At 64.3% G+C, this 227013-nt stretch carries 210 protein-coding genes, 1 other RNA gene and 4 pseudogenes (2 of these 215 only partly in view); 73 read left to right on the top strand and 142 right to left on the bottom strand.

Annotation, left to right across the window (positions count from 1 at the left end; all coding sequences use genetic code 11):
* From DFS21_RS01610 to DFS21_RS01595, 4 genes are all read left to right on the top strand, one after another.
* Positions 1-154, top strand: the final stretch of a protein-coding gene (locus tag DFS21_RS01610; RefSeq protein ID WP_110697558.1) for an imelysin family protein. 911 nt of this gene lie to the left of the window's left edge; 154 of the gene's 1065 nt are visible here — the last part of the coding sequence; the start codon falls outside the window, past its left edge; its stop codon occupies positions 152-154.
* Between the two features lie 2 nt (positions 155-156).
* The gene (locus DFS21_RS01605; protein ID WP_110697556.1) at positions 157-1254 is read left to right on the top strand and encodes a DUF1513 domain-containing protein; all 1098 of its coding nucleotides are present in this window, start codon (positions 157-159) and stop codon (positions 1252-1254) included.
* 209 nt (positions 1255-1463) lie between these two features.
* Positions 1464-2606 carry an efflux RND transporter periplasmic adaptor subunit gene (locus tag DFS21_RS01600; RefSeq protein WP_111531721.1) on the top strand — a complete coding sequence of 381 codons (1143 nt, stop codon included), beginning with the start codon at positions 1464-1466 and terminating at the stop codon, positions 2604-2606.
* A 13-nt stretch (positions 2607-2619) separates the two neighbouring features.
* Positions 2620-5658 (top strand): multidrug efflux RND transporter permease subunit, encoded by a 3039-nt coding sequence (locus DFS21_RS01595; RefSeq protein WP_111531720.1) that lies wholly within the window; start codon positions 2620-2622, stop codon positions 5656-5658.
* An 887-nt stretch (positions 5659-6545) separates the two neighbouring features.
* On the opposite strand, the gene hisC is transcribed toward DFS21_RS01595, so the two are convergent.
* The 10 genes from hisC to DFS21_RS01545 all read right to left on the bottom strand — a co-directional run bounded on the left by hisC (position 6546) and on the right by DFS21_RS01545 (position 14476).
* Positions 6546-7595 carry a histidinol-phosphate transaminase gene (gene hisC, locus DFS21_RS01590; protein WP_110700385.1) on the bottom strand — a complete coding sequence of 350 codons (1050 nt, stop codon included), beginning with the start codon at positions 7593-7595 and terminating at the stop codon, positions 6546-6548.
* A 2-nt stretch (positions 7596-7597) separates the two neighbouring features.
* On the bottom strand, positions 7598-8920 hold the full coding sequence (gene hisD, locus DFS21_RS01585) for a histidinol dehydrogenase (RefSeq protein WP_102682722.1): 1323 nt from the start codon (positions 8918-8920) through the stop codon (positions 7598-7600).
* Between the two features lie 126 nt (positions 8921-9046).
* Positions 9047-9682 (bottom strand): ATP phosphoribosyltransferase, encoded by a 636-nt coding sequence (gene hisG / locus DFS21_RS01580; RefSeq protein WP_023630427.1) that lies wholly within the window; start codon positions 9680-9682, stop codon positions 9047-9049.
* Positions 9683-9775: 93 nt separating this feature from the next.
* On the bottom strand, positions 9776-11041 hold the full coding sequence (murA, locus tag DFS21_RS01575; RefSeq protein WP_046856963.1) for a UDP-N-acetylglucosamine 1-carboxyvinyltransferase: 1266 nt from the start codon (positions 11039-11041) through the stop codon (positions 9776-9778).
* A gap of 23 nt (positions 11042-11064) precedes the next feature.
* On the bottom strand, positions 11065-11304 hold the full coding sequence (locus DFS21_RS01570) for a BolA family protein (RefSeq protein ID WP_023630425.1): 240 nt from the start codon (positions 11302-11304) through the stop codon (positions 11065-11067).
* A 118-nt stretch (positions 11305-11422) separates the two neighbouring features.
* On the bottom strand, positions 11423-11725 hold the full coding sequence (locus DFS21_RS01565; protein ID WP_110700387.1) for a lipid asymmetry maintenance protein MlaB: 303 nt from the start codon (positions 11723-11725) through the stop codon (positions 11423-11425).
* On the bottom strand, positions 11722-12375 hold the full coding sequence (locus DFS21_RS01560) for a phospholipid-binding protein MlaC (protein WP_046856965.1): 654 nt from the start codon (positions 12373-12375) through the stop codon (positions 11722-11724). Before DFS21_RS01560 ends, DFS21_RS01565 begins: the two co-directional genes overlap by 4 nt.
* A gap of 9 nt (positions 12376-12384) precedes the next feature.
* On the bottom strand, positions 12385-12870 hold the full coding sequence (mlaD, locus tag DFS21_RS01555; protein ID WP_046856966.1) for an outer membrane lipid asymmetry maintenance protein MlaD: 486 nt from the start codon (positions 12868-12870) through the stop codon (positions 12385-12387).
* Positions 12870-13667, bottom strand: a complete 798-nt coding sequence (gene mlaE, locus DFS21_RS01550) for a lipid asymmetry maintenance ABC transporter permease subunit MlaE (RefSeq protein ID WP_031315029.1) — start codon at positions 13665-13667, stop codon at positions 12870-12872. Before mlaE ends, mlaD begins: the two co-directional genes overlap by 1 nt.
* A complete protein-coding gene (locus DFS21_RS01545) occupies positions 13667-14476 on the bottom strand; it encodes an ATP-binding cassette domain-containing protein (RefSeq protein WP_023630420.1) in 810 nt (269 codons plus the stop codon). The genes mlaE and DFS21_RS01545 overlap by 1 nt, the downstream gene beginning before the upstream one ends.
* 245 nt (positions 14477-14721) lie before the next feature.
* On the opposite strand from DFS21_RS01545, the gene DFS21_RS01540 reads away from it, so the two are divergent.
* From DFS21_RS01540 to DFS21_RS01495, 10 genes are all read left to right on the top strand, one after another.
* On the top strand, positions 14722-15696 hold the full coding sequence (locus DFS21_RS01540; protein WP_110700391.1) for a KpsF/GutQ family sugar-phosphate isomerase: 975 nt from the start codon (positions 14722-14724) through the stop codon (positions 15694-15696).
* Positions 15697-16221, top strand: coding sequence for an HAD family hydrolase (locus tag DFS21_RS01535; RefSeq protein WP_110700393.1), 525 nt, complete (start codon positions 15697-15699; stop codon positions 16219-16221). It abuts the gene before it with no gap.
* An 8-nt stretch (positions 16222-16229) separates the two neighbouring features.
* Positions 16230-16802 carry an LPS export ABC transporter periplasmic protein LptC gene (gene lptC, locus DFS21_RS01530; RefSeq protein ID WP_046856968.1) on the top strand — a complete coding sequence of 191 codons (573 nt, stop codon included), beginning with the start codon at positions 16230-16232 and terminating at the stop codon, positions 16800-16802.
* Positions 16789-17313: a lipopolysaccharide transport periplasmic protein LptA gene (gene lptA / locus DFS21_RS01525; RefSeq protein ID WP_111531719.1), complete on the top strand. Its 525-nt coding sequence runs from the start codon at positions 16789-16791 to the stop codon at positions 17311-17313. Before lptC ends, lptA begins: the two co-directional genes overlap by 14 nt.
* Positions 17314-18039, top strand: coding sequence for an LPS export ABC transporter ATP-binding protein (lptB, locus tag DFS21_RS01520; protein WP_023629084.1), 726 nt, complete (start codon positions 17314-17316; stop codon positions 18037-18039).
* A 174-nt stretch (positions 18040-18213) separates the two neighbouring features.
* Complete coding sequence (locus DFS21_RS01515; protein ID WP_102682718.1) at positions 18214-19710, top strand: RNA polymerase factor sigma-54; 1497 nt, start codon at positions 18214-18216, stop codon at positions 19708-19710.
* A 78-nt stretch (positions 19711-19788) separates the two neighbouring features.
* Positions 19789-20097 carry a ribosome hibernation-promoting factor, HPF/YfiA family gene (gene hpf, locus DFS21_RS01510; protein ID WP_023629086.1) on the top strand — a complete coding sequence of 103 codons (309 nt, stop codon included), beginning with the start codon at positions 19789-19791 and terminating at the stop codon, positions 20095-20097.
* A gap of 12 nt (positions 20098-20109) precedes the next feature.
* The gene (gene ptsN, locus DFS21_RS01505; RefSeq protein ID WP_110700394.1) at positions 20110-20574 is read left to right on the top strand and encodes a PTS IIA-like nitrogen regulatory protein PtsN; all 465 of its coding nucleotides are present in this window, start codon (positions 20110-20112) and stop codon (positions 20572-20574) included.
* Between the two features lie 2 nt (positions 20575-20576).
* A complete protein-coding gene (rapZ, locus tag DFS21_RS01500; RefSeq protein WP_023629088.1) occupies positions 20577-21431 on the top strand; it encodes an RNase adapter RapZ in 855 nt (284 codons plus the stop codon).
* Between the two features lie 19 nt (positions 21432-21450).
* Positions 21451-21723: an HPr family phosphocarrier protein gene (locus DFS21_RS01495; RefSeq protein WP_046856970.1), complete on the top strand. Its 273-nt coding sequence runs from the start codon at positions 21451-21453 to the stop codon at positions 21721-21723.
* A gap of 165 nt (positions 21724-21888) precedes the next feature.
* Here the strand turns inward: DFS21_RS01495 and DFS21_RS01490 are convergent, their stop codons facing one another.
* The 6 genes from DFS21_RS01490 to pmbA form a co-directional block, all read right to left on the bottom strand.
* Positions 21889-22782 (bottom strand): ZIP family metal transporter, encoded by an 894-nt coding sequence (locus DFS21_RS01490; protein WP_110700674.1) that lies wholly within the window; start codon positions 22780-22782, stop codon positions 21889-21891.
* Between the two features lie 11 nt (positions 22783-22793).
* Positions 22794-23405 (bottom strand): superoxide dismutase, encoded by a 612-nt coding sequence (locus DFS21_RS01485; RefSeq protein WP_110700396.1) that lies wholly within the window; start codon positions 23403-23405, stop codon positions 22794-22796.
* Between the two features lies 1 nt (position 23406).
* Positions 23407-23868, bottom strand: a complete 462-nt coding sequence (locus tag DFS21_RS01480; protein WP_111531718.1) for a hypothetical protein — start codon at positions 23866-23868, stop codon at positions 23407-23409.
* A gap of 25 nt (positions 23869-23893) precedes the next feature.
* A complete protein-coding gene (locus DFS21_RS01475; protein WP_110700400.1) occupies positions 23894-25270 on the bottom strand; it encodes a lyase family protein in 1377 nt (458 codons plus the stop codon).
* Positions 25263-25664, bottom strand: a complete 402-nt coding sequence (locus DFS21_RS01470; RefSeq protein ID WP_110700402.1) for a FagA protein — start codon at positions 25662-25664, stop codon at positions 25263-25265. The genes DFS21_RS01475 and DFS21_RS01470 overlap by 8 nt, the downstream gene beginning before the upstream one ends.
* Before the next feature lie 127 nt (positions 25665-25791).
* The gene (gene pmbA, locus DFS21_RS01465) at positions 25792-27138 is read right to left on the bottom strand and encodes a metalloprotease PmbA (RefSeq protein WP_111531717.1); all 1347 of its coding nucleotides are present in this window, start codon (positions 27136-27138) and stop codon (positions 25792-25794) included.
* 109 nt (positions 27139-27247) lie between these two features.
* Between pmbA and yjgA the strand changes: the two genes are divergently transcribed.
* Complete coding sequence (gene yjgA, locus DFS21_RS01460) at positions 27248-27769, top strand: ribosome biogenesis factor YjgA (RefSeq protein ID WP_023632090.1); 522 nt, start codon at positions 27248-27250, stop codon at positions 27767-27769.
* Between the two features lie 56 nt (positions 27770-27825).
* Here the strand turns inward: yjgA and tldD are convergent, their stop codons facing one another.
* From tldD to mreB, 8 genes are all read right to left on the bottom strand, one after another.
* On the bottom strand, positions 27826-29265 hold the full coding sequence (tldD, locus tag DFS21_RS01455; protein ID WP_102682709.1) for a metalloprotease TldD: 1440 nt from the start codon (positions 29263-29265) through the stop codon (positions 27826-27828).
* Positions 29266-29267: 2 nt separating this feature from the next.
* Positions 29268-30119: a carbon-nitrogen hydrolase family protein gene (locus DFS21_RS01450; protein WP_110700406.1), complete on the bottom strand. Its 852-nt coding sequence runs from the start codon at positions 30117-30119 to the stop codon at positions 29268-29270.
* A 14-nt stretch (positions 30120-30133) separates the two neighbouring features.
* Positions 30134-33943: a YhdP family protein gene (locus DFS21_RS01445; RefSeq protein WP_110700407.1), complete on the bottom strand. Its 3810-nt coding sequence runs from the start codon at positions 33941-33943 to the stop codon at positions 30134-30136.
* 88 nt (positions 33944-34031) lie between these two features.
* The gene (gene rng, locus DFS21_RS01440; protein WP_046856978.1) at positions 34032-35489 is read right to left on the bottom strand and encodes a ribonuclease G; all 1458 of its coding nucleotides are present in this window, start codon (positions 35487-35489) and stop codon (positions 34032-34034) included.
* 54 nt (positions 35490-35543) lie between these two features.
* Positions 35544-36143, bottom strand: coding sequence for a nucleoside triphosphate pyrophosphatase (locus DFS21_RS01435; protein ID WP_111531716.1), 600 nt, complete (start codon positions 36141-36143; stop codon positions 35544-35546).
* Positions 36144-36172: 29 nt separating this feature from the next.
* Complete coding sequence (gene mreD, locus DFS21_RS01430; protein WP_102682705.1) at positions 36173-36661, bottom strand: rod shape-determining protein MreD; 489 nt, start codon at positions 36659-36661, stop codon at positions 36173-36175.
* Complete coding sequence (gene mreC / locus DFS21_RS01425) at positions 36661-37650, bottom strand: rod shape-determining protein MreC (RefSeq protein WP_371926739.1); 990 nt, start codon at positions 37648-37650, stop codon at positions 36661-36663. Before mreC ends, mreD begins: the two co-directional genes overlap by 1 nt.
* Positions 37651-37863: 213 nt before the next feature.
* Complete coding sequence (gene mreB, locus DFS21_RS01420) at positions 37864-38901, bottom strand: rod shape-determining protein MreB (protein WP_003255163.1); 1038 nt, start codon at positions 38899-38901, stop codon at positions 37864-37866.
* Positions 38902-39104: 203 nt separating this feature from the next.
* Between mreB and gatC the strand changes: the two genes are divergently transcribed.
* The 6 genes from gatC (at position 39105) to DFS21_RS01390 (ending at position 44277) form a co-directional block, all read left to right on the top strand.
* Positions 39105-39392, top strand: a complete 288-nt coding sequence (gatC, locus tag DFS21_RS01415) for an Asp-tRNA(Asn)/Glu-tRNA(Gln) amidotransferase subunit GatC (RefSeq protein ID WP_094010209.1) — start codon at positions 39105-39107, stop codon at positions 39390-39392.
* A gap of 15 nt (positions 39393-39407) precedes the next feature.
* Entirely contained in the window at positions 39408-40859 is a 1452-nt protein-coding gene (gene gatA / locus DFS21_RS01410) for an Asp-tRNA(Asn)/Glu-tRNA(Gln) amidotransferase subunit GatA (RefSeq protein WP_110700413.1), read from the top strand.
* A gap of 11 nt (positions 40860-40870) precedes the next feature.
* The gene (gene gatB / locus DFS21_RS01405; RefSeq protein WP_110700415.1) at positions 40871-42316 is read left to right on the top strand and encodes an Asp-tRNA(Asn)/Glu-tRNA(Gln) amidotransferase subunit GatB; all 1446 of its coding nucleotides are present in this window, start codon (positions 40871-40873) and stop codon (positions 42314-42316) included.
* Positions 42317-42400: 84 nt separating this feature from the next.
* A complete protein-coding gene (locus DFS21_RS01400; protein WP_046856981.1) occupies positions 42401-42775 on the top strand; it encodes a septal ring lytic transglycosylase RlpA family protein in 375 nt (124 codons plus the stop codon).
* Between the two features lie 61 nt (positions 42776-42836).
* Positions 42837-43880, top strand: a complete 1044-nt coding sequence (locus DFS21_RS01395) for a calcium/sodium antiporter (protein ID WP_110700417.1) — start codon at positions 42837-42839, stop codon at positions 43878-43880.
* A gap of 10 nt (positions 43881-43890) precedes the next feature.
* Complete coding sequence (locus DFS21_RS01390) at positions 43891-44277, top strand: carboxymuconolactone decarboxylase family protein (protein WP_102682698.1); 387 nt, start codon at positions 43891-43893, stop codon at positions 44275-44277.
* A gap of 57 nt (positions 44278-44334) precedes the next feature.
* Here the strand turns inward: DFS21_RS01390 and DFS21_RS01385 are convergent, their stop codons facing one another.
* From DFS21_RS01385 to DFS21_RS26595, 6 genes are all read right to left on the bottom strand, one after another.
* Positions 44335-44565 (bottom strand): hypothetical protein, encoded by a 231-nt coding sequence (locus DFS21_RS01385; RefSeq protein ID WP_102682697.1) that lies wholly within the window; start codon positions 44563-44565, stop codon positions 44335-44337.
* Positions 44562-45263 (bottom strand): lipopolysaccharide kinase InaA family protein, encoded by a 702-nt coding sequence (locus DFS21_RS01380; RefSeq protein WP_046856984.1) that lies wholly within the window; start codon positions 45261-45263, stop codon positions 44562-44564. Before DFS21_RS01380 ends, DFS21_RS01385 begins: the two co-directional genes overlap by 4 nt.
* Before the next feature lie 6 nt (positions 45264-45269).
* Positions 45270-45950, bottom strand: a complete 681-nt coding sequence (locus DFS21_RS01375; protein WP_111531714.1) for a class I SAM-dependent methyltransferase — start codon at positions 45948-45950, stop codon at positions 45270-45272.
* A gap of 107 nt (positions 45951-46057) precedes the next feature.
* On the bottom strand, positions 46058-47383 hold the full coding sequence (locus DFS21_RS01370; RefSeq protein WP_110700421.1) for a HAMP domain-containing sensor histidine kinase: 1326 nt from the start codon (positions 47381-47383) through the stop codon (positions 46058-46060).
* The gene (gene colR / locus DFS21_RS01365; RefSeq protein ID WP_102682693.1) at positions 47373-48056 is read right to left on the bottom strand and encodes a two-component system response regulator ColR; all 684 of its coding nucleotides are present in this window, start codon (positions 48054-48056) and stop codon (positions 47373-47375) included. Before colR ends, DFS21_RS01370 begins: the two co-directional genes overlap by 11 nt.
* Positions 48037-48174, bottom strand: a complete 138-nt coding sequence (locus tag DFS21_RS26595) for a hypothetical protein (RefSeq protein ID WP_158539539.1) — start codon at positions 48172-48174, stop codon at positions 48037-48039. Before DFS21_RS26595 ends, colR begins: the two co-directional genes overlap by 20 nt.
* A 62-nt stretch (positions 48175-48236) precedes the next feature.
* Here DFS21_RS26595 and DFS21_RS01360 point away from each other — a divergent pair, with 62 nt between their 5' ends.
* Entirely contained in the window at positions 48237-48965 is a 729-nt protein-coding gene (locus DFS21_RS01360; RefSeq protein WP_111531713.1) for a phosphatase PAP2 family protein, read from the top strand.
* 107 nt (positions 48966-49072) lie between these two features.
* On the opposite strand, the gene groL is transcribed toward DFS21_RS01360, so the two are convergent.
* The 5 genes from groL to DFS21_RS01335 all read right to left on the bottom strand — a co-directional run bounded on the left by groL (position 49073) and on the right by DFS21_RS01335 (position 53752).
* On the bottom strand, positions 49073-50713 hold the full coding sequence (gene groL / locus DFS21_RS01355) for a chaperonin GroEL (protein WP_046856989.1): 1641 nt from the start codon (positions 50711-50713) through the stop codon (positions 49073-49075).
* 47 nt (positions 50714-50760) lie between these two features.
* The gene (locus DFS21_RS01350; RefSeq protein WP_003260750.1) at positions 50761-51054 is read right to left on the bottom strand and encodes a co-chaperone GroES; all 294 of its coding nucleotides are present in this window, start codon (positions 51052-51054) and stop codon (positions 50761-50763) included.
* A 274-nt stretch (positions 51055-51328) separates the two neighbouring features.
* Complete coding sequence (locus DFS21_RS01345) at positions 51329-51790, bottom strand: FxsA family protein (protein WP_110700425.1); 462 nt, start codon at positions 51788-51790, stop codon at positions 51329-51331.
* Between the two features lie 66 nt (positions 51791-51856).
* Positions 51857-52582 carry a HugZ family protein gene (locus DFS21_RS01340; protein ID WP_110700427.1) on the bottom strand — a complete coding sequence of 242 codons (726 nt, stop codon included), beginning with the start codon at positions 52580-52582 and terminating at the stop codon, positions 51857-51859.
* 162 nt (positions 52583-52744) lie between these two features.
* Entirely contained in the window at positions 52745-53752 is a 1008-nt protein-coding gene (locus tag DFS21_RS01335) for a DUF481 domain-containing protein (protein WP_102682688.1), read from the bottom strand.
* Between the two features lie 152 nt (positions 53753-53904).
* Here DFS21_RS01335 and DFS21_RS01330 point away from each other — a divergent pair, with 152 nt between their 5' ends.
* Together DFS21_RS01330 and DFS21_RS01325 are read left to right on the top strand one after the other, a co-directional pair.
* Positions 53905-54258: an MGMT family protein gene (locus DFS21_RS01330; RefSeq protein WP_110700431.1), complete on the top strand. Its 354-nt coding sequence runs from the start codon at positions 53905-53907 to the stop codon at positions 54256-54258.
* 44 nt (positions 54259-54302) lie between these two features.
* Positions 54303-55850 carry an AmpG family muropeptide MFS transporter gene (locus DFS21_RS01325; RefSeq protein ID WP_110700433.1) on the top strand — a complete coding sequence of 516 codons (1548 nt, stop codon included), beginning with the start codon at positions 54303-54305 and terminating at the stop codon, positions 55848-55850.
* 89 nt (positions 55851-55939) lie between these two features.
* On the opposite strand, the gene DFS21_RS01320 is transcribed toward DFS21_RS01325, so the two are convergent.
* The 3 genes from DFS21_RS01320 to DFS21_RS01310 form a co-directional block, all read right to left on the bottom strand.
* Positions 55940-57178 (bottom strand): MFS transporter, encoded by a 1239-nt coding sequence (locus DFS21_RS01320; RefSeq protein WP_110700435.1) that lies wholly within the window; start codon positions 57176-57178, stop codon positions 55940-55942.
* Positions 57179-57376: 198 nt separating this feature from the next.
* A complete protein-coding gene (locus tag DFS21_RS01315; protein ID WP_023631294.1) occupies positions 57377-58213 on the bottom strand; it encodes a mechanosensitive ion channel family protein in 837 nt (278 codons plus the stop codon).
* Positions 58214-58326: 113 nt separating this feature from the next.
* The gene (locus DFS21_RS01310; protein ID WP_011535522.1) at positions 58327-58812 is read right to left on the bottom strand and encodes a YajQ family cyclic di-GMP-binding protein; all 486 of its coding nucleotides are present in this window, start codon (positions 58810-58812) and stop codon (positions 58327-58329) included.
* A 100-nt stretch (positions 58813-58912) separates the two neighbouring features.
* Here DFS21_RS01310 and DFS21_RS01305 point away from each other — a divergent pair, with 100 nt between their 5' ends.
* From DFS21_RS01305 to DFS21_RS01295, 3 genes are read left to right on the top strand one after another with little or no spacing between them, the layout of a single operon-like run.
* Positions 58913-59830, top strand: coding sequence for a putative 2-dehydropantoate 2-reductase (locus DFS21_RS01305; RefSeq protein WP_102682685.1), 918 nt, complete (start codon positions 58913-58915; stop codon positions 59828-59830).
* 37 nt (positions 59831-59867) lie between these two features.
* Entirely contained in the window at positions 59868-61895 is a 2028-nt protein-coding gene (locus tag DFS21_RS01300; protein WP_102682684.1) for an ATP-binding protein, read from the top strand.
* 1 nt (position 61896) lies between these two features.
* On the top strand, positions 61897-62463 hold the full coding sequence (locus DFS21_RS01295; protein WP_111531712.1) for a cob(I)yrinic acid a,c-diamide adenosyltransferase: 567 nt from the start codon (positions 61897-61899) through the stop codon (positions 62461-62463).
* Positions 62464-62503: 40 nt separating this feature from the next.
* Here the strand turns inward: DFS21_RS01295 and DFS21_RS01290 are convergent, their stop codons facing one another.
* The 4 genes from DFS21_RS01290 to secA form a co-directional block, all read right to left on the bottom strand.
* Positions 62504-63448, bottom strand: coding sequence for a Nudix family hydrolase (locus DFS21_RS01290; RefSeq protein ID WP_110700443.1), 945 nt, complete (start codon positions 63446-63448; stop codon positions 62504-62506).
* Positions 63445-64077, bottom strand: a complete 633-nt coding sequence (locus tag DFS21_RS01285; RefSeq protein WP_110700445.1) for a glutathione S-transferase family protein — start codon at positions 64075-64077, stop codon at positions 63445-63447. The genes DFS21_RS01290 and DFS21_RS01285 overlap by 4 nt, the downstream gene beginning before the upstream one ends.
* 93 nt (positions 64078-64170) lie before the next feature.
* A complete protein-coding gene (gene argJ / locus DFS21_RS01280) occupies positions 64171-65388 on the bottom strand; it encodes a bifunctional glutamate N-acetyltransferase/amino-acid acetyltransferase ArgJ (RefSeq protein WP_102682680.1) in 1218 nt (405 codons plus the stop codon).
* Between the two features lie 88 nt (positions 65389-65476).
* Positions 65477-68212: a preprotein translocase subunit SecA gene (gene secA, locus DFS21_RS01275; protein WP_111531711.1), complete on the bottom strand. Its 2736-nt coding sequence runs from the start codon at positions 68210-68212 to the stop codon at positions 65477-65479.
* A gap of 333 nt (positions 68213-68545) precedes the next feature.
* Here secA and DFS21_RS01270 point away from each other — a divergent pair, with 333 nt between their 5' ends.
* Positions 68546-69007, top strand: a complete 462-nt coding sequence (locus DFS21_RS01270) for a DUF721 domain-containing protein (protein WP_110700451.1) — start codon at positions 68546-68548, stop codon at positions 69005-69007.
* 145 nt (positions 69008-69152) lie between these two features.
* Here the strand turns inward: DFS21_RS01270 and lpxC are convergent, their stop codons facing one another.
* From lpxC to rsmI, 18 genes are all read right to left on the bottom strand, one after another.
* Positions 69153-70064 (bottom strand): UDP-3-O-acyl-N-acetylglucosamine deacetylase, encoded by a 912-nt coding sequence (lpxC, locus tag DFS21_RS01265; protein ID WP_046857004.1) that lies wholly within the window; start codon positions 70062-70064, stop codon positions 69153-69155.
* A 112-nt stretch (positions 70065-70176) separates the two neighbouring features.
* Positions 70177-71373, bottom strand: a complete 1197-nt coding sequence (gene ftsZ / locus DFS21_RS01260) for a cell division protein FtsZ (RefSeq protein ID WP_016395521.1) — start codon at positions 71371-71373, stop codon at positions 70177-70179.
* 55 nt (positions 71374-71428) lie between these two features.
* Positions 71429-72697: a cell division protein FtsA gene (ftsA, locus tag DFS21_RS01255; protein ID WP_094010215.1), complete on the bottom strand. Its 1269-nt coding sequence runs from the start codon at positions 72695-72697 to the stop codon at positions 71429-71431.
* A 14-nt stretch (positions 72698-72711) separates the two neighbouring features.
* Positions 72712-73581 (bottom strand): cell division protein FtsQ/DivIB, encoded by an 870-nt coding sequence (locus DFS21_RS01250; protein WP_023629819.1) that lies wholly within the window; start codon positions 73579-73581, stop codon positions 72712-72714.
* Between the two features lie 5 nt (positions 73582-73586).
* Positions 73587-74543, bottom strand: coding sequence for a D-alanine--D-alanine ligase (locus DFS21_RS01245; RefSeq protein ID WP_102682677.1), 957 nt, complete (start codon positions 74541-74543; stop codon positions 73587-73589).
* The gene (gene murC, locus DFS21_RS01240) at positions 74540-75988 is read right to left on the bottom strand and encodes a UDP-N-acetylmuramate--L-alanine ligase (protein ID WP_102682676.1); all 1449 of its coding nucleotides are present in this window, start codon (positions 75986-75988) and stop codon (positions 74540-74542) included. Before murC ends, DFS21_RS01245 begins: the two co-directional genes overlap by 4 nt.
* Positions 75981-77060, bottom strand: coding sequence for an undecaprenyldiphospho-muramoylpentapeptide beta-N-acetylglucosaminyltransferase (gene murG, locus DFS21_RS01235; RefSeq protein ID WP_110700453.1), 1080 nt, complete (start codon positions 77058-77060; stop codon positions 75981-75983). Before murG ends, murC begins: the two co-directional genes overlap by 8 nt.
* A complete protein-coding gene (gene ftsW / locus DFS21_RS01230) occupies positions 77050-78264 on the bottom strand; it encodes a putative lipid II flippase FtsW (protein ID WP_102682675.1) in 1215 nt (404 codons plus the stop codon). The genes murG and ftsW overlap by 11 nt, the downstream gene beginning before the upstream one ends.
* The gene (gene murD / locus DFS21_RS01225) at positions 78261-79607 is read right to left on the bottom strand and encodes a UDP-N-acetylmuramoyl-L-alanine--D-glutamate ligase (protein ID WP_110700455.1); all 1347 of its coding nucleotides are present in this window, start codon (positions 79605-79607) and stop codon (positions 78261-78263) included. The genes ftsW and murD overlap by 4 nt, the downstream gene beginning before the upstream one ends.
* Before the next feature lie 6 nt (positions 79608-79613).
* The gene (gene mraY, locus DFS21_RS01220) at positions 79614-80696 is read right to left on the bottom strand and encodes a phospho-N-acetylmuramoyl-pentapeptide-transferase (protein ID WP_011535540.1); all 1083 of its coding nucleotides are present in this window, start codon (positions 80694-80696) and stop codon (positions 79614-79616) included.
* Positions 80696-82063: a UDP-N-acetylmuramoyl-tripeptide--D-alanyl-D-alanine ligase gene (murF, locus tag DFS21_RS01215; RefSeq protein WP_110700457.1), complete on the bottom strand. Its 1368-nt coding sequence runs from the start codon at positions 82061-82063 to the stop codon at positions 80696-80698. The genes mraY and murF overlap by 1 nt, the downstream gene beginning before the upstream one ends.
* Positions 82056-83543: a UDP-N-acetylmuramoyl-L-alanyl-D-glutamate--2,6-diaminopimelate ligase gene (locus DFS21_RS01210; protein ID WP_110700459.1), complete on the bottom strand. Its 1488-nt coding sequence runs from the start codon at positions 83541-83543 to the stop codon at positions 82056-82058. The genes murF and DFS21_RS01210 overlap by 8 nt, the downstream gene beginning before the upstream one ends.
* Positions 83543-85273, bottom strand: a complete 1731-nt coding sequence (locus DFS21_RS01205; protein ID WP_177485990.1) for a penicillin-binding protein 2 — start codon at positions 85271-85273, stop codon at positions 83543-83545. Before DFS21_RS01205 ends, DFS21_RS01210 begins: the two co-directional genes overlap by 1 nt.
* Positions 85273-85566: a cell division protein FtsL gene (gene ftsL / locus DFS21_RS01200; RefSeq protein ID WP_023630124.1), complete on the bottom strand. Its 294-nt coding sequence runs from the start codon at positions 85564-85566 to the stop codon at positions 85273-85275. The genes DFS21_RS01205 and ftsL overlap by 1 nt, the downstream gene beginning before the upstream one ends.
* A complete protein-coding gene (gene rsmH, locus DFS21_RS01195; RefSeq protein ID WP_046857014.1) occupies positions 85563-86510 on the bottom strand; it encodes a 16S rRNA (cytosine(1402)-N(4))-methyltransferase RsmH in 948 nt (315 codons plus the stop codon). The genes ftsL and rsmH overlap by 4 nt, the downstream gene beginning before the upstream one ends.
* Positions 86507-86962, bottom strand: a complete 456-nt coding sequence (mraZ, locus tag DFS21_RS01190; protein ID WP_011535546.1) for a division/cell wall cluster transcriptional repressor MraZ — start codon at positions 86960-86962, stop codon at positions 86507-86509. The genes rsmH and mraZ overlap by 4 nt, the downstream gene beginning before the upstream one ends.
* Positions 86963-87271: 309 nt before the next feature.
* Positions 87272-87631: RNase P RNA component class A (gene rnpB / locus DFS21_RS01185), an RNA gene on the bottom strand.
* Between the two features lie 67 nt (positions 87632-87698).
* Positions 87699-88574, bottom strand: a complete 876-nt coding sequence (gene rsmI / locus DFS21_RS01180; protein ID WP_102682669.1) for a 16S rRNA (cytidine(1402)-2'-O)-methyltransferase — start codon at positions 88572-88574, stop codon at positions 87699-87701.
* Between the two features lie 188 nt (positions 88575-88762).
* On the opposite strand from rsmI, the gene DFS21_RS01175 reads away from it, so the two are divergent.
* The 5 genes from DFS21_RS01175 to DFS21_RS01155 all read left to right on the top strand — a co-directional run bounded on the left by DFS21_RS01175 (position 88763) and on the right by DFS21_RS01155 (position 92485).
* The gene (locus DFS21_RS01175; RefSeq protein ID WP_110700465.1) at positions 88763-90580 is read left to right on the top strand and encodes a penicillin-binding protein activator; all 1818 of its coding nucleotides are present in this window, start codon (positions 88763-88765) and stop codon (positions 90578-90580) included.
* Positions 90580-90951, top strand: coding sequence for a YraN family protein (locus tag DFS21_RS01170; RefSeq protein ID WP_110700467.1), 372 nt, complete (start codon positions 90580-90582; stop codon positions 90949-90951). Before DFS21_RS01175 ends, DFS21_RS01170 begins: the two co-directional genes overlap by 1 nt.
* A gap of 87 nt (positions 90952-91038) precedes the next feature.
* On the top strand, positions 91039-91632 hold the full coding sequence (locus DFS21_RS01165; protein ID WP_102682667.1) for a phosphoheptose isomerase: 594 nt from the start codon (positions 91039-91041) through the stop codon (positions 91630-91632).
* A complete protein-coding gene (locus DFS21_RS01160; RefSeq protein ID WP_102682666.1) occupies positions 91629-92207 on the top strand; it encodes a BON domain-containing protein in 579 nt (192 codons plus the stop codon). Before DFS21_RS01165 ends, DFS21_RS01160 begins: the two co-directional genes overlap by 4 nt.
* 59 nt (positions 92208-92266) lie before the next feature.
* Positions 92267-92485 (top strand): YgdI/YgdR family lipoprotein, encoded by a 219-nt coding sequence (locus tag DFS21_RS01155; protein WP_102682665.1) that lies wholly within the window; start codon positions 92267-92269, stop codon positions 92483-92485.
* A 56-nt stretch (positions 92486-92541) separates the two neighbouring features.
* Here the strand turns inward: DFS21_RS01155 and DFS21_RS01150 are convergent, their stop codons facing one another.
* The 7 genes from DFS21_RS01150 to rplM form a co-directional block, all read right to left on the bottom strand.
* On the bottom strand, positions 92542-92961 hold the full coding sequence (locus DFS21_RS01150) for a ClpXP protease specificity-enhancing factor (RefSeq protein WP_102682664.1): 420 nt from the start codon (positions 92959-92961) through the stop codon (positions 92542-92544).
* A gap of 13 nt (positions 92962-92974) precedes the next feature.
* Complete coding sequence (locus tag DFS21_RS01145) at positions 92975-93598, bottom strand: glutathione S-transferase N-terminal domain-containing protein (protein WP_102682663.1); 624 nt, start codon at positions 93596-93598, stop codon at positions 92975-92977.
* Between the two features lie 118 nt (positions 93599-93716).
* Positions 93717-94496, bottom strand: a complete 780-nt coding sequence (locus DFS21_RS01140; RefSeq protein WP_111531710.1) for a cytochrome c1 — start codon at positions 94494-94496, stop codon at positions 93717-93719.
* Positions 94496-95707 (bottom strand): cytochrome bc complex cytochrome b subunit, encoded by a 1212-nt coding sequence (locus tag DFS21_RS01135; RefSeq protein ID WP_023628712.1) that lies wholly within the window; start codon positions 95705-95707, stop codon positions 94496-94498. The genes DFS21_RS01140 and DFS21_RS01135 overlap by 1 nt, the downstream gene beginning before the upstream one ends.
* Positions 95707-96300 carry a ubiquinol-cytochrome c reductase iron-sulfur subunit gene (gene petA / locus DFS21_RS01130; protein WP_023628711.1) on the bottom strand — a complete coding sequence of 198 codons (594 nt, stop codon included), beginning with the start codon at positions 96298-96300 and terminating at the stop codon, positions 95707-95709. Before petA ends, DFS21_RS01135 begins: the two co-directional genes overlap by 1 nt.
* A gap of 265 nt (positions 96301-96565) precedes the next feature.
* Complete coding sequence (rpsI, locus tag DFS21_RS01125) at positions 96566-96958, bottom strand: 30S ribosomal protein S9 (protein ID WP_003260797.1); 393 nt, start codon at positions 96956-96958, stop codon at positions 96566-96568.
* A gap of 14 nt (positions 96959-96972) precedes the next feature.
* Positions 96973-97401: a 50S ribosomal protein L13 gene (gene rplM / locus DFS21_RS01120; protein WP_008097538.1), complete on the bottom strand. Its 429-nt coding sequence runs from the start codon at positions 97399-97401 to the stop codon at positions 96973-96975.
* 256 nt (positions 97402-97657) lie between these two features.
* Between rplM and DFS21_RS01115 the strand changes: the two genes are divergently transcribed.
* Entirely contained in the window at positions 97658-98698 is a 1041-nt protein-coding gene (locus DFS21_RS01115) for an NADP(H)-dependent aldo-keto reductase (RefSeq protein WP_094010224.1), read from the top strand.
* Positions 98699-98905: 207 nt separating this feature from the next.
* On the top strand, positions 98906-99802 hold the full coding sequence (locus DFS21_RS01110) for a GlxA family transcriptional regulator (RefSeq protein ID WP_173862478.1): 897 nt from the start codon (positions 98906-98908) through the stop codon (positions 99800-99802).
* A 111-nt stretch (positions 99803-99913) separates the two neighbouring features.
* On the opposite strand, the gene zapE is transcribed toward DFS21_RS01110, so the two are convergent.
* From zapE to DFS21_RS01095, 3 genes are all read right to left on the bottom strand, one after another.
* The gene (zapE, locus tag DFS21_RS01105) at positions 99914-101008 is read right to left on the bottom strand and encodes a cell division protein ZapE (protein ID WP_110700473.1); all 1095 of its coding nucleotides are present in this window, start codon (positions 101006-101008) and stop codon (positions 99914-99916) included.
* Positions 101009-101093: 85 nt separating this feature from the next.
* On the bottom strand, positions 101094-102443 hold the full coding sequence (locus DFS21_RS01100) for a tryptophan--tRNA ligase (protein ID WP_110700475.1): 1350 nt from the start codon (positions 102441-102443) through the stop codon (positions 101094-101096).
* Between the two features lie 26 nt (positions 102444-102469).
* On the bottom strand, positions 102470-103105 hold the full coding sequence (locus DFS21_RS01095) for an alpha/beta hydrolase (RefSeq protein ID WP_110700477.1): 636 nt from the start codon (positions 103103-103105) through the stop codon (positions 102470-102472).
* A gap of 135 nt (positions 103106-103240) precedes the next feature.
* On the opposite strand from DFS21_RS01095, the gene DFS21_RS01090 reads away from it, so the two are divergent.
* Positions 103241-103678 carry a YhcB family protein gene (locus DFS21_RS01090; RefSeq protein WP_102685203.1) on the top strand — a complete coding sequence of 146 codons (438 nt, stop codon included), beginning with the start codon at positions 103241-103243 and terminating at the stop codon, positions 103676-103678.
* Between the two features lie 199 nt (positions 103679-103877).
* Here the strand turns inward: DFS21_RS01090 and mdeB are convergent, their stop codons facing one another.
* A complete protein-coding gene (gene mdeB, locus DFS21_RS01085) occupies positions 103878-106568 on the bottom strand; it encodes an alpha-ketoglutarate dehydrogenase (RefSeq protein WP_111531709.1) in 2691 nt (896 codons plus the stop codon).
* A gap of 24 nt (positions 106569-106592) precedes the next feature.
* Positions 106593-107789 carry a methionine gamma-lyase gene (locus DFS21_RS01080; protein ID WP_110700481.1) on the bottom strand — a complete coding sequence of 399 codons (1197 nt, stop codon included), beginning with the start codon at positions 107787-107789 and terminating at the stop codon, positions 106593-106595.
* A 127-nt stretch (positions 107790-107916) separates the two neighbouring features.
* On the opposite strand from DFS21_RS01080, the gene DFS21_RS01075 reads away from it, so the two are divergent.
* On the top strand, positions 107917-108396 hold the full coding sequence (locus DFS21_RS01075) for an Lrp/AsnC family transcriptional regulator (RefSeq protein WP_102685201.1): 480 nt from the start codon (positions 107917-107919) through the stop codon (positions 108394-108396).
* A 176-nt stretch (positions 108397-108572) separates the two neighbouring features.
* Here the strand turns inward: DFS21_RS01075 and cysN are convergent, their stop codons facing one another.
* From cysN to DFS21_RS01060, 3 genes are all read right to left on the bottom strand, one after another.
* Positions 108573-110474 (bottom strand): sulfate adenylyltransferase subunit CysN, encoded by a 1902-nt coding sequence (gene cysN / locus DFS21_RS01070; protein WP_111531708.1) that lies wholly within the window; start codon positions 110472-110474, stop codon positions 108573-108575.
* Positions 110475-110489: 15 nt separating this feature from the next.
* Positions 110490-111407 carry a sulfate adenylyltransferase subunit CysD gene (cysD, locus tag DFS21_RS01065; RefSeq protein WP_038707406.1) on the bottom strand — a complete coding sequence of 306 codons (918 nt, stop codon included), beginning with the start codon at positions 111405-111407 and terminating at the stop codon, positions 110490-110492.
* A gap of 170 nt (positions 111408-111577) precedes the next feature.
* Entirely contained in the window at positions 111578-112336 is a 759-nt protein-coding gene (locus DFS21_RS01060) for a Nif3-like dinuclear metal center hexameric protein (protein ID WP_110700504.1), read from the bottom strand.
* A gap of 205 nt (positions 112337-112541) precedes the next feature.
* Between DFS21_RS01060 and algW the strand changes: the two genes are divergently transcribed.
* Positions 112542-113702 (top strand): Do family serine endopeptidase AlgW, encoded by a 1161-nt coding sequence (gene algW / locus DFS21_RS01055; protein WP_046857030.1) that lies wholly within the window; start codon positions 112542-112544, stop codon positions 113700-113702.
* A gap of 38 nt (positions 113703-113740) precedes the next feature.
* Here algW and DFS21_RS01050 read toward each other — a convergent pair whose 3' ends face one another.
* The 4 genes from DFS21_RS01050 to DFS21_RS01035 form a co-directional block, all read right to left on the bottom strand.
* Positions 113741-114505, bottom strand: a complete 765-nt coding sequence (locus tag DFS21_RS01050; RefSeq protein WP_023629378.1) for an amino acid ABC transporter ATP-binding protein — start codon at positions 114503-114505, stop codon at positions 113741-113743.
* Between the two features lie 10 nt (positions 114506-114515).
* Positions 114516-115613 (bottom strand): amino acid ABC transporter permease, encoded by a 1098-nt coding sequence (locus tag DFS21_RS01045; protein ID WP_110700506.1) that lies wholly within the window; start codon positions 115611-115613, stop codon positions 114516-114518.
* Between the two features lie 10 nt (positions 115614-115623).
* Complete coding sequence (locus DFS21_RS01040) at positions 115624-116802, bottom strand: amino acid ABC transporter permease (RefSeq protein WP_110700508.1); 1179 nt, start codon at positions 116800-116802, stop codon at positions 115624-115626.
* Positions 116803-116869: 67 nt separating this feature from the next.
* On the bottom strand, positions 116870-117898 hold the full coding sequence (locus DFS21_RS01035) for an amino acid ABC transporter substrate-binding protein (RefSeq protein WP_023629381.1): 1029 nt from the start codon (positions 117896-117898) through the stop codon (positions 116870-116872).
* A gap of 335 nt (positions 117899-118233) precedes the next feature.
* Between DFS21_RS01035 and DFS21_RS01030 the strand changes: the two genes are divergently transcribed.
* The gene (locus tag DFS21_RS01030; protein ID WP_110700510.1) at positions 118234-118890 is read left to right on the top strand and encodes an alpha/beta hydrolase; all 657 of its coding nucleotides are present in this window, start codon (positions 118234-118236) and stop codon (positions 118888-118890) included.
* A 92-nt stretch (positions 118891-118982) separates the two neighbouring features.
* On the top strand, positions 118983-120455 hold the full coding sequence (gene rhlB / locus DFS21_RS01025; RefSeq protein ID WP_110700512.1) for an ATP-dependent RNA helicase RhlB: 1473 nt from the start codon (positions 118983-118985) through the stop codon (positions 120453-120455).
* A gap of 124 nt (positions 120456-120579) precedes the next feature.
* Here the strand turns inward: rhlB and moaE are convergent, their stop codons facing one another.
* The 8 genes from moaE to DFS21_RS00985 form a co-directional block, all read right to left on the bottom strand.
* Entirely contained in the window at positions 120580-121026 is a 447-nt protein-coding gene (moaE, locus tag DFS21_RS01020) for a molybdopterin synthase catalytic subunit MoaE (RefSeq protein WP_102685459.1), read from the bottom strand.
* A 2-nt stretch (positions 121027-121028) separates the two neighbouring features.
* A complete protein-coding gene (gene moaD / locus DFS21_RS01015; RefSeq protein ID WP_023629385.1) occupies positions 121029-121274 on the bottom strand; it encodes a molybdopterin converting factor subunit 1 in 246 nt (81 codons plus the stop codon).
* On the bottom strand, positions 121274-121744 hold the full coding sequence (gene moaC / locus DFS21_RS01010) for a cyclic pyranopterin monophosphate synthase MoaC (protein ID WP_046857035.1): 471 nt from the start codon (positions 121742-121744) through the stop codon (positions 121274-121276). Before moaC ends, moaD begins: the two co-directional genes overlap by 1 nt.
* 123 nt (positions 121745-121867) lie before the next feature.
* Positions 121868-123262, bottom strand: a complete 1395-nt coding sequence (locus DFS21_RS01005; protein WP_111531707.1) for a PhoH family protein — start codon at positions 123260-123262, stop codon at positions 121868-121870.
* Between the two features lie 292 nt (positions 123263-123554).
* The gene (gene phnE, locus DFS21_RS01000) at positions 123555-124322 is read right to left on the bottom strand and encodes a phosphonate ABC transporter, permease protein PhnE (RefSeq protein ID WP_110700515.1); all 768 of its coding nucleotides are present in this window, start codon (positions 124320-124322) and stop codon (positions 123555-123557) included.
* Positions 124319-125146 (bottom strand): ABC transporter permease, encoded by an 828-nt coding sequence (locus tag DFS21_RS00995; RefSeq protein ID WP_110700517.1) that lies wholly within the window; start codon positions 125144-125146, stop codon positions 124319-124321. Before DFS21_RS00995 ends, phnE begins: the two co-directional genes overlap by 4 nt.
* A complete protein-coding gene (locus DFS21_RS00990) occupies positions 125140-125934 on the bottom strand; it encodes a phosphonate ABC transporter ATP-binding protein (protein WP_110700519.1) in 795 nt (264 codons plus the stop codon). The genes DFS21_RS00995 and DFS21_RS00990 overlap by 7 nt, the downstream gene beginning before the upstream one ends.
* Complete coding sequence (locus tag DFS21_RS00985) at positions 125931-126785, bottom strand: putative selenate ABC transporter substrate-binding protein (RefSeq protein WP_110700521.1); 855 nt, start codon at positions 126783-126785, stop codon at positions 125931-125933. Before DFS21_RS00985 ends, DFS21_RS00990 begins: the two co-directional genes overlap by 4 nt.
* Before the next feature lie 119 nt (positions 126786-126904).
* Here DFS21_RS00985 and selD point away from each other — a divergent pair, with 119 nt between their 5' ends.
* Together selD and mnmH are read left to right on the top strand one after the other, a co-directional pair.
* Complete coding sequence (gene selD / locus DFS21_RS00980) at positions 126905-127939, top strand: selenide, water dikinase SelD (RefSeq protein WP_110700523.1); 1035 nt, start codon at positions 126905-126907, stop codon at positions 127937-127939.
* Positions 127939-129051 carry a tRNA 2-selenouridine(34) synthase MnmH gene (mnmH, locus tag DFS21_RS00975; protein ID WP_111531706.1) on the top strand — a complete coding sequence of 371 codons (1113 nt, stop codon included), beginning with the start codon at positions 127939-127941 and terminating at the stop codon, positions 129049-129051. Before selD ends, mnmH begins: the two co-directional genes overlap by 1 nt.
* A gap of 73 nt (positions 129052-129124) precedes the next feature.
* On the opposite strand, the gene DFS21_RS00970 is transcribed toward mnmH, so the two are convergent.
* The 4 genes from DFS21_RS00970 to DFS21_RS00955 form a co-directional block, all read right to left on the bottom strand.
* The gene (locus tag DFS21_RS00970; protein WP_146603125.1) at positions 129125-129481 is read right to left on the bottom strand and encodes a hypothetical protein; all 357 of its coding nucleotides are present in this window, start codon (positions 129479-129481) and stop codon (positions 129125-129127) included.
* A gap of 63 nt (positions 129482-129544) precedes the next feature.
* On the bottom strand, positions 129545-129985 hold the full coding sequence (locus tag DFS21_RS00965) for a Panacea domain-containing protein (protein WP_110700527.1): 441 nt from the start codon (positions 129983-129985) through the stop codon (positions 129545-129547).
* Positions 129986-130102: 117 nt separating this feature from the next.
* Positions 130103-130489 (bottom strand): lysozyme inhibitor LprI family protein, encoded by a 387-nt coding sequence (locus tag DFS21_RS00960; RefSeq protein ID WP_111531705.1) that lies wholly within the window; start codon positions 130487-130489, stop codon positions 130103-130105.
* A 34-nt stretch (positions 130490-130523) separates the two neighbouring features.
* A complete protein-coding gene (locus tag DFS21_RS00955) occupies positions 130524-131444 on the bottom strand; it encodes a LysR family transcriptional regulator (protein ID WP_111531704.1) in 921 nt (306 codons plus the stop codon).
* A 91-nt stretch (positions 131445-131535) separates the two neighbouring features.
* Here DFS21_RS00955 and DFS21_RS00950 point away from each other — a divergent pair, with 91 nt between their 5' ends.
* Entirely contained in the window at positions 131536-132003 is a 468-nt protein-coding gene (locus DFS21_RS00950; protein WP_110700533.1) for a DMT family transporter, read from the top strand.
* Positions 132004-132008: 5 nt separating this feature from the next.
* Here DFS21_RS00950 and DFS21_RS00945 read toward each other — a convergent pair whose 3' ends face one another.
* The 3 genes from DFS21_RS00945 to DFS21_RS00935 all read right to left on the bottom strand — a co-directional run bounded on the left by DFS21_RS00945 (position 132009) and on the right by DFS21_RS00935 (position 133819).
* Positions 132009-132548, bottom strand: coding sequence for a hypothetical protein (locus tag DFS21_RS00945; RefSeq protein WP_110700535.1), 540 nt, complete (start codon positions 132546-132548; stop codon positions 132009-132011).
* A gap of 117 nt (positions 132549-132665) precedes the next feature.
* Positions 132666-133205, bottom strand: coding sequence for a hypothetical protein (locus DFS21_RS00940; protein ID WP_110700537.1), 540 nt, complete (start codon positions 133203-133205; stop codon positions 132666-132668).
* 50 nt (positions 133206-133255) lie between these two features.
* The gene (locus DFS21_RS00935; protein WP_110700539.1) at positions 133256-133819 is read right to left on the bottom strand and encodes a GNAT family N-acetyltransferase; all 564 of its coding nucleotides are present in this window, start codon (positions 133817-133819) and stop codon (positions 133256-133258) included.
* A 352-nt stretch (positions 133820-134171) separates the two neighbouring features.
* Between DFS21_RS00935 and DFS21_RS26405 the strand changes: the two genes are divergently transcribed.
* On the top strand, positions 134172-135485 hold the full coding sequence (locus DFS21_RS26405; RefSeq protein ID WP_146603124.1) for a hypothetical protein: 1314 nt from the start codon (positions 134172-134174) through the stop codon (positions 135483-135485).
* Positions 135486-135587: 102 nt separating this feature from the next.
* Here the strand turns inward: DFS21_RS26405 and DFS21_RS00930 are convergent, their stop codons facing one another.
* From DFS21_RS00930 to hmpA, 15 genes are all read right to left on the bottom strand, one after another.
* The gene (locus DFS21_RS00930) at positions 135588-135839 is read right to left on the bottom strand and encodes a DUF3077 domain-containing protein (RefSeq protein ID WP_110700541.1); all 252 of its coding nucleotides are present in this window, start codon (positions 135837-135839) and stop codon (positions 135588-135590) included.
* Positions 135836-136081, bottom strand: a complete 246-nt coding sequence (locus DFS21_RS00925) for a hypothetical protein (RefSeq protein WP_110700543.1) — start codon at positions 136079-136081, stop codon at positions 135836-135838. Before DFS21_RS00925 ends, DFS21_RS00930 begins: the two co-directional genes overlap by 4 nt.
* A gap of 425 nt (positions 136082-136506) precedes the next feature.
* The gene (locus DFS21_RS00920) at positions 136507-151791 is read right to left on the bottom strand and encodes an autotransporter-associated beta strand repeat-containing protein (RefSeq protein WP_256591209.1); all 15285 of its coding nucleotides are present in this window, start codon (positions 151789-151791) and stop codon (positions 136507-136509) included.
* A 291-nt stretch (positions 151792-152082) separates the two neighbouring features.
* Positions 152083-152466, bottom strand: a complete 384-nt coding sequence (locus tag DFS21_RS00915; protein ID WP_110700545.1) for a YkgJ family cysteine cluster protein — start codon at positions 152464-152466, stop codon at positions 152083-152085.
* Between the two features lie 200 nt (positions 152467-152666).
* Positions 152667-153875: an alanine transaminase gene (gene alaC / locus DFS21_RS00910; RefSeq protein WP_110700547.1), complete on the bottom strand. Its 1209-nt coding sequence runs from the start codon at positions 153873-153875 to the stop codon at positions 152667-152669.
* Between the two features lie 219 nt (positions 153876-154094).
* Positions 154095-155855 carry an L-tyrosine/L-tryptophan isonitrile synthase family protein gene (locus DFS21_RS00905; RefSeq protein WP_111531703.1) on the bottom strand — a complete coding sequence of 587 codons (1761 nt, stop codon included), beginning with the start codon at positions 155853-155855 and terminating at the stop codon, positions 154095-154097.
* A gap of 22 nt (positions 155856-155877) precedes the next feature.
* Positions 155878-156579 (bottom strand): HAD family hydrolase, encoded by a 702-nt coding sequence (locus DFS21_RS00900; protein ID WP_111531702.1) that lies wholly within the window; start codon positions 156577-156579, stop codon positions 155878-155880.
* Between the two features lie 11 nt (positions 156580-156590).
* A complete protein-coding gene (locus tag DFS21_RS00895; protein WP_111531701.1) occupies positions 156591-157583 on the bottom strand; it encodes an isocyanide synthase family protein in 993 nt (330 codons plus the stop codon).
* Positions 157584-157769: 186 nt separating this feature from the next.
* Entirely contained in the window at positions 157770-158657 is an 888-nt protein-coding gene (cyoE, locus tag DFS21_RS00890; protein ID WP_023629877.1) for a heme o synthase, read from the bottom strand.
* 11 nt (positions 158658-158668) lie between these two features.
* Positions 158669-159001, bottom strand: coding sequence for a cytochrome o ubiquinol oxidase subunit IV (gene cyoD / locus DFS21_RS00885; protein WP_023629876.1), 333 nt, complete (start codon positions 158999-159001; stop codon positions 158669-158671).
* Positions 159001-159624, bottom strand: a complete 624-nt coding sequence (locus tag DFS21_RS00880) for a cytochrome o ubiquinol oxidase subunit III (RefSeq protein WP_023629875.1) — start codon at positions 159622-159624, stop codon at positions 159001-159003. The genes cyoD and DFS21_RS00880 overlap by 1 nt, the downstream gene beginning before the upstream one ends.
* A gap of 3 nt (positions 159625-159627) precedes the next feature.
* Complete coding sequence (gene cyoB / locus DFS21_RS00875; protein ID WP_102682485.1) at positions 159628-161649, bottom strand: cytochrome o ubiquinol oxidase subunit I; 2022 nt, start codon at positions 161647-161649, stop codon at positions 159628-159630.
* 3 nt (positions 161650-161652) lie between these two features.
* A complete protein-coding gene (gene cyoA, locus DFS21_RS00870) occupies positions 161653-162597 on the bottom strand; it encodes a ubiquinol oxidase subunit II (RefSeq protein ID WP_102682486.1) in 945 nt (314 codons plus the stop codon).
* 560 nt (positions 162598-163157) lie between these two features.
* Positions 163158-163664, bottom strand: coding sequence for a disulfide bond formation protein B (locus DFS21_RS00860; RefSeq protein ID WP_023629873.1), 507 nt, complete (start codon positions 163662-163664; stop codon positions 163158-163160).
* 520 nt (positions 163665-164184) lie between these two features.
* On the bottom strand, positions 164185-165363 hold the full coding sequence (hmpA, locus tag DFS21_RS00855; RefSeq protein WP_111531700.1) for an NO-inducible flavohemoprotein: 1179 nt from the start codon (positions 165361-165363) through the stop codon (positions 164185-164187).
* Positions 165364-165517: 154 nt separating this feature from the next.
* Here hmpA and norR point away from each other — a divergent pair, with 154 nt between their 5' ends.
* Both norR and DFS21_RS00845 read left to right on the top strand, forming a co-directional pair.
* A complete protein-coding gene (norR, locus tag DFS21_RS00850; protein ID WP_102682489.1) occupies positions 165518-167068 on the top strand; it encodes a nitric oxide reductase transcriptional regulator NorR in 1551 nt (516 codons plus the stop codon).
* A 110-nt stretch (positions 167069-167178) separates the two neighbouring features.
* Positions 167179-168078, top strand: coding sequence for a chemotaxis protein (locus tag DFS21_RS00845; protein WP_102682490.1), 900 nt, complete (start codon positions 167179-167181; stop codon positions 168076-168078).
* A gap of 358 nt (positions 168079-168436) precedes the next feature.
* Here DFS21_RS00845 and DFS21_RS00840 read toward each other — a convergent pair whose 3' ends face one another.
* A complete protein-coding gene (locus DFS21_RS00840; protein WP_111531699.1) occupies positions 168437-170188 on the bottom strand; it encodes an anti-phage dCTP deaminase in 1752 nt (583 codons plus the stop codon).
* Positions 170189-170368: 180 nt separating this feature from the next.
* Here DFS21_RS00840 and DFS21_RS00835 point away from each other — a divergent pair, with 180 nt between their 5' ends.
* Both DFS21_RS00835 and DFS21_RS00830 read left to right on the top strand, forming a co-directional pair.
* On the top strand, positions 170369-170680 hold the full coding sequence (locus DFS21_RS00835) for a hypothetical protein (RefSeq protein ID WP_110700563.1): 312 nt from the start codon (positions 170369-170371) through the stop codon (positions 170678-170680).
* Positions 170677-171411, top strand: coding sequence for a YkgJ family cysteine cluster protein (locus DFS21_RS00830; protein ID WP_111531698.1), 735 nt, complete (start codon positions 170677-170679; stop codon positions 171409-171411). The genes DFS21_RS00835 and DFS21_RS00830 overlap by 4 nt, the downstream gene beginning before the upstream one ends.
* A gap of 78 nt (positions 171412-171489) precedes the next feature.
* Here the strand turns inward: DFS21_RS00830 and DFS21_RS00825 are convergent, their stop codons facing one another.
* Positions 171490-172596: a methyl-accepting chemotaxis protein gene (locus DFS21_RS00825; protein WP_371926759.1), complete on the bottom strand. Its 1107-nt coding sequence runs from the start codon at positions 172594-172596 to the stop codon at positions 171490-171492.
* Between the two features lie 195 nt (positions 172597-172791).
* A pseudogene (locus tag DFS21_RS27165) lies at positions 172792-173061 on the bottom strand (PAS domain-containing protein); the annotation flags it as partial.
* Between the two features lie 233 nt (positions 173062-173294).
* Here DFS21_RS27165 and DFS21_RS00820 point away from each other — a divergent pair.
* The 6 genes from DFS21_RS00820 (at position 173295) to DFS21_RS00795 (ending at position 181653) form a co-directional block, all read left to right on the top strand.
* A complete protein-coding gene (locus tag DFS21_RS00820; protein WP_102682495.1) occupies positions 173295-174458 on the top strand; it encodes an efflux RND transporter periplasmic adaptor subunit in 1164 nt (387 codons plus the stop codon).
* Entirely contained in the window at positions 174455-177544 is a 3090-nt protein-coding gene (locus tag DFS21_RS00815) for a multidrug efflux RND transporter permease subunit (protein ID WP_111531696.1), read from the top strand. The genes DFS21_RS00820 and DFS21_RS00815 overlap by 4 nt, the downstream gene beginning before the upstream one ends.
* 9 nt (positions 177545-177553) lie before the next feature.
* Positions 177554-178225 (top strand): heavy metal response regulator transcription factor, encoded by a 672-nt coding sequence (locus DFS21_RS00810; RefSeq protein WP_110700573.1) that lies wholly within the window; start codon positions 177554-177556, stop codon positions 178223-178225.
* A gap of 141 nt (positions 178226-178366) precedes the next feature.
* A complete protein-coding gene (locus DFS21_RS00805) occupies positions 178367-179782 on the top strand; it encodes a heavy metal sensor histidine kinase (RefSeq protein ID WP_111531695.1) in 1416 nt (471 codons plus the stop codon).
* 130 nt (positions 179783-179912) lie between these two features.
* On the top strand, positions 179913-180137 hold the full coding sequence (locus DFS21_RS00800; protein WP_023631633.1) for a hypothetical protein: 225 nt from the start codon (positions 179913-179915) through the stop codon (positions 180135-180137).
* 205 nt (positions 180138-180342) lie between these two features.
* Positions 180343-181653: an OprD family porin gene (locus DFS21_RS00795; protein ID WP_110700577.1), complete on the top strand. Its 1311-nt coding sequence runs from the start codon at positions 180343-180345 to the stop codon at positions 181651-181653.
* 82 nt (positions 181654-181735) lie between these two features.
* On the opposite strand, the gene DFS21_RS00790 is transcribed toward DFS21_RS00795, so the two are convergent.
* The 3 genes from DFS21_RS00790 to DFS21_RS00780 form a co-directional block, all read right to left on the bottom strand.
* Positions 181736-181987, bottom strand: a complete 252-nt coding sequence (locus DFS21_RS00790) for a DUF3077 domain-containing protein (RefSeq protein WP_110700579.1) — start codon at positions 181985-181987, stop codon at positions 181736-181738.
* Complete coding sequence (locus DFS21_RS00785) at positions 181984-182223, bottom strand: hypothetical protein (RefSeq protein WP_110700581.1); 240 nt, start codon at positions 182221-182223, stop codon at positions 181984-181986. Before DFS21_RS00785 ends, DFS21_RS00790 begins: the two co-directional genes overlap by 4 nt.
* 363 nt (positions 182224-182586) lie before the next feature.
* Positions 182587-183543, bottom strand: a complete 957-nt coding sequence (locus DFS21_RS00780) for an RHS repeat-associated core domain-containing protein (RefSeq protein WP_256591208.1) — start codon at positions 183541-183543, stop codon at positions 182587-182589.
* Positions 183544-183721: 178 nt separating this feature from the next.
* Here DFS21_RS00780 and DFS21_RS00775 point away from each other — a divergent pair, with 178 nt between their 5' ends.
* Complete coding sequence (locus DFS21_RS00775; RefSeq protein WP_110700680.1) at positions 183722-185218, top strand: diguanylate cyclase; 1497 nt, start codon at positions 183722-183724, stop codon at positions 185216-185218.
* A gap of 31 nt (positions 185219-185249) precedes the next feature.
* On the opposite strand, the gene DFS21_RS00770 is transcribed toward DFS21_RS00775, so the two are convergent.
* Positions 185250-185726 (bottom strand): PA2169 family four-helix-bundle protein, encoded by a 477-nt coding sequence (locus DFS21_RS00770; RefSeq protein ID WP_094010256.1) that lies wholly within the window; start codon positions 185724-185726, stop codon positions 185250-185252.
* Between the two features lie 203 nt (positions 185727-185929).
* Between DFS21_RS00770 and DFS21_RS00765 the strand changes: the two genes are divergently transcribed.
* Both DFS21_RS00765 and lepB read left to right on the top strand, forming a co-directional pair.
* The gene (locus DFS21_RS00765) at positions 185930-186154 is read left to right on the top strand and encodes a DUF3820 family protein (RefSeq protein WP_110700583.1); all 225 of its coding nucleotides are present in this window, start codon (positions 185930-185932) and stop codon (positions 186152-186154) included.
* Between the two features lie 66 nt (positions 186155-186220).
* Positions 186221-186997 carry a signal peptidase I gene (lepB, locus tag DFS21_RS00760; protein ID WP_110700585.1) on the top strand — a complete coding sequence of 259 codons (777 nt, stop codon included), beginning with the start codon at positions 186221-186223 and terminating at the stop codon, positions 186995-186997.
* 36 nt (positions 186998-187033) lie between these two features.
* Here the strand turns inward: lepB and DFS21_RS00755 are convergent, their stop codons facing one another.
* The 3 genes from DFS21_RS00755 to ptsP are packed head-to-tail and all read right to left on the bottom strand — an operon-like array spanning position 187034 to position 192545.
* The gene (locus DFS21_RS00755; protein WP_111531694.1) at positions 187034-188749 is read right to left on the bottom strand and encodes a PTS fructose-like transporter subunit IIB; all 1716 of its coding nucleotides are present in this window, start codon (positions 188747-188749) and stop codon (positions 187034-187036) included.
* A complete protein-coding gene (pfkB, locus tag DFS21_RS00750) occupies positions 188749-189696 on the bottom strand; it encodes a 1-phosphofructokinase (protein WP_111531693.1) in 948 nt (315 codons plus the stop codon). Before pfkB ends, DFS21_RS00755 begins: the two co-directional genes overlap by 1 nt.
* Positions 189696-192545, bottom strand: coding sequence for a phosphoenolpyruvate--protein phosphotransferase (gene ptsP / locus DFS21_RS00745; protein ID WP_111531692.1), 2850 nt, complete (start codon positions 192543-192545; stop codon positions 189696-189698). The genes pfkB and ptsP overlap by 1 nt, the downstream gene beginning before the upstream one ends.
* Before the next feature lie 296 nt (positions 192546-192841).
* Here ptsP and cra point away from each other — a divergent pair, with 296 nt between their 5' ends.
* Complete coding sequence (gene cra, locus DFS21_RS00740) at positions 192842-193837, top strand: catabolite repressor/activator (RefSeq protein ID WP_102682508.1); 996 nt, start codon at positions 192842-192844, stop codon at positions 193835-193837.
* 2 nt (positions 193838-193839) lie between these two features.
* Positions 193840-194655, top strand: a complete 816-nt coding sequence (locus tag DFS21_RS00735) for a TatD family hydrolase (RefSeq protein ID WP_110700594.1) — start codon at positions 193840-193842, stop codon at positions 194653-194655.
* On the opposite strand, the gene DFS21_RS27160 is transcribed toward DFS21_RS00735, so the two are convergent.
* From DFS21_RS27160 to DFS21_RS00715, 5 genes and pseudogenes are all read right to left on the bottom strand, one after another.
* On the bottom strand, positions 194645-195349 hold the full coding sequence (locus tag DFS21_RS27160) for a methyl-accepting chemotaxis protein (protein ID WP_371919248.1): 705 nt from the start codon (positions 195347-195349) through the stop codon (positions 194645-194647). The genes DFS21_RS00735 and DFS21_RS27160 overlap by 11 nt on opposite strands.
* Positions 195350-195502: 153 nt before the next feature.
* Positions 195503-195793 (bottom strand): annotated as a pseudogene (locus tag DFS21_RS27155) (HAMP domain-containing protein); the annotation flags it as partial.
* A 995-nt stretch (positions 195794-196788) separates the two neighbouring features.
* Positions 196789-197619, bottom strand: a complete 831-nt coding sequence (ampE, locus tag DFS21_RS00725; RefSeq protein ID WP_110700598.1) for a regulatory signaling modulator protein AmpE — start codon at positions 197617-197619, stop codon at positions 196789-196791.
* Entirely contained in the window at positions 197616-198182 is a 567-nt protein-coding gene (ampD, locus tag DFS21_RS00720; protein WP_102682512.1) for a 1,6-anhydro-N-acetylmuramyl-L-alanine amidase AmpD, read from the bottom strand. The genes ampE and ampD overlap by 4 nt, the downstream gene beginning before the upstream one ends.
* Before the next feature lie 88 nt (positions 198183-198270).
* On the bottom strand, positions 198271-200421 hold the full coding sequence (locus DFS21_RS00715) for a DUF1631 domain-containing protein (RefSeq protein ID WP_110700600.1): 2151 nt from the start codon (positions 200419-200421) through the stop codon (positions 198271-198273).
* Between the two features lie 245 nt (positions 200422-200666).
* Here DFS21_RS00715 and nadC point away from each other — a divergent pair, with 245 nt between their 5' ends.
* Entirely contained in the window at positions 200667-201515 is an 849-nt protein-coding gene (gene nadC, locus DFS21_RS00710) for a carboxylating nicotinate-nucleotide diphosphorylase (RefSeq protein ID WP_111531690.1), read from the top strand.
* A gap of 74 nt (positions 201516-201589) precedes the next feature.
* Here the strand turns inward: nadC and trxB are convergent, their stop codons facing one another.
* Positions 201590-202552: a thioredoxin-disulfide reductase gene (gene trxB, locus DFS21_RS00705; RefSeq protein WP_028689829.1), complete on the bottom strand. Its 963-nt coding sequence runs from the start codon at positions 202550-202552 to the stop codon at positions 201590-201592.
* Between the two features lie 327 nt (positions 202553-202879).
* On the opposite strand from trxB, the gene cysZ reads away from it, so the two are divergent.
* The gene (gene cysZ / locus DFS21_RS00700) at positions 202880-203608 is read left to right on the top strand and encodes a sulfate transporter CysZ (protein ID WP_111531689.1); all 729 of its coding nucleotides are present in this window, start codon (positions 202880-202882) and stop codon (positions 203606-203608) included.
* A 113-nt stretch (positions 203609-203721) separates the two neighbouring features.
* On the opposite strand, the pseudogene DFS21_RS27150 reads toward cysZ, so the two are convergent.
* Positions 203722-204141 (bottom strand): annotated as a pseudogene (locus DFS21_RS27150) (methyl-accepting chemotaxis protein); the annotation flags it as partial.
* Between the two features lie 174 nt (positions 204142-204315).
* Positions 204316-204948 (bottom strand): annotated as a pseudogene (locus DFS21_RS27145) (PAS domain-containing protein); the annotation flags it as partial.
* Positions 204949-205217: 269 nt separating this feature from the next.
* Between DFS21_RS27145 and DFS21_RS00690 the strand changes: the two are divergent.
* Entirely contained in the window at positions 205218-206429 is a 1212-nt protein-coding gene (locus DFS21_RS00690) for a glycosyltransferase family 1 protein (RefSeq protein WP_110700608.1), read from the top strand.
* On the opposite strand, the gene DFS21_RS00685 is transcribed toward DFS21_RS00690, so the two are convergent.
* The gene (locus tag DFS21_RS00685) at positions 206398-207501 is read right to left on the bottom strand and encodes an NADH:flavin oxidoreductase (protein WP_110700609.1); all 1104 of its coding nucleotides are present in this window, start codon (positions 207499-207501) and stop codon (positions 206398-206400) included. The two genes, DFS21_RS00690 and DFS21_RS00685, sit on opposite strands and share 32 nt — an antisense overlap.
* A 251-nt stretch (positions 207502-207752) precedes the next feature.
* Between DFS21_RS00685 and DFS21_RS00680 the strand changes: the two genes are divergently transcribed.
* Positions 207753-208100 carry an HPF/RaiA family ribosome-associated protein gene (locus DFS21_RS00680; RefSeq protein WP_110736870.1) on the top strand — a complete coding sequence of 116 codons (348 nt, stop codon included), beginning with the start codon at positions 207753-207755 and terminating at the stop codon, positions 208098-208100.
* Positions 208101-208229: 129 nt separating this feature from the next.
* Positions 208230-208529: a DUF3509 domain-containing protein gene (locus tag DFS21_RS00675; RefSeq protein ID WP_110700611.1), complete on the top strand. Its 300-nt coding sequence runs from the start codon at positions 208230-208232 to the stop codon at positions 208527-208529.
* 3 nt (positions 208530-208532) lie between these two features.
* Here the strand turns inward: DFS21_RS00675 and DFS21_RS00670 are convergent, their stop codons facing one another.
* Positions 208533-209003 (bottom strand): phosphate-starvation-inducible protein PsiE, encoded by a 471-nt coding sequence (locus DFS21_RS00670; RefSeq protein WP_031315617.1) that lies wholly within the window; start codon positions 209001-209003, stop codon positions 208533-208535.
* 218 nt (positions 209004-209221) lie between these two features.
* Here DFS21_RS00670 and DFS21_RS00665 point away from each other — a divergent pair, with 218 nt between their 5' ends.
* Positions 209222-209485, top strand: a complete 264-nt coding sequence (locus DFS21_RS00665; RefSeq protein ID WP_111531688.1) for a YebG family protein — start codon at positions 209222-209224, stop codon at positions 209483-209485.
* An 87-nt stretch (positions 209486-209572) separates the two neighbouring features.
* On the opposite strand, the gene DFS21_RS00660 is transcribed toward DFS21_RS00665, so the two are convergent.
* Positions 209573-210592 (bottom strand): Glu/Leu/Phe/Val dehydrogenase dimerization domain-containing protein, encoded by a 1020-nt coding sequence (locus DFS21_RS00660; protein WP_094010269.1) that lies wholly within the window; start codon positions 210590-210592, stop codon positions 209573-209575.
* Positions 210593-210715: 123 nt separating this feature from the next.
* Here DFS21_RS00660 and DFS21_RS00655 point away from each other — a divergent pair, with 123 nt between their 5' ends.
* Entirely contained in the window at positions 210716-211522 is an 807-nt protein-coding gene (locus DFS21_RS00655; RefSeq protein ID WP_110700615.1) for a SirB1 family protein, read from the top strand.
* On the opposite strand, the gene DFS21_RS00650 is transcribed toward DFS21_RS00655, so the two are convergent.
* Genes DFS21_RS00650 through hmgA form a run of 4 tightly spaced genes read right to left on the bottom strand, consistent with a single transcriptional unit; the run spans position 211511 to position 216152 of the window.
* Positions 211511-212860, bottom strand: coding sequence for an aromatic acid/H+ symport family MFS transporter (locus tag DFS21_RS00650; protein ID WP_110700617.1), 1350 nt, complete (start codon positions 212858-212860; stop codon positions 211511-211513). The genes DFS21_RS00655 and DFS21_RS00650 overlap by 12 nt on opposite strands.
* Positions 212861-212911: 51 nt before the next feature.
* A complete protein-coding gene (gene maiA, locus DFS21_RS00645; RefSeq protein ID WP_110700619.1) occupies positions 212912-213541 on the bottom strand; it encodes a maleylacetoacetate isomerase in 630 nt (209 codons plus the stop codon).
* Positions 213542-213554: 13 nt separating this feature from the next.
* The gene (gene fahA / locus DFS21_RS00640; RefSeq protein ID WP_111531687.1) at positions 213555-214847 is read right to left on the bottom strand and encodes a fumarylacetoacetase; all 1293 of its coding nucleotides are present in this window, start codon (positions 214845-214847) and stop codon (positions 213555-213557) included.
* 3 nt (positions 214848-214850) lie between these two features.
* Positions 214851-216152: a homogentisate 1,2-dioxygenase gene (hmgA, locus tag DFS21_RS00635; protein ID WP_111531686.1), complete on the bottom strand. Its 1302-nt coding sequence runs from the start codon at positions 216150-216152 to the stop codon at positions 214851-214853.
* 195 nt (positions 216153-216347) lie between these two features.
* Here hmgA and DFS21_RS00630 point away from each other — a divergent pair, with 195 nt between their 5' ends.
* Positions 216348-217130, top strand: coding sequence for an IclR family transcriptional regulator (locus DFS21_RS00630; protein ID WP_110700625.1), 783 nt, complete (start codon positions 216348-216350; stop codon positions 217128-217130).
* Positions 217131-217417: 287 nt separating this feature from the next.
* On the opposite strand, the gene DFS21_RS00625 is transcribed toward DFS21_RS00630, so the two are convergent.
* The 4 genes from DFS21_RS00625 to DFS21_RS00610 all read right to left on the bottom strand — a co-directional run bounded on the left by DFS21_RS00625 (position 217418) and on the right by DFS21_RS00610 (position 220590).
* Positions 217418-218332: an SDR family oxidoreductase gene (locus DFS21_RS00625; protein WP_110700627.1), complete on the bottom strand. Its 915-nt coding sequence runs from the start codon at positions 218330-218332 to the stop codon at positions 217418-217420.
* A gap of 116 nt (positions 218333-218448) precedes the next feature.
* Entirely contained in the window at positions 218449-219354 is a 906-nt protein-coding gene (locus DFS21_RS00620) for an alpha/beta fold hydrolase (RefSeq protein ID WP_110700629.1), read from the bottom strand.
* A gap of 173 nt (positions 219355-219527) precedes the next feature.
* On the bottom strand, positions 219528-220214 hold the full coding sequence (locus DFS21_RS00615) for an LrgB family protein (protein WP_110700630.1): 687 nt from the start codon (positions 220212-220214) through the stop codon (positions 219528-219530).
* Positions 220204-220590, bottom strand: coding sequence for a CidA/LrgA family protein (locus DFS21_RS00610; RefSeq protein WP_110700631.1), 387 nt, complete (start codon positions 220588-220590; stop codon positions 220204-220206). The genes DFS21_RS00615 and DFS21_RS00610 overlap by 11 nt, the downstream gene beginning before the upstream one ends.
* Before the next feature lie 102 nt (positions 220591-220692).
* Here DFS21_RS00610 and DFS21_RS00605 point away from each other — a divergent pair, with 102 nt between their 5' ends.
* Entirely contained in the window at positions 220693-221580 is an 888-nt protein-coding gene (locus DFS21_RS00605; protein WP_110700632.1) for a LysR family transcriptional regulator, read from the top strand.
* 37 nt (positions 221581-221617) lie between these two features.
* Here the strand turns inward: DFS21_RS00605 and DFS21_RS00600 are convergent, their stop codons facing one another.
* Positions 221618-222073 carry a flavodoxin gene (locus DFS21_RS00600; protein ID WP_110700634.1) on the bottom strand — a complete coding sequence of 152 codons (456 nt, stop codon included), beginning with the start codon at positions 222071-222073 and terminating at the stop codon, positions 221618-221620.
* A 184-nt stretch (positions 222074-222257) separates the two neighbouring features.
* Here DFS21_RS00600 and DFS21_RS00595 point away from each other — a divergent pair, with 184 nt between their 5' ends.
* The 5 genes from DFS21_RS00595 to DFS21_RS00575 all read left to right on the top strand — a co-directional run bounded on the left by DFS21_RS00595 (position 222258) and on the right by DFS21_RS00575 (position 225012).
* Entirely contained in the window at positions 222258-222881 is a 624-nt protein-coding gene (locus tag DFS21_RS00595; protein ID WP_111531685.1) for a hypothetical protein, read from the top strand.
* A gap of 147 nt (positions 222882-223028) precedes the next feature.
* A complete protein-coding gene (locus tag DFS21_RS00590) occupies positions 223029-223601 on the top strand; it encodes an antibiotic biosynthesis monooxygenase (protein WP_023630531.1) in 573 nt (190 codons plus the stop codon).
* A gap of 76 nt (positions 223602-223677) precedes the next feature.
* Positions 223678-224370 carry a dihydromonapterin reductase gene (gene folM / locus DFS21_RS00585; RefSeq protein ID WP_110700638.1) on the top strand — a complete coding sequence of 231 codons (693 nt, stop codon included), beginning with the start codon at positions 223678-223680 and terminating at the stop codon, positions 224368-224370.
* Positions 224371-224381: 11 nt separating this feature from the next.
* Positions 224382-224678: a DUF1244 domain-containing protein gene (locus tag DFS21_RS00580; RefSeq protein ID WP_110700640.1), complete on the top strand. Its 297-nt coding sequence runs from the start codon at positions 224382-224384 to the stop codon at positions 224676-224678.
* Positions 224671-225012 (top strand): HopJ type III effector protein, encoded by a 342-nt coding sequence (locus DFS21_RS00575; protein WP_111531684.1) that lies wholly within the window; start codon positions 224671-224673, stop codon positions 225010-225012. The genes DFS21_RS00580 and DFS21_RS00575 overlap by 8 nt, the downstream gene beginning before the upstream one ends.
* 36 nt (positions 225013-225048) lie before the next feature.
* Here DFS21_RS00575 and DFS21_RS00570 read toward each other — a convergent pair whose 3' ends face one another.
* The 3 genes from DFS21_RS00570 to fabV all read right to left on the bottom strand — a co-directional run.
* Entirely contained in the window at positions 225049-225957 is a 909-nt protein-coding gene (locus DFS21_RS00570; protein WP_111531683.1) for an alpha/beta fold hydrolase, read from the bottom strand.
* A gap of 190 nt (positions 225958-226147) precedes the next feature.
* Positions 226148-226834, bottom strand: coding sequence for a GNAT family N-acetyltransferase (locus tag DFS21_RS00565; RefSeq protein WP_102682540.1), 687 nt, complete (start codon positions 226832-226834; stop codon positions 226148-226150).
* A 167-nt stretch (positions 226835-227001) separates the two neighbouring features.
* On the bottom strand, positions 227002-227013 hold the final stretch of the coding sequence (gene fabV, locus DFS21_RS00560) for an enoyl-ACP reductase FabV (RefSeq protein WP_110700646.1). Its footprint extends 1188 nt past the window's final position; 12 of the gene's 1200 nt are visible here — the last part of the coding sequence; its start codon lies beyond the right edge, outside the window; its stop codon occupies positions 227002-227004.

Genomic DNA, 227013 nt, shown 5'->3' with positions numbered 1-227013 from the left:
GAAGACCCTCGGCGAACTGCTGGCCGACGACGCTGGCAAGCAGACCCTCAACCAGATCTACGATGCCCTCAACGTCGTCCACCGCCTGCACGAAGGCGAGCTGGCCAAGGCGCTGAATATCCAGCTGGGCTTCAACGCCAACGACGGTGACTGATCATGCTGCGACGCCAGGCCCTGAAACTCGGTAGCGTTCTGCTCAGCGCCCTGACCCTGGGTGGCTGGAGCCTGTTCCGCGGCAAAGGCAGCGAACCCTTGCTGCTGTCAGCCCGCGACGACGGCGACGGCAAGCACTACGCCGTCGGCTTTCGCCTGGACGGCACCCAGGTGTTCTGCACCCAGGTGGCTCAGCGTTGCCATGCAATCGTCGACCACCCGACACTGCCGATCGCGCTGTTCGTCGCGCGCCGGCCCGGTACCGAGAGCTATCTGATCGACCTGCGTGACGGGCGCCTGCTGCAGACCCTCGCCTCACAGCCCAACCGGCACTTCTACGGCCACGCAGTGATCCACAAGGGTGGCGAGTGGCTGTATGCGACCGAGAACGACACCAGCGACCCGGGCCGGGGCGTATTGGGCGTCTACCGCTTCGAGGGCGAGCGCCTGGTGCACAGTGGCGAACTCTCCACCCACGGCATCGGCCCCCATGAAGTGGCTTGGCTGCCCGATGGCGAGACCCTGGTGGTGGCCAACGGTGGCATCCGCACCGAGGCCGAAAGCCGGGTGGAGATGAATCTCGACGCCATGGAGCCGAGCCTGGTGCTGATGCAGCGTGACGGTACGCTGCTGAGCAAGGAGACCCTGGCCCAGCAGATGAACAGCGTGCGTCACCTGGCAGTTGGCGACGATGGCACCATCGCCGCCTGCCAGCAGTTCATGGGGGGCTCGGAAGAAACCGCCGAACTGCTGGCGATCAAGCGCCCGGGCGAGCCGTTCAAGGCCTTCCCGGTGCCGGAGCGCCAGCTGCAATCGATGGCCCAGTACACCGCCAGCGTCGCCATCCACAGCGACCTGCGCCTGGTGGCGCTGACCGCGCCGCGGGCCAACCGCCTGTTCATCTGGGACCTGGACAGCGGCGCAGTGAAGCTCGACGCGCCGATGCCCGATTGCGCCGGGGTGGGGGCGGTGAAGGACGGCTTCGTCGTCACCTCCGGGCAGGGCCGCTGCCGCTTCTATGACTGCCGCAAGGCGCAGTTGATCGGGCAACCGATGGACCTGCCGTCCGGGTTCTGGGACAACCACCTGCATCTGGTCTGATTTTTCTGCCAGGACCTACTGGCCTCATCGCAGGACAAGCCCGCTCCTACAGCTGATACACAGAGTCTGTGGGAGCGAGCTGGCCCCGGCACAAGCCAACTCCCTCCCCCCTTTTCCAGAAAACCGACAATACTTGCCCCATCGCCCGTGGAGCGGATCGCCCGTGGTCGTGCCCGATAAATAAAAACCTACCTCCAGGGAACCGGACCATGTTGCGCCGCCGCATGCTGATCATGTTGGCCGTCGTCCTGCTGATCGTGTTGATCCTGGGGGGCATCAAGGCCTTTTCCATCTACCAGCAAGTGCAGATGTTCTCGCAGCCCAGGCCCCCGGTCAGCGTGGCCGCGGCCCAGGCCGAGCTGCGCCAGTGGCAGGAGCGCCTGCCGGCGGTCGGCAGCCTCAAGGCCTACCAGGGCGTGGAATTGAGCCTGGAAGTGGCCGGCACGGTGAAGTCGCTGCATTTCGAGTCGGGGCAACAGGTCAAGGCGGGCCAGTTGCTGCTGCAACTGGACAGCGACCAGGAAACCGCCCTGCTCGGCACCGCCCAGGCCGACCTGGGGCTGGCCAAGGTCGACTTCGGCCGGGGCAGCCAACTGGTCGGCGATTCGGCGATCTCCCGCGGCGAGTACGACCGCCTGACCAGCCAGTACCGGCGCAACCGGGCCGTGGTCGACCAGCTGAAGGCATCGCTGGCGAAAAAGAGCATCAGCGCCCCGTTCAGCGGCACCATCGGCATCCGCCAGGTGGACGTCGGCGCCTACCTGCCCAGCGGCACGGTCATCGCCACCTTGCAGGACCTGTCCAGCCTCTATGTCGACTTCAATGTGCCTGAGCAAGCGCTGCCTCGTCTGAGCCTGGGCCAGCGGGTGCTGGCCCAGGTGGCGGCCTATCCGCAGCAGACCTTCCCCGCCAGCCTCAGCGCGATCAACCCCAAGGTCGAGGAAAGCACGCGCAACCTGCTGGTCCGCGCCACCCTGGCCAACCCCGAAGGCAAGCTGCTGCCGGGCATGTTCGCCAGCCTGCAACTGCTGCTGCCCGACCCGCAACCGCAGGTCGTGGTGCCGGAAAACGCCATCACCTATACCCTCTATGGCAACTCGGTGTATCGCGTCAGCCCGAAAAAAGGCGAGGACGGCCAACCGCTGCGCGATGCCAATGATCAGCCGCAACTGATCGCCGAACAACTCACCGTACAGACCGGCGAACGCCGCGATGGTTGGGTCGTGGTGCTCAAGGGCCTGCAGGCCGGCGACCAGGTCGTCACCGCCGGCCAGCTCAAGCTGAGCCCAGGCGCGGCGATCCGAATCAGCACCGATACGCCCCTGAAACCCACCGCGCCCGGCGCGCAGTGAACGGGAGGCGGCCATGGCGTTCACCGACCCGTTCATCCGCCGCCCGGTGCTGGCCTGCGTGGTCAGCCTGCTGATCCTGCTGCTGGGCCTGCAGGCCTGGAGCAAGCTGCAGATCCGCCAGTACCCACAGATGGAAAACGCCCTGATCACGGTGACCACCGCCTACCCAGGGGCCAACGCCGAGACCATCCAGGGCTACATCACCCAGCCGCTGCAGCAGAGCCTAGCCAGCGCCGACGGCATCGACTACATGACCTCGGTGAGCCGGCAGAACTTCTCGATCATTTCGGTCTACGCGCGGATCGGCGCCGACACCGACCGCCTGTTCACCCAGTTGCTGGCCAAGGCCAACGAGGTGCGCAACAAGCTGCCCCAGGACTCCGAGGATCCGGTACTGAGCAAGGAGGCCGCCGACGCCTCGGCACTGATGTACATCAGCTTCTACAGCAAGGAAATGAGCAACCCACAGATCACCGACTACCTGTCACGGGTCATCCAGCCCAAGCTGGCCACGTTGCCGGGCATGGCCGAGGCCGAGATCCTCGGCAACCAGGTGTTCGCCATGCGCATCTGGATCGACCCGGTGAAGCTGGCCGGCTTCGGCCTGTCGGCGGTAGACGTGACCAACGCCGTGCGCCGCTACAACTTCCTCTCTGCGGCCGGCGAAGTGAAGGGCGAGTACGTGGTCACCAGCATCAACGCCACCACCGAGCTCAAGTCGGCCGAAGCCTTCGCAGCCCTGCCGGTGAAGACCAGCGGCGACAGCCGGGTGCTGCTGGGCGACGTGGCCCGGGTGGAAATGGGTGCGGAGAACTACGACACGGTCAGCTCGTTCGACGGCACGCCATCGGTGTACATCGGCATCAAGGCCACGCCGGCAGCCAACCCGCTGGAGGTGATCAAGGAGGTGCGACGGATCATGCCGCAGCTCGAGGAAGCACTGCCCTCCGGCCTCAAAGTGTCTATCGCCTACGACGCCACCCTGTTCATACAGGCCTCTATCGACGAGGTGATCAAGACCCTCGGCGAAGCGGTACTGATCGTCATCGTCGTGGTGTTCCTGTTCCTCGGCGCCCTGCGTTCGGTGGTGATCCCGGTGGTGACCATCCCGCTGTCGATGATCGGCGTACTGTTTTTCATGCAGATGATGGGCTACTCGCTGAACCTGCTGACCCTGCTGGCGATGGTACTGGCCATCGGCCTGGTGGTGGATGACGCCATCGTCGTGGTGGAAAACATCCACCGTCATATCGAGGAAGGCAAGACGCCTTTCGAAGCGGCCCTGGAGGGTGCCCGCGAGATCGCCCTGCCGGTAGTGTCGATGACCATCACCCTCGCCGCGGTGTACGCCCCCATTGGTTTTCTTACCGGGCTGACCGGCGCCCTGTTCAAGGAGTTCGCCCTGACCCTGGCCGGTGCCGTGGTCATCTCCGGCATCGTCGCGCTCACCCTCTCCCCGATGATGTGCGCCTTGCTGCTGCGCCACGAACAGAACCCCAGCGGCCTGGCCCACCGCCTGGACCTGATCTTCGACGCGCTCAAGGTGCGCTACCAGCGCCTGCTGCACGGCACGCTGAACAGCCGCCCGGTGGTGCTGGTGTTCGCCGTGCTCATCCTGTGCCTGATCCCGGTGCTGCTGATGTTCACCCGCAACGAGTTGGCCCCGGAGGAGGACCAGGGGGTGATCTTCATGATGAGCAGTTCGCCGCAGACCGCGAACCTGGACTACCTCAACGCCTATACCGACCAGTTCACGCCGATCTTCAAAGGTTTCCCCGAGTACTACTCGTCATTCCAGATCAATGGTTTCAACGGCGTGCAGAGCGGTATCGGCGGCTTCCTGCTCAAGCCCTGGAACGAACGCGAGCGTACGCAGATGCAGCTGTTGCCGTTGGTACAGGCCGAACTCGAACAGATCGGCGGCCTGCAGATCTTCGGTTTCAACCTGCCGTCGCTGCCCGGCACCGGCGAGGGCCTGCCGTTCCAGCTGGTGATCAACACCGCCGGTGACTACCCGGCGCTGCTGGAGGTGGCGCAACGGGTCAAGGAACGCGCCCAGGCCTCGGGCAAGTTCGCCTTCCTCGACATCGACCTGGCCTTCGACAAACCCGAGGTAGTGATCGACATCGACCGCGCCAAGGCGGCGCAGATGGGCGTGTCGATGGACACCCTGGGCAGCACCCTGGCGACCTTGCTGGGCGAGGCCGAGATCAACCGCTTCACGCTGGAGGGCCGCAGCTACAAGGTCATCGCCCAGGTCGAACGGCCCTACCGCGCCAACCCCGGCTGGCTGAACAGCTACTACGTGAAGAACGAGCAAGGCCAGCTGTTGCCATTATCGACCTTGATCACCCTGAGCGACCGGGCCCGACCGCGACAGCTCAACCAGTTCCAGCAGCTGAACTCGGCGATCATCCAGGGCGTTCCGCTGGTGAGCATGGGTGAAGCACTGGATACCGTGCGCGCCATCGCCCGCGAGGAGGCGCCGGAAGGTTTTTCGCTGGACTATGCCGGAACAGCGCGGCAGTTCGTCCAGGAGGGCAGCGCGTTATGGGTGACCTTCGGCCTGGCGCTGGCGATCATCTTCCTGGTGCTGGCGGCGCAGTTCGAGAGTTTCCGCGATCCGCTGGTGATTCTGGTGACAGTGCCGTTGTCCATCTGCGGGGCGCTCTTGCCGCTGTTCCTCGGGGTCTCGAGCATGAACATCTATACCCAGGTAGGGTTGGTGACACTGATCGGGCTGATTACCAAGCATGGGATTCTCATTGTCGAGTTTGCCAATCAGCTACGGGACGAGCGGGGGCTTGGGGTACGCGAGGCGATCGAAGAAGCCGCGGCGATTCGCTTGCGGCCGGTGCTGATGACCACGGCGGCCATGGTGTTCGGCATGGTGCCTTTGATTCTGGCTACCGGTGCCGGGGCGGTCAGCCGGTTTGATATCGGGATGGTGATTGCTACCGGGATGTCGGTGGGGACTTTGTTTACGTTGTTTGTTTTGCCGTGCATTTATAGTGTTTTGGCGCATAAGGAAGGGATTGGTATTCGTAGGTGATTGTTTTTGGTTTTGTATGCGTATTCGTAGACGATATCGACATTTAGTCACCTTTCCGCCCTTACGGCGGCCGACTTTTGTCGTGGCAAAAGTCGGCAAAACCGTTCGGCTCCGTTCATACGGCCCCTACGCTTCGCTCCGGGGTTCCCTCGCTCCGTTCTTGCTCCCGTGGGTACCACGCTGTACGCCCCATCCTGGGGCGCAGCGCTCGACGGCCATCCATGGCCGTCGCCCCACTACGCAAGAACTCCGCTCGGCCTCCTGAAGTCGCAATTGCCGGCGCCTGAACTGTCGCGCGCTTAGAAGCAAGAGCCGGAACAGGAAATGCGAAGCTTACTGTTTCAAAGTTAGTTATGTATTGGCTGTTCCGGCCTATCGCGGGGCAAGCCCGCTCCCACGTTAATCCCGCAACAAGCTGAATCCATCTGCGTGGGAGCGGGCTGGCCCCGCGAAACAATCGAGAGATTAATTACGCTCCAACTAGCGACAGCTGCGCCAGTCCAGGCGCCGCCCGTAACTTCGCGACTTCAGGAGGCCGAACGCAGGTCTTGCGGAGGGAGGTGACGGGCATGGATGCCCGTCAAGCGCTGGGGCCCAGGATGGGCCCTGCAGCGCGGTCCTCCCGGGAGCAAGGCCGGAGTGAGGGAACCCGGAGCGAAGCGCAGGGCCGGATGAATGGAGCGAGGATTTTTTGGTTCCTTTTTGATCCTTCAAAAAGGGACCCGCCGTAAGGGCGGAAAGGTGAATAAGCGTCGGCATCACAAATGAATGCGCATACAACTTCCAAAACCACCAAACAACAACAACAACAACAACAACAACAACAAGGGGCGAATCAGAAGTCAGAACAACCAACCCCAATCCGCCCCCATGTCAAAAACCTGATATCAATTCAAAGCATCAAGCAAAGCCTGATTCATCTCCGGCGTCCCAATGGTAATCCGCAGGAACTGCGCAATCCGCTCCTGCTTGAAATGCCGAACAATCACCCCCTGCTCACGAAGCCGCGCCGCGATCCCGGCAGCATCCTGCCCGGGATGCCGGGCGAAGATAAAGTTCGCCGCCGAAGGCAGCACTTCGAACCCACGCGCCACCAACTCAGAAACCAGCAAGTCCCGGCTGTCGATAACCTTGCGGCAGGTCTCATCGAAATACTCACGGTCGTCGAACGCCGCCGCCGCCCCGACAATCGCCATGCGATCCAACGGATAGGAGTTGAAGCTGTTCTTGATCCGCTCCAACGCCTCGATCAGGTCAGGATGCCCCACCGCCAGGCCAACCCTGAGCCCCGCCAGCGAACGCGACTTGGACAAGGTCTGGGTCACCAGCAGGTTGTCATAGCGATCAACCAGGCTGATGGCCGTTTCGCCACCGAAATCGATGTAGGCCTCATCGACCACCACCACCGAATCCCGGTTGGCCTGCAGCAGTTGCTCGACCGCCTCAAGCGGTAACAGGCAGCCGGTCGGCGCATTGGGGTTGGGGAAGATGACCCCGGCATTAGGCTTGCTGTAGTCCGAGACCCGGATCTGGAACTGCTCATCCAACGCCACCTGCTCGAACGCGATACCGTACAGGCCGCAATACACCGGGTAGAAGCTGTAACTGACATCCGGGAACAGCAGCGGCCCACGGTCGTGCTGGAACAGGCCATGGAAAATGTGCGCCAGCACCTCGTCCGAACCGTTGCCGACGAACACCTGGGCCGGTGTCACACCATAGTACTCGGCCACCGCCTGCTTGAGCCGGTCACCGTTCGGGTCCGGATACAGCCGCAGGTTGTCGTTGAGCTCGCCGCGCATGGCCTCCAACGCCTTGGGCGACGGGCCATAGGGGTTCTCGTTGGTGTTCAGCTTGACCAGACGCGCCAGCTTGGGCTGCTCGCCCGGCACGTAAGGCACCAGGTCCTTGACGAAGGGACTCCAGAAACGACTCATGCTCAGTTCCCCTTCTCGTTGAGGATGCGGTATTCGGCGCTACGGGCATGGGCGGTCAGCGACTCGCCACGGGCCAGCACCGAAGCGGTATGACCCAGTTCGGATGCGCCCTGCTCGGAGCAGAAGATGATCGACGAACGCTTCTGGAAGTCGTACACACCCAGTGGCGAAGAGAAGCGCGCGGTGCCGGAGGTTGGCAACACATGGTTGGGGCCTGCGCAGTAGTCGCCCAGCGCCTCGCTGGTGTGGCGGCCCATGAAGATCGCGCCGGCATGGCGGATCTGCGGCAACCAGGCCTGCGGGTCGGCCACCGACAGCTCCAGGTGCTCAGGGGCGATGCGGTTGGCCACCTCGATGGCCTGCTGCATGTCACGCACCTGGATCAGCGCGCCACGGCCATTGATCGACTTCTCGATGATCTCGGCACGCTCCATGGTCGGCAGCAGCTTGTCGATGCTGGCAGCGACGCGATCGAGGAAAGCGGCGTCCGGGCTGACCAGGATCGCCTGGGCATCCTCGTCGTGTTCGGCCTGGGAGAACAGGTCCATGGCGATCCAGTCCGGATCGGTCTGGCCGTCGCAGACCACCAGAATCTCCGAAGGGCCGGCGATCATGTCGATACCAACCTGGCCGAACACATGGCGCTTGGCAGTGGCCACGTAGATGTTGCCCGGGCCGACGATCTTGTCCACCTGCGGCACGCTCTCGGTACCGTAGGCCAGGGCTGCCACGGCCTGGGCACCACCGACGGTGAACACACGGTCGACCCCGGCGATGCAGGCCGCGGCGAGTACCAGTTCGTTGACCTCGCCACGCGGGGTCGGCACTACCATCACCACCTCGCCGACGCCCGCGACCTTGGCCGGAATGGCATTCATCAACACCGACGACGGGTACGATGCCTTGCCACCAGGCACATACAGCCCGGCGCGGTCCAGCGGCGTGACCTTCTGGCCGAGGACGGTGCCGTCAGCCTCGGTATACTGCCACGAGTCCTGCTTCTGCCGCTCATGGTAGATACGCACGCGGTTGGCGGCCTTTTCCAGAGCCTCGCGCTGCACCGGGGTAATGCGCGTCAGCGCCAGCTCCAGGCGCTCGCGATCGAGGATCAGGTCATCGATTGTCTTGGCATCGACGCCATCGAAACGCTGGGTGAACTCCACCAGCGCCTGGTCACCGCGCTCACGCACGGCCTTGATGATGTCGAGCACGCGCTGGTTGACCGCGTCATCGGACACACTTTCCCAGCTCAGCAGATGATCCAGATGTCGGGCGAAATCCTGGTCAGCGGCGTTGAGACGGGCAATTGCAGTGGACACGGTCATGGCGAGGGCCTCGTTATTAGCGGATGTTCAGGCGCCCTAAAGCTACCACTCCATCCGCGCGGGCACCTGAGAAAAAAGGCTATGACGCGGATAGACGGGCGCGACAGCGGAGGTCGCGCGCAGAGGTCAGCCGCGGTGTCGCGATTCGACGGCGTTGCGCAGGGTGTCGATCAGGCTCTGGATACGGGCGTGCTGCATCTTCATGGAGGCCTTGTTGACCACCAGGCGCGAGCTGATCGTGGCGATCAGGTCCTGGGGCTCGAGGCCGTTGGCGCGCAGGGTATTGCCGGTGTCGACCACGTCGATGATCTTGTCGGCAAGGTTGATCAGCGGCGCCAGCTCCATGGAGCCGTACAGCTTGATGATGTCGACCTGGCGGCCCTGTTCGGCATAGTAGCGCTTGGCTACATTGACGAACTTGGTAGCCACGCGCAGGCGACCTTTGGGCTCGGGTGCGCCGGTTACGCCAGCGGTCATCAGCTTGCACTGGGCGATCTGCAGGTCCAGGGGTTCGTACAGGCCCTGGCCACCGTACTCCATCAGCACGTCCTTGCCGGCCACACCGAGGTCGGCGGCGCCATGCTCGACATAGGTCGGCACATCGGTGGCACGCACGATGAGCAGGCGCACATCATCCTGCGTGGTGGGGATGATCAGCTTGCGGCTCTTGTCCGGATTCTCGGTCGGCACGATACCGGCCTCGGCCAGCAGTGGCAGGGTATCGTCGAGAATACGGCCTTTGGATAGCGCGATGGTCAACATTGGAACGTCGGTCCTTAAGCGTCTACTGCCGGCCGGGCTCAGCAGCCCGACCACATACGATTCGGCTGGCGCGTCCCTGCGCCACGATGACTGCTAGCCCGGTACGCGACGGATCTTCGCGCCCAGCATCTGCAGTTTCTCCTCGATGCACTCGTAGCCACGGTCGATGTGGTAGATGCGATCGATCAGGGTGTCGCCTTCGGCGACCAGCGCCGACAGCACCAGGCTGGCGGAAGCACGCAGGTCGGTGGCCATTACCGGCGCACCTTTGAGCGCCTTGACGCCAGTGACGATGGCGGTGTTGCCCTCGACCTGGATCTGCGCGCCCATGCGGTGCATCTCATACACGTGCATGAAGCGGTTCTCGAAGATGGTCTCGATTACCGCGCCAGTGCCTTCGGCGATGGCGTTGAGCGAAATGAACTGCGCCTGCATGTCGGTCGGGAACGCCGGGTACGGAGCGGTACGCAGGTTGACGGCCTTCGGCCGCTTGCCGTGCATGTCCAGCTCGATCCAGTCTTCGCCAGTGGTGATGTCGGCGCCGGCTTCCTTGAGCTTCTCGAGGACGGCTTCGAGGATGGTCGGGTCGGTATCCTTGACCTTGACGCGGCCACCGGTAACGGCAGCGGCGACCAGGTAGGTGCCGGTCTCGATACGGTCGGGCATGACACGGTAGTTGGCCGAGTGCAGGCGCTCGACGCCATCGATGGTGATGGTGTCGGTACCGGCACCCTGGATCTTCGCACCCATGGCGATCAGGAAGTTGGCCAGGTCGACCACCTCCGGCTCACGGGCGGCGTTCTGCAGCACGCTGCGGCCCTTGGCCAGGGCAGCGGCCATCATGATGTTCTCGGTGCCGGTGACGCTGACGGTATCGAAGAAGAAGTGCGCGCCACGCAGGCCCCCTTCGGGGGCCTTGGCCTTGATGTAGCCGCCTTCGACGTCGATCTTCGCGCCCATGGCCTCGAGGCCGCGGATGTGCAGGTCGACCGGACGCGAACCGATGGCGCAGCCACCCGGCAGGGCCACTTCGGCCTCGCCGAAGCGGGCCACCATGGGGCCGAGCACCAGGATCGAGGCGCGCATGGTCTTGACCAGCTCGTAGGGAGCGACCAGGGTCTTGATGGTACGCGGGTCGATCTCCACCGAAAGCTTTTCGTCGATCACAGGCTCGATGCCCATGCGGCCGAACAGCTCGATCATGGTGGTGATGTCGTGCAGGTGCGGCAGGTTGCCGACCGTGACCGGGCCATCGCACAGCAGGGTGGCCGAAAGGATCGGCAGGGCGGAGTTCTTTGCGCCGGAAATGCGGATCTCGCCATCGAGACGCGCGCCACCAGTGATAATCAGTTTGTCCATACGTATCTCGCCGCCAAGTAGGCTCAGGTGCGCTCAGCCCAGGCTGCGCTGCTGAAGAATTTCATGGTTACCGCGTGAATGCTGCCGTTGGCGATCCACGGATTGAGGTGAGCATAGATCGCCTGCTGACGCTTGACCGGGCTCTGGCCGGCCAGCTCGTCGCTGATCACGTTCAACTGGAAGTTGCAGCCTTCGCCTTCAACTTCGACCTGGGTTCCCGGCAATTTCTCTTCCAGAAAGCTTTTAACTTCTACGGCCTGCATGCTCAACCTCGATCGGCGCCCAACGCGCGCGGGTCGGCCATCATACAAAAAAGCCCCTCGCCTGCGAAGCCCATGACGGGGCGCACTGACCGAGGGGCCTTTCCCGAACGGCAGGGCATCAGCCCGCCAATACCTCATCGAGGTCATAGACCCCGGCAATTTCCTGCATGTTCTCGGGGATACCGCGCAACTCCCAGGTTTTTCCAGCCGCCTGGGCATCGCGCATAAACCCCAGCAGCAACGACAGGCCAACGCTGCTCGATTTGACCACCGCAGTGCAATCGAACACCAGGCGCGCCTCGCCACTGGCGGCGATCAACGCCTTGCCCTGTTTGCGCAGGGCCGGGCCACTGCGGTAATCCAGCACACCGGCCAGGACAAGAACGCCCGGCGCGGCCATGCTCACGGCGGCGTCGCTCATTTGACTTCCTTATCCGGCGAGCTGTCGGCTGTTTCCTTGGCCTTGGCCACTTCACCGGCCCAACCGTCGATGGTCTTGTCCAGGTTGTTGCCGTTACGCTGCATGGCATCCTGGAACTGGTCGCGGAACAGCTTGCCGATGTTGATGCCGTTGACGATGACGTTACGCACCTTCCACTCGCCGTCCAGCTTGACCATGGTGTACTGCACCGGATAGACCGCGCCGTTGGTGCCGGTGATCTTCATGCCGACACTGGTGCGATCGTCACCCTCGGCCTTGGCCGGATCGACGGTGATCCCCTGGTTGTTGTACTCCAGCAAGGCGTTGCCATAGAACTGCATCAGGCTGCGCTTGAAGTTCTCCTGGAAGCGCTGCATCTGCTCGGGCGAGGCCTTGCGCGAATACTTGACCGTCATGATGCTCTTGGAGATTCCGTCGGCATCGACCACCGGGCCAAGGTTGGCGTTGAGCGCGTTGTAGAACGCGTTGGGGTCGGCCTTGTACTGCTCCTTGTTGCTCTTCAGGTCGCTGAGCAACTGGGTGGTGGTGCCCTGGATCACATCACGGGCAGACTGCCCCGGCGCTGCCAGGGCCAGCAGGGGAAAGGCCGCCAGCAGGACCAGCAGGCCACGTCGCAGGATCGAAATCATGGAAACTCCTTAATTAGCCGGTTGAGCTTCTTTCGGTTCCTTGCCCACCGAGTTGAGCAGGAACTTGCCGATCAGATCTTCCAGCACCAGCGCCGACTGCGTGTCGTGGATGGTGCCGCCATCCTTGAGAACCACGTCCTCGCCGCCCACGCTGATGCCGATGTACTTCTCGCCCAGCAGGCCGGCGGTCAGGATCGAGGCAGTGGAGTCGGTCGGCAGGTTGTCGACATGCTTGTCCAGCTGCAGCGTCACCCGACCGGTATACGAGTCGCGGTCCAGATCGATGGCCGTGACCTTGCCGATGGTCACACCGGCCATGGTCACTTTAGCTCTGACCGTCAAACCGGCGATATTGTCGAAGTACGCATAAACTTTATATGTGTCGCTGCTCGGGCTGGCCGACAGCCCGCTGACACGCAGGGCCAGCAGCAGCAGCGCCAGGATCCCGGCCAGGAGGAACAGGCCGACACCGATTTCCAGGGTGCGGTTTTGCATCAGAAATCTCCAAACATCAAGGCGGTCAGAATAAAGTCCAGACCCAGGACTGCCAACGAGGCATAGACCACGGTCTTGGTGGTGGCACGGCTGATCCCTTCTGAAGTGGGCTCACAGTCGTACCCCTGGAATACGGCGATCCAGGTGACGACGAAGGCGAACACCAGGCTCTTGATCAGCCCGTTGAGCACGTCGTCGCTGAAAGAGACGCTGTTCTGCATGTTGCCCCAGAACGAGCCTTCGTAGACGCCCAGCCAGTCCACGGCGACCCACGAGCCGCCCCAGATGCCCACCACACTGAAGATCAGCGCCAGCAGCGGCAGCGAAATGAAGCCGGCCCACAGGCGAGGCGCCACGATGTACTTGAGCGGGTCGACGCCGATCATTTCCAGGCTCGACAGCTGCTCGGTGGATTTCATGTTGCCGATTTCGGCGGTCAGCGCGGAGCCCGCGCGGCCGGCGAACAGCAACGCGGTGACCACCGGCCCCAGCTCGCGCAGCAGGGTCAGGGCGACCATCTGCCCCACCGCCTGTTCCGAGCCGTACTTGTTGAGAATGCTGTAGCCCTGCAGGGCCAGGACCATGCCGATGAACACGCCGGACACGACGATGATCGCCAGCGACAGCACACCCACCGAATACAGTTGCTTGACCAGCAGCTGGAAACCGCCGCCGATACCACTGCGCCCGCCCAGCGAATGGCCGAGGAACAGGCACGAGCGTCCCAGTACGGCCAGCACATCGATGGCCGAACGGCCGAACAGACGGATACGTTCGAGTAAGGATTTTCTGCGCATCAACGCGTCCCCAGCAAATCGGCGCGGTAGTCAGGCGCAGGGAAGTGGAAGGGTACCGGGCCATCAGGGTCGCCTTTCATGAACTGGCGGATGCGCGGGTTGTCCGAGCCCATCAGTTCGTCCGGCGTGCCCTGCCCCAGCACCTGGCCATCGCCGACCACATAGATGTAGTCGGCAATGCTCGCGGTTTCCGCAAGGTCATGGGACACCACGATACTGGTGATGCCCAGGGCATCGTTGAGCAGGCGGATCAGGCGCACCAGCACGCCCATGGCGATCGGGTCCTGGCCGACGAACGGCTCGTCGTACATGAGGATCTGCGGGTCCAGGGCGATCGCACGGGCCAGTGCCACACGGCGCTTCATGCCGCCAGACAGTTCGTCGGGCATCAGGTCGATGGCGCCGCGCAGCCCCACGGCCTGCAGCTTCATCAGCACGATGTCGCGGATCATCTCGTCCGACAGCTGCGTATGCACCCGCAGCGGGAAGGCCACGTTCTCGAACACATCCAGGTCGGTGAACAGCGCACCGCTCTGGAACAGCACGCCCATCTGCTTGCGCGCATCGAACAGGTCGCCCCGCGACAGCGCGGGCAGGTTCTGCCCATTGACCCAGACTTCGCCGCCGGCCGGGCGCAACTGCGCGCCCATCAGGCGCAGCAAGGTGGTCTTGCCACACCCCGAAGGCCCCATGATACCGGTGACCTTGCCGCGGGGAATGCGTATGTCCACGTTGCTGAAAATGCTGCGCGAACCGCGCTTGAAGGTGACGCCCTTCAACTCGACCGCGTAGGCGCTATCCACACTCATCTAGACTCCTTGCTAGTGCAGCCTCGTCATAGTGGACGCCTGCCTTCATCTTGAAGGCACACAGGTCCCCGGCGGGCCGAATAGCGGCGAACTATAGCACCGCTGATAGGCCCGCCCCAAGGCCGTCACCCCACTCGTTCAGGGCCGAGACAGGCAGGCGCGGCATCCATATGACATTCGAAGGATGAGCCTTTCACACATTGCGGCTATAATCGCCGCCTTTTCATCAGGCATTGCGTTTCGACATGACCCAATCCAGCGAGCTGATCCAATCCGCCCAGCGTACCCTGCGCCTCGAACTCGAGGCCGTGGAGGCCTTGCTGGCCCGCATCGACGGGGACTTCGTCAAGGCCTGCGAACTGATCCTGGCCAGCAAGGGACGGGTCGTGGTGGTAGGCATGGGCAAGTCGGGGCACATCGGCAACAAGATCGCCGCCACCCTGGCCAGCACCGGCACCCCGGCGTTCTTCGTGCACCCGGCCGAGGCCAGCCATGGCGACATGGGCATGATCACCCGTGACGATGTCATTCTTGCCCTGTCCAACTCCGGCAGCACCGCCGAGATCATCACCCTGCTGCCTTTGATCAAGCGCCTGGGCATCCAGATGATCAGCCTCACCGGCAAACCGGACTCGCCCCTGGCCCAGGCCGCCGAGGTCAACCTCGACGCCAGCGTCGCCCAGGAAGCCTGCCCGCTCAACCTTGCGCCGACCTCCTCCACCACCGCGGCGCTGGCGCTGGGCGACGCCCTGGCCATCGCCCTGCTGGAGGCGCGCGGTTTCACCGCCGAAGACTTCGCCTTCTCCCACCCGGGCGGCGCGCTGGGCCGTCGCCTGCTGCTGAAGGTCGAGCACGTCATGCATGCCGGCGAAGAGCTGCCTGTGGTAAAGAGCGGCACCCTGCTCAAGGACGCGCTGCTTGAAATGTCTCGCAAAGGTTTGGGCATGACCGTGGTGCTGGGTAACGACGGCAAGCTGGCCGGCGTCTTCACCGACGGTGACCTGCGCCGCAGCCTGGACCGCAACATCGACGTGCACAAGACGCTCATCGACGAAGTCATGACCGTGCACGGCAAGACCGCCCGCGCCGAGATGCTCGCCGCCGAGGCACTGAAGATCATGGAAGACCACAAGATCAGCGCGCTGGTGGTTGTCGACCAGGACGACCGCCCGACCGGCGCCCTGAACATGCACGACCTGCTGCGCGCCGGAGTGATGTAAATGAACCAGGATCTGATGCAACGCGCCAAGACTATCAAGCTGGCGGTGTTCGACGTTGACGGCGTGCTCACCGATGGCCGCCTGTACTTCCTCGAGGACGGCAGCGAGTTCAAGACCTTCAACACCCTCGACGGCCACGGCATCAAGATGCTCATGGCCTCGGGCGTGACCACCGCGATCATCAGCGGGCGCAAGACCCCTGTGGTCGAGCGCCGGGCGAAGAACCTTGGTATCCCGCACCTGTTCCAGGGCCGCGAGGACAAACTGGTGGTGCTGGACGGCCTGCTCGCCGAACTCAATCTAAGCTATGAACAGGTCGCCTACCTCGGCGACGACCTGCCCGACCTGCCGGTGATCCGCCGCGTCGGCCTGGGCATGGCGGTGCAGAATGCCGCGGCCTTCGTTCGCCAGCACGCCCACGGCGTTACCCAGGCCCGCGGCGGCGAAGGCGCCGCCCGCGAGTTCTGTGAACTGATCATGCAGGCCCAGGGCACCCTGGACGCTGCCAACGCCCATTACCTGTAAGGCTGCCCATGCTCAGCAAGAAGATCAGAAATGTCGCGCTGCTAGGCGGGATCGCTGCCGTGCTGGTTGCGGTAGGCTACTGGAACATCAGCCCGGAAAGCTTCCTCGAACAGCCCCAGGCCCAGGTCGACCAGAGCGCCATCGACTACTACGCGATCAACGCCCACAGCTTGCAGTTCCTGCCCGACGGCAAGCTGCAGTACGAAATGACCGCCGCCAAGGTCGAGCACCTCAAGGCCAGCGAGGTCACCCTGGTGACCACGCCCGACCTGCACATGTACCGTGGTACCGAATACCCCTGGCATGTGCAGAGCAAACGCGCCGAGGTCAACCCGGACGGCACCGAGGTGGAGTTGATCGACGAGGTGCGCGTGGCGCGCACCGACGAGAAGCAACGCGAAACCATCATCACCAGCACACGCATGACCGTGTTCCCGCAGAAGCAATATGCGCAGACCGAGCAAGCCGTTAGAATCGACGGCGCCGGTGGCACGACTACGGGCAAAGGAATGAAAGCGTATTTGAAAGAAGGCAGGATGGACCTGCTCTCTAACGTAAGAGGACAGTATGAGGCTCGTTAAAACCATCCCCCTTCTGCTCAGCCTGGGCGTAGCACTGGGAAGCGCGAGCGCCTTCGCCCTGCCGAACGACCGGGACCAGCCGATCCGCATCCAGGCGGACAACGCCCATCTGGACGACAAACAGGGCGTGGCCACCTACACGGGCGACGTGATCATCACCCAGGGTTCGATGATGATCAAAGGCAACACCGTGACCATGACCCGCGCCGCCAACGGCGATATCGATGTGGTCACCTCGGTGGGCAACCTGGCCTACTTCGAGCAGCAGCAGAGTGCCGCCAAGCCCGACAAGATGAAAGGCTGGGCCGTGACCATCCAGTACCAGGCGCAGAAAGACGTGGTGATCCTCACCGACCGCGCCAAGGTCGAGAACGAAGGCAACACCACCGAAGGCGAGAAGATCGTCTACAACACCAAGTCCCAGGTGGCTACCGCCGGACGCGGTGGCAACGTGACTGCACCGCGTCAGCGTATCGACATGGTCATTCAACCGAAGAAAAAGGCCGAGTAAATGGCAACCCTCAAAGCCCAGCACCTGGCCAAGAGCTACAAGGGCAGGCAAGTCGTGCGCGACGTCAGCCTGTCCATCGACAGCGGCCAGATCGTCGGCCTGCTCGGCCCCAACGGCGCCGGCAAGACCACCTGTTTCTACATGATCGTCGGCCTGGTCCAGGCCGACCAGGGCCGTGTGCTGATCGACAGCCTCGATGTCAGCCACCAGCCGATGCACGGGCGCGCCCAGGCCGGTATCGGCTACCTGCCGCAGGAAGCGTCGATCTTCCGCAAGCTGTCGGTGGCCGACAACATCATGGCCATCCTCGAGACCCGCAAGGACCTCGATCGCGAAGGGCGCCGCAAGGAGCTGGAAAGCCTGCTGCAGGAGTTCCACATCAGCCATATCCGCGACAACCTGGGCATGAGCCTGTCCGGTGGCGAACGTCGCCGGGTCGAGATCGCCCGCGCCCTGGCCACCGCACCCAAGTTCATCCTGCTGGACGAACCGTTCGCCGGTGTCGACCCGATTTCCGTCGGCGACATCAAGCAGATCATCCACCACCTCAAGAACAAGGGCATCGGCGTACTGATCACCGACCACAACGTTCGCGAGACCCTGGATATCTGCGAGACGGCCTACATCGTCAACGATGGCCAACTGATCGCCGAAGGCGATGCCGAGACCATCCTGGCCAACCAGTTGGTCAAGGAAGTTTACCTGGGGCACGAGTTCCGACTCTGACCACAGGCCTGCCCGGAGCACTGGCGAATGCGCCTGATCGGGGCTTAAGTTGTTACAGTGCTCTAGGCAAACGCTGCAATTTCAGGCATATAACTTGCTTAAAGTCGGCGCCCAAGCGCCCTACGTGTAGTGGATGGCGCATGCGCGCCGGCAACAAGGTATTAAGCCCCAGCCATGAAACCATCGCTCGTCCTAAAAATGGGCCAGCAACTGACGATGACACCTCAGTTGCAACAGGCCATCCGCCTGCTTCAGCTCTCCACCCTGGACCTCCAGCAGGAAATCCAGGAAGCGCTGGAGTCCAACCCGATGCTCGAACGTCAGGAAGACGGCGAGGACTTCGACAACAGCGACCCCATGGCGGACAACGCCGAGAACAAGCCGACCGCCGAAGCCCAGGACAACAGTTTCCAGGAAACCTCCAGCAGTACCACGGAAAACCTGGAGGACGGCGAATGGGCCGAGCGGATCCCCAACGAATTGCCGGTCGACACCGCCTGGGAAGACATCTACCAGACCAGTGCCAGCAGCCTGCCGAGCAACGATGACGACGAATGGGACTTCACCACCCGTACGTCGGTGGGCGAGAGCCTGCAAAGCCACCTGCTGTGGCAGCTCAACCTGGCGCCGATGTCCGACACCGACCGGCTGATCGCCGTCACCCTGATCGACAGCATCAACGCCCAGGGCTACCTGGAAGACACCCTCGAAGAAATCTGCGCCGGTTTCGACCCGGAGCTGGACATCGAGCTGGACGAGGTCGAGGCGGTGCTGCACCGCATCCAGCAGTTCGAGCCGGCCGGCATTGGCGCCCGCACCCTCGGCGAATGCCTGCTGCTGCAACTGCGCCAGCTGCCGGCGTCGACACCCTGGATGAGCGAGGCACAGCGCCTGGTCACCGACTTCATCGACCTGCTCGGCAGCCGCGACTACAGCCAGCTGATGCGCCGGATGAAGCTCAAGGAAGACGAACTGCGCCAGATCATCGAACTGGTACAGAGCCTCAACCCGCGCCCGGGCTCGCAGATCGAGTCCAGTGAACCCGAATACGTCGTGCCCGACGTCATCGTGCGCAAGGACAGCGAGCGCTGGCTGGTCGAGCTCAACCAGGAGGCAGTGCCGAAGCTGCGCGTCAATCCGCAGTACGCCGGCTTCGTCCGTCGCGCCGACACCAGCGCCGACAATACCTTCATGCGCAACCAGTTGCAGGAGGCGCGCTGGTTCATCAAGAGCCTGCAGAGCCGCAACGAGACGCTGATGAAAGTGGCGACGCAGATCGTCGAGCACCAGCGTGGCTTCCTCGACCATGGCGACGAGGCCATGAAGCCGCTGGTCCTGCATGACATCGCCGAGGCGGTGGGCATGCACGAATCGACCATTTCCCGGGTGACCACGCAGAAATACATGCACACCCCGCGCGGCATCTACGAACTGAAATACTTTTTCTCGAGCCACGTGAGCACCGCCGAAGGCGGCGAATGCTCGTCCACGGCAATCCGCGCGATCATCAAGAAACTGGTGGCTGCGGAAAATCAGAAAAAGCCATTGAGTGACAGCAAGATCGCTGGTTTACTGGAGGCACAAGGCATCCAGGTAGCCCGTCGCACCGTCGCCAAGTATCGCGAGTCGTTGGGGATCGCCCCTTCGAGCGAGCGCAAGCGGCTGATGTAGCCCCCGGATGTGCCACAGCGTTTCAGTGGCAGGTGCAACACCTGCCTCTTTATGCACGGGCAACAAAGGAGAAGCTGTATGCAAGTCAACATCAGTGGACAGCATGTAGAAGTCACCCAACCACTGCGCGATTACGTGCTCGAGAAGCTCGCCCGGGTGGAGGGTCATTTCGACAAGATCACCAACGTGACGGTGATCATGAAAGTCGAGAAGCTTCAGCAGAAGATCGAAGCCACGCTCCAGATTCCCGGCGGTGAGGTGGTTGCAAACGCCGAACACCAAGACATGTATGCAGCGATCGATGCCCTGGCCGACAAGCTCGACCGCCAACTGAAAAAACACAAGGAAAAACAGCAAAGCCTGCTGCAAGGCGCAGCCGCCCGCTGATCCCCCTCATCCATGATCCGACTTGAAACCATCCTGACCCCCGGCCGTTCCCTCGTGAACGTGCCGGGCGGCAGTAAGAAGCGCGCCCTGGAAAAGGTCGCCAACCTGATCGCCGAGCAAGTACCCGAGCTGGAGATGCAAGACGTCTTCGACAGCCTGTGGGCTCGCGAAAAACTGGGCTCCACCGGTTTTGGCAATGGCATCGCCATACCCCATTGCCGCCTGGCAGGTTGCAGCGCGCCTGTCAGCGCCCTGCTGCATCTGGAAGCCCCCATTGATTACGATGCCATCGATGGCGCCCCGGTCGACCTGCTGTTTGTCCTGCTGGTCCCGGAAGCCGCCACCGACGCGCACCTAGAACTGCTGCGCCAGATCGCCAGCATGCTTGATCGCAAGGAGGTCCGCGATAAACTGCGTGCCGCCGATAGCAGCGAGACCCTCTACCAGGTCGTCCTGGACGTACAAAACGAGCACTGAACATGCGCCTGATCATCGTCAGCGGTCGCTCCGGCTCCGGTAAGAGCACCGCCCTCGACGTGCTGGAAGACAACGGCTATTACTGCATCGACAACCTGCCCGCCGGGCTGTTGCCGCAGCTGGCTGAAAACGCCTTGATCAACACAGAGCTGTTGCAACCCAAGGTTGCGGTCTCGATCGATGCACGCAACCTGCCCAGCCATCTGTCACGCTTCCCTCAGTTGCTGGAAGAGGCACGCTCCCGGCATATTCAGTGCGACGTGCTGTATCTGGATGCCGACGAAGACACACTGCTCAAGCGTTTTTCGGAAACCCGCCGCCGCCATCCACTGACCAACGACAGCCGTTCGCTGGCTGAGGCAATCCGGGTGGAGAGCGAGCTGCTTGGGCCGATCGCCGACCTTGCCGACCTGAAGATCGATACCACCAACCTGAACCTGTACCAGTTGCGTGACTCGATCAAGCTGCGCCTGCTCAACCAGCCCGAGCCCGGCACTGCGTTTCTCGTCGAGTCATTCGGTTTCAAGCGTGGCATGCCGGTGGATGCCGACCTGGTGTTCGACGTGCGCTGCCTGCCCAACCCGTACTGGAAGCCGGAACTTCGCGAACATTCCGGCCTCGAACAGCCGGTGATCGACTACCTGGCCGCGCAGCCGGACGTCGAGGAGATGTTCCAGGACATTTCCAGCTACCTGCTCAAATGGCTGCCGCGCTTCGCCGCCAGCAACCGCGCCTATGTCACTATCGCCATCGGCTGTACCGGCGGCCACCACCGCTCGGTGTACATTACCGAACGGCTTGGCCAACTGCTCCAGCAATCCCTGAAAAACGTCCAGGTCCGCCACCGCGACCTCTAGCCACAGGATCCGCCCCACGATGCCCGCCCGCGAAATCACCATCATCAACAAGCTGGGCCTGCATGCGCGGGCGGCCGCCAAGTTCGTCGGCGTGGCCGGGCGCTTCCCCTGCCAGGTACGGGTCGGGCGCGCGCCGGACAAGCTGGTGGACGGCAAGAGCATCATGGCGGTAATGATGCTCGCCGCCGGCAAGGGCACTCAGGTGCACCTGCTCACCGAGGGCGAGCAGGACACCGACGCCATGGAAGCGTTGGTCGCGTTGATCGAGAACTTCTTCGACGAAGGCGAATGAGCCAGGCGAGGACGGCAAACGGATAATTGGAGCGTGGGAGCGGGCTTGCCCCGCGATGCCAGTGTCGCCGGTGCGATGCATCGCGGGGCAAGCCCGCTCTCACGCCAATACTGCGATAACTGCTTCGCCAGCAAGGCTGGCTCCGGCAGTTTCTGAGCTGCGGCGTCAGGACATCGCCGTGTCCATTACCATCATCAGACAGAACCCAACACACAACCCCAGGCTCGCCAGGCGGTGATGCCCGTTGCTGCGTGACTCCGGAATGATCTCCTGGGTCACCACCAGCAGCATCGCCCCCGCCGCGCAGGCCAGGCCCAACGGCAGCAACAGTTCGGCAATGTTGACCAGCCAGGCACAGATCACCGCTGCCAGCGGCTCGACCAGCCCCGATGCCGCACCGATCAGAAACGCCTTGAAGCGCGGCATGCCCGCCCCTGCCAGCACCAGCGCAATCACCAGGCCCTCAGGCACATCCTGCAACGCGATGCCCATGGCCAGGCTATCGGCATCAGGCATCCCGCCACCGGCGGAAACCCCGATCGCCATGCCTTCGGGGATGTTGTGGGCAATGATGGCGATGACGAACAGCCAGATCCGCGCGGCGATAACAGGTTGCCGCTCACTGCCGACCAGGGCCTCCGGTGAAGCGCCGGAGACCTTGAGGTCGACCAGAAACAGGCACAACGCGCCGAACAACAGGCCGCTGCTGATCACACCACCGGCGCCCCATGGGCTGAAGCCGATGGCCTGGGCCGCATCCAGCCCGGGAATGATCAGCGAGAATGCGGTGGCCGCCAACATCACCCCAGCACCAAAACCGAGCAAGGTGTCGGCCACGGCCACTGGCATGTTACGGATTACCAGCACCGGCACCGCGCCCAAGGCCGTCCCCAATGCGCACAGGGCTCCGCCCTCCAGGGCTCGCAACATGCGCGGTTCCAGGTCCAGCCAGGCGATGCCACGCGTCACCAGCAACGCGGTGCCGACCAGCAACAACACGGTCCCAAGCGCCAGACGGAACAGGCGCACACTGCTGACAGACATCACCTGCGAGCGCATACCGGCCACACTCACTTCAGGGCTTCAAGGTAGCGGCGTTCCACTTCGGCCCAGTCGACCACGTTGTAGAAGGCGCCGATGTACTCAGGACGGCGGTTCTGGTACTTCAGGTAATAGGCGTGCTCCCACACATCCAGGCCGAGGATCGGCGTATTGCCGTGCATCAGCGGGCTGTCCTGGTTACCGCTGCTCTCCACAACCAGCGTTTTCTGCGGGGTCACGCAGAGCCAGGCCCAGCCACTGCCGAACCGGCTCAGCGCGGCCTTGGTGAAGGCCTCCTTGAACGCCTCGAAACCACCAAGTTGCTCGTCAATGGCCTGGGCTACCTGACCCTCGGGTTGGCCACCGCCCTTGGGCGACATGACGGTCCAGAACAACGTGTGGTTGGCATGGCCACCGCCCTGGTTGACCACCGCCCCTTGCAGTTTCTCGGGCAGTTGCTTGACTGCGCCCACCAGTCGCTCCACCGGCCATTCGGCCCATTCGGTGCCCTCGATGGCGGCGTTGAGGTTGTTGATGTAGGTCTGATGGTGCTTGCTGTGGTGGATCTCCATGGTTTGGGTATCGATGTGCGGTTCCAGCGCATCGTAGGCGTAGGGCAACGCAGGCAAGGTATGTGGCATGTCAGTGGATTCCGTAGGCAGGTTTGCGTTCCGTGATGTCCGCGTGCGCGACCAGCTCGCTGGCTGCGGGGGCCTGGTGGTTCAGCAGGCGCTCGGTACGCGGGTATTGGCCGTACTCGGCGATGAAGCTCAGCAGTTCGGTGTAGGTGCGCCCGCTGTGGCGCAAGGCCGCGTCGCGCAGGGCCTGGGGCAGGCGTTGTTCCTGGCTGGCCTGGAGCAGCCGCTGGTGCGCCGCGCACAGGTAGTCGGCGCTTTCGTGCGGCTGGTTCAGGCGCAGGTGCAGGTCGGCCAGGTTATGGTGGGCGATAACCAGTGCGGCCACCGCCTCGTCGACGTCATGCCAGCGCTCGAACAGCACCTGGGCCAAGGCCAGTGCTTGCAGGTAGTGCTCCCGGGCGTCGACCAGCTCGCCCTGCTCGAACAGGCGGTTTGCATCTTGGGTGGTGCGTTTCCAATGCTGCATGACGTGCCTCCTGGGCGGCCCGGGTTCAGATGCCGCCAGCGGTAAGTTTTTCCGGGTCCAGCAGCGCTTCGAGCTGGTCACGCGACAGGTCGGTGTGCTCCAGCGCCACATCGATGATGGGACGCCCTTGCTTGTAGGCGGTCTTGGCAATCTCGGCAGCCTTCAGGTAGCCGATGATCGGATTCAGCGCGGTGACCAGGATCGGGTTGCGCGACAGCGCCTCCTTGAGCTTGGCCTCATTGACCTTGAAGCTGGCGATGGCCTTGTCGGCCAGCAAACGGCTGACATTGGCCATCAGCTCGATGCTTTCCAGCAGGTTGCGGGCAATCACCGGCAGCATCACGTTGAGCTCGAAGTTGCCCGACTGGCCGGCCACGGCGATGGTCGTGTCGTTACCGATTACCTGAGCGGCGACCATGGCGGTGGCCTCCGGGATCACCGGGTTGACCTTGCCCGGCATGATCGAAGAGCCTGGTTGCAGACCCTGCAGCTCGATTTCACCAAGGCCGGCGAGCGGGCCGGAGTTCATCCAGCGCAGGTCGTTGGCGATCTTCATCAGCGCCACGGCAGCCGTCTTGAGCTGGCCCGACAGCGCCACGGCGGTGTCCTGGGAGCCGATCAGGGCAAACAGGTTCTCGCCAGGGGTGAACTCGACCTGGGTCAGGCCGCTCAACTGGCGGGCAAAGCCTGCGGCGAACTGCGGGTGGGCATTGATCCCGGTGCCCACGGCCGTGCCGCCCTGGGCCAGTGCCTGCAGGCTCGGCAGCGTGGCTTCGATATGCGCCTGGGCCCCCTTGATCTGGGCGGCCCAACCACCGAGCACCTGGCTCATGCGTACCGGCATCGCGTCCATCAAATGGGTGCGGCCGGTCTTCACGTGCTTGTGCACCTCGACTGCCTTGGCCTCGATTACCTGGGTGAGGTGGCGCAAGGCCGGCAGCAACTGTTCGTGCAGGGCCAGGGCGGCGCTTACGTGAATGGTGGTGGGGATGATGTCGTTGCTGCTCTGGCCACAGTTGACGTGGTCGTTGGCATTGACCGGCTCGCCCAGCACATGGCTGGCCAGGGTCGCGATGACCTCGTTGGCGTTCATGTTCGAGCTGGTGCCGGAGCCGGTCTGGAACACGTCCACCGGGAAGTGCCGGATGAAATCCTCGGCCAGCAACTGTTCCACCGCCTTGACGATGGCCGCGCCCTGCCCTGCGCTCAGCTGTTCCAGCTCGACGTTGGCCTTGGCCGCAGCGGCCTTGGCCAGCAGCAAGGCGCGGATGAACTGGGCCGGCATCGGCTTGCCGCTGACCGGGAAGTTGTCGACCGCGCGCTGGGTCTGGGCACCATACAGGGCCTGGGCCGGCACCTGCAGCTCACCCATGCTGTCGCGCTCGATACGGGTATCACTCATCTTCAAGTCCTTGCATCAGTTCTTCGGGAGAAATCGACGGCAACAGCACGCAATTGGCGAGCTGTATCGCGTATGGCTGCCAACGCTGGTTCTGTTCGAGGCGGTCGAGATTGCGCAGGTCGAGCAGCGGGCGCCAGGCCTGGTCCAGGCACAGGCAGCGCCAGTGCCAGGGCAACATGCGATCGTTGGCGGTATCGAGCAGCAGACGCAAGGCGGTCAAGGCCACGGTCCACGGCGAGGTCTCGGTGCAGCACACCAGATAGCGGCCTTCGGCGAGGTAGTGCTCGATCAGGCGTGGCTCATCGGGTTCCAGCGCGCAGCGGATGCGCCGGCTGAGCCAGCGCCAGTTTTCCAGGTAGGGCAGTTCGTGGAGGACGGTTTTCATGAACATCATCGCCGGGTTACTGGATAATGATATTCATTATTAAGTGATAAATAGAATCAGTTCAAGTCGACTGGCAGACAAAAAGAAACCCGGCACGATGGCCGGGTCCTTTGCAAGACAGGAACGAAAGCGGCAATCAGCTGCCCGCCACCGTCATCCGCTCGATAAGCACCGAGCCACTATGGATATTGCTGCGGGTCTCGATGTCACTGCCAATCGCCACGATCTGCTGGAACATATCCTTCATATTGCCGGCGATCGTCACCTCCTGGACCGGGAACTGGATCTCGCCGTTCTCTACCCAGAAGCCCGCCGCACCCCGCGAATAGTCGCCGGTCACCATGTTCAGCCCATGGCCCATCAGCTCGGTTACCAGCAGGCCACGGCCCATGCGCCGGATCAGTGCGGCCTGGTCCTCGACGCCGTGGGTGACGAACAGATTGTGCACGCCACCTGAGTTGGCGGTGCTTGGCAAACCCAGCTTGCGCCCCGAATAGGTGCCCAGGATGTACGACACCAGCTCGCCTTTGTCGACGAACGGCTTGGCGTAGGTGGCCAGGCCATCGCCATCGAACGCCGCGCTGCCCAACGCACGCGGAATGTGTGGGCGCTCGTCGAGGGTCAGCCAGGTGGGGAACAGGCGCTGGCCCAGGGTCCCCTCGAGGAACGACGACTTGCGGTACAGGTTGCCGCCGGAAATGGCCGACAGGAAGCTGCCGAACAGGCCGCCGGCGAGCTCTGCCGAGAACAGCACCGGCACCTCGCAGGTGGGTACCGGGCGGGCACCCAGGCGGCTTGCCGCGCGCTGTGCGGCACGCAGACCAATGCTACGCGGGTCGGCTAGCAGTTGGCCCTGGCGATTGACGTCGTACCAGTAGTCACGCTGCATCTGCCCATCGGCTTCGGCGATCATCACGCAGCTCAGGCTGTGACGGGTTGAGGCGTAGCCACCGATAAAACCATGGCTGTTACCGTACACCCGCACACCCTGATGGGTATTGAGCGTGGTGCCGTCGGCGTTGCTGATGCGCTTGTCGGCATCGAACGCCGCTGCCTCGCAGGCCAGCGCCATCTCGATGGCTTTCTCCGGCTCGATGTCCCAGTCATGGTAGAGGTCCAGGTCGGGGATCTCACGGGCCATCAACGCGGCATCGGCCAGCCCCGAGCAGGCGTCCTCGGAGGTATGTTTCGCGATTGCCAGCGCGGCGGCGACCGTCTCGCGGATCGCCTCAAGGCCGCTGGCCGAAGTGCTGGCCGACCCCTTGCGCTGGCCCACGTAAAGGGTGATGCCGAACCCCTGGTCGCGATTGAACTCGACCGTCTCGACTTCGCGCTGGCGCACCGTGGTGGACAGGCCTTGCTCCAGCGACACCGCCACTTCGCAGGCGCTGGCGCCCTGGCGGCGCGCCTCGGCGACGATCGCCTCGACCTGCTCCTGCAACGCCGGCAGGTCCTTGGGGCCTACGCTCTGGACTGCACTCATGGTTTTCTCCACTGAAAATTCTGCGTACGGCTTGGGTCATTCTACGACCGGGCCGGACAAGCGGCCCCCGACTGGTTATCATGGCGGCGATTTCCTGCGGACGGCCCCCATGGTTGATTCTTACGACGACGCCTTCGATGGCGAAAAAAGCAAAACCCAGATCAAGCGCGAACTGCATGCGCTGGTCGAACTCGGCGAACGCCTCACCACCCTCAAGGCCGACACCCTGGCCCGCCTGCCGCTGACCGACGAGCTGCGCAAGGCCCTGGACGAAGCCAGCAAGCACACCGCCCACGGCGCCCGCAAACGCCACATGTCGTTCGTCGGCAAGCTGATGCGCGTGCAGGACCTGGACGCCATCCATGCCGTGCTCGAGCAGATCGACAGCTCCAGCCGCCAGTACAACGAGCGCTTCCACGGCCTCGAGCGTTGGCGCGATCGCCTGATCGACGGTAACGACGAAGACCTCGAGCGCTTCGTCAACGAGTTCCCCGACACCGATCGCCAGCACTTGCGCTCGCTGATCCGTCATGCCCAGCATGAAAAGGCGCGGAACAAGCCGCCTGCCGCTGCGCGTAAAGTGTTCAAGTACATCCGCGACCTCGACGAGACCCAACGCGGGTTGCGCTGAGGCCATCGCGGGCAAGTCGCATCGGCGCACCGATGCGACTTGCCCGCGATTGAACATCACCCGCCGGTACCACCGACGGTGATCGCATCCAGCTTCAGGGTCGGCTGGCCAACGCCCACCGGCACCGATTGACCATCCTTGCCGCACGTGCCCACGCCGCTGTCCAGCGCCAGGTCGTTGCCAACCATCGACACACCGCGCATCGCTTCCGGACCATTGCCGATCAAGGTCGCGCCTTTTACTGGCGCGGTGATCTTGCCGTCCTCGATCAGGTAGGCCTCGCTGGTGGAGAACACGAACTTGCCGCTGGTGATGTCCACCTGGCCACCGCCAAGGTTGGCGCAGTAGATGCCCTTCTTCACCGACCGGATGATTTCCTCGGGATCGCTGTCGCCGGCACGCATGTAGGTGTTGGTCATGCGCGGCATCGGCAGGTGAGCGTAGGATTCGCGCCGGCCGTTGCCAGTCACCGCCATGCCCATCAGGCGCGCATTGAGCTTGTCCTGCATGTAGCCCTTGAGGATGCCGTTCTCGATCAGCGTGGTGCACTCGGTCGGCGTGCCTTCGTCATCGACGCTGAGCGAGCCGCGACGGCCTTCGAGGGTGCCGTCGTCGACGATGGTGCACAGGCTCGAAGCCACCTTTTCACCGATGCGCCCGCTGAACGCCGAGCTGCCCTTGCGGTTGAAGTCGCCTTCCAGGCCGTGGCCGACTGCCTCGTGCAGCAGCACCCCGGACCAGCCTGGGCCGAGCACCACTGGCAGCGTGCCGGCCGGAGCGGGAATCGCCTCGAGGTTGACCAGCGCCTGGCGCAGTGCCTCACGGGCGTAACCCATCACCCGCTCTTCACTGAAATAGCGATAGTCGGTGCGCCCGCCGCCGCCCTGCCCACCACGCTCGCGACGTCCGTTGTGCTCGACGATCACACTGACGTTGAAGCGCACCAGCGGACGCACGTCGGCGGCCAGGCTGCCATCGGCAGCGGCCACCAGAATGCGTTCCCACACCCCTGCCATGCTCACGCTGACCTGCTGGATACGCGGGTCGAGTGCACGGGTAGCGGCATCCACGCGCTTGAGCAGCTCGACCTTCTCGGCGCGGGTGAGTACATCCAGGGGATTGTCAGGCGCGTACAAAGCAGTCACGTCCTGACTGCGGAAGGCTTGCACAGTGCCGTTCTGCCCGGCGCGGGAGATCGAACGGGCGGCACGCGCCGCCGAAGTCAGGGCTTCGAGGTTGATCGCATTACTGTAGGCAAAGCCGGTCTTCTCGCCGGATTGGGCACGCACGCCCACGCCCTGGTCGAGGTTGAAGCTGCCCTCTTTGACGATGCCGTCCTCCAGTGCCCAGGTTTCCGAGATCTGGCCCTGGAAATACAGGTCGGCGGCATCGATGCCGGGACCGGCCAACTCGCCCAGCACCGTCTGCAAGCTGTCGAGGGTCAACCCGCCCGGGGCCAGGAGCTGCTCACTGACGGTGGATAACATCTGGCTCATAGTCACTCCGAGGTATGCGCAGGCCGCAAGGCGTCCTGCGAGAAAAAGCGCCGGTGCGTAGTTACCGGCATGCGCGCCCGGATGGACGCCTGTTCTTCGATATCGCGTGTGGCGAGCAACACCGCCTCGCCCCGCGCCTGTTGCGCGACGATCCGCCCCCAGGGGTCGACGATCGCCGCCTGGCCGTGGGTTTCCCGCGGCCCCGGATGCAGGCCGCCCTGGGCGGCCGCCAGTACGTAGCACTGGGTCTCGATGGCCCGTGCGCGAATCAGCACTTCCCAGTGCGCCGCCCCGGTCACCGCGGTGAACGCCGCCGGTGCGCTTATCAGTTCGGCCCCAGCGGCGCGCAACGCGCTGTACAGCTCGGGGAAGCGCAGGTCATAGCACACCGACAGGCCCAGGCGGCCCACCGGTGTGTCGGCCACCACCACCCGGCTGCCGTGGGCATAATCGTCCGACTCGCGGTAGCGGCCACGGTTGTCGGCCACGTCCACATCGAACAGGTGCAGCTTGTCGTAGCGAGCGGCGATCTCGCCGTGCTCGTCGACCAGTAACGAGCAGGCATGGGCCTTGGCCTCCGGCTGGCCGACCGGCGGCAGCGGCAGGGTACCTGCGACGATCCATAACCTGAGGTCGCGAGCGGTGCGTTTCAACCATGGCAGGATCGGCCCCTCGCCCAGCGCCTCGGCCCTGCCGATGGCGGCGGCGTCGCGCCGGCCCATGGCCGCGAAGTTTTCCGGCAACACCGCCAGGCGCGCGCCTCCGGCTGCGGCCTGCTCGAGCAGCGCCGTGGCACGTTGCAGGTTGGCCAGCACATCGTCCTGGCTGACCATCTGGATCACTGCTGACGTCATGACCACCCCTGGGGTTACTTGTCGAAAGGTTTCACAAAGGTGATTTTAGGCTCTTTGACCGGACCCTCGACGCGATAATGCACGCTGGCGAAGCGCGCCACCCGGTCACCGATCAGGCGATCGACGAGGAACAGCGCGCCACCGACCGCCGGCGCGCCAACAATCAAGGCGGCCAATGGCAGGTTGTTGGTGACCGGCAACGTCACCAGCAGCTTGGCGTCGACCCGGTCACGGACGAAGTCCATGGTGCCGTCGAGTTCGAAATTGCTCGACGGGCCGGTGACGGTGATCGGCTCCCGCGTCACGTAGACCCCTTCGCTGGCCACCAGCAGGCCTTTGACCCGATCGTAGGCCAGGCCCTTGCTGAACAGATCGGAGAAGTCCAGGCGCAGGCGTCGGCCAATGGAGTTGAAGTTCAGCAGCCCGAATACCCGCAACGCCTGGGCGCTGCCCTCGACCTCGACGAACTGACCGCTGCGCAGCGCCGCGTCGAGGCTGCCGGAGTACCGGTTGAGGCTGACCCAAGCCGGCGAGCCCGGCCAGCGGCCATCCACGTCCATGCGGAAGTCGCGGCTGGTGACGGTGGGGGCAAAACCCCAGGCCTTGAGCACATTCCCCAGGTCCTTGCCGTCCACGCGGCCTTTGTACCAGCTGGACGTGCTGCCGGGCTCGCCTTCCCAGCCACCGCTGCCGTCGATGTGCAGCCCCTTGAGGTCCAGGTCGATGTCGCTCATGGCCATGCCCCGGGGGGTCTGGCGCAGCTTCAGGGTGGCGCTGCCAAACAGGTCGTCACCGCGGTACAGCTTGTCGATGGTCAGGTCCAGCGGCGGCGCCTTGCGCGGGTCGAACCCGGCCAATGGGTCGGGCGCATTCTCGGCCTGGGCCTCGTTCGGGTCGGCGGGTGGCAGGCGCAGGCTCTGCAGGCGGACAGTCATGGGCGCGGCCTTGGCATCGGGAATGCGCGCATTGCCGATGACTTCCTGGCTGTCCAGGCGCAGGTCCCAGGCCGGGCCACCACGCATCAGGCGGATCACCGCCTGGTTGAGGTCCATGCCGAACGCCTTGAGCTGGCCGATGCTGAGGTCAACGCTCTGCAGGTTCTGCCGGGCACTGCCGCCCGGATCCTTGCCGGCAAAGCGCTCCATCTGTTGCTGCCAAGGGGCCAGGTCCAGCGTCTCCAGCCGGCCACGCACCCGCAGGCCCTGGCCAGACGGCAAGCTGGCCTCGCCCGTGCCCAGCAACAGCTCGCCACGCCCTTGGGCCAGCTTGTCGGCAGGTGCGGCATAAGCGAAGCGGGCCAGGTCCGCGTAGCTGCCATCGATGCGCCGTTCCGGGCCCTGCAGGGTCAGGCTGAAACGGCTGTCGCGGGTTTCTGCGGCGGCCTTGCCAAAAGGCGCCGGCAGATCGATGGCCAGGCCCTTGAGCGACGAATTGACGGTCAAGCGGTTGTCACGACTGCCCAGTGTTACTTGCACCTGATAGGGCAGCTCACCCGACGCTGGCAGCGGCTGCGCGAACTGCAACCAGTCGGTCAGGGCCTTGAGGCCCACCTGGCCATTGGCATTGATCCGGGTCTGGAGCTGCCCACCCTGTCCTTCTGCGGTGATTTGCGCGCTGACCGCCTTGCCAAAGGCGTGCAGGCTGATGTCCTTGCCGCTCAGGCCCTTGTCGAGGTCAAAGGTGAAGTCGCCCTTCAGCTGGCTCAATTCCAGGGCCGGGGGCGCCACTTTCAAAGTAGCGTCGGCTGTCGCGAAGTTCACCAGCACCTTGGGCCGCTGCCCATGGGCCAGGGGTACGTCGAGCTTGATCTTGCCATTGAGCGGCCCCTCGCCTTCCCAACCGGCGAACATCTCCCCAGTGCCGATTGGCGCTTCCTTGAGGATCTTCAAGCCATCGCCGAGGCTGCCGTCGAAATTACCGTCGAGGATCAGGTGGCTGTGCTGGTCGCCTTCGGCATGGGGAATATCGACGCTGACATCACTGACCTTGGTGTCCAGCAGCAGCCCATGATGGGCCTGGATGCGCACACCGGTGTCTTCGATATACACATTGCCGTCGACCTGCTGCACCTGTGGCCAGCCTGGCTGGAAGTCCAGCGCGGCGTCATGCACCTTGAAGAACAGGCTGATATCGCGGGCATGGGGCGGCGCATTGTGATGCAGCGACCCCTGGTACTGGAAATAGCCCTCGTCGACATTGCCCTTGACGATGGCGCTGCGCAGCCATTCGTCCAGGGCGGGGCTGAGCACCTCGGGCAGGTACTTGGCAGTGTAGCGCCCGTCGCCTTCGGTAAGACCGACGCGCAGGTCCATGTAGTCTTCGTGGCCCGGCTGCAGGTGGATGCGAATAAGGAAGTCCGCCGCGATCTTGCCCTCGTCGCCCACTACCTTGATGTAGGGGGCAACCAGGGTGAAAGCCTCCTTGTCCAGGGTCCAGGTCAAGCGCGCATTGGCTTTCGGGTAATGCCAGGGTTTGCCGAAGATTGGGTACAGGTGCAGCATGAACGCCTGGGTATCCAGGCGCAGCTCGCCATGCCCAAGGTCACCGCTGATCGCCCCGGAGACATTGCCCGCCGCCGGCGCGCCGTGATAGGCATCGAAACCGACCTTCTCCAGATTGGCGGCAAACTGCAGCCGTTGGTCGCCCTCGGCCTTGGGTCGGATGTCCAGGCGCACGTTGCGCAGGGCGCCGCTGACCTTGAGCGCATCGACCACGGTCATCAGCTTGTCCGGCAATGGCGCCAGGGCGTCGATCAAGGGCGTCAGCGGGGTCAGGTCGAGGCGGTCCGCCTGCACCTGCCAGCTTTCCTCGGCCGGGTTCTGGCCCGGACGCTGTGCCAGTTGCAGGTGCGACTCCCAACGGTTCTTGCCAAGGCTCATGGCCAGCGAGTCGACGACGACGTCGAAGCCCTGGTCCCGACGCTGGAACCAGGCCGACAGGGCCAGATTGTCCACGGTGATGGCCTTGCGCCCGGTGTAGGCGCCCTTGAGCTGCGGGGCATTGAGGCGAACCATCGCCTGCTGCAACTGCCCTTGCCGCCAGTCGATCCACAGCTCACCACCGGCGCGCAGCGCGCCGGCCTGCCATTGGCCCAGCAACTGCGGCGGCAGCCAGCGTGCCCAGTCGCTTTGCGGCAGGCTCAGGTAAGCCTGCACGCGCCCGTCGCGCCAGGCCTTGGCCGTGGCGCGGCTGTTCAGGCTCAAGGCCAGCGGCTGGCCGTCGGGCAGCGTGGCGCGCAGGTCGACGCTCTGGCGCGAAGCGCCTGCCTGCACGCCGAGGCTGACGTAGGTGAGGGTCAGGGGGTCTCGTTGCCAGGGCTGCAAGGTGACCTGGCTGTCGAAGACATCGATTCGGCCAAGCTGGCGTAGACGCTTGAGCGCATCGGCCGGATCGAGCGGCGCATCATCCTTGTGCGGCAGACCTTCCAGGGTCCAGTCGCCCTGCTCGTTCTCGCGCAGGATCAGTTGCAGCCCACTGAGCTGGATACGCGCCAGGCGCACTTCACGCGCCTTGAGACTGGCCCACAGGTCAGGCACCAGCTTGACGTCGTCCAGGCGCAGCGCCGCAGCGCCTTCGCCCAGTTGCAGGTCACGTACACGCAGTACAGGCGCCAAGCCACTCCAGCGCCCTTCGAGCGCACCGACGTGCACGGGCATGCCCAAGGCCTGTTCGGCCTTGAGTTCGGCGTCTGCACGGTATTCGGCGACCAGGGGAACCAGTTGCCGACCGAGGCTGACATACAGCGCCACCAGCACCGCCAGCAGGGCGCAGATAACCAGCCCCCAGCGGGTCAAGGCGCTCAGAACGCGGGTCAGACGTTCCATGGCCGAGGCCCTCCAAGTCGTCCCTTAACTATGGCCGGTGTAAAGCGCTTTGCCAGCCCGTCCATGGGGCAACCGCTGTTAGAAGGGGTCAGAGCAGCACCACATCGTATTGTTCCTGGGAATACATGGACTCCACCTGGAAACGGATGGTTCGCCCGATGAACGCTTCAAGTTCGGCAACGTTACCCGATTCTTCATCGAGCAACCGATCCACCACCTTCTGGTTGGCCAGCACACGATAGCCCTCGGCCTGGTAGGCACGGGCTTCACGAAGGATCTCGCGGAAAATTTCGTAACAGATCGTCTCCGGGGTCTTCAGCTTGCCACGCCCCTGGCACGCCGCACAGGGCTCGCACAACACCTGCTCGAGGCTTTCGCGGGTGCGCTTGCGGGTCATCTGCACCAGGCCCAGCTCGGTGATGCCGATGATGTTGGTCTTGGCGTGATCACGCTCGAGCTGCTTCTCCAGGGTACGCAGGACCTGGCGCTGGTGCTCCTCGTCCTCCATGTCGATGAAGTCGATGATGATGATCCCGCCGATGTTGCGCAGGCGCAGTTGCCGGGCAATCGCGGTGGCCGCCTCGAGGTTGGTCTTGAAGATGGTCTCTTCAAGGTTGCGATGGCCGACGAACGCACCGGTGTTGACGTCGATGGTGGTCATCGCCTCGGCCGGGTCGACCACCAGGTAGCCGCCGGACTTGAGCGGCACCTTGCGTTCCAGGGCCCGCTGGATTTCGTCCTCCACCCCATACAGGTCGAAGATCGGCCGCTCGCCGGGATAGTGCTCCAGGCGATCGGCGATCTCCGGCATCAATTCGGCCACGAACTGGGTGGTCTTCTGGAAGGTCTCCCGCGAGTCGATGCGGATCTTTTCGATCTTGGGGTTGACCAGATCGCGCAGGGTCCGCAGCGCCAGGCCAAGGTCTTCGTAGATGACCACGGGCGCTCCGCAGGTCTTGATCTGCGAGCCGATCTGCTCCCACAGGCGGCGCAGGTAGCGGATGTCCTGGAGGATATCTTCCGCGCGGGCACCCTCTGCGGCGGTGCGCAGGATGAAGCCCCCGGCATCCTTCATGTCTTCCTGGGCCATGCAGTCGGTGACCACCTGTTTGAGGCGATCGCGCTCGGCTTCTTCCTCGATCTTGAGCGAGATGCCGACATGACTGCTGCGCGGCATGTACACCAGGTAGCGCGACGGAATCGACAGCTGGGTGGTCAAGCGTGCGCCTTTGCTACCGATGGGATCCTTGGTGACTTGCACCACCAGCGCCTGGCCTTCGTGGACCAGTGCGGTGATGGTCTCCACGGCCGAGCCTTCGCGCTGGGAAATTTCCGAGGCATGGATGAACGCCGCCCGCTCCAGGCCGATATCGACGAAAGCCGCCTGCATGCCCGGCAATACCCGCACTACCTTGCCTTTGTAGATGTTGCCGACGATGCCACGGCGCTGGGTGCGCTCTACATGCACCTCCTGCAGGACTCCGTTCTCCACCACCGCCACGCGTGATTCCATCGGGGTGATGTTGATCAGGATCTCTTCACTCATGGCGCGCTCTCGTCAGTGGTCTGGGGTAATGATGGATTGCTGCGGCGTGGCTGGCTAGCGCTGTGCGGAATCCTCTTGCAGTTGCCAACATGGCACGCCGAATTGCTCGAGCAGTTCGGCGGTTTCGCTCAGGGGCAGCCCGACCACGGCCGAGTAGCTGCCCTCGATGCCGCTGACAAACACAGCGCCCAGGCCCTGGATGGCATAGCCGCCGGCCTTGTCGACAGGTTCACCGCTGTCCCAGTAGCGCAGCGCCTCCTCGAAGGAGATGGTACGAAAACGCACGGTGGTGCTGACGCAGCGGCTGATACTGCGCTGGCCATCGGTCAGCGCCACGGCGGTGAGCACCTGGTGTTCGCGCTTGGACAGGTCGCCGAGCATGGCCAAGGCCTGCTCGCGATTCTCCGGCTTGCCAAGGATCTGGCCATCGAGCACCACGGTGGTGTCGGCGCCCAGCACCACCCCTACCCCATCCGTGTAGGCGAAGCCCGCAACGGCCTTGGCCTGGGCCAGGCGCTCGACGTAGGCCGTCGGTGCTTCGCCCGGCAACGGGGTTTCATCGATGGGTGCGCTGACGACTGTGAACGGCACACCTATCTGGTTCAGCAGTTCACGGCGGCGTGGCGAGCCGGAGGCCAAGTACAGCTGGGTCATGTGGACATCTCCCTGTCAGTGGCGGCGCGTCAGTGAATATGCAAGCGACGGCGCAGGCCGCGCAGGGCAAAGCTGACCCACGGCCAGAGCAAGGCGCTGATCACCGCGGACCAGACCAGGGCCAGGGTTGGCAGGCGATTGCCGGTCAACGCGCTGAGCCACAGCTGGATCAGTTGGGCGATACCGAAGATCACCAGGATCACCAGGCTCTGCTGCCACATGGGGAACATGCGCAGGCGCTGTTGCAACGAAAGCACCAGGAAAGTGATCAGGGTAAGGATCAGGGCGTTCTGGCCGAGCAGGGTGCCGTACAGCACGTCCTCGGCCAAACCAAGCAGGAACGCGGTGGTCATGCCGACCTTGCCCGGCACCGCAAGGGTCCAGAAGGCCAGCAGCAGGGCCAGCCACATGGGCCGGAACACTTCCATGAACTGCGGCATGGGCGAGACGCTGAGCAACAGGCCGATGGCGAAGCTCAGCCAGATGGCCCAGCCGTTTCTGCTACGGGTGCTGGCCATTATTGTCTCCGGGGTTGGGTGTTCGCAGGCGCCGGGGGCACCGCTGCCGGGCTTGCCGCAGGCGTCGCAGTCGCTGGGGCTGCGCCGGGCACAGGCTGAACCGCGCTACCCGCCGCAGATGCAGCCGGCGTGGCCGGTGCCTGGCCGTGGCCAGCGCCTTGACGGTCGGCCTCTTCCTGGGCGATCGCCGCCTCGGTGGCGCGTTCCTCGGGCGTGCGCCGGTCACTGAACACCAGCAGCATGTAGCGGCTGCGGTTGAGCGCGGCAGTTGGGATGGCACGGACGATGGCGAACGGCTGGCCGGAGTCATGGATCACTTCGTTGACCGTGGCTACCGGGTAGCCCGCCGGGAAACGCTGGCCCATGCCCGAACTGACCAGCAGGTCGCCTTCCTTGATGTCGGCGGTGTCGGCCACGTGGCGCAGCTCCAGGCGCTCCGGGTTGCCCGTGCCGCTGGCAATGGCGCGCAGACCGTTGCGGTTGACCTGCACCGGAATGCTGTGGGTGGTGTCGGTGAGCAGCAGTACCCGCGCGGTGTAAGGCATCAGCTCGACCACCTGGCCCATCAGGCCGCGGGCATCGAGCACGGGCTGGCCGAGAAACACGCCATCGCGCTCGCCCTTGTTGATCAGGATACGGTGCGTGAACGGATTGGGGTCGACCCCGATCAGCTCGGCGACCTCGACCTTCTCATTGACCAGCGCCGAGGAATTTAGCAACTCGCGCAGGCGCACGTTCTGCTCGGTCAGGGCGGCCAGCTTCTGCAGGCGCCCCTGCAGCAGCAGGGCCTCGGTCTTGAGTTTCTCGTTCTCGGCGATCAGCTCGGTGCGGCTGCCGAACTGGCCTGCCACGCCCTGCCACGTGCGCTGCGGCAGGTCGGTGATCCAGTAGGATTCCATCAGCACCAAGCCCATCTGGCTGCGCACCGGCTTGAGCAGGTCGAAACGCGAGTCGACCACCATCAGCGCGACCGACAGCACGACCAGCACGAGCAGGCGAACGCCCAGCGAGGGGCCCTTGGAGAAAAGCGGTTTAATGGGCCGTTCCTCGTGGACGACTCAGGAGGTCATTGGACATGGGGCAATGCACCGGCCTGCTTGCGGGTTGACGGAAAAGGCGCCCGGGCGGGCGCCAGCACAGCGCTTACAGGTAGCACTGTGCGTGTCACCTGTAAACCTGGGCATACACTACTGCACCAGCGATCACTCGCTGGAGAGCAGGTCCATGGCGTGCTTGTCCATCATCTCCAGGGCACGGCCACCGCCGCGGGCGACGCAGGTCAGCGGGTCTTCGGCGACGATCACCGGCAGGCCGGTTTCCTGGGCCAGCAGCTTGTCCAGGTCGCGCAGCAGCGCGCCACCACCGGTCAGCACCAGGCCGCGCTCGGCGATGTCCGAGGCCAGCTCCGGCGGCGACTGCTCCAGGGCGCTCTTGACCGCCTGGACGATGGTTGCCAGCGATTCCTGCAGCGCCTCGAGCACTTCGTTGGAATTCAGGGTGAAGGCACGCGGCACGCCCTCGGCCAGGTTGCGGCCACGGACGTCGACTTCGCGTACTTCGCCGCCCGGGTAGGCGGTACCGATTTCCTGCTTGATGCGCTCGGCGGTGGATTCGCCGATCAGGCTGCCGTAGTTGCGGCGCACGTAGGTGACGATGGCTTCGTCGAAGCGGTCGCCGCCGACGCGCACGGATTCGGCGTAGACCACGCCGTTGAGCGAGATCAGGGCGATCTCGGTGGTACCGCCACCGATATCGACGACCATCGAGCCGCGGGCCTCTTCGACCGGCAGGCCGGCACCGATGGCGGCGGCCATGGGCTCTTCGATCAGGAATACTTCACGGGCACCGGCACCGAGGGCCGATTCACGGATGGCGCGGCGCTCGACCTGGGTCGACTTGCACGGCACGCAGATCAGCACGCGTGGGCTGGGCTGCAGGAAGCTGTTCTCATGCACCTTGTTGATGAAGTACTGCAGCATTTTTTCGCAAACGCTGAAGTCGGCGATCACGCCGTCCTTCATCGGACGAATGGCAGCAATGTTGCCGGGGGTGCGGCCCAGCATGCGCTTGGCTTCGGTACCGACTGCGACGACGCTTTTCTGGTTGCCGTGGGTACGGATGGCAACAACCGAGGGCTCATTCAGGACGATACCGCGCTCACGCACGTAGATAAGGGTGTTGGCAGTACCCAGGTCGATGGACAGATCGCTGGAAAACATGCCACGCAGTTTCTTGAACATGGGAAAGTGACCCTGGGGAAAGCGTGGGTAAAAAAGTGCGGCAAACTCTAACAATGGCAGGGATTTTGGGCAAGGAGCCAATATGTTAAATTGGTTGTTTTTCCGAGCATGCCTGCCGATGTTCGCGGCCCTTTGACCGCCAGAATGCCGGCATGTTCCTCATCTGCGGACCCATTCCGTTTTTCGTTTCCCTGGAGATCCCCATGGCGCTTCAACGCTCCGACGTGGAAAAGATCGCCCATCTGGCCCGCCTGGGCCTGAATGAAGGCGAATTGCCACGCTTCACCGATGCCTTGAACAGTATTCTCGGGCTGGTCGACCAGATGCAAGCCGTCGACACCTCTGGCATCGAGCCCCTCGCCCACCCGCTGGAAGCCACCCAGCGCCTGCGCCCCGACCAGGTCACCGAAAGCAACCAGCGCGACCGCTACCAGGCCGTCGCCCCGTCGACCGAGAACGGTCTGTACCTGGTTCCGAAAGTCATCGATTAAGGGATAGCGCCTGCCATGCATCAACTCACTCTGGCCGAAATCGCCCGCGGCCTCGCCGACAAGTCGTTCTCCTCGGAAGAACTGACCGGCGCCCTGCTGTCGCGCATCAAGCAGCTCGACCCGCAGCTCAACAGCTTCATCACCGTCACCGAAGCACAGGCCCTGGAGCAGGCGCGCGCCGCCGACGCCCGCCGTGCCTCTGGTGAGACCGGCGCGCTGCTGGGTGCGCCGATCGCCCACAAGGACCTGTTCTGCACCAACGGCGTGCGCACCAGCTGCGGCTCGAAGATGCTCGACAACTTCACCGCGCCATACGACGCCACCGTGGTCGCCAAGCTGGCCGAAGCCGGCATGGTCACCCTGGGCAAGACCAACATGGACGAATTCGCCATGGGCTCGGCAAACGAGTCCAGCCACTACGGCGCGGTGAAGAACCCATGGAACCTCGAGCACGTGCCCGGTGGTTCGTCCGGCGGCTCGGCCGCCGCCGTGGCCGCGCGCCTGCTGCCGGCCACCACCGGCACCGACACCGGCGGCTCTATCCGCCAGCCGGCCGCGCTGACCAACCTCACCGGGCTCAAGCCGACCTATGGCCGCGTATCGCGCTGGGGCATGATCGCCTACGCCTCGAGTCTCGACCAGGGCGGCCCGCTGGCCCGCACCGCCGAAGACTGCGCCCTGCTGCTGCAAGGCATGGCCGGTTTCGACGCCAAGGACTCGACCTCGGTCGACGAGCCGGTGCCGGACTTCAGCGCCAACCTGAACGCCTCGCTGCAGGGCCTGCGCATCGGCCTGCCCAAGGAATACTTCGGCGCCGGCCTCGACCCGCGCATCGCCGACCTGGTCCAGGCCAGCGTCAAGGAGCTGGAGAAGCTCGGCGCGGTGGTCAAGGAAATCAGCCTGCCGAACATGCAGCACGCCATCCCGGCGTACTACGTGATCGCCCCGGCGGAGGCCTCATCCAACCTGTCGCGCTTCGATGGCGTGCGCTTCGGTTATCGCTGTGAAGATCCGAAAGACCTGACCGACCTGTACAAGCGCTCCCGTGGCGAAGGCTTCGGCGCGGAAGTGCAGCGGCGCATCATGGTCGGCACCTACGCCCTGTCGGCAGGCTACTACGATGCCTACTACGTCAAGGCGCAGCAGATCCGCCGCCTGATCAAGAACGACTTCATGGCCGCGTTCGCCGACGTCGACGTGATTCTTGGCCCGACCACGCCGAACCCGGCCTGGAAACTTGGCGCCAAGAGCAGCGATCCGGTCGCTGCCTACCTGGAAGACGTCTACACCATCACCGCCAACCTTGCCGGCCTGCCGGGCCTGTCGATGCCGGCCGGCTTCGTCGATGGCCTGCCGGTGGGCGTGCAACTGCTGGCCCCGTATTTCCAGGAAGGCCGCCTGCTCAACATCGCGCACCGTTACCAGCAAGTCACCGACTGGCACACCCGCGCCCCCAACGGCTTCTGAGGAGTTCACACATGCAATGGGAAGTTGTGATCGGGCTGGAGATTCATACCCAGCTCGCCACCCAGTCGAAGATCTTCTCCGGCAGCGCCACCACCTTCGGCTCCGAGCCGAACACCCAGGCCAGCCTGGTCGACCTGGGCATGCCCGGCGTGCTGCCGGTGCTCAACCAGGAGGCCGTGCGCATGGCGTGCATGTTCGGCCTGGCGATCGATGCCGAGATCGGGCCGCGCAACGTCTTCGCGCGCAAGAACTACTTCTACCCCGACCTGCCCAAGGGCTACCAGATCAGCCAGATGGACCTGCCGATCGTCGGCAAGGGCCACCTGGACATCGCCCTGGAAGACGGCACCATCAAGCGCATCGGCGTGACCCGCGCGCACCTTGAAGAAGATGCCGGCAAGAGCCTGCATGAAGACTTCAACGGCGCCACCGGCATCGACCTGAACCGCGCCGGCACCCCGCTGCTGGAGATCGTCTCCGAGCCGGACATGCGCAGCGCCAAGGAAGCCGTGGCCTACGTCAAGGCAATTCACGCCCTGGTACGCTACCTGGGTATCTGCGACGGCAACATGGCCGAAGGTTCGCTGCGCTGCGACTGCAACGTGTCGATCCGCCCGAAAGGCCAGACCGAGTTCGGCACCCGCTGCGAAATCAAGAACGTCAACTCGTTCCGCTTCATCGAACGTGCGATCAACAGCGAGATCCAGCGCCAGATCGACCTGATCGAGGACGGCGGCAAGGTGGTACAGGAAACCCGCCTGTACGACCCGAACAAGGACGAGACCCGCTCCATGCGCAGCAAGGAGGAAGCCAACGACTACCGTTACTTCCCCGACCCGGACCTGCTGCCGGTGGTCATCGAGCCCGGCTTCCTCGACACCGTGCGCGCCGCCCTGCCGGAGCTGCCACCACAGAAGGTCGAGCGCTTCCAGAGCCAGTACGGCCTGTCGGCCTATGACGCCAACGTGCTGGCCTCCAGCCGCGAGCAGGCCGACTACTTCGAACAGGTGGTGAAGATCGGCGGCGACGCCAAGCTGGCGGCCAACTGGGTGATGGTGGAACTGGGCAGCCTGCTGAACAAGCTCGGCGTCGAGATCGACCAGTCGCCGGTCAGTGCCGAACACCTCGGCGGCATGCTGCTGCGCATCCGTGACAACACCATCAGCGGCAAGATCGCCAAGACCGTGTTCGAGGCCATGGCCGCCGGCGAAGGTGATGCCGACAGCATCATCTCCAGCCGCGGCCTCAAGCAGGTCACCGATACCGGCGCGATCGACAAGATGCTCGACGAGATGCTCGCCGCCAATGCCGAACAGGTCGAACAATACCGCGCCGCCGATGAAGCCAAGCGCGGCAAGATGTTCGGCTTCTTCGTCGGCCAGGCGATGAAGGCGTCGAAAGGCAAGGCCAACCCGGGGCAAGTGAACCAATTGCTCAAGGCCAAGCTCGAAGGGTGATCCTGATCGCGGGGCAAGCCCGCTCCCAGATCGTGGGAGCGGGCTTGCCCCGCGATGATTCGAAGTGACAGCGGAGCTTCCGAATTGCTCAAGCGTTCCCTCACCACCCTCGCCCTCTTTACCCTCCTGGCCGGCTGCGCCAGCCATGACATCGACCCTCGCGGCTACGACCAGAGCGGCACCGCCTCCTATTACGGCTCACGCCACCATGGCAAACGCACTGCCAGCGGCGAGCCCTTCAACCAGCATGGCCTCACCGCCGCCCACCGCAGCCTGCCCTTTGGCAGCCGTGTGCTGGTCACCAACCTGGCCAACCAGCGCAGCGTGGTGGTACGCATCAACGACCGTGGCCCGCACACCCGCGGCCGGCTGATCGACCTGTCACGCGCCGCCGCAGAAAAAATCGGCATGCTCCGTAGCGGAACCGCGCGAGTCCGGGTACAAGGTCTGAGCGATTGACCTGACTGGAGCCCTCGCCATTTTCGACCTGGCCACCCTCCCCGCCTTCAGCCTGCTGCAACTGGGCCTGGGCTTGCTGCTGATGATCTTCGGTGCCGAGCTGCTGGTACGCGCCGCCCTGCGCCTGGCCGGCCGCCTGCACGTGCGCCCGCTGATCATCGGCCTGAGCCTGGTCGCCTTCGGCAGCACCGCGCCACAGCTGACCGTGAGCCTGCAAGCCGCCTACCAGGGCGCGCCGGATGTCGCGGTGGGCAGCGTCGTGGGCAGCAACATCTTCAACGTGCTGGTGATCCTGGGCCTTGCCGCACTGATCATTCCGCTGCGTGTGTCACGCCAGCTGGTGCGCCTGGATATCCCGCTGATGATCCTCGCCAGCGCCCTGGTCTACCTGCTCGCGCTCAACGGCGAACTGGGGCGGCTGGAAGGCGGCCTGCTGCTGCTCGGCCTGGCCGGTTACCTGGCCATGCTCTGGCATCAGTCGCGGCACTATGCCCGCACGTACCCGGCGCCACGCACCGAGCACGCCAGCCCGCTGCGCTTCTGGAGCGGGGCGCTGCTGCAGATCCTCATGGGCCTGGGGCTGCTGAGCCTGGCGGGCCACCTGGTACTGGAGGCAGCCGTCGAGGTAGCGACCGACCTGGGCCTGTCCGAACGCATCATCGGCCTGACCGTGGTCGCGGTGTGCACCTCGCTGCCGGAACTGGCTGCCGCGCTGATCGCGGCCCTGCGCGGCGAACGGGAAATCGCCGTGGGTACGGTGATCGGCAGCAACCTGTTCAACCTGCTGGCGGTGCTGGGGCTGACGGCAGTGACCACCCCCGCCCCCTTGTCGATTTCACCCAATGCACTGGACTTCGACCTGCCGGTGATGCTCGGCGTCGCCGCGCTGTGCCTGCCGGTGTTCTATTCCGGCTACCGGGTTACCCGCGCCGAAGGCTTGGTGTTCCTGTGTCTTTACCTGGCCTACGGCCTGCACGTGGTGACCTTCACCACCGGCCTGCCTTTGGCCGGACGCCTCGAACAGCTGATGCTGTTCTATGTAATGCCACTGCTCGGGGTCGTACTGCTGTACACCACGGTCCGCGCCTGGCGCCGACAACACTAAGGAAAACAACATGGCTGACAAGAAAAAGACCGGTGAAAGCATCCGTCGCCAGGTAATGGGCGATGCCTTCGTCGATCGCGCCCTGGGCAACGCAACGGCGTTCACCCAACCGCTGCAGGACTTCGTCAACGAACATGCATGGGGCAGCGTCTGGGCCCGCGACGGGTTGCCGCTGAAGACCCGCAGCCTGATCACATTGGCCACCCTGACCGCGCTCAAGTGCCCGCAGGAACTCAAGGGCCACGTGCGTGGGGCGTTGAACAATGGCTGCACGGTCGAGGAGATTCGCGAGGCACTGCTGCATTGCGCGGTGTATGCCGGGGTGCCGGCGGCGATCGATGCGTTTCGCGCGGCGCAGGAAGTGATCGACAGCTATCAGGCGAGCACCGCGAATTAAACGGCAAAACGCCAGAGGCTCATGGAGATCCCCTGGCGTACGTCAAGACCACCTGCCTCAACCCACCGGCCGCAGGCCCTGGCTCATCCCGAACAGAAACAGTAAAAGATCATGATCCGGCTGAGCCTGCGCCTGGTCAGCCTTCACCACACGAGGCAATGGGCACTGCCCACCCTCCCCGGCCTTGCTGAACACCGTGGGCCGCGGCTGCTCCCAGGCCGCCGCCGCAGCGGTGGTCACCGCCAACGCCGCAACCAGGAACAAAGCTCGAGCTATTTCTAGTTTCATTGCTCTAAACCTTTGACAGCGCTGCCAAACGCCATTTGGTAAAAGTAGAGCAAGGTCTGCCACTCCGCCTCATTGAACGACGAGTGGCGGCGCAATTGACGCAGGTCGTTGTACGCCGCTCGCTGGCAGCTGATCCGTCGCCGACATTTCTCCAGATCCAGCAACGCGACCTCCACCCGCGCCTGCTCCCCCTCGCCAAGTACCTTGACGAACACATGCTTGCCGTACAGGCAGCCATGCTGCCAATGCCCCAGGTGCATGCGCGCCAGGTTGTCGGCCAGATCCTTGAGCATGCGCTCGTGCACCGCCTGCGGATAATGCTCGCGAGCTCCCGAGGCATGCCAGGCATCGAGATCGACAAAGCCATCGAGTGCCTCGCTGACCAGCAACGCACGCCACTGGTGATCGGCGTCACGCTCGGCACCGGCATAGACGATACGCGGCACCCGCACGCCCAACTGCTCGAAACTGTGCAATGCGTCGAGTTCGCGCAACACTGTGGGGCGCCCGAAAGGATGCAGGAGGCTGCGGTAGATATGCCCGACCTGGCGTTTGGCATACAGCATATGGCCATGGTCATCGCTCAGCCGCTGCACACCGCTTTCGCCACCACGCCGCTGGTTGGGTTCCTCGACCCATTCCCCTTGCTGCTGCCAGTAATAATCGAACTGCCTGGAATGATGCTGGGCTACCGCCATGACTCTTTACCCCTTGCGCAATACGTACACTCGCCACATGGCATAGAACGGCAGAAAGTCGAGACGTTCCTGAATTCTGAAGCCTGCTGAGGAAAACTCTTCTTCCACTGTAGCCGCAGGTAACACAAATCGGTTCTGGTAGCTGTCCTGCGTGGCCTTGGCACTGCGCCGCGCTTCGAGCTTGCGCCGGCGCCAGGCCTTGAAATTGCCATCCACCCACAGCGACAGGATCACGCTGTCTCGGCTAACCCTTTGAAATTCCGAGAGAATTGTCTTTCGATGCGCCGAGTCGCCAATGTGATGGAACAAGCGCATGCAGAAAATGCTGTCCACCGAGTTGTCCGGCAGGTCAATGGCAAAGGCGGAAGTCTGCAAGGGCCGTACCCGTGCGACGACTTCTGGCGGTTGTGCCGCACAGGCTGTCTCTATCATCGCGGCGGAGTTGTCTGCACCGATGATCACCCGGTTGGCCTTTTCCGCCAGCAGCGGCCAGAAACGCCCGGCGCCACAAGGCAGGTCGAGCACCAGCCCGGGCTCGCCGGCCAACGCCAGGGCGCGCCGGGCCAGCTGCTCGTCGCGCTGGTGGGAAAGGCGTCGAGCCAGGCCATCCTGGTGCTTGAGGAAGTACTGGCGGGCATGATCCCGATCGTACTTGTCCGAGAATTCGAGTTTGATGGGGCTACGCATTGAGCATCTCCTGACTCCAGTGCGCCCACCTTAGGCAGTTGGGCGTTGGCGTCAGGTCATGCCGATGTGAAAAATCTGTAGGAAAGCTCCGCAGGTGTTACCGGACGTTAATCCGGATCCAATATCCCGCCACACCCTTCGCCATGCGCCATCGGGGTGCCCTGGCTCAGATCGACCTGGAAACGACAGCCGTGGGGCAGCGTCGCCGTCAGGGTCACGCGCCAGCCCTGGTCGTCGCAGATGCGCTGGACCAGCGACAGGCCCAACCCCAACCCCTCGCCCCGACGCTCGTCACCGCGCACGAACGGCCGGAACATCGCCTCGCGCTGTTCTTCCGGAATCCCCACGCCACTGTCTTCCACACTGAAGCCATTGGCTTCCAGGCTGAGGCGGATGTATCCACTGTCGGTGTAGTGGGCAGCATTGCGCAGCAGGTTGCCCATCACCGACTGCAGGAAGGTGGCGTTGTACAGCACCGGGCTGGCACTGACCTGGCCATCGTAGTAAAGCGCCAGGCCTTTCTGCTCGACGGTATCGCGCCATACCCCGATCAAGTCGTCACCCACCTCGCGCAGGGTCGCCCGCGAAGCGACTGCACCTTCATCGCGCTGGGCCCGGGCAAGCATCAGGAAGGTTTTCACCAACTCACGCATCTCCTCGGTCGCCCGGGCGATACGTTCGACCTGGCTGCGCGCGCGGCTCTCGAGGTTGGGGTTTTCCATCAGCAGCTCGCACGAGGTGGCCAGGACCATCAGCGGCGTACGCAGCTCGTGGCTGACATCGCTGGTGAACAAGCGCTCACGGGTCAAGGCATCACGCAGGCGCCCCAAGGTATCGTCGAAGGCGACGGCCAACTGGCCGACCTCATCCGCGGCATAATCCGGTGCCAATGGCGGTGCCAATCCCAGCAGCTGGTCACGGTGACGGACCTGGCGCGCCAGGCGGATCACCGGCGCCATCACCCGCCGGGCCAGCAACCAGCCGAGAATCACCGCCAGGGCCAGGCTGAGCACGAAGCCGACCACGACAACGGCGAACAGCACCCGCTCGCGCTCCTCGAAATCGCTCTGGTCCTGCAACAGCACATAACGTCGGCCATCGACGATCTCGACCATGGCGTGGTACGAGAGCTGGTCGCGAAACACTTCGTGGAAGCCGGCGTCCAGGTGGCGCAGGTCCTTGGGCAGCTCGAAATCATCTCGCCCGCCACTGAAGTAGAACAACTGGTCGGGGCGCGGCCGGTGGCTCCAGTCGCTGACGCTGTCCATGCGCAACAGGCGCTGCAGGTCGCCACCGAGCACCGAAGAGATCAACCGCTCTTCGACCAAATGCACCGTGGCGACAATGCCAAAGGCAAATGCCCCAGCCACCAGCGCGCTCATCAGCGCAAAGGCGATGATGATGCGCTGGGCAAGGCTCTGCTTAAACTCCATCGCGGCCCTCGGCGAGGCGATAGCCGACGCCATGGACGGTATGCAATAGCGGTCTTTCGAAGGGTTTGTCGATGACCTGGCGCAACTGGTGGACATGGCTGCGCAGGCTGTCGCTGTCAGGGCAGTCGTCGCCCCACAGCGCCTCTTCCAGCACCTCGCGACGCAGGACGTGGGGGCTCTTCTGCATCAGCACGGCGAGCAGCTTCAGGCCGACGGGGTTGAGCTTGAGCAGGCGGCCCTGGCGGGTCACCTCCAGGGTGTCGAGGTCGTAGCTCAGGTCGGCGACCTGCAAGGTGCGCCGGCCGCCCCCCTGGGCACGCCGCAGCACCGCCTCGATGCGCGCGGCCAGCTCCGACAACGCGAACGGCTTGAGCAGATAGTCGTCGGCCCCTGAGCGGAAGCCCTGCAGGCGGTCGTCCAGCTGGTCGCGGGCGGTAAGCATGATCACCGGGGTGTCGCGGCGGGCATCCTCGCGCAGGCGCTTGCACAGCGTATAGCCGTCGATGCCCGGCAACATGATGTCGAGCACGATCAGGTCGTAGTGTTCGGTCGCGGCCAGGTGCAGGCCGGACAGGCCATCCTGGGCACAATCGACGGTGTAGCCCTTCATGCCGAGGTAGTCGGCCAGGTTGGCCAGAATATCGCGGTTGTCTTCAACCAAAAGAATGCGCATCGAAATCTCCTGTGCGGCGCTTCGCCGGGCGCGGCAGGCGCAGCTTACGGCCATTTGCCCGCATGGTGCCATGCCCTGGATCGAAATCACCGGACTTGACGGTTTTTTCACCGATCATTCACGAACACAGGATAGCGGCCCAACGACAATGCCCCGTCTCTTACACCTTCTGGAGTCACCATGCAGGCTAGCGTCCCCCCTCGCCCGATCAATTTTTGGCTGTACCTGGGCATCCCATTCATCACTGTCATGACCCTGGTCCTGCTGGAGTGGACCTCGCTGGACATGGACCTGGCCAACCTGTTCTACGACCCGGCCGCCGGCGCGTTCATCGGCCGCCACAGCTATGTGCTGGAGAATATCCTGCATGACCGCGTCAAGCAGGGTGTGATCCTGTTCGGTCTACTGGCAGTGGCCGGGTTCGCCCTGAGCTTCTTCTGGAGCCGGCTGCTGGGCTGGCGCCGCGAGCTGGGTTGCCTGGTACTGGCGTTGGCGCTGTCGACGGCATTCGTCACACCACTGAAGAAGGTGACCCAGGTGCAATGCCCGTGGAGCCTGACGCAGTTCGGTGGCAAGGAAACCTACAGCAAGTTGCTCGAAGCCCGCCCGGCTACCGACAAGCCTGGCCTGTGCTGGCCCGGTGGGCATGCAGCGACCGGGTTCTGCCTGTTCGGCCTGTTCTTCATGCTGCGTGACCGCAAGCCACGTCTGGCCCGGGTCGCGCTGGCAGTGGCCTTCGTGGCCGGCTCGGTGCTGTCGATCGGGCGGATGATGCAGGGTGCGCACTTCCTGTCGCACAACGTATGGACGGCGGTGTTCTGCTGGCTGATCGGGCTAGGGTCGTACTACCTGGTGCTGTATCGCCGAAACCGCTGCGAAACACCAGCGGTCGAACACAGCGCTGCCTGATTAACCATCGCGGCGACCCGACTTGCCCCGCGATGGCGCCAAATCCGGCAAACGAAAAAGCCCCGCACGAGGCGGGGCTTCTTCTTGTTACCGGGGGTAAGGCTGGCTTACATCATGCCGCCCATGCCACCCATGCCGCCCATGTCAGGCATGCCAGCAGCTGGCTTGTCTTCCGGCAGGTCGGCAACCATGGCTTCGGTGGTGATCATCAGACCACCGATCGAAGCTGCGGCTTGCAGGGCCGAACGGGTGACCTTGGCTGGGTCCAGGATGCCCATCTCGATCATGTCGCCGTACTCGCCGGTAGCGGCGTTGTAACCGAAGTTACCCGAACCTTGCTTGACCTTGTCAGCGACAACGCTTGGCTCGTCGCCGGCGTTGGCAGTGATCTGGCGCAGCGGCGCTTCGACAGCGCGACGCAGCAGGGCGATACCGACGTTCTGGTCTTCGTTGTCGCCTTTGAGGTCAACGATGGCAGCCAGGGCGCGCACCAGGGCAACACCACCGCCAGGCACCACGCCTTCTTCAACGGCTGCGCGGGTGGCGTGCAGGGCGTCTTCGACGCGGGCTTTCTTCTCTTTCATCTCGACTTCGGTGCCTGCACCGACCTTGATCACGGCAACACCGCCAGCCAGTTTGGCCAGGCGCTCTTGCAGCTTCTCACGGTCGTAGTCCGAAGTGGTGTCGGCAACCTGGGCGCGGATCTGGGTGACGCGAGCCTGGATGTCGGACTCTTCGCCAGCACCGTCGATGATGGTGGTGTTTTCCTTGGACAGGATGACGCGCTTGGCGTTACCCAGGTGCTCCAGGGTGGCGGTTTCCAGGGACAGGCCGATCTCTTCGGAGATCACGGTACCGCCGGTCAGGACAGCGATGTCCTGCAGCATGGCCTTGCGGCGATCGCCGAAGCCTGGTGCCTTGACTGCGGCGACCTTGACGATGCCGCGCATGTTGTTGACCACCAGGGTAGCCAGGGCTTCGCCTTCGACGTCCTCGGCAACGATCAGCAGCGGACGGCCGGCCTTGGCAACGGCTTCCAGAACTGGCAGCAGCTCACGGATGTTGGAGATCTTCTTGTCGACCAACAGCAGCAGCGCGCCTTCCAGCTCGGCAACCATGGTGTCCGGCTTGTTGACGAAGTACGGCGACAGGTAGCCACGGTCGAACTGCATGCCTTCGACGACGGACAGTTCGTTTTCCAGGCCCGAGCCTTCTTCAACGGTGATCACGCCTTCCTTGCCGACTTTTTCCATGGCTTCGGCGATGATTTCACCGATGGAGTTGTCGGAGTTGGCGGAGATGGTGCCGACCTGGGCGATGGCCTTGGAATCGGCGCATGGCTTGGACAGGTTCTTCAGCTCGGCGACGACGGCGGCGGTGGCCTTGTCGATGCCGCGCTTGAGGTCCATCGGGTTCATGCCGGCAGCGACGGCTTTCAGGCCTTCGTTGACGATGGCCTGGGCCAGGACGGTAGCGGTGGTGGTGCCGTCACCGGCAGCGTCGTTGGCCTTGGAAGCAACTTCCTTGACCAACTGGGCGCCCATGTTCTCGAAAGCGTCTTTGAGCTCGATCTCTTTGGCGACGGAAACGCCGTCCTTGGTGATGGTCGGCGCGCCGAAGCTCTTGGCCAGGACCACGTTGCGGCCTTTCGGGCCCAGGGTCGCTTTTACCGCGTCAGCCAGAACGTTGACACCAACCAGCATTTTCTTACGGGCGGAATCGCCGAATTTTACGTCTTTAGCAGCCATGATCGTTTAATCCTTGGAATTCTTTGGAGTAACGGGAAGTCGGAAAATCAGCCTTCGATAACGGCGAGGATTTCGTTCTCGGCCATTACCAGCAGGTCTTCGCCATCGACTTTCACGGTGTTGCTGCCCGAGTAAGGGCCGAAAACCACTTTGTCACCCACTTTCACGGCCAGCGCGCGTACTTCGCCGTTGTCCAGGATGCGACCGGTGCCGACGGCAACGACTTCACCGCGGTTTGGTTTTTCAGCGGCCGAACCCGGCAGGACGATACCGCCAGCGGTTTTCGATTCTTCTTCGCTGCGACGGATGACGACGCGGTCATGCAGAGGACGAAGCTTCATTGTCGATCTCTCCCAAATTGTGGTTTTCATCGGCCGGTGTCAGCACCGGCAGGTTGATTCGATCCGGCGTTGCCGGGGGTGGCCCGCAAAGGGCGAACCACCTGTGTCATGTCTGGTGTCGCCACCAGAAACCTTGCGGTGACCACATACATGAGGCCGGCAAAATCGATTACAAGGCTTGAAAGGAAATTTTTTCACCACGCCATCGTGAGAGCAGGCTTGGCCCGCGACAGCGCCAGCCATCGCCGACCAAGCCCGCAGCCCTCCCTCGGCGTTACTTGTCGCGACGCTCGTACTCGCCCTCGATCACGTTCGGACGGTGGCCGTCATCGCGGGGCTGGGCCTGGAACGGATCATCCTGGAACGCCCGCTGACGCAGGGCCTGCTCTTCGGCGCGGCGGCGCATACGGCCGGCCACCAGGCGGCGGGTGAACGGCAGCAGGCACAGCAGGCCCAGCACGTCACTGATGAAACCCGGCAGCAGCAACAGGCCGCCACCGACGGTGAGCATCAAGCCCTGGAACATGTCCTCGGCCGGCAGTTCGCCGCGCTGCAGGCTCTCCCGGGCACGCAGGGCGGTAGCCAGGCCGGCCACGCGCATCACCAGCACACCCAGGGCGGAACCGGCGATGATCAGCAGCAACGCTGGGAAGAAGCCAATGGCGGCGCTGACCTTGACGAAGACGAACAGCTCCAGCACAGGAAAAATAAGAAACAGCAGTAGAAAAGCACGCATCAAGGGTTCCTCGACGGAAGAGAATCTTCCTGTAAGACCATCAGATGGATGCCTCGACGCCTGTTTTCAACCCTCGACTTGCGTCGCATCCGGCCATTTTTCAGCGCGCGCCAGCAAAACCAGAGCCTCACGGACTTGTGTCGGCGTATTGCAAGTAGTTGGGAAAGGCAGCCAGTAAATGCCCTGACCAATACGCAGGTGCATGCCCTCACTGTCGATACCGACCATGTGCGCCGAGCGCGGCAGCCCCGACAGTTTTACATAGTGGTCAATGGCATTGGCATGATCGTCATTCATATGCTCAATCATGCTTTTTTCGACCTGGCCCGCAAACGGATTGGCCAACGTCACCTGATCGAGCCAGTGGATCGCGCCGAAACCACCGATGTAACGGTGGCGTACCGGCTCAAGCACCCAGAAGTCGAAATCGTGGGCCTTGTGGTAGTTCGCAGATTCGGGGAAATACCGGTAGTACCGGCTTGCAGCAGCCTCGATGGCGGCATCGTCAGTGAGTTTACGCGCCTGGGCCATCACCGTCAGGCGCCCGACTGCCTGGACATCTTCGGCGTCGCGCTCACCTACCAGCAGTGAACACTTGGGGTCTTTCTGCAGGTTGTGGGTGTGCTGGGCGATGCGGCTGATGAGGATCAGCGGATGGCCGTCGGCGTCGAGGCAATACGGCACCACCGAGCCGAAGGGGAAACCGGGCATCGATTTGGAGTGCGTGGAGAGGACGCCGCGGTATTCCTTGAGCAGCAGTTCCCGGGCGGGACGAAGGGCGTTGGTACTCACTGTAGGGCTCCTGGCGGCGGACTGGATGGGTGACAAGATAAGCATTATCACCCACCACTGCCACTGGGTATGCTGCGCAGACCATCGCCGGCTCCCACAGGAGTCGAAGTGCCCCTGTGGGAGCCGGCTTGCCGGCGATGGGGCGCGCAGCGCCCCTGCGATCTACCAGGTAACGCCGAAACCGGCGGTATAGCGGGTCTTGTCCAGGTCGCTGTCGCGGGTGCCCTTGATCAGGTCCTTTTCCGCCTTGAGGTTGAGCGAAGCCCACTCGGTCACCTTGTAGCGCAGGCCCATCTCGGCATCCAGCGAGTAGTCGGCCACGCCGCCCAGCGGCTTGCCGAATTCGCCATTGGTGAAGAATTCGACCTTCTTGCCGATCAGGTAACGGTTGTAGTCCCATTTCACCGCGGCGGAATAGAAGTTGTCCTTGCCACCGTCGCGGTACTCGAAGTCGGTGCGGTTGATCAGCGAACCCAGCGAGAACGCGCCGAGCTCGTCATCCCAGAACTGGTAGCCCGGGCCGGTACCGACGGTACGCTGGCGGGCCAGATCCTCGATATGGTCGCGCTTGTATTCCAGGCGCCCCTGCCAGAACCACTTCTCGGTTATGAAGCGGTCCAGCGCGTACTCGGCGCTCCAGTTGTTGGTGGTGGTGACGTCGTCCTTGGTCTCGCGGTTGTATTCGCCCTCGGCGTTGTGCCGCCAGCGGCCATGGCGGGCGGTGGTCTTGAAGCTGACGTCATAGTCGTCGGTGTTGTTCTCGGCGCGCTTGTAGTCCATCGCCACATCGACGTTGCCCTTCCACAGGAAATCCTCGAGCACCGGACGCGGCTTCATGATCTGCTCGATGCTGGCCAGCTCGACGGTCTTAGGCGCCTCGCCGTTGGCCAGGGTCACCTTGCCGGGTTCGGCGGCCTTCAGCGCCTTGGCCTTTTCGCCGCTGTAGGCATCTTGCTTGACCAGCAGTTCCTGATCGCTTTCCAGCGTCTGCACCTGCTTCCAGTCCAGGGCGATCGAACCACCATAGGGGGTCTCCAGCAGCAGCTTGCCGCCGTCGAAGACCTTGATCTTGCCGCTCAGGCGGTCACCGTTCTTCATCCACACGGTGTCGGCGAGCACGGGCGTACAAAGGGACGCAGCGATGAGGCACAGCAGGGTTCTAGAAGACATAAGCGCAATATGGGTTCGATTCGACGAAAAAGCCGGGCATTATCCAGATACCGACAACCTGAGCAAGGACAGACCCAGACCATGCCGATGAGTTCCACTCGCATTTGCCGCAACCTTCTGTCCGGTTTCATCTGCAGCACAGGGATCTTCTGATGTCCGCCCTCGATCCGCCCGCTGCGCAGGAAGCACAAGCCCGACGAATGGCTGTGTATTCTGTCCTCGGCCAGGTACCGCCGGGGAAGGTCGTCAGCTACGGACAACTCGCCGAGCTTGCAGGCCTTGGCCGCGCGGCGCGGTGGGTCGGACGCACACTTTCGCAGCTCCCCCAGGACACCCGCCTGCCCTGGCACCGGGTACTGGGCGCGGGTGGCAGGCTGAGCCTGGCCCTGGGCACGCCGTCTGGCGACGAACAACGCGCCCGGCTGCGCGCAGAAGGCGTGAATGTGGCCAATAATCGTGTGGATATGGCGCGCCATGGCTGGCGTCCGATGGAGCACAGCGGTTAGAGTGCGCGCTTTGTTTTCGCAAACCTTGAGGCAGATGTTGGCCCATGCCCCGTAAAACCTGGCGCGCTGCGCTCGCTGCCTATGCCAGCCCGTCAACTCTGGTGCTTTTGCTGCTCGGATTCGCCGCCGGCCTGCCGTACATGCTGGTGTTCTCGACGCTGTCGGTGTGGCTGCGCGAAGCCGGCGTGGCCCGCGAGACCATCGGCTATGCCAGCCTGATCGGCCTCGCCTACGCGTTCAAATGGGTCTGGTCGCCGCTGCTCGACCAGTGGCGCCTGCCGCTGCTCGGCGGCATGGGCCGGCGCCGTTCCTGGCTGCTGCTGTCGCAGCTGCTGGTGGTGCTCGGGCTGGTCGGCATGGGCTTCTGCGACCCGCAGAAACACCTGTCGTGGCTGGTCGCCCTGGCGGTATTGGTGGCCTTCGCCTCGGCGACCCAGGACATCGCCGTCGACGCCTACCGCCTGGAAATCGCCGACGACCAGCGCCAGGCTGCCCTGGCTGCCAGCTACATGGCCGGCTACCGGGTCGCCGCCCTGCTTGCCACCGCCGGTGCGCTGTTCTTCGCCGAGTGGTTCGGCTCCACCGGTTTCAGCTACCTGCACGAAGCCTGGACCGGCACCTACGTATTGTTCGGCGTGCTGATGCTGCCGGCGGTGTTCACCACCCTGGTGATGCGTGAGCCACCGGTACCAATGCGCACCCAGCTGTCGGCCGCGCGCTATGGCTTGATGCACCAGCTGGCGTCGGTGTTCGTGCTGATCATCCTGCTGGTCTCGGTACCGGCCAGTTTCACCCAGATGTTCAACACCGACTGGGGCAGCGTGGCGTTCGGCGACGCCACCCTGTTCGACCTGCTGCTCGAAGACCGCGCCTTCCTGCGCCTGATCCTCTATGTGCTGCTGACCTGGGCGTGCCTGTCGTCTCTCGGTCGTCGCGGCCTGGCGCCGGTGCTCACGCCGGTCAACGACTTCATCGTGCGCTATCGCTGGCAGGCCCTGCTGCTGCTCGGGCTGATCGCCACCTATCGCATGTCGGATACGGTGATGGGCGTGATGGCCAACGTGTTCTACATCGACATGGGCTTCACCAAGGACCAGATCGCCAGCGTCAGCAAGATCTTCGGCCTGATCATGACCCTGGTCGGCGCTGGCGCCGGCGGCCTGCTGATCGTGCGCTTCGGCATCCTGCCGATCCTGTTCATCGGCGGCGCGGCCTCGGCGGCCACCAACATCCTGTTCCTGATGCTGGCCGACATGGGCCCGAACCTGGAAATGCTGGTGGTCACCATCTCGCTGGACAACTTCAGTTCGGGGCTCGCCACCTCGGCCTTCGTCGCCTACCTGTCGAGCCTGACCAACCTGAAGTTCTCGGCCACCCAGTACGCCCTGCTCAGCTCGATCATGCTGTTGCTGCCACGCCTGATCGGCGGCTATTCCGGGGTCATGGTGGAGAAGTTCGGCTATCACGACTTCTTCCTGGTCACCGCCCTGCTGGGCGTGCCGACGCTGGTGCTGATCGCGCTGCACTGGCGCCAGGAAGTCGGTCGGGGAAAGCCGGCGCCGGTGGAGAGCCCGGCAGCTGAACAACACTAAGCCATCATCGGCCTTATCGCGGGGCAAGCCCGCTCCCACGCATACTTTCTTTGGGCACTGCGTGGGAGCGGGCTTGCCCCGCGATGCGTCTAGCCTGCAACCACCGCACGGCGCCTGCCGATCACGAACCACAACGGCCACAGCGCCAACGCACCCGCCACGCCCGCGGCCAGGGCAAAATGCATCAGGCTCGCACCGGCACCCAGCATCGCCAACACCGCGCCGCCCAGGCCCAGCAGGGCGATAGTGATCATCCCCAGCATTGCCGACACCAGGCCCTTGCTCTGCTCGCTGGAAAACAGCGTCATGCGGTACAGCACCGCGTTGGCGACGCCCAGGCCCAGCGCGTACAGCGACATGCCGGCCACCACACTGGTCACCGTCGGCCAGAACCAGGTGGCCGCGACCATCAGCGCCAGGCCCGCCAGGTAAGGCCACAGGGCGCCACGCACCAACGCCGGCAGCGGGTAGCGATCGGCGATGCGGTTGATGATCAGGTTGCCCAGGATCAGCCCGCCGAACACCGGCAGTTGCCACAATGCGTATTCCATCGTGCTCAGACCTTCATCATGGATCAGCAGCACAGGTGACAGGCCGATCCAGCCGATAAGGGGCAACCCCACCAGCCCCAGCGCCGCGCTACCGGCCACGAAACGACGGTTGCCCAGCAACTGACCGTAACCCGCCAGCAATGGCAGCAGGTGGATGGGCGTGAACGGCAGGCGCGAACCGTCGCGGCGCTCCACGCCCAGGGTTTCCGGCATCAGCCGGTAGAGCAGCAGCCAGCACAGCACCGCGCCGGCGGCGAAGGCCACGAACAGCCAGCGCCAGTCCAGCCACTGCAGCATCAAGGTGCCCACCAGCGGGCCAAGCAACGGCGACAGCAGCGCGATGTTGGCCAGCAGCGCCATCATGCGCACCGCGTCGGCCTCGCTGAACGCCTCGTTAAGCGCCGGATAGCTGACCGTGACCACGAAGCCCAGGCCGATGCCCTGCAACAGCCGCAACAGGTTGAACACACCAATATCCTGGGCCCAGAAGGCCGCCAGGCACGCCAGCCCGAAGAACACACAGCCCCCCAGCAACAGCGGGCGCCGGCCATAGCGGTCGGCCAACGGGCCGATCAGCCACTGCAGCAGCACGCCACCCAGCAGGTAGAGGTTGAGGGCATGGGGAATGTATTCGGGGCTGGCCTGGAGATCGCCGACCACTACCGGCATGGCGGGCATGACCGCGTCGCTGGCCAGGTAGGTCAACAGTTCGAACAGCGCCAGGGTCAGGCCGAACAGCAAGGCGCGCAGGGGGGTGATATACAGCAGAGGTTTCATGGCGAACATCGGGTTGGCAGGCAAGATCAGGGTGTATGCCAGATATGGCAGCGCCTGGCTGTGAACAAGTGTAAAAAACAGGGCCGCTTCGCGCCCCATCGCCTGCAAGCCGGCTCCTACAGGTTGACCATTGACCCTGTGGGAGCCGGCTTGCCGGCGATGGGGCGCGAAGCGGCCCCGATTTCGCGGACGCTTATGTTACGCCACGGTCTCCTGCACCACGCGAATCACTCGCTGCGGAAACGGAATGTCGATCCCTTCTGCCTTGAGCCGGTCGCGGGCATGCTCGTTGAGCATGAACATCACGTCCCAGTAGTCGGCGGTCTTGGTCCAGATGCGCAGCGACACGGTGATCGAGCTGTCACCCAGGGTCGAAATAACCGCCTGCGGCGCCGGGTCCTGCAGCACACGCGGATCCTGGGCCAGCTCCAGCAGTACATTGCGCGCCTTCTGCAGGTCGGCGTCGTAATCCACGCCCACGTCGAACACCACCTTGCGGGTCGGCTGGCGGTTGGTGTTGGTGATGATGCCGTTGGAGAGGCTGCCGTTAGGCATGATCACGGTCTTGTTGTCGCCGGTGCGCAGCACGGTGTGGAAGATCTGGATGCTGTCCACGGTGCCACTGACACCTTGGGCCTCGATCCAGTCACCGATACGGAACGGACGGAACATCAGGATCAGCACACCGCCGGCGAAGTTGGCCAGGCTGCCTTGCAAGGCCAGGCCGATGGCCAGGCCGGCGGCACCGATGGCGGCGACGAACGAGGTGGTCTCGATACCGATCATCGATGCCACGCTGACCATCAGCAGCACCTTCAGCACGATGTTGGCCAGGGTGCTGATGAAGCCCTGCAGCGCAGCGTCGGCACGCAGGCCCACCAGCTTGCCAAGACGGGCACTGAGCTTGTTGATGATCCACCAGCCGATGGCCAGGGTCAGCAGCGCCAGCAACAGGCGGCTGCCGTACTCCATGATCAAGGGAACCCAGGTCTGCGATTGGCGAACGAGCTGATCGACTTCAGCGTTCAAATCCATGTTTATCTCCTGATGCCGAACGGCAAGTACACAGTGAAGCGGGCAGCGCAAAGCCAGCGGCCCGGACCCCGATGGACATCAATGCGCCATCAAGGTTCCGGGCCGCCGTGCGATCAGTCGCGGAAGTTGTTGAACTGCAGCGGCATGTCGAATTCCTTGGTGCGCAGCAAGGCAATGGCCTCCTGCAGGTCGTCGCGCTTCTTGCCAGTGACGCGAACCTGCTCGCCCTGGATGGCGGCCTGGACCTTGAGCTTGCCGTCCTTGATGGTGGCGACGATCTTCTTGGCCAGGTCCTTGTCGATGCCTTCGCGGAACTTGGCTTCCTGCTTCTTCTCCTTGCCCGAAGCGTAGGGATCCTTGGTTTCCAGGCATTTGACGTCGATCTTGCGCTTGACCAGCGCCAGGCGCAGGATTTCCAGCATGGCCTCGAGCTGGAACTCCTCCTCGGCGGTCAGCAGCACGGTCTGCTCCTTGTCCTTGAACTCGAAGGTGCCCTTGCCCTTCAAGTCGTAGCGACGGTCGAGGTCCTTGATGGCGTTGTCGACAGCGTTCTGCACTTCGTGCTTGTCCAGTTCCGATACCACGTCGAACGAAGGCATGGATGATCTCCAGAAAAAAAAGCGCGCTCGGCCTGAAGATGGAGCGCGTCGGGTTTGATGGTTAAAATGCGGACTCATTATAACGGGTTGCGAAACGCAGATGAGCAGCACCTGGCATATTCTCGGCGCCGGCAGCCTCGGCAGCCTCTGGGCCTGTCGCCTGGCCCGCGCCGGCAAGGCGGTTCGCCTGATCCTGCGCGACCAGCAGCGCCTGGCCGCCTATGAACGCAAGGGCGGGCTGACCCTGGTGGAGCAGGATGCCCAGCACCACTATGCGATCCCTGCGGAGAGCTTCGACGCGCCCGGCCCGATCCATCGCCTGCTGGTCGCCTGCAAGGCCTATGACGCCGCGCCTGCCGTGGCGCGCCTGGCCCCCAGGCTGGCCCATGGCGCCGAGCTGGTACTGTTGCAGAACGGCCTGGGCAGCCAGGACGAGGTTGCCGAGCAGGTGCCCCACGCCCGCTGCATCTTCGCCTCCAGCACCGAGGGCGCGTTCCGCGAAGCCGACTGGCAGGTTCGCTTTGCCGGCCACGGCTTCAACTGGCTGGGTGATCCGGCCAGCCCCGGCATGCCATCCTGGTTCGACGACCTGCACGACGCCGGCATACCGGCCCAGTGGGCGCTCGACATCCCTGCTCGCCTGTGGCGCAAACTGGCGCTCAACTGTGCGATCAACCCGCTGACGGTACTGCACGACTGCCAGAATGGCGGCCTGCTCGGGTACCTGACCGAAGTCGACCCACTGTGCGACGAACTGGTCAACCTGCTGCACCGTTGCGGCCAGCCCGAAGCGGCCAGCGACCTGCACGAGGAAGTACAGCGGGTGATCCTGGCCACCGCGGCCAACTACTCTTCCATGTACCAGGATGTCCGCCATGGCCGGCGCACCGAGGTCCACTACCTGCTCGGCCACGCCTGCCGCGCCGCTGGCCGGCACGGCCTGGCAGTGCCGCAACTGGAACACCTGCACCGGCGCCTGGTCGATAACCTGCAGGCGCGTGGCCTGCGCAGCGACTGATTCTGCCCATTCATCGGATACGGACACCCTCAGACCCATGACCCTGCGTCAACGCCTGGAAAACCTACCGGTCGGGCAGAAGCTGCTGGCGGCCTTGCTGGTGCTGCTGGTGACCATCCTGCTGGTGGCCAACCTCGCCTTCATCAGCGCCGCTTACTGGATCACCCAGGAGAGCATGGCGCCCCAGGCCCTGCAGACCATCGGCAAGCTGGTGTCCAACCCGCAGCTGTCCTCACGGGCCGGTGACTCGCCGGAAGCCGCCACGGCGCTACTGAAGGAGCTCGACAGCTACTCGCCATTGCGCGCGGCGGCCATCTACGGCGGCGACGGGCGCCTGCTGGCGCAACTGCAACATGGCGAGCCGCTGAGCCTGCCCAAGCGCTACCGCAACATCGATGGCTGGCGCCTGATGGAGTTTCGCAGTACCCAGCTGATCCGCCTGCCACGCAACGCCGCGCCCCCCGCACACCTGCTGCTGGTGGCCAGCAGTGAACTACCCACGGCGTTCTACACCGGCACCCTCTCCGCCAGCCTGGCCATCCTGGTGTTCAGTGTGCTGCTGTGGCTGCTCATCGCCCGGCAGATCAAGCGCCTGATCACCCTGCCGATCAATCGCCTCGAAGAACTGACCCGCCAGGTCACCCGCGAGGAAAGCTATGCCCTGCGCGCCCAGCGCGGCAATGACGACGAAATCGGCGGCCTGGCCGAGGCGTTCAATACCATGCTGTCGCGCATCGAAGCCCGCGAGCAGCAGCTCAAGCGCACCCGTGACGAGTTCCAGGATGCCTATGACCAGGCCCAGGGCCTGGCCGAGGAAACCCGCCATACCAACCGCAAGCTGGAACTGGAAGTCCAGGTGCGCAGCAAGATCGAGAAAAAACTCACCGGTTTCCAGAACTACCTGAACAGCATCATCGACTCGATGCCCTCGGCGCTGATCGCCCTCGACGAACAGCTCTACGTCACCCAGTGGAACCACGAGGCCACGGTGCTCTCCGGGACACCGCTGGACGAAGCGCTGAACCAGCCGATCTTCCTCGCATTCGAGCCGCTCAAGCCGTTCTTGCCGCAGCTCAAGGAGAGCGTGGAGAAGCACCGGGTCGCCAAGGTCGAGCGCGTCACCTGGCCCAAGGGCGAGGACCTGCGCCACTACGCGCTGACCTTCTACCCGTTGATGGGCGGTGGCGGACGCGGGGTGGTGATCCGTATCGACGACATCACCCAGCGTCTGTCACTGGAAGAAATGATGGTGCAGTCCGAGAAGATGCTCTCGGTCGGCGGCCTGGCCGCCGGCATGGCCCACGAAATCAACAACCCGCTGGGCGCGATCCTGCACAACGTGCAGAACATCCGCCGCCGCCTGTCGCCGGACCTGCCGCGCAACCAGGAGCAGGCCAGCGAGCTGGGCATCGACCTGCCGGCCGTCAATCGCTACCTGGACAGCCGCGAGGTGCCACAGTTGCTCGACGGCATCCAGCAAGCCGGCGCACGGGCCGCCAAGATCGTCACCCACATGCTCAGCTTCAGCCGCCGCAGCAACCGTCAGCTCGCCCCTTGCGACCTGCCGGCGTTGATCGACCAGGCGGTGGAGATCGCCGGCAACGACTTCGACCTGGCCATCGGCTTCGACTTCAAGGGCCAGGCCATCGTCCGCCAGTTCGATCCACAGCTGGGGCCGGTGCCCTGCACCGCCAACGAACTGGAGCAGGTGCTGCTGAACCTGCTGAAGAACGCCGCCCAGGCGATCCACCAACGTCCGCAGCCCAGCGAGCCGGGGCGTATCACCTTGCGTACCCGGCTCAACCCGCCCTGGGCGGAGATCCAGGTCGAGGACAACGGCGTCGGCATGCCCGAGACGGTGCGCAAGCGCACCTTCGAACCCTTTTTCACCACCAAGGAGATCGGCCAGGGCACCGGCCTGGGCCTGTCGGTGTCGTACTTCATCATCACCAACAACCACAAGGGGCAGATGGAAGTACAGTCCACCCCCGGCCAGGGCACCTGCTTCACCCTGCGCCTGCCCCTGAACCAGGCCCAACCGGCCCCCCTGAACACGGAGACATGACATGGGCTATCGCCTGTCGAAGATCTATACGCGCACCGGCGACAAAGGTGAAACCGGCCTGGGCGATGGGCGCCGAGTGCCCAAGGACCATCCGCGCGTCGAGGCAATCGGCGAGGTCGACAGCCTCAACAGCCAGCTTGGGCTGCTGCTGGCCGGCTTGGCCGAGCAGGGGCTGGATGAGGTCAGCGAGATCCTGACGCCCTGCCAGCACCGTTTGTTCGACCTGGGCGGCGAGCTGGCGATGCCCAGTTACCAAGCGTTGAACCAGGCCGAAGTGGAGCGCCTGGAGGCCGCCATCGATATGTGGAACGAAGAGCTGGGGCCGCTGAAAAACTTCATTCTGCCTAGCGGTTCGGCGCTGATCGCTCAGGCGCATGTGTGCCGGAGCCTGGCGCGCAGTGCGGAGCGCCGGTGTCAGCAGTTGAATGCTGTAGAACCGCTGGAAGGCGTGGGTTTGGCGTACATCAACCGCCTTTCGGATCTGCTGTTTGTCGCGGCGCGGATCATCGGGCGGCGGCAGGGTGTTGCCGAGGTGTTATGGCAGGCGGCGGATAAGCCAGCAGGCTGACACCGCAAGGGGCCGCGAAGCGGCCCCTCTACCAGGCCACTCAGGCCTCAGGCCAGAACGCCCGAATCCCGGCAACACCTTGCGCGCCGACTTCCCACGCCCGCTCACGCTCGCCCGGCCCTACCCCACCGAGCAAGAACACCGGATGGCTGAACCCTGCAGTCAACCGCTGCGCCTCATCCCAGCCCAGCGGCGCTGCCTCAGGGTGCGTCTGGGTCGCCTGCACCGGCGACAGGGTGACGAAATCCACCCCCATCTGCTCGGCCAATGCCAGCTCCTCGGCACTGTGGCAGGACGCCGCCAGCCAGCGCTCCTTCGGGAATGGCCGGCCCTTGGCCGCGTACTTGCGCAACTGCGCGGCGGTCAGGTGCCAGCCGGCCGACGGGAAGTCGCCCAGCCATTCCAGCGGCCCCTTGAGCATGAGTTGCGCCTTGCCTGCGCACAGGCCAACCGCGTCGACCGCCACATCGCGGTACTTCGGGTCGTACATGTCCGGTGCGCGTAGCTGGATCAGCCTGATACCGCTGGCCACGGCCTTCTGGATACCTTTGAGCAACTCGGGCACTTCCAGACCGTCCGGGGTGATCAGGTATTGATCGGGCAAACGCGCGGCGGCGACAATCGGCTTGTTGGCCTCGGGGAACGCATACTGCCCCAGGTCACGCGGAGCCACCCACGCCAAAGGCTGACCTTCGGCACCATGTGGCTCACCAGCAAAGCCATCCACCTCGTGCACATCCAGCAATACCTGCTTGTCCGGGTAATCGTGACTGACCTTGATCAGCGGGCGCGACCCCGTGACCTCGATACCCAGTTCCTCACGCAGCTCACGGGCCAGCGCCGCTTCGACGCCCTCCCCCGCTTCCACCTTGCCGCCGGGAAACTCCCACAAGCCGCCTTGATGCTGAGTATCCGCACGACGTGCGATCAGGATGCGACCATCGGCACCGCGGATGACCGCGGCTACTACATGAATCCGTTTCACCCTTCACGCTCCGCCAGGCCAGCCCGCTGCCAGGCCTGGAAGGCCGGCCACTGGTAGATGGTTTCGATATAGGCAGCGGCCTCGGCCGGCACCTCGACGCGGTAGGTGCGCAGGCGCACGGCCACCGGGGCGAAGAAGGCATCGGCCAGGGTCGGCCGGCCAAACAGGAACGGGCCACTATCCTTGGCCACCAGGCGGCACTCGGACCACAGGGCGACCATGCGGTCGATGTCGACCTGCACATCCAGCGGCACGCTTTCCAGCGCCTGGTCGCGGGACAGGTCGAACGGCATGGCGCCGCGCAGGGCGAAGAAGCCGCTGTGCATCTGGGCACAGGCCGAACGCGCCTGGGCACGGGCCGCGATGTCGTCCGGCCACAGGCATGCTTGCGGATGCTGCTCGTTGAGGTACTCGGCGATGGCCAGGGAATCAGCGATGACGCCATGCTCGGTCTTGAGCAGCGGCACCTTGCCTGTGGCCGAGAACGCCAGCAGGCGCTGGCGGGTATCGGGCTGGTTGAGTTTGATCAGGGTTTCTTCGTAGGGCACGCCGGCCAAGTCAAGGGCCAGGGCGCCGCGTAGCGACCAGGAGGAATACAGCTTGTCGCCGATGATCAGGTGATAGCTCATGGTTCGGCTCCATGTTGCGGGCAGTGTGCGGTAATCGCGGGCAAGCCCGCTCCCACCAAGCTGTGCGTGGGAGCGGGCTTGCCCCGCGATGGGTCAGGTGCGGTATTCGGCGTTGATCTTCACGTACTCGTGGGACAGGTCGGTGGTCCAGATGGTTTCGCTGCACTGGCCACGGCCGAGCTCAATGCGGATGGTGATCTCTTCCTGGGCCATCACCGCCGAGCCCTGTGCCTCGGTGTAGCTCGGGCTGCGCCCGCCTTTGCTGGCGATGCACACACTGTCCAGATACACGTCGATCAGGCTGACATCCAGCTCGGGCACGCCGGCGCGACCGACAGCTGCGAGAATGCGGCCCCAGTTGGGGTCGGAGGCGAACAGCGCGGTCTTGATCAGCGGCGAGTGGGCCACGGCATAGCCAACGTCCAGGCATTCCTGGTGGTTGCCCCCACCGTTGACCTGCACGGTGACGAACTTGGTGGCGCCTTCGCCGTCACGGACGATGGCCTGTGCCACCTCCATGCACACTTCGAACACCGCTTGCTTCAGTGCTTCGAACAGCGCGCCGCTGGCCTCGGTCACTTCCGGCACATCGGCCTTGCCGGTGGCGATCAGCATGCAGCAGTCGTTGGTCGAGGTGTCGCCGTCGATGGTGATGCGGTTGAACGACTTGTTGGCGCCGTCGAGCATCAGGTCCTTCAACACGGCCGGGGCGACCTTGGCGTCGGTGGCGATGTAGCCGAGCATGGTAGCCATGTTCGGGCGGATCATCCCCGCGCCCTTGCTGATACCGGTGACGGTGATGGTCTTGCCGTCGAACTGGAACTGACGGCTGGCGCCCTTGGGCAGGGTGTCGGTGGTCATGATGCCGGTGGCGGCTTCGGCCCAGTTGTTTTCCGACAGGTTGTCCAGGGCGGCCTGCAGCGCGCCTTCGATCTTCTCGACCGGCAGCGGCTCGCCGATCACGCCGGTGGAGAACGGCAGGACCGACTCGGCCGGCACGCCGGCCAGTTCGGCCAGCCTGGCGCAGGTGCGCTCGGCGGCGGCCAGGCCCGGTGCGCCGGTGCCTGCGTTGGCGTTGCCGGTGTTGGTCAGCAGGTAACGCACGGTGCCCTGCACGCGCTGCTTGGAGAGGATCACCGGTGCCGCGCAGAAGGCGTTGAGGGTGAACACGCCGGCGACGCTGGAGCCTTCGGCGCAGCGCATCACCACCACATCCTTGCGCCCCGGGCGCTTGATGCCCGCCGAGGCGATACCGAGTTCGAAACCGGGAACCGGGTGCAGGGTGGGCAGGGGACCAAGACCAACAGCCATTAGAGCGCTCCTAGATAAATCGGTTGAGAACAAAAAGCGGGGCCGCAAAGCGGCCCCGGATGTGTCACGTTACTGCAGGTGGTTCAGATCATTCAATCTGACCATGGCAATGCTTGAATTTCTTGCCCGAGCCACACCAGCAAGGCTCGTTGCGACCGAGCTTCATGTCGTTGCGCACAGGAGCCGATGCGACGGCGACTTCAGCGCCCTCCTCGGCCAGTTGCTCGCCTTCCAGGCCTGGTGCGGCGGCGTGCTGGAATTGCATGCGGCTGGCCAGTTCCTCGGCCTCGCGGCGCAGACGGGCTTCTTCCTCGACCGGGTCTTCGCGACGGACCTGAACGTGCGACAGCACGCGGATGGTGTCGCGCTTGATCGACTCGAGCAGTTCCTGGAACAGGGTGAACGATTCGCGCTTGTACTCCTGCTTGGGGTTCTTCTGCGCATAGCCGCGCAGGTGGATACCGTGGCGCAGGTGGTCCATGGTCGACAGGTGGTCTTTCCACAGGTCGTCCAGCACGCGCAGCAGGATCTGCTTCTCGAAGGTACGCAGGGCGTCGATGCCGGCCTGGTCTTCCTTCTCGTTGTAGGCGTCGGTGATTTCCTTGAGCAGCTTCTCGCGCAGGGTCTCCTCGTAGAGGTGATCGTCTTCGTCGAGCCACTGCTGGATCGGCAGCTTCATGGCGAAGTCGCTGGACAGCGAGGCCTCCAGGCCGGCCACGTCCCACTGCTCGGGCAGCGACTGCGGCGGGATGTGCTGGCTGATGGTGGCATCGAGCACTTCCAGACGGAACTCGGCGATGGTGTCACCGATGTTCTCGGCCGCCAGCAGGCTGTTGCGCATGTGGTAGATCACCTTGCGCTGTTCGTTGGCCACGTCGTCGTATTCGAGCAGCTGCTTGCGGATATCGAAGTTGCGACCCTCGACCTTGCGCTGCGCTTTCTCGATGGCGTTGGTCACCATGCGGTGCTCGATGGCCTCACCGGACTGCATGCCCAGCGCCTTCATGAAGTTCTTCACCCGGTCGGAGGCGAAGATGCGCATCAGGCTGTCTTCCAGCGACAGGTAGAAGCGGCTCGAGCCGGCATCGCCCTGACGGCCGGCACGGCCACGCAGCTGGTTGTCGATACGGCGCGATTCGTGGCGCTCGGAGGCAATCACGTGCAGGCCGCCGGCCTCCAGCACCTGCTGGTGGCGCTTCTGCCAGTCGGCCTTGATCTGGGCGATCTGCTCGGCGGTCGGGTTGTCCAGGGCGGCGACTTCGGCCTCCCAGTTACCGCCCAGCAGGATGTCGGTACCACGACCGGCCATGTTGGTGGCGATGGTCAGGGCACCCGGCGCACCGGCTTGCGCGATGATCTCGGCTTCTTTCTCGTGGTACTTGGCGTTCAGGACCTTGTGGTCGATACCTTCCTTCTTGAGCAGGTTGGACATGTGCTCGGAGGTTTCGATGGTCGCGGTGCCGACCAGGACAGGACGGCCCTGGGCCATGCTTTCCTTGATGTCGGCAATGATTGCCGCGTACTTCTCGTCGGCGGTCAGGTACACCAGGTCGTTGAAGTCCTTGCGCGCCAACGGCTTGTTCGGCGGGATGACCATCACGTTGAGCGCATAGATCTGCGCGAACTCGAACGCCTCGGTGTCGGCGGTACCGGTCATGCCGGACAGCTTGGTGTACAGGCGGAAGTAGTTCTGGAAGGTGGTCGAGGCCAGGGTCTGGCTTTCGGCCTGGATGTTCAGGTTTTCCTTGGCCTCGATGGCCTGGTGCAGGCCCTCGGACAGGCGGCGGCCCGGCATGGTGCGGCCGGTGTGCTCGTCGATCAGGAGGATCTGGCCGTCCTGGACGATGTACTCGACGTTGCGATGGAACAGCTTGTGCGCCCGCAGGCCGGCGTAGACGTGGGTCAGCAGGCCCAGGTTGTGCGCGGAGTACAGGCTCTCGCCCTCGGCCAGCAGGCCGGATTGGGTGAGCATGTCCTCGATGAACTGGTGGCCGGCCTCGTTCAGTTCGACCTGGCGGCTCTTCTCGTCGATGCTGTAGTGACCCTCTTGGGTCACCTGGCCTTCGACTTCCTCGATGTGCTGGGTCAGGCGCGGGATCAGGCGGTTGATCTCGATGTACAGTTTGGAGCTGTCCTCGGCCTGGCCGGAGATGATCAGCGGGGTACGCGCTTCGTCGATGAGGATCGAGTCGACTTCGTCGATCACCGCGAAGTTCAGTTCACGCTGGAACTTCTCGTCCTGGCTGAACGCCATGTTGTCGCGCAGGTAGTCGAAACCGAATTCGTTGTTGGTGCCGTAGGTGATGTCCGCGGCGTAGGCGGCGCGTTTCTCTTCCGGCGGCTGGAAGGCCGAGACGATGCCCACGGTCAGGCCGAGGAACTCGTACAGCGGGCGCATCCAGTTGGCGTCGCGGCGGGCCAGGTAATCGTTCACCGTGACCACGTGCACGCCCTTGCCGGACAGCGCGTTGAGGTAGACGGCCAGGGTACCGACCAAGGTCTTGCCTTCACCGGTACGCATTTCTGCGATCATGCCTTCGTGCAAGGTCATGCCGCCGATCAGCTGGACATCAAAGTGACGCATGCCCATCACGCGCTTGCCGGCCTCGCGGGCCACGGCGAAGGCTTCGGGCAGCAGTTGATCAAGCGTTTCGCCTTTGGCCAGGCGCTCCTTGAACTCTGCGGTCTTGCTCCGCAGTTGCTCGTCGGAGAGGGCCACCATCTTCTCTTCGAAGGCATTGACGGTGCTCACCGTCTTGAGCATGCGTTTGATTTCACGCTCGTTCTTGCTTCCAAAAAGTTTTTTTAACAAAGGCGCAAACATATCGGCAGGATCTTCCACACGTAGGGATGGAGGGCGGCCCCATGAGTCGCCCGTGCAGCCCAGAGGCCGCATGCGAACGAGCATTCTACCCGGAAACGATGGTGAGGAAAGTGGTGGATTTCCACGATGCTGGCACAGCGCTTTAAGGGGGCTTGACTAACATAGGGGCTTTTTGCGCAAGTTCAAGGTGCGCGCAGATGAAACGTATCGCGAATGACTTGCATCAAGATCCCAGCCAGCATGGCCGTTTCGCACGTCGCGTGGGAGCGGGCTTGCCCCGCGATCAGGCGGCGCCTGTTAAACTGCCGCTCTAGCAACCCGCCGCGAACTTCCATGGCCTACAAACCCTCTTCCGCCCACCCGCCCTCGGCCCTGCTGCGCAAGGCACGCCCGCTGCGCCTGCTGCTGAACCAGGCCGAGCGCCTGGAGCACCTGCAGCGCCTGCTGGAAAGCCAGCTGCAGCCAGCCGCCCGCGAGCATTGCCACGTGGCTTCCTGGAAGGAAGGGACGTTGTTGCTGGTGGTTACCGACGGCCATTGGGCGACCCGCCTGCGCTACCAGCAGAAACGCCTGCAACGTCAGCTCATGGCCATGGAAGCCTTCGCCAACCTGACGCGCATATTGTTCAAGGTGCAACCGCCGCTGGTGGCAGCCAAACGCGAGGGGCAAGGGCCGGAGCTTTCGGAAACTGCCGCTCAGAGTATCCGAGGGTCGGCGGAAGGAATCAGTGACCCGAAGCTCAAGGCGGCGCTGGAGCGATTGGCGGCACATGCTCAAGGGAAGGATAACGGCTGAGAGCGCTCGACTTGAACCTTGCTTAGGTACTCGATATCCGCCACAACGCAGCTCTCGAACTGTTTGCCATCAGCCCAAATCCAATTCCCAGCCATAAAAAAGGCCACCCGAAGGTGGCCTTAATCACTAGAGAGAGTGTTCGAACTTACACAGCCGCCACAGGGCGCATGTACGAGATCGGTGCCGTGCTGGCATCTTCGAAGGTGACCACTTCCCAGGCGTCGGTTTCCGCAATCAGCTTGCGCAACAGCTGGTTGTTCAGCGCGTGTCCGGACTTGTAGCCCTTGAACTCGCCGATCAGGCTGTTGCCCAGCAGGTACAGATCGCCGATGGCGTCGAGGATCTTGTGCTTGACGAATTCGTCATCGGAACGAAGGCCGTCTTCGTTGAGAACACCGGTTTCGTCGACGACGATGGCGTTCTCGACACTGCCACCCAGCGCAAGGTTGTGCTTGCGCAGGTACTCGATGTCACGCATGAAACCGAAGGTACGGGCACGGCTGACTTCCTTCACGAACGAGGTGCTCGAGAAGTCGACGACCGCGCTCTGGGTCTGGCCCTTGAGGACCGGGTGATCGAAGTCGATCTCGAAGCTCACCTTGAACCCGTCGAAGGGCAGGAAAGTGGCGCGCTTGTCGCCCTCTTCCACTGTCACTTCACGCAGGATGCGGATGAACTTCTTCGGTGCGTCCTGTTCTTCCAGGCCGGCCGATTGGATCAGGAATACGAAGGGTCCGGCGCTGCCATCCATGATCGGCACTTCCGAGGCGGAGAGCTCGACGTAGGCGTTATCGATGCCCAGGCCCGCCATGGCGGAGAGCAGGTGCTCGACCGTATCGACTTTGACGTCACCGTTGACCAGCGTGGTGGACATGGTGGTCTCGCCGACGTTGGCCGCGCGCGCCGGGATTTCGACCACAGGGTCGAGGTCGGCGCGACGGAAGACGATGCCGCTGTCGACAGGCGCAGGCTTGAGGGTCAGGTAGACCTTCTCCCCGGAGTGCAGGCCGACGCCTGTGGCACGGATGGTATTCTTCAGGGTGCGTTGTCTAATCATGGCATTGGCCGCTTCAGCGCAAATTGCGAACAGGTATCAACAAAGGCTGGGGATGATAACAGACCCGGCCTTTGCTGAACACCAATCACCCTTATACCCCTGATAAATTCCATTAATCGGCCTGACGACGCAGGAACGCCGGGATATCCAGGTAGTCCAGATCATCCTGAGGGTTGAGTTTAGCGGCTGCCGCAGCACCTGCATGGGCCTGGTTGCGCATCACGGTCGGACGCTCCAGGTCACGGTAGTTGACGGCCGACTGCTCCTGGCGAACCGGGGCCGGGTTGGAGGCCTCGTACGCCTGCTGGGCGGTCTGCAGGGTGTTGTCGACCACCTTGACCGGTTTCTCGATGCGCGCGCCCAGGCCGGTGGCCACGACGGTCACGTGCAGCTCGTCGCGCATGTCCGGGTCGATCACGGTGCCGACCTTGACCATCGCGTGGTCGGAGGCGAAGGCCTCGATGATGCTACCCACGTCGGAGTACTCGCCCAGCGACAGGTCAGGCCCTGCGGTGATGTTCACCAGGATGCCGCGGGCGCCCTGCAGGTTGACGTCTTCGAGCAACGGGTTGCGGATCGCCGCCTCGGTGGCTTCGCGAGCACGGTTCGGGCCGCTGGCGCAGCCGGTACCCATCATCGCCATGCCCATCTCACCCATCACGGTGCGTACGTCGGCGAAGTCGACGTTGATCATGCCCGGACGCTTGATGATGTCCGAGATGCCGCGCACGGCGCCGGCCAGCACGTCGTCGGCCTTGGCGAAGGCGGACAGGAGGCTTGCATCCTTGCCCAGGATGGTCAGCAGCTTCTCGTTGGGGATGGTGATCAACGAGTCGACGCTTTCAGCCAGCATGCGGATGCCTTCATCGGCGATCTGCATGCGCTTGCGGCCTTCGAACGGGAACGGACGAGTCACCACCGCGACGGTGAGGATGCCCATTTCCTTGGCCACTTCGGCGATGATCGGCGCCGCGCCGGTACCGGTACCGCCACCCATGCCGGTGGTGATGAACACCATGTTGGTGCCCTGCAGCACTTCGGCGATGCGCTCACGGTCTTCCAGCGCGGCCTGACGGCCGACTTCCGGATTGGCGCCAGCACCCAGGCCCTTGGTTACACCAGTGCCCAGTTGCAGGATGGTGCGCGCGCCGATGTTTTTCAGCGCCTGAGCATCGGTGTTGGCACAGATGAATTCCACGCCTTCGATGCTGCTCTTGACCATGTGGTTGACGGCGTTGCCGCCGCCACCGCCGACGCCGATCACCTTGATGACCGGACTTTGCGGGACGTTGTCTACGAGCTCGAACATTTTCCCTCTCCTTACAGTTCTCTAGTTGTCGCGCCTACCACTACTGCTTTGAAACTCAGAAGTTGCTCTGGACCCAACGCTTGAGTCGCTCAAGCACTGGCCCCTTGGGTTCATCGCCATAGCTGTTGTTGCTGCTGTTGCTGTTGCTGATACCGGTCAGGGACAGGTCCTCGGACTGCTTCTGCAGCCCGTAGGTGAGCAGGCCCACGCCGGTGGAATAGATCGGGTTGCGGACCACGTCGCTCAGCCCGCGGACGCTGTGCGGCACGCCCAGGCGTACCGGCATGTGGAAGATTTCCTCGGCCAGTTCCACGGCGCCTTCCATCTTCGCGGTGCCGCCGGTGAGGACGATGCCGGCCGGCACCAGGTCCTCGTAGCCGCTGCGGCGCAGCTCGGCCTGGATCAGGGTGAACAGCTCGTCGTAACGCGGCTCCACCACTTCGGCCAGGGCCTGGCGCGACAGCTCGCGCGGCGGGCGATCACCCACGCTCGGCACCTTGATGGTCTCGCCGGCGCCGGCCAGCTTGGCCAGGGCGCAGGCGTAGCGGATCTTGATTTCCTCGGCGTACTGCGTAGGCGTACGCAGGGCCATGGCGATGTCGTTGGTGACCTGGTCGCCAGCGATCGGGATTACCGCGGTGTGGCGGATCGCACCTTCGGTGAAGATGGCGATGTCGGTGGTGCCGCCACCGATGTCCACCAGGCACACGCCCAGTTCCTTCTCGTCGTCGGTCAGCACCGAGTAGGCCGAGGCCAGCTGTTCAAGGATGATGTCGTCGATTTCCAGACCACAGCGACGCACGCATTTTTCGATGTTCTGCGCCGCGTTCACCGCGCAGGTAACCACGTGGACCTTGGCTTCCAGGCGCACGCCCGACATGCCCAGGGGCTCGCGCACGCCTTCCTGGTTGTCGATCACGTAGTCCTGCGGCAGGGTGTGCAGCACCCGCTGGTCGGCCGGAATGGCCACGGCCTGGGCGGCATCGAGCACGCGCTCAAGGTCGGCGGTGCTGACTTCGCGATCGCGGATGGCGACGATGCCGTGGGAGTTCAGGCTGCGGATGTGGTTGCCGGCCACGCCGACGAACGCCGAGTGGATGCGGCAGCCGGCCATCAGCTGGGCCTCTTCCACGGCGCGCTGGATCGACTGCACCGTCGACTCGATGTTCACCACCACGCCCTTCTTCAGGCCGCGAGACGGATGGGTGCCGATCCCGACGATCTCCAGGGTACCGTCCTCGCCGACTTCACCCACCAGCGCCACCACCTTGGAGGTGCCGATGTCCAGCCCGACGATCATTTTGCCGCTATGCGCGTTTGCCATGGTCCTGCCTCTCTCTAATTCTTCGCAACGGCGGGTTGGGCCGTCGTCGGTGCATTCGGTTCCCGCCAACCAACGGCAAGTCCGTTGGAATAACGCAGATCGATGCGGGCGATATTGGTGATCTGGTCTTTAAGCGATTTGTCGTAAATGGCAATGAAACGGCGCATCTTCTCCACCAGGTGGTCGCGCCCCAGCAGCAGCTCGATACCTGGGCCGGCGCTACCCGCGCCAGTGGTCAGGAACCAGCTGCCTCGCTCGCGCAGCTCCAGGCGAGCGATGGAAAAGCCCATGGGGCGCAGCATCTGGCTCAATACCTGATACTGCTGCATGACTTGTTGCTGAGCGCGCTGCGGCCCGAACAGCTGCGGCAGGTGCTCGTAGTTGGCCAGTTCGCGCGGGGTGAAGGCCTGGCCCTGGTTGTTGAGCAAGGCCTCGTCGCCCCAACGCGCCACCGGCAACTGTTCTTCCAGGCGGATCACCACCTCGTCCGGCCACACCCGGCGCACCTCGGCGTGGGCGATCCAGGGCATCTGCTCGAGCTCGACGCGCATCGCCGCGAGGTCGACGGTGAAGAAGCTCGCCGCCACGTAGGGCGCGATACGCTGCTGCACCGCCTGCTGGCTGATGTAGCTGAGATCACCCTGCACGGCGATCTTGGTGATCGGCCGGTCGGCGTAGGGCATCAGGCGAATGGCCCCCTCATAGGCGCCAAAGCCGGCGGCCACCAGCAATACCGGCCACAGCAGGCGCTTGAGGCCGCCGAAGCTTGGCCGCGGCAGGCGCGCCGATACGGGCTCGTCGGCCACCAGTCGGCTGGCACCACGCGGCACCGGCTTGCTACGGCCGGTAACGGGTGGCTGCTGACGTATCATCGCGCCTTGCATGGCTATTAACCTCTCGTCGCTACGCTGTCGGCCAGGATCGCCAGCACCAGCTGCTGGAAGTCCAGGCCGGCGGCACGGGCCGCCATGGGCACCAGGCTATGGTCGGTCATGCCCGGTGCGGTGTTGACCTCGAGCAGCCAGAAACGGCCCTGCTCGTCCTGCATCACGTCCAGACGGCCCCAGCCCTCGATACCAACGGCATCGCAGGCGCGCGCGGTAAGGTCGATCAGTTCCTGCTCCTTGACGCTGTCCAGGCCGCACGGGATGCGGTACTGGGTGTCATTGGCGATGTACTTGGCGTCGTAGTCGTAGAACACGTGCGGCGTGCCCAGCGCGATCGGCGGCAGCACCTGGCCACGCAGCACGGCGATGGTGAATTCCGGGCCGTGGATCCATTGCTCGACCAGGACTTGCGAATCGTAGTTGGCGGCGTCTTTCCAGGCGGCGACCAGCTCTTGCTCGCTGTTCACCTTGGCCATGCCGATGCTCGAACCTTCATGGGCGGGTTTGACGATCAACGGGAAGCCCAGTTCCGCACTGGCGGCCACGCAATCCTGCTCGCTGGCCAGCACGGCGTGACGCGGCGTGGGGATACCCAGGCTCTGCCACACCTGCTTGGTGCGCAGCTTGTCCATGGCCAGCGCCGAGGCAAGAATGCCGCTGCCGGTGTAGGGAATCCCCAGGCACTCGAGCAGGCCCTGCATGCTGCCGTCCTCACCACCACGGCCGTGGAGGATGATGAAGGCGCGGTCGATCTTCTCGCTCTGCAGGCGGTTCAGAAGGTCGTCGCCGACGTCGATGGCGACTACGTCGACACCAGCGCTGGTCAGCGCCTCGATCACTGCCTTGCCCGACTTCAGGGAAACCTCACGCTCGGCACTCTTGCCACCGTACAGCACGGCGACGCGGCCAAAGGCCTTGACGTCCAGGGTCGAGTGCAACTTGTCGTAGGCGCTGGTCATTTCGACTTCTCCTGCTTGGCGCCTGCGAACAGCGGGCTATTCATCAATTGCGGGGCCAGGCCGCCGACATCGCCGGCACCCTGGCAGATGAGGATGTCACCGGCGCGCAGCAGCGGCTGGACCAACGGCGCGAGCTCGGCGCCGCGTTCGATGTAGATCGGATCGAGCTTGCCGCGCTGGCGGATGCTGTGGCACAGCTGGCGGCTGTCGGCGCCGGGGATCGGCTCTTCGCCGGCCGGGTAGACCTCCATCAGCAGCAGCACGTTGGCATCGCCCAGCACCTGCACGAAATCGTCGTACAGGTCGCGGGTGCGGCTATAGCGGTGCGGCTGGTAGACGATCACCAGGCGGCGGCTCGGCCAGCCGCCACGCACGGCCTTGATCACCGCGGCGACCTCGGTCGGATGGTGGCCATAGTCGTCGACCAGCATCACGCTGCCACCGTCGACCGGCAGCTCGCCGTAGACCTGGAAACGCCGGCCAACGCCCTGGAAGCCCGACAGCCCCTGGACGATGGCCTCGTCGCTGATGCCTTCGTCGGTGGCGATGGCGATGGTCGCCAAAGCGTTCAGCACGTTGTGGTTGCCTGGCATGTTCACCGACACTTCCAGCGGCTCGCAGTCACGGCGCAGCACGGTGAAGTGGGTCTGCATGCCCTGCTGACGCACGTTGATGGCGCGGATGTCGGCCTCTTCGCTGAAGCCGTAGGTGACCGTCGGACGCTTGACCTGCGGCAGGATCTCGCGCACCACCGGGTCGTCCAGGCACATCACCGCCAGCCCATAGAACGGCAGGTTGTGCAGGAACTCGACGAAGGTCTTCTTCAGCTTGTTGAAGTCGCCTTCGTAGGTGGCCATGTGGTCGGCGTCGATGTTGGTGACCACGGCGACCATGGGCTGCAGGTGCAGGAAGCTGGCATCGCTCTCGTCGGCTTCGGCGATCAGGTAGCGGCTGGTGCCCAACTGCGCGTTGGTCCCGGCCGCGGTCAGGCGACCACCGATGACGAAGGTCGGGTCCAGGCCACCGGCGGCGAACACCGAGGCCAGCAGGCTGGTGGTGGTGGTCTTGCCGTGGGTGCCGGCTACCGCCACGCCATGGCGATAGCGCATCAGCTCGGCGAGCATCTCGGCACGCGGCACCACAGGGATGCGGCGCTCCAGTGCGGTGGCGACTTCCGGGTTGGCCGGATTGATCGCGCTGGACACCACCAGCACATCGGCGTTGGCGGCGTTCTCGGCGCGGTGGCCGACGAAGATCTCGGCGCCGAACGACTCAAGGCGCTCAGTGACCGGCGACACCTTGAGGTCGGAGCCGGACACTTCATAGCCGAGGTTCAGCAGCACTTCAGCGATGCCGCACATACCCACGCCGCCGATACCGACGAAGTGGATACGACGGATGCGGCCCATCTTCGGATGCGGCATGGCTTTCTGGCTCTCAACCATGGGCCACCTCCAGGCAGATATCCACCACGGTGCTGGTTGCGGCAGGTTTGGCCAGGCGGCGGGCGGTGCCGGCCATGGCGTTGAGTTTCTCGGGTTGCATCAGCACCTCGTTCAGGCGTTCAGCGAGCTGCGCTGCGCCAGTAGTCGCTTGTGGCATCAGGAAGGCGGCGCCTTCACGTGCCAGGTATTGGGCGTTGTGGGTCTGGTGGTCGTCGATGGCATGGGGCAAGGGCACCAGCATCGAGGGCAGGCCCGCCGCCGCGAGTTCGCTGACGGTCAGGGCGCCGGCCCGGCACACCACCATATCGGCCCAGCCATAGGCATGGGCCATGTCCTTGATGAACGGTTCGACCTGGGCCTCGACCCCCGCCTCGTGATAACGCTCGGCGGTGACGGGCGCGTGGTTCCTGCCCGCCTGGTGGAACACTTCGGGGCGCAGGTTCGCCGGCACCTCGGACAGGGCCTTAGGCAACAATTTGTTCAATGGTTCCGCACCCAGGCTGCCGCCCATGACCAACAGGCGCGCACGGCGCTCGGCCAGGGGCGCGCGCAGGGCGTCCATGAACAGCTCCGGACGCACCGGATTGCCGGTGGTGCGCAGCTTGTCGCTGGCGGCAAAGGTGTCCGGGAATGCTTCGCAGACACGCGCGGCCAGCGGCAGCAGCAAACGATTGGTGGTACCGGCGCGGGCATTCTGCTCGTGGATCACCAGTGGCACACCACACAACCGCGCGGCTACGCCACCGGGGCCGGTCACATAACCACCGAAACCGACCACGCAGACCGGTTTGAGCTCACGGACGATGCGCCGCGCCTGCAGCACGGCCTTGACCAGGGTGAACGGCGCCTTGAGCAGCGACAGCTTGCCCTTGCCGCGCAGGCCGGTGACCTGGATCAGGTGCAGCGGCAGGCCGGCCTGGGGCACCAGTTCGTTTTCGATGCCACGCGGGGTACCCAGCCAGTGCACGTTGTAGCCGCGGGCCTGGAACTCGCGGGCACAGGCCAGGGCCGGGAACACGTGCCCCCCGGTGCCACCGGCCATGATCAGGATGTTTTTGCCGTCAGCGGCCATGGCTGGGCTCCTCGGCAAAATCGCTCTCCTTGAACTCGTGTTCTTCGCTGCCCAGATGGGTGCGGCTCTCCCACTCGATGCGTAAAAGCAGGCCGACACAGGCGCAACAGATCACCAGGGAACTGCCCCCGTAGCTGAGGAACGGCAGGGTCAGGCCCTTGGTCGGCAGCAAGCCGACGTTCACGCCGATGTTGATCAGGAACTGGCCGATCCACAGGAACGACAGGCCGAAGGCCATGTAGGCGGCGAAGAACTGCTTGGCCTTCTCGGCCCACAGGCCGATGTACAGGGCACGCACGGTGATGAACACGAACAGCGCGATGGTCAGCAGAGAGCCGACCACCCCCAGCTCTTCGGCCAGCACCGAGAACACGAAGTCGGTGTGCGCCTCGGGCAGGTAGAACTGCTTCTGCACACTGTTGCCCAGGCCCACGCCCAACCATTCGCCGCGCCCGAAGGCGATCAACGCCTGGGTCAGCTGGTAGCCGGAGCCGAACTGATCGCTCCAGGGATCGGTGAAGGTGATCAGGCGCGCCATCCGGTAAGGCTGGGCCTGGACCAGCACCACCACCGATATGACCGCCAGCACCACCATCAGCGAGAAGCGGAACAGCCCCACTCCCCCGAGGAACAGCATGGCCGCCGCAGCGCCCATCATCACCACCGTGGCGCCGAAGTCCGGCTCCATCAGCAGCAGGCCGGCCATTGGCAGCAGCACGATGAACGGTTTGAAGAAGCCCATCCAGCTCTCGCGCACCTCGGTCTGGCGACGCACCAGGTAGCCGGCGAGATAAATGACCACGAAGACCTTGGCGATCTCCGATGGCTGGACGTTGAAGAAGCTGAAGCCGATCCAGCGCATCGAACCGTTCACCTCACGGCCGATACCGGGCACCAGCACCAGCACCAGCAGACCGAAGGCACCGATCAGCATCATGAAGCCCATGCGCTGCCAGGTGGCGATCGGCACCAGCATGGTCATCAACCCGGCGCCCAGCCCAAGGGTGACGTACACCAGGTGGCGGAACATGTGGTACAGCGGGTTGCCGGACTGCACCGCGGCCACTTCGGAGGAGGCCGAGGTGATCATCACCAGGCCCAGGCCGAGCAGCGCCAGGCAACCGGCCAGCAGCGGGAAGTCGAGGTCGATGCCACGGCCGCTGATCAGCGGCGACGGGTACGGCTTGAGGATGCCGAAGATCATGCCAGCCCCTCCGCTGCCTGGGCGAACAGGCGCCCGCGTTCTTCAAAGTTCTTGAACATGTCGAGGCTGGCGCAGGCCGGCGACAGCAGCACCGCGTCACCGGCGCGGGCCAGCTCGGCGCAACGCTGCACGGCCTCATCGAGGGTCTGCACGGGCACCAGTTGCACGGCATCCTTCAGGGTTTCGGCCAGGCGTGCGGCATCGCGGCCGATCAGCACCACGGCGCGGCAATGCTGCGCCACCGGGGTACGCAAGGCCGCAAAATCGGCACCCTTGCCATCGCCGCCGGCGATCAGCACCAGTTTGCCCTCGATATCGGCACCCAGGCCTTCGATGGCCGCCAGCGCGGCACCGACGTTGGTGGCCTTGGAATCGTCGTACCAGTTCACGCCGTTGCGCTCGCGCACCCACTGGCAACGATGGGCCAGGCCCTTGAATTCGCGCAGCGCTTCGAGCATCGGTTCGAACGGCAGGCCGACGGCGTGGCCGAGGGCCAGGGCAGCCAGGGCGTTGCTGTGATTGTGGGCGCCGCGGATCTTCAGCTCACGCACTGGCATGAGGGTCTGGAACTCGAACGCCAGGTATTTCTCGCCATCCACTTCACGCAGGCCGAAGGCCTTGAAGTCCGGTGCGTTGAGGCCAAAGGTCCAGCACGGCCGGCCTTCGACCGGCAACGGACGGCTCAGGGCATCCTGGCGGTTGACCACCACCTGGCGGGCGCCGCGGAAGATCCGGTGCTTGGCCAGGTGATAGGCCGGCAGGCCGCTGTAGCGGTCCATGTGGTCTTCGCTGATGTTCAGCACGGTGGCCACTTCGGCGTTGAGCTGGTCGGTGGTCTCCAGCTGGAAGCTCGACAGCTCCAGCACGTACAGCTCGACGTCATCAGCCAGCAAGTCCAGGGCCGGGGTGCCGAGGTTGCCGCCTACTGCCACACGTTTGCCTGCCTTGACGGCCATCTCGCCGACCAGGGTGGTCACGGTGCTCTTGGCGTTGGAGCCGCTGATGGCCACGATCGGCGCCTTGGCGTGATGGGCGAACAGCTCGATGTCCCCGGACAGCTTGACGCCACGCGCGGCGGCCTGTTGCAGCGCAGGCGTGGCCAGGGCCAGGCCTGGGCTGACATACAGCTCGCTGGCCCGGCACAGGAAGTCCACGTCCAGCTCGCCACAGCGCACTTCCACCTGCGGGTATTCACGGCGCAGGGTGTCCAGTTCCGGCGGTTGCTCGCGGGTGTCGGCGACCGCAAAGGCAATGCCCCGGTTCGCCAGGAAGCGAACCAGGGACATGCCGCTCTTGCCGAGGCCGACAACGATGCGGAATTGGTCGGAAGCGATCAGTGACACGCTCGTTTACCTCAGTTTCAGGGTGGCAAGGCCAATCAGCACGAGAATCACGGTGATGATCCAGAAGCGGACGATCACCCGTGGCTCGGGCCAACCCTTGAGTTCAAAGTGGTGGTGGATCGGCGCCATGCGGAACACGCGCTTGCCGGTGAGCTTGAACGAGGCCACCTGGATGACCACCGACAGGGTTTCCATCACGAACACGCCGCCCATGATGAACAGGACGACTTCCTGGCGCACGATCACCGCGATGGTGCCCAGCGCAGCGCCCAGGGCCAGCGCGCCGACGTCGCCCATGAATACCTGCGCCGGGTAGGTGTTGAACCACAGGAAGCCCAGGCCCGCGCCGATCAGCGCGCCGCAGAACACGATCAGCTCGCCCGCGCCCGGCACGTACGGGATCAGCAGGTATTCGGCGAACTTCACGTTGCCCGACAGGTAGCAGAAGATGCCCAGCGCGCCGCCGACCATCACCGTCGGCATGATCGCCAGGCCATCGAGGCCGTCGGTCAGGTTGACCGCGTTGCTCGAGCCGACAATGACGAAATAGGTCAGCACGATGAAGCCGGCGCCCAGCGGGATGGCCAGGTCCTTGAGCATCGGGATGATCAGCGTGGTTTCAACGCTGGTCGGCGCGGTCTTGTACAGGAAGATCGCCGCAGCCAGGCCGAACACCGACTGCCAGAAATACTTCCAGCGGCTCGGCAGGCCGCGGGAGTTCTTCTCGATGACCTTGCGGTAGTCGTCGACCCAGCCGATGGCGCCGAACGCCAGGGTGACGATCAGCACCACCCACACATAGCGGTTGGTCAGGTCGGCCCACAGCAGGGTGCTGATGGCGATGGCGGAGAGGATCAGCGCACCGCCCATGGTTGGGGTGCCGGACTTGGACAGGTGCGATTGCGGGCCGTCGTTACGCACGGCCTGACCGATCTGGCGGATCTGCAGGGTACGGATCATCCACGGGCCCAGCCACAGGGCCAGGGACAGCGCGGTCAGTACACCCAGGATCCCGCGCAGGGTCAGGTACTGGAAGACCGCGAAGCCCTTGTGGAACTGTTGCAGATACTCAGCCAACAGCAGCAGCATTAATGTTTCTCCCCGCTGGCGCCGCACAGTGCGGCCACGACGTTTTCCATCGCAGCGCTGCGCGAGCCCTTGATCAAGATAGTGGTGTCGCTGACGGCCTCGGCCTTGACGGCTTCGATCAGCTCAGCTTGAGTGGCGAAATGGCGGCCATTGGTACCGAATGCCTTAACGGCGTAGGCCATGTTGGTGCCCACCGCGTATAGCGCATCGACCTTGCTACGTGCGTAGTCACCCACCTGGCGGTGACCTTCCTCGGCCCATTGCCCCAGTTCGCCGATATCCCCGAGCACCAGGACGGTGCGGCCGGAAAAGCCGGCGAGTATATCAATGGCGGCACACATCGAGGTGGGATTTGCGTTGTAGCTGTCGTCGATCACCCGCGCGCCACTGGGCGCAATCTGCGCAACGGTACGGCCCTTGACCGGTTGCACGGCGCCAAGGCCGGCGGCGATGCCGCTCAGGCTCAGACCAACGGCATGGGCGGCGGCGGCGGCGGCCAAGGCATTGCTGACGTTGTGGGTGCCAAGCAGGTTCAGTTGCACCGGGACGCTGCCGTCCGGGCCATGCAGGGTGAACGAGGGGCAGCCACGGGCGTCGCGGCCAATATCGCTGGCGTGGAAGTCGGCCTGCGGATTGTCCAGCGCAAAGCTGATAACGCGATGATTGCCCGCGCGCTGGCGCCAGATGTCGAACGCCTTGTCGGCCAGGTTGAGGATGGCCGTGCCACCCTCGCCCAGGCCTTCGAGGATCTCGCCCTTGGCCTCGACGATCTTCTCCGGGCCGCCGAACTCGCCGACGTGGGCGGTACCGGCGTTGTTGATGATGACCACCTGCGGTCGGGTCAGGCCGACGGTGTAGCGGATCTCGCCGATGCGCGAGGCACCCAGTTCGATCACTGCGGCGCTGTGCTCCGGGGCGATCTCCAGCAGGGTCAGCGGTGCGCCGAGGTCGTTGTTGAGGTTGCCACGGGTGGCATGCACCGGTCCGCGGGTGCGCAGGATCGCGGCGAGCATTTCCTTGACCGTGGTCTTGCCGCTGGAGCCGGTGATGGCCACCACCGGCTTGTAGAAGGCAGCACGATTCAGCGCGCCGAGCTGGCCAAGCGCTACGCGGCAGTCGGCGACCACCAGTTGCGGCAGATCGACACCGGCGATTTCGCGCTCGACCAGCGCGGCGACGGCCCCCTTGGCCTTTACATCGGCCAGGTAGTCATGGCCATCGAAGCGTGGCCCGCTGAGGGCGACGAACAGTTGACCGGCAGCGACGCTGCGGCTGTCGATGCTGACGCCGGTGAAGCTGGCGTCGGCGCCTGCCAGGCGTGCACTCAAGGCAGCAGTCAGCTGGCTGAGCATCATGGGCTTAAGCATGTGGAGCCTCCCAGGCGGCTAGGGCCTTCTTGGCTTCGACCAGATCGGAGAAGTCATGGCGCTCGCCATTGATCTCCTGGTAATCCTCGTGGCCCTTGCCGGCCAGGACGATCACATCCTCGGCAGCAGCAGTGGCGACCAGATGGGCAATGGCCAGGCCACGGCCAGCGACGAACTCCACGCTGTCGGGCTGGTCAAAGCCGGGGCGAATGTCATCGAAGATGCGCTGCGGATCCTCGGTACGCGGGTTGTCATCAGTCACCAGCACACGATCGGCCAGGCGCTCGGCGACTGCCGCCATCAACGGGCGCTTGCCGGCGTCACGATCACCACCACAGCCGAACAGGCACAGCAACTTGCCGTGGGCGTGCGGGCGCAATGCCTCGAGCACCTTTTCCAGGGCATCCGGGGTGTGGGCGTAGTCGACCACCACCAACGGCTTCTCACCGCCACCCAAGCGCTGCATGCGACCGACCGGGCCCTGCAACTGCGGGGTGACTTTCAGGATTTCGTCCAGCGAGTAATCCAGCGCCAGCAGGGTAGCCACCGCCGCCAGCATGTTGCTCAGGTTGAAGCGCCCCAGCAGCTGGCTGCGCAGGCTGCGTTCGCCCTGTGCGGTGACGAGGGTGGCTCGTACGCCATCATCGTCGAACGTGGCCTCGCGGCAAAACAGCGAAGCGTCCGGGTTTTCCAGGCTGTAGCTGAGCAACCGGGTCTCGATATGATCGGCACTCGGGCGGCGGGCGAAGTCGGCAGCCAGGCGGCGTCCGAACTCATCATCCAGGTTGACCACCTGGCAACGCAGGCTCGGCCAGGCGAACAGCTTGGCCTTGGCGGCCTCATAGGCCTCCATGCTGCCGTGATAGTCCAGGTGATCGCGCGACAGGTTGGTCATCACCGCGATATCGAACTCCAGCGCAGCGACCCGCCCTTGCTCGAGAGCGTGAGAGGACACTTCCATGGCCACGGCCCTGGCACCCGCTTTTTTCAGGTCGTTGAGGGTCGACTGCACGGCAATGGGGTCCGGCGTGGTCAGGCGGCCGCTCTGCAATTCACCGTAGAAGCCGGTGCCCAGGGTGCCGATCAGCCCGCAACGCTGGCCAAGGGCGTCGAGCGCCTGGGCCACCAGCTGGGTGACGCTGGTCTTGCCGTTGGTACCGGTGACCCCCACCAGGTTCAATTGGCGGCTGGGTTCGCCATAGAAGCGCCCGGCGATCTGCGACAGCTGGCCGATCAGCCCCTTGACCGGAATCAGCGGCGCGTCGGTAATCGGCAACACGCAGGTACCCTGCTCTTCATAGGCGACGGCAGCGGCGCCACGGGCCAGTGCGTCGGCAATATGCTCACGGCCGTCGACCTTGGCACCCGGCACGGCGAGGAACAGATCACCCTGGCGCACCTGGCGGCTGTCCAAGGTCAGCTCGCGGATCAGCGGATCGCGGCTGGCATGGGCGAACAGTTTGCTCAATGGCATCGTCATCAACCTCGCCCTCCCTTGGCGGGTACTGCGCTGGCTTGCTGCGTCGAAGGCGGCGGCAGGTTGTCCGGCGGTACATTCATCAGGCGCAGGGTGCCTGACATCACTTTGCTGAATACGGGCGCCGAGACCAGGCCGCCGAAGTAGCCACCCTTGCTCGGCTCATCGATGACCACGACGATGGCGTAGCGCGGGTCGCTCATTGGACCGAAGCCGGCGAACAGCGAACGGTAGGCGTTCTCGGTGTAGCCCTTGGAGCCGACGGTGGCTTTACGCGCGGTACCCGACTTGCCGCCCACGTGGTAGAACGGCACCTGGGCACGGAACACGCCACGCGGTGCTTCGATCACCTGCTGGAGCATGGCCTGCACGGTTTCGGCGGTTTCCTTCGGGATCGCCTGCACAGCCTCCGGGGCCTTGTCGACCTTGAGAATGGACAGCGGCACCATCTTGCCGTCGTTGGCCAATGCCGCATAGGCATGCACCAGCTGCAGCGCGGTCACCGATACGCCATAGCCATAGGAAAGCGTCGCGGTCTCGGCCTTGCGCCAGTCGCGGTGATTCGGCAGGTTGCCCACGCGCTCACCCGGGAAACCGAGCCCGGTGTATTGGCCCAGGCCCACCTGGGACATGACCCGGTAGATGGCCTCGCCACCAATATCGAAAGCGATCTTGCTCATGCCGACGTTGGAGGAGTTGATCAGGATGCCGGTCAGGTCGAGGATCGGCCCACCACCACGCGATACGTCCTTGATGGTGTAGCGGCCGATCTGCAGGGTGAAGGGATACACCTCGACCTTGTCGGTCGGCTTCCAGCGCCCGCTTTCAAGCGCGGCGCTCATCGAAATCGGCTTGACCGTGGAGCCTGGTTCGAACACATCGATGATCGCCCGGTTGCGCATCGCCGCCGGGAACATGCTGCGGCGGTTGTTCGGGTTGTAGGTCGGCTGGTTGACCATCGCCAGGACCTCGCCGGTCTTGACGTCCATGATCACTAGGCTGCCAGCCTTGGCTTCCTGTTCGGCGATGGCGTTGCGCAGCTCGCGGGTGGCCAGGTACTGCAGGCGCAGGTCTATCGACAACGCCAAGGTCTTGCCGGCCTTGGCGTTCTTGGTTACCTGGATGTCCTTGATCAGCCGGCCACGCCGGTCCTTGATCACCTGCCGCTTGCCGGGCACCCCGGCGAGCCATTCGTCGTAGGCGAGCTCGACGCCTTCACGGCCATGGTCATCCAGGTCGGTGAAGCCGACCATGTGCGCGGTGACGTCGCCAGCCGGATAGAAGCGGCGGAACTCTTCGAGGCCGTAGACGCCCGGAACCTTCAAGTCGAGCACGTGCTGGCCCTGCTCCGGGGTCAGGCCGCGGACCAGGTAGATGAATTCCTTGTTGGCCTGCTGGGTAAGACGCTCGCTCAACTGCTGTGGGTTCTGCCCAAGTGCGGCGGCCAGCTGCGGCCAGCGATCCTTGGCCGCCTGCATTTCCTTGGGGTTAGCCCACAAGGTGGTGACGGGCGTACTGACAGCCAGCGGCTCACCGTTGCGATCGGTGATCAGGCCACGGTGCGCGGGGATGGGAATATGGCGCAGGCTGCGGGCATCGCCCTGCCCCTTGAGGAAGTCGCGGTCGACGACCTGCAGGTCGATGATGCGCCAGCAGATAGCACCGACCATCAGCGCCAGCAAACCGATCACCACCCGGAAGCGCCAGGGGTAGAGTGCGCCTTCGAGCTTCATCATGGCGCCACCATCCGCACTTCGTCAGCAGCGGGCACGCGCATCCTGAGCTGCTCCGAGGCCAGGCTCTCGATGCGACTGGAGGCAGTCCAAGTGCTTTGCTCGAGGATCAACCGGCCCCACTCGGCCTGGGCCTTGTCGCGCTCGTTCAGTTCACCGTACAGGGTATTGAGCAACTGACGGTTCCAGTGAGCGCTGTAGGAAACGGCGATCGCCGAAATCAGGACGGCGACGAACAGCAGAAGCATCAAAAAGCTTCCGCCTGGCAGCGGCTTGGCAAACAGCCTGCTCACCGCAACTTCTCCGCTACCCGCATCACGGCGCTGCGCGACCGCGGGTTGGCCTTGAGTTCGGCTTCGGAGGCGAACTGCGCCTTGCCGATCAATTTGATCTTCGGCTCGAAGGCCTTGTGCTGAACCGGCAGGTTGCGCGGCAGGTTGTCTGCCTCGCCCTTGACCAGCTTGCGCATGAACAGTTTGACGATACGGTCTTCCAACGAGTGGAAGCTGATCACTGCCAGGCGGCCACCCACTTCAAGGGCGTCGAGCGCGGCTTCAAGGCCGGTCTCGAGGTCGCCAAGCTCGTTGTTGACATGGATACGCAGGCCCTGGAAGGCCCGGGTCGCAGGGTTCTTGCCCTTTTCCCAGGCCGGGTTGGCAACCTTGAGCACTTCCGCCAGGTCGGCGGTGCGGGTGAACGGCTGCTTCTCGCGGCGCTCGACCACAGCGCGCGCCATGCGACCGGCGAAGCGCTCCTCGCCGTACTCCTTGAACACGCGGGCAATTTCTTCGACGGGGGCGGTGGCGACAAACTCGGCTGCACTGATGCCCTGGCCCGGGTTCATGCGCATGTCCAACGGACCGTCGTTAAGGAAGCTGAAGCCGCGCTCGGGGTCGTCCAGTTGCGGCGAGGATACGCCCAGGTCGAGCAGGATGCCGCTGACCTTGCCATCCAGGCCGCGGGCGCGCACTTCGTCGCCGAGCTCGGCAAAGCTGCGCTGCACAATGACAAAGCGGCCGTCTTCGGCCGCCAGCGCTTGCCCGGTGGCAATCGCCTGTGGATCCTTGTCGAACCCCAGCAACCGCCCTTGCGGCCCAAGCTTGCTGAGGATCAGGCGGCTGTGGCCGCCACGCCCGAAGGTGCCGTCCAGATAGCAACCGTCGGCGCGCAGGGCCAATGCCTCGACGGCTTCGTCGAGGAGGACGGTGATGTGGTTGAAGCCGCTATCTATGGTCACAGGATCAGGTCACGCAAATCATCGGGCATGGCGCCCGGTTGTTGAATAGCTGCAAGGTCGGCTGCCGAAACCGCGTTCCAGGCATCCTCATCCCACAGCTGGAATTTGTTCAGCTGCCCCACCAGCATCGCCTTCTTGTCCAGCTTGGCGTACTCACGCAGGCGGGGCGGCACCAGGAAACGCCCACTGCCATCGAGCTCCAGGTCCACCGCATTGCCGATCAGCAAACGCTGCAGGCGACGGTTTTCCTCACGCAACGACGGCAAGGCGCGCAACTTGGCTTCTATCTGTTCCCACTCATCGAGGGGATAAACACACAAGCAGGGGTCAACGGCGTCGATGGTCACGATCAATTGACCATTGCAACGCGAATCGAGCTCGTCACGGTACCGGCTCGGCATGGCGAGACGGCCCTTTGCATCGAGGCTGACGGCGTTGGCTCCGCGGAACACGGCTGCGATTCCCCACAATGTTAGCTTTTTTGTGCCAGAAAACCCACTTCATCCCACTTTCTGCCACTTGCGCACACTATAGGAATCCGCCCGCCACACCGTCAAGGCACGTTCATAAGGAAATCCCTTACAGGACGGCGATTTAGCGCAACAAAGGAAGGTGGAAGGATTACAAGAGGGAAAAACTGACGGAAAAAATCAAACACACTCAAGCGGATAGAGTGAGAAGTTAAAGTAATTTATTAAGAGTAAGATTTTTTCGGTATTACCAGGACGCATCTGCTATCGATTCAAGCAGGAAAGGAAGAGGTGGAGAGTCGATCTGTAAGCCGGGTTTTGTCGAGGACAGTCATTCCTCTACGACGGCCATCACTGGACGCCTCTAGCAACCTACCCGGTTCCGACGCGGGCCACGCCGTATGGAACCCTATTTGGTCTTGCTCCGAGTGGGGTTTACCTAGCCACGGACTGTTGCCAGCCGTGCGGTGCGCTCTTACCGCACCTTTTCACCCTTACCGGCACCGAAGTGCTTAGGCGGTTGTTTTCTGTGGCACTTTCCGTAGGCTCGCGCCTCCCAGGCGTTACCTGGCACTCTGCCCTATGGAGCCCGGACTTTCCTCCCCCGCCTTTTGCGGAACAAAAGACGGCAGCGACTGTCCGATCGACTCTCCGCCGCCAAGGTTACCGGTAGCCGCGCTCAAGAACAAGCGGCGCGACCATTAATACCATTATGCCACTAATGGGCTTTCTGCTTTTCCAGGGCCAATTGGTAGAGCAGGTTCTTGCGCACCCCGGTGATCTCGGCCGCCAGCGCCGCTGCTTTCTTCAGCGGTAGCTCGGCCAGCAGCAGGTCCAGCACTCGCTGCGCCTCGGCGCTGATCGCCTGCTCGCCCTCCGGCGCGCTCCAACCGGCCACCAGCACCACGCACTCGCCACGCTGCTGATTGCTGTCACCCTGTACGAATGCGCGCAACTCGGCCAACGGCAAGCCTTTGAGGGTCTCGAAGGTCTTGGTGATCTCGCGCGCCAGCAGCGCCGGACGCTCGCCACCGAACACCGCTTCCATGTCCTCCAGGCACTCGAGGATCCGGTGTGGCGCCTCGTAGAAGATCAGCGTGCGCGGCTCTTCCTTGACCTGCTCCAGACGCGCGCGGCGCCCGGCGGCCTTGGCCGGCAGGAAACCTTCGAAGATGAAGCGGTCCGACGGCAACCCCGCCGCCGACAGCGCGGCGATCAACGCACAGGCGCCCGGCACCGGCACCACCTGCACGCCCGCAGCACGCGCCTGGCGCACCAGGTGATAGCCCGGATCGGAAATCAGCGGCGTACCGGCATCGGACACCAGCGCCACATCGTCGCCGGCCAGCAGGCGGGTGATGAAGCGCCCGCCCTCGTCACGCTCGTTGTGCTCATGACAGGCTGCCAGTTGCGTATCGATGCCGAAATGCTGCAGCAGACGCACCGAGTGGCGGGTGTCCTCGGCAGCGATCAGGCTGACATCCGCCAGCACCTTCAGTGCCCGGGCGCTCATGTCGTCGAGGTTGCCGATGGGCGTGGCAACGACGTAAAGCTTGCCCAACGTGGATTTCGAAACCCCTGCAACATCAGTCACTGCGCACACCTGCTTTCCGGATCAAAGGTCGCCATTGTAGCCCGAGCACCGGTAACAGGGCGCAAAGAACTTCGCCCCAGGCACACCTCGGGCCACCTATAGTGAAGGTTCAGTGTCGGCGAGATCGCGCCGTGCCCCCCGCTTGGGTACAATTGCCGGCCAACTTGATCGAGTAACAGGACCTTTACATGATCGCTTGTCTGCGGCTGCTCACAGCCCTCTGCCTCGCTGCCCTGCTGGCAGCCTGCGCCAGCTCGCCCTCATCCAGCCTGGGCGAACTGCCACGCACCCCGGACGCCAGCATCGAGCAACTGCTCGAGAAGGCGGCCTCCAGCAAGTCCGCCGAGGATGCGGCCCTGCTGCGCTTGAGCGCCGCGGACCTGGCATACAAGCAAAAGGACTTCCCGCGCGCCGCGCGGATTCTCGAGCAGGTCCCGCTGGAGCCGCTCAAGCCCGCCCAGCAGGTGTTCGCCTCCACCCTGGCCGCCGAGCTCGCCATGAGCCGCAACCAGCCCAAGGCCGCCCTGACCGCCCTCGCCCACCCGAGCCTGCAGCGCGTCGGCGAACTGCCGACCGAGCAGCAGGCCCGCACCTACAGCGTTCATGCCGCAGCCCTCGAAGCCGACGGCCAGGTCCTGGCCGCCGCCCAGCAGCGCGTACTGCTGGCCCCCCTGCTCAGCGGCCAGGCCGCCAGCGCCAACAATGACGCGATCTGGGCCCTGGTCGCCTCGCTGCCCGCCGAACAGCTGCAGCAGCCGGCCGCCGACGAGACCCTGGCCGGCTGGACCAGCCTGGCCCTGGCCGTGAAGCGCGCCGGCACCCTGGAACAGCAACAGGCCGCCATCGACACCTGGCGCCAGCAGCATCCAGAACACCCGGCAGCCAAGCAATTGCCGACAACCCTGGTCAAGCTCAAGGAACTGGCCAGCCAGCCACTGACCAAGATCGCCCTGCTGCTGCCCCAGGAAGGCCCGCTGGCCGGTGTCGCCCGCGCCCTGCGTGACGGCTTCATGGCCGCTCACTTCCAGGCCCAGCAAGGTGGCCAGCCCGCCCCTGCAGTACAAGTGTTCGACAGCTCACGCATCACCTCGCTCGACGACTTCTACCGCCAGGCCCAGGCTGCCGGCGTGCAACTGGTGGTCGGCCCGCTGGAAAAGCCGCTGGTCAAGAAGCTCGCCGCCTACCCGCAACTGCCCATCACCACCCTGGCCCTGAACTACGCCGACGCTGGCCAGAAAGCGCCGCCACAACTGTTCCAGTTCGGCCTGGCCGCCGAAGATGAAGCTCGCGAAGTCGCGCGTCGCGCACGCGCCGACGGCATGGTCCGCGCCGTGGCCCTGGTACCGAGCGGTGAATGGGGCGACCGCGTGCTCGCCGCCTTCCGCCAGGACTGGGAAGGCAATGGTGGCACCCTGATTACAGCGCAGCGCATCGCCCAGCCCGTCGCCCTCGCCCAGCAGATCGCTGATCTGTTCCAGCTGCGCCAGAGCGAAGGCCGCGCCAAGAGCCTGCAGAGCACCGTCGGCGGCACCATCGCCGCGCAACCTTCGCGCCGACAGGACATCGACTTCATCTTCCTCGCCTCGACGCCGCAGCAAGCCCAGCAGATCAAACCCACGCTGAACTTCCAGTACGCCGGTGACGTGCCTGTCTACGCCACCTCCAACCTGTATAGCGCCAGCGGTGACGTGAACCAGTACAACGACATGAACGGCATCCGCTTCTGCGAAACGCCGTGGCTGCTGGACACCACCAACAGCCTGCGCCAGCAAGTCGTGCAGCAGTGGCCCCAGGCTGCCGGCAGCCTCGGCCGCCTGTACGCCATGGGCGTCGACGCCTACAGCCTGGCTCCGCGCCTGGGCCAGCTCAAGGCGCTGCCGGACAACCGCGTCGAAGGCCTGTCCGGTAGCCTGAGCATGAACCCCAGCCAGCGCATCGAACGTCAGCTGCCATGGGCCGAATTCGCCGGCGGCCAGGTCAAGCGCCTGCCGGACACCCCTCGCTGATGCCCGGCGCATCGCCCAGCCTTGCCGGCCAGGCAGCCGAAGATCACGCCCTTGAATACCTTCGAGGACAAGGTCTGCGGCTGCTGGAGCGCAACTGGCGATGCAAGGGGGGCGAGCTCGATCTGGTCATGCTCGATGCCGATACAGTAGTATTCGTCGAAGTCCGCTACCGGTTGCATGCGGAGTTCGGCGGAGCGCTCGCCAGTATCGATGGGCGCAAGCAGCAACGACTGGCGCTTGCCGCCAACCTCTTCCTGCAGCACGAACCCCGCTGGGCCACCCGCCCCTGCCGCTTCGACGTTATCGCCCTGCAGGGCCGGGGGCATGCGGGGCAACCGCTTCAATGGCTGAAAAATGCCTTCGAATGCTGAACCCAATTCGATTTTCTAGCTCTATGTTTCGCGGGCTGGTCACTGTTGCGCGTAGCAAAGGCCACCGCCCCTCTTAAGGTCACCCAGATGGACATGCAATCCCGAATTCGCCGGCTGTTCCAGGCCAGCATCGACACCAAGCAACAGGCAATGGACATCCTGGCACCCCACATCGAGCAGGCCAGCCTGGTCATGGTCAATGCCCTGCTCAACGACGGCAAGATGCTCGCGTGCGGCAACGGCGGCTCGGCCGGCGATGCCCAGCACTTTTCCTCGGAACTGCTCAACCGCTTCGAGCGCGAGCGCCCGAGCCTGCCGGCCGTCGCCCTGACCACCGACAGCTCGACGCTCACCTCGATCGCCAACGACTACAGCTACAACGAAGTCTTCTCCAAGCAGATCCGCGCCCTGGGCCAGCCCGGCGATGTGCTGCTGGCGATCTCCACCAGCGGTAATTCGGCCAACGTGATCCAAGCGATCCAGGCCGCCCATGACCGCGAAATGATTGTCGTCGCCCTGACCGGGCGTGATGGCGGCGGCATGGCCTCGCTGCTGCTGCCCGAGGATGTGGAGATCCGCGTCCCCGCCACGGTCACCGCGCGCATCCAGGAAGTCCACCTGCTGGCGATCCACTGTCTGTGCGACCTGATCGACAGCCAACTGTTCGGGAGTGAAGAATGATCTCCAAGCGTATCGGCCTGATGGCCCTGACCCTGTGCCTCGGCGTATCGGGCTGCAGTTCCGTGCTCACCTCGGCGCGTAACTCGCCTATCGAGGATGACCGCGGCACCCGCACCATCGGCAGCAAGATCGATGACTCGCTGATCGAGACAAAAGTCTCGGTCAACATCGCCAAGGCCAATCCGGAGCTGGACAAGGGCTCGCACATCGTCGTCAGCAGCTACAACGGTGTTGTGCTGCTTGCCGGCCAGACACCCCGCGCCGACCTCAAATCCCTCGCAGAACAGACCGCCGGCCAGGTTCAGCGAGTCAAGAAGGTGCACAACGAGCTGCAGGTGATGCAGCCGTCATCGATCCTGGCGCGCAACAACGACGCCTGGCTGACCACCAAGATCAAGACCCAGATGCTGACCGACGAGAGCGTGCCCAGCTCGCGCATCAAGGTCATCACCGAAAATGGCATCGTCTACCTGCTCGGCCTGGTCAGGCAACAAGAGGCCAACGCCGCCACCAATGTGGTGCAGGGTGTGTCGGGCGTGCAGAAGATCGTCAAGCTGTTCGAATACATCGACTGACAACCCCTCGGCGAGCGTCGGGACGCTCGCCTTTTTCACTCTGATCCAGGAAGTACCCCATGAAGAAGTTTCTGCTGCCCGCCCTGCTGATCGGCACCTTCGCCACCCTGGCCGGCTGCTCCACCCCGAGCGTGATCACCCTCAACGATGGCCGGGAACTGCAGACCACCGACACGCCGCACTTCGACCGCAACTCCGGCTTCTACGAGTTCAAGCAACTGGACGGCAAGCCGACCCGCATCAACAAGGACCAGGTGCAGAGCATCAAGGACCTGTAATTGCGGCAGCCATGAAAAAGGCGATCCCTGCGGATCGCCTTTTTTGTCCCTGCCTGTTACTTCACGACTTTGAGGCTCGGACGACCACTGGGACGCGGCGGCTCGGGCGGACCATCGTCATCCGGCTCGACAACGTCGTCCTCAAGGTCATCCTCGTCCGCGAGCGGCGGCTCCAGCTCGAAGACCATGCCCTGGCCATTCTCCCGGGCGTAGATCCCCAGGATGGCGCCAATCGGCACATACAGCGTGTGCGCCACGCCACCGAAGCGTCCTTCGAAGCTCACCGCCTCGTTGTCCATGTGCAGGCTGCGCACGGCACTGGGGGAAATGTTCAGGACGATCTGACCATCGCTGGCGAAACCTTGGGGCACCTGAACGGCCGGGTACTCGGCGTTGACCAGCATATGGGGCGTGCAATCGTTGTCGACGATCCACTCGTACAGCGCGCGAACCAGATAGGGGCGACTGGAGTTCATCAACGGCTCCTCTTTAAACCTTGCGCATTTCACGTTCGGTAGCAGACAGGCTCGCCTGGAAAGGCTCGCGGGCGAACTGTCGCTCCATGTAATCCAGCAGCGGCTTGGCCTGCCGCGGCAATTCGATACCCATCACCGGCAAGCGCCAGAGTATGGGCAATAGACAGCAATCGACCAGACTCTGCTCCTCACTCATGAAGCAGGCCATTTCAGCGAACAGCGGGGCCACGCCCGTCAGGCTCTCGCGCAACTCCTTGCGCGCCTGGGTACGTGCCGGCTCGCTGCTGCGCGGATCCAGCACGGTGTCGGCCAGGCTGCACCAGTCGCGCTGGATGCGGTGCATCAGCAGGCGACTGTTGCCGCGGGCCACCGGATAGACCGGCATCAGCGGCGGGTGCGGGTAACGCTCCTCGAGGTACTCCATCACCACGCTCGACTCGTACAGCGCCAGATCGCGATCGACCAGGGTCGGCAAGCTGCCGTAAGGGTTCACTTCGACCAGCTTGGGCGGCAGGCGGTTGGTGTCGACATCGATGATCTGCACCGTGACGCCTTTCTCCGCGAGCACCAGGCGTACCCGATGAGAGTAATGGTCAGCGGGGTCGGAATAGCAGGCTAACCTGTTGGTTGCGCCCATGTAGCGCCTCCTCGCACGGGATGCTTGTAAAAACTGCAAATGAAAACGCGCCCGGGGTGCCCCAGCGACATGACTGGGGCACCCCGGGCGCGTTCAACTACCAGAAACTACTGCGTGATCAGTGCACGTCCTTCCAGTATTCGCGCTTGAGCAAGTAGGCGAACACGAAGAAGAAAGCCAGGTACAGCAACACGTAGGTACCGATGCGCTGGCTTTCCAGTTTGACCGGGTTGGCCGAATAGGCCAGGAAGGTCACCAGGTTCTTGACCTTCTCGTCGAACTGCTCAGCCGTCAGGGTACCGGATTTCTCCTCGACGGTCAGCTGGTCGCACGCTTCATGGGTCAATGGGCTGCCGGTCAGCGGGTCATATTGCTTCTTGCCGTCGACCACACTCTGCACCTGCTTGCAGCCAATCACCTGGTTGCCCTGCAGGCCAACCAGCACATTGGGCATGCCGACGTTGGGGAAGACCTTGTTGTTCACCCCATATGGCCGCGTCTTGTCTTCATAGAAGCTGCGCAGGTAGGTGTACAACCAATCGTTGCCACGCACCCGGGCAACCAGGGTGAGGTCGGGCGGCGCAGCGCCGAACCAGGTCTTGGCATCATTGGGCTGCATGCCGATCTTCATGTGGTCGCCGATCTTGGCGCCAGTGAACACCAGGTTTTCGAGCATCAGCTCGTGGGGGATCCCCAGGTCGTCGGCGACACGCTCGTATCGCTGGAACTTGGCGCTATGGCATCCCATGCAATAGTTGGCGAAGGTGCGCGCGCCATCCTGCATCGCGGCCTTGTCGGTCAGGTCGATATCGACCTTGTCCAGCTCCAGGCCGTGTTCGGCGGCGAACGAAAGGCCAGGCATCAATGCCAGCAAGCATACTGCAATAAACTTTTTCATCAGCCAGTCACCCTTTCCGGAACCGGTTTGGTCTTCTCGAGCCTTGTGTAGAACGGCATCAGCAGGAAGTAGGCGAAGTACAACACCGTGCACACCTGCGACAGCAAGGTACGCCCCGGGGTCGGCGCCAGCACGCCCAGCACGCCAAGGATGACGAAGGCCACGCAGAACACCAGCAACCAGATCTTGCTCAGCCAGCCCTTGTAGCGCATCGAGCGCACCGGACTGCGGTCAAGCCAGGGCAACACGAACAGCACCGCGATTGCCGCGCCCATGGCAATCACCCCGAACAGCTTGTCGGGCACCGCGCGCAGAATCGCGTAGAACGGCGTGAAGTACCAGACAGGGGCGATATGCTCAGGGGTCTTGAAGGCGTTGGCCTGCTCGAAGTTCGGTTTTTCCAGGAAGTAGCCACCCATTTCCGGGAAGAAGAACACCACGGCACAGAACACGAAGAGGAACACCACCACACCGGCGATATCCTTGACGGTGTAGTACGGGTGGAACGGGATGCCATCCAGCGGGATGCCGTTCTCGTCCTTTTTCTTCTTGATGTCCACGCCATCGGGGTTGTTCGAACCCACTTCGTGCAGCGCCAGGATGTGCAGCACCACCAGGCCCAGGATCACGATCGGCAGGGCCACCACGTGCAGGGCGAAGAAGCGGTTCAGGGTGATGCCAGAGATCAGGTAGTCACCACGGATCCACTGGGTCAGGTCATCACCGATCACCGGGATCGCACCGAAAAGCGAGATGATCACCTGGGCACCCCAGTAAGACATCTGCCCCCAGGGCAGCAGGTAGCCCATGAACGCCTCGGCCATCAACGCCAGGTAGATCAGCATGCCGAACAGCCAGACCAGCTCGCGCGGCTTCTGGTAGGAGCCGTAGAGCAACCCGCGGAACATGTGCAGGTAGACCACGATAAAGAACGCCGAGGCGCCGGTGGAGTGCAGGTAGCGCAGGATCCAGCCGTACTCGACGTCGCGCATGATGTACTCGACCGAGGCGAAGGCCTCTTCCGCCGAGGGGGTGAAACTCATGGTCAGCCACACGCCGGTGACGATCTGGTTGACCAGCACCAGTAATGCCAGCGAGCCGAAGAAGTACAGGAAGTTGAAGTTCTTGGGCGCGTAATACTTGCTTAGATGGTCTTCCCACATTTTCGTCGCGGGGAAGCGCGCATCGATCCACTCCATGAACTTGCTCATCATGCGTTCTCCTGATCGACGCCGATGACGATGATTTCGTCCGACTCGTACGAGTGCGGTGGCACTGGCAGGTTGAGAGGCGCCGGCTGGGATTTGTAGACGCGCCCGGCCAGGTCGTAGTGCGAACCGTGGCAGGGGCAGAAATAGCCACCGACCCACTTCGGCCCCAGGTCAGCCGGGGCAACTTCAGGGCGGAAGGTTGGCGAGCAACCCAGGTGCGTGCACAGACCTACCAGGATGAGAATCTCGGGCTTGATCGAGCGAACTTGCGGGTCGACGTAGGTCGGCTGCACCGACGCCTTGGATTCAGGATCGGACAGCTCGCCGGTGATCTTTTTCAGATTACCGAGGATCTCCTCCGTTCGCCGCACGATGAATACAGGCTGCCCCCGCCATTCAGCTACCATCTGCTGACCGGGCTCGACCTTGGCGATATTGACCTTCACCGGTGCCCCTGCGGCTTTCGCCTTGGCACTGGGAAACCATGACCCCACGAACGGTACCGCTGCCCCCACTGCCCCCGCTGCCCCGACCACGGATGTCGCGGCTACGAGGAAGCGGCGCCGGCCCGCGTTGACGCCGTCATTGCTCATTCAGTCCTCTCCCATCAGCTTGCTTGGCCTGTTTGAACAGGCATCTACTTAGGTACGTCTGTGGCACTAAAAATTGGCCGCAATGGTAAGGAACAAATCCACACGCTGACAAGGTGATTACCCGCTCGTCGGGCTACTACCCTCGCTTTGCTTGATCTGCGTCTATGCGACAAACGGCCACGGACTAGCAGACAGGTTAGTTGAAGACATAAAAAAAGCCCGGTTCCAAAAAGGAACCGGGCTTTTTTCGACTGCCGAAGCGGTATTAACGCTTGGAGTACTGAGGACGCTTACGCGCTTTACGCAGACCCACTTTCTTACGCTCAACTTCACGAGCGTCGCGGGTGACGTAGCCAGCACGACGCAGAGCGCCACGCAGGGTTTCGTCGTATTCCATCAGGGCGCGGGTGATGCCGTGGCGGATTGCACCGGCTTGACCGCTGACACCACCACCGGAAACGGTGACGTAGATGTCGAACTTCTCAACGGTTTCGGTCAGTTCCAGCGGCTGGCGAACAACCATGCGAGCGGTTTCGCGGCCGAAGAACACGTCCAGAGAACGGTTGTTGATGGAGATGTTACCGGTACCTGGACGCAGGAAAACGCGAGCGGTTGCGGTCTTGCGACGGCCAGTGCCGTAGTTTTGAGTCGCCGACATAATGAACTATCCCGTTAGATCTTCAGTTCTTGAGGCTGCTGAGCAGTGTGTGGGTGAGCAGCACCCGCGTACACTTTCAGCTTGCGGTACATGTCGCGACCCAGCGGGTTCTTCGGCAGCATGCCTTTGACCGCGGTTTCGATAACACGCTCAGGGGCCTTGGCGATCAACTTCTCGAAGTTGATTTCCTTGATACCGCCCGGGAAGCCGGAGTGGGAGTAGTACATCTTGTCGGAAGACTTGGCACCAGTCACACGGATCTGCTCGGCGTTGATGACGACGATGTAGTCGCCGGTGTCAACGTGAGGGGTGTATTCTGGCTTGTGCTTGCCACGCAGGCGGCTAGCGATTTCGGTAGCCAGACGACCCAGGGTCTGACCAGCGGCGTCGACTACGAACCACTCGCGCTTTACTGTTTCCGGTTTAGCAGTAAAAGTTTTCATTCTCTAAAGCCTCAGAGGCCGCCCAGCGAAAAATAGACGGCGAATCTTACTGGATAGTGCACAGCTTGCCAAGGGCAAGCGCGCAGCCGAACGCTGACGCTTTTGGGGGCTCGGGTCGGGCACGCCAATGTTCGACAAGGGTTCCCTGCATGGTGGTGCATCACTTCCGCCACACGGAGAGGGGCAGAATTATCCAGATTGCAGGAAAAATTTCAACCTGCTTTTATGGTCATCTTTGCCATGGAGCGTCTACCCGATGGAATACCGCAAGCTCGGCCGTACCGACCTCGACGTCAGCGCCCTGTGCCTGGGCACCATGACCTGGGGCGAACAGAACACCCAGGACCAGGCCTTCGCCCAGATCGCCCTGGCCAAGGCCAGCGGCATCAACTTCATCGACACCGCCGAGATGTACCCGGTGCCACCGCGCCCGGAGACCTACGCCGCCACCGAACGCATCATCGGCAACTGGTTCGCCGCCAACGGCGACCGTGACGACTGGATCCTCGCCAGCAAGGTCGCTGGCCCCGGCAACGGCATCAGCCACATCCGTGACGGCCAGCTCAAGCACAACCGCCAGCACATCGTCGCCGCGCTGGACGAGAGCCTCAAGCGCCTGCAGACCGACCGCATCGACCTCTACCAGTTGCACTGGCCCGAGCGCAGCACCAACTTCTTCGGCAAGCTCGGCTACCAGCACCTGCCCCAGGACATCTTCACCCCGCTGGAGGAAACCCTGGAGGTGCTCGATGAACAGGTGCGCGCCGGCAAGATCCGCCACATCGGCCTGTCCAACGAAACCCCGTGGGGCACCCTGAAATTCCTGCACCTGGCCGAAACCCGCGGCTGGCCCCGCGCGGTGTCGATCCAGAACCCCTACAACCTGCTCAACCGCAGCTTCGAGGTGGGCCTGGCAGAGGTGGCAATCCGCGAGCAGTGCGGTTTGCTGGCCTATTCGCCGCTGGCCTTCGGCATGCTGTCGGGCAAGTACGAAAACGGCGCCCGCCCGGAACACGCCCGCCTGACCCTGTTCAGCCGCTTTGCCCGCTATTCCAATCCGCAGACCGTGGCCGCCTGCGGCCGCTATGTGCAGCTGGCCCGCGAACACGGGCTGGACCCGGCGCAGATGGCGCTGGCGTTCGTGACCCGGCAGCCGTTCGTGACCAGCAACATCATCGGCGCGACGAACCTCGAGCAACTGCGCAGCAATATCGACAGCCAGGCGTTGAATCTGGGCGATGAACTGCTGGCGGCAATCGAGGCGGTCCATCAGGAGCAGCCAAACCCCGCGCCTTGATGCAACGCAGGCGCTGCACTGCTCTTTCGTGGGGTAGACACAATCGCCAAAAAATAAGACGATCCAGCCGGTGATTGACCACTCTACCCTATAAGAACAATGACAATGATGTTTACCCAACCCCCGGCGTCGCTGCGGCGCGTCAGCATCCTGGCCGTTGATAAAGTGTTCGCTTCGACACTGATGCAGGCCAAGGACTTCTTCCACCTGGCCAGCCTGCGCTACAGCAAGCAGCTGGGCCTAGGCCTGCAACCGATGTTCGAGATCGGCCTGGTGAGCCCGGACGGTTTGCCCGTGGACAGCTTCAGCAACGTGCAGTTGCCGGTCGACAGCGGCCTCAACGACGCCGACGTGATCATCCTGCCGGCCTTCTGGGACGACTTCGACAACCTGCTGCAACGCTATCCGCAGGTACTGCCCTGGCTGCGCGAGCAGCATGCCCGTGGCGCGGTGCTATGCGCCGAGGCCAGCGGCGTGTTCTGGCTGGCCGAGTCGGGGCTGCTCGACGGCAAGGAGGCGACCACCTACTGGCGCTTCTTCAGCAGCTTCGCCGAGCGCTTCCCGAAGATCCGCCTGAACCAGGACAAGCACCTGACCGACGCCGACAATCTCTACTGCGCCGGTGGCACCACCTCGGCCTGCGACCTGTACATCTACCTGATCGAGCGCTTCTGTGGCGCCAACGTGGCCCGCGCGGTGGCCCGCGACATCCTCTACGAGGTGCAGCGCAGCTATACCCCGGGGCGCATGGGCTTCGGCGGCCAGAAGCTGCACCAGGACCTGATCATCCTGCAGATCCAGCACTGGCTCGAAGAGCACTTCGCCGACAAGTTCCGCTTCGAGGATGTGGCGCGCAACCACGGCATGAGCATCCGCAATTTCATGCGCCGCTTCCAGAGTGCCACCGGCGACAAGCCCCTGCACTACCTGCAGCGCCTGCGCATCGAGACCGCCAAGGGCCTGCTGTCGAGCACGCGCAAGAGCATCAAGACGATCAGCTACGAGGTGGGCTACGACGACGCGAGTTTCTTCGCCCGGCTGTTCCGCCAGCACACGGAGTTGTCGCCGAACCAGTATCGGCAGCAGTTCATGCAGGAGGCCTGAAAGGCCTCCCAGCTACAAGCCCAAGCTGCAAGCCACAAGAAAAAGCCAGAGCAGTACGCGAACTGCTCTGGCTTTTTCTTGTGGCTTGCAGCTAGAAGCTTGCAGCTGCCGTCAGGGCTTGTGCGCCCGCGACAGGAACTCGTGGGACTGCATCTCCAGCAGACGGCTGAGCGTACGCTGGAACTCGAAACTCAGGCGCCCGCCGGTATACAGGTCCTTGAGCTCTACCTCGGCCGAGATGATCAGCTTCACGTTGCGGTCGTAGAACTCGTCGACCATGTTGATGAAGCGCCGGGCGATGTCATCGGTGGTCACGCCCATCTGCTCGACATTGCTCAGCAGCACGGCATGGAAGATCTTGCCCAGTTCGATGTAGTCGTTCTGGCTGCGCGGCCCGTCGCACAGGGCACGGAAATCGAACCAGGCGACGTCGTCGCAGGTGCGCAAGGCATGGATCTCGCGGTTCTCGATCATCAGCACGTCGTTCTCGACGGCCTGGGTGCACTCAGGGGTCAACGCCTTGAAGCTGGCGCGCAGGCTTTCATGCGCCGCGGCGTCGAGCGGGAAGTGGAACAGCTCGGCCTGTTCCAGGTGACGCAGGCGATAGTCCACGCCGCTGTCGACGTTCACCACATCGGTGTACTGCTTGATCATGGCGATCGCCGGCAGGAAGCGCGCGCGCTGCAGGCCGTCCTTGTACAGGCCGTCCGGGACGATATTGGAAGTGGCCACCAGCGACACGCCGTTCTTGAACAGCTCTTCCATCAGGGTGCCGAGGATCATGGCATCGGTGATATCGGAGACGAAGAACTCGTCGAAGCAGATCACCTTGGCTTCGTCACTGAAGCGCTTGGCGATGATGGTCAGCGGGTTCTTCTCGCCCTTGAGGGTCTTCATCTCCTCGTGGACGCGCTTCATGAAGCGGTGGAAGTGCGTGCGCATCTTCTGCTTGAACGGCAGCGCTTCATAGAAGGTGTCGACCAGGTAGGTCTTGCCCCGGCCCACGCCGCCCCAGAAATACAGGCCCTTGACCGGCGTCTGCTCCTTCTTGCCGAACAGCTTGCCGAACACGCCCGGCTTGTTGTTCTGCGCGTGTACCAGGTCGTCGTACAGGCGCTGCAGGTGACGCACCGCAGTTTCCTGCGCCGCGTCATGGAAGAAGTCGGGGCGTTTCAGATCGGCTTGGTATCGTTCTAGGGGCGTCATGATTTCGTTAGCGAGGCAACAAAAAACGGGCCGTCACTGTAGCGACCGGCCCGCTTAATGGCAATCAGACTTGCGTCAAAGTGACTCAGTCCGCCTGTGGCGCCAGGGCCTCGCGCAGGCTGGTGATGGCCGCGTCACGGGCCTCGGCGGCCTCGAACTGCGGCCCGTCGGCAACTTGCTCACCGTTCAGCCACAGCGAGAAGCCCAGGCCCTCGACACGCACGTCGGCATCGCCGCCCTGTTGCAGTTGCTTGCTCACCGCCCCCGCGCTCTTGCCATCGGCGAAGCTGCGCGACAGCAGCAATTGCTCGCCATCGGCGGCCAGCAGGCGGAAGCGGAAGCTGCCATCCTCGTCACGGAAGCTGACGAAGCGGGCGCTCTTGGCGGCCTTCTTCTTCACCTCGGTGCTGGCCTGCACGGTGGTGCGGAACGAACGCAGGCCAACTGCCTCGCGCAGTTGCTCGAGGAACGGCGTGGCGATCTTTCGGGCCTTGGCGGCACCGGCCAGGAGGATGTCCTCGAGGTCTGACGGGCGCGAGATCAGCTGGTGGTAGTGTTCGCGCTTTTCGGCCAGCTGGCCGTCGAGCAGCTGGAACAGGCGCTGCTTGGCATCGCCCCAGCCCAGGCCCTGCAGCAGCTCTTCGCGGAACTCGGCGCATTGCGCCGGCGTGGAGAACGCCTGGAACAGGGTGAACAGGTGCGAATTGTCCGGATCCTTGGCCTCGCCCGGGGCCTTGGAGTCGGTGACGATGCGCGAGATCGCATCCTTCATGTCCTTGGCGCTGGTGAACAGCGGGATGGTGTTGTCGTAGCTCTTGGACATCTTGCGACCGTCCAGGCCCGGGAGCGTGGCCACGCTCTCCTCGATCACCGCCTCGGGCAGGGCGAAGAAGTCCTTGCCCTGGCCGAACAGGTGGTTGAAGCGCTGGCCGATGTCGCGGGCCATTTCCACGTGCTGGATCTGGTCGCGACCGACCGGCACCTTGTTGGCATTGAACATCAGGATGTCGGCGGCCATCAGCACCGGGTAGCTGAACAGGCCCATGGTCACGCCGGCGTCCGGGTCTTCGCCGGCCTCGACGTTCTTGTCCACCGACGCCTTGTAGGCGTGGGCACGGTTGAGCAGGCCCTTGGCGGCGACACAGGTCAGCAACCAGGTCAGCTCCGGGATCTCGGGGATGTCCGACTGGCGATAGAAGGTCACCTTGGCCGGGTCCAGGCCACCGGCCAGCCAGGTGGCGGCGATCTCCAGGCGCGAACGCTGGATGCGCTGCGGGTCGTCGCACTTGATCAGGGCATGGTAGTCGGCCAGGAAGTAGAACGAGTCGGCACCGGGCTGCTGGCTGGCGAGGATGGCCGGGCGGATGGCGCCGGCGTAGTTGCCCAGGTGCGGGGTGCCGGTGGTGGTGATACCGGTGAGGATGCGCGTGGTCATGGGGGTTCGCTTATTTCAGGCTTGGCTCAGTTCGAAAGGCGCGGCAGCAGCAGATCCTTCAGATCGGTCAGCTTGCCATGGAAAAAGTGTCCGCATTCTGCCACTTTCAGCAGCTCGTGGGGGCGCGACAGGGCGGCGGACCAATCGTAGACCAGTTGCGGATCGACCACCTCGTCGGTGTCCGGCTGCACGACGGTCAGCGCAACGCGCTCGGGCAGCGGGAACTGCACGTTCAGGCGCATCACCGCCGGGGCGATCATGAACAGCTGTTGCAGCTCGACACCCGCCGCCTCCAGGCGACCGGCCAGGCTGGCGGCAACGAAGCCGCCGAAGGAGAAGCCCATCAGCACCAAGGGCAGCTCAGGATGCTGCTGGCGCAGCCAGGCTGCGGCAGCCTCGGCATCCGCCACCTCGCCAGCGCCCATGTCGTGGCTGCCGGCGCTCTGGCCAACGCCGCGGTAGTTGAAGCGCAGGGTGACGTAACCGGCATCACGGGCGGTACGCTGCAGGGTCGAGACCACCTTGTTGAGCATGGTGCCGCCCTGGACCGGGTTGGGGTGGCAGATCAGCACCGCGCCACGGGCATCGGCCACGTCCAGGTACAACGCCTCAAGCTGGCCGATCGGGCCATCGATGAACAAGGGGGTTTCGCGGATAAGCAAGGTACTACTCCGTGACCTCGTGAAGGGTCGACTCGTCTAGCAAAGGAATTCTGTTCTGATTTGCGATCGCTCGCGGTATACAGCGCAGGTCTGAGCCGTTAACGTAAAGCAAAGCCGTTTATAGAGGAAGGACTCGTGGAACACTCGCTCCTTGTTTGGTTGCTGCCGACCCTGGCCCTGGTTGTCGGTGTCGTCGTCGGTTTCGCGCTGGCCCGCCTGCTGCCCAACGCGGCACCGAGCAATACCCAACGCCAGCTGGATGACATCCAGCAGCGCTTCGACAATTACCAGAACGAAGTGGTGACCCACTTCAACAGCACCGCATCGCTGGTCAAGAAACTGACCCAGAGCTACCAGGACGTGCAGGATCACCTGGCCGAGGGCGCCAACCGCCTGGCCCTGGACGAGCTGACCCGCCAACGCCTGCTGGCCGCGCTGCACTCGGAAGCCGCGCAAGGCCCGCGTGATCGCCTGACGCCGCCGAAGGATACCGCCGAAGTACCACGCGACTACGCACCGAAGTCGCCGAACTCGCCGGGCATGCTCGATGAGAGCTACGGGCTCAAGCGCTGAATCGATGACATGAAGAAGGCCTCGCAAGAGGCCTTTTTTGTGGGAAGTGCAAACGGGATCTGCGTGGGAGCGGGCTTGCCCCGCGATCACCGGCGACACCGGTGCCATACACCGCATCGCGGGGCAAGCCCGCTCCCACGCAGTTCCATTTAACTCACAGCCTAATCTTTGCCCCGCGATTAAGCCGGCCCAGACCTCGTCAGCGATACCAGGCCGCCCCCTCCTCGCCGATGCCATAAAGCGCCCGCGCCTGCGCCAGCACATCCGCCGGCATTACGCCCTGACATACCAGCCCGTACAACGCTGCCAGCACTACGGCATACCGGTCCACCTCGAAAAACCGTCGCAACTGCTGGCGGGTATCGCTGCGCCCGAAACCATCGGTGCCCAGGGTGGTATAGGGCGCCTGCACATACTCGGCGATCAACTGCGGCCAGGCACGCACATAGTCGCTGGCCGCGATCACCGGGGCGTCGCCGGGCAGGCAACGACGCACATGGCAATCCACCTGCTCCCCGGCTATTGCCAGGCGTTGCGCATCCCTGGCCCCACGCGCCAGTTCGCTGAAGCTGGTGACGCTGAACACCTCGCTGTCGACCTGCCAGTCACTGGCCAGCAACTCACCGGCAGCGATCACCTCGCGCAGGATGGTGCCCGAACCCAACAAGCGCACCTGGCCACGGGGAGCGGCCGAGGAATGCCGGGCAAACCGGTACATGCCCCGCAGTACATCGTCGTGCATGTCTTCGGGCAACGACGGCTGCGGGTAGTTTTCATTCATCACCGCCACATAGTGGAACTCGTCCTGCTGCTCCACCAGCATGCGCCGCGCGGCATGGTCGAGGATCACCGCCAGCTCGCCGGCAAAGCATGGGTCCCAGGCCCGGCAGTTGGGCACCGTCGCGGCCATGACCAGGCTCGATCCGTCCTGGTGCTGAAGCCCCTCGCCACCCAGCGTGGTGCGCCCCGCGGTAGCACCCAGCAACAGGCCTCGGGCGCGCTGGTCGGCGGCGGCCCAGATCAGGTCGCCGACCCGCTGGAAGCCGAACATCGAGTAATAGATGTACACCGGCAGCATCGGCTCGCCATGCACCGCGTAGGCGGTGGCTGCCGCGCCCCATGAGGAGATCGCCCCGGCCTCGGTGATGCCCTCCTCCAGCAGTTGGCCATCCCGCGCCTCCTTGTAGACCAGCAGCGAGCCCGCGTCCTCCGGTTCGTAGCGTTGCCCGTGGGGCGAATAGATGCCGATCTGGCGGAACAGGCTGGCCATGCCGAAGGTGCGCGCCTCGTCGGCGACGATCGGTACCACCCGCGGCCCCAACCCAGGCGCCCTCAGCCAGTTGCCCAGCAAGCGCACGGCGGCCATGGTGGTGGACATCTCCTTGCCCTCGGCGTGCAGGGCGAAACCGCCGAACGCCTCCAGTTCCGGCAGGGGCAAGGTGGCGCAGTCGTTGCGGCGCAGCGGCAACGGCCCACCCAGTGCCTGGCGGCGCTGGCGCAGATAGACCATCTCTGGACTGTCCTCGGCCGGGCGATAGAAACGCAGTTGCTCCACCGCCTCATCCGACAACGGCAAATGGAAACGATCGCGGAAGGCCAGCAGCGCCTGCACATCGAGTTTCTTGGCCTGGTGCGCGGTCATCCGCGACTCGCCGGCACTGCTCATGCCATAGCCTTTCTTGGTCTTGGCCAGGATCACCGTCGGCCGGCCCTTGCACGCCCTGGCGGCGGCATAGGCGGCATGCAGCTTGCGAAAATCATGACCACCGCGCTTGAGGGCGTTGATCTCTTCGGCGCTCATATGCGCCACCAGGCGCTGCAAAGCCGGGTTCTGCTTGAAGAAGTGTTCGAGGTTGTAGCTGCCGTCCTTGGCACCGAGGGTCTGGAACTGCCCGTCGGGTGTCGCCGCCAACTGACGCAGCAGCGCATGTTCATGATCGCGGGCGAACAGTGCGTCCCACTCCGAGCCCCACAGCACCTTGATCACGTTCCAGCCGGCGCCGCTGAACAACGCCTCGAGTTCCTGGATGATCTGGCCATTGCCGCGTACCGGGCCGTCAAGGCGCTGCAGGTTGCAGTTGACGATGAAGGTCAGGTTGTCCAGGCCTTCACGGGCAGCCAGGGTCAGGCCGGCAGTCGACTCCGGCTCGTCCATCTCGCCATCGCCGAACACACCCCAGACATGCCGGCCAGAGGTGTCGAGCAACCCGCGATGTTGCAGGTAACGCATGAAGCGCGCCTGGTAGATCGCGTTGAGCGGGCCGATGCCCATCGAGCCGGTCGGGAACTGCCAGAAGTCGGGCATCAGCCATGGGTGTGGGTAGGAACACAGCCCGTTGCCGGCGACCTCCTGGCGATAGTTGGCCAACTGCTCCTCGCTCAGGCGCCCTTCGAGGAAGGCGCGGGCATAGATGCCCGGCGCCGAGTGCGGCTGGAAGAACACCAGGTCGCCACTGCGCCGCTCACCACCGCCCTCGCCGCGGAAAAAATGCTGGAAACCGACTTCGAAGATCTCCGCCGCCGAAGCGTAGCTGGCGATATGCCCGCCGAGCTCGCCGTAGGCATGGTTGGCGCGCACCACCATGGCCAGCGCATTCCAGCGCAGGATGCTGGTGATGCGCTCGTCCAGGTCCAGATCCCCGGGGTAGGCGCCCTGCTGCTCCACCGGCACGGTATTGCGGTAGGCCGAGAAGGCCTGGGCCTCGCGCTCCAGGCCCAGCTCGAGGGCATGGGCTTGCAGGCGCTGCAACAGGTAGCGCGCCCGCGCCGGGCCGCAGTGGGCCAGGGTCGAGGCCAGCGCCTCGCACCACTCGGCGGTTTCCGCTGGGTCGCTGTCCAGGGCGGCATCAAGGGCCGTCAACGGCTCGTTCGGGTTCATCATCGCTACCATCGCGCAGGCCTCGTCCGTGGCGGTTCAGGCACAGGCCTTCAGGGCCTGGGCAATGTCGGCAAGCAGGTCATCGATGTCTTCCAGCCCCACCGACAAGCGCACCAGCCCTTCCGAGATGCCATGCTCGGCACGCTGCTGTTGGGTATAGCTGGAATGGGTCATGCTCGCCGGGTGCTGGGCCAGCGACTCGGCATCGCCCAGGCTCACCGCGCGGCTGAACAGCTGCAGGGCGTTCATGAAACGGCGCCCGGCTTCGATCCCGCCCTTCAGCTCGAAGGCAATCATCCCGCCCGGCAGGCGCATCTGCCGCTGGGCCAGCGCGTACTGCGGGAAGGATGGCAAGCCTGGGTAATGCAGCAACTCGACCTGCGGCTGCTGCGCCAGGAACTCGGCCACCTGCTGGGCATTGGCGCAGTGACGGTCCATGCGCAGGGCCAGGGTCTTGATGCCGCGCATCAACAGCGAGGCATCGTGGGGCGAGAGCACGGCGCCGGTCATGTCCTTGAGCCCTTCCAGGCGGATGCGGTCGATCAGCGCCTTGCGCCCCACCACCAGGCCGGCGGTGATATCACCATGCCCGGACAGGTATTTGGTGGCCGAGTGCACCACCAGGTCGACGCCCAGTTCCAGCGGGCGCTGCAGGTAGGGCGTGCAGTAGGTGTTGTCGACCACGATGCTCAGGTCATGGCCCTGTGCAGCCTCGACCACCGCGGCGATATCCACCAGTTGCATATTGGGGTTGGCCGGCGTCTCGAAGTAGATCATTCGCGTCTTCGCGGTGATCGCGGCCTTCAGTGCCGGAATGTCGTTGAGGTCGACATGGCGGATCTTCACGCCGAACTCGCCGATGCCGTGGTGCAGGTAGGCGAAGGTGCAGCCATACAGGGTGCTACCGACGATCAGCTCGTCGCCCGGGCGTAGCAGGGTCCATAGCGTGGCGGTGATGGCGCCCATCCCAGAGGCCAGCGCCAGCCCGGCCTCGCCGCCTTCGAGCGACGCCATGCGTTGCTCCAGCAAGGCCAGTGTCGGATTGGAAATACGGCTGTAGAAGTGCCCCGGCTCTTCGCCGGCGAAGCAGGCGGCGCCGTACTCGACCGTCGGGAAAGCGTAGGTGGCGGTCTGGTAGACCGGCGGCACCAGGGCGCCGCCGTGGGACAGCGGGTCATAGCCATGGTGGATGGCCCGCGTGGAGAAACCGGTGTTGTTGTTGGAGTCGCGCATGGCAACAGTCTCTTGTGGTTTGTTATAAGCTTATGCCACCAAGCTGCCGCGCTTTTTCCAAACTTGCCCACGCAATCGGGCATGTTTTGAAAGAAAAACAACAAAAATTGAAGATGGAGGGCAAGATATGCCTTCAGCGCTCGACCGTACCGACCGCGCCCTGCTCGCTGCCCTGCAGGACAACGCCCGCCTGACCGTTTCCGAACTCGCCGACCAGGTCGCCCTGACCACCTCGCCATGCTGGCGGCGGGTCAAGTTGCTCGAGGACAACGGCTACATCACCGGCTACCAGGCCATTCTTTCGCCCAAGTCGCTGGGCTTCGGGGTGACCGCGTTCGTCAGCATCATGATGGACTCGCACACCAAGGAAATGGCCCTGGCGTTCGAGAAACGGCTGATGGAGATCCCCGAGATCGTCGCCTGCCACAATATCTCCGGACGCTATGATTTTTTGCTGGAGATCCTGGCGCGGGACCTGGAATCGTTTGGCGAATTCACCCGCGAGGTGCTGCAGCGGTTGCCGGGGGTGAAGGAGATCTATTCGAGCTTTTCGTACAAGGCGGTGAAAGAGCGACGGGTGATTCCCGTTTCCGAAACGCATATCTAGGGCCGCCCTGCGGCCCATCGCCGCGGTTCGTCGCCACGACAAGCCGGCCCCACACCGACCGCGCTGACCTGAAACCCTGCGCCATCCTGTGGGAGCTGGCTTGCCAGCGATGGGCTGCAAAGCAGCCCTAAATGAAAAACCCCGCCGAAGCGGGGTTTTTCACATCAGGCAATCAATCAGATCGCCCCACGCTGACGCAGCACATCCAGCACCAGCTTCACGCCTTCATCGACGCTGACCGACTGGGTGTCGATCACCAGATCCGCATCCAGCGGCACATCGAACGGGAAGCTCTCGCCCGGGATGTTGTCGCCACCGGCGGCATACAGGCCCTGCGGGTCACGCTCGCGGCACACCAGCGGCGACGCCTGTACATAGACGGTCACCAGGCGATCCTTGCCGATCAGCGCCCTGGCCTGCTCGCGGCCCTCGGCATCGGGGGCGACAAAGGCGGCCAGGGTCAGCAGCCCGGCCTCGTTGAACTGACGCGCCACATGCGCGGCGCGGCGCCAGTTCTCGGTGCGCCCGGCGCGGTCCTGCGGCAGGCCCTTGTTCAGGTCGTGACGCAGGTTCTGGCCGTCGAGCACGTAGACTGCACGGCCCATGTCGAACAGCTTGCGCTCCACGGCGTAGGCCAGGGTGCTCTTGCCGGCGCCCGACAGGCCGCTGAACAGTACGGTGGCCGGTTGCTGGCCGAAACGCAGGGCGCGCTCTTCGGTGGACACATGAGCCAACTTGCCGTGTTGGCCAGTGCCACCGTGCGGCAGAACCGGCGGGGCAATGATCATGCCGGCACCGACGGTGCCATTGGTCAGGCGGTCAATGACGATGAATGCGCCGGTGGTGCGGTTGCTCTCGTAACCGTCCAGGGCGATGGCGCTGTCCAGGGCGACCTTGACCCGGCCGATTTCGTTGAGTTGCAGCGCGCTGGCCGCGCCCTGCTCCAGGGTGTTCACATCGACCTTGTGGGTGATGCTGGCGATCGAACCCGGCACATAGCTGGTGGCGCGCTTGATATCGTACTTCTTGCCCGGGAGCATTGGCTCCTCGGCCATCCACACCAGCATGGCGTCGAACTGGTCGGCCACCGTTGGAACATTGTCGGCATGCACCAGCAGGTCGCCACGGGAGATGTCGATCTCGTCTTCCATGGTAAGGGTCACCGCCTGGCCAGGCCCGGCGTTCTCCAGTTCACCTTCATAGGTGACGATGGACTTGACCCGGCTGCTCTTGCCCGACGGCAGCACGACGATCTCGTCGCCCTTGTGCACCACGCCACCGGCGATGGTGCCGGCGAAGCCGCGGAAGTTGAGGTTCGGGCGGTTGACGTACTGCACCGGGAAACGCAGGTCGGTGACATTGCGGTCGGCGGCGATCTCGACAGTCTCGAGGATCTCCATCAACGCCGGGCCCGTGTACCACGGCGAACGCTCGCTGCGGTTGACCACGTTGTCGCCCTTGAGCGCCGACATTGGCACGAAGTGCAGGCTGCTCGGCTTGAGGTCGATGCCCTCGGCGAACTTCAGGTAGTCGGCCTTGATCGACTCGAAGACCTGCTCGTCGAAGCCCTTGAGGTCCATCTTGTTGACCGCGACGACGATGTGCTTGATGCCCAGCAGCGATGCGATGTAGCTGTGCCGGCGGGTCTGGGTCTGCACGCCGTAGCGGGCGTCGACCAGAATGATCGCCAGGTCGCAGGTCGAGGCACCGGTGGCCATGTTGCGGGTGTACTGCTCGTGGCCCGGGGTGTCGGCGATGATGAACTTGCGCTTGGCGGTGGAGAAGTAGCGGTAGGCGACATCGATGGTGATGCCCTGCTCGCGCTCGGCCTGCAGGCCGTCCACCAGCAGCGCCAGGTCGACTTCCTCGCCGGTGGTGCCGGACTTTTTCGAGTCGCGGGTGATGGCCTCGAGGTGGTCCTCGTAGATCATCTTCGAATCGTGCAGCAGGCGCCCGATCAGGGTGCTCTTGCCGTCGTCCACGTTGCCGCAGGTCAGGAAGCGCAGCAGCTCTTTACGCTCGTGCTGGGCCAGGTAGGCGAGGATGTCCTCGCTGATCAAATCGGATTGGTGCGACATGAGGAAACCCTGAAATTAGAAGTAGCCTTGGCGTTTTTTGTCTTCCATGGAACCGGCGCCATCGTGGTCGATGACGCGGCCCTGGCGCTCGGACGTTCGGGTCAGGAGCATTTCCTGGATGATGTCCGTCAGGGTCTCGGCTTCAGACTCGACCGCGCCCGTCAGCGGGTAGCAGCCCAGGGTACGGAAACGCACTTTCTTCTTGACGATGCGCGCCTTCTCTTCCTCGGAGAGGTGCTCGAGGATGCGCTCGTCGTCGATCATGATCAGGGTGCCGTTCTTCTCGATCACTTCACGCTCGGCGGCGAAGTACAGCGGCACGATCGGGATGCCTTCGAGGTAGATGTACTGCCAGATGTCCAGCTCGGTCCAGTTCGACAGCGGGAACACGCGGATCGACTCGCCCTTGTTGACCTTGCCGTTGTAGATGTTCCACAGCTCTGGGCGCTGGTTCTTCGGGTCCCAGCGGTGCTTGCTGTCACGGAACGAGTAGACGCGTTCCTTGGCCCGCGACTTCTCTTCGTCGCGGCGCGCGCCACCGAAGGCGGCGTCGAAGCCGTGCTTGTCCAGCGCCTGCTTCAGGCCCTGGGTCTTCATGATATCGGTGTGCTTGGAACTGCCATGGGTGAACGGGTTGATACCCTGGGCCACACCCTCGGGGTTGACGTGGGTGATCAGCTCCAGGCCCATCTCTTCGACCATCTTGTCGCGGAAGCGGTACATCTCCTGGAACTTCCACTGGGTGTCGACGTGCATCACCGGGAACGGCAGCTTGCCCGGGAAGAACGCCTTGCGCGCCAGGTGCAGCATGACCGCGGAATCCTTGCCGATCGAGTACAGCATCACCGGGTTGTCGAACTCGGCGGCCACCTCGCGGATGATGTGGATGCTCTCCGCCTCCAGCTGTTTCAAGTGCGTCAGATTGTCGACCATGGCTACTCACGAAAAACGATCTTATGGACGGCCTGCGGGCCGTGTTCGAGCGAGCCACTTTATCACAGCACCTGATTCTATTTAGGCGGGCGGCTAGATCGAAAAGGTCTAATGATATGACTGGGGGTTTGGGCAAAAAAGCATCGCGGGGCACGCCCGCGATGCGGCCGTCAGATCGGATTCGGGCAATCGATGAACAGGTGCTCCAGGGCAAAGCGACGCGCCAGGTAATCGCCCAGCGCCTGCACGCCATAACGCTCCGTGGCGTGGTGGCCGGCGGCGATGAAGCTGACGCCGTTCTCGCGGGCACTGTGGAAGGTCTGCTCCGACGCCTCGCCACTGATGAACAGATCGACCCCGGCGGCGATGGCGGTGTCGATGTAGCCCTGCCCGCCCCCGGTGCACCAGCCAACCCGGCGGATCGTCTGCTCACCCTCGATGAGCAGCGGCTCACGCCCCAGCGCCTCCTGCACACGGCGGGCGAAATCCCGCGCCGATACCGCTTCGGCCAGCGAGCCGACCAGGCCCACCACCTTGGGATTGTTGGGGTCCAACGGACCTTCGACGGTGATGTCCAGCTGGCGCGCCAGCTGCACGTTGTTGCCCACCTCCGGGTGCACGTCCAGCGGCAGGTGGAAGGCCAGCAGGCTGATGTCGTGCTTGAGCAGGGTCTTCAAGCGTCGCTGCTTGATACCAGTGATGCAGGGGTTTTCGCCCTTCCAGAAATAGCCATGGTGCACCAGCACCAGGTCGGCCTCGGCCTCGACCGCGGCGTCCAGCAGCGCCTGGCTGGCGGTCACGCCGCTGACGATGCGGCTGACCTGGGGACGGCCTTCGACCTGCAGGCCGTTGGGGCAGTAATCCTGGATCCTGGCGCTGGCCAGGTAGCGCTCGGCTTCCTCGACCAGGATATTGAGGGCGACGGCCATGAAAAATCTCCTCGAATTCGGCATTGCGACGGGCGTCAGGCCCTATAATGGCCGCCATTATGGGCCGTCGCCGGCGTGGGGGAAACCGCCGGCAGGCGCTCGGGGTGTCCGGCCATCGCCGTTCGGTATCTTCAGGTGTATGATCGCGCCCGCTCGCGCCCCGGGCCCATAGACACGGCCCCCGTCCCACTCCCAGGATCGATTCATGCTCAAGGCTCTGCGTTACTTCGGCTGGCCCCTGCTCACCGGTGTGCTGATCGCCATGCTGGTCATCCAGCGCTTCCCCGAATGGGTCGGCCTGCCCAGCCAGGACGTCAACCTGCAACAAGCCCCACAAACCACCAAGCTCATGCAGGGGCCGGTCTCCTATGCCGATGCCGTGACCCTGGCCGCGCCCGCAGTGGTCAATCTCTATACCACCAAGGTGGTGAACAAGAGCGCGCACCCGCTGTTCGAGGACCCGCAGTTCCGCCGCTTCTTCGGCGACAACCTGCCCAAGCAGCGGCGTTGGGAGTCGAGCCTGGGCTCGGCGGTAATCATGAGCCCGGAAGGCTACCTGCTGACCAACAACCACGTCACCAGCGGCGCCGACCAGATCGTCGTGGCCCTCAAGGATGGCCGCGAGACCCTCGCCCGGGTGATCGGCAGCGACCCGGAAACCGACCTGGCAGTACTGAAGATCGACCTCAAGAGCCTGCCGGCGATCACCATCGGCCGCTCCGACAGCATCCATATCGGTGACGTGACCCTGGCCATCGGCAACCCCTTTGGTGTCGGCCAGACCGTGACCATGGGCATCATCAGCGCCACCGGCCGCAACCAGCTGGGCCTGAACAACTACGAAGACTTCATCCAGACCGACGCTGCGATCAACCCGGGCAACTCCGGAGGCGCGCTGGTGGATGCCAACGGCAACCTGGTGGGCATCAACACCGCGATCTTCTCCAAGTCCGGCGGCTCCCAGGGCATCGGCTTCGCCATCCCGGTCAAGCTGGCGCTGGAGGTGATGAAGTCGATCGTCGAGCATGGCCAGGTGATCCGTGGCTGGCTGGGCATCGAAGTGCAGCCGTTGAGCCAGGAGCTGGCCGACTCGTTCGGCATGCAGGGCCGCCCCGGTATCGTCGTGGCGGGGATCTTCCGCGATGGCCCGGCGGCGCGTGCCGGCCTGCAACTGGGTGACGTGATCCTGAGCATCAATGGCGAGCCGGCCGGCGACGGGCGCAAGTCGATGAACCAGGTGGCGCGGATCAAGCCCAACGAGAAGATCACCATCGAGGTGATGCGCAATGGTCAGCAGCTCAAGCTGGTGGCCGAGGTAGGGTTGCGGCCACCACCAGCGCCGGTGGCCGCAAAAGAAGAGAAGTAAGGCTACAGGAGTGGGGCCGTTGGGCGGCCCCTGGTACATCAATGCAGGATCTGGCTGAGGAACAGCCTGGTCCGGTCACTGCGCGGCCGGTCGAAGAAGTCGTCCGGCGCCGCCTGCTCGACGATCTCCCCCTTGTCCATGAAGATCACCCGGTTCGCCACGGTGCGGGCAAAGCCCATCTCGTGGGTCACGCAGAGCATGGTCATGCCATCCTCGGCCAGGCTGACCATGGTGTCGAGCACCTCCTTGACCATCTCCGGGTCCAGCGCCGAAGTCGGTTCGTCGAACAGCATGATCTTCGGCTTCATGCACAGCGCCCGGGCAATCGCCACCCGCTGCTGCTGACCGCCGGACAACTGCCCGGGGTACTTGTGCGCCTGCTCCGGAATGCGCACGCGCTCGAGGAAGTGCATGGCGATTTCCTCTGCCTTGCGCCGCGGCAGCTTGCGCACCCACATGGGCGCCAGGGTGCAGTTCTCGAGGATGGTCAGGTGCGGGAACAGGTTGAAGTGCTGGAACACCATGCCCACCTCGCGGCGGATCGCCTCGATCTGCTTGAGGTCGTTGGTCAGCTCGACGCCGTCGACGACAATACGCCCCTGCTGGTGCTCTTCCAGCCGGTTGAGGCAGCGGATGGTGGTCGACTTGCCCGAGCCCGACGGCCCGCACAGCACGATACGCTCGCCCTGGCGCACGTTCAGGTTGATGTCCTTGAGCACATGGAACTGGCCGTACCACTTGTTCACGCCCTGCATCTGGATGATGCCTTCGGGGCCGGCAGGCTGCTTGATCGCTTCACTCATTTCGAAACTCCTAACGCTTGTGGCCAGTGTCCAGCTTGCGCTCCAGATGCATGGAGTAGCGGGACATACCGAAACAGAAAATCCAGAACACCAGGGCGGCGAACACATAGCCCTCGGTCGCCATGCCCAGCCAGGCCGGGTCAGCCGCAGCCTGCTTAACGCTGTTGAGCAAGTCGAACAGGCCGATGATGATCACCAGGCTGGTGTCCTTGAACAGGGCAATGAAGGTGTTGACGATGCCGGGGATCACCAGCTTGAGCGCCTGGGGCAGGATCACCAGGCCCATCGCCCGCCAGTAGCCCAGGCCCATGGCCGCGGCGGCTTCGTACTGGCCCTTGGGGATGGCCTGCAGGCCGCCGCGCACCACCTCGGCGATGTACGCCGATTGGAACAGGATCACGCCGATCATCGCCCGCAGCAGCTTGTCGAAGCTCATGCCTTCGGGCAGGAACAGCGGCAACATCACCGAGGACATGAACAGTACGGTGATCAGTGGCACGCCGCGCCAGAACTCAATGAAGGTCACGCAGACCACCTTCACCGCCGGCATGTTCGAGCGCCGCCCCAGCGCCAGCAGGATGCCCAGTGGCAACGCGCCGACAATACCGACCGTGGCGATCACCAGGGTCAACATCAGGCCGCCCCATTGGCTGGTGGGCACGGTGTCCAGCCCTAGCGTGCCACCGTGCAGCAGGATGTAGGCCAGGATCGGGTACACCACCAGGAAGCCCAGGCCATACACAGCCTTGCGCGGGAAGCGCTTGATGAACAGCGGGGCCGCGCCGAGCACGGCGAGCCACACGGTCAGGTCGACGCGCCAGCGCAGTTCCGTCGGGTAATAGCCGTACATGAACTGGCCGAAGCGCTGCTGGATGAACACCCAGCAGGCCCCCTCCTTGGTGCAGTCGGCGCGGGTGGTGCCGACCCAGTTGGCGTCGATGAACGCCCACTGCACCAGCGGCGGCACGATCAGCCATACCAGGTACAGGGCGAACAGCGTCAGCAAGGTGTTGAGCCAGCTGGAGAACAGGTTGGCCCGCATCCAGGCGAGCACGCCAACGGTCTTCACCGGTGGCGGCATGTCGGGTTTGAAAACATGGGCTGTCACGGAAGGACCCTCACCGTTCGATCAGCGCAATGCGCTTGTTGTACCAGTTCATCAACAGCGAAATGCTGATGCTGATGGCGAGATAGACGCTCATGGTGATGGCGATTACCTCGATGGCCTGGCCGGTCTGGTTGAGCACGGTACCGGCGAACAGCGAGACCATCTCCGGGTAGCCGATGCCGGCAGCCAGCGACGAGTTCTTCGCCAGGTTCAGGTACTGGCTGGTCAGCGGCGGGATGATCACCCGCAACGCCTGGGGGATGATCACCTTGCGCAGCGTCGGGCCTTCGCGCAGGCCCAGCGAACGGGCCGCCTCGGTCTGGCCGTGGCTGACCGAACGGATACCCGAGCGCACGATCTCGGCGATGAACGCCGCGGTGTAGATGGTCAGCGCCAGGGTCAGCGCCAGCAGCTCGGGGATCAGCACCCAACCGCCGACGAAGTTGAAGCCCTTGAGCTGCGGCACTTCCCAGTGCACCGGGCTGCCGAACAACAACGCGCACACACCGGGGATGCCGATCAGCAGCAGCAGGCCCACCCAGAACTTGTGGAACGGCTGGCCGGTTTCATCGAAACGCTTGTTGGCCAGGCGCACCATCAACACGATGGCGACGATCGCCAGCACCAATGCGATCACGAACGGCCAGAAGCCCTCGGCCATGGCGGCGCCGGGCATGTTCAGGCCACGGTTGCTGATGAAGAAGGTGTCGTCGATATTGATGCTGCCCCGCGGCCCCGGCAGGGTCAGGAACACGGCGAAGTACCAGAACAGGATCTGCAACAGCGGTGGGATGTTGCGGAAGGTCTCCACGTACACCGTCGCCAGCTTGCTGATCATCCAGTTCGGCGACAGCCGCGCCACGCCGATGATGAAGCCCAGCAAGGTAGCCAGGATTATGCCGATGAAGGTCACCAGCAGGGTGTTGAGCAGGCCGATGACGAACACCCGGGCGTAGCTGTCCGATTCCACGTAGGGGATCAGGTGCTGGGCGATGCCGAAGCCGGCACTGCGCTCGAGGAAGTCGAAGCCCGAGGTGATGCCCCGGTGCTGCAGGTTGGTCTGGGTGTTATGGAACAGGTACCAGCCCAGGCCCACCACGAAGACCACCGTGAGGATCTGGAACAGCCACGCGCGCACACGTGGATCACTAAGGGAAAACCCTTTCCGTGCGCCGATTTGATTTTGCATGAAGTGCCCCGAAAAGAAGGGATTCGAACGACCCGCGACGGCAGGATGCCGCCGCGGGGTGCAGCCATCAGCGCACAGGTGGCGCGTACTGGATGCCGCCGTTGTTCCACAGGGCATTCATGCCACGGTCGATCTTCAGGTCGGTGCTCTGGCCCAGGTTCTTCTCGAACACTTCGCCATAGTTGCCGACTTGCTTGACGATCTGCACTACCCAGTCCTTGGGCAGCTTGAGGTCCTTGCCGTACTCGCCATCGGCGCCCAGCAGGCGCGCGACGTCAGGGTTCTTGGTGGACTTGGCCTCGGCCTCGACGTTCTTCGAAGTGACCCCTGCTTCTTCCGCGTTGAGCATGGCGAACAGGGTCCACTTGACGATGCTGAACCATTCCTCGTCGCCCTTGCGCACGACGGGGCCCAGGGGCTCCTTGGAGATGGTTTCCGGCAGCACCACGTACTCGGTCGGCGCGGCCAGCTTGGAGCGCTGGGCGAACAGCTGCGACTTGTCCGAGGTCAGCACGTCGCAACGGCCGGACTCCAGCGACTTGGCGCTCTCGTCGGAGGTGTCGAAGGTGATCGGGGTGTACTTCAAGCCATTGGCACGGAAGTAGTCGGAGACGTTCAGTTCGGTAGTGGTGCCGGCCTGGATACAGATGGTGGCGCCGTCGAGCTCCTTGGCGCTGGAAACACCGAGCTTCTTGTTGGCGAGGAAACCGACGCCGTCGTAGTAGGTGACACCGGCGAACACCAGGCCCATGCCGGCATCGCGCGAGCTGGTCCAGGTGGTGTTGCGCGACAGCACGTCGACTTCGCCGGACTGCAGCGCGGTGAAGCGCTCCTTGGCGTTGAGCTGGCTGAACTTGACCTTGGTCGCATCGCCGAACACGGCGGCAGCCACGGCGCGGCACACATCGGCGTCGATGCCGACGATCTTGCCCTGTGCGTCAGGCACGGAGAAGCCGGGAAGACCATCGCTCACGCCACACTGGACGAAGCCCTTCTTCTTCACCGCGTCGAGGGTGGCGCCGGCCTGGGCGAAGCTGGTGGCGCCCAGCGCGGCGGCGGCGGTCAGGACTGCCAGGGTGGTTTTCAACATCTTCATCAACAACCTCCAAATCGCTCTTGTTGTATGAGCCGGAATTGCACCGCACCCTTATGAGGCGCATCCGACCCCTTGTTGGCTTGTTTTTGGGTCAATTGGCGCAATGGGCTGTTCTATGACAGCCTTCGATCCACACGAGGGGTGTTACCGGGACCGGCCCACCTCTTCGCATGACAAGGACATAGCAAAGGGCGTACCACAGTCCACGGCTTAAGCGATAAAGCGGTAGTCAAGTAGGAAAAGTTGTAGAGTTGCGACATCTTTTTCTGGCATTAACCGCCAATGCCTTCTTTTTACGCACTACATCAGTACGCCAGCACTCTTTCGGAGCAGTCATGACCCAACCGCTGATTCTCGAACCGCAGAAAACCGCCGACGCCTGTGTGATCTGGTTGCACGGCCTGGGGGCCGACCGTTACGACTTCCTACCGGTAGCGGAATTCATGCAGGAACGCCTGCTCAGCACCCGTTTCATCATGCCCCAGGCGCCGACGCGCCCGGTAACCATCAACGGCGGCTACCAGATGCCCAGCTGGTACGACATCAAGGCCATGACCCCGGCGCGAGCCATCGACGAAGCGCAACTGGAAGAGTCGGCCGACCAAGTGATCGCCCTTATCAAGGCCGAACAGGCCAAGGGCATCAACTTGTCGCGCATCTTCCTCGCCGGGTTTTCCCAGGGTGGTGCGGTGGTGCTGCACACTGCCTATATAAAGTGGCAGGAAGCGTTGGGCGGGGTCATCGCCCTCTCCACCTACGCGCCAACCTTCAGCGACGCCCAGCAGTTGAGCGCCTGCCAGCAGCGCACGCCGGCTTTGTGCCTGCACGGTGTGCACGACCCGGTGGTGATCCCCTCGATGGGCCGCACGGCGTTCGAGTACCTCAATACCTGGGGTGTGGCCGCCCAGTGGCATGAGTACCCGATGGAGCACGAAGTGGTGGTCGAGGAACTGACGGACATCCACGACTGGCTGAGCCGCCAGTTGCAGTGATTCTGTAGCCCAGCCCGCATTGCACTACGCCGCGCCCGATTCTTGCATTACACTGCCCGGCGTACATTCCTTAACCAGTTGACGAGACGACCGTGCTCAAGGCACTCAAGAAAATATTCGCCAAAGGTGACGCCGCACCGCCCATCGCCGCGTCCCAACCCGAGCCGGCTCCTCAGCCGGCCGCCGCCCAGGCGCCAGAGCGCCAGGTCGGCAAACCCAGGCCAAAGCCTGCGCCCAAGGCCAAGGCCGAGCCACAAGCCGCCGTCCAGGTCGCCCAACCGCCGCGCGCCGAGTCGCCCGCCAAGGACAAACCACGTCGCGAACGCAAGCCCAAACCCCAGGCCAGCCTGTGGAAGCCCGAGGACTTCGTGGTCGAGCCGCAGGAAGGCAAGACGCGTTTCCACGATTTCAAGCTCTCCAATGAGCTGATGCATGCCATCCACGACCTCGGCTTCCCCTATTGCACGCCGATCCAGGCCCAGGTCCTGGGTTACACCCTGCGCGGCCAGGACGCTATCGGCCGGGCCCAGACCGGCACCGGCAAGACCGCCGCGTTCCTGATCTCGATCATCTCGCAGCTGCAGCAGACCCCACCGCCCAAGGAACGCTACATGGGCGAGCCGCGGGCGCTGATCATCGCCCCGACCCGCGAGCTGGTGGTGCAGATCGCCAAGGATGCCCAGGCACTGACCAAGTACACCGGCCTGAACGTGATGAGCTTTGTCGGCGGCATGGACTTCGACAAGCAGCTCAAGTCGCTGGAAGCGCGCCATTGCGACATCCTGGTAGCCACCCCGGGCCGCCTGCTGGACTTCAACCAGCGCGGCGAGGTGCACCTGGACATGGTCGAGGTAATGGTGCTGGACGAGGCCGACCGCATGCTCGACATGGGCTTCATCCCCCAGGTCCGCCAGATCATCCGCCAGACCCCGCCCAAGAGCGAGCGCCAGACCCTGCTGTTCTCCGCCACCTTCACCGACGATGTGATGAACCTGGCCAAGCAGTGGACCACCAACCCGGCCATCGTCGAGATCGAGCCGGAGAACGTCGCCAGCGAAACCGTCGAACAGCACGTCTACGCCGTGGCCGGCAGCGACAAGTACAAGCTGCTGTACAACCTGGTCACGCAGAACAAGTGGGAACGGGTGATGGTGTTCGCCAACCGTAAGGACGAGGTGCGGCGCATCGAGGAAAAGCTGGTGCGTGACGGCATCAACGCCGCCCAGCTCTCGGGCGACGTGCCGCAGCACAAGCGTATCCGCACCCTGGAGAGCTTCCGTGAAGGGCGCATCACCGTGCTGGTCGCCACCGACGTGGCCGGCCGTGGCATCCACATCGACGGCATCAGCCATGTGATCAACTTCACCCTGCCGGAAGACCCGGACGACTACGTGCACCGCATCGGCCGCACCGGTCGCGCCGGCACCAGCGGCGTGTCGATCAGCTTTGCCGGCGAGGACGATTCGTACCAGTTGCCGGCGATCGAAGAGTTGCTGGGGCGCAAGATCAAGTGCGAGATGCCGCCGGACGAGCTGTTGAAGCCCGTGCCGCGCAAGCATCACTGAATGGCTGGATCGGGGCCGCTACGCTGCCCTATCGCCGGCAAGCCGGCTCCCACAGAGATACGCGCTCCTGTGGGAGCCGGCTTGCCGGCGATCCGGGGCGCAGCCCCGGCCAGCGAATAGAGCATCACCAGCGCCCTGCCGCATCCTGGTCGCTCTGCTTGCCTTCCACCCAGCGCGGTCCTTCCTGGGTATTCTCCTTCTTCCAGAACGGCGCCCGGGTCTTCAGGTAATCCATGATGAAGTTGCAGGCATCGAACGCCGCCTGCCGATGCGCGCTGGCCACGCCGACAAAGACAATCGGCTCGCCCGGTTCCAGGGCGCCGATTCGGTGCAGTACCTCGACCTTGAGCAGCGGCCAGCGCCCTTCGGCCTCGACCACGATCTTGGCCAGGGCCTTCTCGGTCATGCCCGGATAGTGCTCGAGGAACATCCCCGCCACCTCCCGGCCATCGTTGAAGTCGCGCACATAGCCGACAAACCCGACCACCGCGCCCACGCCGACATTGGCGGCGTGCATGGCGTTGACTTCAGCGCCCGGGTCGAAGGCTGCCTCCTGAACGCGCACGGTCATGGTCAACCTCCGGTCACAGGTGGGAAGAACGCGATCTCGTCACCCTCTTCCAATGGCTCATCGAGCCGGCACAGCTCTTCGTTGCGGGCACACATCAGGTTCTGCTCGGCCAGCACCGCGTAGTGTCCACCCTTGCCCGCCAAGGCCTGGCGCACGTCGTCCAGCACCTTGAAGTCGCCTTCCAGGCGCTCGGCGTCGATGCCCAGCAACTCACGGTAGCGGGCGAAATACATGACCTTGACCTTCATCACCCTTCCACCTTGTAGTGCCCGCTCTTGCCACCGGTCTTCTCCAGCAGGCGCACCTGCTCGATGACCATGCCTTTGTCCACTGCCTTGCACATGTCGTAGATCGTCAGCGCGGCAACGCTCGCGGCGGTGAGCGCCTCCATTTCGACGCCGGTCTGCCCGGCCAGCTTGCAGCGGGCGACAATGTGCACCACGTCCTCGCCCTCAGCGGCCAGCTCGACCTTGACGCCGGTGAGCATCAGCGGATGGCACAGCGGGATCAGGTCGCTGGTCTTCTTCGCCGCCTGGATGCCGGCGATGCGCGCCACGGCGAACACGTCGCCCTTGGGGTGTTGGCCATCGACGATCATGCGCAGGGTGTCCGGCAACATGCGCACCCGTGCCTCGGCAATCGCCTCGCGGGCGGTCACGGCCTTTTCAGTGACGTCGACCATGTTGGCGCGCCCCTGGGAATCAAGATGAGTCAGCACTGCTCTGCTCCTGGGAAGGGATGACAGAGTGTAAACCCGCCGGTCAGCTTTGAGCAGAGGGCAGAACAGCGCATCGCGGGGCCAGCCCGCTCCCACGGTGGGAACGGGCTGGCCGGCGACAGGTTACAGGTGCGACTCGGCGTACTCGGCCAGTACCGAGCGTGGCACGCCCTGCAGGGTGATATGAACGCCGTGGGGGAAGTCCTTGAAGCGCTCGGTGAGGTAGGTCAGCCCGGAACTGGTGGCCGACAGGTAAGGGGTGTCGATCTGCGCCAGGTTGCCCAGGCAGACCACCTTCGAGCCGGTCCCGGCACGGGTGATGATGGTCTTGATCTGGTGTGGCGTGAGGTTCTGGCACTCGTCGATGAGGATCAGGCTCTGCTGGAAGCTGCGCCCACGGATGTAGTTCAGCGACTTGAACTGCAGCGGCACCCGCTCGAGGATGTACTCGACACTGCCGTGGGTGCTCTCGTCATCCATGTGCAAGGCTTCGAGGTTGTCGGTGATCGCGCCCAGCCAAGGCTCCATCTTCTCCGCCTCGGTACCCGGCAGGAAGCCGATCTCCTGGTCCAGCCCCTGCACGCTGCGGGTGGCGATGATGCGCCGGTAACGCTTGCTGACCATGGTCTGCTCGATGGCCGCGGCCAGCGCCAGGATGGTCTTGCCCGAGCCCGCCGCGCCGGTCAGGTTGACCAGGTGGATATCCGGGTCGAGCAAGGCGAACAGCGCCAGGCTCTGGTGGATGTCCCGTGGCTTGAGCCCCCAGGCTTCCTGGTGCAGCAGCGGTTCCTGGTGCAGGTCGAGCAGCAGCAGCTCGTCGTTGCGGATGCCCTTGATCCAGCCGACGAAGCCCTGCTCGTCGATGATGAACTCGTTGACGTGCACGGCGGGCAAGTTGTCCGTCAACTGCACCCGATGCCAAGTACGGCCACGCTCCTGGCGCGTGTCGACCTTGCTCACGCGGTCCCAGAACGACCCTGTGACCGAGTGGTAGCCCTTGGACAGCAAGGACACATCGTCGACCAACTGGTCGGTGCTGTAGTCCTCGGCGGCGATCCCGCAGGCACGCGCCTTCAGGCGCATGTTGATGTCCTTGGTCACCAGCACCACGTCGAGGTCCTTGCGCTTGGCGCGCAGGTCCAGCAGCTGGTTGATGATGATGTTGTCGGCGATGTTCTCGGGGAGCAGGCGGTTAGGCTCGTTGCGCGTGCTCATGAGGATGGACAGGAAGCCCTTGGGCCCGCTCTTGCCACGCTGGATCGGCACGCCCTGCTCGACATCGCTGGGCGAGGCGTCGCCGAGGGTCTGGTCGATCAGGCGGATGGCCTGGCGACATTCGGCGGCGATGGTCTGTTTACCGGTCTTGAGCTTGTCGAGTTCCTCCAGCACCGTCATCGGTATGGCGACGTGGTGCTCCTCGAAGTTGAGCAGGGCGTTGGGGTCGTGAATCAGGACGTTGGTATCGAGCACATACAGGATTGGCTGGTTGGAGGAAGGGGTGCGTCCTTGGTCATCCATACTCGTTCACCTTATGTGAAAGCCACACGGCGCGAACGGCTGCGCCGCAGAGTGACTGCCGTTCTCCCCGTATCCGCGTCGTTACGGGCGGGAAGCTCACCTGGCAAGGAAGGCGTGGATGACGCCACCTGTGCTGCAGGGTTCGGCTGTCTGGTTCCTTGATACCGCAAAAACCATGACCGGAAAAAGTCTTTTTACGCTCAGGTGAAGTTTATTTTTCGGATTGACGAACAGGGCTTGGCGTGGGCCCGGAGCAGGACTACAGTCAGGGATCAGGTGCCGCGAAATACACTCAGGCGCGCACGAAACGTTGACGCAACACATCGCTCAGGGCGTCCACCAGCAACACCAGCACCAGCATGGCGATGATCACCGTGCTGGCCTGGGCCTCCTGGAACAGGCTCAGGGTCGCGTAGAGCATCTGCCCCAGCCCGCCCGCCCCCACGAAGCCCAGCACGCTGGCCATGCGGATGTTGTTCTCCCAGCGATAGAGGCTGTACGCCAGCAGTTGCGGCCACAGATTGGGCAACGTGCCGAAACAGAACGCCACCACTTGGCTGCCACCTTGCAAGCGGATCGCCGCCGCAGGCTCTGGCGGTGCATTTTCCAGCGCCTCGGCGAACAGCCGCCCCAGCACCCCGGCAGTGTGCAGGGCCAGCGCCAGCGTACCGGCATTCGGCCCCAGGCCTGCGGCCAGCACGGTCAGCGCGGCCCAGACCAGCTCCGGAATCGCCCGCAGCGCGTTGAGCAGCAGGCGCGACGCGCCCTGCAACGACCAGCCAAAACGCCCGGCGGCCGGCAACGCCAGCACCATGCCCAACAGCATCGCCAGCAGCGTCCCCATACCCGACATCGCCAGTGTTTCCAAGGCGCCCTGCCCTACCGCGCGCAGGTGTGCCAGCGACAGGTCCGGGTGCAGGAAACGCGCCGCGTATTCGCCCATCTGCGCCGGCCCGCCACTGCCGACGACCGCTGCCAGGTCCAGCTCCAGATAAGCAAACGACGCCAGCACCGCCGCCAGGACCGCGACGATCACCAGCCCATTGATCACCCGGTTCATGCGAGCCTCCCGCGCAGGAAACGGCTGAGCAAGTCGGCCAGCACGACCAGCAACAGGAAAGTCAGCAGCATGCTCGCCACCTCGGCACCGGCAAACATGCGCATCGACAGATCGATCTGCTGGCCCAGTCCACCGGCACCGACGAAGCCCATCACCACCGAAGCGCGCACCGCGCACTCCCAGCGGTACACGGTGTAGGACACCACTTCGCTCGCGGCCTCGGGCAGAGTGCCGTAGAGAAACGCCGACAGGCGGCTGCTGCCGGCCTGCAGCAAGGCATGGGCGGGACGCTGGTCCACCGACTCGAAGATCTCCGCGTAGACCTTGCCGAGCATGCCGCTGTAGGTGATGGCGATAGCCAGCACACCGGCAGTCGGGCCCAGGCCCACGGCGCGGACGAACAACAGTGCCCAGACGATCTCGGGCACGCTGCGCAGGAAAATCAGCACGCCTCGCACCGGCAGGCGCGCAGCCCGGGACCATAGCCCCAGGCGCCCTGCGCTGGAAGCGGCCCGCAACGACAACGCCCGGCTGGCCAGCAGGCTGGCCGGTACCGCCAGCAGCAGTGCCAGGCTCATGCCTGCGGTGGCCACGGCCAGGGTCTGCACCGTGGCGGTGAGCAGCAAATCGAGAAACCCGGCATCGTGGGCCGGGGGCCAGAACGCGCTGACGAAGCCGGCCATCTGCTGACGGTTCTCGGCCTGCAACAGCACGCCGGGGTCAAGCTCACTCAGGTGCAGGCCCGGCCACAGCAGCGCCAGGCCCAGCAGGGTCAGCAGCAAACGAGGCAAGGCAGCAGGATCGCGCTGGTCAGTGCTCAGCATCGCGGGATCTGCACCTGCAGGCTCGCCGTCGCGGTGACAGGCGATGTCAGTTGCTCATTGGCGTACAAGGCGCCGAGCATCGCTTCGCTGACCGCTTGCGCCGGGCAATCGAACGCCACCTGCCCGGCGCGAATGCCGACGATGCGCGGAAAGTGCGCGAGGGCGAGCTCCACCGCGTGCAGGCTGGCGACCAGCGTCACGCCGTGGGCCTGGGCATGACGATTAAGCAACGCCAGGCTGTGATCGGCGAGCACCGGGTCCATGGCCGAGACCGGCTCGTCGGTCAACAGCACTTCAGGTCGCTGGTACAAGACGCGGGCGATGCCGACCCGTTGCAACTGTCCACCCGACAACTGCCCGCACTGGGCAAACAGCTTGTCAGCCATGCCCAGCTCGGCCAGTGCCGCGCGGGCACCGGGTATATCCCCGGGGTGAATCAGGTTGAGCAGCCCGCGCAAGGTGCCCCACTGCCCCAGGCGCCCCGCCAGCACGGCGGTGACCACCCGCTGGCGCGGCGGCAGGGGCGGCGCCTGGTGCACCAGGCCGACCCGTGCGCGCAAGCGCTGGCGGGCGCCGGCAGACAGTGCCCAGGGCTGCTCGCCCAACAACTCCAACCGCCCGCTACTGGGCGGCACGGCAGTGGCCATCAGGTGCAGAAGGCTGGATTTGCCGGCTCCGGACGGACCGATGATCGCCACCCGCTCGCCCTGGCCGATTTGCAGGTCCAGCGCGCTCAAGGCCTGGACCTGGCCATGGCGCACGCTGGCGCCCTGAACACGGATACTCACTTGAGCAGTTCGGCCTTGCGTGCGGCTTCTTCGATACCCTTGTAGTTCTCGGGTTTGGTCTCGATGAAGCGGCTGGCTGCCTGCAGGTCGAGGATCGCCTTGTCCGCAGGCTTGGCCGGATCCAGGGCGAGGAAGGCTTGCTTGATCTTCTCTTTCAGCGCCGGGTCCATTTTGCCGCGCACGGTCCAGTTGTAGTCGTAATACGTCGGTGTGGTGGCGAATACCTTGACCTTGTCGGTATCGACCTTGCCGGCATCGACCAGTTTCTGCCATACGCTGGCGTTGAGTACGCCTGCATCGACCTTACCCGCCGCCACCCAGGCCACGGTGGCGTCGTGGGCACCGGAATAGGCGACGCGGCTGAAGTAGCTCTCAGGCTTGATGTTGTCTTCCTTGAGCATGAAGTAGCGCGGCATCAGGCTGCCGGAGGTGGACGAAATCGAGCCGAAGGCGAAAGTCTTGCCCTTCAGGTCGGCCAGGCTCTTCACGTCAGGGTTGGCGGTGATGAACTTGGAGGTGAACTGGGCATCCTGCTCCCGCTGCACCAATGGCGTGGCGGTCGGGTCCTTCAGGTGCACTTGAACGAAGGTGAAGCCCCCCAGCCAGGCCAGGTCCAGGCGATCGCTGGCCAGCGACTCGACCACCGCGGGGTAGTCGGCGACCGGCACGAACTGCACCTTCATGCCCAACTGCTGCTCGAGGTATTCACCCAGCGGCTCGAACTTGCGCAGCAGTTCGGTCGGTGCTTCATCGGGGATGGCGCTGACGCGCAGGACGTCGGCGGCCTGGGCGACCACGGCGCAGCAGGACAGCGCGAGACCGGCAAACAGTGCCAGGGGGCGTTTGAGCATGGGGGTTCTCCGGTTCAATAGCGGGGCATGGGTCGGTGTCGAATCGCGGGAAGTATAAGAGCCGCAGGCACAAAGGTCAGCTTTGCTACAATCGCGCATCACGAAAAGTCGAGGTGCACATGAGCGAGCCGATTCGTCTGACACAGTACAGCCACGGCGCTGGCTGTGGCTGCAAGATTTCTCCCAAGGTCCTGGATGTGATCCTCGCCGAGAGCGGCACCCAGGCGCTGGACCCGAACCTCTGGGTCGGCAACGCCTCGCGCGACGACGCTGCCGTCTACGCCCTGGATGACGAGCGTGGCGTGGTGTCGACCACCGACTTCTTCATGCCCATCGTCGACGACCCGTACGACTTCGGTCGCATCGCCGCCACCAACGCCATCAGCGACATCTACGCCATGGGCGGCGACCCGCTGATGGCCATCGCCATCCTCGGCTGGCCGATCAACCTATTGCCGCCGGAGGTCGCCCGCGAAGTGATCCGCGGTGGTCGCGCGGTCTGCGCAGAGGCAGGCATCCCACTGGCCGGTGGCCACTCCATCGACGCCCCGGAACCGATCTTCGGCCTGGCCGTGACCGGCGTGGTGAGCAAGCGCAACCTCAAGCGCAACGACACCGCCAGCGTCGGCTGCCGCCTGTACCTGACCAAGCCGCTGGGCATCGGCATCCTCACCACCGCCGAGAAGAAAGCCAAGCTGCGCGAACAGGACCAGGGCCTGGCCCGCGACTGGATGTGCACCCTCAACACACCGGGAAGTCGCTTCGGCAAGCTCGACGGCGTGCAGGCGATGACCGACGTCACCGGCTTCGGCCTGCTCGGCCACCTGGTCGAAGTCGCCGAGGGCAGCGGCCTCACCGCGCGCCTGCAATTCGCTGCGGTGCCGCGCCTGCCCAGCGTCGAACATTACCTGGCCGAGGGCTGCATCCCAGGCGGCACCTTGCGTAACTTCGACAGCTACGGCCACAAGATCGGCACACTGAGCGACGAGCAGAAGCACCTGCTGTGCGACCCGCAGACCAGCGGTGGCCTGCTGGTGGCAGTCAGCCCGCAGGGCGAGGCCGAATTCCTCGCCGTGGCACGGGAGCTCGGGCTCGAACTGGCGCCGATCGGCGAGCTGGTCGAGCGACAGAGCCACGCAGTCGAGGTGATCTGATGCGCCCCGACTGCACCGAGCTGAAACAGCTGTTCCTCGACGACGTGCCGATGATGGACATGCGCGCGCCGATCGAATTCACCAAGGGCGCTTTCCCCGGCGCCGTCAACCTGCCGCTGATGAACGACCAGGAGCGGCAGAAAGTCGGTACCTGCTACAAGCAGCAGGGTCAGGCCGCCGCCATTGCCTTGGGCCACCAGTTGGTCAACGGCGCGCTCAAAGAGCAGCGCCTGGAGGCCTGGGCGGCATTCACCCAGGCTCATCCCGACGGCTACCTCTACTGCTTCCGTGGCGGGTTGCGCTCACAGATCGTCCAGGGCTGGCTCAAGGAAGCCGGCATCCAGTATCCGAAGGTGGTGGGCGGCTACAAGGCCATGCGCACCTTGCTGCTGGAAACCACCCAGCAAGCGGTGCAGCACTGCCACTTCGTGCTGCTGGGCGGCCTGACCGGCACCGGCAAGACCGACGTGCTGCTCCAGCTGGACAACGTGCTGGACCTGGAAGGCCACGCCAACCACCGCGGCTCCAGCTTCGGCAAGCGCGCCACCGCGCAGCCGGCGCAGATCGACTTCGAGAATACGCTGGCCATCGACATCCTGAAGAAACGCGAGCGTGGCATCGACCAGTTCGTGCTCGAGGACGAAGGCCGCGTGGTCGGCAGCTGCGCGGTGCCGCTGGAGCTTTACCAGGGCATGCAACGCTATCCGCTGGTGTGGCTCGAAGACAGCTTCGCGCATCGCGTGGAACGCATCCTGCGCGATTACGTGATCAACCTGTGCGCCGAGTTCATCGCCGTGCACGGTGAAGAGGCCGGCGGCCCGCTGTTCGCCGAACGCATGCGCCAGAGCATGGCCAACATCTACAAGCGCCTGGGCGGCGAGCGCTTCCAGCGGCTGTCGGCGTTGCTCGACCAGGCGCTGGAGGAGCAGTTGCGCAGTGGTGACGTGAGCCTGCACCGAGGGTGGATCGAAGGGCTGCTCAAGGAATACTACGATCCGATGTACGCCTACCAGCGGGCGGCCAAGGCACAGCGGATCGAGTTCGCCGGAGACGGGGTGGAAGTGCGTGAGTACCTGAAGGCCCGGGCACTGCGTGAGCAACGCGGCGCCTGACTCGCAAGCCCGCTCCTACTCCCCTGTTGGAGCGGGCTTGCCTGCCCAACCAAAGGGGTCACTGTACTCCGCGTCAATGCTTGTACAACTTGAACTCACGATCTATCCAGATCACATGAAAAATCCGCCCACTGCGGTACCCCACCATCGCCACCAGGTCGAAAGCCCTGAACGCCAGCAGCCGAACATCTTCAGTGAGGAATGAAGGCAATACAGCCCTGATACTGCCGCGCGAAATCGTCTCCGTACCATAGCCATGGCGATCGAGCTGGCGGATCTCTCGCCACGTGCGCTGACTGATCTGACGCAAGCGCTCGAGCATCCTGGCGCGCTCTGCCTGCTGGCAGTCCTGAATGCACCAACCTGATTGCAGATACTCCAGTGAGAACACCGGGGGGCGCAGGTCCGACTCGTCAGACTCGCCAGCCATGTGGCGTGCCCTTACCTGATTTCCCTGGGCATCTCGCTCCTTGAGCCGCTTACGTACCATCGCTCAGTTCACCAGGTGATTCCTGAAATACCGTTGCATTTCGTCCCGGGGAATCTCCCGGCTGAAAGCGCCCTCCTGATAGTTGTCCCGCCAGGGGTCTTCTTCATGGGTCAGTTGACGGAGCTTCCACGCCGAATACTGCCCATAGACCTCGAAGACCTCCTTGATCAGGCGGGTCTGATCCCTGGAAAAGCAGGTCGGCTCGAACACTGCAGGCATCGGGACCGGGTTCGAGCCATGCTGGCTGAACCGACGGTAGAGGTCGGCCACGACCGGGCCATGCATCCAGGCCTCGATACGCTCTTCGAACAACGGGGCGCCCAGCAAGGCCAGGCTGAAGCCCTGCGCGTAGTAGACGAGCTTCTGCAGCTTCAGGTTCGAGATCTCACCCGTCTCGCCTTCCAGGGTGAGGAAGTAATTGGCGACATCGATGCTTTCAGGCATGTGCTCCTCCCTTGGTGAACGTGCTGTCCATGAGCTGTACAAAAATACAGCCATCAGCGTCGCGGCGATACCCTTCAGCCGACCAGTTCACCCGCCAATCTGTAAGCTGATGCTGCGCTACTGCCCCGGGCTGAGCACCCGTTCCAGCTCCGCCGCCCGGTCCTTGCTCATGTCCATTTCGCACATAGCGCCTTCGATGCGGTAGATGCTTCCGGTGCTCAACTTGCCGTGGAATGCGCAGTTGCCGTCGCGGTACTTCATCCAGGTGCGCTGGACTTCGCGCAGGTCCTTCTGCTGCTGGATGTCGAGCTTGGCCATGAGCTGCTTGTAGACCCGGTTCAGCCGGTCATCCTGCAACCGGGTTTCGGCCTGGATGCAGGCGCCCATTGCCAGCGTGCTGGAGGCTTTGTCCATGCACTGGGTGTAAGTAGGCGAATAGTCCTCGGCCTGGGCGCCGGCAACGATCAGCAGGGCGGCGGCGCCGACCAGGCAATGCTTGAACATGGGCTTTCCTTTTCGCAAATGAATGCGGCACAGCCTAGCACCCTGCTCCGCCTCCGTTCACGCACAGCGCCTGGATTTGCGCCCGCAGCCAGCGGTGCCCGGCATCGCCGTCGCGCCGCGAGTGCCAGGCCTGGGCGAAGGCGAACGGCGAGATCGCCAGGGGCGGCGCGAACTGGCGCAGGGCCGGGTCCAGGCGAGCACCAACGAGGCTGCGCCGGGCCACGGTGAGCACCAGGTCGGTCCCGGCAATCACACTTTGGGCCACGCCCCAATGCGGCAGGGTCAAGGCGATGCGCCGACGCGCGCCCAAGGTGGCCAGGGCCTGGTCGATCTCGTTGTCGATGCCGGGGCGCACCGCCACCAGCACATGGGGGCGCGCCAGCCACGGGTCCAGCGCCAGGCCGCCGCGGGGCGGCAGGCTGGCGCGGTCGGCCAGGCAGACGAAGGACTCCTCGAACAGCACCTGCTGGGTCATTTCTGTCGGCAACTCCGGAAACACACCCAGCGCCAGGTCCGCCTCGCCGTCGATCAACTGGCCGAGCATCGCCTCGCGGCTGCCCTGGGACACCACCAGGTCGATGCCCGGCGCTTCGCGTCGCAGCAGGCGCATCAACGCTGGCAACACCACACGGGCGCCATAGTCGGACATGGCCAGGCGAAAGGTACGCCGGGCCCGCGCCGGCTCGAAGCCCGGCGTGCCGAGCAATCCGTCGAGTTGCTGCAAAGCCTCATGCAACGGCGCGTGCAGAGCTTCGGCGCGGGCCGTCAGCTGCAGGCGACCACCGCGTCGCACCAGCAGCGGATCGGCGAAGATCTCGCGCAACTGCGCCAACGCATGGCTGACCGCCGGCTGGCTGCGGTGCAGGCGCAATGCCGCACGCGAGACATGCTGCTCGCTGAGCAGGGCGTGCAGGGACAGCAGTAGATTGAGGTCGATACGGCGCAAATCATCCATGCCACGAATACAGCCTGTGCAACGTTCGAATTTCCATCATTCAAATGCATAGCGAAGACTGACGCCAGTGTTTTCATCAGGAGTAGACACCATGCCCGCCAGCCTCTTCGCCGCCCTCCCCTTGCTCATCGCCCTGCTTGCCGGGGCCGCCGTGCCGTTTCAGGCGGGCAGCAACGCCGCGCTCGGACGCCTGCTCGGCCATCCGCTGTGGGCGGCCGGTGTTTCTTTGCTGGTCAGCCTGCTGATGCTGGTGCCGGCCCTGCTGCTGATGCGCGCGCCGCTGCCGCAGGTGCAGCAACTGGCCCATGCGCCCTGGTGGGCCTGGTTCGGCGGGGTCGCCGGGGTGCTGTACATCACCGCCGCGCTGGTGCTGACGCCGCGGCTAGGCGCGGCGGGGTTCATCGTCTGCGTGGTGGCCGGGCAGGTGCTGTCGTCGCTGCTGATCGACCAGTTCGGCCTGATGGGACTGCCGGAGCGGCCGGTTAACCTGTTGCGACTGGCGGGGGTGGGGATGATCGTGGTCGGGATGATCGTGGTGCAATGGGGGACGGCGCGGTAAGGCCATCACAAGCTTTGCGGCTGCTCCGGCGGCACGATCACCTTGTGCGGCTCGAAACGCAGCGACGGCATCTGCGTACCGGCATACAGCGCCACGCTGAGGGCAGCGATAAGCGCCACATCGAGCCAGCCCCAGCCCGGGACATCCGCTGCTGAACGCGCCTTCCAGCACCACCAGAGCTGCCCCATGCAAAACACCAGGATCGCCAGCAACCACAGGTAGAAGCCCGCGCCAAAACCGGTCACATCCTGGAAGGCGTAGCTCTGGTTGTCCGGCAAGCGGGTGATCGCGAAGCTGCTGGCCGCCAGATACAGCGCCAGCAGGCCGCACCCCAGCGCCAGGCGGCGGAACCGTCGGTGGGCAAGGATCGCCAACGCCAGCAGTGGGTTGGCGAACCACTGGTACAGGCCGAAGGCGATACCCCACGGGCCGTAAAGCAGCATCTGCAATGCCGGTACATGTCGCCCTGCGCCTGTCAGGGCACCATCGAAGGCCAGGCTCAGCAGGTACAGGGCGAGGCTTGTGGTCAGGTAGAAAGCGGGCAAGTCAGGCACCTGGTAAAAGCGGACGAGCTGCGACCTTAACCCAGCCTTTGCCGTCTTTCCAAACCCAAGGCGCGTCTCGCCCTCCGACAAAAAGGCGGCGCAGCCAATCTGGAGAGTTCAGCCTGCCTGTACCTGCTCCATTGGCTCGTCGGAACTGCGAATTTGTACCCCCAGGCTGGGCATCTTGGTCGCCACGTAGATCGTGCTCGTCAGCACCGCGATCAGCAGCACATCGAACCAGCGCCAGCGCGGCATATCCTGGGCCGTCTGCGCCTTGCGGCACCACCACCCCTGCCCCAGGCAGAACAGCAGGATTGCCAGTGTCCACAGGTAGTAGCCGGGGCCGAAACCGGTAAGCGGCAGGAAATCATAGCTGCGGTTGTCCGGCAGCCGCTCGATGCCCAGGCAACTGAGCGCCAGGCCCAGGGCGATCAGGCCAGCGCCAAGCGCCACCCGGCGAAAACGCCGGCGGGCGAGGATTGCCAGCCCCAACAACGGATTGGCAAACCACTGGTACAACCCGAAGGCAATGCCCCATGGGCCCATGAGCAGTATCTGCAACGCCGGCATATGCCCGTCGACGCCCATCAGCAGGCCATCGAAACACAGGCAAAGAAGGAACAGCACAAGGGTGAACATCACATAAAAAGCAGGCACGCGCAGGCTCCATCCAGCAGCGAAAGGCGCGACCATAGCGCAAGCGGGCGTCAGGCGACAGGCGGTTCGAGCAACAGACCGTAAAGCCCCGAGTCAGACAGCTCGCCGGCCACGCACCAGCGGGCGCGCAGGGTGCCCTCCAGGACAAAGCCCTGGCGCTCCAGGGTACGTGCCGAGCCCTGGTTGCGCGGGTCGATTTCCGCCTCCAGGCGGCGCAGGTGCAGGGTGTGGGCCAGGTAGTCGATGAAGCAGGTCAGCGCTTCGTCCATGTAGCCCCGGCCCTGGGCGGACTTGGCCAGGCAGTAGCCGACTTCGCCCCGGCGCGAGGCCTCTTCGAGGTTGAACAGCTGGACCATGCCGATCAGCTCGCCGTTGTCACGGCGGTACATGCCCAGCTTGAGCAACTGGCCGGCGGCATAAGCCTCACGGTCGGCAGCCAGGGCGCTCTCGGCCTCGGCCAGGGTCTGCCAGGGGGCGTGGTACCAGTAACGCATGACCTCGGGGTCGGCCATGATGGTCAGCCACTGCTGCGCGTCGCCATGACGCATGGGGCGCAACTGCAGGCGTGGGCTATCGAGGCACAGGTCGCTGGGGAAACTGCGGGGGTCGGGCACGCCGGGACTCCTGTCCGGTGGTGGGGAGGATGACAGTCTAGCGTCAGTGGATACCCGGACGCACGCGTGCGAGATAGGCCGAAAGGATTGGTGGATAACGAAAGTTATCCACTCATGCACTCAATAGCGCCTGCCTCGATGGGTCCACCAATATCTGAGACCCTGGCATCGGTAACATTGAATATCCCCCTGCGAAGCAGATTTCATAACCGGTGCCTGACCTAGCATTTCTACCAGGTGGCAGACATAAGGGACTATGTTACATGTAGGGACGTGCGGGCACAGTCAGGTTTACATACACCTGCGCGACGTAGGCAATCATTGAACCGCACTATCCTACTTGGAAACGGCCATGTCTATTGAAAAAAACACCCCCCAATCCCTGGAAAAACCTGAGATAGAAGAAGCGCCCAGCGGAAAGCTAAACTGGTACGACCTGAACGGAAAAAATTTTAATACTATCATTAGAGACCTACCCTCCGACGCCGTCGACAAAGAACTGAAACTGACATGGCTGGGCACCACCGCTGACGGAGATGAGCTAGATCCCGAATACAAAAAGCATCCCGTACAATGGCCTGATATCTTCAACGGTCTCAAGATTGAACTGGAAAATGACCTCGCAAAGGCTGTAGTGGGCGGGAGCGCAGTAATTGATTATGAAATCGCACCTGACCTCAAGTCCCCTTCACTGAACATCACTGTAATCGATGGTACACCTGTCACACCCGAACCAGAGCTCAAATCTCCTGAAGTCATAGAAGCCATTGATTCAGCATTGAGTCCTGATAGAGTGGGAGAAGATGGAGCAACGGTACTGATCAAGACAGTAGCGCCTATCGTGGAAGGTGATCAGATCTTACTTGCAATCATCGCAACCAATGGTGATGGAACACCGATTGAACTCGAACCACCAGCTGAAGCAGCGGGAGCACAACATACAGTGTTCAGTATTGCCAAGGGCCTGGTCGAAGCGATCGCCGGAGGCTCGCTAACACTCCGCTATACAGTAAACGGAGAAACCTCACCAACCTTGGAGTTAAGCGTCGATTATGGAATCATTCCTCCAAAACTTGAAGGTAAACTACCTCCACAGCCAGGCGCCCCCATCAAGATAATCGTGCCAAAATACACAGGCATGAACGGAGACAAGATAGCGATATCTATTGATCTACCACACCTGAGCTATCGTTCATCGCAAGAAGAAGCCAGCGAACTGGAAGACCAGACAGTTGAGATACCCTTTGGCATTTTCATATCCTCCCTGAGCACGACTGCAATCGTTCATTACCATGTCAGCCGCCAGATAGATGAGAACAATGAAAAGGCGTGGACCTCAATTCCACTGAGTGTACAGATAATTGGCCACGACATAACCATGGCACCGCCTGTCTACCTGTCATTCGCAGACATCGCCCCCAAGTATAATTTGTCCTACCATGGCATAGCTGTAGGCAGTATAGTTCAAGTCTATTGGCATGCAGAGGGCAGAGAGCTCAGGCAAGCAGAGCTCACAATTGATCATGATGGGGACTTTCACTATGTACCCATTCCCAGAGACTGGCTGACTTCGGATAAAAGTAGAACCGTCTGTGGTAATTTTTCCATTCTTCAGGATGATGGTACTTCAAGAAAGTTCTCGCCCGGCGTGGTTTTCCAGGCATAAATCAGGGTGCGCTTCATATCGTCAAATACACTCCACACGCGTTCTGGGCTTGCTGAAACGCCCCTGTCGACGGCTGACGCTGCGCCTCGACAAGGGCATCTTTCACTTGCTGCGATTCAGACCCAGTTCCATATCATCAATCAGCCCCTTGGCCAGCCCACTGAGAATCCGTGCGGCACTGCCGGCCATGAGATCCCCTTCCATTTCCGCTTCGGTGGTGAAATGCGCCACGCAGCCGAGCAGCACCGACAAGTCGCTGAAGGCGTGGTCGAACGGGATGCCGGGCTGGATACAGAAGATCTCGAGGCAGGTGGTCTTGCCTTGGGTCGGGCCGTGCTTGTGCTCGTCGCTCATACCGGCGCCCCCTTGGCCCGGGCGTGGCGGACCAGCGCGATGACCAGTTGCCCGAGGATCTCGACGCTGTCCATCATCACGTCAAGGCGCGCGTCGCGCTGGCAGACGGTGTAGGCGTGGACGGTGTCGCTGAGGGTGTGCATCAGCTTGTTGGCGTGGGCCATGGCTTCCTCGGGGTCGAGGTCGCTGATGATGGTGACGAAGGGGATTGGATAGGGTGGGTCGGGTACAAGTTTTTTCATGGTTACTCCTCGAAATTGAAATTCAGGAACAACCACCTCGATCCTTCTCACAGATTAGGGTGGCAGTCGTACGCATGGTGAGAAGCCCGTGTGTAACCATGAATCCACGGTCAGGCCAAAGCCTGCACGCGCACGACCGCCATTGACGAAATCGACATGGTTCACACAACGGGCTTCTCACACCCGGTCGCCAAATGTGACGACCCAGTGACGGTACCCCTGATGTATTTCCCGGCCAATTCAGAGCCTTCCGGCAGGCGCGTAGGATAGGTCCGAAGCGCTGACTGACTGAAGGATTTGGTTTCAATTTCGGAAAAATCTTACGCATGCAGAAACGTATCGCGGGGCAAGCCCGCCCCCACGAGACTTGATCGTGGGAGCGGGCTTGCCCCGCGATGGGCCACACGACGGCCCTGCAAGCTACCTCAGAACCCCATGCTGAAGCTCACCACCACGCCATGGTCGCGGTTCTCGCTGGACAGCTGCCCGGAGTAGCCGACCCCGAGCTTGCCGCTCGCGCCCACCGACAGGTCCACCCCGGCCTCGACCACCGCCGCGTCCTTGGCAATCGGCACACCCTCGGTGCTGAAACCGTCGCCGCCACCGATGAAGCGCAGATCGGCATCGGGCTTGTCGTCACCGAACGCATGGCGCCAGCCCACCGACAACCGCGGCGTGATGGTGCTGCCGTTGTCGAGCAGGATGCGCTTGCCAGCGCGCACGCCAAGGGTGGAGAAGGTCACATCCTGGTCGACCTTGCCCTCCAGCCGCCCTGCCCCGCCCTTCTCGTGGGCGGTGTCGCTGTCGTAGTTGACGTAGGCCAGCCCGGCGAACGGCTCCAGGGCAATGCCGCCGGCATCGATGGCGTAACCCACCTCACCGAACACCTGGGCGCTGCGCGCCTTGTACTTGGCCTCGAGGCGGTCGTCGTAGCTGCCCACGGTGACATCGCGCTTGGTGTCGATGTCGTGCCAGCTGTAGGCCACACCCAGGCGAGCAGCGAAGGCATCCAGCTGGTAGCCGAGGTAGGTGGTGAGGTGGTAGCTGTCCACCGTGGCGTCGGAGCGGCGACGGTGCGCGTCGATGCTCGAGCGGGTGTAGCCGGCGGCGGCGCCCACTTTCCACTCATCGTCCAGCGCACGGTCCACACCGAGCATGAAGCCCGACAGGTCGCGGTCGACGCTGGCATGGCTGCTGCTGCCGTCGTAGGTGCCCCAGCCGCCGATGGCGCGGATCCAGCCCACGGCCTGGCCCTGGCAGCCTTCGCTGGTCAGTTGCTGGTTGGCGGTCGGCGCCAGGGTGCGACGTGGGTCGTCCTGGTGGGTGCAGTCGGCCTGGCGCAGGCGGTCATTGACCGCGTCGCGGACGTAGCGCGAGTCCTCGATCAGCACGGTCGCGGTGCTGGCGTGGATCTCGCCGGACAGGCTGTCGAACGCCGCCTGGGCGCCCTGGCGGTCCAACGGCAGCAGGTTGTTGACCAGTTCGGCCGGCGCCCCGGCACTGGCCAGCGCGGTGGCCACGCCACGCTGGTTGCCAGTGGCGGCGACATCGGCGAAGGAGTTGCCGTTGCGGCTGACCGACAGGGTCACCTGGTTGGCACCGTAGTCCAGCGAGCTGTTGAGGAACGCCGAGTTGGCCAGGTTGGTGGTGGCGAAGGTGCCGTTTACCCCGCCCGCGGCGCTGACCACGGTGTACTGGCCGTTGCCACTGGCCAGGTTGGCGACCATCAGGCTGCCGCCGAGGTTGGCGGTGCCGCCCACATTCAGGTAGTTCACCGGCGAGGTACCGAGGTCGATCACCAAGGTGCCGGTGGCGCCGTTGGTGAAGTTGCCCGACACGTTGAGGTTGCCGGCAGGCCCTGGCAGCACGGTGCCGTTGTTGGTCAGCCCGGCGACGGTGCCGTTGCCGGTCAGCACGGCGCCGTTGGCCACCGTGACCTGGGCTGCGAGGTTGCTGCCCGGATTGGCGGCATCGCCTACCTGGAGCACGCCCTGGTTGACGTTGAAGGCGCCGCTGAATGGTTGGTTGCCGGTCAGCAGCAAGGTACCGCCGCCCTGTTTGGTGGTGGTGCCGGTACCGCTGAGAGTGCCGTTGAAGGTGCCATTGCTGCCTTGGGCGAAGACCAGGTTGGCGTTGTTGAGGATGCTGCCCTGCAGGCTGGTGGTGTTGCCGACCAGGGTACCGCCACTGACGGTGGTGCCACCGCTGTAGGTGTTGGCGCCCGAGAGGATCAGAGTGCCAGCGTCGAGTTTCTCGATGCCGCCGCTACCGACCAGCGGCACGCTGACGGTGGCGGTGCCGCCAGCGTTGACACGCACCGGCGCCAAGCTGCCATCGCTACCGTTGACCGGCGTCAGGCTACCCCCAGCACCCGGAACGACCTGATAGCCGTTGCTGAGGAACTGCAAGCCCTCGAACGACTGGTTGCCCACCACGGTGACGGTGCCCGGAGTACCGCCGAAGACCGCGTAGCCACCACTCCAACCTTCGTTGCTGGTGCCGCTGGCGTTGGTCCAACCGGTGTTCGGCCCCCAGGTACCACTGCCGCCGCCGATGCTGCCATCGGGGTTGGTCTTGCCGCCATTCCAGAACTGCAGCTCTTCGCCGTAGTTCTGCACCACCAGGTTGATCTGGTTGGCGATAGCGGTCTGCAGGCTCAGGTCACCCAGGACCACGCTGCCCGGAATGGCACCGAACACCAGGCCGTTGTCGGTGAGCGTGCCGCCGTAGCTGAACAGTTGGTAGACACCGGTGCCGAAGCCGCCGGCATCGGTGATGTTCAGCGTGCCGTCCAGCACCAGGTTGCCGTTGACCTTGACCACGGTGGTGGAGGCCGCCGGGGCGCCGAGGCTGAAGTCCAGGGCGCTACCCGACGCCAGGTCGAGGCTGCCGACGGTGAGCGGCGTGGCGCTCTGGCCGGCAGCCAGGGTGGCGCCATTGGCGATCTGCACGGCACCGCCGTAGGTACCGCTGCCGCCCAGGCGGGCGCCGGTGGCGACCTGCACGGTGGCACTGTCGAGGCGGCCATTGACCAGCAGGCTGCCGGCGTTAACCTGGGTCGCGCCGGTCAGGCCATTGATGCCGGTCAGCAACAGTTCGCCAGTGCCGTTCTTGGTCAGGGTGCCAGTACCGGTGAGGTTGCCGGTGTAGCTGCCATTGGCGTTCTGCTCGAAGGTCAGGGCTGCGTTGTTGAGGATCGCGCCTTGCAGGCTGGTGGTATTGCCCACCACGCCGCCTGCGTTGATCTGGGTGCCGCCGCTGTAGGTGTTGGCACCGTTCAGCGTCAACAGGCCAGCGCCATTCTTGATCAGCCCACCGGTACCGCTGACCACGCCGTTGAGGGTCAGGGCGTTGCTGCCGGCGATGGCCAGTGCACCGTTGAGCACGGCATTGTTGGCCAAGGTCACGGCGGTGTTGCTGTCCAGCGTGGTGCCGCCTGCGGCCGTCAGGGCGCCACTGCCCAGCGCGCTATCGTTGCCTAGCACCAGGGTGCCGCCGTTGAGGGCGGTACCGCCGCTGTAGCCATTGGCAGCGTTGAGCACCAGGGTGCCGCCGTCTTGCTTGGCGACGCTGCCGGTGCCGTTGAGGGCGACGTTGAGGGTGGCGGTGGCGCCGCTGTCGACCCGCAGGTTGGTGGTGCCGTTGCCCAGCAGTTCACCGGCCGTCCCCGCATTGAGCACATAGCCGTCGGTGACGAACTGCAGGCCGGTGATGCTGTGGCTGCCGTTCACGGTGACAGTGCCGGGGGCGCCCTGGAACACGGCGAAGGTATCGTTCCAGGTGCCGTTGAGCACGCCGTTGGCGTCGGTCCAGTTGGTGTTGGTGGCATCCCAGACGCCGCTGCCGCCCTCGATCACGCCGTTGGCCACGGTCTGGCTGCCGTCCCAGAACAACACGTTGCTGGCGCCACCGACCACCAGGTTGACCTGGTTGGCGACGGCGGTCTGCACCGTCAGGTCGGTGACCGGCACCGGCGTGGTACCAAAGCTCATGCCATTGTTGGTGAGGCTGCCGCCGTAGGCGAACAGGCGGTACACGCCGGCGCCGAAGCCGCCGATGTCTGTGACATTGAGGGTGCCACCCAGGGTCAAGTCGTTGGCCACGTTGACCAGTGGGGTGCCACCAGCCGACGGTGCCCCGAGCGAAGCGTTGAAGTTGGCGCCGCTGTCGAGCACCAGGTTGCCGGCGTTCAGGGTGCTGCCGCCGATGGCCGCCAGGTTGCCGCCGTTAGCCACGGTCACCGAACCACCGAGGCTGCCGACGCCGCTGAGGCTGGCGCCGCTGGCCACGTTGACCGTGCCGCTGGCCAGCGAGCCATCCACCTTCAGCCCGCCGCCCTGCACGTTGGTAGTGCCGGTGTGGCTGTTGGCGCTGTTCAGTGCCAGGGTGCCGCTGCCGAGTTTGTTCAGGGTGCCGCTGCCGCTGATGTTGCCGCCGAACACGCCGCCCTCGACCGTCAGGCTGTTGCCGGCGGCGATCTGGATCGCGCCGCTACCGCCGATTTCGCCCAGCGTGGTGTTGCCGTCGAGGTTGAGGCTGGCGCCACTGCTGACATTCAGCTCGCTCTGGGTGCCGAGGGCGGTGGTGCCGACGGTGCTCAGGCTGCCGGACAGGATATTGAGGATGCCGCTGAAGGTGTTGTTGCCCGACAGCGTCAGGTCAGCCAGGCCGCTCTTGTTCAGTTCACCGGCGCCGCTGAGCACGCCGGCCAGGTGCAGGTCATTGCTGCCCAGCACGTTGAGCACGCCGCTGACATTGACCGGATTGGCCAAGGTGACGGCACTGGCGCTGTCGAGGTTGGCGTTACCGGTGACGTCCAGGCCGCCGCTGCCAAGGGCGGCATCATTGCCAACCACCAAGGTGCCGGCCTGCAGCTCGGTACCACCGCTGTAGGTGTTGGCGCCCATCAGCGCGAAGCGGGCGAGGCCGGCCTTGAGCAGGCGGCCGCTGCCGCCGACGGTGCCGCCGAGGGTCAGGTCGTTGCTGCCCAGGATCGTCAGGTCACCGGTGGCATTGACGCTGTTGGCCAAGGTCACGACCTGGCTGCTGTCCAGGCTGGTGCCGGCCACGGTATTCAGGCTGCCGCTGCCCAGCGCGGTATTGGAACCCAGCACCAGGGTGCCGCCATTGAGCGCAGTGTTGCCGGCATAGGTGTTGTTGCCGGCCAGCGCCAGCCGGGCGCTGCCAGCCTTGACCAGGCCACCGGCGCCGCCGATGTTGCCGCCCAGCGTCAGGTCGTTGCTACCGGCGATGTTCAACGGCCCCGCCAGGGTGATGGCATTGCCCAGCGCGACCGAGGCGTTGCTGTCGAGGGTGGTACCCGCCGCAGTTTCAAGCGCACCGTTGCCCAGGGCCGTGTTGCTGCCGACGATCAAAGTGCCGCCACTGAGCACGGTACCGCCGCTGTAGCTGTTGTTGCCGTTGAGCACCAGGGTACCGCTGTCGAGCTTGTTGAGCTTGCCGACGCCGGTCAGGCCGATATCAAGGGTCGCCGTGGCACCCGGGTCGACCCGCACGCTGGTGTCGCCACTCGTGCCGTTGATCAGGTCGAGCACACCGGCGGTGCCGGCCAGCAGGCGGTAGCCATCGCTGACGAACTGCAGGCCGTTGACCGTCTGGCTGCCGTCGACGGTGACATCGCCGGCTGTACCCTGGAACACCGCGAAGGTGCTGCCCCAAGTGGTGTTGGTCAGGCCGTTGAGGTCAGTCCAGTTGGTATTGCCGGCATTCCACACGCCGACACCGCCGTCTACCTGACCGTTGGGCACGTTCTGGCTGCCATCCCAGAATTGGATATTGAGCCCCGCAGCGCTGACCAGCAGGTTGACCTGGTTGGCCAGGGCGGTCTGCAAGGTCACGTCGCCCAGGCCCACGCCCAGCGGCAGGCTGCCGAAGTCCAGGCCGTTGTCGGTGAGGGCGCCGGTGTAGTCGAAGACGCGGTACACCCCGTTGCCGAAGCCGCCGATGCTGCTGACATTGAGCGTGCCGTCGAGGGTCAGGTTGCCACCGACGTTGAACAGCGCGGTGGCGCCAGTGGACGGCGAGCCGAGGCCGATATCGACGATCGAACCGCTGTTGAGCACCAGGCTGCCGAGGCCCAGGGTCGCGCCGCTCTGCCCGGCCAGGTGGCCGCCGTTGTCGATCACCACCGAGGCATTGGCGGTGCCGCTGCCGGTAAGGGTCGCACCGCTGGCCACGGTCAGCAGGTTGCTGCCCAAGGTGCCGTCGACTTTCAAGGTGCCGGCGTTGACCTGGGTATTGTCGGCCAGGTTGCTGCTACCGGTCAGGGTCAGGGTACCGCTGCCGACCTTGGTCAGGCCGCCCAAGCCACTGAGGGCGCCAGCGAAGGTGCTGCTGAGGTTGTTGCCGCCCAGGCTCAGGACGCTGCCGACGCCAACATCGACCAGGCCACTGCCGGTCAGGCTGCCAAGGCTGGCATTGCCATTAAGGTTGAGCTGGCCGCTGGCGCCGACATTGAGGGTGTCGACGTTGGCCAGCACATCGCTACCGAGCGTGGTGAGGGAACCTGCCTGGATGTCGACGTTGCCGGTGAAGGTCTTGACGCCGACCAGGGTAAGGTCGTCGACACCGGTCTTGACCAGATTGCCGCTGCCGCCGAGGTCGCCGCTGAGGATCAGCGCATTTGCGGTTTCAACAGTCAGGTTGGCGCCGTTGCTCAGGGCTACGGTGTTGCCCAAAGCCATGGCCGAGCTGTTGGCCAGGGTGGCATCGGCGGTGACCGCCAGGGTGCCGGTGCCCAGTGCGCCGCTGCTGCCCAGGGTCAGGCGCCCGGCGTTGAGCTGGGTGCCGCCCTGGTAGCCGTTGTTGCCATTGAGGGTCAGGTTGCCGCTGCCGTTCTTGGTCAGGCCTGCCGTGCCGTTGATCACGCCGTTGAGGGTCAGGTCATTGCCGCCATCGACGGAAAGGCCAGCGTTGAGGGTGACGTTGTTGGCCAGGGTGGTGCTGGCGCCGCTGCTGAGGGACGAGGCCCCGGCGACGGTCAGGGCGCCCTGCCCCAGCGCGTTGTCGTTGCCGACCACCAGCCGGCCGGCACCGAGGGTGGTGCCGCCCAGGTAGCTGTTGGCGCCGTTGAGGACCAGGGTGCTGGTACCGGCCTTGTTCAGGCCGCCGACGCCATCCACCACGCCGGTGAGGGTCAGGTCGGCGCTGCCCGGCAGGTTGAGGGTGCCGCCCAGGTGCACGTTGTTGGCCAGGGTGACGCCCGCACCGCCGGCATCGAGGCTGGTGTTGGCGCCGGTGCTGAGGTCGCCGCTACCCAGCGCGGTGTTGCTGCCGACCACCAGGGAGCCGCCATTGAGGGTGGTGCCGCCGCTGTAGGTGTTGTTGCCGTTGAGGGTCAGGCTGGCGGCACCGTTCTTGACCAGGCCGTTGTTGCCGGAGACCACGCCATTGAGGGTCAGCGCCTGGCTGCCGCCGAGGGTCAGGTTGCCACCGGCGAGGTTGACGGCATTGGCCAGTACCAGCACCTGGCTGGCGTCGAGGCCGGCGGCGCCGTTGACGGTCAGGGCCCCGCTGCCCAACGCGCCGGCATTGCCCAGCAGCAGGCTGCCGGCCTGCAGCGAGGTGCCGCCGGCGTAGGTGTTGCTGCCATTGAGCACCAGCTGCCCGGCACCCAGCTTGTTCAGCGCCCCAGCACCGCTGATCACACCGTCAAGGGTCAGGGTCTGGGCATTGTTGATAGCCAATGTGGCAGCGGCGCCGAGGCCAATGGCATTGGCCAGTTGCAGCGCCCCGGTGGTGGCCAGGGTACTGTTGCCGGTCACCGACAGGCTACCCGTGCCCAGCGCGGTGTTGTTGCCCAGCGTCAGGGTGCCAGCGCCCAGCGTGGTGCTGCCTTGATAGGTGTTGGCAGCGCCGAGGGTCAGGTTGCCGGTACCGGTCTTGGTCAGGCCGCCGGTACCGCTGATCACGCCGTTCAATGTCAGGTCGTTGGTGCCGGTCAGGCCCAGGGTGTCGCTGAGCGTCACCTGGTTGGCCAGGGTCAAGGCACCCGTGGTGGCCAGGTTGCTGGCGCCGCCGACGACAAGGTTGCCGGTACCCAGGGCCTGGTTGTTGCCCAGGGTAAGCGTGCCGGCATTGAGGGTCACGCCGCCAATCAAGGTGTTGGCGCCACTGAGGGTGAGGTTGCCGGCGCCGTTCTTGGTCAGGCTGCCGGCCCCCGTGACCAGCCCGCCCAGGCCCAGGTCGTTGCTGCCGGCGATGGTGAGGTTGCCCCCCAGGTTGATGGTGTTGCCGATGTTGAGTGCCGAGGCGCTGTCCAGTGTGCTCCCGGCAGCCGCGTTGAGCTGGCCGAGGCCGAGGGCGCTGGCGCTGCCGAGCACCAGGGTGCCGGCATTGAGATTGGTGTTGCCCAGATGGCCATTGGTGCCGTTCAGGGTCAGGGTGCCGCTGCCGGTCTTGGTCAGGCCGCCGACGCCGCTGACGTTGCCGCCCAGGGTCAGGTTTTGCGCCCCGGCGACGGTCAGGTTGCCGGCCAGGTTGACCTGGTTGGCCAGGGTGACGTTGGCATTGCTGCTGAGGGTGGTGCCGCTGGCTGCGTTCAGGGCACCCGTGCCCAGCGCAGTGTTGCTGCCTACCGCAAGGGTGCCACCGTTCAGGCTGGTAATGCCCTGCTGGCTGTTGCTGCCGTTGAGGGTGAGCGTACCGGCACCAGCCTTGATCAGGTCACCGGTGCCGCTGAGCGCGCCGTTGAGGGTGAGGTCGTTGCTCCCCGGCAGGGTGAGGTTGGCGTTCAGGGCGACGGTGTTGCCAAGCGCCAGGTTACCGGTGGCGTCCAGGCTTGAGGCGCCGGTAACGGTCAGGCCCCCAGTGCCCAGCGCCTGGGCGTTGCCCAGGGTCAGGGTACCGGCACCCAGGCTGGTGCCGCCGCTGTAGGTGTTGGCATTGCCCAGGGTCAGGTTGGCACCGCCGTTCTTGTTCAGGCTGCCAATCCCCGAGACCACGCCGGACAGGCCCAGATCGGCGGAACCGGCGACAGTCAGGGCACCGCTGAGGCTGAAGGCGTTGCCGAGGGTGACAGCTGTATTGCTGTCCAGGATAGTGCCGTTGGCGGTGCTGACCGTGCCTGTACCGAAGGCAGTGTTGTTGCCGACCACCACCGTGCCGCCATTGAACAGGGTGCCGCCGGTATAGCTGTTGGCCCCATTGAGCACCAGCGTGCCGCTGTCGAGCTTGGCCAGTTGGCCGCTGCCAGAGAGGCCAACGTTGAGGGTCGCGGTGACGCCCGGATCGACGCGCAAGGCAAAGGCGCCGTTGCTGCCGTTGACCAGGTCCAGGCCACCGGCGCCGATCAGGCGATAGCCGTTGGTGACGAACTGCAGGCCGGTGGCGGCCTGGGTGCCGACCACGGTGACATCGCCCGCGGTGCCCTGGAAGACCGCGAAGTCGCTGGCCCAACTGCCATTGAGCACGCCGTTGACATCAGTCCAGTTGGTGTTCCCCCCGTTCCACGTACCGGTCCCGCCGTCGATCACGCCATTGGGCACGCTCTGCGCCCCATCCCAGAACTGCACGGTGCCGGTGGCGCCGCCGACCAGCAGGTTGACCTGACTGCCGATGGATGTCTGCACCTGTAGGTCGCCGGGCAACACGACACCCGGCACGTTGCCGATCAGCAGGCCGTTGTCCACCAACCCGCCCGTGTAGTCGAACAGCCGATAGATACCGGTGCCGAAGCCGCCTAGGTCGGTGACGTTAAGGGTACCGTCCAGGGTCAGATTGCCATTGACGCTGACCACTGCGGTGCCGCCGGTGGCCGGCGATGCCAGGCCAAAGTCGAGGATCGAACCGCTGTGCAGGGTCAGCGCACCAGTGCTGAGGGTCGCGCCGCTGTTGGCCAGCAGGTGCGCGCCGTTGGCAATGTCGACTGCGCCCAGCAGGCTGCCGGTACCACCGAGGCTGGCGCCGCTGTTGACCTGCACGCTGGGGCTGGCCAGCGAGCCCGTGACGTTGAGCAGGCCGGCATTGACCGTGGTATTGCCGCCGAGCACGTTGACGCCGGACAGTTCGAAGCTGCCAGTACCGGTCTTGATCAGCCCGCCACTGCCCGCCAGGGCACCACTGAACACACTGTTGAGGTTGTTGCCGCCCAGGGTCAGGTCCCCGCCGCCGGCGATGTTCACCGTGCCGGCCCCGCTCAGGCCACCGATGGTGGCGCTGGCACCGAGATTGAGGCTGGTGCCGGCGCCGACGCTGACCGCCGAGGTATTGCCCAGGGCCGTGTTGCCGACCGTGGTGATGCTGCCGCCAAGCAGGTCGATGGCGCCGCTGAACGTGTTGTTGCCGCTGAGTGTCAGGCCGGAAACGCCGTTCTTGATCAACCCGCCGGTGCCACTGAGCACACCGCCCAGGGTCAGGTTGTTGCTGCCGCCCAGGGTCAGGTTGGCGCCGAGGTTAACGTCGTTGCCCAGGGTCATCGCCACGCTGTTGGCCAGCGTCGAGGCGCCGCCGACGTTCAATGCGCCGGTGCCCAGCGCCGCAGCGTTGGCCAAGGTCAGGGTGCCGGCATTGAGGTTCAGGCCACCGCTGAAGGTGTTTGCGCCGCTCAGGGTCAGATTGCTGCTGCCGTTCTTGGTCAAGGCCCCGGCACCGCTGATCACACCGCCCAAGGTCGTGGTGTTGCTGCCTGGCAGGGTCAGGGTGGCGCCGTTGCCAAGGGCGATGGCGTTGCCGAGGTTGAGGGTAGCGCTGGAGTCGAGGCTGGCATTGCCACCCACGCTCAAGGCGCCGCCGCCGATGGCGTTGTTGTTGCCCAGGATCAGAGTGCCGGCATTGAGGGTGGTGCCGCCATTGTAGGTGTTGTTGCCGTTGAGGGTCAGCACGGCGCTGCCGTTCTTGACCAGTGCACCGCTGCCGCTGATAAGGCCGCCGAGGTTGGTGGCGTTGCTGCCCAGCACGGTCAGGGTGTTGCCACCCAGGCTGATGCCGTTGGTCACGGCGACGGCGGTACTGGCGTCGAGATTGGCGTTGCCGCCCACGGTCAGGGCGCCGATGCCCAGCGCGGTGTTGCTGCCCAGGGTCAGGGTGCCGGCATTGAGCTGGGTACCGTTGGTGTAGAGGTTGTTGCCGCTCAGGGTCAGGTTGGCGGTGCCGTTCTTGACCAGCGAACCGATGCCGCTGACCACGCCGCTCAGGCCCAGGTCGGCGCTGCCATCGATGGTCAACGGGCCGGCGATGTTCACGTCGTTGGCCAGGCTTACCGCCGTATTGGCATCCAGGTGGGTACCGGCCAGGGTATTGAGGGTACCGGTGCCCAACGCAGTGTTGCTGCCGACCACCAGCGTACCGGCGTTCAGGCGGGTGATGCCGCTGTTGCTGTTGTTGCCGGTCAGGGTCAGGGTGGTGCCGCCATTCTTGGTGATGCCGCCGGCACCGGCGATGACGCCGCTCAGGGTCAAATCGTTGCTGCCGGGCAGGATGAAGTTGCCCGCCAGGTTGAGCGCGTTGCCAAGGTTCAGCCCGGCCACACTGGTGTCCAGCGTGGTGTTGTTGGCGGCGTTGAGCGCGCCGGTGCCCAGTGCCGTGTTGCTGCCGACCACCAGGGTGCCGGCGTTGAGGGTGGTGGCGCCGCTGTGGGTGTTGTTGCCGCTCAGGGTCAGGGTGGCGCTGCCGTTCTTGACCAGGCCGCCAGTGCCGCTGAGGGTGCCGGCCAGGGTGAGGTTGCTGGTGGTCGGCAGGGTCAGGTCGGCACCGAGGTTGACGGCGTTGTTCAGGGTCATCGCCGTCGAGTTGGCGAGGGTCGATGCGCCACCGACCGTCAACGCGCCGGTTCCCAACGCGGCGGCGCTGGCCAGGGTCAAGGTACCGGCATTGAGGGTGAGGCCGCCGCTGAAGGTGTTGGCGCCGCTCAGGGTCAGGTTGGTGGCGCCGTTCTTGACCAGTGCGCCGGTGCCGCTGATCACCCCGCCCAAGGTGGTGGTGTTGCTGCCTGGCAGGGTCAGGGTGTTGCCGGCGAGGTTGATGGCATTGCCCAGGTTCAAGGTGCCGCTGCCGTCGAGGCTGGCATTGCCGCCCAGGGTCAGGCCGCCAGTGCCCAGGGCATTGCTGTTGCCCAGGGTCAGCAGCCCGGCGTTCAGGGTGGTGCCGCCGCTGAAGGTGTTGTTGCCATTGAGCGTAAGGCCGGCACTGCCGCTCTTGACCAGGGCGCCGGTGCCGCTGATCTGCCCGGTCAGGGTGGTGGCGTTGCTGCCCAGCACGGTCAGGGTGTTGCCACCCAAGCTGATGCTGTTGGTCGCCGAGACGGCGGTACTGGTGTCCAGGTTGGCGTTGCCGCCCAAGCTCAGGCTGCCGATGCCCAGTGCGGTGTTGCTGCCGAGAACCAAGGTACCGGCATTGAGCTGGGTGCCGTTGGTGAAGGTGTTGCTGCCACTGAGGGTAAGGCTGGCGTTGCCGTTCTTGACCAGCGAACCGATGCCGCTGATCACGCCGCTCAGCCCGAGGTTGGCAGTGCCGTCGATGGTCAGGGGGCCGGCGGCAATGACGTCGTTGGCCAGGCTGACCGCGGTGCTGGCGTCCAGGTGAGTCCCCACGGCGGTGTTGAGGATGCCGGTACCCAACGCCGTGTTGCTGCCGACCACCAGGGTGCCGCCATTGAGGAAGGTGGAGCCGCTGTGGGTGTTGGCGCCGGTCAAGGTCAGGGTGGTATTGCCGGCCTTGCTCAGGCCACCACTGCCGGCGATGACGCCACTCAAGGTCAGGTCGTTGCTGCCGGGCAGGTTGAGGTTGCCGGCCAGGTTCAGGCCGTTGCCGATGTTCAGCCCGGCGACGCTGGTGTCGAGGGTGGTGTTGGCCGCGGCGTTGAGCACGCCGGTGCCTAGCGCGGTGTTACTGCCCAACACCAGGGTGCCTGCGTTGAGCGCGGTGGCGCCGCTGTGGGTGTTGTTGCCGCTGAGGGTCAGGCTGGCGCTGCCGTTCTTGACCAGGCCACCGGTACCGCTGAGGGTCCCGGCCAGGTTGAGGTTGTTGGCGCCTGTCAGGGTCAGGTTGCCGCCCAGGTTGACGGCGTTACCCAAGGTCATCGCTGCGGTGTTGGCCAGCGTCGATGCGCCGCCCACGGTCAGGGCGCCGGTACCGAGCGCCGTGGCGCTGGCCAGGGTCAGGGTGCCGGCGTTAAGGGTGAGACCACCGCTGAAGGTGTTGGCGCCACCCAGGGTCAGGTTGGTGCTGCCGTTCTTGACCAGCGCGCCGGTGCCACTGATCACACCGCCCAGGGTGGTTGCGCTGGTACCAGGCAAGGTCAGGGTGTTGCCGGCCAGGTCGATGGCGTTGCCGAGGTTCACCGCCACGCCGGCATCCAGGCTGGCATTACCGCCCAAGGTGAGGCCGCCGGTGCCCAGGGCGTTGTTGTTGCCAACGGTGAGGACACCGCTGTTGAGGGTCGTGCCGCCGCTGAAGGTGTTGCTGCCGTTGAGGGTCAACCCGGCGCTGCCGTTCTTGACCAGCGCACCGGTGCCGCTGATCACGCCGCCCAGCGTAGTGCTGCTGGTGCCCAGCAGGTTCAGGGTATTGGCGCCAAGGTTGACAGCGTTGCCCAGGCTCACGGCGGTGCTGGCGTCCAGGCTGGCGTTGCCGCCGAGGGTAAGGGCGCCGGTGCCCAGGGCGTTGCTGTTGCCGACGGTGAGCTTGCCGGTATTGAGGGTGAGGCCGCCACTGAAGGTGTTATTGCCGTTCAGCGCCAGGTCCCCTGCCCCGCTCTTGACCAGCGCACCGGTACCGCTGATCACGCCACCCAGGGTGGTGGCGCTGGTGCCGAGCAGGTTCAGGGTGTTGGCGCCAAGGCTGATGGCGTTGCCCAGGCTTACCGCGCTGCTGGCATCGAGGCTGGCGTTGCCACCCAGGGTCAGCGCGCCAGTGCCAAGCGCACTGCTGTTGCCGACGGTAAGCTTGCCACCCGCCAGGCTGGTACCGCCGCTGTAGGTATTTACGCCATTGAGGGTGAGGTCAGCGGCGCCCGCCTTGGCCAGCGCACCGGTGCCGCTGATGATGCCACCCAAGGTGGTGGCATTCGTGCCTGCGAGGGTGAGCGTGCCTGCGCTCAAGTCAATCGCGTTGCCCAGGTTGAGCGCCGAGGCACTGTCCAGGATGCTGCTGGCGGTCACCGTCAGGGCGCCGCTGCCCAACGCCGTGTCGCTACCCAAGGTAAGCGTTCCGCCGCCCAGGGAGGTGCCGCCACTGAAGGTATTGAGGCCATTGAGCGTCAGGCTGCCGGTGCCGCTCTTGACCAGCGAGCCGGTGCCGCTGAGTACGCCGCCAAGGGTCAGTGCGTTGCTGCCGGGCAGGGTCAAGGCCGCGTTCAGCGCCACCGCATTGTTCAACACCAGCGGCACGCTGCCTTGCAGGCTGCCGGCGCCACTGACGGTCAGCCCGCCGCTGCCGAGTGCCGTGGCGCTGGTCAGGTTGAGGCCGCCAGCGGCCAGGGTGGTACCGCCACTGTAGGTGTTGCTGGCGCCAAGGGTGAGCAGCCCGGCACCGGTCTTGGTCAAGCCGCCGACACCCGAGACCACGCCGTTGAGGGCCATGTCGGTGGCGCCACCCACGTTCAGGCCGGCATTCAAGGTCAGCGCGTTGTTCAGGCCCAGGCCTGCCACCGTGCCCGCGAGACCACCGCCGTTCACCGTGATGCCACCGGTGCCGAAGGCGCTGGCGTTGTCGAAGTTGAGCAAGCCACCGTTGAGGGTGGTCTGGGTGGTGCCGTTGAGCAATTGCCCGATCAGCGACCAGGTACCGCTGTCGACGATCAGGCGGTTGAAGTTGATGTAGTTCGAGGCGTTGATGGTGCCGCTGCCCGTGGTGCCGCTGCCGCCGCCGATGGCGTTCTGCAACGCCAGGGTGTTGGTGCCGCCAGCACCGCCGTCGACCACGCCAGCAGGCGCGAAGCCCAGGTTGGGGTTACTGGTGACCAACAGCGACACACCGACACCCGCCCCCGCGCTGAGGCTGGAGCCGGTGATGGCGTTGAAGCGGTTGGTACTGCCCGCGCCCATGGACAGGCTGCCGGTCAGGCTCCCGGCGTTGGTGAAGGTGTTGCCGGCTGCCGACGCCTGAAATGCCGTGCGACCGAGCACGGTGCCGGTGTTGGTGAAGTTTACCGACCCGCCCCCGCTCACGGCGATGACCGGGGTGTCCTCGCTCAGGATCGTCAAGCTAGCCAACGCCGAGGAGCCGATGCTGCCGGCGTTACTGATGGTGGTGACGCCACCGGCAGCGTTACGCACGTCCAGGGCCATGCCAGTGAGGTTCAACAGGCTGGCGCCGAGGACGGCGCCGGTACCGCGAATTACACCCGTGGCATTGTTGGTGATGTTGATGGTACTGGCAGTGCTGGTGTTGCCGATCACGGCGCCGGTGGACTGGATGCTCAGGATCCCCAGCAACGACGGGTTGACGGTACCGGAGTTGTTCAACGTGATGTTGTTGCCGGTAAGCGACAGCGCGGTGCCGCCCACGCCCAAAAGCACGCCCAGCGAGGCACCGGTGTTGACGTTGACGGTAAGGCCGCTGCCACTGTTGGAATAGCTCGGCGCGAGCGGGTTGGCCGCGCCGCTGCAGGTCACCGTGGAACCGGCCAGGCTGCAGGCGGCCAGCGCCTGTTCACCGTGCAGACCAAAGGCCATGGCCGTCACGGCCAGGCTGACGGCCAGCGACAGTTGGGAGAAACGGGCGGGCGAACGGGGGGCGGCGCGACTGTCCACGGAGAGCTCCTTCGTGGATCAGGCGATTCAGTCCTTGAAAGCGTGCACAGCGGGTTGGGCAAGAGCAGTGACACACGCGACGGCCGAAACACCTGATCTATGGCTACGAATATCCTTTGAAGGAATGTGTAGCCGCTCAGGGGCGGGCGGTTTGGCGTCGAAGCCGGTCAAATGGTGTTAATACTTTGTCGAGGCGGCACGTGTTTCGCGGGTTTCAGCGATGCATTCATTGGATCCAACCGACGAACGGTAGTGCCTGCTCCGCGACGAGCAGGCTTGACCCGAGCAGGTTCAGGCGACCTCCGCCCCGTCATCCGGCCAATGCGGCTCGTTGGCGCCCGGCGGCGTCAGCGGTGGCAGGCCATAGGCTGCCCGAGCGTCGTCACAGCTCGGATTGTGCACGCCGTTCTCCCACGACGCCTCAAACTCGCGGCAGGGGCTGGAGCGATTCGCGTAGATGGAGCACGCCACCTGCGTGCCGATCTCGCCACCGAGACTGACGCAACGGCAGGGCTTGGCGTCGGTGCCAATCATGGCGACGCGGGTCGGGTTGATCTGCACAACCAGGTCGTCGGGCACCAGGCCACCGGCGGACTGGCACTCCCCCCAGAAGAAGGACACACGAAAGTAGCCGCAGCAGGCGCCGCAGGTCATGCAAGGGTTCTGTTCGGACATGATGGCCAGGGAGGGAGGTTGTTGTTATCGGGGCGGGCGCCCGCGGCGCTATTTGTAATCCAGGCGCGGGCGGCTGAGAAGAGGGGGAATGAAAAAAAGATCGCCGCTGATCGGCGCAAACGCATCGCGGGGCAAGCCCGCTCCCACAAACGTATCCCGCCTGTGGGAACGGGCTTGCCCCGCGATCTGCAACGAGCTGTTTACTTGCTGGTCAAACCATCGGCGCGGAACATCTGGCGGATCCCGCGAATAGCCTGGCGGATACGGTCCTGGTTCTCGATCAGGGCAAAGCGCACATGATCATCGCCGTAGTCACCAAAGCCGATCCCCGGCGACACACAGACCTTGGCCTCGGCCAGCAGCTTCTTCGCGAACTCCAGCGAACCCAGGTGAGCGTACTGCTCAGGGATCTTCGCCCACACGTACATCGACGCCTTGGGGTTCTCGACCATCCAGCCCAGCTCGTGCAGCCCCTTGACCAGCAGGTTGCGGCGCTGGCGGTACTGCTCGGCGATATCGCGCACGCATTGCTGGTCGCCTTCCAGGGCGGCGATGGCAGCCACCTGCAGCGGGGTGAAGGTGCCGTAGTCGTGGTAGCTCTTGATCCGCGCCAGGGCGCTGACCAGCTCAGGGTTGCCGACCATGAAGCCGATCCGCCAACCGGCCATGTTGTAGCTCTTGGACAGGGTGAAGAACTCGACCGCGATGTCCTTGGCCCCCGGCACCTGCATGATCGACGGCGCCTTCCAGCCGTCGTAGACGATGTCGGCGTAAGCCAGGTCGTGCACCACCAGCACATCGTACTGCTTGGCCAGGGCCACCACCCGTTCGAAGAAGTCCAGCTCCACGCACTGCGCGGTGGGGTTGGACGGGAAGCCGAGGATCATCATCTTCGGCTTGGGGATCGATTCGCGGATCGCCCGTTCCAACTCGTTGAAGAAGTCCACGCCCGGTACCAACGGCACCGAGCGTACCTGGGCGCCGGCGATCACCGCACCGTAGATGTGGATCGGGTAGCTGGGGTTGGGCACCAGGACCGTGTCGCCGTGGTCGAGGGTGCCGAGCATCAGGTGCGCCAGGCCTTCCTTCGAGCCGATGGTGACAATGGCTTCGCTTTCCGGGTCGATGTCGACCTCGTAGCGTTCCTTGTACCAGTTGGAGATGGCGCGGCGCAGGCGCGGGATGCCACGGGAGGTGGAATAGCCATGGGTGTCTTCGCGCTGGGCGACCTGCACCAGCTTCTCGACGATGTGCGGCGGGGTGGCGCCATCGGGGTTGCCCATGCTCAGGTCGATGATGTCCTCGCCACGGCGGCGGGCGGCCATCTTGAGCTCGGCAGTAATGTTGAAGACGTAAGGGGGGAGACGATCGATGCGCGCAAAGCGGCGCGGCGAACCTGGGTTGGCCATGTGTTCCTCGAGAGACGTAAGCGCCCGGAACCGTCCGAGCGACGCTGGCCGCTGCGGCGGCCGACAAACAACATAATCCCGCCACGATCACTTCGTAAAGGATAATTTCCTGTTTTATTAGATTTTTTCAGCCACTTCATTTGAAAAAAACGCAATTACAGAATCCGCCTCAGCAGGCGGTGCTTGCCGAAACACCGGCAAGCACCGCCGTCAAAGGGCTCAGTAGACCTGCACCCGCCACAGTTCGCGCGCGGCCGAGGCCGCGCTCATCGGCAGGCGCCCGTGCAAGGTCTGGTAGTTGTCGATCAGCACCAGGTCACCCGCCTGCCACTCATGGGCAATCAGGCATTCGGGGTCGTAGACCAGTTCGTCGAGCTGGCTGATCAATGCCTGCTGGAAGTCCTCGTCGTGCCCCTGCACCTTCTGTTCGAGGGTCTGCAACGACGACTGGCAGCCCTCCTGGTAGCGCAGTACCCGCTCGCCATTGCGCGGATCGAGGTCGACCAGCGAGTAGCTGCGCGGCGAACCGCCGAAATAGGTCATGCGCGTGTAGTAGGTCAAATCGATGCCCTGCCACTGGCGGGCGGTGCGCAGGCCCACCTTGCGCAAGGCGTTGCGGCTGTCGACGACGGTGGTCTGCCCTTCCCCCGGCTGTGGCGGCGTCTTGCAATACAGCATGAAGGTGTGGGCGCAGAACTTGGGATCGCGCTGCACCAGCGGATCGCTGTCGGGCAGCATGTTGAGGTCCCAGTGCAAGGGCGTCTTCTCCAGTGAATGCACCACGCCTTGGGGCTGGTCGGCCGGCTTGACCACATGTACCTCACCAAAGGACCAACGGTAGATGGTGCCGAAACGCTCGCAGTCGGCGGCGAATGCCTGCTGGTCGGTGAATTCACAGCCTCTGAGGCAGACAAAACCGAAACTGCGCACCAGTGACTGCAAGGTCTCGGTGGACAGTCGCTGGAAACCCAGCCCCAGCGGGTCGCTGACCAGCAACCCGAACAAGGGGAGCTTCTGCAATGTGAAGTTGAAGCCCTCAAGCGCCTCGCCCGCTGTTTCATGGAACAGCCAGGGCTGCCCCTGCCAGGTCACCAGCACATGCCGCGCGGGGTCGATCTGCGCGCGGCTGCGCAGGGTCTGGCGACCGTCCAGCTGGCGCACCGGCACTGCATGCCAGGGGCTGGCTACATGATCGAGCCCCTCGGCCAGGGCTACGGTGAACTTGGGGCCGGCGTTGTCGTACTGGTGCACCGACAAGCGCACGTGCCCGGGGAAAAACCGCTCGACCGCCGCATTCAAGGCCTGGCCGCGCAGCATCATCTGGTAGGCCTTGTAGCTGATCTGGCGCAGGTGCTCGTCTTCGTCCTGCCCGGCCTGACGGCATAGGCGCAGGTCGTTGTAGAGGTGGCTGCACAACTTGTCGTGGGTCCGGCCCAGGGCCTCGTCGTGCTGGCACTGCTCGATCAGCGCTTCGACGTTCTTCCACGGCAGGCGGGCCTGCTTGATCAGGGTGGCGCGCAGGGCCTCGGCACTGCTGGCCTGGGGGAACAGGTCTTCCATGCTCACCCAGCGGATGCAATGGGTCGTGCACAGGGTGCGCAGCGCCTGGTTGTAGGCGCGGCGCACGTCGTCCGGCACGCCGACGATATCGTTGAAGGTGGTGCCGTCGCTGAGGATTGCGATCTCGCAGCCAGGGGCGTGGAGCTCGGCGAGTTCCTGGGCGAGGCGGTCGAGGCGCTCGATGGCGATCACCTCGCCATGATCGGGCAGCACGCCAAAGGTCTTGTCGTGATCATTCGGCGACTTGCACGGGAAACCCGGCAACACCATGCGCAGTGGCTCGCCGCTGTCGAAGCAGCGCGCCAGGTCGCGGGCCAGGTGCGCCCTGCCCGCTTGGTCGAAGCGGTCGTCCTGAGCCTTGAGCAGGTAACCGTCCAGCACCTGGCCGACGGCATCCATCCAGCTGTCTTTGTCTTGCATGTCGTATCTTCCTTGAGAACGGCTACAGCGAACCGATTGGCGTTGCGGATTGGCTTGCACAGTGGCGCAGTTGCTCCGGGTGCAAGGCCCGGAGCAGCTGCAAGGGTTGCTGGCAATGGAACTGTGGCCGCTGCTCGAGCAACGCTTGCCACTCGCCGTAGCCCCAACCGACGGCGGCGGCGGGCATGCCGGCGGCCTTGGCGGTCAACAGGTCGACGGGGGTATCGCCGACAAACAGGCAGTGGCCTGGGTCGATGCCCAGCCGTTCGGCAGCCTGCAGCGCGATGTCCGGTGCCGGCTTGAGCCGCTCGCCGGGGCGATGACCGAGCACCGCGGCAAATCGCTGCGCGGGCAGCAGCCCTTGCACGACACGCTCGGCGAGGGTCTGGGCCTTGTTGGTGACGACAGCCATGGGCAGCCCTTTGCCGGCAATCCTCTCGATCAGGCCGATACAACCTGGGAACACTCGGGAACGCCGGACCAGGTTATCGTGATAACAGCTGCTGTAGTCGTCATGCAGGCGTTGGCATTGCTCGGCGTCGAGGCCGACGGCGGCCCTTTCGAGCATCGCCGCCACACCGCCGCCGATCATGCCGCGCACCTCCTCCGGCTGCAGCGTGCGCAGCCCGTGCAGGCTCAGCACATGATTCAGGCACCAGGCGATATCAGGCAGGGTATCGACCAGGGTGCCGTCCAGGTCGAACAGAACCGCGCGTATGTCCATTGGCGCCACCCTCACTGCGCGCTGGCGTAGTGGCAAGGCCGGCCACGGCGGAATACCAGCCGGCTGTAACGCTCATCGACATTGCTGCGTCGGTCGAGGGTCACCACGCCACGGCGCTTGATCGCCACCGAATGCCAGGGGGTGCGCCACAGGTCGCTGGTCGGCACCAGGCGGATGCCGATCTTGCTCGACACCGCCAACTGCGGGTGGATCGACAGGCGCAGGCAATGCGGATAGCGCGCTTGCAGCAACGCACTCCAGGCCTCGCTACGCTGGATCACCCGCTGGGAGGCGGGCTTGGCCGCCTTCTTCACCGCGTTCATGCTCATGCCTTCGAACTCCGCCAGCCCGGCGTAGTCCTCGGCGAGGAAACGATGGATGCCGCAGTACATCAGCCGCATGTGCTCCTCGTCCTCGAAGCGCTGCTGCAGGGCGCGCAGCGACTGGCCATGCTCGATCATCAGCTCTTCGCGCATGGAGTCCAGGCAGCCCAGCTGCGGATAGGCATCCTTGAGGTCGAACAAGGTGAAACGGCCGGGATAGTGCTGGCCGGCATAGCGCTGGATATCGTCGGTATAGGCCTGGACATGGGCATCGGGCACCCGTACCAGGTCGGCGAAGACATAGCCGTCCGAGCAGATGTGAATGACTGCACCGGGGGCATGCAGTGCGCGGATTTCCTCAGCCAGGCGATTCAGCTCGTCGATGGCATGGTGCTCTGCCAGGTCCGGGAGCGGGCCGAGGGTCTTCTGGCGGTTGGGCGACTTGCCGGGGAAGGCCGGGAGGACCATCTCCACAGGCAGGCCGCGCTCGACGGCCTGCAGCACCTTGGGCAGGTGCGGGGCGAGCACGGCATCGTCCAGCGCGTCATCCTGCCCGGGGGCCAGGCTGCGTCGACGAAACAGGCATTCGAGGATGGCCAGCGCGGTAGCGGTACTGGCAGAGGCATGGCGTTGGCGCAGCGAAGCCGCGCACGCCGAAGGAGCGGAGCTCGATTCGGTCATGGAACAGTCCTTGTCATGTGGATCGATCCGAATGGATCGCGGCCTACCCTGGCCTGCAGGTCGTCCTGACCTACGGCGCATAACATCCGGTAAAGGGCATGGCGCTGTCAACTGCCCTTCGAATGAATTTTCCGAGGCAAAAAAAACGCCCCGGCAAGCCGGGGCGTCTTGTACAGCTGGGGTGTTTCAGCGTGCGTAGGTCATCAGCACGTCGGCCGCGGTCTGGCTGTCCACGCCCATCATCACGCTCAGGGCGGTGACGGTGAGGATGGAGAAGCCGAATACCTTGCGCGCCCACTTGCTGTCGTCCTCGGCCTTGTAGCCGCCCCAGGCCATGTACAGCCAGTACAGGCCCATGGCGGCCGCCACGGCGAGATAACCCAGGCCGGCGTAGCCGCCGAGGGTCAGCATCAGGGTGGCGAGCACAAAGGCCAGCACGTACAGCACGATCTGCTTCTTCGCCGCGAGGATACCGCGCGCCACCGGCAGGACCGGGATGTTGGCGGCGCTGTAGTCCTTGAAGCGGAAGATGGCGATGGCAAAGCTGTGCGGCATCTGCCACAGGCTGAACATCACCAGCAGCGTGAACGCGGCCAGGTCGAAGCTGTTGCTCACCGCGCAGTAGCCGATCACCGGAGGCATGGCACCGGACAGGCTGCCGACCAGGGTGCCGTGCACCGATTTGCGCTTGAGCCACAGGCTGTAGAAGCCGACGTAGACCACGAAGCCAACCAGGGCGCAGAACGCCGACAGCGGGTTGGCCTGGACATACAGCAAGCTGAAACCCGCCACCCCGAGCAGGGTGGCGTAGATCAGCGCCAGGGGCAGCGACATGCCGCCCTGGACCATGACGCGGTTCTTGGTGCGCTCCATCTTGTGGTCGATGTCACGGTCGATGCAGTTGTTGAACACGCATCCGGACGCGACCACCAGGGACGTACCGATCACCACCGCCAGGAACAGGGCGAAATCCACATGCCCCTTGGCGGCAAGGAAGAAACCGCCTGCCACGGAAAGCACGTTACCGAAAATGATCCCCGGTTTGGTGATTTGGATAAAGTGCTTCACGGACATGCAGTCTTACCTCACTTGGCCAGCATTTCGAAGTGGATGCTGAACATGATCCACAGCGACAGGCCGACCAGCAGTGCAATTACCAGAACGGTGAACAGGAACGTCGACACGTTGGAGCGCTGCTCTTTCGAGCGGTCCATGTGCAGGAAGTACACGAGGTGCACCACCACCTGGATGACGGCCATGGCCACCACGATCAGGACGGTCAGGTTCTTCGGCAGGCTTGGGTACATCACCAGGCCGAACGGGATCGCGGTCAGGATGATCGACAGTACAAAGCCGATCATGTAGGACTTCACGCTACCGTGATTGCCTTCGTGATGAGTGTCGTGTGCGCTAGCCATTACAGAACCCCCAGCAGGTAGACGACGGTGAACACGCAGATCCAGACCACGTCGAGGAAGTGCCAGAACAGGCTCAGGCAGCTCATGCGGGTCTTGGCGGTCGGCGTGATGCCGTGCTTGTTGATCTGGTACATCATGATTGCCATCCAGATCAGACCGGCAGTCACGTGCAGGCCGTGGGTACCGACCAGCGCGAAGAACGCCGACAGGAAGCCACTGCGCTGCGGGCCGTAGCCTTCGGCGATCAGGTGATGGAACTCATAGATTTCCATCGCGATGAAGCCTGCACCGAACAGGAAGGTCACAGCCAACCAGCCCAGTACACCTGCCTTGTTGCCGGCGAACATCTTCAGCATGGCGAAGCCGAAGGTGATCGAGGACAGCAGCAGGAACGCGGTTTCGACCAGCACGAAGTCGAGCTGGAAGATGTCGTGACCCGACGGGCCGCCGGCGAAACCGCCGGACAGCACCGCGTAGGTGGCGAAGAGCGACGCAAACAGGATGCAGTCGGTCATCAGGTACAGCCAGAAACCGAGTACGGTCATCTGGCCCGAGTCGTGGTGGTGGTCATCGTGCGCATGGTCATGACCATGCGCGCCACCGTGGATTACTTGACTGGACATTGATTACACCCGTTCAAACGATTCGACACGTGCGCCGCCAGCAGGCAGTGCACCAGCGTTGGCCAGCGCTTTCATGCGCTCGCCTTCGATGCGCGCCACTTCTTCGGCCGGCACCATGTAGCCCTGGTCGTCACGCGCGGCGTGGCGAACGAAGACAGCGATGGTCGCAACCAGGCTCGCACCCACCAGCCACCAGATGTGCCAGATGAAGGCGAAGCCGAACACGGTCAGCAACAGACCCATGAACAGACCGGTGGAGGTGTTGCTCGGCATGTGGATCGCTTCGTACTTGGCCGGAGCCTTGTAGGCGGCGCCGGCTTGCTTGGCTTCGTGCCAGGCGTCCAGGCCAACGTGCTCAGGCATGTGGGCGAAGTTGTAGAACGGAGGTGGCGACGAAGTCGACCATTCCAGGGTACGGCCGCCCCATGGGTCGCCGGTGACGTCCATGTTGTCCTTGCGATCGCGAACCGAGACGTAGATCTGGATCAGCTGGCAGGCGATACCGAACAGGATCAGCACGGCGCCGACCACGGCTACGTACAGGTAGGGTTCCCACAGCGGGTTGTCGGAGTGGTTCAGACGACGGGTCATGCCCATGAAGCCCAGGGCGTACAGCGGCATGAACGCTACGTAGAAGCCGGAGATCCAGAACCAGAAGGCAGCCTTGCCCCACTTCTCGTTCAGGGTGAAACCGAAGGCTTTCGGGAACCAGAAGGCGAAGCCGGCGATGTAGCCGAATACCGCGCCACCGATGATCACGTTGTGGAAGTGGGCGATCACGAACAGGCTGTTGTGCAGAACGAAGTCGGCACCTGGAACAGCCAGCAGAACGCCGGTCATGCCACCGATGGAGAAGGTGACCATGAAGCCCAGGGTCCACATGATCGGCGCGGTGAAGCGCAGACGGCCCTGGTAGATGGTGAACAGCCAGTTGAACAGCTTCACACCGGTCGGAATGGAGATCAGCATCGTCGCCAGGCCGAAGAAGGTGTTGACGCTGGCGCCGGCACCCATGGTGAAGAAGTGGTGCAGCCAGACCGCAAAGCCGAGGATGGCGATCGCGCCCGATGCGTAGATCATCGAGTGGTGACCGAACAGGCGCTTGCCTGCGAAGGTCGAGGTGACTTCCGAGAACACGCCGAAGGCCGGCAGGATCAGGATGTAGACCTCAGGGTGACCCCACGCCCAGAACAGGTTGACGTACATCATCGGGTTCCCACCAAGCTCGTTGGTGAAAATGTGGAAGTCCAGATAACGGTCAACAGTCAGCAGTGCGAGTGCGGCGGTGAGGATCGGGAACGAAGCGACGATCAGCACGTTGGCCCAGGTGCAGGTCCAGGTGAAGATCGGCATGTCCATCAGCTTCATGCCAGGGGCGCGCATCTTCATCACGGTGACGAGGAAGTTCACGCCGGTAAGCGTCGTACCCAGACCTGATAGCTGTAGCGCCCAGATGTAGTAGTCGACACCCACCCCAGGGCTGTACTGGATACCCGCGAGCGGCGGATAGGCAACCCAGCCGGTCTTGGCGAATTCACCAACACCCAGCGAAATGTTGACCAGCAGCACGCCTGCCAGCAGCAGGTAGAAGCTCAGGGAGTTCAGGAACGGGAAGGCAACGTCACGTGCACCGATCTGCAGAGGAACCGCAAGGTTCATCAGGCCGGTGAAGAACGGCATCGCCATGAAGATGATCATGATCACACCGTGGGCGGTGAAGATCTGGTCATAGTGTTCAGGCGGCAGGTAGCCTTCGGAGCCACCGGTGGCGGCGGCCAGCTGGGTACGCATCATGATCGCGTCGGCGAAGCCGCGCAGCAGCATGACCATAGCGACGATGATGTACATCACGCCGATTTTCTTGTGGTCGACCGTGGTCAGCCACTCGGTCCACAAGTAGGTCCACTTGCGGAAATAGGTGATGGCACCAACGACAGCGAGACCACCGAGCGCGATCATGGCAAGCGTCACCATGACTATCGGCTCGTGATACGGTATCGCCTCCAGAGTTAATTTACCGAACATCTCTTACTCCTCTGCACCGGCAGCTGGTTGCATACTCGATTCCACACCCTTGGTAGTGGCCAGGTCTTTGCTGCCTGCTTCTTCGTGGTTCGGACGACCGCGGTTCATGCCTTCGTACTTGTCGACGATGCGCTGGAACTGGTCAGCCGGAGCCTCGCTGTACAGCGCGACTGGGTTGTTTTCGCTTGCTTTGGCCAAGGCGTCGTATTCGGCCTGGTCCAGTTTCTTCGGCGAAGCCTTCACTTCAGCGACCCATGCATCGAAGTCGGCTTGCGAAGTGGCGGTTGCCTTGAATTTCATACCGGTGAAGCCGGCGCCGCTGTAGTTGGCGGAGATACCGTCGAACTCACCGTTCTCGTTGGCGATCAGGTGCAGTTTGGTGGTCATGCCAGCCATGGCGTAGATCTGGCCACCCAGGCCCGGGATGAAGAAGGAGTTCATCACGGCGTCGGAGGTCACGCGGAAGTTGACCGGGGTGTTGGCCGGGAAGACGATCTTGTTGACCGTGGCGATGCCCTGTTCCGGGTAGATGAACAGCCATTTCCAGTCCAGCGCGACCACGTCGATCTGCACCGGCTTCACATCGGAATCCAGTGGACGGTACGGGTCCAGCTTGTGGGTGGAGTGGTAGGTGAAGTAACCCAGGGCGATGATGATCAGGATCGGGATGATCCACACCGCGGCCTCGATCTTGGTCGAGTGCGACCAGTCGGGGGTGTAGGTGGCGGCCTTGTTGGACGCGCGATACTTCCAGGCGAACGCCAGGGTCATGATGATCACGGGCACGACCACCAGCAGCATCAGGCCGGTGGCGATCAGGATCAGGTTCTTCTGCTCAATGCCGACCTGGCCCTTCGGATCGAGCAGGGTCCAGTTGCACCCACTGAGTAAAAGCATGCCTAAAAAGGGCAATATGCCAAACAGTCTGGGGTAACGCTTTTTACTCATCTCACGACCTCTAGATCAGCTTGCTTCAATGCAATTTGTGTTTTGGTAGCCAACACTTCGTCCTGCCAAGTGCGGCAATTGGCGCCCGTACTCGCCCCTGCCAGGGATCCGACTGCTGGATCTTGGCGTCAAGCGGTTTGGCGGTGCTTATGGTTTCGTAGGCAACAGGCCTGTACTTCAGACCAAGTCCATTTGGTGCGGGAAAACGCGGAGGGGTGTCCGCCCGGTATCGCCGTTGGGCGAAACTTGTCGAAGTCAGCAAATGGAAAGCGCTGCGGCTCCCATCAATCCTGCGACTCGCAAGCAGTGCCGAACGGAAATTGGGGGCGATTGTAGATAGGTCGCCCCACGATGACTATGACTTATTGAGCAACAGTCTTTTACAGAATGCGTAACAATACTGGTCAAAAAATCAACTTCGCGACAGTTTGTCGCACCCCGCGCAGTAGCCCTGAAACCCTTGCCGCGCAAGGGCTGGTGGCTGACCTGGATCAATCATCGGGGGCCCTTTGCAGCTTATCTCGCCGCGCAATAGACCCAGGTCAATTCGGGACTTTGGTCTAAGCGCGGCGACGGTTTCGGTAGATGCCCAGGGGCACCAGCACCGCCGTCAGCACGAACGCCACCAGCGCCCATTGCGCGAGGGACAGGCCGAGGATCGGCGGGTAGGGCGTGGAACAGAACCCATCGACCTGGAACGCCAGCGGCCAGAGCTTGGCCAGCGGCAGGTCGTCGACGATGGGCTGCAAGGTGTCGATACCGCAGCTGACCATGGGGTTGGCGAGTATATACACATGGTTGCCGGCGGCAACGATGCCACCGATTGCGCTGAGCACCACCAGCGCCTCGAAGAAGGTCAGGCTGCGGCGCCCGGGCATGGCGGCGGCGATGAAGGCGAAGATCGCGATGAACAGCAGGGCATAGCGCTGCAGGATGCACAGCGGGCAAGGTGCCTCGCCCAGCACCACCTGCATGTACAGGGCGCCGCCGATCAGCGCCAGGCAGATCACGCCGAGGAGCACCAGAAAGCGCCGTTCCCGATTCAGGCGCGATGAGAGTTCGTTCATTGCCGATTCCTTCGATGGAGAGTGACAGCGCGGGCTGCCCGAGGGGCGCCCAGTCTACACGCTGGAGATGACCTTTGAATGCATCGAGCGGGGGCGTGCGCGGCTATCCACTGATGACCTAGGACCGAGCGGGTCGGTTTCGGTTCACTGACGCGCGTGAAAAATGCGCCAGCCCAGGTGCCGGGCAGGAGCAGGCCCCTCGACACCTGGGAGTGAAGGATACAGTGATTAAAGGAGGATTAAAGATGAAAGCGGGTGTAACCGCGTTCACCGCTTCCTTATATAGAAGATCGGTTAGGCCCAATCGCTGCGGTTCGGCGCTCGGCCAGGCGGACAGCGTCGAATGTCATCGTCCGCTTCGTTCTCGATTACCCACGGCCGGGAGCATCCTTGTGCTGGCGGCCCGACAGAACGCCGAACCGCAGCGATTGGGATGAAGTCCATCGCGGGGCAAGCCCGCTCCCACGCCGCCATCCTGGGCTTCGTGGGAGCGGGCTTGCCCCGCGATGGGCTCAGCGCTTCACTCCAAAGCCGCCGCAGGCCCGAAGAACTCATAGCGGCTCTGCCCTTCCGGCACACCCAAGCCCTTGAGCTGACGCTTGATCGCCGCCATGAAGCCCTTGGGTCCGAGGAAGTAGGCGTCGATATCGCGCTCACGCGGCAGCCATTCGGCCAGCAGGTCCTGGTCCAGCAGGCCCACTGCGTCGGCAGCCTGGCTGCCATCCTCCTCGGCGTAGCAGTAGAAGCGCTTGAGTTGCGGGTGACGCGCCGCCAGGCCATCGATCCAGTCGCGGAAGGCATGCACCGCGCCGTTGCGCGCGCAATGGATGAAGTGCACCGGGCGTTCGGTCCCGAGGGCCGCCTCAAGCATGGCCAGGGTCGGGGTGATACCCACACCGCCGCTGATCAGCACCAGCGGCTTGTCGCTGGCGACCAGGGTGAAGTCACCGGAAGGCGGGAACAGTTGCAGGGTATCGCCGACCATCAAGCCATCATGCAGGTAGTTGGAGACCTTGCCGCCCGCCTCGCGTTTGACGCTGATGCGGTACTGCTCACCGTCGCACAGGGCCGACAGCGAATAGTTGCGACGCTGCTCGTGGCCATCGATTTCCAGCTTCAGGCCGATGTACTGGCCCGGCTCGGCCTTGAGCACCGGCTTGCCATCGACCGGCGCGAAGTAGAACGAGACGATTTCGCGGCTTTCCTGCTCGCGGCGCACCAGGCGGAATTCGCGGGTGCCGCGCCAGCCGCCGGCAGCCTCTTCCTTCTGCTTGTACAGGTTCTCCTCGGCGCCGATGAGGATGTCGGCAAGCTGGCCATAGGCCGCCGCCCAGGCAGCGATCACCTCGGCCGTGGCGATCTCCTTGCCCAGCACTTCCTCGATGGCGCGCAGCAGGCAGCTGCCGACGATCGGGTAGTGTTCAGGGAGAATCTGCAGGGCGACGTGCTTGTTGATGATCTGGCCTACCAGGCCGCCCAACTGCTCGAGCTGGTCGATATGCCGGGCGTACATCAGCACGCCGTTGGCCAGGGCACGCGGCTGGTCGCCGCTGGCCTGATGGGCCTGGTTGAACAGCGGACGTACCTCGGGGTACTCGCTGAGCATCATCTTGTAGAAGTGGGTGGTCAGGGCCTCGCCACCGCTTTCCAGCAGGGGCACGGTGGCTTTGATGATTGCACGTTGTTCGGCATTGAGCATTACGACAACTCCTGAGCCTGAGGCTTCGAATGGTTGCGTAGACCATTTCAGCAATCGTGCCAACTTTGATCGTCAGTAAAACCGGGGGTTTTCATTGATCGATGTCAAAAGGACACACTCAGGCGTATAGTCATTCCGACCAACAGGAGTCCATATGACTGCAAAGCCCCTGCTCACTGCCCTCCTCCCTCTGGTAAGCGACTTGTCCCGCGACCTCCCCGACCAGGAACGCTACCGCCGGCTGCTGCAGGCCATGCGCGATCTGCTGCCATGCGATGCCGCGGCGCTGCTGCGCCTGGACGGCGAATGGCTGGTACCGCTAGCGGTGGATGGCTTGTCGGCGGACACCCTGGGCCGACGCTTCCGGGTCAGCGAGCACCCGCGCTTCCAGGCCCTGCTCAGCCGCCCCGAGCCCACCCGTTTCCCTAGCGACAGCCCGCTGCCCGACCCTTACGACGGCCTGGTCGACGCCGCCCATGTGGATCTCGAGGTGCACGACTGCATGGGCTGCCCGCTGATGGTCGACGAACGCCCGTGGGGCCTGCTGACCCTCGACGCGCTCACCGCCGGCCAGTTCCAGAGCCTCGAACTCGACGCCCTGCAGGCCTTCGCCAGCCTGGCCGCCGCCACGGTAACCGTGGCCGAGCGCATCGAGCACCTGGCCCTGCGCGCCGAAGATGAACACCAGCGCGCCGAGGTGTATCGCCAGGCCAGCGGCCAGGACCGCGAACTGATCGGCCAGAGCAAGGCACACAAGCGCCTGGTCGAGGAGATCCGCCTGGTCGGCGGTAGCGACCTGACCGTGCTGATCACCGGCGAGACCGGCGTCGGCAAGGAACTGGTGGCCCAGGCCCTGCACCATGCCAGCCAGCGTGCCGGCAAGCCGATGGTCAGCCTCAACTGCGCCGCGCTGCCCGACACCTTGGTGGAGAGTGAACTGTTCGGCCATGTGCGCGGCGCCTTTACCGGCGCCCATGGTGAACGCCGCGGCAAGTTCGAGCTGGCCAACGGCGGCACATTGTTCCTCGACGAGGTCGGCGAGCTGCCGCTGGCGGTGCAGGCCAAGTTGCTGCGGGTGTTGCAGAGCGGGCAGTTGCAACGCCTGGGTTCGGACCGCGACCATCAGGTCGATGTACGCCTGATCGCCGCGACCAACCGCGACCTGGCCGAAGAGGTGCGCAATGGCAACTTCCGCGCCGACTTCTACCACCGGTTGAGCGTCTACCCGCTGCAAGTTCCGCCCCTGCGCGAGCGAGGCCGCGACGTGCTGTTGCTGGCGGGCTTTTTCCTCGAACAGAACCGCGCGCGCCTGGGGCTGGGGAGCCTGCGGCTGTCCACCGACGCCCAGGCCGCCCTGCTGGCGTACGGCTGGCCGGGCAACGTGCGCGAACTGGAACACCTGATCGGTCGCTCGGCGCTCAAGGCATTGGGGCAGCACGGACGGCGGCCGAAGATCCTCACCCTGGAAGCGGCGGACCTCGACCTGCGCAACGTGGCGCCGAGCATACTGGCAGAAACCGAGGCACCGTCGGCTGACGCGCCGCTGCCCGAGGGGGGGCTGCGCGAGGCGGTGGATGATTATCAGCGGCAGATCGTCGAAGCATGTCTGGATCGTCACCAGGACAACTGGGCAGCCGCAGCCCGGGAGCTGGGGCTGGATCGGGCCAACCTGAGCCGGTTGGCCAAGCGCTTGGGGCTGCGCTGATGGGGCTGCGAAGCAGCCCCATACAGAGCGAATAGCAAACTAAGCTAAAGCCTGGCGCCAGAAAGCCGATAACCCGGCATCCTCCCCCTCATTCATAGCGAAGGTTGTCCATGGCCACGCAAAAAGCCCGCGCGGACTCGCTGTCCCTGCTGCTGTTCACCCTGCGCAGCGGCAAACTGATGGCAATCAACCTGCTCAAGGTCAGCGAGATCATCCCCTGCCCGCCGCTGACCAAACTGCCGGAGTCCCACCCGCACGTCAAAGGCGTCGCCACCCTGCGTGGCAACTCGCTGTCGGTGATCGACCTGTCCCGCGCCATCGGCGAAATGCCCCTGGCCGACCCCGACGGCGGCTGCCTGATCGTCACCGAGATCAGCCGCTCGCGCCAGGGCCTGCACGTGCAAGCGGTGAGCCGCATCGTCCATTGCCTGAGCACCGACATCAAGCCGCCACCCTACGGCTCGGGCAACCGCTCGTTCATTACCGGCGTCACCCGGGTCGACAACACCCTGGTGCAGGTGCTGGATATCGAGAAGGTCATCCACGGCATCGCCCCGCCGCCCCACGAACCGCACCCGGGGGAAGTCAGCGAAGAAGATGCAAGCCTGCTGGCCGCCGCCAACATCCTGGTGGTGGACGACAGCCAGGTCGCGTTGCAGCAGTCGGTGCACACCCTGCGCAACCTTGGCATCGAGTGCCACACCGCGCGCAGCGCCAAGGATGCGATCAATGTGCTGCTGGAGCTGCAAGGCACCGACAGAGAGATCAACATCATCGTCTCGGACATCGAGATGTCCGAGATGGACGGCTTCGCCTTCACCCGCACCTTGCGTGAAACCCCGGACTTCCAGCACCTGTACATCCTGCTGCACACCTCGCTGGACAGCGCGATGAGCGGTGACAAGGCCAAGCTGGCCGGGGCCAATGCCATTCTCACCAAGTTCTCCTCGCCGGAGCTGACCAACTGCCTGGTAACGGCGGCGCGGGCGGTGGTGTTCGAGGAGCGCTGAAAGCCAGAAAGTGAAGAGCCATGCGAGTGTCCTGTCTCGGAAATACGTTCTCTTTTGGCGAGTGGCTTGTGTGTTCGGGCAAGGCGCCGCGACGAGTCATAGCAGGGCTATGGCGAGGAGTGGCAACGCAGGCCGGGCGCCCAAGACGCCGCCAAAAGTGAACAGCTTATTTCCGAGACAGGACACTCGTGCACGGCTCTTGAAGATTCAGCGGCTATTCGTCGACTGAGGGCGGGTCTGCGAAGCTTCCCTGAAAACGACTGGCTCTCGGTTCGGTGCCTTTACAGCCTCTCGCTTCCAGGCCGGCCATTGCTGGACCTTTTCGCGGCACTCATCGAGGTAGCGAAGAAATTCCTCTTTACTTCCGCTCATCGGAATCACCTAATAAGTACGTTGACAAAGTGTGCCCGGCCATATATTCGCGATCGATGTATGAGCAAGGCTGCATCTGGGTTCGCAATTTAGCATTTGCTTCACTCCAGTCAACCGCTTGCCCATCCTCGGTCTTACGTATGACAGCGTAGCCACTACCCAGATTCACGGAAAACAGATCAAAGAAACTTCTTGGCCCAACACCTATGAAGGCATCAAAAAACACCCCTTTACGCGAACGCTCCAGAGAAATCGAGTCCGAATGAAATTTCTGCGCCTTACTCTTTGGATAGGGCTCGACATACACCACACGATCAACACCAGCGGCGATGATGTGCTTTGCGCAGTTATGGCAAGGGTAGGTGGTGCAATACAACGTGCTATCGACCGCACTTACCCCCATCCGGGAAGATGACAACAGCGCTTCCATTTCCGCATGGACAACCCGGCCATACTCGGTTATATCTTTTATTCCACTATTTTTTATCAAGGGCGCCACTTCATCCCGACAGTGCTCGGGGAGTGAACGGATGATGTTTTCTATTATTTCCTTTTTTTGCATGGCATTTGAATCCTCGCCTCGCTTGTAGTCCCTTCCATCCTCCTCATCCACAATTTCATGTGCATCGTTCCTGGTCGGCCAGTACAGGCCGCCGCCTGCCTTGGGTACATCGTTAGCCCCTGTTGCGATGATACAGTCGTGCTTGGTCAATACAGCACCGACCTGCCGTGACAGGTCGGCCGACCTCAGTGAAGCAGAGAAGGCCATGAACATCGCATACTCATCGAAAGTGGGGGTGACATACGGCTTGCCGAACAACAAATCCAGAATGCGCCAGATCTGATTCTTCAGGGCATCTAAATTTCCATCATAGCTGACAAAGAAGTCAGACAAATGGTAAGTGTCTCGAGTGTGCTGCCCGTGTGGTTCTTTTTCGTTTTCATCCCGTGAGATCAGATCCGCCGCCTGCTCCTTGGTCAACCGTAGGTCGTCGAGAAGATAACGGCTTCTACGCTCATGGTCCGCATGCACGCCGATCAAGAAAAACCCCCCGGCATAAATCTTCCGTAATCGCTGCACCTCAAACGGCGTTTTCAATGAATTTATCAGATAGGCATTTCTGCCCGGCTCCGCCTTGCTTTCCTGGTATCTCAATTGGCTGATGGCGACAGCAGCGCCTAATGCCAATATCGAATTATCCCCCGACACCTCCCTTAATCGATTACCCTCACGCATGTACATGTCAATACGCTCAACGCGATTCTCGGTCTGCGGAACATCGCCGATCTTTGTAATGACATCAGTGGATATACGTATGCAATGGGCGGTATAGCGAAACGCCTTGAGCCGATCTTCGACAATTTGGCAGACCACTTTTAGGTCCGTTCCCAGTGCCCCGACGAATCCCAGAACCAACTCGGAATCCGCATAGGAATCATCCAGGAATGACATATTCATGAATTCAGGAGCGTGTGCAAGATTCTCCATGATAGGCCTGGCATCGGGCATGGCTTCACCGTCCTGTGACAGCATGCCTCTTACCAACTGCTCAAGCTCCAGGGAAGACTCCGGCTGCCCCTGGAAACCCAATTCACCCGTGCCCGGATACCATGACATCACGCCACCACTATGGGTGCGAAACTCATACTGGTTAGGGTTAAGTTCCTTCCATGTTCCAACCTGCGCCAACAGTTCCAGGCGCTCCTTCAGTTGCGCGAATGATCCCTCGAAACGCATTCCATGACCTCACAGTTGCCCTTTGGCTTTCGAATCCATACAGGTATAGCCACGAATCATCCTCTTTCCAGCGCGGGTAATGGTTGCTAATAAAGTTTCTGCTTTCAGCTAAATACGTAAGAAAAATCGCAATTTGCGTTGCGTTCATGGGAAGGCATAATTCCCTCTCTTGTTGAGGTCATGCCCATGCTACGTTCGATACTGCTTAGCCTTTCGCTGCTTACCGTTTACGCCCAAGCCTCTACGCCCCATGCCTGGAGCGACCAACGCCAGCACATGCTCAAGGCCTGTCTGGGCGCCAGCCAGCTCAAGGATGCCCACGCCCTGGGCAAACCCGCCGAGTTCGACGACCAGGTCGGTTACAGCGCGCTGCTGCTCGAGGGCACCTACCCCCAGAAGCACATGCAGAATCGCACCGGTACGGAGCTGTGCCTCTATGACCGCCAACGCCAGCAAGCCTTCACCACGGAATGGGAAGCCGGCAAGCGATGAGCGACAGTATTCGCTTCGCCTGCACCGGCTGCGGCAAATGCTGCACGGGCCATCATGTGCCGCTGACGCTTGCCGAGGCCCGGCAGTGGGCGATCTCTGGTGGTCAGGTGGTGGTGCTGATCGAAGGTTTTCTCGCCGATGGCCCTGGCATGCCGACGGACCAGCGCGAGCATGTGCTGCGCCGTTCGCACCCGGTGCCATGCGGTGACGCGCAGTTGCAGGTCTCGGTGACCTTCGCCGCGTTCAATCCAGGGCGCTGCCGCAACCTTGATGACAACGACCTGTGCGGTATCTATGAAGGCCGCCCGCTGGTCTGTCGTATCTACCCGGCGGAGATCAACCCGCACCTGCCGCTGCGCCCGGAAAACAAGGACTGCCCGCCCGAAGCCTGGACGCAAGGGCCGGAACTGATTCACGGCAACCTGCCAGTGGATGAGGCACTGCGTGCCCTGATCGAGGCCTCACGCCAGGCCGATCGCGACGATATCGCGGCCAAGGTGGCGATCTGTCAGGCGCTGGGGATGACCACCAGCGCTCTGAAGGGCAATGGATTTACTGCCTGGCTGCCGGACATGGCGGCGTTTGCCTCGGTGCTGGAGCAGGCGCCGCGGGCGGTCGATGGACCGTGGGCTGTGCATGTGCAGGACGAGGCGCTTGCGGCCGGTCTGCAGGAACATCGGCTACAGGTGACGGGCGAAGCGCCGGCCTACTATGCGTTCATCGGTTTCTAGATAGATCCAATCGCGGGGCAAGCCCACGCCAAGTACCAAGGTGCCCCGCGATAAGGCCGGCACAGACAACTCAGTCAGTCACTGACAACGCCGCCAGAACTCATCCGCCAGTCGCCGCAGGTCCTTGGCCAGGTCCGCCACGTCACTGGCACTGCTGTGGCTGCGCTGTCCGACGCTGACCGTCGCCTCACTGGCCTGGCGGATGCTGTTGATGTTGCGGTTGATGTTCTCGCTGACCTGGCTCTGCTGCTCCACCGCCGCAGCGATCTGCAGGCTCATCTCGTTGATCTGGTTGACCCGCACGCTGATGCTGTCCAGCGCGTCGCTGGCCAGTTGCGCCTGCTCGACGCTGTGCCCGGCATGCGCGCTGCTCTGCTGCATCACCTGCACCGCCGCGCGAGCCCCATCCTGCAGGGCGCCGATCATGCGCTGGATATCGTGGGTCGACTGCGCGGTGCGCTGGGCCAGGCCACGCACCTCGTCTGCGACCACCGCGAACCCCCGCCCCTGGTCACCCGCCCGCGCCGCCTCGATGGCGGCGTTGAGCGCCAGCAGGTTAGTCTGCTCGGCAATGCCACGGATCACATCAAGCACCCCGGAAATCTCGCTGCTGTGGTTTTCCAGTTGCTGGATTACCTCGCTGGCCTCCACCAGCGAGCCCGCCAGGTCCTGGATCGCGCAGCGGTTGCGGTCGACCAGCTGATGCCCGGACTGGGTCTCGTCTTCCGCCTGGTCGGCCGCCATCGCCGCCATCTGCGCGCTGCTGGCTACCTGGGCGACGCTGGCGCTCATCTGCTGGATCGCCGTGGCCACCTGGTCGGCCTCGTTCTGCTGCTCCAGGCTGTTGGCGTGGCTGCTGTGCAGTGCCTCGGCCAGGGAGCCCGAATGCCCGGCCAGGCGCGACGAGGTGTCGCCGATACGGCCGACCACCGCGCCCAGCTGCGCCTTGAGCATGCGCATGGCGAACTCGATCTGCCCCAGGCCGTCGCGCCGGCCGGTATACAGCCGTTGGCTGAGTGGGTTGTCGGCAATCGCCTGGGCCTGTCGGCGCAGCCGCTCGTACGGGCGTAACAGCAACCGGATCGCCAGGCTGCTCAAGCCGACCGCCGCCGCCACCTCCAACACGGATTCCAGCAACGGTGCCCCCAGCCACCACTGCCGGGCGCCCAGCACCAGCGCCAGCACGGCGCCGACCGCCAGCGACAAGCGGGTGCCCAACCCGATCACCGGCAGGCGCTCGCGCCAGCCACGCCGGCCCTCGCGCAAGCGCGCATAGGCACGCTCGGCCGCCGCCACCTGCTCAGTGCCAGGCTTGGTCCGCACCGATTGGTACTCCAGCACCTGCCCGCCGCTGCTGATCGGCGAGACAAACGCGCTCACCCAGTAGTGATCGCCATTCTTGCAGCGGTTCTTCACCAGCCCCATCCACGAGCGCCCGGCCTTGAGCGACTGCCACATCTGGGCGAAGGCCTGGGGCGGCATGTCGGGGTGGCGGACGATGTGGTGGGGATTGCCCAGCAGCTCCTCGCGCAGAAAACCGCTGACCTGCAGGAAATCGTCGTTGGCATAGGTGATGCGGCTGTCCAGGTCGGTGGTGGACAGGATGTTGGCGTCGCCGGGGTAATCCACTTCGCGACCGGTAACAGGCATATTGCACTTCATCGGAGGCACTCGTTGTTGTACGGGAGATCGGCAGGGCGTACGACTCTAGGGGCAAACGCCGACGTAACATTGATCCATGGCAGGATATTGGCACTTGGCCATCAACCCACCGAAACTGACAGCCGTGACAGCCTGGCGTCACGCTGCCGACCCGGTCGGCGCGCTATAACCCTGTAACCAGCCAATCCATCCCCCTGCCCTCCGGCCAAGGTGCCCACCCGATGCGACGTCCGTCCCGCCTCCTCGTACTCGCCGCCCTGGCCCTGGTCCTGCTGGTCGCCATCGGCGCCTGGCTGGGGTCGCGCCGCGAAGCGCCGGCCAACCGCGCCGCCAGCACGATACCGGTGCGAGTGATCGCCGTGGCCCAGCAGGACGTGCCGCGCTACCTCAGCGCCATCGGCTCGGTGCTGTCGCTGCACAGCGTCGAGGTGCGCCCGCAGGTCGAGGGCGTGCTGACACAGGTGCTGGTCAAGGAAGGCCAGTGGGTCAAGCAGGGCGACCTGCTGGCCACCCTCGATGACCGGGCGATCCGTGCCAACCTCGACCAGGCCCGTGCCCAGCTCGGCCAGACCCAGGCGCAGTTGCAGGTGGGCAAGGTCAACCTCAAGCGCTACCAGTTGCTGAGCAGCGACGACGGCGTGTCCAAGCAGACCCTCGACCAGCAGCAGGCGCTGGTGAACCAGTTGCAGGCGACGATCAAGGGCAACCAGGCGGCCATCGACAATGCCGCGGTGCAGCTCAGCTACACGCAGATCCGCTCGCCGGTGAGCGGTCGCGTCGGCATTCGCAACGTCGACCCTGGCAACCTGGTCCGCACCAGCGACACCCAGAGCCTGTTCAACGTCACCCAGATCGACCCGATCGCCGTGGAATTCGCCCTGCCCCAACAGCAGCTCCCAGTCCTGCAGGGCCTGTTGAACTCAACCACGCCCGCCGAAGTGGAGACCTACCTGGACGCCGACGGCGAACGCAGCCTGCTCGCCAAGGGGCACTTGATGCTGATCGACAACCAGGTCTCGGCCACCACCGGCACGGTGCGGGTCAAGGCCGAGTTCGCCAACCAGGACGGACGTCTGTGGCCGGGCCAGCTGGTCACCGTGCGCCTGCGCACAGCGGTGGACGAGGACGCCCTGGTGGTGCCGCCACCGGTGGTACAGCGCAGCATCGACGGCCACTTCGTCTACCGTCTGGACGGCGACAAGGTCAGCGCCGTACCGGTCAAGGTGGTGTACCAGGACAGCACGCTGAATGTCATTGCCGGGGTCAAGGCCGGCGATCGCCTGGTGCTGGACGGTCAGTCGCGACTCAAGCCCGGCAGCACCGTGGAGGTCACCCCCGACACCCCTGCCCCCGCGGAAATGGCCGAAAGCAGGAGCCAGCCATGAACACCCGCAACGGGGTCTCGGCCTGGTGCATCGACCACCCCATCGCCACCTTGCTGCTGACCTTCGCCCTGGTCCTGCTCGGTGCCATCGCCTTCCCGCGCCTGCCGGTGGCGCCGCTGCCCGAGGCCGACTTCCCGACCATCCAGGTCACCGCCCAGTTGCCCGGCGCCAGCCCCGAGACCATGGCCTCGTCGGTCGCGACGCCCCTGGAGGTGCAGTTCAGCGCCATCCCCGGCATGACCCAGATGACCAGCAGCAGCGCCCTGGGCTCGACCAACCTGATCCTGCAATTCACCCTGGACAAGAACATCGACACCGCCGCCCAGGAGGTCCAGGCGGCGATCAACACCGCCACCGCGCGCCTGCCCCAGGACCTGCCCAGCCCGCCCACCTGGCGCAAGGTCAACCCCGCCGACAGCCCGGTGCTGATCCTCACCGTCAGCTCGGCGCAGATGCCCGGCAACCAACTGAGCGACTACGCCGAGACCCTGCTGGCCCGCCAGCTCAGCCAGATCGACGGCGTCGGCCTGATCAACATCACCGGGCAACTGCGCCCGGCCATCCGCGTGCAGGCCCAGCCCGAGAAGCTCGCCGCCATCGGCCTGACCCTGGCCGACATCCGCCAGGCCATCCAGCAGACCAGCCTCAACCTGGCCAAGGGCGCGCTGTACGGCGAGCACAGCGTGTCGACCCTCGCCGCCAACGACCAGCTGTTCCACCCCGAGGACTACGCGAAGCTGATCGTCAGCTACCGCAACGGCGCCCCGGTGCACCTGGCCGACGTCGCCAAGGTGATCGACGGCGCCGAGAACGCCTACGTCAGGGCCTGGTCCGGCGAACAGCGGGGGTTGAACCTGGTGATCTTCCGCCAACCCGGGGCGAACATCGTCGACACCGTGGACCGGGTGATGGCTGCCCTGCCCCGCTTGCAGGAAATGCTGCCGGCAGCGGTCGAAGTGTCGGTGCTGCAGGACCGCACGCAGACCATTCGCGCCTCGCTGCACGAGGTCGAACTGACCCTGCTGATCGCCGTGGCCCTGGTGATCGGGGTGATGGCGCTGTTCCTGCGCCAGTGGTCGGCGACTTTCATCGTTTCCAGCGTGCTCGGTGTGTCGCTGATCGCCAGCTGCGCATTGATGTACCTGTTCGGCTTCAGCCTCAACAACCTCACCCTGGTGGCCATCGTCATCGCCGTGGGTTTCGTGGTGGACGATGCCATCGTCGTGGTGGAGAACATCCACCGCCACCTGGAGGCCGGCGACGACAGCCGCACGGCCGCGCTCAAGGGCGCCGGCGAGATCGGCTTCACCGTGGTATCGATCAGCTTCTCGCTGATCGCCGCGTTCATTCCGCTGCTGTTCATGGGCGGCGTGGTCGGCCGGCTGTTCAAGGAATTCGCCCTGACCGCCACCGCGACCATCCTGATTTCGGTGGTGGTCTCGCTGACCCTGGCACCGACCCTCGCCGCGCTGTGCATGCGCCGCCCCGAGGCACAGCATGACGGTTTCGGCCAGCGCCTGGTGCGCTGGTACGAAAAGGGCCTGGACCGAGCCCTGGCGCACCAGCGCGTCACCCTCGGTGTGTTCGGCCTGACCCTGGCATTGGCGGTGGTCGGTTATGTGGCCATCCCCAAAGGCTTCTTCCCGTTGCAGGACACCGGTTTCATCCTCGGCACCAGCGAGGCGGCGGCCGATGTGTCCTACCCCGCGATGATCGAGAAGCACAAGGCCCTGGCCAAGATCATCGAGGCCGACCCGGCGGTGCGCGCCTTCTCCCATTCGGTCGGTGTCACCGGCAGCAACCAGACCATCGCCAACGGGCGCTTCTGGATCTCCCTCAAGCCCCGTGGCGAACGCGATGTGTCGGCCAGCGAATGGATCGACCGCATGCGCGCGAAACTGGCGCAGGTTCCCGGCATCGTCCTGTACCTGCGTGCAGGGCAAGACATCAACCTCAGTTCCGGGCCGTCGCGCACCCAGTACCAGTACGTGCTCAAGAGCAATGACGGCGTCGCGCTGAACCTGTGGACCCAGCGCCTGACCGAACGCCTGCGCGAGAATACGGCGTTCCGTGACCTGTCCAACGACCTGCAGTTGGGCGCCAGCGTCACCCGCATCGATATCGACCGCCAAGCCGCCGCGCGCTTCGGCCTGACCACCACCGACGTCGACCAGGCGCTGTACGATGCCTTCGGCCAGCGGCAGATCAGCGAGTTCCAGACCGAGACCAACCAGTACAAGGTGATCCTCGAACTGGACGCCCGCCAGCGCGGCAAGGCCGAGAGCCTCAACTATTTCTACCTGCGCTCGCCGCTGTCCGGCGAAATGGTGCCGTTGTCGGCCCTGGCCCATGTCGCGCCACCCAGCACCGGCCCTTTGTCGATCAGCCACGACGGCTTGTTCCCGGCGGCCAACCTGTCGTTCAACCTGGCCCCCGGGGTGGCCCTGGGCGATGCGGTGCAGATCCTCGAACGCACCCAGCGCGAACTGGGCATGCCCGACGCCATCGCCGGCAACTTCCAGGGCGCCGCCCAGGCCTTCCAGAGTTCACTGTCGAGCCAGCCCTACCTGATCCTCGCCGCGCTGGTGGCGGTGTACATCATCCTTGGCGTGCTCTACGAGAGCTTCGTGCACCCGCTGACCATCATCTCCACCCTGCCCTCGGCGGGCCTGGGCGCGCTGATCCTGCTCTGGGCGATGGGCCAGGACTTCACCATCATGGGGCTGATCGGCGTGGTGCTGCTGATCGGCATCGTCAAGAAGAACGGCATCCTGCTCATCGACTTCGCCCTCGAAGCCCAGCGCAACCACGGCATGACGCCGGAGCAGGCGATCCACCAGGCGTGCCTGGTGCGCTTCCGCCCGATCATCATGACCACCCTGGCCGCGCTGCTCGGCGCACTGCCGCTGATGTTCGGCTTCGGCGCCGGCGCCGAGTTGCGTCAGCCACTGGGCATCGCCGTGGTCGGCGGCCTGCTGGTGAGCCAGGCCCTGACGCTGTTCACCACCCCGGTCATATACTTGGCCCTGGAGCGCCTGTTCCACCGCCGCCGGGCCACCGTCGCCCCCGCGCCGACCGCCAGTTGAGACAAGACCATGCGTGTGCTGATCATCGAAGACGAAGAAAAAACCGCCGACTACCTGCATCGCGGCCTCACCGAGCAGGGCTTTACCGTCGACCTGGCACGCGACGGCATCGACGGCCTGCACCTGGCCCTCGAAGGTGACTACGCGGTGATCGTGCTCGACGTGATGCTGCCTGGCCTCGATGGTTACGGGGTGCTGCGTGCGTTGCGGGCGCGCAAGCAGACGCCGGTGATCATGCTCACCGCCCGCGAGCGGGTCGAGGACCGCATCCACGGCCTGCGCGAAGGCGCCGACGACTACCTGGGCAAGCCGTTCTCGTTCCTCGAGTTGGTGGCCAGGTTGCAGGCCCTGACCCGACGCAGCGCGGTTCATGAACCGTTGCAGATCCAGGTCGCCGACCTGTGGATCGACCTGATGGCGCGCAAGGCCAGCCGCGCCGGCCAGCGCCTGGACCTGACCGCCAAGGAGTTTTCGCTGCTCAGCGTGCTGGCCCGGCGCCAGGGCGAGATCCTGTCCAAGACCGCGATCGCCGAACTGGTCTGGGACATCAATTTCGACAGTGACGCCAATGTCGTCGAGGTAGCGATCAAGCGCCTGCGCGCCAAGCTCGACGGGCCGTTCGACAACAAGCTGCTGCATACCATTCGAGGCATGGGCTATGTCCTGGAACATCGTGGGTAGCCTCAGGGGCGCTGCGCGCATTTCGTTGATAGCGTGGGAGCGGGCTTGTCCCGCGATGCAGGCGGCGCCGTGGATGGCACCGGCTTGGCCGGTGTTCGCGGGGCAAGCCCGCTCCCACGCTATCCCCAAGGGCACATGGGCATGAAGCGCTTGCACACAAAACCGAGCAACTCCATCGCCCTGCGCCTGTCGGCGCTGTTCGCCATGGTCGCCCTGGCCGTGTTCGTGCTGATCGGCAGCGCGCTGTACCGCCAGGTCGACCATAGCCTCGACCTGCTGCCAGCGGCCGAACTGGACGCACGCTTCAGCGTGCTCGAATCCACCCTCAACCGCTTCGGCACCTCCGAGCACTGGGCCAAGATCAACAACAAGCTCAACCTGCTGAGCGAAGAAGACCGGCGCATCCGCTTCTGGGTGGTGAGCGGCGACCCGGCCTTCGAGTACGGCCATCCCAGCGAACAGGTGCGCGGCTTCGCCAAGGGCCCTGTAGGCATGCGCGAGCTGCGCCTGTCCGACAGCCCCTACCCCTACAAGGTGCTGGTCAGCGAGCTGCCCGCGCAGGGTGAGCGCCCGCCCCTGCGTTTTCTGATCGGCATCGACACTGAAACCTTCTGGCAGGCCCAGCACAGCCTGCTGGTGGCCATCGTTGGCCTGGCGGCTTTCGGCGTGCTGCTGGCCTCGCTGCTCGGTTACTGGGTCGCGCGTATTGGTCTGCGGCCCCTGCTCGCCCTCTCCGAAGAAGCCCAGACCCTGGCGCCGCCACGCCTGGACGGTCGCCTGCAGACCCGCGACCTGCCGCCCGAACTGGCGCGCTTCGCCGGCACCTTCAATGCCGCCCTCGACCGCGTCAGCCAGGCCTACTCGCAACTGGAAGCCTTCAACGCCGACGTCGCCCACGAACTGCGTTCGCCGCTGACCAACCTGATCGGCCAGACCCAGGTCGCCCTCACCCGCGGGCGCAGCGCCGAGCACTACTTCGAGGTGCTGCAATCGAACCTTGAAGAACTCGAGCGCCTGCGCAGCATCATCAACGACATGCTGTTCCTGGCCAGCGCCGACCAGGGCAGCAAGGCCACCGCCCTTACCCAGGCCTCACTGGCCGAGGAAGTGGCCACCACCCTCGACTACCTCGACTACATCCTCGAAGACGCCCACGTCAGCGTCACCGTCAGCGGCGATGCCCAGGCCTGCATCGAAAAGGCCCAGTTGCGCCGGGCGCTGATCAACCTGCTGAACAACGCCGTGCAGCACACCGCGCCGCACCAGGCGATCCAGGTACGCATCGAGGCGGATGACGAGCAAGTCAGCATCGCGGTGAGCAACCCGGGGCCGGCGATCGACGACGAACACCTGCCGATGCTGTTCGAGCGCTTCTATCGGGTGGATGCGGCCCGCGCCAACAGCGGCGGCGGCAACCACGGACTGGGCCTGGCCATCGTCAAGGCAATCGCCCTGATGCACGGCGGCAGTGTTTTCGTGCACAGCGAGGCCGGGGCCAATACCTTCGGTATCAACTTGCCAAGCGCTCAACTACGCGGGTTTGCGGTAAAAGTGTGAGTGTTTTTTTCGCGATCATTACTTTTTGCGCAACAGTGCTTATCTGAACAGCCTCTGTTTCCACGCTGTTTACAGGACTAACTTTAGCCCCGTCTCCATTAGCACTTGCCCCGCAAGAAGGTTGTTCCAAATGTCCAACAGTATGGGTATTGCCAGCGTTTTCGTCCTGTCTTCCCTGTTGTTGTCGCCCCTGGCCATGGCGGAAGAATCCCCGGCCTTCGTCGCCCGCAACGCCGAACTCGCCGCGGTTCACCAGGAGGCGCGTGACGCCTACGCCGCGCAGCAGTCCGCTGCGGCTAAAGACGCACAGCAGACCGCTTCCAAGGTATCTGTCGATACCGATGCCGATAGTTGACCGGCCACGCCAGCTGTTTCCAGTTTTCCCTGGGCTACACCATGGGCACTGCCTGTGACGATATGTTAGCCTTTCAAAGCCGCTGCCTTTCAGCGGCTTTTTTTATGCGTCGGAAATCTCAGCCTGGCTGTTACGTCTCTAATAAGAACTTGCAGACACGACAATAAAAAACTGCCCCATCGCTTGACCAAAGGAGTTTGTACCGGTGTCTTTCGCGTTTCGTTTCACCCCGTTGTTCGTTGCATTGGCCGCAACGATGCCCGTGGCCGCACAGGCCGATGAAGACAAGGCTGATGGCTTCATCGAGGGTTCCACGCTGAACCTGCATTTGCGTAATGCCTACTTCAATCGCAACGAGAAGAATGCCTCGATCAAGGACAAGCGCGAGTGGGGCCAGGGCGCCGTCGCACGCTTCGAGTCCGGCTACACGCCTGGCGTGATCGGCTTCGGCCTCGACGCCCACGCCATGGTCGGCCTGAAGCTCGACGGCGGTGATGGCCGCGCCGGCACCTCGATCCTGCCGAGCGCGCCAGAAGACAAGGCGCGCCACGCCTTCTCCACTGCCGGCGGCGCGATCAAGCTCAAGGGCTTCGACACCGAGTTCAAGGCCGGTGACCTGTTCCTCACCAACCCGGTGATCGCCGGTGGCGAAAGCCGCATGCTGCCGCAGACCTTCCGCGGCGTCGCGCTGACCAACAACAGCATCGACGGGCTGATGCTCGAAGGCGGCAAGGTCAGCTTCACCAAGCCGTACAACCAGAGCGGCCACCGCCGCATCAACACCTACTACAGCAACCAGACGCCCGAGCAGGACAGCCAGAACCTGAGCTGGGCCGGCGCGTCGTGGAGCGGCACCGAGGGCGTCACCGCCAACCTCTACGCCGCCGAGCTGAAGGACATCTGGAACCAGTACTACGCCGACTTCGACTACACCTACGCGGTCAACGACCTGGTCAGCCTGAACCCGGGCGTGCACTTCTATCACACCCAGGACACTGGCCAGTCGAAGCTGGGCAGCATCGACAACAACACCTGGAGCGTGCACTTCACCGTCGCCGCCGGGTACCACAGCGTCACCGCCGCCTACCAGCGGGTCAATGGCGACACGCCGTTCGACTACATCAACCTGGGCGACAGCATCTTCCTCGACAACTCGCGCATGTACTCGGACTTCAACGCGCCGAACGAGCGCTCGTGGAAGCTGCAGTACGACTATGACTTCGCCGGCCTCGGCATCCCAGGCCTGAGCACCTCGCTGTCGTACTCGCGCGGCAAGGCCGACCTGACCAAGGCCAGCCAGGACACCCAGTACTACGCCTTCTACAACGCCGACGGCGAAAATGCCCGGCACTGGGAGCGCGACTTCGACGTGAAGTATGTGTTCCAGGAAGGTCAGATGAAGGACCTGTCGGTGCTGCTGCGCTATGCCACGCACCGGGCCAACGCGGCGTACTCGAACATTCAGGACAACAACGAATTCCGCGTGATCGTGGATTACCCGCTGAACGTGTTCTGATCTGAAACCGATCGCGGGGCAAGCCCGCTCCCACGCCAGGTGGCTTATCAGGCGTGGGAGCGGGCTTGCCCCGCGATGGACTTCAACGGTTACGGTTCAACCCAATCTCCAGGTCATTGATCAGCGCCTTGGCCATGGCACTGAGCATCCGCGCCGCACTCCCTGCTTTCAGGTCCCCTTCCATTTCCGCCTCGGTGGTCAGGTGCAGGATGCAATCCTGCAATACCGACAGCTCATCGAATGCCCGGCTCAAGGGCACACCCGGCAGCACGCGATAACATTCCAGGAAAGTCTCGTCGCCAGCGGTGACGGCCGTTTCGGGCGTGTCGGTCATGACGGTTCCTCCAGCGACCTGGCGTGGGCCATCAGGCAACTCAGCAGTTGGCTGAGAATCGAGATGTTGTCTACCAGAATGTCCGGACGCTCATCGTCGGCGAACGCCAGGTAGACCTCGCAGTTCCGGGTCATCATGGCCATCAGCGCGGCGGCATGCTCCCAGACTTCGGCGAGGGGCAGATGATCAATGATGGAGATGTAGGGGATGGGTGGGTCAGGTACTAGCTTTTTCATTCAAAATCGCTCATGTCGATTGAAGAAATTCGCCACTTGAACCTTTCTCACGGGATTAGGTGGCAACCGTGTACGGGGTGAGAAACCGAGGACATGAAACCCGGCCAGACCAGAGGTCTGCCCGAACACGGCTGCCATTGAAATGGCCGAAAGACATATCGTCAGGTTCTCACACCCGGTCACCAAATTTGGCGACCCGACGACGTTAGCCCTGATGCATTTCCCGGCCTATCCAGACCCTTCCGGCAAGCGCGTAGGATAGGTCCCAAGCACAGCCCAACTGAAGCATTTGGTTTCAGATTCGGAAATGTCGTACGTCAAATCACACGACGAAGCACCTTGGCACCTACCATGCCAACGCAGCTAACTACCGGCTCGAATATTGTCCATGGCATCATCATAGGAAGGCAGATAATTATAATCTGGAGGCAGATCACTGGTTTCAGAAGAGGCCCGATAAGGCGGCTCTGCTGAGTCGCTTCCGCCAGCTGTACCCCAGCTGGGTAGCGGAAGCCCATTTTCAGCAGCATGTTGGAATCGTGCCGCTTCGAGTTTATCGAAGGTCTTATCTATCTTGATTCTATTGCTCTCATATCTTTGCCACGAATTCGAAGTGTCGATCGATGAGTGAGCCTCAGGATTTTTCTCGACTTGACCGCCAAACTTCTTGGCTTTTTTGATCCTGCTAGGCAACTTGTCAATATGGCGTCTGGCTTTCTCGCTCAGACCAGGGTAGTTCTGCCAATCGGAAAAGTCCTGAAGCGGATTTTCGAGCAGTGCCTCCGGCCGCAACGGTCGCAGCTGATTGCGAGTTGGTCTCAGACCTGAATCATCCCGCAAATTCACAGGGTCCCCAGAGCAGTAGGCATAGGCGTTTATCCCCCCTTCGCCAAACGGGCTCAAGCGGTCCGCCGAGATAAATCGCATAAGCCTTGGGTCATAGACACGACGCCCATTGCCCAATAGATAACAGCCGTGCCACTGCGTACGGAGGTATCCACTGAATCCCAATAGCGACAACGCGCCGTTACTCGCGACATCCGCACCATAGGGTGTATAGGCAATAGCATGGCGTCCCCCGCAAACGACTTGCTGAACCGAACGTTGCTGGTCGAGCGACAGCAAGCTGATAGCGTCAAGAACATTCTGGATTGGACTCATGAAAATGCGCCTATCAAGGGACTTCATATCACCCTGGCTGCACCAGACCAGTTTGACAACTGACAATAATGCCAGGTCATGACCCCACCGTTCCTCTCCATACGCGTCCAACGACGCCCCTCGGGCGATTCCTGCCTTCTGCGCGATAAGCAGTGACACGCACTCAAGACCTTGATCACGAGTAGAGGCCACCTTTCGCAATGGGCCCACTGAATCAATTCCGTCGGGCAAAACACCTTTGATCTTGTCCGACAATCGCGCCTTGCCTAAAATACCGCCGCCGCTTTCCGGCCCACTCCCCATGGATCCCGGGGCTTATGCAGTTGCGAGCATGACGTTGCCCACCCGATCACCACGATCCGCCCTGTACAAGTCACACCCCGAGCTGGTCCTCAACCTGGGCAGCTGCCTTGCCGTGCTCGCCATAGTGGCCATCGTCGGCTACCTGCTGGCCCGCGAGCGCGACAGCGTCGAGCAATCGGAAATGCGCTCGTCGAGCAATATCGTGCAACTGATCGAAAGCGACATCCTGCGTAACGTCGAGCTCTACGACCAGTCGCTCAAGGGCCTGATCTGGGCCGTGCAGCACCCCGAGCTGCTCAACGTGCCGACCAAGCTGCGCCAGCAGATCCTGTTCAACCAGGCCTTCTCCGCGCCGGTGCGCGGCGACATTCTCTGGCTCGACGCCAAGGGCGACGTGCTCGGCGACTCCACCAGCGCGGTGCCGCGCCAGGCCAACTTCGCCGACACCGTGGCCTTCCAGGCGCACCGCGACCGCCCGGGCCTGGGCCTGCTGATCAGCCCGCCGTTCAAGGCACGGCTGGGCAACCTGGACTGGTGCATCAGCTTCAGCCGGCGCATCTCCGGCGCCAACGGCGAGTTCCAGGGCCTGGCCGCCGGGGCCTTGCGTCTGTCCTATTTCAACGAACTGTTCCAGCGCCTGGACATCGGCGTGGACAGCAGCATCAACCTGCTCAATACCGATGGCCAGCTGCTGGCGCGCCAGCCGACCCGGCCGCAGGATCCACTGATCGGCACCAGCTTCAGCGAGCGCCCTAACTTCAAGCGCATCCTCAGCGAACGCAGCGGCAGCTTCACCGCCCGCTCGACGGCCTATGAGGGCCAGCGCCTCTACACCTTCGCCCGAGTCGCCGACCTGCCGTTGATCGTGCTGGTGGCCCACTCGGCCGATGAAGTGTTCCAGTCGTGGCGGCGTACCGCGATCGTGGTCAGCGTGGCCACCGGCGTGTTGTGCATTGGCATCCTCTGGCTGACCTTGCTGCTGGGCCGCGAGCTACGTCGGCGCCACGATGCCGAACTGGGCCTGGCCACCCTCGCCGCCACCGACAGCCTCACCGGCCTTGCCAACCGCCGCCGCCTGGACCAGGTGCTGCGCCAGGAATGGGCGCGTGCCCAGCGCAACCGCAAGCCGCTGGCAGTGCTGATGGTGGATGTTGACCACTTCAAGGCATTCAACCAGCGCCATGGCCATGCCGGTGGCGACCACGTGCTGCGCGAGGTGGCCACCACCATCGAGCTGTGCATCCGCCGCCCTGCGGACCTGGCGGCGCGTTACGGCGGAGAGGAGTTCCAGGTGGTGCTGCCGGAAACCGAGTTGGCCGGCGCCCGGTTGCTGGCCGAGCGGATTCGCGCCAGTGTCGAGGCGATGCCGCCATTCGGCGATGACGAGCGGTCGGTGACGGTCAGTGTGGGGATTGGCCTGCATATCCCCGGTACCCATCAGGACCTGGCGGCGCTGCTGGGCGATGCGGACGAGGCGTTGTATCGAGCCAAGGCCAATGGGCGGAATCGGGTGGAAGGACCCGAGGGGTGAGTCATGGGGCCGTTACACGGCCCCATGCTGATCAGGACCGAGCTCGGGCTGCGTTACGCAGAGCCTTCACCTGGTCATGATTGCGCTGCACGCCCTGCAGTTGTTTCTCTACCAAGGCATACGAAGTGTCATTGGCCGAGCGCCCCAGTTTGACCAGCTTCTCGCGGGCTTCCTTGTAGGCCTTCAGCGCATGGTCTTCACCACGCTCCACTTCATTGAGCACCGCTTCTTCATCCTTGCCGGTGACCATCGACTTGAGGTTGACCCAGCCACGGTGCAGGTCGCCGCTGATGCTGGTGCTGGTTTCCGGATCGCCGCCCAGGCGGCGCACTTCGCCTTGTAGCTCGGCTGCGGCGCTGGCGCACTCGCTGGCGCGTTGCACGAAGAACGCTTTCAGTTCAGGGTTCTTCACATCCTCGGCGGAGGTCTTGAAGCCTTTCTCACCATCCTTGCTGTACTCGATCAGGTCGTTGAGTACGTCGATCGTGTCTTTGTTGGGGTTACTCATGGCAACAACTCCTTGGCAGGTGATAGTCACCTTGATCGGAGCAGGCTTCGTGCCAGGCCCAGAAAATAAAAATAAATCATATAAATCAGTAACTTGAAGATTTCATAAACACACCGTTAAACGGCGTTCTGCATGATCGCCGCTTGGGTCGTCGTGCAGTTTGCAGTAAGGTCGCGCTTCAACCGCCACAGGCCACCTCCCCGATGAGACCCGAAACCCTGCAACTGCTGGTCACCCGCACCATGCCTTTTGGCAAGTACCAGGGGCGGATCATCGCCGACCTGCCCGGGGACTACCTGGCATGGTTTGCCCGTAAAGGTTTCCCACCCGGAGAGCTGGGCGGGTTGCTGGCGCTGATGCACGAGATCGACCACAACGGCCTGGGCGACCTGCTGGTGCCGCTGCGGGCAAAGATGCCGCGCCGCTGAACGATCAAGAGCCCACGCCACCTGCCGAGACAATTACATCGTTAACTCAAGGACGAACCACCGCTCATGCAAGCTCGCCAATCCGCCTCCTCGGCTTTCGTCATCTCGCTGCTCGTCGCCGGGTGGGGGCTTTTCTACCTGGGCCGGCTGCGCTGGGCATTGATACTGCTGGGCCTGATCCTCGCCGACTTTTTGCTGATCGGCCTGTTCGCCACGCCCAGGGCATTGATCGTCGGCCTGGGTGTCGCTCTGGCGCTGAAGTTCGGCTCGGCGTGCCTGGCCGCAGGCCTTGTGTGGCGCGGCCGCGCCGGGGCTGAACCCGCCGGCGCACGCCTGGTTGCCTACGCTGCGGCGGTGATAGGCGTGGCCGCCCTGCTGCTGGTGCTGCGCGGGCCACTGTTCGGTTACCAACTCAGCCAGATCCCTTCGGGTTCGATGGAGCCGACGCTACAGATCGGCGATCACATCATCAGCGACACGCGCTTGAGCGCAGCGCCCAAGGTGGGGGATATCGTGCTGTACCGCTATCGCAATGGCGAGGCATTCAAGCGTGTGGCGGGGGTTGCCGGCGACCGGCTGGAGATCGTCAATGGCGAAGTGATCGTCAATGGGCGCAACCTGGGGCTGTTCCATGCAGCGCCCGAGCATGTACGCCGTCCCGAGTCGCTGAGCCTGGCACCGACGGTGATTGAGACCGGGCACATCTACCTGCTGGGTGACCGCCGCGACAACAGCAACGACAGTCGCTATGACGGCCAGGTTGCGGTAGCGGACGTGACGGCAAAAATCACCGGGATCTGGTACTCGAAGAACCGCCAGCGTATCGGCACCACCTTCGAATAACCAGCACGGGCCTGCCCCGCGATGGAGTCTGCCGGCCTAGCCCTTGGCCGGCGCCACGACCATCTCCACCTGCTCGCTCTTCTTGATCAGCGCGTACACCACCGCCGTCAGCAGGCTGCCGGCGACGATGGCCAGCAGGTACAACAGCGCATGGTTGATCGCGTTGGGGATCAGCAGCACGAACAGCCCGCCATGGGGCGCCATCAGCTTGCAGCCGAAATACATCGACAAGGCCCCGGTCAGCGCGCCGCCGGCGATGCTCGCCGGAATCACCCGCAGCGGGTCCTTGGCGGCGAACGGGATCGCGCCCTCGGAGATGAAGCACAGGCCCAGCGCCAGCGCCGCCTTGCCGGCCTCGCGCTCACTCTGGGCGAACTTGCGCCGGGCCAGGAAGGTGGCGATGCCCAGGCCGATCGGCGGCACCATGCCGGCGGCCATGGTCGCGGCCATCGGCGCGTAGCTCGACGAAGCCAACAACCCCACCGAGAAGGCATAGGCGGCCTTGTTGATCGGCCCGCCGAGGTCCACGCACATCATGCCGCCGAGCAGCAACCCGAGCAGCACGGCGTTGGTGGTGCCCATGCTGTCGAGGAAGTGGGTCAGTCCCGCGAGCATGGCCGCCACGGGCTGGCCAACCACGTAGATCATCACCAGGCCGGTGAACAGGCTGGCCAGCAGCGGGATGATGAGGATCGGCTTGAGCGCGTCGAGGCTGCTGGGCAGACGCACCCAGCGGGCGATGGCCTTGGCGCTGTAGCCGGCCAGGAAGCCGGCGACGATGCCGCCGATGAACCCCGCCCCGAGCGTGCTCGCCAACAGGCCGCCGATCATCCCTGGCGCCAGGCCCGGGCGGTCGGCAATGGACCAGGCGATGTAGCCAGCGAGAAGCGGCACCATCAACTTGAACGCCGCCTCGCCGCCGATCTGCATCAAGGCGGCGGGTAGCGTGCCGGTCTCCTTGTAGGCCTCGATGCCGAACACGAACGACAAGGCGATCAGCAAGCCGCCGGCCACCACCATCGGCAGCATGAACGAGACCCCGGTCAGCAGGTGCTTGTAGACGCCGGTCTTCTCGGCCGGCGGCATCGCGCCGGTCGCCCCCGCTGCCTCCACCTTGCCCTCGGCCAGTGCCTTGTCCAGCGTGGCGCGGGCCTGCTTGAGGGCGATGCCGGTGCCGCAGCGGTAGATGCGCTTGCCGGCGAAGCGCGCGGCCGGTACTTCGATATCGGCGGCCAACAACACCACATCGGCTGCGGCGATGGCCTCGGCCGGCAGCGGATTGCGTGCGCCGACCGAGCCCTGGGTTTCCACGGTGAGCTGGTAGCCCATGGCCTGCGCCGCCTGTTGCAGGGCTTCGGCGGCCATGAAGGTGTGGGCCACGCCGGTCGGGCAGGCGGTCACAGCGACAATCTTCGGCGCACCCTGCACCGGGGTTTGCGCTGCCTGCACCTGGGCGCCGGCAGCGGCCTCGTCGAGGAAGCCTTCACGGTCGGCCAGGGCCTGGGCCGGCGTGCTCTGGTACAGGCGCTTGCCGGCAAAGCGCGTCAGGTCCACCGGCCCGGTGCTGACCACCAGCACCCAGTCGGCCTCGGCGATCTGCGTTGGCGTCAGGCGCAGCTCCGGGTGTTCGGCGTCGTGCACCTCGACGCAGGTTTTCCAGCCCCGACGCTGGGCCGCGGCGGCCAACAAGCGGGCGCTGAGCACGCTGGACACCTGGCCGTTGGGGCAGGCGGTGACAATGGCAATGTTCATCAGCAGCCCTCTTCTTGTTGTTCTGTAAGGCGCACGGCGGCTTCCAGGCGCTCCAGTTGCTCACGGTCGTGAATGCCGAAGCCGACCTGGGTGACTGCCTGGGCGGCGATGGCGGTGGCGCGACGCAAGGTAGCGGCGGGCGCTTCGGCCTGGAGCAGGCCATGGACCATGCCCGCGACCAGCGAATCACCGGCGCCGACGGTACTGGCGATGCGCACTTTCGACGGTTGCGCATGCAGTGCCAGGCCAGCGGCGAACCAGTTCACGCCCTGCTCGCCCTGGGACACCACCACATGCTCGACGCCAGTGGCGAGCAGCCGCCGTGCGGCCGCGCGTTGCTCGTCCGCGGCCTGCACCGGCAGCCCGAGGACTTCACCCAGCTCCTCGGTGTTGGGCTTGACCAGCCAGGGCGCGGCCTGCAGGCCTGCGCGCAAGGCTTCGCCGCTGCAGTCCAGGGCCACCTTCAGGCCCTGCGCCTTGAGCATCAGCAGCAGCTCGCGCAACCACTCGGGGCTGACCCCCCGTGGCAGGCTCCCGGCCACCACCACGGCGTCATGCCCCGGGGCTACGTGGGCCAGACGTTGCAGCAAGGCGTTGCGGGCGGCCTCGTCGACCTGCGGCCCTGGCCCGTTGATATCGGTGACCTGGCCATCGGCCTCGACCAGCTTGATGTTGCTGCGGGTCTCGCCCGGCACGCGGACGAAGCAGTCGGCGAACCCACGCCAGGCAATCAGCGCCTCGAACGGCGCCAGGTTGTCCTGCCCCAGGAAACCGCCGACGGTGACGCTGTGGCCCAGGTCGGCCAGCACCTGGGCGACGTTCAGCCCCTTGCCGGCGGCATGGCTGTGCTGCGCCTGGCTGCGGTTGACCGCGCCGGGTCGCAGGCGGTCGAGGCTGATGGTGATATCCAGCGCCGGGTTGAGGGTGAGGGTGAGGATCTTGGCCATCAATAACGCTCCACCAGCGCCCGGACTGCCTCGGCGCTGTCTTGTTGCAGGGCCTCGCGCGCCAGGGCGCGGGCCGTCGAAAGGTCGGCCTGGCGCACCAGTGACTTGACTTCAGGAATGCTGCGGGCGGCGACGCTCAGTTCGTCCACCTCCAGGCCCAGCAGCACGGCGACCGCCTGCGGGTCGGCCGCCAGCTCGCCGCACACGCCCACCCACTTGCCCTGGGCATGGGCGGCGCGCACGGTCATGTCGATCAGGTTGAGCACTGCCGGGTGCAGGCCGTCGGCCTGGGCCGACAGGCTCGGGTGACCGCGGTCGATGGCCAGGGTGTACTGGGTGAGGTCGTTAGTGCCGACGCTGAAGAAGTCCACTTCACGGGCCAGCTGCGGTGCCAGCAAGGCGGCCGACGGCACTTCGACCATGATGCCCACCTGCAGGTCGGCCACCGGGATCTCTTGGCGCAGGCGCTCGACCATGGCCTTGGCGGCGCGCCATTCATGGAGCTGGCCGACCATGGGGAACATGATGCGCAGCGGGCGGTTGTCCGCGGCACGCAGCAAGGCGCGCAGCTGGTCTTCCATCACCTGCGGGCGTTGCAGGGTCAGGCGCACGCCGCGCACGCCGAGGAAGGGGTTTTCCTCAGCCGCGATCGGCCAGTACGGCAAGGGCTTGTCGCCCCCGACGTCGAGCGTGCGCACCACCAGTGGCCGTCCGTCCAGGCCATCGAGCACCCGGCGGTACTCGGCTTCCTGGGTCGCCACGTCGGGCAGTTGCGGGTGGGCCATGAAGATCAGTTCGGTGCGCAACAGGCCGATGCCTTCGGCACCTTGCTCCACCACCTTGTCGATGCCGTTGCTCTGGCCGATGTTGGCGAACACTTCGACCGCATGGCCGTCGCGCGTCCGCGCGGGCTCATGGCGGTTGGCCCAGGCGATCTGCAGCCGACGCTCGCGGGCATCACGCTCTGCCAGGGCTCGTTGCAACTCGGACTCGGCTGGCGCAACCACGACCTGCCCGCGCTGGCCATCAAGCAGCAGTGGCGTGCCGCTCTCCAGCAACAGCACGGCCGCCCCGGCCCCGACCACCGCCGGGATGCCCAGGGCCCGGGCGACGATGGCGCTGTGGGCGGTGGCGCCACCCTGCGCGGTGACGATACCGGCGACCCGTGCCGGGTCCAGGCGCGCCACGTCCGAAGGGCCGACTTCGACCATCACCAGCACATAGGGCTGCTCTGGCTCGGCGCTGTCCTTGACGCCGCACAGTTGCGCCAGCACCCGACGACCGATATCGCGCAGATCGGCGGCGCGCTCGGCCAGCAGCGCATCGTGCAGGGCCTCCTGCTGACGGGCGGCGGCTTCGATCACCGCCATCCACGCAGCGGCGGCGCTTTCGCCCTGGGCCAGGCGCAGCTCGACGTCGTCGGTCAGGGCCGGGTCGGCGAGCATTTCCTGATGGGTGACAAAAATTTCGCCGATGGCCTTGTCGCTGCGTTGCACCAGGGCCTGAAGATCGGCGTGCACCGTGTCGATGGCCTGGCGCAGCCTGGCCCGCTCCTGGGCGGGCGACTCGCCGCGCAGCGGGTAGTCGATATCGCGCTCGACCTGGACATGGGCCGGACCGCTGGCGATGCCCGGCGCCGCAGCGACGCCTTGCAGCGTGCTGCCTGGCGTCGGGGCCTGCAGGGCGGACATCGGCGCCTCGTCCTGCACCGCTGTGGGCGGCAGTGGATCCACCTCCTCGCCCAGGCCTTGCTCGATGGCTGCCAGCAGTACCGGCAAGGCATCGGCGGCGATATCGGGCTCGGCGATCAGTTCCAGCACCTGGCCACGGCGAGCGCCGAGGCTGAGCAGCTTGCTCAGGCTCTTGACCGAAACGGCGGGCTGGGCGCTGTCGTGCAGCCGTATGCGGATCTCGCCCTCGAAGCCCTTGGCCAGCTGCGCCAGTACCTTTGCAGGGCGAGCATGCAGGCCATGGGCGTTGGCCAATACTATCCGGGCGCTCGGCCAGTCGGCGGGCGCCTCGCCGCCGAGCACTTCGAGCACGGCGCGGCTGCTGGTGGCCTGGTAGAGCATCTGCCCACGGCCTTCGATCAACACCTCGCACAGGCGCTCGAGCAGGGCTTGATGCGCCGCTCCGAGGCTGGCCAGGCAGAACAGGCCATTGAGCGGTTGATCGCGGTAGCGCAACGGTTGTTGCGGGGTGACGAAGGCCAACCCCGGTTGGCGCACCTCACGTTCGCTGTGCAGCCACCACAGCCCTTCACCCAGCGGCAGCGGCTCGGTCTGCTGCAGCACGGCGGCAAAGCCGCTGTCGGCACAACCGGCGCGTTGCAACAGACGAGCGCCGCGCCAGGCCAGTTCGTCGAAGTCTTCCGCCGCCAGGTTGAGGCCGACCAGCTGGGCATCCAGCGCCAGCTCGCGTGGCGCTCCTTGCAGTAACTTGAGCAGTGCCTCGGCGCTACCGGAGCGACGCAGCGCCTCGGCCAGGTCGGTTTCACCGAGGGCGCGGGTCAGCAGTTGCAGCAGGCGCAGATGTTCATCGGAGCGGGCGGCGATGCCGATGGCCAGGTAGACGATCTGGCCGTCGCCCCAGTCCACGCCGTCGGGAAACTGCAGCAGGCGTACGCCCGTGGCAAACACCAGCTCGCGGGTCTGCGGCGTGCCGTGGGGGATGGCGATGCCCTGGCCGAGGAAGGTCGAGCCCTGTGCCTCCCGGGCTTGCAGCCCCGCCAGGTAACCCTCGGCGACCAGACCATCGGCAACCAGTCGATCGGCCAGCAGCGCCAGTGCCTCGCCTTTGTCGGCGGCACGCTGGCCCATGGCAATCTGCTCAACGGCAAGCTCGAGCATGACCCTCTCCTTTTGCGGCAGCCCCGTCGGCTACCGAGGTATTGTTGTGGAATTCGACGGCAAAAGCCGCCGAAACGATCAGCACAACCGGCGAAGACTGATTTTCAGGCAGGAAAATTCGCCTTGCTGAAACGTTTAATCTGACCAAGCGGCCACGTTACTCGATAATCTGCCAACGAAAAAGCCCCATCCTGTCGGACAATTGCGACAATGGTCGTCTGCGCGCGGGCCCGTCGATGGGTGAAACTAGCCGGTCAAGCCCCGCAGGCAGTCCCGGAAACAACAAGGAAAATTCGGTGAAACTCAGCGATATCGCCCGTCTGGCCGGTGTGTCCGTAACCACCGCCAGCTACGTCATCAATGGCAAGGCCGAACAGCAGCGCATCAGCAGCAGCACCGTCGAGCGCGTGCGTGCGGTGGTCGAGGCACACGGCTTCACCCCGAACCCCCAGGCCGCCGGCCTGCGCAGCCGCCACACCCGCACCCTGGGCTTCATTCTCCCGGATCTGGAGAACCCCAGCTACGCCCGCATTGCCAAGCAGCTGGAGCAAGGCGCCCGTGCCCGTGGCTACCAACTGCTGATCGCCAGCAGCGACGACCAGCCCGACAGCGAACGCCAATTGCAGCAGCTGTTCCGTGCCCGGCGCTGCGACGCACTGTTCGTCGCCAGTTGCCTGCCGCCGGAAGACGAGAGCTACCGCGAGCTGCAGGCCAAGGGCCTGCCGGTGATCGCCATCGACCGGCGCCTGGACCCGGCGCACTTCTGCTCGGTGATCAGCGATGACCGCGACGCCAGCCGCCAGTTGGCCCAGAGCCTGTTGAAAACCCGCCCGCGCAGCATCGCCCTGATCGGCGCCCGCCCCGAGCTGTCGGTGAGCCAGGCCCGCGCCGGTGGCTTCGACGAAGCCTTGCAAGGTTTCGACGGCGAAGTGCGCCGCTACCAGGGCGAAGCCTTCAGCCGCGAGTGCGGCCAACGCCTGATGCAACAGCTGATCGATGAACTGGGTGGCCTGCCGGATGCATTGGTGACCACTTCGTACGTGCTGCTGCAAGGTGTGTTCGACACGCTGCAGGCGCGCCCCGACGACTCACGCCAGCTGCAGCTGGGCACCTTCGGCGACAATCAGTTGCTCGATTTCCTGCCGCTGCCGGTCAATGCCATGGCCCAGCAGCACGGCCTGATCGCCGCCACCGCGCTGGAACTGGCCTTGGCCGCCATCGAGGACAAGCGCTACGAGCCCGGCGTGCACGCCATCGGTCGCACCTTCAAGCAGCGGATCGCCAAGGCCTGACCATGCGCCTGATCGACACCCACACCCACCTCGACTTCGCCGATTTCGACGCCGACCGCCCGCGCCTGCTGGCCAACGCGGCGGCGCGCGGGGTGGAGCGCATGGTGGTGCTGGGGGTGTACCAGGACAACTTCCAGCGAGTCTGGGACCTGGCCTGCGCCAACGAAGGCGTGTACGCGGCACTGGGGCTGCACCCGATCTACCTCGAGCAGCACCTTCCCGAGCACCTGGCGCAGTTGCGCGACTGGCTCGAACGCCTGCGCGGCAATCCACGCCTGTGCGCGGTGGGTGAGTTCGGCCTGGACTTCTACCTGCCCGAACTGGACCCGACGCGCCAGCAGGCGTTGTTCGAGGCCCAGCTGCAACTGGCCTGCGACTTCGAGCTGCCGTCGCTGCTGCACGTGCGCCGCAGCCACGCCCAGGTGATCGCCACGCTCAAGCGCTACAAGCCGGCGCGGGCGGGGATCATCCATGCCTTTGCCGGCAGCTACGAGGAGGCGCGGGAATACATCAAGCTGGGGTTCAAGCTGGGGTTGGGCGGCGCCGCGACATGGCCGCAGGCACTACGCCTGCGCAAGACCCTGCCCAGGCTGCCGCTGGACAGCGTGGTGCTGGAGACCGACGCGCCGGACATGGCGCCGGCGATGTTCCCGGGGCAGCGCAACAGCCCGGAGCACCTACCCGAGATTGCCGGGGCGCTGGCCGAAGTCATGGGGATCGAGACAACGCTGCTGGCAGAGGCCAGCAGTCGCAATGCCTGCGGGGTGTTTGGCTGGCAGCCCGACACAGGATCCGCGTCGGCCTCGATCACACCCTGAACGCCCCGATCAACCGTTTGAGCTCCACCACCTGCGCCGACAACGCCCGGCTGGCATCTTCGGTCTGACAAGCGCCTTCGGTGGTGTCCTGCGCCGCACGGTTGATCGCCACAATGTTCTGGTCGATGTCGTGGGCCACGGCGGTCTGCTGCTCGACGGCGGCGGCGATCTGCTGGTTCTGTTCGACGATCCCGCCCACCGCGCCAAGGATGTTGCCCAGTGCCTGCTGCACCTGGCGCGCTTCGTCCACGGTGCCGGCGGCCATCTGGTGGCTGCTGCCCATCACCCGCACCGCCGCGCCCACGCCTTCGCGCAGGCGCTGGATCATCTGCGCGATCTCCTCGGTGGAATCCTGGGTGCGCCTGGCCAGGGTGCGTACCTCATCGGCAACCACGGCAAACCCCCTGCCCTGCTCGCCGGCCCGGGCCGCTTCGATGGCAGCGTTGAGGGCCAGCAGGTTGGTCTGCTCGGCGATGCTGCGGATCACCTCCAATACCCGGCCGATGGCCTGGCTGTCGCCCGCCAGCTGGTTAACCGCCGCCACGCTCTGGTCGATCTCGCCGGCCAGGCGGGCGATGCTGCCCTGCTGGCTTTCCACCAGGTCGCGGCCCGAGGCGCTCTCATGGTTGACCCGCTGCGCGCCTTCGGCGGCCAGGGCCGCGCTGCGGGCGACCTCCAGCGCGGTGGCGCTCATCTGGTTCATGGCCGTGGCCACCTGCTCGATCTGCTCGCGCTGGCCACTGACCGCCTGGTTGCTGCGGCTCGACACCGAAAGCACCTGGCCGGCCTGCTCCTCGACCGTGGACACGGTCTTGCCGACCTGTTCGATCAGCCCGCGAATGCGCCGCACGGTCTCGTTGAAACCACGCCCCAGTTCGCCCAGTTCGTCCCGGCTGCTGGCCTGGAAGCTGATGGTCATGTCGCCGGCGGCCACCTTGTCCATGGCGGTGCCCAGGTTGCCGAGGGTTTCCCGGGTGGAGACGTAGAAGCCGCTGTAGAGGTAGATGATCAATGCGAAGACGCAGGCCAAGGCCGCCACCAGCGCGACCGTGCGCAGGCGGTGCTGGCCGAGGCGCTCTTCCAGTTGCCCGTGCAGATGGGCCAGTACGGCATCGTTCAAGCGGTAAGTCTGCGCCATCAGGTCGCTGGTCTGCTGGTAGAAACCGGCCCACGGCGCGTCCAGGCTCTCGGCCACCACCACCTGGTCCTCGAACAGGGTCGCCGCCTGCTTGACGGTGGCCTGGCTGGCCTGGGCGCTACCGGCGAGCGCGAGCTTGAGCCCGGCATCGGTTGCCAGGGCGTCATCCAGGCGAATGGCGTAATCGGCGGACAAGCGTTCCAGGCGCTGTAGCAGGTCTTCGAAACGCGCGCTGCCCGAGGAGTCCATGAAGCCACGGCCCAGGGCCACCGCGCCCATTGCCCGGCCCTCACCGATGGCCTGGGTCACCTGGGCGGTGGCATTGCCGAGCAGCTCGCTCAACTGACGCACCGAGGCCTGACTGTCCTGGCTGAGCCCCGACTGGCTGGCCACCAGCTTGCCCAGCACCTGGGCCTGGGCCAGCAACTTGTCGAACAGCGCCGCCTTGTTCTGCAGCGAGCTTTCGTCACGGGCACTGGCAAAGGCCTCGGCCAGCTCGGCACGCTTGGCCTCGAACGCAGGGTCGCTACCCTTGAGGCCATCGAGCCGGGCCTGGACCTTGTCCTGCAGCGCCGCGATGCGGCTTTCCACATCGCCGGCCTGGCCCGACTGGCCCAGCACGGCGTTGATCTGCAGCAGGTTGCCGAGGGTCTCCAGGTCGCCGCGCAACGTCAGGCTCTCGGACAACGGCGCCAGCCCCTGCAATTCGCCACGGGTGGCCTGGAGCTGGCTGTAGGCGTCGCGTACCAGATAAAAGCTGGTGACCAGCATGGGCAGGAAAAACAGGACGCTGATCAGGCTGAACTTCATGCCGAAGCTCAGCCGATTCATCAGTGCGATGGCCGGATAGAGCAGACGCTTCACAGGTCACCTCCTTGAATTCTTGTTGTTCTGCGGGGTAGCACTAGGCCATCTAGGGCCAGTGGCCTTGTATAGCGCAGATTGGAATCAAGGTTTGTAACTTATGGTTAAGCGATCAGCCGGTAGCGAACTGCTCAGACCAACACGGTCCACAGGGCAAAGCAGGCATACCACAGCACCGCGCAGCGCAGCAGCAGCTCCCACAGGCTGTCCAGCCGCTCAAGACCGCGCTGGCGGTCCTCTTCCTCAGGGATGTCGTCGGCCACCCGGCCGACCTTGGCCACCAGGTGCCCGGCGCTGACGTGCCAGTCGAGCAGCTCGTGCAGCATCACGCGGGTCACCGCGACGAAGTTGCCGACCAGGGCGAAACTCACCGTCATCACCCGTACCGGCAGCCAGTCCATGGCGTGGCGCAGTTGCCCGGCCAGGCTCTGCAAGGCGGGCTGGCGGCTGTTGTCCATGGTCAGCGCCAGCAGGCGGTAGGCCAGCGCCGCCGCCGGGCCGAGCAGGAAGTACCAGAAGATCACCGCGAAGAAGCTCTGGTAGGCCTGCCACAGCAGGTGGCCCTGAACCCGCTTGATCAAGCTCTGGGCATCGTCGGCGGCCAACCCCAGGTCGCGCTCGGCCACGTGCAGCGCGGCCTGTTCGTCACCCCGGCGCCAGGCGTCGCGAAACGGGCCCAGCGCCGCCTTTACATCGCCGCGCCCCAGGCTGTAGATCAATACCAGCAGGTGCACCGGCAACGCCAGCAAGCCATAGGCCACCGGCTCCAGCACATGCAAAAGCAGCACGAGCAGCGCCACCGGTGCCAGGATCAGGATACTCAGCGTCCACCACGGGTGGACCTTGCCGCTGCGCTCCAGGCGCACCAGCTCGCCCAGATAGAAGCCGTCGCGCTGCAACCGCTGGCGCAGGGCCGAGAACTTCTCGACCCACAATGCCAGCACCAACACCAGAAAACTCATGCCTTGTCCTCGTTGCGTTGCAGGGCAGCCCGGTAGCGCAGCCAGTCGAATGCCGGGCCCGGGTCGGTCTTGCGCTGCGGGGCGATATCGTTGTGGCCACAGATGCGCTGGGCGTCGATCACTGGCCAAGCCGCGCGGATCTCGCGGGTCAGCCGCTCCAGGGTGGCGTACTGGGCATCGGTGTAGGGCAGTTCGTCGGTGCCCTCCAGCTCGATGCCGATGGAAAAATCGTTGCAGCCCTCGCGCTCGCCGAAGCGCGACACGCCGGCATGCCAGGCGCGGTCGAGCAACGAGACGAACTGGGTCACCGCGCCATCGCGCTCGACGAACAGGTGCGCCGAGACGGTCAGGTGGTTGATGGTCGCGAAGTACGGGTGCTCGTCCGGGTCCAGGCGGTTCTGGAAGAACTGTTGCACCTTGCCGGTGCCGAAGCAGGCCGGAGGCAGGCTGATGTTGTGGATGACCAGCAGCGCAATGGCCTCACCTTCGGGGCGGGCGTTGAAGTTCGGCGAGGGGCAGTGGCTGACGCCGGTGAACCAGCCGGTCGCGCGGTCCAATTGCATGGTGCAGATCCTGAAATGACGCCCGAGACAGATAGTCAGTATGCCGTGGGCGGCCAGTGCTTGTATGTAAATGATTGTGCAGGAGGCTTCAGCCTTGCTGTGCCTGCTGCCCACGCAATTGCTCCAGCACCGCCTCCAGCGCCCGCTCGAACAGCAGGCCATCGTCCAGCAGGCGTACCTCGCCACGACGCAGGGCCATGGCCAGGCCCATGCGGTTCCATTCGCGCACCTTCATGCCGGTGCGGTTGCTGAAGACCAACCGGTCATTGCTGTCGATACGCGCCACCAGCTTACAGCGCAGCGGCTCGTCGTCGTCCATCACCTCGACCCAGGTGCCGACCTGCAACCGCTGTACCTGATGAACGGCAGGGTCATGCTCGTCGAGCGGCAGGCCAGCGTCCAACTCGGACTCATCGCTGACGACCAGCACGATATCGTCCTCCACCCACACTTCGTCCAGCGCGGCATCCGCCTCCGGCGTGCCGCCACAGGCGCGCTGGTGCAGCTTCTCCAGTTGCAGGAAGAAATCACGGGTGGCGGCGGAGTCCAGCGCCACCCCCGCCAGACCGTCGCGCAGCGCCTTGAGCAAGCCCGGCACCTGCTCCAGCAGGCGCTGCGGCTCACGGTACGGGGCAATGCTGACCAGCAGGTCATCCACCGTCGCCAGGGCCTCGGCCCAGGCTGGCGAAGCCTCACCCTGCTTCAGCCAGGCCAGCAGCAGCACCTGGCTCCAGGATTGAACCAGCATCTGCACCACCACCTGCGGCAGCACCCGGCCATGCAGGCGGTCGTTGAGCTCCTGCTGCACACGCTGGCGGGCCAGCAGCGTACGGGCGCGGCCCTCCTCGGCGTCGCGGGTGCGCTGTTCGAGCAGTTCGTTGCGCCGACGTTCATCCTGGCTGAAAGCGAGAAACTCATCGAGCAGTTCATCAAACAGGGCGCAATCGTCGGAAAAGTCATTGAGCAGGCGCTGCACGATCCGTTCGACGCGCAGGTGCAGGCTGTCGCGCAGCCCCTCGGCCTCGGTCTCCCAGCCAATGGCCGCGGCGGCGATTTCGTTGAGCAGGCGGCGCGCCGGGTGGCTGCCACGGCTGAACATGCCCTTGTCGATCAATGCCACCTTGAGCACCGGGATGTGCAGGCGGACGATCAACGCGCGCAGGCTGGCCGGCAGGTTGTGGTCACCCTGGATGAAGGTGAACAGCAGGTCGACCAGGTTGATCGTGTCTTCGTCGTCGGTGGCAATGCGCCGCCGCGTGCCGCTGCGCACGCTGACCCGCAACAGCAGTTGCTCCAGCTGCTGGCCGAGGTTGAAGTCATCCGGCTCGCCAGGGGCCGGCACATAGTGCTGCAAGTGGGTGAGCAGGCGCAGCAGGTCGCCGGTACTGGTCGGCTGGGCCGCACCGGCCGCCTGCAAACGCGGCGTGACCCGCCCGCGCACCGGCGCCAGCAGCGCCTGCACCGAGGCGAAGAACGCCTGGCCGGCGGAGTCGGGCAGGCCGCCCGGCATGACGCTGGCCGGCACGCGCCTGGCAATGCCGCGCCGGTCCTCGGCACGGCGCCGTGGCGCGGGCAGCAGGTCCGGCAGCACGCCGGCACTGGCGAGCAACTGGCTGGCCTCGCCGTAGAGCAGGTCGAGGTCGCGCAGCACATAACGCTCGTACAGCTTGAGCAGCACCATCTTGACGTTGGCGCCGACCCCCAGGTTGCGCCCGGCATCCAGGAAGTAACCGCAGAGGTTGCCTGGCCCGAGTGGGTTGTGCACGGTCTCCAGCGGCACCTCCAGCAACGTGGTGAAGCGCAGGTTCAGTTGATCGAGCAGAAACCCGTCACGCGACAGCACCCGATCGACCATGGCCTGCACGGCCACGGTTCGCTCCAGCGCCGACCTGTCCTGGGTCTGTGACCTGACCAGGGCCTCGAGCCCACCGCCCTGGCCGATACGGGCAAAGGCGTCGTAGAAGGTGTCGAGGAACCCGCGCTCGATGCTCTTGCGCTTCAGGCGCAGGTCGCGCATGGCTTCGAAGTACAGGTTCTGGTCGAGTCGGCCACTGGCCTTGTCGGCCATTTCGAAAAGGGTGTCGTCAGCATTGTCGAACAGCGCCTGCAAGCCCTGGCGCAATTGCAGCGCGGCTTTGTCGCGCACCTGCAGGAGCAGGACCGGAAGGCATGGCGAGGGCGCGCGCGCACCCCGGTCGATGGCCGCCGCCAAGGGCACCACCTTGCCTTCATCATGCATCCCGGACTCCTTGCTGGATGTTGCGTTGTTCGACTGGAAGTGAAATCGTCAAAGCTATGACGCCAATTACAAGGCGCCATTATCGGTGAAAATTCTGACAGCTGCTAGCACGCCTTTCGCACGCCTCAACGGACAATGCATTTGCACAATTGCTCAAACCGCCTGACCAAAGGTCATCGGCACGGCAGCTGTACACGCCGCCCCCCTGCCCTATAATCGCCGGCACCTAGCTTGTGGAGCCGACCATGCCGAACCTACGCCTCGCCGACCTGACCGCCGAAATCGAAGCCAACGTGCGCCGCGCGCTGCTCGAGGACATCGGCGGCGGCGATATCACCGCCCAGCTGATCCCGGCCGAGCGCCTGGCCAAGGCGACCATCATCACCCGCGAGGACTGCGTGATCGCAGGCTCCGCCTGGGTCGATACGGTGTTCCGCCAGCTCGACCCGCGGGTGGCGGTGCACTGGCAGGTGGCCGATGGCGAGCGCGCCACCGCCAACCAGGCGCTGTTCCACCTCGAAGGCCCGGCACGCTCGCTGCTCAGTGGTGAACGCTCGGCGCTGAACTTCCTGCAACTGCTCTCGGGCGTTGCAACCCGCGCGCGCTTCCTGGCCGACCTGGTCGAGGGCACCCAGGTGCGCCTGCTCGATACCCGCAAGACCCTGCCGGGCCTGCGCCTGGCGCAGAAGTACGCGGTTACCTGCGGCGGCTGCCACAACCACCGCATCGGCCTGTACGACGCGTTCCTGATCAAGGAGAACCATATCGCCGCCAGTGGTGGCGTGGCCGAGGCCGTGGCGGCGGCGCACCGCATCGCCCCGGGCAAGCCGGTGGAGATCGAGGTGGAAAGCCTGGACGAGCTGCGCCAGGCGCTGGCGGCGGGCGCCGATATCGTCATGCTCGACGAACTGAGCCTGGATGAAATGCGCGAAGCGGTACGCATCACCGCGGGCAAGGCCAAGCTCGAGGCCAGCGGCGGGGTCAACGAGACCACCCTGCGGGTGATCGCCGACACCGGTGTGGACTACATCTCGATCGGTGCGATGACCAAGGATGTGAAGGCGGTTGACCTGTCGATGCGACTGAGCCTGTGAGCTGAATCGCAGGTACAAAAAAACCGGCCAGATGGCCGGTTTTTTCATTGTGAGGCAAGCCCGCAAGGGCTGGATCAGTGCGCGGCGTTGGCCAGGCCGTCCAGGTAACGCTCGACGTCCAGGGCCGCCATGCAGCCAGCGCCGGCGGAGGTGATGGCCTGGCGGTAGACGTGGTCGGCCACGTCGCCGGCGGCGAACACGCCCTCGACGTTGGTGGCGGTGGCGTTGCCTTCACGGCCGCCGTGAACCACCAGATAGCCGTCCTTCAGGGTCAGCTGGCCTTCGAACAGCGAGGTGTTCGGGGTGTGGCCGATGGCGATGAACACACCGTCAACCTTGATTTCGTCGAAGCTGCCGTCGTTGTTCTTCAGGCGCGCACCGGTCACGCCCATGTTGTCACCCAGCACTTCGTCCAGGGTGGCGTTGAGCTTGAGTTCGATCTTGCCTTCGGCGACACGGGCGTGCAGCTTGTCGATCAGGATCTTCTCGGCGCGGAAGGTGTCGCGACGGTGTACCAAAGTCACCTTGCTGGCGATGTTGGCCAGGTACAGCGCCTCTTCCACGGCGGTGTTGCCGCCGCCGACGACCGCCACCGGCTTGTTGCGGTAGAAGAAGCCGTCGCAAGTGGCGCAGGCCGACACGCCCTTGCCCATGAAGGTTTCTTCCGACGGCAGGCCCAGGTAGCGAGCGCTGGCACCGGTGGCGACGATCAGCGCGTCGCAAGTGTAGGTGCCGCTGTCACCGCGCAGGGTGAACGGCTTGTTGGCCAGGTCGACGGCGTTGATGTGGTCGAAGACGATCTCGGTCTCGAAACGCTCGGCGTGCTCCTGCATGCGCTGCATCAGGGCCGGGCCGGTCAGGCCGTGGGGGTCGCCCGGCCAGTTGTCGACTTCGGTGGTGGTGGTCAGCTGGCCGCCCGCCTGCATGCCGGTGATCAGCAGCGGCTTGAGGTTGGCGCGGGCGGCATACACCGCGGCGCTGTAACCGGCAGGGCCGGAACCGAGAATGATGACGCGCGAATGACGTACTTCGGACATGTCGAACTCCTGTCGAGCGGGCCGCACGGGGCCGGCGTCTGTGCGCCGGTTGCGCCAGCTGGAATTAAAAGGGACCCACGCAGCACTTGGGGAAGGCTACAACGCGTTGGTCCAAAACCAAAAAAGTTGAGCGCACTGTAGCGAGGCCGCAGAGATTAAGGAAATATCCTTCGACAATCCACCTTATAGACAGTCTCTATCCGCAAAGGAAAACGCCAGGCATTGTGCCTGTGCTTTGTTACACGCCGTTTCCCGGAGGCGCGGCGCCTTTCGTCGGCGCGCCAAACTCGGTAAGGTCAGCGCGTTTTCCTCAAGCGGAGCACTCCGATGCAAGCCCCCGTCCTGTCCGGCCCGCAGTACCTGCGCGAAGGCCTGAAACTGGTCCTGAGCCCCAGCCTGCGCCTGTTCGTGCTGCTGCCCCTGGCGGTCAACCTGCTGCTGTTCGGCGGCCTGATCTACTTTGCCGGCCACCAGTTCAGCCTGTGGGTCGATGCGCTGATGCCCACCCTGCCCGACTGGCTGGGCTTTCTCACCTACATCCTGTGGCCGCTGTTCGTCGCCCTGGTGCTGTTGATGGTGTTCTTCACCTTCACCCTGCTGGCCAACGTCATCGCCGCGCCGTTCAACGGTTTCCTGGCGGAAAAGGTCGAAGTGGTGGTGCGCGGCCAGGACAACTTCCCGCCCTTCAGCTGGAGCGAGCTGATGGCCATGGTGCCACGTACCCTGAGCCGCGAGATGCGCAAGCTTGGCTACTTCCTGCCGCGGGCCATCGGCCTGTTCATCCTGTCGTTCATCCCGGTGGTGAACGTGATCGCCGCGCCGCTGTGGCTGGTGTTCGGTATCTGGATGATGGCCATCCAGTACATCGACTACCCGGCGGACAACAACAAGATGAGCTGGCAGGACATGCTCGCCTGGCTGCGCGCCAAGCGCTGGCAATCGATGGGCTTTGGCGGGATCACCTACCTGGCGCTGATGATTCCGGGAGTCAACGTGCTGATGATGCCGGCGGCGGTGGCCGGGGCGACGTTGTTCTGGGTGCGGGAGCGCACTTGAAAGGGCCGGGGGCGCGTTGCGCCCCTTTCGCCGGCAAGCCGGCTCCCACAGGCACAGCGCAACCCTCTGTAGCAGCCGTCTCGCCGCGGCAGCTAAGCAAGACGCTGAACGGATCAGTGGCTTAACTGGCTGGAAAACTGCCCCACTGCATCCACCACCTTCTTCGCTCCTTCCTGGATCTCGACGATCACCCCGCCGGTATCGGCGGCCAAGGCCAGGCCCTGCTCGGCCTGACGCTTGCTGGTGTCGATGATGTCCACCGCGGCCTGGGCCAGCTGTTCGTTCTGCTGCACCACCTTGGCGATTTCCTCGGTGGCGCTGCTGGTGCGCGAGGCCAGTTGGCGCACTTCGTCGGCGACCACGGCGAAACCACGGCCCTGTTCGCCGGCCCGTGCGGCTTCGATGGCGGCGTTGAGCGCCAGCAGGTTGGTCTGCCCGGCGATGTCGCTGATGGTCTTGATGATCGCGCCGATCACCTTCGACTGCTTGTCCAGTGCCTGGATGCCCTCGGCGGCTTCCTGCATCGAGCCCTCCAGCCCACGCATCACCTCGACGGTCTGGGTTACCACGTCGGTGGCCTTGCGCGCGCTGTCGTCGGTTTCCAGCGAGGTGGTGTAGGCGATGTCGGCGGCCTGGGCCACGGCCAGTTCCTGGTTGACCTGGTCGGTGATCACAGTGGCGAACTTGACCACTTTGTAGAGCACGTCATGGGCGTCGATGATCGGGTTGTACGAGGCCTCCAGCCACACCACGCGGCCATGGGCATCGATGCGCTTGAAGCGCTCGGCAACGAATTCGCCGCGGCGCAGCCTGTTCCAGAACTCCTGGTAGCCCGCCGAGTTGGCTTCTTCCGGCTCGCAGAACATGCGGTGCGACTTGCCACGGATCTGATCGAGGGTGTAGCCCATGGTCTGCAGGAAGCGGTCGTTGGCGGTCAGCACCTGGCCTTCGAGGTTGAACTCGATCACCGCGGTGGAGCGCATCAGGGCCTTGATCAGGCTCTCATGCTCGCGGGAGGTCTCGATGGTGCGGGTCAGGTCGCTGGAGTGCAGGGAGAAGTACTTGATGCGCCCGTCGCTGTCCTTGACCGGTTGCAGGATCGAGCGCAGCCAGGCCTCTTCGCCGTTGCCACGCAGCAGGCGGAAGGCGCCGTTGAGGTGCTCGCCCCGGGTGATGGCGTGCTTCATGCGCTGATAGAAATCGAGCTTCTTCACATGGGCCGGGACGATCTCCTCGATATTGCGCCCGATGAGCTGCTCGGCGCGGTAGCCCATTTCGGCCTCGAAGTTGCCGTTGACCGACTCGATGCGCCCCTGTGGGTCGAGCTGGAGCACCAGCATCTCGCTGTCGAGGCTGTTCTTGACCTGCTCGATGGACATCAGTTCTTCGCGCAGTTGCTGGATTTCTTTCTTCAGTTTGCTGTTGAACATGGCCGCTCTCCCGGAGCGAATTCCCGTAGTCGAATGCATCTGCATCGGCTGCGTCCCGAGAGTTCTTGAGTGCGTTGCAAGGAAATATTCATACGGATGAAACTGCCGGGAATCAGGCGTCATCCGCACGTCACAAAGGCGTCATATGGCCGCAATGGGGGCGGCGGACACTTTTTGCCATGAACACACCGTCCTTGCGCATCACCCTGGTCAGCGAAACCTTCCCACCCGAGATCAATGGCGTGGCCAACACCCTCGGCCGCCTCAGCGAGGGGCTGCGCCAGCGCGGGCATCAGGTCGAACTGATCCGCCCGCGACAGGCCGCCGACAGCGCAACGGGCAACGATGACGAACTGCTGCTGTGCCGTGGCTGGCCACTGCCCGGTTACCCCGGCCTGCAGTGGGGCGAAGTGTCGATGCACAAGCTATGGCGTCGTTGGCGTCGGCAGCGTCCGGACGTGCTGTACATCGCCACCGAAGGCCCCTTGGGCCTGAGCGCCCTGCGCGCTGCCCGGCGCCTGGGCGTGGCGGTGGTCAGTGGCTTTCACACCAACTTTGCGCAGTATTCGGGGCAGTATGGCCTGGGGCTGCTGTCGCGGCTGCTCACCCACTACCTGCGCTGGTTTCATCGGCGTACCGCCATCACCCTGGTGCCCAGCATCAGCCAGCGCCTGGAACTGGAACGCCGCGGCTTCGAACGCCTTGGCCTGATGGCCCGCGGGGTCGATGCCGGCCTGTTCAACCCGGCACGGCGCAGCCAGGCCCTGCGCGGGCAGTGGGGGCTGGGCGCGGATGACCTGGCCGTGCTGCACGTCGGACGCCTGGCCGCAGAGAAAAACCTGGCCTTGCTGCGCCCTTGCATGGAAGCCCTGCTCAAGGCCTACCCGCACCGGCGGCTGCGCCTGGTGATCGTCGGCGATGGCCCACTGCGCGGCCAGCTCGAACAGCAGTTGCCCGATGCGGTGTTCTGCGGTGCGCAGCGCGGCGAGGTACTGGCCGAGCACTATGCCAGCGGCGATTTATTCCTGTTCCCGAGCCTGACCGAGACCTTTGGCAACGTGGTGCTCGAGGCGCTTGCCTCGGGCCTTGCCGTGGTCGCCTACGATGAAGCCGCCGCCGCCCAGCACATCCGCCACGGCCATAGCGGTGCGTTGGCCATGCCGGGTGACCAGGCGGCATTCATCGACGCCGCCTGCTGGTTGCTGGAGGAAAGCGAGACCCTGCGCCGGGTGCGCCTCAATGCCCGCCAGCACGCCAGCCGCCAGGGCTGGCCGGCGATCATCGAACAGTTCGAGGGTTACCTGTACGGAGCCTGCCGCGAGTTGCAGAGCACCCGCGAACAGACGCCGCCCCTGGTGATCAAGCCAGGTTCGTCAGCGCCTCACGGCTGAACGGCAGCACGTCTCCCTCACGCCCCTCGCGAACCTTGCGCGCCCATTCGGCATCCACCAGCAAGGCGCGGCCCACAGCCACCAGGTCGAACTCCTGGTCCTGCAGGCGACGCAGCAAGCCTTCGAGGCTGGCCGGCTTGGCCACCTTGTCGGTAGCGACCATGAACTGCAGGAACTCGCCATCCAGGCCGACGCTGCCCACGGTGATGGTCGGCTTGCCGGTGAGCTGGCGGGTCCAGCCGGCCAGGTTCAGCTCGCTGCCCTCGAATTCTGGCTCCCAGAAACGCCGGGTAGAGCAGTGGAAGATATCCACACCCGCCTCGGACAAGGGCTTGAGGAACGCTGCCAGGGCCTCGGGAGTCTGCACCAGGCGTGCGTTGTAGTCCTGCTGCTTCCATTGCGAGAAGCGCAGGATGATCGGGAAATCCGCGCCCACGGCCTGGCGCACGGCCTGGATCAGTTCGATGGCGAAACGCGAGCGTCCTGCCAGGTCGCCGCCGTATTCGTCGTCGCGACGGTTGCTGGCCTCCCAGAAGAACTGGTCGATCAGGTAGCCGTGGGCGCCGTGGATTTCCACACCGTCCATGCCGATGGCCTGGGCATCGCGCGCGGCTTGGGCGAAGGCGGCGATCACCTCGCGAATGTCGTCGTGGCTCATCTCCTGGACCAGTACCTGGCCATCCTTCTCCTTGCCGCTCGGGCCATAGCCAGGCACCTCGGCATCCGGCTCGGTGCCCAGGCGGCGCACACTGCCCACGTGCCATAGTTGCGGCACAATACGGCCGCCTTCGGCATGGACCGCGTCGACCACACGCTTCCAACCGGCCAGGGCATCTTCGCCATGGAAGCGCGGCACATTGGGGTAGCCATTGGCGGCCTTGTGCCCGACCGTGGTGCCCTCGGTGATGATCAACCCGACCCCGGCGGCGGCGCGGCGACGGTAATAGTCGACTACTGCGTCATGGGGCACGCCCCCGGGGCAGAAGGTGCGGGTCATCGGTGCCATGACCACTCTGGTGGGCAGATCGAGGGTGCCGAGGGTGAAGGGCTGGAACAGAGGGTTGCTAGACATGCGGCGCTCCCGACAGGTGAGGAAATGCGCCTGAGCTTAGGGGCCGCCTGGCGGATGGCCCAGCATTATTGATTGCAGTGATCGGCCGTCATCGTTGTGAGCAGAGCGATTTGCAACAGGAAATTTATTTTCAGAAAGGGCTTGAATTCATCCGACAGTTGCCTGACTTTAGAGTCAAGAGGCGCAGGAAAACCAACGCCCTCAGTGGCCTAGGCGCGCCTCTCGCGAGCAAGCTGAATAAGGATTGAATCATGCAAATCCAGGTCAACAGCAGCAACCATATCGAAGGCAACATCCGTCTCGACCAATGGGTCCGCAGTACCCTGCAAAGCAGCCTCGAACGTTACGAGGACGACCTCACCCGCATAGAAGTCCACCTGCGTGACGAAAACGGCGCCAAGCCCGGTCCCCACGACAAACGCTGCCAGATGGAGGCTCGCCCTAAAGGTCACCAGCCGATTTCCGTGACCCACACCGCCACTTCGCTGGAGCACGCCGTCGATGGCGCGGCCAGCAAGCTGAACCACGCCCTGGAGCATTTCTACGGCAAGTTGCGTAGCAAGCGCGGCGTCCTGGAACTGAGTGATCCAGACGCCTGACCGACAATGGTTCAGACAAGAACGCCCGGCCTTGCGCCGGGCGTTTTCGTTGCTCACCGATCAGCGGGCCTGAACCAACCTCGGCCGAGCCCGGTCAACTTCTGCAATCATTCACTGCAGAACCCGACCATGAACAATCCCTTCGATCAGATCAGCGCCGCCTTCGCACCGGAGTACCGGGTCAACCTGAGCATCGAACGCCTGGACGGCAGCATCATGCTGACCCTCTCCGACGACAGCGGCGTGGTCGCCAAGCGCCTGATCAGCCAGGCCCAGCGCAACGACCCGGTGCGTCTGCAACGAGTCATCGACAGCATTCGCCTGGGCCTGGCCATCGAGCTGGGGCAAAACCCGCTGGAAGTGCTCGCAGCCCTGACCCGCCCCGCGCAGGGCGAGCGCCGTGTCCCTGTCGTCGGCCTGGCAAACTGAGGGTTATTTGCCCTCGTCCACTTCCTTGCCGCTGGCATCCAGCGCCTTGGTCGACGGGTAGCGGTACGACGCATAGCGCACCACCAGGATGGCGAAGGCCAGCAGCAGGATACCGCCGCACACGTACAGCAAGCCGACATCCGGCGCCTTGTGGTGCGAGACATCGCCGATCAGCAGGCGGGTCAGCGCGGTGATTGCCACGTAGAGCAGGAAGCGGATCGGCATGTGGTTGGTCTTGAAGTAGATCCCCACCATCGCCCCCAGCTCCAGGTAGATGAACAGCAGCAGGATGTCATCCACGCTCACCCCGCCCTTGCCCAGCATGTCCAGGAAGGTCACCACCGCCGCATAGGCGGTGATCGCGCCGATACCGAACAGCGCCAGGTAGTGGAAGGCCTCCACACACAGGTTGCCCAGCGAGTCGGCGGAGCCGTGCAGGCCCTTGCGCAGCTTTTCTGCCCATTTGATGTTCACGATGTTCGATTCCTGATACTGAAGGTCTGGTGCCATGCAGTTAAAGGGCCATGGCTCCTGTCTTGGAAGGCGGTCGATTGCCGCAGGGCACCTGTGGGCTACGCTGATTTTCAGTTTGCCTGGCCATCATTGCGGTTGCAGGGTGATGGCCTGGCGATGTACTGTATAAAAATACAGTTGTCCGCAACCCAATCAGCAAAAAGGCACAGAGGTGATGAATGGCCGTCGAAGTGGTGTATCGCAGCAGCCGCAACCCGGAGCGCTTGTTCATGGATAAGGCCGAAGCAGACCGTCACGACAAGATGCTCGAACTGGCTGAACGCCTGGCCGAGGTACTGCATAAGGCCGTGCCTTCGATGAGCGAGCAGCAGGTAGAGGAAGCCGGCATCTACATGGCCAAGAACCGCGATGTGTTCGCCCGGGCATTCAAGAGCCAGCCCGATGCGCTGGCGGAGCTGCTCGAAGGCGGCTCGGTGGAATAATGACTCCATCGCGGGGCAAGCCCGCTCCCACGAGGTTTTCCGTGGATGCGGGCCTTGTGGGAGCGGGCTTGCCCCGCGAAATGGCTTTCAGCCGTACAACAATCTTTCCGCCAGCATCTGCGCCACCCGTGCCGGCGAACGTTTCTCCGCCTGGGCATGGGCGAACACTTCGGTCAGCCGCGACGGTATCCGCGCCAAGTGCGCGGTAATGGTCCCCAGCCCCTCGCCCCGATGGGTCAGCGCCACATAGATCAACCCACCGGCATTGATCACGTAGTCCGGCGCATACAGGATGCCCCGGCTCTCCAGCTGGTCGGCCACCTGCAGCGTGGTCAACTGGTTGTTCGCCGAACCCGCCACTGCCGCGCAACGCAGTTGCATCACGCTCTGCCCATTCAACACCGGCCCAACGCCACACGGCGCGAAGATATCGCACGGCGTGCTGAGCAAGGCTTCATGGGCCACCGGGTGGGCATTGAGCTGCTCCACGGCCAGGCGCACCTTGCCGGCATCCAGATCGCTGACCAGCAATTCGGCACCCGCCGCATGCAGTTGCTCGGCCAGCGCATAGCCGACGTTGCCCAACCCTTGCACCGCCACTCGCAGCCCCTCCAGGTTGTCACTGCCAAGCCTGGCCATGGAGGTGGCGCGGATGCCGGCGAACACGCCCAGCGCCGCATGGGGCGAAGGATCGCCCGAGGCGGTGGTGCTGGTGACGTAGGGAGTGGCCTGGGCAATGCAGTCCATGTCGAGGGTCGAGGTGCCGCTGTCCACCGCGGTGATGAAACGCCCCTGAAGCGTGTCGACGAAGCGCCCGAACGCCTCGAACAGCGCTGCACGGTTTTCCACATGCGGATTGCGCACGATCACCGCCTTGCCGCCGCCCATCGGCAAGCCAGCCAGGGCTGCCTTGTAGCTCATGCCCTGGGCCAGGCGGATGGCATCGGTCATGGCGCTCTCGTCGTCGGCATAGGGCAGGTAGCGACAGCCGCCCATGGCCGGGCCCAGTTGTTCGCTGTGAATCGCCACCACGGCCTTCAGACCCGTGGGCGGGTCGATGAACAGGTGCAGTGACTGGGTGCGGGTGCTTTGCATGAGCGCGAACATCGACGGGCTCCCCCGAGAGGTGCTTCTACCAGTATAAACAGGTCAAGGCCGCACACCGCGCGGGCGGACCACTGGACGAAAAGCCGCGCCAGGGCTACAAGTTAAGCGTGATGGAGAAGCCCCATGAACCCACGCCAAGCCTGCCTGGCCTGCCTGGAACGCGAGCCGGTCGCCCTGCTGGAAGCCGCGCTGTGGATAGCCGCCGAGCATGATCGCACTGTCGAGCCCGCGGCCAGCCTGGCCAGGCTGCATGAGCTGCAACGCGAAGTCAGCACCAGCCTGCCGATGCTGCCGGTCAACGAACTGGCCCAGCCGTTGCTGCGCCAGCTCAACGCACTGGGCTACCAGCAGGACGAGTACCACCCGTTGCGCCCGCACGTGGCCTTGATGGACAAGGTGCTGCAACGTCGGCGCGGCCAACCTCTGCTGCTGGCAATCCTTGCCCTGGAGCTGGCACGGCGGCTGTCGATCCCCCTGGAAGGCGTGAACTTTCCCGGCCACTTCCTGCTGCGGGTACCCGGTGCCGACCACCTGCTCGACCCTTGTGGTGGCCGGCGCCTGTACCCCAACGACTGCCGCGAGCTGCTCGCTCGCCAGTTCGGCCCACAGCTGCCGCTGACCGCCGAACACCTGCGAAGCGCCTCACCGATGCAGATGCTCCAGCGCCTGTCGCGCAACCTTCGCCAGTTGCATATCAGCAACGACAACGACCTCGCGGCGCTGATCGATGCCGAGCGGGTCATGCAACTGGGCCCGGTGCAGGTCGGCGACTACCTGGCCCGGGCCACGCTGTACCAGCACCTGGACTGTCCCCAGGCAGAGCGCTTCGACCTGGAGCACGCCCTGCTGCTGACCGACGACCCGGTGCAGCGCCTGAAACTCACGGAACGCCTCGGTCAGTTGCCCAACGGCAAACGTTCAATCCATTAATGCCTCGCCCTTGACCGTCGCTTCGCGCGGCTGCGGTGCGCGGACCCGGCTGATCAGCAGCGCGCCGAGCAGCGCTGGCACGGCGCAGAAGAAGAAGATCTGCTCCACTGGCATGTGCAACGTCAGCAGCAGACTGCCGAGCAACGGTCCGAGGATCGAGCCGAAGCGCCCGACACCCAGGGCCCAGCCGGTGCCGGTGGCGCGCACCTGGGCCGGGTAGAAGTTGCTGACGAAGGCATTGAGCGTCAACTGCCCGCCAATGATGCAGAACCCGGCGGCGAACACACTGGGCACCAGCCAGCGCGGGTCGTCATGGTTAAGGCCAACCAGCACGCTGAACAGCGCTGCGCCCAGCAGCACGCCCGCCAGCAGGTGAGCCTTGTTGGCCATGCGGTCGGCGCACCAGGCCAGGCACACCGCGCCGAAGGTGCCGGCGAACAGGAACAGCGAGGTAACCAGGTTGGCCTGGTTCAGCGCCAGCCCGCTTTCCTGCAGCAGCGACGGCAGCCAGCTGATCATGAAGTACAACAGGATCAGGCTGACAAAGAAGGTGCTCCACAGCAGCAGCGTGGGCCGGGCGAACCCCTCGCGAAACAGCGCCACCACGGTGAGCTTGCTGTCCGCCGGCTCGTCGCTGGCGATGCGCGCCGCCGGTACCTGCCAGCCCGGCAGCAGGCGAGCGGTGACCCGCTGCAACCGCGCATAGGGCGGGGCGTCGCGCAGCAGGCGCGGCAGCGATTCAGGCAGGAACAGCGCCAGGAACGGGAACAGCAGCAAGGGCGCCACGCCGCCAGCGAGGAACACTGCCTGCCAGCCGTAATGATCGATGAAGCCCGCAGCGACGAAGCCCCCAGCAGCGCCACCCAGGGAGAAGCCGCAGGCCGCCAGGGTGACCATCAGGGTGCGCAGTCGAGGCGGGGCGTAGTCGGCCATCAGCGCCATGGCGCTGGGCATCGCGCCGCCCATGCCGATACCGCAGAGAAAGCGCGCCAGCATCAGGCTGTCGAGGGAAGAGGCGAACACCATCAGCAGCGTCAGGCTGGCGTACAGCAGCACGCAGCACAGCAGCACCCGGCGCACACCGAAGCGGTCGGCCAGTGGCGTGACCGCCAGCGAACCGACCGTAAGCCCCAGCAGGTTGGCGCTGAACACCGGCCCGAAAGCGGCCTTTTCCAGGCCCCAGTCCTGGGCTAGCGCGGGGATCACATAGCCCAGCACCTGGGCGTCATAACCATCGGTGACCAACAACAGGATCAACAGCAGCAGCAGGCGCCACTGGTAGGGTGACACCGGGCGCGCGTCGAGCGCCGCGCGAAAGCTGGCTATCTGGTTGTGCATCGCAAGGTCCCTGTCTTTTGTTGTTATGAGTGCAGGTGCGGGCGGTGGCGATCAGTCGGGCGTGTCGGGCTGCCTCGCCGGGTGGGCCTGATGGAAGGCCGGGTGCTGCCCAGCCAGGGCGGCCACCCGGCGAATGCGCGGGTAGCCACCGAGGTCGATGTTGAAACGCTCTGCCGCGTACAACTGTGGGATCAGGTAGACGTCGGCCACGCTGGGCGTCGCCCCGAAGCAGAAGCCCTCATCGCCGATCAGTTGCTCCACCGCCGCCAGCCCCTGGCCGATCCAGTGGCCGATCCACTGGTTGACCTGTGCCTCGTCGTGCCCCAACTGACGCAGCTGGTTGAGCACGCTGACGTTGTGCAACGGGTGGATATCGCAGCCGATGATCGCTGCCACGCCGCGCACCCTGGCCCGGGCTTCGGGCGCACGGGGCAGCAGTGACGTTTGCGGGAAGGCTTCCTCCAGGTATTCGATGATCGCCGGCGACTGCACCAGCAACTCGCCAGCGTCCGTACGCAGGGCCGGCACCCGCCCCTGCGGATTGAGCGCCAGGTAGTCCGCCCCGCGCTGCTCGCCCTTGAGCAGGTTCACCGGCAGGGCCTGGTAATCCAGGCCCTTGAGCGCCAGGGCGATGCGCACCCGATACGACGAGGTGGAGCGGTAGTAGGTGAACAGTTCCATCGCCCTGCCCTCCTCAGTTGGCCGCGACGATGGTGCCACGGCATTCGCCGAAGCCGATGCTGGCCACGCCATCGCGCACGCAACGGGCGCGCAGGATGATCTCGTCGCCGTCCTCGAGGAACTTGCGCACTTCGCCGCTGGCCAGTTCCACCGGGTGCTTGCCGCCTTCGGTGATCTCCAGCAGGCTGCCGAACGAGCCTGGCGCCGCGCCCGACAGGGTGCCCGAGCCGAACAGGTCGCCCGGTTGCAGCTGGCAGCCGTTGACGCTGTGGTGGGCGACCATCTGCGCCACGGTCCAGTACATGCTGCGGGTGCTGCTCAACGTGAGGCGATGCGCCGGCAGGTTCTGCTCGCGCATGCGTTCGGTCAGCAGCAGCACTTCCAGTTCGATGTCGAAGGCGCCGGCGGCCTGGTCGCGCTTGTCCAGCAGGTATGACAGCGGCTGCGGGTCACCCTCCGGACGGGCCGGCTGGGCGCAACGGAACGGCTCCAGGGCCTCGGCAGTGACCACCCATGGCGACACCGTGGTGATGAAGCTCTTGGACAGGAACGGGCCCAGCGGCTGGTACTCCCAGGCCTGGATATCGCGCGCCGACCAGTCGTTGAGCAGGCAGAAGCCGGCCACGTGTTCGGCAGCGTCACCGATCGGGATCGGCTGGCCCATGTCGTTGCCCTGGCCAATCCAGATGCCCAGTTCCAGCTCGTAGTCCAGGCGCGCGCAAGGGCCGAAGCTCGGCTCGGTCTGACCCGCCGGCAGGGTCTGGCCCTTGGGGCGGCGCACGTCGGTGCCGGACGGGCGGATGGTCGAGGCGCGGCCGTGGTAGCCGATCGGCACGTGCTTGTAGTTGGGCAGCAGCGGATTGTCCGGGCGGAACAGCTTGCCGACGTTCTTGGCGTGCTCGATGCCGACGTAGAAGTCGGTGTAGTCACCGATCTTCGCCGGCAGGTGCAGCTGGCATTCATCGGCCGGATACAGCGCGGCCTTCAGGGCCGTCTGGTGCTCGCTACCCTCGCCCAGCAGCACCAACAGGCGCTCGCGCAGGGCAACACGGGCCTCGCGACCAAGGGCGAAGAAGGCATTCAGCGCACCACCGACGGTGGCTTCGACGGCAGCCTTGGCCGCCCCCTCGAACAACCCGGCGGCCAGCACGGCCTCGAGGTCGAGGATCGCGTCGCCGATGGCCACGCCGCAACGTGGCGCCTGCTCTGGGCGGCTGAAGATGCCCAGGGGCAGGTTCTGCAACGGGAAGTCGCGGTGCCCGTTGGCGTGCTCGACCCAACTGCGGGCAATGGCGGTGTGGTTCATCGGTTATCTCCGGTTCGGGTTGAAGGTGCTCGGCAAGGTGGCCCAGCAACTATCGTAGTCGGCCTGCAACTGCGGGCTTTCGAGGGCCTGGCGGCTCGGGCGCAGCACCTGGCTGGTCTCGAACATGAAGGCCATGGTGTTGTCGATCTTGTGCGGTGCCAGGTCTACCGAGATGGCCTTGTCGCAGGTCTCGGCATCGGGGCCGTGGGCGCTCATCACCCCGTGCAACGAAGCGCCGCCGGGCAGGAAGCCTTCGGCCTTGGCGTCGTAGGCGCCCTGGATCAGGCCCATGAACTCGTTCATCAGGTTGCGGTGGAACCATGGCGGACGGAAGGTGTTCTCGGCCACCATCCAGCGCGGCGGGAAGATCACGAAGTCCATGTTGGCCATGCCATGCACGCTGGTGGGCGAGGTCAGTACGGTGAAGATCGACGGGTCGGGGTGGTCGAAACTGACCGTGCCGATGGTGTTGAAGCGGCGCAGGTCGTACTTGTAAGGCACGTTGCTGCCGTGCCAGGCGACCACGTCCAAGGGCGAGTGCTGCAGCTCGCAAGCCCAGTGCTCGCCGAGGAACTTCTGCACCAGTTGCACAGGGCCGGTGCTCACTTCGTAGTGGGCGACGGGGGTCAGGAAATCACGCGGGTTGGCCAGGCCGTTGCTGCCGATCGGGCCTAGATCCGGGATGCGCAGCGGCGCGCCGTGGTTCTCGGCGATGTAGCCGCGAGCCTGGGCATCGAGCAACTCGACGCGGAACTTCATGCCCCGAGGGATCACCGCAATCTCCAGCGGCTCGACCTCAAGCACGCCCAGTTCGGTGGCGATGCGCAGGCGACCTTGCTCGGGCACCAGCAGCAACTCGCCGTCGGCGTTGAAGAACACCCGCTCCATGGAACGGTTGGCGCGGTAAATGTAGATACTTACGCCGGCCGGTTTCTCCGCTGCCGAGTTGGCCACCATCGGTAGCCAGCCGTCGATGAAGTCGGTCGGTTCGGACGGGATCGGTTGCGGGCTCCAACGCAGGCGGTTGGGATTGACGCCTCCCAACGGCCCGTTCAGCGGCTGGCGCTCCAGGCGCTCGAAGCGTGGGTGCAGGGCCGATGGGCGAATGCGGTACAGCCAGGTACGGCGCAGCTCGCTGCGGGTCATGGTGAACGCGGTGCCCGACAGCAACTCGGCGTACAGACCATAGGGGGCTTTCTGTGGCGAGTTCTGCCCGACCGGCAGGGCGCCGGGCAGGGATTCACTGGCGAATTCGTTACCGAAGCCGCTCAGGTAGGCCAGTTCGGGTGAGGTGTCGCGGGTCATCTCGGAGCCTCCGGGCTTCTAGGAGCCATGATGGGCGATTGGCTGCAGGCCCGATCCTGAAACCGGCACCCAGGGCGGCAGCACGTCTGCGTTGCTTTTATCGTAATCGAATTACGACAAACGTAATTTGCTAGCCCGTAAGCGTCAAGCTATAAAGGCGCCATTCCGTTAAAAACAGAACAGACCTACACACTCATGGCCAAAGCCAACAGCAGTGCCGACAACGGCAAACAGAAGGTCCGCTCGGCGGAAGTCGGCACCGACATCCTCAAGGCCCTGGCCGAACTTTCCCCCTCCACCTCGCTGTCGCGCCTGGCCGAACATGTCGACATGCCGGCGAGCAAGGTGCACCGCTACCTGCAGGCGCTGATCGCCAGCGGCTTCGCCGAACAGGACCCGGCCACCAACCACTACGGGCTGGGGCGCGAGGCGTTGCGGGTGGGCATGGCGGCCCTGGGCAGCATCGATGTGCTGAAGGTGGCGGCGCTGCCACTGTCGCAATTGCGCGACGAGCTCAACGAAAGCTGCTTCATCGCCGTGTGGGGCAACCAGGGCGCGACCGTGGTGAGCATCGAGCCGGCGGTGCGGGCAGTGACGGTGGTAACCCAGATCGGCTCGGTGCTGCCGTTGCTCAGCTCGTCCACCGGACTGGTGTTCGCCGCGCACCTGCCCGAGCGCGAGACCGTGGAGCTACGCGACCGGGAACTGGCAGCGCTCGGCCAGACGGCGGACGACTATGCCGCCTTGCTCGAACAGATCCGCCAGCGCGGCCTGCACCATGTGCACGGTTTGCTGATGCCGGGGGTGGACGCGCTGTCCGCGCCGGTGTTCAACGCCATGGGCCAGGTCGCCGCAGTGATGACCGTGGTCGGTCCGACCTCGATCTTCCACGCCGACGAGCACGGCCCGGCCGCCCGGCGCCTGCTCGCCGCCACCCAGGCCACCAGCTGGCGAATGGGATACGGCGCGGATCAGTGAAAGGGCTTACAAAGCATTACGGACTTTTCCTGCGAGAGCAGCCTATAGTTCGCCTCGCACTTTTACTCGAAACGTAAAGGTGAATGTCATAAGCGGCTATTTTTCCCACGGGATCATGCGCTTATTCTGATCTCACTGGCCGGCACGAAGGGCTCTCCCCCCTGCTTTTCGCGCCCGCCCAGGTTCACCGACGTTGATTTTGAAGCTCCTTGATCTAACGTCTCGATTGGCCGCTGCGATTGCAGCGGCCTTTTTTATTTCTGCAAGAATCGCAAGGTCGGCGCCAATCAACCCAACGGATACTTCTGCAGGTTCGCCATCATCTGCTGCAACGCCTGCAGGCTGTCCAGCGGGTGCTGCGCGCCTTCAAAATCACCGATCCGCGCCCAACTGTCCGCCACCTGCTCGGGGGTAAACCCTTCACGCGGATCGAAGCCCACGCCCTGGCTACGCTCCCAGCGCACCTTGCCCACCCAGCCGCCACCCACCTCGAACAGTTCGCCGCTGTCCTGGCATTGCTCGCTGCCCAGATACACCACCAACGGGCTGATCAACTCGGGCTGCAGCCGCTCGAACACCTGTGGCGGGATCAGCCCCTCGGTCATGCGCGTGCCGCCAGTCGGGGCGATGGCGTTGACCAGGATGCCGTGTTTGCGGCCCTCGATGGCCAGGGTCCGGGTCAATCCGTAGAGGCCGAGCTTGGCCATGCCGTAGTTGGCCTGGCCGAAATTACCGTAGATGCCCGAAGTGGACGAAGTGAAGATCACCCGCCCCCAGTTCTGCGCCCGCAGATGCGGCCAGGCCGCGTGGGTAACCTTGTAGGCGCCTTCGACGTGCACGCGGTAGACCAGCTCCCAGTCGCTGTCTTCCATCTTGTGGAAGGTCTTGTCGCGCAGGATGCCGGCGTTGTTGACCAGCACATCGACCCGGCCGAAGGTGTCCAGGGCCTGCTCGACGATGCGCGCGCCATCGGTGACCGAGTCATGGTTGGCGACCGCCGAACCGCCCGCGGCGCGGATCTCCGCCACCACGCGGTCGGCCGCCGAAGCGTTGGCGCCTTCACCATGTGTAGACCCACCCAGGTCGTTGACCACCACGTGGGCGCCGCGCGCGGCGAACAGCAGCGCATGGGCCCGGCCCAGGCCGCCACCGGCCCCCGTGACGATCACCACTCGATCCTGCAGACGTACTGGTTCGCTCATGCTCAAGGCTCCTGGCAATGAAGGGATGCAACGCAGTCTCCGCCAGCCGCCGGGGCCGGGCAATCAAGCGCACCGTGGCGAATGCCGCTTGATAACGCCCGGCGATGATCGCCCGGTCAGGACCAGGCAACCTTCAGCGGTACATAACTCATCGGTTGTTCACGAAAGGCCAGGTAGTGGCGCAGCACCTGCACCGGTGCCTCGGTGTGCGGGTAATGGCCGATGCCCTGCAGCACCACGGTGTCCGGATCCGGGACGATTTCCCGGTAGCGCTCGACCATGTGCGCGCCGGACAAAGGATCGACCGCGCCATTGATGAAGCGCAGCGGCACGCCCGGGCGTTGCAGCGCGGCGACCCAGCGTTCGCGCTGGGCCCGGCGCTCCGGCAGGAAGCTGACCAGTTTATGCAGGATCCGTGGGCCACGGTTGGAAGCGATCAGGCTCCAGTAGTCATCCAGGGCGCTCTCGCTGGGATGGGTGCACGGGCCATAGACCTGGGTGACGTTGCGCACCAGGTCGTCGCGCCCGAACGAGCGCCCGACCAGCCAGCCCAGGCGGCTGAGCAGCAGCTTCTGGACCAGCAGCACCCGGCAGCTCTCGGGGAACAGCCCGCTGTTGAGGAACACACAACTGGCCACCTCGAGCCGCCGTTCGTGGTGCCGGGCCAGCAGCTCCTGGGCGACGCTGCCGCCGTAGTCGTGGGCCAGCAGGTGCACCGGCTGGTCGATGTGCAGGTGCGCCAGCAAGGCCTGCTGCAGGTCGGCCTGTTCGAGCAGGCTGTAGTCGTGGTCCGCAGGCTTGGCCGAATCGCCGAAGCCAAGCATGTCGCAGGCCACCACGCGAAAACGCTGGGTCAGGGGTGCCCACAGGTAGTGCCAATCCCAGCTGGCCGTGGGGAAACCGTGAAGCAATAGCAGGGGCTCTCCTTGCCCTGCCGTCCAGTAGCGGATGCTCTGGCCCCGGAAAGTGAAACCCTGGCTCCGGGTGCGCCAGACGCACAATGGAATTTCGGCCAGTGGCATCACGGTCGTCCCGGTGGATACGTGTCGGAAGAGGGCAAGGCTGCGTTCATTGCATGTCACCTCGGCACATACATGTGCTCTCTATGTCGAGGCTCAGTCTAGAAGGCTATACGAAGGTGATAAGTCGCCTTGGCAGCCAGCCTGATGACCGTGCGAGTCAGTGGCACGAACGGTCAGATCAACCTCATCAGCAACGGCGCGGCCAACAGGTTGAGCAGCCCGGTCAGAACCATGACCAGGCCGGCCACCGAGCCTTCCTCGCGCCCGACTTCCTGGGCGCGGCTGACCCCCGCGCCATGGGCGCCGACACCGAACAGAGCGCCCCGTGCCAGCGGTGTGCGCAAGGGCAGCCAACGCAGGAGAATGCCGCCGAACATCGCCCCGAGCACCCCGGTAAACATCACGAACACCGCCGTCAGCTCCGGCACGCCGCCCAGGTCCTGGGCCACGGGCATGGCGAACGGTGTGGTGATCGAGCGCGGCAGCAACGACAGGCTGACCGTATCGTCCAGCGCGAGCAGGTGCGCCAGCGCCCAGGAGCTGCCGATGGAAGCCACGCTGCCGGCGAGCATGCCGACCAGCAGCGCCGGCCAGTGCCGCGCCAGCAGTGCCCGTTGTTGCCAGATCGGCACCGCGAACGCGACGGTGACCGGGCCCAGCACGCCCATCAACCAATGCGTGTTGCGGGCGTACTCGGCGTAGGCGGTGTGCAGCGGCACGGCCACCGCCAGCAGCAAGGCCGGCACCAGGATCAGCGGCGACAGCAGGTAGCGTCCGCTGCGCCGGTACAGCCAGCGGCTGCCCAGGTAGGCGCCCAGGGTCAGGGCCAACCAGAACAGCGGCATGGGTTCAAGGCTCATGGCGCAACCTCCAACGGCACACCAGCTCGACGGTGATCGCGGTGACCACCATCACCAGCAGGGTGCTCAGCGCGATCACCAGCAGGATGCGCCAGCCCTCGCTGCGCAGCAGGCTGCCGTAGTCCAGCAGGCTCATCAGCGCTGGAATGAAGAACAGCAGCATCTCGGCCATCAGCCAGCCGGCACCCAATTGCAGCGTGGCGGGTTTGAGCAGGCCGGTGGCGAACAGTGCCAGCAGTAGCGCCAGGCCCATCACGCCACCAGGAATCGGCCAGGCGAGCCAGGCGGCCAGCTGGCCACCGATCAGGAACAGCGCCAGCAACACCGTCAGTTCGGCGAAAAGGCGTAGGGTCTTCTTCAGTAATGCAGGATTCATGGGCAAGAGTTCCTCGACAACGAGCCCATTGTAAAAGTCGGCCCCCTAGGCCAGAAGCGAATTGTTAGACTGACAGCCATTCCAAAACGGAATCCGGCATACATGGAATTCAAACAGCTGCGCAGTTTCATCGAAGTCGTCCACAAAGGCGGCTTCACCCAGGCGGCGAGCACCCTGCACGTCAGCCAGTCGGCGGTGAGCAAGCAGGTCGCCCAGCTGGAACAGGACATCGGCCAACCGCTGTTGGAACGCCAAGGCTCACAGCTGCTGCTGACTGCCGCCGGGCGCATCGTTCTGGAACGCGGCGAGGCGCTGTTGCGCCAACGCCAGGAACTGCTGAGCGAACTGGACGACCTCAGCCAGATGGCCCGCGGCGAATTGCGCCTGGGCCTGCCGCTGCTGGGCAGTGATGCACTGTTCGCTGGGTTGTTCGCCGAGTATCGACGGCGCCATCCGAATATTTCGATCCAACTGCTCGAAGGTGGCAGCCGCATGGTCGAGCAGGCCGTCAAGAGTGGCGAGTTGGAGTTGGGCGGTAGCCTCACCCCGAGCGACCCGGCGTTCGACTACCAGCCGTTCTGCAATGAACCACTGGAAGCCTTGCTGCCCGCCGACCACCCGCTGGCCGGGCAGGTCGACGTTGCCCTGGCACAGCTGGCCGACACGCCGTTTCTGCTGTACCAGCGCAGCTTCGTGCTCAACGATCGATTGCTCAGCGCCTGCCAGCAGGAAGGCTTCACGCCCAAGGAGGGTGGGCGTAGCGGCCAGGCAGACTTTCTTGCCGCGTTGGTGGCGGCCGGGCAAGGCGTGGTGCTGCTGCCGGCGATCGTCGCACGGGCGCTGGAACGGCCCGGAGTGGTGCGCTTGCCGTTGCGGGCGCCGGATTACCTGAGGTGGGATATCGCCTTCATCTGGCGGCGCGGTGCGTATCTGTCACGGGCGGCGCAGGCGTGGCTGGCATTGTTGCGTGAAGACTCAGCCATGCATTGAGACGACCGGCCCTATCGCGTGGCCGGTCCAGGCAAAATCAGCCTTTCAGCACAGCCGCAAATTCCGCCAGCCACGGCTCGGCATCGGTCTCCGGTGTCACGGTCTCACTGGCATCGAGTCGCAGCATCGGCAGCGCTTCGTTCACCCCCAGCTCGGCGAACAGCTCGCGCATCTGCTCGCCACCACCGCAGTAGGTGTCGCCGTAGCTCGAATCGCCCAGGCCGATCACCGCTCCCGGCAGGCCGCGCCAGGCCGCCGGCAGCACGTCGCGGATCGCGCTGTACAGCGGCATCAAGCTGTCGGGCAGCTCGCCCATGCCGGTGGTCGAGGTCACCGCCAGCAACGCGTCGGGGCCAAAGCCCTCAATGTCCTGCAGGGTGGCGCGTGCCGCGTGCCAGGCTTCAAGGCCGGCGGCCTTGAGCAGCGACTCGGCGTGGCGGGCGACTTCGTCGGCGGTGCCGTACACCGAACCGGAAATAATGGCGACTTTCATCGGGTGAGGATTCCGAAACTGAGTGAAAACGTAGGATACTAGCATTCGACAGTGGCAAAAGGCCGCCTCCGGCTAAAGTCACAGGCTTCAGGATTTTCCGACGAATGACCGGAACGAAGCGGATTGACCACTGTCCACCGCCGTGAAGAAATCGCCGTTACCGATCGCCCCTTCGAGTCAGACCATGCAAGCAGACGCCCTACTCTCCCAGGACGAACTGGATTTCATCCAGGACATGCAGCATTCGCCCCAACTGAACCTGGCCGACCCCATGTCGAGCCTGCTGGTCAATGGCGACCGTCGTCTCAAGGACCTGCTCACCCGCCTGGTGGCCAATGAGCAGGTGACGCTGCAGGCCAGCTTCAACAACCAGCAGCTGAGTTTTCCCCTGCAACTGGTCGAGGATGAATTCCACGCCCTGCACCTGCAACTCGGCTCGCCGGACATCTACGAGGATGGCCCCAGGCTGCGGCCATGGCGCCTTTCGCTGCAGCAGCCGACCGCGCTGCTGGACGATCACGGCCAGGCCAGCGACCTGTGGGTACGCGACATTTCCTTCAAGGGTGTGCTGCTGGAAGTGCGCGGTGGGGCTGAAGCCCCTGCACAATTCAACCTGCGCTTCGCCGCCGAGGACATCCCGCCGATCGGCCTGCACGGCGCCCTGCGCCGGCGCATCGGCCCGCGCCTCGCCGCCTACGACCTGACCCACACGCCGGCCGAAGAGATCGAGCGCCTGCGCGAGTACATCCTCCAGGCCCACCGCAAGGCTCACCCCGAACTGCACGCCCAGGCTCCCTTCACCGCCTGAAGACCGTCCAGCCCCTGAAACTGACTGGTCATGATTGATCGGCGATAATCCGTGCCCGATTCTTGCAAGTCCGCCTGCGCCGCCCATCACCCCGGGCCGCAAGCCAGGGGCCGGCTACCCGCCAGCCCCGTCGTCAGGAGATACACGATGTCTACCCCACCCGTCACCTTGATGGTGTCGCGCCGCGCCGCCTGCGGCCGCTACCAGGACCTGCTGGCCTGGCTGCACGAAGGCGAGCAGTTGGCCACCGACTTTCCCGGCTACCTGGGTTCGGGCATCCTTGCCCCGCCGAGCGAGGGCGACGAATTCCAGATCATTTTCCGCTTCGCCAGCGAACAGACCATGCACGCCTGGGAGCATTCCGCTTCGCGCAGGGCCTGGCTGGAGCGCGGCAACGGCCTGTTCGAGCGCCCCAAAGAGAGGCGCGTGAGCGGTATCGACGACTGGTTCGGCACCAATACAGTGCAAAAACCACCACGCTGGAAGCAGGCAACGGCCATCTGGCTGGCGTTCTTTCCGGTTTCGCTACTGTTCAACCTGCTGTTCGGCCACTGGCTGGCGCCACTCGACCTGCTGCCTCGAGTGCTGCTCAGTACCCTGGCTCTGACGCCATTGATGGTGTACCTGTTCATCCCCCTGTCCACCCGGCTGCTGGCCGGCTGGCTCAACGCCACGCCACGCGCCGCCACCGAACGTTCCCAGGGGCTGCGCAGCCGCTGAGGCACGGGCTCGCAAGGCCGCGCAGTTCGGGTATGCTGGGGCATCACGCACGGACAGACGAACAGACCGCCCGAACATGAACAGCCCAATCCTCATCACCGGCGCCAGCCAGCGCGTCGGCCTGGCCCTGGCCATGGAGCTAGCCCAGGCCGGCCATACGGTGGTCAGCGCCAGCCGCACCTTGCAGGGGCAGGCTGCCCACCCGAACATCCGGCAGTTCCAGGCCGACCTGACCCGCAGCGAAGACCGCCAAGCCCTGATCGAGTACCTGCAACGTGATTACGATGGCCTGCGTGCGATCATCCATAACGCCTCGCTATGGCTCGACGATAGCCTGGACAACCTCGACACCATGTTCCGCCTGCACGTCGAGGCGCCCTACCACCTCAACCTCGCCCTCGGCGAGCTGCTGAACAAGGTGGACAAGGCCGACATCATCCACATCTGCGACGAGACCTCCTCACGCGGCAGCAAGAGCCACATCGGCTATGCCGCGACCAAGGCCGCGCTGCAGAACATGGTGCTGTCGTTCGCCGAAAAGTACGCGCCCAAGGTGCGAGTCAACGGTATCCTGCCCGGTCTGTTGATCCTCAAGGAAGGCGGCGACGAACAGTACCGCCAGCAGACCCTGAAAAAGGCCCTGCTCGAATTCGAACCCGGCGCCCGCCCACTGATCGACGCCGTGCTGTTCCTGCTGCAAAGCCAGTACAGCACCGGCAGCCAGGTGGTCATCAACGGTGGCCGCCATCTGAAGAACCGCATGACCTGAAGAGATCGCCCATGACCCCGCAACAACAGCTCGAACTCGAAGCCGCCGCGTTCCGGCGCCTGGTCGACCACCTGCAAAAACGTACCGACGTGCAGAACATCGACCTGATGAACCTTTCCGGCTTCTGCCGCAACTGCCTGTCCAAGTGGCTCAAGGCCGCCGCCGATGATCGCCAGATCGCGCTGAGCCTGGACGATGCCCGTGAGCAGGTGTACGGCATGCCCTATGCCGATTGGAAAGCCCAATACCAGAACGAAGCCAGCGCCGAGCAGAAAGCGGCGTTCGAACAAGGAAAACCGCGTGACTGACCTGAATACCCTGCGCAGCAGCCTCGCCAGCGGCGAACACGTTTTTGCCGACACCCTGGCCTTCATCGCCGCGAACTACAGCTACCAGCCCCAGGCCTTCGACAATGGCGACGTGCACAACGCCGCCGGGCAGAACGAAGGTTCGTGCAAGACCCTGGGCCTGGCGCTGCTCGAAGGGTTGAGCGACCAGGAGGCACTGCTGGCCTTCGGTGAGCACTACCGTGGCGTGGTCGCCACGCCCGAGGGCAGTGACCATGGCAATATCCGTGCGCTGATCAAGCATGGGCTGGCCGGGGTGAAGTTCACCGCCCAGCCACTTGCACGCCTGGCCTGATAGCAGATGGGGCCGCTGTGCGGCCCCAACCGGACATCAACTGATGAGCCGGCCTGGTGTTCCAGCCTTAAGGCGCCCCTTCTGCAACCACTCCAGCGCAATCGGCCACAGACTTTCACGAAACCGATCGTGAAAGAACGCGAAGTGCCCGATCTCCCCGACCGAGATATCCACAGGCGCCACCCGCAGATGCCGCCGCTCGCCCGTTTGCAGGTACCCCAACAATCGTTCAGTGGCCGCCACCGTGCCGAACGGATCGTCAGTCAGGCTGATGGCCAGGGTCGCCGCCTGTACCTGGGCAAATGGCGTCGCCGACAGTAGACGCCCACTGGGCCGCTGCTCGTAACGCGGCGTGCGGGCAACCCAATCGCGCACCACACCGGCCGGGGTATCCTCCAGCCAGCCCAGGCGCTTGCCGGGGAAATAGCCGAACATCCGGGTCAACAGCGGCATCACCACGTGCCATTTGCCGAACAGCTGCCAACGCTGCTCCGGCGCATAGTCGCGCCAGTAGGCGAACTGCGCGCCCACCAGCAGCGCATGGCGCACCTGCCCCGCCGACGGCGCCAGCCCGAGCGCCCAGCCGCCGAAGCTGTGGCCGACCACATGCATCGGCTGGCCCGGATGCTCGGCGGCGGCCAGCTGCAACATCGCTTCGAAGTCCAGCCGGCCCCAATCGCTCCAGGACGCCTGGAAACCGCGCAGCGTGGCCGGGCGCGACTCGCCGATGCCGCGATAATCGTAGGTGAGCACGTCAAAGCCCTGGGCGAACAGGTAGTCGGCGAAACGCGAGTAGTAGCGGCAACGCACCGAGGTGGCGGCGTTGATGATCACCAGTGGACGCAGGGGGTCGGGTTCGGCGTGACGCCAGCGAAATCCGCCGAGGCCATAGCCGTCGGCGGCGACATGACGAAAGGCACAGGCGGGTTGGGTAAGGCTGCTCATGGCGCGCTCCCTGCGGCGTCGCGCCATGCTGACGGACGGGCTGTTGTCGTGCGCCAACGCTAGCAAAAAAATGCCCGAACAGCTCAAGTTCCTTGTAGGAGCGGCTTCAGCCGCGATCACCAGCGAAGCTGGTGCCATACACCACGTTGGCTTCATCGCGGCTGAAGCCGCTCCTACAGGTCCTGTGCCCTCAGGTAGTGGGCAGCGCCCGCGCCACGCCCGGCTTGCGCAGCACCGCCAGGCGCGAGCCGTGGTAGCGGGTTTCGCGGAACAGCTTCCAGCGACCGAACAGGCCGTACACATGCATCACCCGGCCCTGCTCGTGGTACCCCATGCGCAGGTGCAGTTTCATTGCTGGCACGTTGTGGGTCTCCACTACGTCCACCACCTTGTGGCAGCCCTTCTCGCGCATGGTGTTCCACAGCTCGACCTGGGCCGTCACCGACAACTCGCTGCCAAAGTACGGCCGGGTCATCTCGCCGCCGAACTCGAAGAACTCGCCGGGTTTCACCGGGAAGGTGCAACCGTAGTAATGCTTGTCGTGGTAATCCACCACGCTGGCCCAGATGAATGCCACGGCATCGCCCTGCTCATCCAGGTACATGTGCCCGGTATGGCCCTCGGCGGCCAGCTCGCGCATGGTCTCGACACGGTCGCCGAAATGCCGGGCGAAGGCATCGGCATTGGCCGTGGTGATCTGCACAAGGGTGACCGGCGCATGCGCCTTGAGGCTGTGCGGCGGCACAGGGCTGATCAGGTCGCGCTCCATCCACAGCAGTTCCCAGTGGAAGAACACGTAGCGCTCGAAAAAAGTCTTGAAGGTGCGCTTGAGGCCCTTCCGGCGGATGCGTTCTTGTAGTTTTTGCAGTACGCCCATTGCTCCCTCCTCGGCGCCAGCGAAATTGCCAGGCCAATAGCTGGGGTATAGATCAGGCGGAGGGTGGCCATGGCAAAGGGCCAGCGAGGGATTTGTTTCAGAATATTAACAAGTCGTCGGCGGGAACCGCGCAACCGCCATCAACGGCTGCGCGGTCAAGGACTTGCTTACAGCTCGAT

The sequence above is a fragment of the Pseudomonas sp. 2848 genome, from assembly GCF_003253945.1.
GTDB lineage: Bacteria > Pseudomonadota > Gammaproteobacteria > Pseudomonadales > Pseudomonadaceae > Aquipseudomonas.
The sequence above is the reverse complement of the archived record's forward strand: the minus strand, read 5'-3'. Positions and strand labels throughout refer to the sequence as shown.

Excerpts from the sequence above, each read along its gene's own strand:
- DFS21_RS01605 (WP_110697556.1), top strand. The coding sequence starts at position 157 with ATGCTGCGACGCCAGGCCCTGAAACTCGGTAGCGTTCTGCTCAGCGCC.
- DFS21_RS01600 (WP_111531721.1), top strand. The coding sequence starts at position 1,464 with ATGTTGCGCCGCCGCATGCTGATCATGTTGGCCGTCGTCCTGCTGATC.
- DFS21_RS01595 (WP_111531720.1), top strand. The coding sequence starts at position 2,620 with ATGGCGTTCACCGACCCGTTCATCCGCCGCCCGGTGCTGGCCTGCGTG.
- hisC (WP_110700385.1), bottom strand. The coding sequence starts at position 7,595 with ATGAGTCGTTTCTGGAGTCCCTTCGTCAAGGACCTGGTGCCTTACGTG.
- hisD (WP_102682722.1), bottom strand. The coding sequence starts at position 8,920 with ATGACCGTGTCCACTGCAATTGCCCGTCTCAACGCCGCTGACCAGGAT.
- hisG (WP_023630427.1), bottom strand. The coding sequence starts at position 9,682 with ATGTTGACCATCGCGCTATCCAAAGGCCGTATTCTCGACGATACCCTG.
- murA (WP_046856963.1), bottom strand. The coding sequence starts at position 11,041 with ATGGACAAACTGATTATCACTGGTGGCGCGCGTCTCGATGGCGAGATC.
- DFS21_RS01570 (WP_023630425.1), bottom strand. The coding sequence starts at position 11,304 with ATGCAGGCCGTAGAAGTTAAAAGCTTTCTGGAAGAGAAATTGCCGGGA.
- DFS21_RS01565 (WP_110700387.1), bottom strand. The coding sequence starts at position 11,725 with ATGAGCGACGCCGCCGTGAGCATGGCCGCGCCGGGCGTTCTTGTCCTG.
- DFS21_RS01560 (WP_046856965.1), bottom strand. The coding sequence starts at position 12,375 with ATGATTTCGATCCTGCGACGTGGCCTGCTGGTCCTGCTGGCGGCCTTT.
- mlaD (WP_046856966.1), bottom strand. The coding sequence starts at position 12,870 with ATGCAAAACCGCACCCTGGAAATCGGTGTCGGCCTGTTCCTCCTGGCC.
- mlaE (WP_031315029.1), bottom strand. The coding sequence starts at position 13,667 with ATGCGCAGAAAATCCTTACTCGAACGTATCCGTCTGTTCGGCCGTTCG.
- DFS21_RS01545 (WP_023630420.1), bottom strand. The coding sequence starts at position 14,476 with ATGAGTGTGGATAGCGCCTACGCGGTCGAGTTGAAGGGCGTCACCTTC.
- DFS21_RS01540 (WP_110700391.1), top strand. The coding sequence starts at position 14,722 with ATGACCCAATCCAGCGAGCTGATCCAATCCGCCCAGCGTACCCTGCGC.
- DFS21_RS01535 (WP_110700393.1), top strand. The coding sequence starts at position 15,697 with ATGAACCAGGATCTGATGCAACGCGCCAAGACTATCAAGCTGGCGGTG.
- lptC (WP_046856968.1), top strand. The coding sequence starts at position 16,230 with ATGCTCAGCAAGAAGATCAGAAATGTCGCGCTGCTAGGCGGGATCGCT.
- lptA (WP_111531719.1), top strand. The coding sequence starts at position 16,789 with ATGAGGCTCGTTAAAACCATCCCCCTTCTGCTCAGCCTGGGCGTAGCA.
- lptB (WP_023629084.1), top strand. The coding sequence starts at position 17,314 with ATGGCAACCCTCAAAGCCCAGCACCTGGCCAAGAGCTACAAGGGCAGG.
- DFS21_RS01515 (WP_102682718.1), top strand. The coding sequence starts at position 18,214 with ATGAAACCATCGCTCGTCCTAAAAATGGGCCAGCAACTGACGATGACA.
- hpf (WP_023629086.1), top strand. The coding sequence starts at position 19,789 with ATGCAAGTCAACATCAGTGGACAGCATGTAGAAGTCACCCAACCACTG.
- ptsN (WP_110700394.1), top strand. The coding sequence starts at position 20,110 with ATGATCCGACTTGAAACCATCCTGACCCCCGGCCGTTCCCTCGTGAAC.
- rapZ (WP_023629088.1), top strand. The coding sequence starts at position 20,577 with ATGCGCCTGATCATCGTCAGCGGTCGCTCCGGCTCCGGTAAGAGCACC.
- DFS21_RS01495 (WP_046856970.1), top strand. The coding sequence starts at position 21,451 with ATGCCCGCCCGCGAAATCACCATCATCAACAAGCTGGGCCTGCATGCG.
- DFS21_RS01490 (WP_110700674.1), bottom strand. The coding sequence starts at position 22,782 with ATGCGCTCGCAGGTGATGTCTGTCAGCAGTGTGCGCCTGTTCCGTCTG.
- DFS21_RS01485 (WP_110700396.1), bottom strand. The coding sequence starts at position 23,405 with ATGCCACATACCTTGCCTGCGTTGCCCTACGCCTACGATGCGCTGGAA.
- DFS21_RS01480 (WP_111531718.1), bottom strand. The coding sequence starts at position 23,868 with ATGCAGCATTGGAAACGCACCACCCAAGATGCAAACCGCCTGTTCGAG.
- DFS21_RS01475 (WP_110700400.1), bottom strand. The coding sequence starts at position 25,270 with ATGAGTGATACCCGTATCGAGCGCGACAGCATGGGTGAGCTGCAGGTG.
- DFS21_RS01470 (WP_110700402.1), bottom strand. The coding sequence starts at position 25,664 with ATGATGTTCATGAAAACCGTCCTCCACGAACTGCCCTACCTGGAAAAC.
- pmbA (WP_111531717.1), bottom strand. The coding sequence starts at position 27,138 with ATGAGTGCAGTCCAGAGCGTAGGCCCCAAGGACCTGCCGGCGTTGCAG.
- yjgA (WP_023632090.1), top strand. The coding sequence starts at position 27,248 with ATGGTTGATTCTTACGACGACGCCTTCGATGGCGAAAAAAGCAAAACC.
- tldD (WP_102682709.1), bottom strand. The coding sequence starts at position 29,265 with ATGAGCCAGATGTTATCCACCGTCAGTGAGCAGCTCCTGGCCCCGGGC.
- DFS21_RS01450 (WP_110700406.1), bottom strand. The coding sequence starts at position 30,119 with ATGACGTCAGCAGTGATCCAGATGGTCAGCCAGGACGATGTGCTGGCC.
- DFS21_RS01445 (WP_110700407.1), bottom strand. The coding sequence starts at position 33,943 with ATGGAACGTCTGACCCGCGTTCTGAGCGCCTTGACCCGCTGGGGGCTG.
- rng (WP_046856978.1), bottom strand. The coding sequence starts at position 35,489 with ATGAGTGAAGAGATCCTGATCAACATCACCCCGATGGAATCACGCGTG.
- DFS21_RS01435 (WP_111531716.1), bottom strand. The coding sequence starts at position 36,143 with ATGACCCAGCTGTACTTGGCCTCCGGCTCGCCACGCCGCCGTGAACTG.
- mreD (WP_102682705.1), bottom strand. The coding sequence starts at position 36,661 with ATGGCCAGCACCCGTAGCAGAAACGGCTGGGCCATCTGGCTGAGCTTC.
- mreB (WP_003255163.1), bottom strand. The coding sequence starts at position 38,901 with ATGTTCAAGAAACTGCGTGGCATGTTTTCCAGCGATCTGTCCATCGAC.
- gatC (WP_094010209.1), top strand. The coding sequence starts at position 39,105 with ATGGCGCTTCAACGCTCCGACGTGGAAAAGATCGCCCATCTGGCCCGC.
- gatA (WP_110700413.1), top strand. The coding sequence starts at position 39,408 with ATGCATCAACTCACTCTGGCCGAAATCGCCCGCGGCCTCGCCGACAAG.
- gatB (WP_110700415.1), top strand. The coding sequence starts at position 40,871 with ATGCAATGGGAAGTTGTGATCGGGCTGGAGATTCATACCCAGCTCGCC.
- DFS21_RS01390 (WP_102682698.1), top strand. The coding sequence starts at position 43,891 with ATGGCTGACAAGAAAAAGACCGGTGAAAGCATCCGTCGCCAGGTAATG.
- DFS21_RS01385 (WP_102682697.1), bottom strand. The coding sequence starts at position 44,565 with ATGAAACTAGAAATAGCTCGAGCTTTGTTCCTGGTTGCGGCGTTGGCG.
- DFS21_RS01380 (WP_046856984.1), bottom strand. The coding sequence starts at position 45,263 with ATGGCGGTAGCCCAGCATCATTCCAGGCAGTTCGATTATTACTGGCAG.
- DFS21_RS01375 (WP_111531714.1), bottom strand. The coding sequence starts at position 45,950 with ATGCGTAGCCCCATCAAACTCGAATTCTCGGACAAGTACGATCGGGAT.
- DFS21_RS01370 (WP_110700421.1), bottom strand. The coding sequence starts at position 47,383 with ATGGAGTTTAAGCAGAGCCTTGCCCAGCGCATCATCATCGCCTTTGCG.
- colR (WP_102682693.1), bottom strand. The coding sequence starts at position 48,056 with ATGCGCATTCTTTTGGTTGAAGACAACCGCGATATTCTGGCCAACCTG.
- DFS21_RS26595 (WP_158539539.1), bottom strand. The coding sequence starts at position 48,174 with ATGATCGGTGAAAAAACCGTCAAGTCCGGTGATTTCGATCCAGGGCAT.
- DFS21_RS01360 (WP_111531713.1), top strand. The coding sequence starts at position 48,237 with ATGCAGGCTAGCGTCCCCCCTCGCCCGATCAATTTTTGGCTGTACCTG.
- groL (WP_046856989.1), bottom strand. The coding sequence starts at position 50,713 with ATGGCTGCTAAAGACGTAAAATTCGGCGATTCCGCCCGTAAGAAAATG.
- DFS21_RS01350 (WP_003260750.1), bottom strand. The coding sequence starts at position 51,054 with ATGAAGCTTCGTCCTCTGCATGACCGCGTCGTCATCCGTCGCAGCGAA.
- DFS21_RS01345 (WP_110700425.1), bottom strand. The coding sequence starts at position 51,790 with ATGCGTGCTTTTCTACTGCTGTTTCTTATTTTTCCTGTGCTGGAGCTG.
- DFS21_RS01335 (WP_102682688.1), bottom strand. The coding sequence starts at position 53,752 with ATGTCTTCTAGAACCCTGCTGTGCCTCATCGCTGCGTCCCTTTGTACG.
- DFS21_RS01330 (WP_110700431.1), top strand. The coding sequence starts at position 53,905 with ATGTCCGCCCTCGATCCGCCCGCTGCGCAGGAAGCACAAGCCCGACGA.
- DFS21_RS01325 (WP_110700433.1), top strand. The coding sequence starts at position 54,303 with ATGCCCCGTAAAACCTGGCGCGCTGCGCTCGCTGCCTATGCCAGCCCG.
- DFS21_RS01320 (WP_110700435.1), bottom strand. The coding sequence starts at position 57,178 with ATGAAACCTCTGCTGTATATCACCCCCCTGCGCGCCTTGCTGTTCGGC.
- DFS21_RS01315 (WP_023631294.1), bottom strand. The coding sequence starts at position 58,213 with ATGGATTTGAACGCTGAAGTCGATCAGCTCGTTCGCCAATCGCAGACC.
- DFS21_RS01310 (WP_011535522.1), bottom strand. The coding sequence starts at position 58,812 with ATGCCTTCGTTCGACGTGGTATCGGAACTGGACAAGCACGAAGTGCAG.
- DFS21_RS01305 (WP_102682685.1), top strand. The coding sequence starts at position 58,913 with ATGAGCAGCACCTGGCATATTCTCGGCGCCGGCAGCCTCGGCAGCCTC.
- DFS21_RS01300 (WP_102682684.1), top strand. The coding sequence starts at position 59,868 with ATGACCCTGCGTCAACGCCTGGAAAACCTACCGGTCGGGCAGAAGCTG.
- DFS21_RS01295 (WP_111531712.1), top strand. The coding sequence starts at position 61,897 with ATGGGCTATCGCCTGTCGAAGATCTATACGCGCACCGGCGACAAAGGT.
- DFS21_RS01285 (WP_110700445.1), bottom strand. The coding sequence starts at position 64,077 with ATGAGCTATCACCTGATCATCGGCGACAAGCTGTATTCCTCCTGGTCG.
- argJ (WP_102682680.1), bottom strand. The coding sequence starts at position 65,388 with ATGGCTGTTGGTCTTGGTCCCCTGCCCACCCTGCACCCGGTTCCCGGT.
- secA (WP_111531711.1), bottom strand. The coding sequence starts at position 68,212 with ATGTTTGCGCCTTTGTTAAAAAAACTTTTTGGAAGCAAGAACGAGCGT.
- DFS21_RS01270 (WP_110700451.1), top strand. The coding sequence starts at position 68,546 with ATGGCCTACAAACCCTCTTCCGCCCACCCGCCCTCGGCCCTGCTGCGC.
- lpxC (WP_046857004.1), bottom strand. The coding sequence starts at position 70,064 with ATGATTAGACAACGCACCCTGAAGAATACCATCCGTGCCACAGGCGTC.
- ftsZ (WP_016395521.1), bottom strand. The coding sequence starts at position 71,373 with ATGTTCGAGCTCGTAGACAACGTCCCGCAAAGTCCGGTCATCAAGGTG.
- ftsA (WP_094010215.1), bottom strand. The coding sequence starts at position 72,697 with ATGGCAAACGCGCATAGCGGCAAAATGATCGTCGGGCTGGACATCGGC.
- DFS21_RS01250 (WP_023629819.1), bottom strand. The coding sequence starts at position 73,581 with ATGCAAGGCGCGATGATACGTCAGCAGCCACCCGTTACCGGCCGTAGC.
- DFS21_RS01245 (WP_102682677.1), bottom strand. The coding sequence starts at position 74,543 with ATGACCAGCGCCTACGACAAGTTGCACTCGACCCTGGACGTCAAGGCC.
- murC (WP_102682676.1), bottom strand. The coding sequence starts at position 75,988 with ATGGTTGAGAGCCAGAAAGCCATGCCGCATCCGAAGATGGGCCGCATC.
- murG (WP_110700453.1), bottom strand. The coding sequence starts at position 77,060 with ATGGCCGCTGACGGCAAAAACATCCTGATCATGGCCGGTGGCACCGGG.
- ftsW (WP_102682675.1), bottom strand. The coding sequence starts at position 78,264 with ATGATCTTCGGCATCCTCAAGCCGTACCCGTCGCCGCTGATCAGCGGC.
- mraY (WP_011535540.1), bottom strand. The coding sequence starts at position 80,696 with ATGCTGCTGCTGTTGGCTGAGTATCTGCAACAGTTCCACAAGGGCTTC.
- murF (WP_110700457.1), bottom strand. The coding sequence starts at position 82,063 with ATGCTTAAGCCCATGATGCTCAGCCAGCTGACTGCTGCCTTGAGTGCA.
- DFS21_RS01210 (WP_110700459.1), bottom strand. The coding sequence starts at position 83,543 with ATGACGATGCCATTGAGCAAACTGTTCGCCCATGCCAGCCGCGATCCG.
- DFS21_RS01205 (WP_177485990.1), bottom strand. The coding sequence starts at position 85,273 with ATGAAGCTCGAAGGCGCACTCTACCCCTGGCGCTTCCGGGTGGTGATC.
- DFS21_RS01175 (WP_110700465.1), top strand. The coding sequence starts at position 88,763 with ATGATCGCTTGTCTGCGGCTGCTCACAGCCCTCTGCCTCGCTGCCCTG.
- DFS21_RS01170 (WP_110700467.1), top strand. The coding sequence starts at position 90,580 with ATGCCCGGCGCATCGCCCAGCCTTGCCGGCCAGGCAGCCGAAGATCAC.
- DFS21_RS01165 (WP_102682667.1), top strand. The coding sequence starts at position 91,039 with ATGGACATGCAATCCCGAATTCGCCGGCTGTTCCAGGCCAGCATCGAC.
- DFS21_RS01160 (WP_102682666.1), top strand. The coding sequence starts at position 91,629 with ATGATCTCCAAGCGTATCGGCCTGATGGCCCTGACCCTGTGCCTCGGC.
- DFS21_RS01155 (WP_102682665.1), top strand. The coding sequence starts at position 92,267 with ATGAAGAAGTTTCTGCTGCCCGCCCTGCTGATCGGCACCTTCGCCACC.
- DFS21_RS01150 (WP_102682664.1), bottom strand. The coding sequence starts at position 92,961 with ATGAACTCCAGTCGCCCCTATCTGGTTCGCGCGCTGTACGAGTGGATC.
- DFS21_RS01145 (WP_102682663.1), bottom strand. The coding sequence starts at position 93,598 with ATGGGCGCAACCAACAGGTTAGCCTGCTATTCCGACCCCGCTGACCAT.
- DFS21_RS01140 (WP_111531710.1), bottom strand. The coding sequence starts at position 94,496 with ATGAAAAAGTTTATTGCAGTATGCTTGCTGGCATTGATGCCTGGCCTT.
- DFS21_RS01135 (WP_023628712.1), bottom strand. The coding sequence starts at position 95,707 with ATGAGCAAGTTCATGGAGTGGATCGATGCGCGCTTCCCCGCGACGAAA.
- petA (WP_023628711.1), bottom strand. The coding sequence starts at position 96,300 with ATGAGCAATGACGGCGTCAACGCGGGCCGGCGCCGCTTCCTCGTAGCC.
- rpsI (WP_003260797.1), bottom strand. The coding sequence starts at position 96,958 with ATGTCGGCGACTCAAAACTACGGCACTGGCCGTCGCAAGACCGCAACC.
- rplM (WP_008097538.1), bottom strand. The coding sequence starts at position 97,401 with ATGAAAACTTTTACTGCTAAACCGGAAACAGTAAAGCGCGAGTGGTTC.
- DFS21_RS01115 (WP_094010224.1), top strand. The coding sequence starts at position 97,658 with ATGGAATACCGCAAGCTCGGCCGTACCGACCTCGACGTCAGCGCCCTG.
- zapE (WP_110700473.1), bottom strand. The coding sequence starts at position 101,008 with ATGACGCCCCTAGAACGATACCAAGCCGATCTGAAACGCCCCGACTTC.
- DFS21_RS01100 (WP_110700475.1), bottom strand. The coding sequence starts at position 102,443 with ATGACCACGCGCATCCTCACCGGTATCACCACCACCGGCACCCCGCAC.
- mdeB (WP_111531709.1), bottom strand. The coding sequence starts at position 106,568 with ATGGTAGCGATGATGAACCCGAACGAGCCGTTGACGGCCCTTGATGCC.
- DFS21_RS01080 (WP_110700481.1), bottom strand. The coding sequence starts at position 107,789 with ATGCGCGACTCCAACAACAACACCGGTTTCTCCACGCGGGCCATCCAC.
- DFS21_RS01075 (WP_102685201.1), top strand. The coding sequence starts at position 107,917 with ATGCCTTCAGCGCTCGACCGTACCGACCGCGCCCTGCTCGCTGCCCTG.
- cysN (WP_111531708.1), bottom strand. The coding sequence starts at position 110,474 with ATGTCGCACCAATCCGATTTGATCAGCGAGGACATCCTCGCCTACCTG.
- cysD (WP_038707406.1), bottom strand. The coding sequence starts at position 111,407 with ATGGTCGACAATCTGACGCACTTGAAACAGCTGGAGGCGGAGAGCATC.
- DFS21_RS01060 (WP_110700504.1), bottom strand. The coding sequence starts at position 112,336 with ATGGCCGTCGCCCTCAATATCCTGGTCGAGGAAGCCGAGCGCTACCTG.
- algW (WP_046857030.1), top strand. The coding sequence starts at position 112,542 with ATGCTCAAGGCTCTGCGTTACTTCGGCTGGCCCCTGCTCACCGGTGTG.
- DFS21_RS01050 (WP_023629378.1), bottom strand. The coding sequence starts at position 114,505 with ATGAGTGAAGCGATCAAGCAGCCTGCCGGCCCCGAAGGCATCATCCAG.
- DFS21_RS01040 (WP_110700508.1), bottom strand. The coding sequence starts at position 116,802 with ATGCAAAATCAAATCGGCGCACGGAAAGGGTTTTCCCTTAGTGATCCA.
- DFS21_RS01035 (WP_023629381.1), bottom strand. The coding sequence starts at position 117,898 with ATGAAGATGTTGAAAACCACCCTGGCAGTCCTGACCGCCGCCGCCGCG.
- DFS21_RS01030 (WP_110700510.1), top strand. The coding sequence starts at position 118,234 with ATGACCCAACCGCTGATTCTCGAACCGCAGAAAACCGCCGACGCCTGT.
- moaE (WP_102685459.1), bottom strand. The coding sequence starts at position 121,026 with ATGACCGTGCGCGTTCAGGAGGCAGCCTTCGACCCGGGCGCTGAAGTC.
- moaD (WP_023629385.1), bottom strand. The coding sequence starts at position 121,274 with ATGAAGGTCAAGGTCATGTATTTCGCCCGCTACCGTGAGTTGCTGGGC.
- DFS21_RS01005 (WP_111531707.1), bottom strand. The coding sequence starts at position 123,262 with ATGGATGACCAAGGACGCACCCCTTCCTCCAACCAGCCAATCCTGTAT.
- phnE (WP_110700515.1), bottom strand. The coding sequence starts at position 124,322 with ATGAACCGGGTGATCAATGGGCTGGTGATCGTCGCGGTCCTGGCGGCG.
- DFS21_RS00995 (WP_110700517.1), bottom strand. The coding sequence starts at position 125,146 with ATGCTGAGCACTGACCAGCGCGATCCTGCTGCCTTGCCTCGTTTGCTG.
- DFS21_RS00985 (WP_110700521.1), bottom strand. The coding sequence starts at position 126,785 with ATGCTCAAACGCCCCCTGGCACTGTTTGCCGGTCTCGCGCTGTCCTGC.
- selD (WP_110700523.1), top strand. The coding sequence starts at position 126,905 with ATGAGCGAGCCGATTCGTCTGACACAGTACAGCCACGGCGCTGGCTGT.
- mnmH (WP_111531706.1), top strand. The coding sequence starts at position 127,939 with ATGCGCCCCGACTGCACCGAGCTGAAACAGCTGTTCCTCGACGACGTG.
- DFS21_RS00970 (WP_146603125.1), bottom strand. The coding sequence starts at position 129,481 with ATGGCTGGCGAGTCTGACGAGTCGGACCTGCGCCCCCCGGTGTTCTCA.
- DFS21_RS00965 (WP_110700527.1), bottom strand. The coding sequence starts at position 129,985 with ATGCCTGAAAGCATCGATGTCGCCAATTACTTCCTCACCCTGGAAGGC.
- DFS21_RS00960 (WP_111531705.1), bottom strand. The coding sequence starts at position 130,489 with ATGTTCAAGCATTGCCTGGTCGGCGCCGCCGCCCTGCTGATCGTTGCC.
- DFS21_RS00955 (WP_111531704.1), bottom strand. The coding sequence starts at position 131,444 with ATGGATGATTTGCGCCGTATCGACCTCAATCTACTGCTGTCCCTGCAC.
- DFS21_RS00950 (WP_110700533.1), top strand. The coding sequence starts at position 131,536 with ATGCCCGCCAGCCTCTTCGCCGCCCTCCCCTTGCTCATCGCCCTGCTT.
- DFS21_RS26405 (WP_146603124.1), top strand. The coding sequence starts at position 134,172 with ATGTCTATTGAAAAAAACACCCCCCAATCCCTGGAAAAACCTGAGATA.
- DFS21_RS00930 (WP_110700541.1), bottom strand. The coding sequence starts at position 135,839 with ATGAGCGACGAGCACAAGCACGGCCCGACCCAAGGCAAGACCACCTGC.
- DFS21_RS00925 (WP_110700543.1), bottom strand. The coding sequence starts at position 136,081 with ATGAAAAAACTTGTACCCGACCCACCCTATCCAATCCCCTTCGTCACC.
- DFS21_RS00915 (WP_110700545.1), bottom strand. The coding sequence starts at position 152,466 with ATGTCCGAACAGAACCCTTGCATGACCTGCGGCGCCTGCTGCGGCTAC.
- alaC (WP_110700547.1), bottom strand. The coding sequence starts at position 153,875 with ATGGCCAACCCAGGTTCGCCGCGCCGCTTTGCGCGCATCGATCGTCTC.
- DFS21_RS00905 (WP_111531703.1), bottom strand. The coding sequence starts at position 155,855 with ATGCAAGACAAAGACAGCTGGATGGATGCCGTCGGCCAGGTGCTGGAC.
- DFS21_RS00900 (WP_111531702.1), bottom strand. The coding sequence starts at position 156,579 with ATGGACATACGCGCGGTTCTGTTCGACCTGGACGGCACCCTGGTCGAT.
- DFS21_RS00895 (WP_111531701.1), bottom strand. The coding sequence starts at position 157,583 with ATGACCGAATCGAGCTCCGCTCCTTCGGCGTGCGCGGCTTCGCTGCGC.
- cyoE (WP_023629877.1), bottom strand. The coding sequence starts at position 158,657 with ATGTCCGTGAAGCACTTTATCCAAATCACCAAACCGGGGATCATTTTC.
- cyoD (WP_023629876.1), bottom strand. The coding sequence starts at position 159,001 with ATGGCTAGCGCACACGACACTCATCACGAAGGCAATCACGGTAGCGTG.
- DFS21_RS00880 (WP_023629875.1), bottom strand. The coding sequence starts at position 159,624 with ATGTCCAGTCAAGTAATCCACGGTGGCGCGCATGGTCATGACCATGCG.
- cyoB (WP_102682485.1), bottom strand. The coding sequence starts at position 161,649 with ATGTTCGGTAAATTAACTCTGGAGGCGATACCGTATCACGAGCCGATA.
- cyoA (WP_102682486.1), bottom strand. The coding sequence starts at position 162,597 with ATGAGTAAAAAGCGTTACCCCAGACTGTTTGGCATATTGCCCTTTTTA.
- DFS21_RS00860 (WP_023629873.1), bottom strand. The coding sequence starts at position 163,664 with ATGAACGAACTCTCATCGCGCCTGAATCGGGAACGGCGCTTTCTGGTG.
- hmpA (WP_111531700.1), bottom strand. The coding sequence starts at position 165,363 with ATGCTCAATGCCGAACAACGTGCAATCATCAAAGCCACCGTGCCCCTG.
- norR (WP_102682489.1), top strand. The coding sequence starts at position 165,518 with ATGACTGCAAAGCCCCTGCTCACTGCCCTCCTCCCTCTGGTAAGCGAC.
- DFS21_RS00845 (WP_102682490.1), top strand. The coding sequence starts at position 167,179 with ATGGCCACGCAAAAAGCCCGCGCGGACTCGCTGTCCCTGCTGCTGTTC.
- DFS21_RS00840 (WP_111531699.1), bottom strand. The coding sequence starts at position 170,188 with ATGCGTTTCGAGGGATCATTCGCGCAACTGAAGGAGCGCCTGGAACTG.
- DFS21_RS00835 (WP_110700563.1), top strand. The coding sequence starts at position 170,369 with ATGCCCATGCTACGTTCGATACTGCTTAGCCTTTCGCTGCTTACCGTT.
- DFS21_RS00830 (WP_111531698.1), top strand. The coding sequence starts at position 170,677 with ATGAGCGACAGTATTCGCTTCGCCTGCACCGGCTGCGGCAAATGCTGC.
- DFS21_RS00820 (WP_102682495.1), top strand. The coding sequence starts at position 173,295 with ATGCGACGTCCGTCCCGCCTCCTCGTACTCGCCGCCCTGGCCCTGGTC.
- DFS21_RS00815 (WP_111531696.1), top strand. The coding sequence starts at position 174,455 with ATGAACACCCGCAACGGGGTCTCGGCCTGGTGCATCGACCACCCCATC.
- DFS21_RS00810 (WP_110700573.1), top strand. The coding sequence starts at position 177,554 with ATGCGTGTGCTGATCATCGAAGACGAAGAAAAAACCGCCGACTACCTG.
- DFS21_RS00805 (WP_111531695.1), top strand. The coding sequence starts at position 178,367 with ATGAAGCGCTTGCACACAAAACCGAGCAACTCCATCGCCCTGCGCCTG.
- DFS21_RS00800 (WP_023631633.1), top strand. The coding sequence starts at position 179,913 with ATGTCCAACAGTATGGGTATTGCCAGCGTTTTCGTCCTGTCTTCCCTG.
- DFS21_RS00790 (WP_110700579.1), bottom strand. The coding sequence starts at position 181,987 with ATGACCGACACGCCCGAAACGGCCGTCACCGCTGGCGACGAGACTTTC.
- DFS21_RS00785 (WP_110700581.1), bottom strand. The coding sequence starts at position 182,223 with ATGAAAAAGCTAGTACCTGACCCACCCATCCCCTACATCTCCATCATT.
- DFS21_RS00770 (WP_094010256.1), bottom strand. The coding sequence starts at position 185,726 with ATGAGTAACCCCAACAAAGACACGATCGACGTACTCAACGACCTGATC.
- DFS21_RS00765 (WP_110700583.1), top strand. The coding sequence starts at position 185,930 with ATGAGACCCGAAACCCTGCAACTGCTGGTCACCCGCACCATGCCTTTT.
- lepB (WP_110700585.1), top strand. The coding sequence starts at position 186,221 with ATGCAAGCTCGCCAATCCGCCTCCTCGGCTTTCGTCATCTCGCTGCTC.
- DFS21_RS00755 (WP_111531694.1), bottom strand. The coding sequence starts at position 188,749 with ATGAACATTGCCATTGTCACCGCCTGCCCCAACGGCCAGGTGTCCAGC.
- pfkB (WP_111531693.1), bottom strand. The coding sequence starts at position 189,696 with ATGGCCAAGATCCTCACCCTCACCCTCAACCCGGCGCTGGATATCACC.
- ptsP (WP_111531692.1), bottom strand. The coding sequence starts at position 192,545 with ATGCTCGAGCTTGCCGTTGAGCAGATTGCCATGGGCCAGCGTGCCGCC.
- DFS21_RS00735 (WP_110700594.1), top strand. The coding sequence starts at position 193,840 with ATGCGCCTGATCGACACCCACACCCACCTCGACTTCGCCGATTTCGAC.
- DFS21_RS27160 (WP_371919248.1), bottom strand. The coding sequence starts at position 195,349 with ATGAGCGCCACCGCGCTGGAGGTCGCCCGCAGCGCGGCCCTGGCCGCC.
- ampE (WP_110700598.1), bottom strand. The coding sequence starts at position 197,619 with ATGAGTTTTCTGGTGTTGGTGCTGGCATTGTGGGTCGAGAAGTTCTCG.
- ampD (WP_102682512.1), bottom strand. The coding sequence starts at position 198,182 with ATGCAATTGGACCGCGCGACCGGCTGGTTCACCGGCGTCAGCCACTGC.
- DFS21_RS00715 (WP_110700600.1), bottom strand. The coding sequence starts at position 200,421 with ATGCATGATGAAGGCAAGGTGGTGCCCTTGGCGGCGGCCATCGACCGG.
- nadC (WP_111531690.1), top strand. The coding sequence starts at position 200,667 with ATGCCGAACCTACGCCTCGCCGACCTGACCGCCGAAATCGAAGCCAAC.
- trxB (WP_028689829.1), bottom strand. The coding sequence starts at position 202,552 with ATGTCCGAAGTACGTCATTCGCGCGTCATCATTCTCGGTTCCGGCCCT.
- cysZ (WP_111531689.1), top strand. The coding sequence starts at position 202,880 with ATGCAAGCCCCCGTCCTGTCCGGCCCGCAGTACCTGCGCGAAGGCCTG.
- DFS21_RS00690 (WP_110700608.1), top strand. The coding sequence starts at position 205,218 with ATGAACACACCGTCCTTGCGCATCACCCTGGTCAGCGAAACCTTCCCA.
- DFS21_RS00685 (WP_110700609.1), bottom strand. The coding sequence starts at position 207,501 with ATGTCTAGCAACCCTCTGTTCCAGCCCTTCACCCTCGGCACCCTCGAT.
- DFS21_RS00680 (WP_110736870.1), top strand. The coding sequence starts at position 207,753 with ATGCAAATCCAGGTCAACAGCAGCAACCATATCGAAGGCAACATCCGT.
- DFS21_RS00675 (WP_110700611.1), top strand. The coding sequence starts at position 208,230 with ATGAACAATCCCTTCGATCAGATCAGCGCCGCCTTCGCACCGGAGTAC.
- DFS21_RS00665 (WP_111531688.1), top strand. The coding sequence starts at position 209,222 with ATGGCCGTCGAAGTGGTGTATCGCAGCAGCCGCAACCCGGAGCGCTTG.
- DFS21_RS00660 (WP_094010269.1), bottom strand. The coding sequence starts at position 210,592 with ATGTTCGCGCTCATGCAAAGCACCCGCACCCAGTCACTGCACCTGTTC.
- DFS21_RS00655 (WP_110700615.1), top strand. The coding sequence starts at position 210,716 with ATGAACCCACGCCAAGCCTGCCTGGCCTGCCTGGAACGCGAGCCGGTC.
- DFS21_RS00650 (WP_110700617.1), bottom strand. The coding sequence starts at position 212,860 with ATGCACAACCAGATAGCCAGCTTTCGCGCGGCGCTCGACGCGCGCCCG.
- maiA (WP_110700619.1), bottom strand. The coding sequence starts at position 213,541 with ATGGAACTGTTCACCTACTACCGCTCCACCTCGTCGTATCGGGTGCGC.
- fahA (WP_111531687.1), bottom strand. The coding sequence starts at position 214,847 with ATGAACCACACCGCCATTGCCCGCAGTTGGGTCGAGCACGCCAACGGG.
- hmgA (WP_111531686.1), bottom strand. The coding sequence starts at position 216,152 with ATGACCCGCGACACCTCACCCGAACTGGCCTACCTGAGCGGCTTCGGT.
- DFS21_RS00630 (WP_110700625.1), top strand. The coding sequence starts at position 216,348 with ATGGCCAAAGCCAACAGCAGTGCCGACAACGGCAAACAGAAGGTCCGC.
- DFS21_RS00625 (WP_110700627.1), bottom strand. The coding sequence starts at position 218,332 with ATGAGCGAACCAGTACGTCTGCAGGATCGAGTGGTGATCGTCACGGGG.
- DFS21_RS00620 (WP_110700629.1), bottom strand. The coding sequence starts at position 219,354 with ATGCCACTGGCCGAAATTCCATTGTGCGTCTGGCGCACCCGGAGCCAG.
- DFS21_RS00615 (WP_110700630.1), bottom strand. The coding sequence starts at position 220,214 with ATGAGCCTTGAACCCATGCCGCTGTTCTGGTTGGCCCTGACCCTGGGC.
- DFS21_RS00610 (WP_110700631.1), bottom strand. The coding sequence starts at position 220,590 with ATGAATCCTGCATTACTGAAGAAGACCCTACGCCTTTTCGCCGAACTG.
- DFS21_RS00605 (WP_110700632.1), top strand. The coding sequence starts at position 220,693 with ATGGAATTCAAACAGCTGCGCAGTTTCATCGAAGTCGTCCACAAAGGC.
- DFS21_RS00600 (WP_110700634.1), bottom strand. The coding sequence starts at position 222,073 with ATGAAAGTCGCCATTATTTCCGGTTCGGTGTACGGCACCGCCGACGAA.
- DFS21_RS00595 (WP_111531685.1), top strand. The coding sequence starts at position 222,258 with ATGCAAGCAGACGCCCTACTCTCCCAGGACGAACTGGATTTCATCCAG.
- DFS21_RS00590 (WP_023630531.1), top strand. The coding sequence starts at position 223,029 with ATGTCTACCCCACCCGTCACCTTGATGGTGTCGCGCCGCGCCGCCTGC.
- folM (WP_110700638.1), top strand. The coding sequence starts at position 223,678 with ATGAACAGCCCAATCCTCATCACCGGCGCCAGCCAGCGCGTCGGCCTG.
- DFS21_RS00580 (WP_110700640.1), top strand. The coding sequence starts at position 224,382 with ATGACCCCGCAACAACAGCTCGAACTCGAAGCCGCCGCGTTCCGGCGC.
- DFS21_RS00570 (WP_111531683.1), bottom strand. The coding sequence starts at position 225,957 with ATGAGCAGCCTTACCCAACCCGCCTGTGCCTTTCGTCATGTCGCCGCC.
- DFS21_RS00565 (WP_102682540.1), bottom strand. The coding sequence starts at position 226,834 with ATGGGCGTACTGCAAAAACTACAAGAACGCATCCGCCGGAAGGGCCTC.